The sequence below is a fragment of the Clostridium massiliamazoniense genome, from assembly GCF_001403635.1.
Lineage (GTDB): Bacteria > Bacillota > Clostridia > Clostridiales > Clostridiaceae > Sarcina > Sarcina massiliamazoniense.
The window spans coordinates 1,268,770-1,455,000 of record NZ_LN879468.1 but is presented as its reverse complement, the minus strand read 5'-3'; the positions used below and the strand labels follow the sequence as shown (position 1 = coordinate 1,455,000).

General features: G+C 28.7%; 162 protein-coding genes, 12 tRNA genes, 1 rRNA gene and 2 riboswitches (2 of these 177 cut by a window edge). Of the genes, 152 read left to right on the top strand and 23 right to left on the bottom strand.

What is annotated here, in order from left to right; all coding sequences use genetic code 11:
- The 7 genes from ARA19_RS13715 to ARA19_RS13685 all read left to right on the top strand — a co-directional run.
- Positions 1–2,850: ribosomal RNA gene (locus ARA19_RS13715) — 23S ribosomal RNA — on the top strand; it begins 59 nt to the left of the window's first position.
- 53 nt (positions 2,851–2,903) lie between these two features.
- Positions 2,904–2,978 (top strand) — tRNA-Asn (locus ARA19_RS13710).
- A 600-nt stretch (positions 2,979–3,578) separates the two neighbouring features.
- Complete coding sequence (locus ARA19_RS13705) at positions 3,579–4,259, top strand: response regulator transcription factor (RefSeq protein ID WP_055071521.1); 681 nt, start codon at positions 3,579–3,581, stop codon at positions 4,257–4,259.
- Positions 4,260–4,269: 10 nt separating this feature from the next.
- Entirely contained in the window at positions 4,270–5,679 is a 1,410-nt protein-coding gene (locus ARA19_RS13700; protein ID WP_055071520.1) for a sensor histidine kinase, read from the top strand.
- A gap of 3 nt (positions 5,680–5,682) precedes the next feature.
- Positions 5,683–7,149: a hypothetical protein gene (locus ARA19_RS13695; protein ID WP_055071519.1), complete on the top strand. Its 1,467-nt coding sequence runs from the start codon at positions 5,683–5,685 to the stop codon at positions 7,147–7,149.
- A gap of 70 nt (positions 7,150–7,219) precedes the next feature.
- Positions 7,220–7,798 (top strand): sulfurtransferase-like selenium metabolism protein YedF, encoded by a 579-nt coding sequence (yedF, locus tag ARA19_RS13690; RefSeq protein WP_055071518.1) that lies wholly within the window; start codon positions 7,220–7,222, stop codon positions 7,796–7,798.
- Positions 7,799–8,053: 255 nt separating this feature from the next.
- A complete protein-coding gene (locus tag ARA19_RS13685; RefSeq protein ID WP_055071517.1) occupies positions 8,054–9,031 on the top strand; it encodes an NAD(P)/FAD-dependent oxidoreductase in 978 nt (325 codons plus the stop codon).
- Between the two features lie 18 nt (positions 9,032–9,049).
- Here ARA19_RS13685 and ARA19_RS13680 read toward each other — a convergent pair whose 3' ends face one another.
- Positions 9,050–9,604: a GDSL-type esterase/lipase family protein gene (locus ARA19_RS13680; protein ID WP_055071516.1), complete on the bottom strand. Its 555-nt coding sequence runs from the start codon at positions 9,602–9,604 to the stop codon at positions 9,050–9,052.
- A 20-nt stretch (positions 9,605–9,624) separates the two neighbouring features.
- On the bottom strand, positions 9,625–10,251 hold the full coding sequence (locus ARA19_RS13675) for a RusA family crossover junction endodeoxyribonuclease (protein ID WP_055071515.1): 627 nt from the start codon (positions 10,249–10,251) through the stop codon (positions 9,625–9,627).
- A 352-nt stretch (positions 10,252–10,603) separates the two neighbouring features.
- On the opposite strand from ARA19_RS13675, the gene tsaD reads away from it, so the two are divergent.
- The 8 genes from tsaD to ARA19_RS13635 all read left to right on the top strand — a co-directional run bounded on the left by tsaD (position 10,604) and on the right by ARA19_RS13635 (position 18,850).
- Positions 10,604–11,620: a tRNA (adenosine(37)-N6)-threonylcarbamoyltransferase complex transferase subunit TsaD gene (gene tsaD / locus ARA19_RS13670; RefSeq protein ID WP_055071514.1), complete on the top strand. Its 1,017-nt coding sequence runs from the start codon at positions 10,604–10,606 to the stop codon at positions 11,618–11,620.
- Between the two features lie 115 nt (positions 11,621–11,735).
- Positions 11,736–12,935, top strand: a complete 1,200-nt coding sequence (locus tag ARA19_RS13665; protein WP_055071513.1) for a S1C family serine protease — start codon at positions 11,736–11,738, stop codon at positions 12,933–12,935.
- A gap of 314 nt (positions 12,936–13,249) precedes the next feature.
- Positions 13,250–14,302, top strand: coding sequence for a TDT family transporter (locus tag ARA19_RS13660; protein WP_055071512.1), 1,053 nt, complete (start codon positions 13,250–13,252; stop codon positions 14,300–14,302).
- 410 nt (positions 14,303–14,712) lie between these two features.
- A complete protein-coding gene (locus tag ARA19_RS13655; protein WP_055071511.1) occupies positions 14,713–15,030 on the top strand; it encodes a PTS sugar transporter subunit IIB in 318 nt (105 codons plus the stop codon).
- A 12-nt stretch (positions 15,031–15,042) separates the two neighbouring features.
- On the top strand, positions 15,043–15,342 hold the full coding sequence (locus tag ARA19_RS13650; protein WP_055071510.1) for a PTS sugar transporter subunit IIA: 300 nt from the start codon (positions 15,043–15,045) through the stop codon (positions 15,340–15,342).
- An 81-nt stretch (positions 15,343–15,423) separates the two neighbouring features.
- The gene (locus ARA19_RS13645; RefSeq protein WP_055071509.1) at positions 15,424–16,323 is read left to right on the top strand and encodes a BadF/BadG/BcrA/BcrD ATPase family protein; all 900 of its coding nucleotides are present in this window, start codon (positions 15,424–15,426) and stop codon (positions 16,321–16,323) included.
- A gap of 22 nt (positions 16,324–16,345) precedes the next feature.
- Positions 16,346–17,440 carry a DUF871 domain-containing protein gene (locus ARA19_RS13640; RefSeq protein WP_055071508.1) on the top strand — a complete coding sequence of 365 codons (1,095 nt, stop codon included), beginning with the start codon at positions 16,346–16,348 and terminating at the stop codon, positions 17,438–17,440.
- Between the two features lie 72 nt (positions 17,441–17,512).
- A complete protein-coding gene (locus ARA19_RS13635; RefSeq protein ID WP_055071507.1) occupies positions 17,513–18,850 on the top strand; it encodes a 6-phospho-beta-glucosidase in 1,338 nt (445 codons plus the stop codon).
- 455 nt (positions 18,851–19,305) lie between these two features.
- Here the strand turns inward: ARA19_RS13635 and ARA19_RS13630 are convergent, their stop codons facing one another.
- On the bottom strand, positions 19,306–20,439 hold the full coding sequence (locus ARA19_RS13630) for a glycosyltransferase family 4 protein (RefSeq protein WP_055071506.1): 1,134 nt from the start codon (positions 20,437–20,439) through the stop codon (positions 19,306–19,308).
- Between the two features lie 128 nt (positions 20,440–20,567).
- Between ARA19_RS13630 and ARA19_RS13625 the strand changes: the two genes are divergently transcribed.
- From ARA19_RS13625 to ARA19_RS13615, 3 genes are read left to right on the top strand one after another with little or no spacing between them, the layout of a single operon-like run.
- A complete protein-coding gene (locus ARA19_RS13625) occupies positions 20,568–21,566 on the top strand; it encodes a CotS family spore coat protein (RefSeq protein ID WP_055072126.1) in 999 nt (332 codons plus the stop codon).
- 6 nt (positions 21,567–21,572) lie between these two features.
- Positions 21,573–22,280, top strand: coding sequence for a hypothetical protein (locus ARA19_RS13620; RefSeq protein WP_055071505.1), 708 nt, complete (start codon positions 21,573–21,575; stop codon positions 22,278–22,280).
- Positions 22,281–22,299: 19 nt separating this feature from the next.
- Positions 22,300–23,322: a CotS family spore coat protein gene (locus tag ARA19_RS13615; RefSeq protein ID WP_055071504.1), complete on the top strand. Its 1,023-nt coding sequence runs from the start codon at positions 22,300–22,302 to the stop codon at positions 23,320–23,322.
- A 283-nt stretch (positions 23,323–23,605) separates the two neighbouring features.
- On the opposite strand, the gene ARA19_RS13610 is transcribed toward ARA19_RS13615, so the two are convergent.
- Positions 23,606–24,727, bottom strand: coding sequence for a glycosyltransferase family 4 protein (locus ARA19_RS13610; RefSeq protein WP_055071503.1), 1,122 nt, complete (start codon positions 24,725–24,727; stop codon positions 23,606–23,608).
- A 105-nt stretch (positions 24,728–24,832) separates the two neighbouring features.
- On the opposite strand from ARA19_RS13610, the gene ARA19_RS13605 reads away from it, so the two are divergent.
- The 10 genes from ARA19_RS13605 to rho all read left to right on the top strand — a co-directional run bounded on the left by ARA19_RS13605 (position 24,833) and on the right by rho (position 36,875).
- On the top strand, positions 24,833–25,837 hold the full coding sequence (locus tag ARA19_RS13605) for a CotS family spore coat protein (RefSeq protein ID WP_055071502.1): 1,005 nt from the start codon (positions 24,833–24,835) through the stop codon (positions 25,835–25,837).
- 195 nt (positions 25,838–26,032) lie between these two features.
- Positions 26,033–26,902, top strand: coding sequence for a sporulation peptidase YabG (yabG, locus tag ARA19_RS13600; RefSeq protein WP_055071501.1), 870 nt, complete (start codon positions 26,033–26,035; stop codon positions 26,900–26,902).
- Between the two features lie 181 nt (positions 26,903–27,083).
- The gene (locus ARA19_RS13595; protein ID WP_055071500.1) at positions 27,084–27,320 is read left to right on the top strand and encodes a Veg family protein; all 237 of its coding nucleotides are present in this window, start codon (positions 27,084–27,086) and stop codon (positions 27,318–27,320) included.
- 345 nt (positions 27,321–27,665) lie between these two features.
- Positions 27,666–29,228, top strand: coding sequence for a DUF3794 and LysM peptidoglycan-binding domain-containing protein (locus ARA19_RS13590; RefSeq protein ID WP_055071499.1), 1,563 nt, complete (start codon positions 27,666–27,668; stop codon positions 29,226–29,228).
- Between the two features lie 217 nt (positions 29,229–29,445).
- Complete coding sequence (locus ARA19_RS13585; protein WP_055071498.1) at positions 29,446–30,258, top strand: cyanophycinase; 813 nt, start codon at positions 29,446–29,448, stop codon at positions 30,256–30,258.
- 1 nt (position 30,259) lies between these two features.
- Positions 30,260–32,857, top strand: coding sequence for a cyanophycin synthetase (cphA, locus tag ARA19_RS13580; protein ID WP_055071497.1), 2,598 nt, complete (start codon positions 30,260–30,262; stop codon positions 32,855–32,857).
- 123 nt (positions 32,858–32,980) lie between these two features.
- Entirely contained in the window at positions 32,981–33,832 is an 852-nt protein-coding gene (gene ispE / locus ARA19_RS13575) for a 4-(cytidine 5'-diphospho)-2-C-methyl-D-erythritol kinase (RefSeq protein ID WP_055071496.1), read from the top strand.
- A gap of 228 nt (positions 33,833–34,060) precedes the next feature.
- Positions 34,061–34,672, top strand: a complete 612-nt coding sequence (spoIIR, locus tag ARA19_RS13570; protein ID WP_055071495.1) for a stage II sporulation protein R — start codon at positions 34,061–34,063, stop codon at positions 34,670–34,672.
- 65 nt (positions 34,673–34,737) lie between these two features.
- On the top strand, positions 34,738–35,154 hold the full coding sequence (locus ARA19_RS13565; protein WP_055071494.1) for a YwiB family protein: 417 nt from the start codon (positions 34,738–34,740) through the stop codon (positions 35,152–35,154).
- Between the two features lie 248 nt (positions 35,155–35,402).
- On the top strand, positions 35,403–36,875 hold the full coding sequence (rho, locus tag ARA19_RS13560; protein ID WP_055072125.1) for a transcription termination factor Rho: 1,473 nt from the start codon (positions 35,403–35,405) through the stop codon (positions 36,873–36,875).
- A 19-nt stretch (positions 36,876–36,894) separates the two neighbouring features.
- On the opposite strand, the gene ARA19_RS13555 is transcribed toward rho, so the two are convergent.
- Together ARA19_RS13555 and rpmE are read right to left on the bottom strand one after the other, a co-directional pair.
- Positions 36,895–38,013, bottom strand: coding sequence for an MGDG synthase family glycosyltransferase (locus ARA19_RS13555; protein WP_055071493.1), 1,119 nt, complete (start codon positions 38,011–38,013; stop codon positions 36,895–36,897).
- Between the two features lie 138 nt (positions 38,014–38,151).
- Entirely contained in the window at positions 38,152–38,355 is a 204-nt protein-coding gene (gene rpmE / locus ARA19_RS13550; protein WP_055071492.1) for a 50S ribosomal protein L31, read from the bottom strand.
- A gap of 305 nt (positions 38,356–38,660) precedes the next feature.
- Here rpmE and ARA19_RS13545 point away from each other — a divergent pair, with 305 nt between their 5' ends.
- From ARA19_RS13545 to mreB, 24 genes are all read left to right on the top strand, one after another.
- Complete coding sequence (locus ARA19_RS13545; protein ID WP_055071491.1) at positions 38,661–39,242, top strand: thymidine kinase; 582 nt, start codon at positions 38,661–38,663, stop codon at positions 39,240–39,242.
- 29 nt (positions 39,243–39,271) lie between these two features.
- Positions 39,272–41,032 (top strand): peptide chain release factor N(5)-glutamine methyltransferase, encoded by a 1,761-nt coding sequence (gene prmC, locus ARA19_RS13540; RefSeq protein ID WP_055071490.1) that lies wholly within the window; start codon positions 39,272–39,274, stop codon positions 41,030–41,032.
- A gap of 41 nt (positions 41,033–41,073) precedes the next feature.
- Entirely contained in the window at positions 41,074–42,153 is a 1,080-nt protein-coding gene (prfA, locus tag ARA19_RS13535) for a peptide chain release factor 1 (RefSeq protein ID WP_055071489.1), read from the top strand.
- A gap of 154 nt (positions 42,154–42,307) precedes the next feature.
- Positions 42,308–42,895: a hypothetical protein gene (locus tag ARA19_RS13530; RefSeq protein ID WP_055071488.1), complete on the top strand. Its 588-nt coding sequence runs from the start codon at positions 42,308–42,310 to the stop codon at positions 42,893–42,895.
- A gap of 20 nt (positions 42,896–42,915) precedes the next feature.
- Positions 42,916–43,968 carry an L-threonylcarbamoyladenylate synthase gene (locus ARA19_RS13525; protein ID WP_055071487.1) on the top strand — a complete coding sequence of 351 codons (1,053 nt, stop codon included), beginning with the start codon at positions 42,916–42,918 and terminating at the stop codon, positions 43,966–43,968.
- 390 nt (positions 43,969–44,358) lie between these two features.
- Positions 44,359–44,805, top strand: a complete 447-nt coding sequence (gene rpiB / locus ARA19_RS13520; RefSeq protein WP_055071486.1) for a ribose 5-phosphate isomerase B — start codon at positions 44,359–44,361, stop codon at positions 44,803–44,805.
- Positions 44,806–44,832: 27 nt separating this feature from the next.
- Positions 44,833–45,462: a uracil phosphoribosyltransferase gene (gene upp / locus ARA19_RS13515; protein WP_055071485.1), complete on the top strand. Its 630-nt coding sequence runs from the start codon at positions 44,833–44,835 to the stop codon at positions 45,460–45,462.
- 525 nt (positions 45,463–45,987) lie between these two features.
- Positions 45,988–47,145, top strand: a complete 1,158-nt coding sequence (gene wecB / locus ARA19_RS13510; RefSeq protein WP_055071484.1) for a non-hydrolyzing UDP-N-acetylglucosamine 2-epimerase — start codon at positions 45,988–45,990, stop codon at positions 47,143–47,145.
- A gap of 191 nt (positions 47,146–47,336) precedes the next feature.
- Positions 47,337–48,518: an acetyl-CoA C-acetyltransferase gene (locus ARA19_RS13505; RefSeq protein WP_055071483.1), complete on the top strand. Its 1,182-nt coding sequence runs from the start codon at positions 47,337–47,339 to the stop codon at positions 48,516–48,518.
- A 762-nt stretch (positions 48,519–49,280) separates the two neighbouring features.
- Positions 49,281–49,664: an ATP synthase subunit I gene (locus ARA19_RS13500; RefSeq protein WP_242862449.1), complete on the top strand. Its 384-nt coding sequence runs from the start codon at positions 49,281–49,283 to the stop codon at positions 49,662–49,664.
- 47 nt (positions 49,665–49,711) lie between these two features.
- Positions 49,712–50,386 (top strand): F0F1 ATP synthase subunit A, encoded by a 675-nt coding sequence (locus tag ARA19_RS13495; protein WP_055071481.1) that lies wholly within the window; start codon positions 49,712–49,714, stop codon positions 50,384–50,386.
- 49 nt (positions 50,387–50,435) lie between these two features.
- A complete protein-coding gene (atpE, locus tag ARA19_RS13490; RefSeq protein ID WP_055071480.1) occupies positions 50,436–50,654 on the top strand; it encodes an ATP synthase F0 subunit C in 219 nt (72 codons plus the stop codon).
- A gap of 46 nt (positions 50,655–50,700) precedes the next feature.
- A complete protein-coding gene (locus ARA19_RS13485; protein WP_055071479.1) occupies positions 50,701–51,180 on the top strand; it encodes a F0F1 ATP synthase subunit B in 480 nt (159 codons plus the stop codon).
- Positions 51,181–51,182: 2 nt separating this feature from the next.
- The gene (locus tag ARA19_RS13480) at positions 51,183–51,719 is read left to right on the top strand and encodes a F0F1 ATP synthase subunit delta (protein ID WP_055071478.1); all 537 of its coding nucleotides are present in this window, start codon (positions 51,183–51,185) and stop codon (positions 51,717–51,719) included.
- 33 nt (positions 51,720–51,752) lie between these two features.
- A complete protein-coding gene (gene atpA / locus ARA19_RS13475; protein WP_055071477.1) occupies positions 51,753–53,255 on the top strand; it encodes a F0F1 ATP synthase subunit alpha in 1,503 nt (500 codons plus the stop codon).
- A 54-nt stretch (positions 53,256–53,309) separates the two neighbouring features.
- Complete coding sequence (atpG, locus tag ARA19_RS13470) at positions 53,310–54,185, top strand: ATP synthase F1 subunit gamma (RefSeq protein WP_055071476.1); 876 nt, start codon at positions 53,310–53,312, stop codon at positions 54,183–54,185.
- Between the two features lie 6 nt (positions 54,186–54,191).
- Positions 54,192–55,586 (top strand): F0F1 ATP synthase subunit beta, encoded by a 1,395-nt coding sequence (gene atpD / locus ARA19_RS13465; protein WP_055071475.1) that lies wholly within the window; start codon positions 54,192–54,194, stop codon positions 55,584–55,586.
- Between the two features lie 16 nt (positions 55,587–55,602).
- Entirely contained in the window at positions 55,603–56,010 is a 408-nt protein-coding gene (atpC, locus tag ARA19_RS13460; protein WP_055071474.1) for an ATP synthase F1 subunit epsilon, read from the top strand.
- 163 nt (positions 56,011–56,173) lie between these two features.
- Positions 56,174–56,812 (top strand): hypothetical protein, encoded by a 639-nt coding sequence (locus tag ARA19_RS13455; RefSeq protein WP_055071473.1) that lies wholly within the window; start codon positions 56,174–56,176, stop codon positions 56,810–56,812.
- Positions 56,813–56,829: 17 nt separating this feature from the next.
- Positions 56,830–58,101 carry a UDP-N-acetylglucosamine 1-carboxyvinyltransferase gene (gene murA / locus ARA19_RS13450; protein WP_055071472.1) on the top strand — a complete coding sequence of 424 codons (1,272 nt, stop codon included), beginning with the start codon at positions 56,830–56,832 and terminating at the stop codon, positions 58,099–58,101.
- A 175-nt stretch (positions 58,102–58,276) separates the two neighbouring features.
- Positions 58,277–59,383, top strand: a complete 1,107-nt coding sequence (gene spoIID / locus ARA19_RS13445) for a stage II sporulation protein D (RefSeq protein WP_055071471.1) — start codon at positions 58,277–58,279, stop codon at positions 59,381–59,383.
- Positions 59,384–59,610: 227 nt separating this feature from the next.
- Entirely contained in the window at positions 59,611–60,339 is a 729-nt protein-coding gene (locus tag ARA19_RS13440; protein ID WP_055071470.1) for a M23 family metallopeptidase, read from the top strand.
- Positions 60,340–60,668: 329 nt separating this feature from the next.
- On the top strand, positions 60,669–60,923 hold the full coding sequence (gene spoIIID / locus ARA19_RS13435; RefSeq protein WP_055071469.1) for a sporulation transcriptional regulator SpoIIID: 255 nt from the start codon (positions 60,669–60,671) through the stop codon (positions 60,921–60,923).
- A 76-nt stretch (positions 60,924–60,999) separates the two neighbouring features.
- Positions 61,000–62,034 carry a rod shape-determining protein MreB gene (gene mreB / locus ARA19_RS13430; protein WP_055072124.1) on the top strand — a complete coding sequence of 345 codons (1,035 nt, stop codon included), beginning with the start codon at positions 61,000–61,002 and terminating at the stop codon, positions 62,032–62,034.
- Positions 62,035–62,113: 79 nt separating this feature from the next.
- On the opposite strand, the gene yyaC is transcribed toward mreB, so the two are convergent.
- Positions 62,114–62,638, bottom strand: coding sequence for a spore protease YyaC (gene yyaC, locus ARA19_RS13425; RefSeq protein ID WP_423230617.1), 525 nt, complete (start codon positions 62,636–62,638; stop codon positions 62,114–62,116).
- A gap of 278 nt (positions 62,639–62,916) precedes the next feature.
- On the opposite strand from yyaC, the gene ARA19_RS13420 reads away from it, so the two are divergent.
- The 12 genes from ARA19_RS13420 (at position 62,917) to metK (ending at position 66,261) form a co-directional block, all read left to right on the top strand.
- Positions 62,917–63,507 carry a hypothetical protein gene (locus ARA19_RS13420; protein ID WP_055071467.1) on the top strand — a complete coding sequence of 197 codons (591 nt, stop codon included), beginning with the start codon at positions 62,917–62,919 and terminating at the stop codon, positions 63,505–63,507.
- A gap of 366 nt (positions 63,508–63,873) precedes the next feature.
- Positions 63,874–63,949 (top strand) — tRNA-Thr (locus ARA19_RS13415).
- A gap of 8 nt (positions 63,950–63,957) precedes the next feature.
- Positions 63,958–64,043: transfer RNA gene (locus ARA19_RS13410), tRNA-Tyr, on the top strand.
- A 4-nt stretch (positions 64,044–64,047) separates the two neighbouring features.
- Positions 64,048–64,123: transfer RNA gene (locus ARA19_RS13405), tRNA-Val, on the top strand.
- A 14-nt stretch (positions 64,124–64,137) separates the two neighbouring features.
- Positions 64,138–64,213, top strand: a tRNA-Thr gene (locus ARA19_RS13400).
- A gap of 7 nt (positions 64,214–64,220) precedes the next feature.
- Positions 64,221–64,306: transfer RNA gene (locus ARA19_RS13395), tRNA-Tyr, on the top strand.
- A gap of 4 nt (positions 64,307–64,310) precedes the next feature.
- Positions 64,311–64,386, top strand: a tRNA-Val gene (locus tag ARA19_RS13390).
- A 15-nt stretch (positions 64,387–64,401) separates the two neighbouring features.
- Positions 64,402–64,477 (top strand) — tRNA-Thr (locus ARA19_RS13385).
- 6 nt (positions 64,478–64,483) lie between these two features.
- Positions 64,484–64,569 (top strand) — tRNA-Tyr (locus ARA19_RS13380).
- 26 nt (positions 64,570–64,595) lie between these two features.
- Positions 64,596–64,671 (top strand) — tRNA-Thr (locus tag ARA19_RS13375).
- A 5-nt stretch (positions 64,672–64,676) separates the two neighbouring features.
- Positions 64,677–64,762: transfer RNA gene (locus tag ARA19_RS13370), tRNA-Tyr, on the top strand.
- A 112-nt stretch (positions 64,763–64,874) separates the two neighbouring features.
- Positions 64,875–64,976: riboswitch (SAM riboswitch) on the top strand.
- A gap of 106 nt (positions 64,977–65,082) precedes the next feature.
- Positions 65,083–66,261, top strand: coding sequence for a methionine adenosyltransferase (metK, locus tag ARA19_RS13365; RefSeq protein WP_055071466.1), 1,179 nt, complete (start codon positions 65,083–65,085; stop codon positions 66,259–66,261).
- A gap of 239 nt (positions 66,262–66,500) precedes the next feature.
- On the opposite strand, the gene nagA is transcribed toward metK, so the two are convergent.
- Positions 66,501–67,637 carry an N-acetylglucosamine-6-phosphate deacetylase gene (nagA, locus tag ARA19_RS13360; RefSeq protein WP_055071465.1) on the bottom strand — a complete coding sequence of 379 codons (1,137 nt, stop codon included), beginning with the start codon at positions 67,635–67,637 and terminating at the stop codon, positions 66,501–66,503.
- Positions 67,638–67,918: 281 nt separating this feature from the next.
- Between nagA and recD2 the strand changes: the two genes are divergently transcribed.
- The 8 genes from recD2 (at position 67,919) to ARA19_RS13320 (ending at position 80,349) form a co-directional block, all read left to right on the top strand.
- Entirely contained in the window at positions 67,919–70,150 is a 2,232-nt protein-coding gene (gene recD2 / locus ARA19_RS13355; RefSeq protein ID WP_055071464.1) for an SF1B family DNA helicase RecD2, read from the top strand.
- A 71-nt stretch (positions 70,151–70,221) separates the two neighbouring features.
- Complete coding sequence (locus ARA19_RS13350; protein WP_055071463.1) at positions 70,222–71,139, top strand: hypothetical protein; 918 nt, start codon at positions 70,222–70,224, stop codon at positions 71,137–71,139.
- On the top strand, positions 71,136–71,792 hold the full coding sequence (locus tag ARA19_RS13345; RefSeq protein ID WP_197276599.1) for a ComF family protein: 657 nt from the start codon (positions 71,136–71,138) through the stop codon (positions 71,790–71,792). Before ARA19_RS13350 ends, ARA19_RS13345 begins: the two co-directional genes overlap by 4 nt.
- Positions 71,793–72,242: 450 nt before the next feature.
- On the top strand, positions 72,243–72,782 hold the full coding sequence (hpf, locus tag ARA19_RS13340) for a ribosome hibernation-promoting factor, HPF/YfiA family (RefSeq protein WP_055071461.1): 540 nt from the start codon (positions 72,243–72,245) through the stop codon (positions 72,780–72,782).
- Between the two features lie 589 nt (positions 72,783–73,371).
- A complete protein-coding gene (secA, locus tag ARA19_RS13335; RefSeq protein ID WP_055071460.1) occupies positions 73,372–75,894 on the top strand; it encodes a preprotein translocase subunit SecA in 2,523 nt (840 codons plus the stop codon).
- A 171-nt stretch (positions 75,895–76,065) separates the two neighbouring features.
- A protein-coding gene (gene prfB / locus ARA19_RS13330; RefSeq protein WP_242862430.1) for a peptide chain release factor 2 occupies positions 76,066–77,173 on the top strand; the annotation gives its coding sequence in 2 pieces (ribosomal slippage) (positions 76,066–76,134 and positions 76,136–77,173; 1,107 coding nt in all).
- A gap of 96 nt (positions 77,174–77,269) precedes the next feature.
- Positions 77,270–79,414 carry a Tex family protein gene (locus ARA19_RS13325; RefSeq protein ID WP_055071459.1) on the top strand — a complete coding sequence of 715 codons (2,145 nt, stop codon included), beginning with the start codon at positions 77,270–77,272 and terminating at the stop codon, positions 79,412–79,414.
- A gap of 55 nt (positions 79,415–79,469) precedes the next feature.
- Positions 79,470–79,586: riboswitch (FMN riboswitch) on the top strand.
- A gap of 205 nt (positions 79,587–79,791) precedes the next feature.
- Positions 79,792–80,349 carry an ECF transporter S component gene (locus tag ARA19_RS13320; protein WP_055071458.1) on the top strand — a complete coding sequence of 186 codons (558 nt, stop codon included), beginning with the start codon at positions 79,792–79,794 and terminating at the stop codon, positions 80,347–80,349.
- 99 nt (positions 80,350–80,448) lie between these two features.
- Here ARA19_RS13320 and rimI read toward each other — a convergent pair whose 3' ends face one another.
- Genes rimI through tsaE form a run of 3 tightly spaced genes read right to left on the bottom strand, consistent with a single transcriptional unit; the run spans position 80,449 to position 82,060 of the window.
- A complete protein-coding gene (gene rimI / locus ARA19_RS13315; protein ID WP_055071457.1) occupies positions 80,449–80,898 on the bottom strand; it encodes a ribosomal protein S18-alanine N-acetyltransferase in 450 nt (149 codons plus the stop codon).
- Positions 80,899–80,900: 2 nt separating this feature from the next.
- Positions 80,901–81,602, bottom strand: coding sequence for a tRNA (adenosine(37)-N6)-threonylcarbamoyltransferase complex dimerization subunit type 1 TsaB (tsaB, locus tag ARA19_RS13310; protein ID WP_055071456.1), 702 nt, complete (start codon positions 81,600–81,602; stop codon positions 80,901–80,903).
- On the bottom strand, positions 81,599–82,060 hold the full coding sequence (tsaE, locus tag ARA19_RS13305; RefSeq protein WP_055071455.1) for a tRNA (adenosine(37)-N6)-threonylcarbamoyltransferase complex ATPase subunit type 1 TsaE: 462 nt from the start codon (positions 82,058–82,060) through the stop codon (positions 81,599–81,601). Before tsaE ends, tsaB begins: the two co-directional genes overlap by 4 nt.
- 156 nt (positions 82,061–82,216) lie before the next feature.
- Here tsaE and ARA19_RS13300 point away from each other — a divergent pair.
- A tRNA-Trp gene (locus ARA19_RS13300) sits at positions 82,217–82,291 on the top strand.
- Between the two features lie 451 nt (positions 82,292–82,742).
- Here ARA19_RS13300 and ARA19_RS13295 read toward each other — a convergent pair.
- Together ARA19_RS13295 and ARA19_RS13290 are read right to left on the bottom strand one after the other, a co-directional pair.
- Complete coding sequence (locus tag ARA19_RS13295) at positions 82,743–84,131, bottom strand: PTS sugar transporter subunit IIC (RefSeq protein ID WP_055071454.1); 1,389 nt, start codon at positions 84,129–84,131, stop codon at positions 82,743–82,745.
- A gap of 75 nt (positions 84,132–84,206) precedes the next feature.
- A complete protein-coding gene (locus ARA19_RS13290; RefSeq protein WP_055071453.1) occupies positions 84,207–84,506 on the bottom strand; it encodes a PTS sugar transporter subunit IIB in 300 nt (99 codons plus the stop codon).
- 217 nt (positions 84,507–84,723) lie between these two features.
- Between ARA19_RS13290 and ARA19_RS13285 the strand changes: the two genes are divergently transcribed.
- The 7 genes from ARA19_RS13285 (at position 84,724) to ARA19_RS13255 (ending at position 93,073) form a co-directional block, all read left to right on the top strand.
- Complete coding sequence (locus ARA19_RS13285) at positions 84,724–84,906, top strand: alpha/beta-type small acid-soluble spore protein (RefSeq protein ID WP_055071452.1); 183 nt, start codon at positions 84,724–84,726, stop codon at positions 84,904–84,906.
- A 199-nt stretch (positions 84,907–85,105) separates the two neighbouring features.
- Positions 85,106–86,056 carry a metal ABC transporter substrate-binding protein gene (locus tag ARA19_RS13280; protein ID WP_055071451.1) on the top strand — a complete coding sequence of 317 codons (951 nt, stop codon included), beginning with the start codon at positions 85,106–85,108 and terminating at the stop codon, positions 86,054–86,056.
- A 116-nt stretch (positions 86,057–86,172) separates the two neighbouring features.
- A complete protein-coding gene (locus ARA19_RS13275; protein WP_055071450.1) occupies positions 86,173–87,963 on the top strand; it encodes a MutS family DNA mismatch repair protein in 1,791 nt (596 codons plus the stop codon).
- 276 nt (positions 87,964–88,239) lie between these two features.
- A complete protein-coding gene (locus tag ARA19_RS13270; protein WP_055071449.1) occupies positions 88,240–89,976 on the top strand; it encodes a DUF262 domain-containing protein in 1,737 nt (578 codons plus the stop codon).
- A gap of 225 nt (positions 89,977–90,201) precedes the next feature.
- On the top strand, positions 90,202–91,641 hold the full coding sequence (locus ARA19_RS13265; RefSeq protein ID WP_055071448.1) for a LexA family protein: 1,440 nt from the start codon (positions 90,202–90,204) through the stop codon (positions 91,639–91,641).
- A gap of 62 nt (positions 91,642–91,703) precedes the next feature.
- Positions 91,704–92,612: a 3'-5' exonuclease gene (locus tag ARA19_RS13260; RefSeq protein WP_055071447.1), complete on the top strand. Its 909-nt coding sequence runs from the start codon at positions 91,704–91,706 to the stop codon at positions 92,610–92,612.
- A 44-nt stretch (positions 92,613–92,656) separates the two neighbouring features.
- On the top strand, positions 92,657–93,073 hold the full coding sequence (locus ARA19_RS13255) for a CBS domain-containing protein (protein ID WP_055071446.1): 417 nt from the start codon (positions 92,657–92,659) through the stop codon (positions 93,071–93,073).
- 100 nt (positions 93,074–93,173) lie between these two features.
- On the opposite strand, the gene ARA19_RS13250 is transcribed toward ARA19_RS13255, so the two are convergent.
- Positions 93,174–95,546, bottom strand: coding sequence for an ATP-dependent DNA helicase (locus ARA19_RS13250; protein WP_055071445.1), 2,373 nt, complete (start codon positions 95,544–95,546; stop codon positions 93,174–93,176).
- A gap of 31 nt (positions 95,547–95,577) precedes the next feature.
- Positions 95,578–96,024: a hypothetical protein gene (locus ARA19_RS13245; RefSeq protein ID WP_055071444.1), complete on the bottom strand. Its 447-nt coding sequence runs from the start codon at positions 96,022–96,024 to the stop codon at positions 95,578–95,580.
- A 282-nt stretch (positions 96,025–96,306) separates the two neighbouring features.
- Here ARA19_RS13245 and yaaA point away from each other — a divergent pair, with 282 nt between their 5' ends.
- The 3 genes from yaaA to rpsA all read left to right on the top strand — a co-directional run bounded on the left by yaaA (position 96,307) and on the right by rpsA (position 99,845).
- A complete protein-coding gene (gene yaaA, locus ARA19_RS13240; protein ID WP_055071443.1) occupies positions 96,307–97,068 on the top strand; it encodes a peroxide stress protein YaaA in 762 nt (253 codons plus the stop codon).
- A gap of 99 nt (positions 97,069–97,167) precedes the next feature.
- Positions 97,168–98,535 (top strand): DUF2334 domain-containing protein, encoded by a 1,368-nt coding sequence (locus ARA19_RS13235; RefSeq protein WP_055071442.1) that lies wholly within the window; start codon positions 97,168–97,170, stop codon positions 98,533–98,535.
- 170 nt (positions 98,536–98,705) lie between these two features.
- Positions 98,706–99,845 carry a 30S ribosomal protein S1 gene (gene rpsA / locus ARA19_RS13230; RefSeq protein WP_055071441.1) on the top strand — a complete coding sequence of 380 codons (1,140 nt, stop codon included), beginning with the start codon at positions 98,706–98,708 and terminating at the stop codon, positions 99,843–99,845.
- 326 nt (positions 99,846–100,171) lie between these two features.
- Here rpsA and pyk read toward each other — a convergent pair whose 3' ends face one another.
- Positions 100,172–101,599: a pyruvate kinase gene (gene pyk / locus ARA19_RS13225; protein WP_055071440.1), complete on the bottom strand. Its 1,428-nt coding sequence runs from the start codon at positions 101,597–101,599 to the stop codon at positions 100,172–100,174.
- A 97-nt stretch (positions 101,600–101,696) separates the two neighbouring features.
- Here pyk and ARA19_RS13220 point away from each other — a divergent pair, with 97 nt between their 5' ends.
- From ARA19_RS13220 to ARA19_RS13090, 27 genes are all read left to right on the top strand, one after another.
- The gene (locus tag ARA19_RS13220; protein ID WP_055071439.1) at positions 101,697–103,154 is read left to right on the top strand and encodes an aminoacyl-histidine dipeptidase; all 1,458 of its coding nucleotides are present in this window, start codon (positions 101,697–101,699) and stop codon (positions 103,152–103,154) included.
- Positions 103,155–103,397: 243 nt separating this feature from the next.
- Complete coding sequence (locus tag ARA19_RS13215) at positions 103,398–103,895, top strand: C40 family peptidase (RefSeq protein ID WP_055071438.1); 498 nt, start codon at positions 103,398–103,400, stop codon at positions 103,893–103,895.
- Between the two features lie 85 nt (positions 103,896–103,980).
- Complete coding sequence (locus tag ARA19_RS13210; protein WP_055071437.1) at positions 103,981–104,721, top strand: SPOR domain-containing protein; 741 nt, start codon at positions 103,981–103,983, stop codon at positions 104,719–104,721.
- A gap of 309 nt (positions 104,722–105,030) precedes the next feature.
- On the top strand, positions 105,031–105,600 hold the full coding sequence (locus tag ARA19_RS13205) for a Maf-like protein (RefSeq protein ID WP_055071436.1): 570 nt from the start codon (positions 105,031–105,033) through the stop codon (positions 105,598–105,600).
- A 40-nt stretch (positions 105,601–105,640) separates the two neighbouring features.
- Positions 105,641–106,324: a RadC family protein gene (gene radC, locus ARA19_RS13200; RefSeq protein WP_055071435.1), complete on the top strand. Its 684-nt coding sequence runs from the start codon at positions 105,641–105,643 to the stop codon at positions 106,322–106,324.
- 17 nt (positions 106,325–106,341) lie between these two features.
- Positions 106,342–107,367 (top strand): rod shape-determining protein, encoded by a 1,026-nt coding sequence (locus tag ARA19_RS13195; protein ID WP_055071434.1) that lies wholly within the window; start codon positions 106,342–106,344, stop codon positions 107,365–107,367.
- 5 nt (positions 107,368–107,372) lie between these two features.
- Positions 107,373–108,227, top strand: coding sequence for a rod shape-determining protein MreC (mreC, locus tag ARA19_RS13190; RefSeq protein ID WP_055071433.1), 855 nt, complete (start codon positions 107,373–107,375; stop codon positions 108,225–108,227).
- 14 nt (positions 108,228–108,241) lie between these two features.
- Positions 108,242–108,739: a rod shape-determining protein MreD gene (gene mreD, locus ARA19_RS13185; protein ID WP_055071432.1), complete on the top strand. Its 498-nt coding sequence runs from the start codon at positions 108,242–108,244 to the stop codon at positions 108,737–108,739.
- Positions 108,740–108,747: 8 nt separating this feature from the next.
- Positions 108,748–111,759, top strand: a complete 3,012-nt coding sequence (locus ARA19_RS13180; protein ID WP_055071431.1) for a penicillin-binding transpeptidase domain-containing protein — start codon at positions 108,748–108,750, stop codon at positions 111,757–111,759.
- A 367-nt stretch (positions 111,760–112,126) separates the two neighbouring features.
- Positions 112,127–115,147: a peptidoglycan D,D-transpeptidase FtsI family protein gene (locus ARA19_RS13175; RefSeq protein WP_055071430.1), complete on the top strand. Its 3,021-nt coding sequence runs from the start codon at positions 112,127–112,129 to the stop codon at positions 115,145–115,147.
- A 376-nt stretch (positions 115,148–115,523) separates the two neighbouring features.
- Positions 115,524–116,171, top strand: a complete 648-nt coding sequence (minC, locus tag ARA19_RS13170) for a septum site-determining protein MinC (protein WP_055071429.1) — start codon at positions 115,524–115,526, stop codon at positions 116,169–116,171.
- 15 nt (positions 116,172–116,186) lie between these two features.
- Positions 116,187–116,993 carry a septum site-determining protein MinD gene (gene minD / locus ARA19_RS13165; protein ID WP_055071428.1) on the top strand — a complete coding sequence of 269 codons (807 nt, stop codon included), beginning with the start codon at positions 116,187–116,189 and terminating at the stop codon, positions 116,991–116,993.
- A gap of 20 nt (positions 116,994–117,013) precedes the next feature.
- A complete protein-coding gene (gene minE / locus ARA19_RS13160; protein ID WP_055071427.1) occupies positions 117,014–117,280 on the top strand; it encodes a cell division topological specificity factor MinE in 267 nt (88 codons plus the stop codon).
- 86 nt (positions 117,281–117,366) lie between these two features.
- The gene (gene rodA, locus ARA19_RS13155; protein WP_055071426.1) at positions 117,367–118,491 is read left to right on the top strand and encodes a rod shape-determining protein RodA; all 1,125 of its coding nucleotides are present in this window, start codon (positions 117,367–117,369) and stop codon (positions 118,489–118,491) included.
- Between the two features lie 117 nt (positions 118,492–118,608).
- The gene (locus ARA19_RS13150) at positions 118,609–119,442 is read left to right on the top strand and encodes a peptidoglycan DD-metalloendopeptidase family protein (protein ID WP_055071425.1); all 834 of its coding nucleotides are present in this window, start codon (positions 118,609–118,611) and stop codon (positions 119,440–119,442) included.
- Positions 119,443–119,538: 96 nt separating this feature from the next.
- A complete protein-coding gene (locus ARA19_RS13145; RefSeq protein ID WP_055071424.1) occupies positions 119,539–120,324 on the top strand; it encodes a site-2 protease family protein in 786 nt (261 codons plus the stop codon).
- Between the two features lie 156 nt (positions 120,325–120,480).
- The gene (locus tag ARA19_RS13140) at positions 120,481–122,343 is read left to right on the top strand and encodes a TIGR03960 family B12-binding radical SAM protein (RefSeq protein WP_055071423.1); all 1,863 of its coding nucleotides are present in this window, start codon (positions 120,481–120,483) and stop codon (positions 122,341–122,343) included.
- On the top strand, positions 122,318–123,022 hold the full coding sequence (locus tag ARA19_RS13135) for a TIGR03936 family radical SAM-associated protein (RefSeq protein ID WP_055072122.1): 705 nt from the start codon (positions 122,318–122,320) through the stop codon (positions 123,020–123,022). The genes ARA19_RS13140 and ARA19_RS13135 overlap by 26 nt, the downstream gene beginning before the upstream one ends.
- Positions 123,023–123,039: 17 nt before the next feature.
- Positions 123,040–124,470 carry a ribonuclease E/G gene (locus ARA19_RS13130; RefSeq protein ID WP_055071422.1) on the top strand — a complete coding sequence of 477 codons (1,431 nt, stop codon included), beginning with the start codon at positions 123,040–123,042 and terminating at the stop codon, positions 124,468–124,470.
- Positions 124,471–124,596: 126 nt separating this feature from the next.
- Positions 124,597–124,908, top strand: a complete 312-nt coding sequence (gene rplU, locus ARA19_RS13125; RefSeq protein ID WP_055071421.1) for a 50S ribosomal protein L21 — start codon at positions 124,597–124,599, stop codon at positions 124,906–124,908.
- Positions 124,908–125,279, top strand: coding sequence for a ribosomal-processing cysteine protease Prp (locus ARA19_RS13120; RefSeq protein WP_055071420.1), 372 nt, complete (start codon positions 124,908–124,910; stop codon positions 125,277–125,279). Before rplU ends, ARA19_RS13120 begins: the two co-directional genes overlap by 1 nt.
- Positions 125,280–125,283: 4 nt before the next feature.
- Positions 125,284–125,580 (top strand): 50S ribosomal protein L27, encoded by a 297-nt coding sequence (rpmA, locus tag ARA19_RS13115; RefSeq protein ID WP_055071419.1) that lies wholly within the window; start codon positions 125,284–125,286, stop codon positions 125,578–125,580.
- Between the two features lie 235 nt (positions 125,581–125,815).
- Positions 125,816–127,102 carry a GTPase ObgE gene (obgE, locus tag ARA19_RS13110; protein WP_055071418.1) on the top strand — a complete coding sequence of 429 codons (1,287 nt, stop codon included), beginning with the start codon at positions 125,816–125,818 and terminating at the stop codon, positions 127,100–127,102.
- Between the two features lie 19 nt (positions 127,103–127,121).
- Positions 127,122–127,412: a ribosome assembly RNA-binding protein YhbY gene (yhbY, locus tag ARA19_RS13105; protein ID WP_055071417.1), complete on the top strand. Its 291-nt coding sequence runs from the start codon at positions 127,122–127,124 to the stop codon at positions 127,410–127,412.
- A gap of 130 nt (positions 127,413–127,542) precedes the next feature.
- Complete coding sequence (gene yqeK, locus ARA19_RS13100) at positions 127,543–128,121, top strand: bis(5'-nucleosyl)-tetraphosphatase (symmetrical) YqeK (RefSeq protein WP_055071416.1); 579 nt, start codon at positions 127,543–127,545, stop codon at positions 128,119–128,121.
- 40 nt (positions 128,122–128,161) lie between these two features.
- Positions 128,162–129,121 carry an LCP family protein gene (locus tag ARA19_RS13095; protein WP_055071415.1) on the top strand — a complete coding sequence of 320 codons (960 nt, stop codon included), beginning with the start codon at positions 128,162–128,164 and terminating at the stop codon, positions 129,119–129,121.
- A 50-nt stretch (positions 129,122–129,171) separates the two neighbouring features.
- Positions 129,172–130,068, top strand: coding sequence for an RluA family pseudouridine synthase (locus ARA19_RS13090; RefSeq protein WP_055071414.1), 897 nt, complete (start codon positions 129,172–129,174; stop codon positions 130,066–130,068).
- A gap of 171 nt (positions 130,069–130,239) precedes the next feature.
- Here the strand turns inward: ARA19_RS13090 and ARA19_RS13085 are convergent, their stop codons facing one another.
- Positions 130,240–131,598 (bottom strand): D-alanyl-D-alanine carboxypeptidase family protein, encoded by a 1,359-nt coding sequence (locus ARA19_RS13085; protein WP_055071413.1) that lies wholly within the window; start codon positions 131,596–131,598, stop codon positions 130,240–130,242.
- 228 nt (positions 131,599–131,826) lie between these two features.
- Here ARA19_RS13085 and ARA19_RS13080 point away from each other — a divergent pair, with 228 nt between their 5' ends.
- The 4 genes from ARA19_RS13080 (at position 131,827) to selB (ending at position 137,103) form a co-directional block, all read left to right on the top strand.
- Positions 131,827–132,489, top strand: coding sequence for a ComEA family DNA-binding protein (locus ARA19_RS13080; RefSeq protein ID WP_055071412.1), 663 nt, complete (start codon positions 131,827–131,829; stop codon positions 132,487–132,489).
- Between the two features lie 253 nt (positions 132,490–132,742).
- Positions 132,743–133,780, top strand: coding sequence for a selenide, water dikinase SelD (gene selD / locus ARA19_RS13075; RefSeq protein ID WP_423230610.1), 1,038 nt, complete (start codon positions 132,743–132,745; stop codon positions 133,778–133,780).
- A gap of 36 nt (positions 133,781–133,816) precedes the next feature.
- Positions 133,817–135,208: an L-seryl-tRNA(Sec) selenium transferase gene (selA, locus tag ARA19_RS13070; RefSeq protein ID WP_055071411.1), complete on the top strand. Its 1,392-nt coding sequence runs from the start codon at positions 133,817–133,819 to the stop codon at positions 135,206–135,208.
- Positions 135,205–137,103, top strand: coding sequence for a selenocysteine-specific translation elongation factor (selB, locus tag ARA19_RS13065; RefSeq protein ID WP_055071410.1), 1,899 nt, complete (start codon positions 135,205–135,207; stop codon positions 137,101–137,103). The genes selA and selB overlap by 4 nt, the downstream gene beginning before the upstream one ends.
- Positions 137,104–137,194: 91 nt before the next feature.
- Here the strand turns inward: selB and ARA19_RS13060 are convergent, their stop codons facing one another.
- On the bottom strand, positions 137,195–140,359 hold the full coding sequence (locus ARA19_RS13060; RefSeq protein WP_055071409.1) for a carbohydrate-binding protein: 3,165 nt from the start codon (positions 140,357–140,359) through the stop codon (positions 137,195–137,197).
- A gap of 413 nt (positions 140,360–140,772) precedes the next feature.
- Here ARA19_RS13060 and ARA19_RS13055 point away from each other — a divergent pair, with 413 nt between their 5' ends.
- The 13 genes from ARA19_RS13055 to ARA19_RS12995 all read left to right on the top strand — a co-directional run bounded on the left by ARA19_RS13055 (position 140,773) and on the right by ARA19_RS12995 (position 151,683).
- Positions 140,773–141,042, top strand: a complete 270-nt coding sequence (locus ARA19_RS13055) for a hypothetical protein (RefSeq protein WP_055071408.1) — start codon at positions 140,773–140,775, stop codon at positions 141,040–141,042.
- A 15-nt stretch (positions 141,043–141,057) separates the two neighbouring features.
- Positions 141,058–142,413 (top strand): 23S rRNA (uracil(1939)-C(5))-methyltransferase RlmD, encoded by a 1,356-nt coding sequence (rlmD, locus tag ARA19_RS13050; RefSeq protein WP_055071407.1) that lies wholly within the window; start codon positions 141,058–141,060, stop codon positions 142,411–142,413.
- Positions 142,414–143,341: 928 nt separating this feature from the next.
- Complete coding sequence (locus tag ARA19_RS13045; RefSeq protein WP_055071406.1) at positions 143,342–144,100, top strand: hypothetical protein; 759 nt, start codon at positions 143,342–143,344, stop codon at positions 144,098–144,100.
- Between the two features lie 38 nt (positions 144,101–144,138).
- Positions 144,139–144,381, top strand: coding sequence for a hypothetical protein (locus tag ARA19_RS13040; protein WP_147574398.1), 243 nt, complete (start codon positions 144,139–144,141; stop codon positions 144,379–144,381).
- Positions 144,382–144,662: 281 nt separating this feature from the next.
- Entirely contained in the window at positions 144,663–145,175 is a 513-nt protein-coding gene (locus tag ARA19_RS13035; RefSeq protein WP_055071404.1) for a GNAT family N-acetyltransferase, read from the top strand.
- Positions 145,176–145,348: 173 nt separating this feature from the next.
- Positions 145,349–146,335: a hypothetical protein gene (locus tag ARA19_RS13030; RefSeq protein ID WP_055071403.1), complete on the top strand. Its 987-nt coding sequence runs from the start codon at positions 145,349–145,351 to the stop codon at positions 146,333–146,335.
- Positions 146,336–146,410: 75 nt separating this feature from the next.
- Complete coding sequence (locus ARA19_RS13025; protein ID WP_055071402.1) at positions 146,411–147,172, top strand: PHP domain-containing protein; 762 nt, start codon at positions 146,411–146,413, stop codon at positions 147,170–147,172.
- A gap of 138 nt (positions 147,173–147,310) precedes the next feature.
- Positions 147,311–148,498: an L-lactate MFS transporter gene (locus ARA19_RS13020; protein ID WP_055071401.1), complete on the top strand. Its 1,188-nt coding sequence runs from the start codon at positions 147,311–147,313 to the stop codon at positions 148,496–148,498.
- Between the two features lie 61 nt (positions 148,499–148,559).
- On the top strand, positions 148,560–148,850 hold the full coding sequence (locus tag ARA19_RS13015) for a Dabb family protein (RefSeq protein WP_055071400.1): 291 nt from the start codon (positions 148,560–148,562) through the stop codon (positions 148,848–148,850).
- A 76-nt stretch (positions 148,851–148,926) separates the two neighbouring features.
- On the top strand, positions 148,927–149,214 hold the full coding sequence (locus tag ARA19_RS13010; RefSeq protein WP_055071399.1) for a DUF503 domain-containing protein: 288 nt from the start codon (positions 148,927–148,929) through the stop codon (positions 149,212–149,214).
- A gap of 70 nt (positions 149,215–149,284) precedes the next feature.
- Entirely contained in the window at positions 149,285–149,671 is a 387-nt protein-coding gene (locus ARA19_RS13005; RefSeq protein WP_055071398.1) for a hypothetical protein, read from the top strand.
- Positions 149,672–149,778: 107 nt separating this feature from the next.
- Positions 149,779–150,540, top strand: a complete 762-nt coding sequence (locus tag ARA19_RS13000; protein WP_055071397.1) for a hypothetical protein — start codon at positions 149,779–149,781, stop codon at positions 150,538–150,540.
- Positions 150,541–150,789: 249 nt separating this feature from the next.
- A complete protein-coding gene (locus ARA19_RS12995) occupies positions 150,790–151,683 on the top strand; it encodes a chemotaxis protein (protein WP_055071396.1) in 894 nt (297 codons plus the stop codon).
- Positions 151,684–151,713: 30 nt separating this feature from the next.
- Here ARA19_RS12995 and ARA19_RS12990 read toward each other — a convergent pair whose 3' ends face one another.
- Positions 151,714–153,051 carry a peptidoglycan bridge formation glycyltransferase FemA/FemB family protein gene (locus tag ARA19_RS12990; protein ID WP_055071395.1) on the bottom strand — a complete coding sequence of 446 codons (1,338 nt, stop codon included), beginning with the start codon at positions 153,049–153,051 and terminating at the stop codon, positions 151,714–151,716.
- 571 nt (positions 153,052–153,622) lie between these two features.
- On the opposite strand from ARA19_RS12990, the gene kdpF reads away from it, so the two are divergent.
- From kdpF to ARA19_RS12940, 11 genes are all read left to right on the top strand, one after another.
- On the top strand, positions 153,623–153,700 hold the full coding sequence (kdpF, locus tag ARA19_RS18325) for a K(+)-transporting ATPase subunit F (protein WP_084764578.1): 78 nt from the start codon (positions 153,623–153,625) through the stop codon (positions 153,698–153,700).
- A gap of 27 nt (positions 153,701–153,727) precedes the next feature.
- Positions 153,728–155,404 (top strand): potassium-transporting ATPase subunit KdpA, encoded by a 1,677-nt coding sequence (kdpA, locus tag ARA19_RS12985; RefSeq protein ID WP_341382808.1) that lies wholly within the window; start codon positions 153,728–153,730, stop codon positions 155,402–155,404.
- A gap of 18 nt (positions 155,405–155,422) precedes the next feature.
- On the top strand, positions 155,423–157,483 hold the full coding sequence (gene kdpB / locus ARA19_RS12980) for a potassium-transporting ATPase subunit KdpB (RefSeq protein ID WP_055071394.1): 2,061 nt from the start codon (positions 155,423–155,425) through the stop codon (positions 157,481–157,483).
- Positions 157,484–157,496: 13 nt separating this feature from the next.
- Positions 157,497–158,087 carry a potassium-transporting ATPase subunit C gene (locus ARA19_RS12975; protein ID WP_055071393.1) on the top strand — a complete coding sequence of 197 codons (591 nt, stop codon included), beginning with the start codon at positions 157,497–157,499 and terminating at the stop codon, positions 158,085–158,087.
- A 157-nt stretch (positions 158,088–158,244) separates the two neighbouring features.
- Positions 158,245–159,399 carry a universal stress protein gene (locus tag ARA19_RS12970; protein WP_055071392.1) on the top strand — a complete coding sequence of 385 codons (1,155 nt, stop codon included), beginning with the start codon at positions 158,245–158,247 and terminating at the stop codon, positions 159,397–159,399.
- Positions 159,400–159,563: 164 nt separating this feature from the next.
- The gene (locus ARA19_RS12965; RefSeq protein ID WP_055071391.1) at positions 159,564–160,067 is read left to right on the top strand and encodes a PaaI family thioesterase; all 504 of its coding nucleotides are present in this window, start codon (positions 159,564–159,566) and stop codon (positions 160,065–160,067) included.
- A gap of 33 nt (positions 160,068–160,100) precedes the next feature.
- Positions 160,101–161,138 (top strand): M42 family metallopeptidase, encoded by a 1,038-nt coding sequence (locus ARA19_RS12960; protein WP_055071390.1) that lies wholly within the window; start codon positions 160,101–160,103, stop codon positions 161,136–161,138.
- A 170-nt stretch (positions 161,139–161,308) separates the two neighbouring features.
- The gene (locus ARA19_RS12955; RefSeq protein WP_055071389.1) at positions 161,309–161,974 is read left to right on the top strand and encodes a haloacid dehalogenase type II; all 666 of its coding nucleotides are present in this window, start codon (positions 161,309–161,311) and stop codon (positions 161,972–161,974) included.
- Positions 161,975–162,171: 197 nt separating this feature from the next.
- Positions 162,172–162,423, top strand: coding sequence for a kinase to dihydroxyacetone kinase (locus ARA19_RS12950; protein WP_055071388.1), 252 nt, complete (start codon positions 162,172–162,174; stop codon positions 162,421–162,423).
- Positions 162,424–162,571: 148 nt separating this feature from the next.
- Positions 162,572–163,117 (top strand): GNAT family N-acetyltransferase, encoded by a 546-nt coding sequence (locus tag ARA19_RS12945; RefSeq protein WP_055071387.1) that lies wholly within the window; start codon positions 162,572–162,574, stop codon positions 163,115–163,117.
- A 163-nt stretch (positions 163,118–163,280) separates the two neighbouring features.
- Positions 163,281–163,763: a GNAT family N-acetyltransferase gene (locus ARA19_RS12940; RefSeq protein WP_055071386.1), complete on the top strand. Its 483-nt coding sequence runs from the start codon at positions 163,281–163,283 to the stop codon at positions 163,761–163,763.
- A gap of 333 nt (positions 163,764–164,096) precedes the next feature.
- On the opposite strand, the gene ARA19_RS12935 is transcribed toward ARA19_RS12940, so the two are convergent.
- The gene (locus tag ARA19_RS12935; RefSeq protein WP_055071385.1) at positions 164,097–164,978 is read right to left on the bottom strand and encodes a LysR family transcriptional regulator; all 882 of its coding nucleotides are present in this window, start codon (positions 164,976–164,978) and stop codon (positions 164,097–164,099) included.
- Between the two features lie 117 nt (positions 164,979–165,095).
- Between ARA19_RS12935 and ARA19_RS12930 the strand changes: the two genes are divergently transcribed.
- The 11 genes from ARA19_RS12930 (at position 165,096) to ARA19_RS12880 (ending at position 181,015) form a co-directional block, all read left to right on the top strand.
- Complete coding sequence (locus ARA19_RS12930) at positions 165,096–166,256, top strand: MFS transporter (RefSeq protein WP_055071384.1); 1,161 nt, start codon at positions 165,096–165,098, stop codon at positions 166,254–166,256.
- Between the two features lie 412 nt (positions 166,257–166,668).
- Positions 166,669–166,929 carry a hypothetical protein gene (locus ARA19_RS12925; RefSeq protein ID WP_055071383.1) on the top strand — a complete coding sequence of 87 codons (261 nt, stop codon included), beginning with the start codon at positions 166,669–166,671 and terminating at the stop codon, positions 166,927–166,929.
- 1 nt (position 166,930) lies between these two features.
- The gene (locus tag ARA19_RS12920; protein WP_055071382.1) at positions 166,931–168,211 is read left to right on the top strand and encodes an FtsX-like permease family protein; all 1,281 of its coding nucleotides are present in this window, start codon (positions 166,931–166,933) and stop codon (positions 168,209–168,211) included.
- A gap of 14 nt (positions 168,212–168,225) precedes the next feature.
- Positions 168,226–168,918: an ABC transporter ATP-binding protein gene (locus ARA19_RS12915; protein ID WP_055071381.1), complete on the top strand. Its 693-nt coding sequence runs from the start codon at positions 168,226–168,228 to the stop codon at positions 168,916–168,918.
- Between the two features lie 289 nt (positions 168,919–169,207).
- Positions 169,208–171,628 carry a sensor histidine kinase gene (locus ARA19_RS12910; protein ID WP_055071380.1) on the top strand — a complete coding sequence of 807 codons (2,421 nt, stop codon included), beginning with the start codon at positions 169,208–169,210 and terminating at the stop codon, positions 171,626–171,628.
- A 160-nt stretch (positions 171,629–171,788) separates the two neighbouring features.
- A complete protein-coding gene (locus ARA19_RS12905) occupies positions 171,789–172,487 on the top strand; it encodes a response regulator transcription factor (RefSeq protein ID WP_055071379.1) in 699 nt (232 codons plus the stop codon).
- Complete coding sequence (locus tag ARA19_RS12900; RefSeq protein WP_055071378.1) at positions 172,462–174,945, top strand: HAMP domain-containing sensor histidine kinase; 2,484 nt, start codon at positions 172,462–172,464, stop codon at positions 174,943–174,945. The genes ARA19_RS12905 and ARA19_RS12900 overlap by 26 nt, the downstream gene beginning before the upstream one ends.
- Before the next feature lie 335 nt (positions 174,946–175,280).
- Positions 175,281–176,354: an NAD(P)H-dependent flavin oxidoreductase gene (locus tag ARA19_RS12895; RefSeq protein WP_055071377.1), complete on the top strand. Its 1,074-nt coding sequence runs from the start codon at positions 175,281–175,283 to the stop codon at positions 176,352–176,354.
- A 209-nt stretch (positions 176,355–176,563) separates the two neighbouring features.
- On the top strand, positions 176,564–177,739 hold the full coding sequence (fabV, locus tag ARA19_RS12890) for an enoyl-ACP reductase FabV (RefSeq protein WP_055071376.1): 1,176 nt from the start codon (positions 176,564–176,566) through the stop codon (positions 177,737–177,739).
- 185 nt (positions 177,740–177,924) lie between these two features.
- The gene (locus ARA19_RS12885; protein ID WP_055071375.1) at positions 177,925–179,298 is read left to right on the top strand and encodes an MATE family efflux transporter; all 1,374 of its coding nucleotides are present in this window, start codon (positions 177,925–177,927) and stop codon (positions 179,296–179,298) included.
- A 268-nt stretch (positions 179,299–179,566) separates the two neighbouring features.
- The gene (locus ARA19_RS12880) at positions 179,567–181,015 is read left to right on the top strand and encodes a DEAD/DEAH box helicase (RefSeq protein WP_055071374.1); all 1,449 of its coding nucleotides are present in this window, start codon (positions 179,567–179,569) and stop codon (positions 181,013–181,015) included.
- A 48-nt stretch (positions 181,016–181,063) separates the two neighbouring features.
- Here ARA19_RS12880 and ARA19_RS12875 read toward each other — a convergent pair whose 3' ends face one another.
- On the bottom strand, positions 181,064–181,429 hold the full coding sequence (locus ARA19_RS12875; protein WP_084764500.1) for a winged helix-turn-helix transcriptional regulator: 366 nt from the start codon (positions 181,427–181,429) through the stop codon (positions 181,064–181,066).
- Between the two features lie 220 nt (positions 181,430–181,649).
- Between ARA19_RS12875 and ARA19_RS12870 the strand changes: the two genes are divergently transcribed.
- On the top strand, positions 181,650–182,411 hold the full coding sequence (locus ARA19_RS12870) for an SDR family oxidoreductase (protein WP_055071373.1): 762 nt from the start codon (positions 181,650–181,652) through the stop codon (positions 182,409–182,411).
- 80 nt (positions 182,412–182,491) lie between these two features.
- Here the strand turns inward: ARA19_RS12870 and ytaF are convergent, their stop codons facing one another.
- Positions 182,492–183,109 carry a sporulation membrane protein YtaF gene (gene ytaF, locus ARA19_RS12865; protein ID WP_055071372.1) on the bottom strand — a complete coding sequence of 206 codons (618 nt, stop codon included), beginning with the start codon at positions 183,107–183,109 and terminating at the stop codon, positions 182,492–182,494.
- Between the two features lie 103 nt (positions 183,110–183,212).
- Positions 183,213–184,454 (bottom strand): UV DNA damage repair endonuclease UvsE, encoded by a 1,242-nt coding sequence (uvsE, locus tag ARA19_RS12860; RefSeq protein ID WP_055071371.1) that lies wholly within the window; start codon positions 184,452–184,454, stop codon positions 183,213–183,215.
- 440 nt (positions 184,455–184,894) lie between these two features.
- On the opposite strand from uvsE, the gene ilvN reads away from it, so the two are divergent.
- Together ilvN and cimA are read left to right on the top strand one after the other, a co-directional pair.
- Positions 184,895–185,416: an acetolactate synthase small subunit gene (gene ilvN, locus ARA19_RS12855; RefSeq protein ID WP_055071370.1), complete on the top strand. Its 522-nt coding sequence runs from the start codon at positions 184,895–184,897 to the stop codon at positions 185,414–185,416.
- 18 nt (positions 185,417–185,434) lie between these two features.
- On the top strand, positions 185,435–186,231 hold the 5' portion of the coding sequence (cimA, locus tag ARA19_RS12850) for a citramalate synthase (protein WP_055071369.1). 796 nt of this gene lie beyond the right edge of the window; only the first 797 of its 1,593 coding nucleotides appear in the window; the start codon lies at positions 185,435–185,437; its stop codon lies off the right edge, out of view.

Genomic DNA, 186,231 nt, shown 5'->3' with positions numbered 1-186,231 from the left:
GATAAGCTGCGATAAGCTTCGGGTAGGCGCAAATAGCCTGAGATCCGGAGATCTCCGAATGAGGAAACTCACATGGGAAACCCCATGTATCTATAAGTGAATACATAGCTTATAGAGGGTAAACCCAGGGAACTGAAACATCTAAGTACCTGGAGGAAGAGAAAGAAAAATCGATTTTCTTAGTAGCGGCGAGCGAAAAGGAAAGAGCCCAAACCAGAGATTTATTTCTGGGGTTGTGGACAGAACATTAACGTGATGGTCATTGTAATTGAAGAGAACTGGAAAGTTCCACCGTAGAAGGTAATAGTCCTGTAAGTAAAACGATAATATCACAAGTTCTGATCCAGAGTACCACGAGACACGTGAAACCTTGTGGGAAGCAGGGAGGACCACCTCCCAAGGCTAAATACTACCTGATGACCGATAGTGAAGCAGTACCGTGAGGGAAAGGTGAAAAGAACCCCGGGAGGGGAGTGAAATAGAACCTGAAACCGTATGCCTACAACCGTTCAAAGCCCCTTATGAGGGTGATGAAGTGCTTTTTGTAGAACGAGCCAACGAGTTACGATATGTTGCGAGGTTAAGTACTTAAGGTACGGAGCCGAAGGGAAACCGAGTCTGAATAGGGCAACTAGTAGCATGTCGTAGACCCGAAACCGGGTGACCTATCCATGGCCAGGTTGAAGCGAAGGTAAAACTTCGTGGAGGACCGAACCACGTTGCTGTTGAAAAAGCATGGGATGAGCTGTGGATAGCGGAGAAATTCCAATCGAACTCGGATATAGCTGGTTCTCCTCGAAATAGCTTTAGGGCTAGCGTCGGGTAATTAAGTACTGGAGGTAGAGCACTGAATGGGCTAGGGGGCATAGCGCTTACCGAACCTTATCAAACTCCGAATGCCAGATACTCGTACCCCGGCAGTCAGACTACGAGTGATAAGACCCGTGGTCAAAAGGGAAACAGCCCAGATCGTCAGCTAAGGTCCCAAAGTGTAAGTTAAGTGGGAAAGGATGTGGGATTTCTAAGACAACTAGGATGTTGGCTTAGAAGCAGCCACTCATTTAAAGAGTGCGTAATAGCTCACTAGTCGAGAGATCCTGCGCCGAAAATGTAACGGGGCTAAACTTACCACCGAAGCTACGGACTTGAATTTATTCAAGTGGTAGAGGAGCGTCGTAATCGGGCTGAAGTCATACCGTAAGGAGTGGTGGACTGATTACGAGTGAGAATGTTGGCATTAGTAGCGAGATGTGAGTGAGAATCTCACAGGCCGAAAACCTAAGGTTTCCTCAGGAAGGCTCGTCCGCTGAGGGTTAGTCGGGACCTAAGCCGAGGCCGAAAGGCGTAGGCGATGGACAACTGGTTGATATTCCAGTACCACTACCATCGTTATTATCGATGGCGTGACGCAGGAGGATAGGATGTGCTAGCTGTTGGATTAGCTAGTCTAAGCATTTAGGGAGTTAAGGTAGGCAAATCCGCCTTAACAATTCTGAGATGTGATGGGGAAGGCTCTACGGAGCTGAAGTATCTGATTCCACGCTGCCAAGAAAAGCGTCTAGAGAGAGAAGTAGTGCCCGTACCGCAAACCGACACAGGTAGGTGAGGAGAGAATCCTAAGGCCGGCGGAAGAATTGCAGTTAAGGAACTCGGCAAATTGACCCCGTAACTTCGGGAGAAGGGGTGCCTACGAGAGTAGGCCGCAGAGAATAGGCCCAAGCAACTGTTTAGCAAAAACATAGGTCTCTGCTAAAGCGTAAGCTGATGTATAGGGGCTGACGCCTGCCCGGTGCTGGAAGGTTAAGGGGAATGCTTAGCGCAAGCGAAGGTATGAACTTAAGCCCCAGTAAACGGCGGCCGTAACTATAACGGTCCTAAGGTAGCGAAATTCCTTGTCAGGTAAGTTCTGACCCGCACGAATGGCGTAATGATTTGGGCACTGTCTCAACTGCAAATCCGGCGAAGTTGTAGTGCGAGTGAAGATGCTCGCTACCCGCGATTGGACGGAAAGACCCCGTAGAGCTTTACTGTAGCTTAGCATTGAATTTCGGTATTGTCTGTACAGGATAGGTGGGAGGCTTTGAAGCTAGGACGTCAGTCTTAGTGGAGCCAACCTTGGGATACCACCCTGATAGTACTGGAATTCTAACTGGAGGCCATGAATCTGGTCACAGGACATTGTTAGGTGGGCAGTTTGACTGGGGCGGTCGCCTCCTAAAAAGTAACGGAGGCGCCCAAAGGTTCCCTCAGAACGGTCGGAAATCGTTCGAAGAGTGCAAAGGCAGAAGGGAGCCTGACTGCGACACATACAGGTGGAGCAGGGACGAAAGTCGGGCTTAGTGATCCGGTGGTTCCTCGTGGGAGGGCCATCGCTCAACGGATAAAAGCTACCTCGGGGATAACAGGCTGATCTCCCCCAAGAGTTCACATCGACGGGGAGGTTTGGCACCTCGATGTCGGCTCGTCGCATCCTGGGGCTGAAGTAGGTCCCAAGGGTTGGGCTGTTCGCCCATTAAAGCGGCACGCGAGCTGGGTTCAGAACGTCGTGAGACAGTTCGGTCCCTATCCGTCGCGGGCGTAGGAAATTTGAGAGGAGCTGTCCTTAGTACGAGAGGACCGGGATGGACTGACCTCTGGTGTACCAGTTGTTCCGCCAGGAGCACAGCTGGGTAGCTACGTCGGGAAGGGATAAACGCTGAAAGCATCTAAGCGCGAAGCCCCCCTCAAGATAAGATTTCCCATAGAGTAATCTAGTAAGACCCCTTGAAGACTACAAGGTTGATAGGTCGGAGGTGTAAGCATGGTAACATGTTCAGCTGACCGATACTAATAAGTCGAGGGCTTGATCTAAAATATAGTTTCAACTAATATATATATAATTTTCAGAGAACAATTTAAATTATTCCGCAGTAGCTCAAGGGTGGAGCACTCGGCTGTTAACCGATAGGTTGGAGGTTCGAATCCTCTCTGCGGAGCCATTTTTTAGAAGGTTTAAATAATATTTTAGAAATGAAATATTATTTAAACCTTTTTTTATTATATATAGTAATGTTTAAATACAAATAATTGATTTTGTATTTTATATTATTGTTTTACAAATATGCTGTAAATTTACTTTTTAATAATAGAGAAAATATAGTAAAATTAAATAAAGAACATAAAAGTATAAGATTTAAAAAAATTTAAGCATTTTGAATAATTTTGTAATTAAAATAAAAGCAAATTTTATTAAATAAAAGGTATAATTAATATAAAGTGTATTTTTTATCACATTATATAATAAGAATAATATTAATAATTTAATTATTATCTTAAAGTGAGATTTTATTCTGATAGAGTTTTTTGACAGTATAACTTAATTTTTAGTTTTAATTAATTAAAGTTTAGAAACTGAATTTTAGAAGAAGTTATCTAGAGAGATGTTTGTTTATCTTTAATTTATAAGATAACTTTAAAAAATTCTATTTGAGTTTAATGGAGCTTGTCTAGAATTGTAATATTGTAAAAGTCTAAAGAGTAGTATTGCAAGAAGCTAGTTATGAGATTAAAAATATATAATAATAATGGAGGTAGGTATAATGAAGATATTATTAGTTGAAGATGAAGAAAGCATAAGAGGTTTCTTAAGAATAAATTTCCAAAGAGAGAAGTTCACGGTAATAGAATGTGAGACTGGAGAAGAGGGCATTAGAAAAGCAGCCATAGAAAAACCAGATATAGCTATATTAGATGTAATGTTACCGGGTATAGATGGTTTTACAGTATGCCAAGAGCTTAGAGATAAGTTCCCTAATATGGGTATAATAATGCTTACTGCAAAAGGTGAAGATATGGATAAAATAATGGGATTACAGTATGGTGCTGATGATTATGTTTTAAAGCCATTTAATCCATTAGAGATAACCTTAAGGGTAAAGGCACTTATAAGAAGACTTGAAGAAGCTAAAGTTGAGGATGGAAATAATATAAAATCAGAAGAGTTTTTATTAGATTTATATTCTCAAAGTTTATTTAAAAATGATGTGGAAATAGATGTTACACCAAAAGAATTTTTATTAATGAAAATATTCTTACAAAATCCAGGAAAAGCATTTACTAGAGATGAACTTTTAAATCTTGTTTGGGGAATTGATTTCTTTGGAGATCCAAAGATAGTAGATGTTAATATAAGAAGATTAAGGGCTAAAATTGAAGAAACTCCATCAAAACCAAAATATATAGAAACTATATGGGGAACTGGTTACAGATGGAAACGTTAGGAGAATTTCTATGAAAAGTATAAAAAGCAGGTTGATACAAAGTTTTTTGCTTGTAGTTTCTTTAACTATACTTATTGTTTCAGCCATGTTTCTGATTTTTATAACTAGATATTATTATCAAGGTACAGAAGATATACTAAAAAATCAAGTTAAAACTGCAGCAGAGTTTTATGAAAAATACTTATATGAAAATTCATTAGAAACAAACGTAAATAAAGATAAAGATATATTTTGGCAGCAAACAGAAGCACAAGTCCAAATATATAATAATAAAGGTGTTTTATTAATGGATTCTGAGGGAGTAGATACACATGCCCCAGAAACACCTATTGATGTAAAAAAAGCTTTAACAGGTGAAGTTGGAGAATGGGTTGGACATGTAAGCTATAGTAAAGATAAAGTTATGGCTATTTCTTATCCATTATATAGTAAGGGAAAAACTGTTGGTGTTGTTAGGTACATAACTTCTCTAGAGGTTGTCAATGAGTTCATTTTAAAATTTGTACTAGTATTTATTGTTATAGGATTCTCAGTTCTTATAATTGGTATAGGAATGAGTTATTTCTTAGCTAACAGTATAGTAAATCCTCTTAAAACTTTAACTGAGACATCAGAGGAAATTGCTAAGGGAAATCTTGATGTTAAAAATAAAATAGAGACAGAAGATGAAATAGGACAACTTGCTTATACTCTTAACTTTATGGCAGAAGAGCTTAAGAAGAGAGAAGAATTAAAGAATGATTTTATATCATCAATATCTCATGAGTTAAGAACACCTCTTACTTCTATTAAAGGATGGGCTATAACTTTAAATAATGAAAATACTGATAAGGAAATGTTACAAGTTGGTTTTGACATTATTGAAAAGGAAGCTGATAGATTAAGTAAAATGGTTGAAGAATTATTAGACTTCTCTAAATTTGTTAGTGGAAGAATAGTAATTAAAGAAGAAGAAATAGATATGATTAAATTTATGAATTATCTAAAGTCTTATATGTCACCGAGAGCTGAAAGAGAACATAAAGACTTTATAGTTACTAGTCCAGATGAAGAAATAAAGATTATGGGAGACTGGGATAGATTAAATCAAGTATTTATTAATTTAATAGATAATTCATTTAAGTTCACTGAAGAAAATGGAACTATAAGTGTAAAATTAATTAATGATAAGGACCATGTAATAGTAGTAGTAGAAGATAATGGATGTGGAATAAGTAGTGAAGAACTTCCAAAGGTAAAAGAGAAATTCTTTAAAGGGAAGAATTCTAAGTCTCAAAATGGTATAGGATTGTCTATATGTGATGAAATAATCAAACTTCACAAAGGTTCATTTAATATAGAAAGTGAATTTAATGAAGGAACAACTATATCTATAATATTACCTAAGGAGCGTATTGGAGACGTGAAAGAAAGGATTTAAGGGATGAAAAAATTAATTGGTTTTATGCTCGTTATTATTTGTGCTATGTCCTTCACTAGCTGCTTAGGAAGTAAGGAAGTAGGGGAAAATAAAATAAAAGCACCAACTTTAAATTCAATGTCAGCTGAAGGTGTTTGGGAGATAGTAGAGGAATATACAGTAAAAGAAAATAATGAGTTAGAAAAAGTAGAAAAAATAGAAAAGCCTTTAGTAAGTATTTCAGCAAAAGAAGTAGAAGTACAGAAAATAGAAATAGAGAACCCAAAATTTAAATTTAAAAAGGTAGATAAAGAACAATATCTACCTAAGGAATTTAATTCTATTATAAAAGGTGTAAAGGAAGAAAATAAGCTAATAGATATTATCTCAATATCTGACAATACTAACTTGTATATTGATTTTATTAAGGAAAATGAAAATAGAGCTTATTTATATACTGTTGGAAAACTCTTGGTTATTGAAAAAGTTGCAGAAAATTCAAAGCAAGAGGTTATTAAAAGTAATATAGATAGTGCTATTGTTAATCTCGAAAAGAAAAAAGGGCAAGATAGTGGTGTTCTTTTAGGGATTAAAGAGCCAGGAACTATATCAGCAGATGGAAAAATAACAGAAGCTTCTTATAAAACTATATGGATTTATAGTGATGAAGGTAAAATACAAACTCCCAAAATTATTGATGGGTTATTGTTACCAAGAGCTAATGGAGGATTTTCCGATATAAATATGAGTAGTACTACAATTAAGGGAGAACAGATACAAAACTTAAATGTAGTGAATCAAAGTAAAAGTGGTAAGATAGAAGAAAATAAAAAACATGCTAATGATAGTTACAGAGAAATAACTTTTGTAGGAAAAGATTATATTGGACTACAATATTATGATGAATTAAATAAGGATAATGATTTTAATAAATATAAAATAATACCTATAGATGGTATTGAAAATAATAAAGGTTTAAGCATTGAAGAATTATATGGAGAAAAAGGCATAGACGCTTATGCAAATAGTAGAAAGAAGTTTATTTCTACTAAGGAACCTGAGTTTAAAGAGAACTTTGACATTGAAAAAATGGATATGGGCAATATAACCATGAAAAGAAAGAATGGGAAGTGGGTAGTTGAAGGAAAATTAAATTCAAAAACTTTAGGAGTAAAAGATACTGAATTTGATTTAGATTTAACTGCTACAGGAACAGTAGTGAATTGGGATAGCTTACCTTTAAGTTGGAATAATATAAAAGAGATTGCTCCAAGTACTAAGGATGCTGTTAGTTCACCTATTGGTGATTTTATGGTTACACTAAATGAAAATAGTTTAGATATATATGATATATCTAAATTGGAAAATATAGGAAAACCGGTTATGGTATATCCTATAAAAACAGGTAGTTCAATAGTTATGAGTGAATGGGCAACTGGTGATGAGTTTGTAACTGCATGGAATAAGGTTGTTGATTCAAAGAGAAAATAATATAATTAAATAAGAAGTGTAAAAGGGCTGTGTATACAACAGCCCTTTTTTATAGAGAGAGGTGTATTACATGAAAAAAATAGATTGTATTGGATTAGGTTGTCCTATACCAGTTATTAATACTAAAAAATATTTTGATGGAATAGAAGAGGGGGAAGCTGAAGTTATTGTTGATAATGAAGTTTCCAAGAATAATGTAGAGAAGTTTGCTAAAAATAGTGGCTTTGATGTTGAAGTAAAAGAGCAAGAAGGACAATTTAGCTTATTTATAAAGAAGTTTTCAGGCAATGACAAAAAAAATGAAACAGAAGAAAAGAATTTTGTTATTGTAGTTTCAAGTGATGAATTTGGTAATGGAGATCCTGTTCTTGGTAAGACTTTAATGAAGAGTTATATTTATGCCTTAACAGAAGCAGAAGAAAAACCTAAAAATCTTATATTCTTAAATTCAGGAGTTAATTTAACTACAGCTGAATCTAATGTTTTAGAATCTTTAGAGGCTTTAAAAAATAGTGGAACAAATATATATAGCTGTGGAGCTTGTTTAGATTTTTATGGGTTAACAGATAAATTAGCTATTGGTGAAATAACTAACATGTATGTAATTGTTGATATGATGAACAAGGCAGATAAAGTTATAAAACTATAAATGGGATGAGTACTTTGCTTTACTTTTATTATTGTCATGAGGAGGTGAATTAGTTGTATTAACCTTCAGAGAATTTGTAGATTAAATGCTTTAATCTTGTAGCTAAAGGATGGAATATTCCTATGTTCTATAAATAGGAAATAAACAACTTCATGCTTTTAGATAAAGAACATTAAGTATTCAGATGAAATTAAAATTTTATCTGAATTAAATCTATGCTTATTTAGTTAGGGAGGGTTTTATACAACTATAATAATGGTTGATTATCATATAGTAATAATTGGCGGAGGGCCAGCAGGAATAGCAGCGGCCATAGAAGCAAAAAAATATAATAGTTCTCTAAAGATTTTATTGTTAGAACGTGAGGAAATGCTAGGAGGAGCCTTAAATCAATGTGTACATTGTGGTTTTGAAGATGAATTCCATAAGGATCCTATTGCAGGAACAGAATATATTCAGGAGTTTGTTGATAAACTTATGGATTTAGGCATTGAATATAAGCTAGATACTACAGTTCTTTCAATAACAGAGGATAAAGTTATAAGTTATGTTAATCCGAAGGAAGCTATGAAAGAGATAAGAGCAAAAGCTGTTATTATAGCTACAGGAACAAGGGAATTATTTTCAGGAAATATAAGTATTCCTCTTAATAAATTTACAGGAATATATACAGTAGGAACAGCTCATAAATTTGTAAATGTAAGAGGATATTTACCAGGAAAAGAAATAGTTATTTTGGGTAGTAGTGATTCAACTTTAATTATTGCTAGGAGACTTTTAATAGAAGGAGCAAAAATAAAGGCAATAATTGAAAGTTCTAAGGAACTTAGAGCAAAAAATGAATCATCAAGAAGAATAGTAGAGGATTTTGATATTCCAGTACTTTATGGTTATAGAGTTGGTGAGGTTATAGGAAGTGAAAGAATAGAAGGAGTTATAGTTGAGCATATTGAAGAAAATTCTAATGAAGAATGTTGTGAACTTAATGAAATTCAATGTGATTGTCTTTTAATCTCAGTTAATTTCTTACCTGAAAAGGAACTTGGGGATAAGATAGGTCTTAACATAAATAAAGAAACCTTAGGTATAGAGGTGGATGATAAGTATAGAACTAATTTAGAAGGTATCTTTGCAGCAGGTGGAGTAACAAGGGGCTATGATACAGCTAGTGTTTGCATAAAGGAAGGAAAGATAGCTGGAATAGAAGCTTGTAAATACTGTTTAGATAAATAGAAAAAGGATAAATTAGCATTAAGCTAATTTATCCTTTAAAATATTAAAAACAAATTCATTTCCTAAATCATTAAAGTGTATGCCATCTGAATAATATTGAGGTTCAGCAGGCATAAGTTCTGATAAGTCTATAAATTGTATATCCTTTTCTCTTGAAAGGTCAAGAAGCAATGATTTAAGCGTATTAAGAAGCTCTTCAGATTTGTCATAATCTACTTTCTTATCCCAACGCTCAAAAGCTAAATCTTTTACTATTTTTGGTGGGAATAATATTACAGGTGTTATTCCATTTTCCGTTGCTTCAGAAAGCATTAAATTTATATTTTTGAATACATTCTTCATATTACGATTAAGTAATGCATCATTAGTTCCACACATTATTATTACTTTTGAAGTTTCTTCTTTTTTTACATCTCTTGAAAATCTAGATAATATACCAGAAGAAGTATCTCCAATAACTCCTTTGTTTACCATAGGCATATTTAAGGAATCCTTTAGCATTGATACCCAACACTTTGATGGATTAACTCCGTAACCTTTAGTTAATGAATCACCTATACAAACTATATTCATTTTTACACTACCTTTCTCTTCTAAAAAGTCTTACTTAAACATTGTCTACATATATTAGTTTTTCCTTTGTTTGCTGTCACGAATTCTCCGGGTATTACTGTTTTATTGCATAAATCACAAGTGATTTTATCAGAATTATTATTTTCAATTATTTTTTTTGATTTTATATTATTATTATTAACCAATTTAGTAGAATTATATAATATTTTTTCTCTAGGTTTTTCTAGTTTTTTTACATTATAGCTTATGTCATAGGAACTTTCGCCAAATAATTCTAATTCAAATCTAGGATTTTCTTTATCATAAAATTCTTCAATAATTATTTTTCTAATCTGCTTGTCATTAACTATTATTCCGCTTTTTTCAATACCATCAAAAATACTTTTTGTTATATTACTGGTGTCTGGATGTCTTTTCTCACTTTTATAAAAAACTTTTAATATAGCGATTAAAGATTCTTCTAGTAAAATGTCAGGATTTTGAACTTTCGCTTTATAAGATATTTCTTCTTCATAATTAGCATATTTATCATGGCTCTTACCAGTATTTGAAGGTAAAATAGCTCTGCCTTGTTTATTATGAAGCTTGAAATTAGATTTAGTAATAGGAGAACCATCCACTACTATTTTAGCATAGGATTTAACCATATAAACCTCCTAATATTAAAGTTTAGTTAAAATTTATTTAATTTATAAAATTATAAATTTATACATATTTATATAATTTCTAGAGCCTATAAATTAGTATATGTACAATATTATTGTACTAAATTTTAATGAACTAATCACTAGTTAGATTATTAATATTATACTAAGTTGATATGAATTAATAAATTTTGTAAGGTAGTATTAATTTTAATATTTATTTCATATTATATGGAGTTTTAGAAAGGAATTCTTCTTTGAGAAGGTTGAAATACTTATGATTTTAGTTGAATGTAAAAAATCTATAAAGTATAATATAATGATTAAGAGAATCATATAGGATGAGGTAATAAGTATGGAGAAAAAAGTAATTCTAGCTATTGAAAGTAGCTGTGATGAGACATCTGCAGCTGTTGTTGTAAATGGAAGAGAGGTACTTTCAAATATAATTTTATCCCAAATAGATACACATAAGAAATTTGGAGGAGTTGTTCCAGAGGTAGCTTCAAGAATGCATATAGAAGCAATAAATGCTGTTGTCGAAGAAGCTTTAAAGGAAGCAAAAGTCACTTTAAATGATATTGATGCTGTAGGTGTTACATATGGTCCGGGACTTGTCGGAGCACTTTTAGTTGGGCTTCAATATGCTAAGGGCTTAGCTTATGCTATAAAAAAACCTTTAATAGGAGTTAATCATATAGAAGGACATATTAGTGCAAATTTTATATGTCATAAGGATTTAAAACCACCATTTATTTGTTTAGTGGTTTCAGGAGGACATACTTTTATAGTTCATGTAAAGGATTATGGAAGCTATGAGATTTTAGGAGAAACTAGAGATGATGCAGCTGGAGAGGCTTTTGATAAAGTTGCGAGAGCCTTAGGTCTTGGATATCCTGGTGGACCTAAAATAGATAAGTTAGCTAAAGAAGGAAATAGTACTGCTATAAAATTCCCTAAGGCTAGTTTTCATGATAATAGTTTAGATTTTTCATTCAGTGGTGTTAAATCAGCAGTGCTTAATTATTTAAACAAAGCTGAAATGAAAGGTGAAGAAGTTAACAAAGCTGATGTTGCAGCTAGTTTCCAAAGAGCTGTAGTAGAAGTTTTAACTGATAATGTTATAAAGGTTTGTAAAGAAAAGAAAGTTGATAAGATTGCTATTGCAGGTGGAGTTGCATCTAATTCAGCTTTAAGAGAAAATCTTATAAAAGAAGCAAAAAAAATAGGTGTAGAAATATTACATCCAACTGCTATTTTATGTACAGATAATGCTGCCATGATAGGAAGTGCTGCTTATTATGAGCTAATGAAAGGAAATACTTCAGATTTTAACCTAAATGCAAAACCAAATCTTAGATTAGGTCAATAGTGTTAACAGCAATAGATATGTTTTAATAAATTATTAACAAAAAATGTCATAATAATGCCATATTCATAAATTATTATATAAATAAATAGTGTAAGATTGTTTTGGAGGGGTATTTATGAGCGATTTTAACAATAATGAATTTAATAATAATTTCAATGAAAATAATTATGGTTACGAGACAAATAATAAGAAAAATAAGAAACCTAAAAAAGCTATTGCAGGAGTAGTTTCTTTAGCTATAGCATCATCTTTAATAGGAGGAATTGCTGGTGGTACAGGGGTGTATACAGTTCTTAGAGATAGAGACGATGTAAAGGAATCAGTTAAGACTGAGCAGAAAATTTCCACAGGAGAAAATTCTATAGTTGAGACTGGAAGTACTAATAATACAGCAAGTGTTGTAAAAAAAGTAGCACCAGCTGTTGTTGGAGTTTCTACTAAGAGTATAGTATCAAATGGATTTTTCAATGTACAGGAACAAGAGGGCATTGGCTCAGGATTTATAATAGATAAGGAAGGAAAAGTTATAACTAATTATCACGTTATACAAGGTGCTAGTGAAGTTAAGGTTATTTTAAGCACTGGTGAAGAGGTTAATGCAAAGGTTATTAACTCAGATTCTAAAATGGATGTAGCCTTATTACAAATCACTGATAAAAATGTTAAGTTACCAGGTATTGCAGAGCTTGGAGATTCATCTAAAGTATCATCAGGGGAAGATGTAATAGCTATAGGAAATCCTTTAGGTAAAGAATTTAGTTCAACTGTAACAAAAGGAATAGTAAGTTCAGCAAATAGAAAGATTAGTGTGGATGGAAGCAAAGATAATATAGTAGATTATATACAAACAGATGCTGCTATAAATCCAGGTAATAGTGGAGGGCCTCTTATAAATTCAGCAGGACAGGTTATAGGAATTAATACAGCTAAAAAGGTTGGAGAAGAAATCGAAGGTATAGGTTTCTCTATACCTATAAATAAGGTAAAAGATAAACTTGATGTTTTATCTAAACCAGAGCTTAAAATTGGAATATCAGGTAGAGATGTTACTGATGAAATAATAAAAGCTCAAGAACTTAGAGGAAATAAATTAGAAAAAGGAATCTATGTTGTAGAAGTTGAAGCATTTAGCCCAGCAGAAAAGGCAGGAATTAAAGCTGGTGATTTAATTGTATCATTCAATGGAAAGAATATTGAAAGCATTCAAGAACTTAATGACTTAAAAGGAAAGTTAAATGAAAATGATGTTGTTAAAGTTGGAGTAATAAGAGCGGGAAAAAAGGTAAATTTAGAACTTACCTTAGTAACAAAATAAGTTTTAAATATTTATTAGGGGACTATCTCAAAATAGGATAAAATTCCTATTTTTGAAATAGCCCCTTTGCTTTGAAACATTATGATATTATTTAAAATTCTCTATATCCTGTTTATATGTGCAGAGTAGTTCCTTATGAGATAGCCCCTTTATTTTTAATATATATATAGGTAAATACATATTATATTAAAATTATAATAGTATTTCACTTATGTATAGTAAGCTTTTATAATAAAGATGTAAAAGTTATTAAAAAATTAGTTTTAAATAAGAGTTTTATATAGATTGAACAAAAGAGAAAGGAAGAGAAGCTAATGAATAAGTATTTAGAAAAATTAGAAAGGTATCCAATTGGAATAAGTGGAACTTGCCTATCTTTTATAACATTAAGTAATTGTTGGCTTTTAAAAGGAGTAGATTATTTAAAGCCTATATCAATAATATTAGCTGTGGGGATGCTTACATTAATGGTTATAAGATTTATAAAGTTTCCTAAAACAGTAATTGAAGAAGTGAAACATCCTGTTACAGGAACATTTTATCCTACTATAGGAATGGTAACATGGTTGGTATCAGCTTATTTTTATCCAATGTTTCCAAAATTCTGTACAGCATTATGGTTAGGGGCAGTGATTTGGCATTATGGAATAGTAATTTTATATACTGTTTTTAGAATTAAAGAAAGAAACTTTAAGAATTTAGTTCCTACTATGTTTATAGTATATACAGGAATGATTACAGGAACTGTTGCAAGTAAAAATATAGCAGGAGTTGAACCTATAGCACATTTCATGTTACTATTCGGATTTGTATTTTATACTGCATTATTACCTTTAGTATTATTTATAGTATTTAGAAGCGAAAAAATGGAAGATCATAAGTTACCAACAGTAGGAATAATTTGTTCACCAGCACCTCTTGGGGTAGTTGGAATGTTAACAATGAGTTCTAATCCAAATAAGTATATGTTATGGTGGTTAATTGTAACTGGATTAATGTTATTACCTGTAGTTTATTTTTACATTATTAAGTTATTTAAGGATGGATTTAAACCATCACATGCGTCATTTACATTCCCTTTAGCAATAGCAACATTAGCTGCTTTTAAATTAGGAGTTTATTTTAATGGACAAGGTCATAGAGTTTTAAGTAATGTATTTACCTTCCTTGGAAATGTAGAAATATTTATTGCAACTTATGTAATCTTTACAGTTTTATATAATTTCTTAAAAATGTTTGTAAATGCTATAAATCCAGCTATAGAGAAGAAATTAGAAATAGAAGCTAGAGCAATAAAAGAAACTATAGTAGAAGAAACTAGATTAAATGAAAAAGTAAAAGAAGAAAAAATAAGTGTTGAGATATAAAGTATAAAAGAAGAAAATAAATATAAAATTAAATTTAATGTTTATATAAGTAAAAGACCTACTAATTAAAACCAATAATTCTTTTAAAATTCTTGGTTTTAATTAGTAGGTCCTTTTTATAGACTGAAAGAATAATTATGTTTAGTAAAAAATTATTTATTAAATATTAATAATTTTCGGTTATTAGGAATATATTTGATATTGATAATTAACCAAGTTATATGATGTGTATATGTGTATAAAGGTATTTATTTTAAAGTATATTATTAAATTAAAATAAATAAAAAATTAATATATGTAGATGTATTCTTAAAATATTGGCTAATTATTAAAAAAATGATATTGGCATGATTTTTGCTCTATTAATATAGTATACATGGTAGATAAATAATATTTAGGAGGGGCATGTTTTGAAGAAAATATTATTAGTTTGTTCAGCTGGAATGTCAACTTCATTATTAGTTTCTAAGATGAAAGTAGCAGCTAAATTAAAGGCTATTGAATGTAGCATAAATGCTATTGCTGAGAATGAAATAGATGATTATGGAGAAGATTTCGATGTGCTTCTATTAGGACCACAGGTTAGATTTTTATTTAATAAACTTAAGGAAAGGTATGAAGATAAAAACATACCTGTAGACGTTATAAATACTGTTGACTATGGAACAATGAATGGAGCAAAGGTATTAGACAATGCATTAGCTCTAATAAAAAATAATATATATTAAGGGGAGTTAAAGATGGAAGAAATTATTATGAATTTAATAATGTTTAGTGGGGAAGCAAGAAGTTTATCAATGGAAGCTATGCAATTAGCAAAGGAAGGAAAAATTGAAGAAGCTAAAGAATTATTAGTTAAAGCTGGTGAACAATTAGGAGAGGCTCATCATTCTCAGACAACATTAATTCAAAATGAAGCAGCTGGAAAAAAAGCAGAGGTAAGCTTATTATTAGTTCATGCACAAGACCATTTAATGACATCTATAACTTTAAAAGATTTAGCTACTGAATTAGTAGAAGTTTATTCAAGATTAGCATAATGTAATTAAACTCTAATGGAGTCTAACCATTAGGGTTTATTCTATAGGTAAGAGGATTTCTTTTAAAAGGAGTGATCGGTTATGAAATATATTATTGGTGTAGACGGTGGAGGGACTAAAACAGAAGCTGTTGCTTATAATCTAGAAGGAGACATAATTAAATCATCATTAACTGGATATGGAAACTTACTTAATGGGAAAGAAGAAGGTCTTAAAAATATTGTAGAAGCTATTGATAATATAGTGGATAAGCTAGGCATAGAAAATCTTCAAGGGATTTATTTAGGTATTGCAGGTTCAGAAGTAGGAAATAATAACGAGATTATAAAGGAAGAGGTAAAATCTAAATTCAATGTTGAAACTATTGTTATGAATGACAGTGAATTAGCTTTAAAAGCCTTATTAAAAGGTGAAGATGGAATATTAACTATTGCAGGAACAGGTTCTATTGCTTTTGGAATCAATGGAGATGTTCAATGGAAAGCTGGTGGATGGGGAAATCTATTAGGAGATGAAGGATCAGCCTATAAGATAGCTATTGAAGGACTTAAAAATATGATTTATGAAAATGATAATAGCCTTGAATTAAGTGGAATGTCAAAAGCTATCCTTGAATATTTAGGTATTTCTAAGCCTGATGATATAATTGGTTTCGTTTATTCTTCAACAAAGGATGAAATTGCTAAACTTGCTCAAATTGTATCTAAATTTGCTGAGGAAGGAAACGAAGTAGCAAATAAAATTTTAGTAATTGAAGCAATAAATTTAGCTAAAAGTACAGAACAAGTATTTAAAAGATTAAAGTTTGAAAAATGTTCTGTAGGCTTAGTTGGAGGAGTAATCAGAAAATCAAGAATATTTAGAGAGGCCTTTGAAAATTATCTAAATAAGAATATAAATGTAATATCATTTATTGATGACAAGGTATCACCAGCTAAAGGTGGATATTACATCTTTAAAAAAACAAATTACAAGAAATAGTATTTTAGGGGGAAATAAAATTATGAAGAGGTTAGGAATATCTGTATATCCGAATCATACATCTATAGAAGAAAATATAAAATATATTGAGTTAGCGGCAAAATATGGGGTTAAAAGAATTTTTACATGTCTTTTATCAGCTGCTGATAAGGAAGTTAGTGAAATAGTAGAAGAATTTAGAGCAATGGTTGAAGTAGCTAATAAATATGATATGGAAGTTATAGCTGATTTAGATCCTACAGTTTTTAATAAATTAAATGCTTCTATTACAAACCTTTCTGTATTTAAAGAAATAGGTCTTTCTGGAATTAGATTAGATATGGGCTTTAGTGGTAGCGAAGAATCTATTATGTCATTTAATAAGGATGGATTAAAAATAGAGTTAAATGTGAGTAATGGAACAAAATATGTTGATAACATATTATCTTATGAAGCTAATTTAAGTAATATATATGGTTGTCATAATTTTTACCCGCATGTATATACAGGATTATCTTATGAGCATTTTATTAAATGTTCAAAGCAATTTAAAGAGTTAGGAATAAGAACAGCTGCTTTTGTTAATTCACCATCAGCAGATCACGGGCCATGGCCAGTATCTGAAGGATTATGTACTTTAGAAGAACATAGAAATCTTCCGATAGTAGTACAAGCTAAACACTTATTTGCTACTGGATTAATTGATGATGTTATAATTGCAAATGCTTTTGCTTCAGAAGAGGAATTAAAGGCTTTAAGTGAATTAAATAAAGATATGTTAGAATTTACAGTTGAATTAAATGAAAATATTAGTGATATAGAAAAAACTATAGTTCTTGATGAATTCCACTACAATAGAGGAGATAATTCAGAATACATGGCAAGAAGTACACAAAGTAGAGTTAAATATAAGGGAACAGCATTCCCACCATATAATACTCCTGATATAAAAAGAGGAGATATATTAATAGATTCAGATCTTTATAGCAGATATGCTGGAGAACTTCAAGTTGCACTTAAGGATATGAAGAACTATGGAAAAACTAATGTGGTTGGAAGAATTGTTGAGGAAGAAGTATTCTTACTAGATTATATAAAACCATGGAGTAAATTTAGCTTTAAATTGAAAAATAAATAGAAGGGAGGTGAACTATTGCAATAGCTATATAATAGTTTAAGTAAATATTAGATAGTATTAGCAATAGACAAGATGAAAAAAGGCATAAAAATAGTAACTATTGGTGGTGGTTCAAGTTATACCCCAGAATTAGTTGAAGGTTTCATAAAGAGATATGAAAATTTACCTGTTAGAGAGCTTTGGCTTGTAGATATAGAAGATGGAAAAGAGAAATTAGAAATAGTAGGTAACCTTGCTAAAAGAATGGTTGAAAAAGCAGGAGTACCTATGAAAATAAATTTAACTCTAGATAGAAGAGAAGCTTTAAAAGATGCTGATTTCGTAACTACCCAGCTAAGAGTTGGACTTTTAGATGCTAGAATAAAAGATGAAAGTATACCTTTAAGACATGGAGTTATAGGACAAGAAACTAACGGTGCTGGAGGGATGCTTAAAGCACTTAGAACAATTCCTGTAATATTGGATATAGAGAAGGATATGGCTGAATTATGTCCAAATGCTTGGCTTATAAACTTTACTAATCCAGCAGGAATGGTAACAGAAGCTGTTATAAAATATGGCGTAAGAAAAAACAACAGAGTTATTGGATTATGTAATGTTCCAATAAGCATGGAAAAAGCAGTAGCTTCAATTATGAATGTTGATCATAGTAGAGTTAGAGTGGATTTTGCTGGACTTAACCATATGGTTTATGGATTAGATGCATATGTTGATGGAAAAAGTGTTTTAGATGATGTTATAGAGAGCATAGCTCAAGGGAACTTTGGAAGTTCAGTAAATAATATAAAGGACTTAGAGTGGAATGCAGATTTCATAAGAGCTCTTGGTGTAATGCCTTGTCCATATCATAGATATTATTATCAAACTGCTGATATGTTAGAAGATGAACTAAATGCTTTCTCAGAAGGAAAAGCAAGAGGGGAATTTGTTAAAGAAGTAGAGGCAGAACTTTTTGAGTTATATAAAGATCCAAATTTAGATATAAAACCACCTCAACTTGAAAAAAGAGGTGGAGCTTATTATAGTGATGCAGCATGTAGACTTATAAATTCAATTTATAATGATATAAGAGATATTCAACCTGTAGATACTATGAATAGGGGAACTATAGATGGAATAGACTATGATAGTGCGGTTGAAGTTTCATGTGTCATAACTAAAGATGGACCAAAGCCACTAAATGTTGGCAAATTACCTACAGCTGTTAATGGATTAGTTCAAGAAATAAAAACCTTTGAAAAGCTTGTTATAGAAGCAGCAGTTGAAGGAAACTATGGAAAGGCATTACTAGCATTAACAGGAAATCCATTAACTCCTTCTGATAGAATGGCTAAAATAATTCTAGATGAATTACTAGAAGCTCACAAAGAATATTTACCTCAATTTAAGTCATACTTTGAAGGTAAATAGCAAAATAAATGAGATGCATCAACTTTTAGGTGCATCTCATTTTATAATGGAAATATATTCACACTGCCTTTTAGCTAGCTATATAGGTTCGACCGCTCACCTACGTAAAGAAGCTCTAACATTTCTTCTACAATAGTTGCTAAAATTTCTAAACTCGCTTTGCTCAAACAGTAGAAATTTATTTCGCAACTATTGTTCAAAAATGAAGAGCTTCTAATTACTAGTTCAATGGTCACAGCATTTCGTACCTATATAACTATCTCGGCAGATAAAGAATATATTTTTCTGATGATTAATATCAGTAATACTCCAATTGTCTATAATCCTAAGATAACAGACATAGACCTTTAGAGAAAGAGCATTAAAAATTCAGCTATAGTTAAAACTGCAACTGAATTAAGTCTTAGTTTATAAAGGTAATATAAGTTTAGAGCTTGATTTGATATTTTATATTTTTAATTTCTTTTACCTAAGGAAAGTAATGAGGAATATGCCATTTCTGTTAGTAGAGCAGTGTTATCCCAAGTAAATTTTGAACTTATATTTAAGGCACTTTGGGAGCATTTGCTTAATAGGTCATCATTATTTAGTAAGTTAAGTAACTTTTCTTTTAAGTCGTTTTCTTTATTTATATCAAATAACATTTCTTTATCTAAAACTACTTCTGGAATTGAGGTTATGTTAGATGCAAGGACAGGTGTTCCACAATTCATAGCTTCTAATGGAGGTAGTCCAAAGCCTTCATAAATAGATGGATAAACGAAAAGTTTACATCCATTATACATAGTTGGAAGATAATCTTCTTCAACAAATCCAGTGAAAATAATATTTTCTTTTTCTTTTAATGTATTTGAAAATTCTTTTAATTTTAAGCCTTCATCTTTAAGAGAACCCACTATTAATAATTTTGTAGGAGTTTTTAAAGATTTTACTATTTCATTAAAACTTTTTATTAGAGAAAGAACATTTTTTCTAGTGCTAAAACCACCTAAATACATTATATAGTCACCAGTGAAGTTATATTTTTTTTGAACGTCATTTAGGGATTTTTCTTTATCTAGAACTTTAAAGGTTGAGTTAGCAGCTAAAGGTGTAACAAAGATTCTTTCTTCAGGGAAGCTTGGAAAGAATTTTAGTATATCTTTTTTTGAATAATCTGAAACTGTTAATATTCCGTCAGTGTTTTCTATTATTTGTGGCATTTCATATAAAAAATTTTTTAAGTATCTACGGCCAGTTGTTTCTGGTAGAACATAGGGAATTAAGTCATGAATAGTAACTATATTCAAGGAATTTTTCTTTGTACTTAGGCCTATTCCGTTTTGAGGGATGTGATATAAATTTATAGAATGATTTTCTATATAGTTAGGAACATAAAATTCTTCAAAGAATTTTCTATGTTTTTTTGAAGCCATTATAATATTACAATTATTACTTTTAAACTCTTTAAAATTTTCTCCAGACCATAATAGTGTATATAAATTATTATTTTTTATTGTAATTAAATGTTTTAATAAATTATAGGTATATGTGCCAATGCCAGTTCCTCTATACCAGTTAGCACCTCTAGAATCAATAAGTATTTTCATATAAATTGTTCACTCCCCAATTTACTTTATACTACTAATAATATTAATTTAGGTGAGTAAATGTGAATGTAACAAGAAAGAAATTAAACACATATAATAGAATAAATTTATATGTTGGGGGTCATCTTGTGAATTGTGAAGAAGTAAGCAAATTAATAGAGGAAAATTACCATATAAGACCTTTGAATATAGAGAAAAGAAAAAATATTTATAAGATTACAGCCTCTACGGGTAATTATTGCTTGAAGATTATAAATTATGAATTCAAGCATTTTTATTTTATTGTTTCTGTTATAGAACATTTAAGAAAAAATGGTTTTGATAGTACACCTGAAATAGAGCGTACAAGGGATAATAAGAATTATATTAAGGTTGGAGATGCCTATGGATACTTAATACCTTGGATAAGGTCTAGAAATAGTGATTATAAAATAGATATTGAACTTAAGGGAGCAGCAAAAAAACTTAATGAACTACATAAGTGTAGTGAGGGATTTACAATAGATAATAATATGAATCCTAGAATTGGGTGGTTTAAGTGGATAGAAACTTATGAAACTAGAATTGAAGAAATATTAGATTTTAAAAAAAGAATACATCAAAAATTTTATAAGAGTGATTTTGATATATTATATCTTGAAGTAATGAATGATGAAATTGAGAGAGGGAAAAGAGCAATAGAAAAGCTTAAAAACTCAAATTATATGAGAATAATGGAAGAAGATATGATGAAATTATCTGTATGTCATCATGATTATGCACATCATAATGTTTTAATAGATAATAAGGAAAACTATCATATTATAGATTTCGATTACTGTATATTAGATAGTCCACTTCATGATCTAAGTAGCTTAGCTATAAGAGCTATGAAAGATGGTAACTGGAGTGAAGAGAAATTTAATTTTATAATAAATAGTTACTCAGATGATATAAAATTAGATAAAAAAAGAATTATGCTTGGATTTATGGAATTTCCACAGGATTATTGGCAAGTAGGACTACAATACTACTGGGAAAGACAACCATGGTCAGAAGAAAGATTTATGAAAAAAATAACAGATTATATTAAAGATAGAGAGAAAAGAGAGGTATTTATAAAAAAAATGTACGAAAGGGGTCAATAATGGTTTATGGAAAATAAGGATATACTAAAGGAGTTTTTAAATATTAATGGAATTGAAGTTATAGAGAAAGGCAAAAATGGAAATTTCCATAATCCAGCTGAGAAACATGTTGAAAATTTAATAAAATTTCATAGGAGAGTAATGGAGAGCGATAATTACTTTGATTTAGCTATAAAAAATAATTCAGGAAAGGATGTAATGAATTATAATATATGGTTTAAGAGAGGTTTATTATTAAGAGAGGAATTAAATATAAAAAATGATTTCTTTGATGAAATATTAGATAAGGCTAAGAAAAGTATAGAAATATTAAAAGGCTCTAATTATATTTCTTTAATGGAAAGAGCAACTAAGAGGAAAGAAATAATACTTGGAAATTGTTCTGTGAAAAATATATATTTTAGAGATAATAAATTATATATATATGATATTAATAAAATAGAATTTAATATGGTAGAAAATGATTGTATTAAGTATATATTAAAAGAAAAAAGAAAGAAAAAATATATAAATATAGAAAGAATAATTTCCTTGTTTTTAGAAGGTGAAGGATTAAGTGAAGATAGTTTTAATTATATATATGGAATAGTAAGTTATCCTAAGGAATCTATGAAGTATATATCAAATAATTATATATATGATTTAAAAGAAGAAAGTACATTGTTAGATAATTTAAAGAATACTACAAAAATAGATTATATAGGAGTAATTTAAAGTATAGGGAGGATGGCTCATGAAAATAAAGTATAAAGATGCTAAATACCTATGTAAATACGACTTAAATGTGGAGTTTTTTGAAAATTTAAATTTAAACATAAAGGATTTATGGCCAACAAGAAATATATATGTGCTAGATACAGAAGAGGGCAAGAAAATACTTAAAATGATAAATTATAATAAGGAAAAAATAAATTACATAGTTAAGATGTTAAACTATGTAAGTAAATCCTATAAGAATATAATTTCATATCATAAATTTGAGGATGGAAATTATTTTGTTGATTGGAAAAATAATAGATATATTATATTAGATTTAATTGAGGGAATTGAGTGCAATATATATAATCCACGAGATATATCTAAGGTAACAAAGGCATTAGCATTGCTTCATAAGAGCAGTAGAGGAATTAGTTCTGAGTTATCTACAATGGAAAGGAAAAATAGTAGTTTAGGAAACTTAGAAAAGGATTTTATAGGAGAAAAAGAAAATATTTATTATTATAAGTCAATAGTAGAAAAAAGGAATATAAAAAATGAATTCGATAATATTTTTTTAGAAAACTTTGATTATTATATAGAAAGAATAAATAGAGCAATAGAACTTTTGAAAAATAGTAATTATAAGGAATTATGTGATAGAGAAGAGGCAATTTCATTATGCCATAATGATTTAGCTTATCATAATATACTAATAAATGAAGAAGAAGTTTATTTTATAGATTTTGATTTCTGTGATGTAAACTTAAAGGTTTTAGATTTATATAGTTTTTTGAGTAAGGTACTAAAAAGGAATGGATTTGATTATGATTCTTATATAGATATAGTGGGAATTTATAAAAAAAATATTGAGTTTTCAAATGAAGAAGAAGAGATACTAAAAATTTTATTAACTTACCCAAGGGATTTCACTAATATTGTTAATAATTATTATGGAAGTAAAAAGGATTGGTCCTATGAAAGTTATTTAAATAAATTCAAAGAAAAAATAGCCTATGCAAAAGAAAATGAAATTCTTTTAAAAAAAATCATGAGTTGATATTTTAAAATAGAAATATTTTTAATTAAAAATAAAAGGAGAGGATGTATCAAATTAAAGATACATCCTCTCTGATTTTTATCTAGAGATATAGGTTCATCATTTATGATAGCTTATTAGTTCAATGGTCACAGCATTTTGTACCTATATAGTTATCTAGGTAGATAAAAAAATATATTTGTAAAATAATATAAATTAAGATATTGGTTTCATAGACATTTTTTTAAAATAAGGTTGACTAAATTCAGATAAAGCTTTAACTCTACATGAACTTAGTCAAAATTTATAAAGTAAGTTTTTTATAAACATTTATAGTATCAAAAGCTGTTTGTTTCCAATTAAATAATGCACATTGGCTTAACCCTTTTCTAATTAAATCTTTTCTAAGTTCTGGGCAAAGAGCAACTTTTTCTATTGCTTCAGAAATATCATCTTGATTATGAGGATTAATAAGTATAGCCGCATCACTAACTACCTCTGGAATAGAGGTTAAATTTGAAGCTATTACAGGAGTTCCAGATGCCATTGCTTCAATTGGTGGTAAGCCAAAACCTTCATAAAAAGACGGATACACAAGCATAAGGGCAGAGCTATAAAATATAGGCATATGTTCTGTTTTTATAAAACCAGGGAAAATAACATCATTTTCTATTTTTAATTCTTCAGTACGTTTTTTGTAGATTTCAAAAGACTTGCCTTTAGTTCCTAATATTATTAGCTTTAAGTTTTTATTTATTTTATTTTTTGATAAATTAAATGCTTCTATAAGACCTAAGATATTTTTTCTAGGACTAAAACCGCCAACGTATAAAATATAATCATCTACAATATTATAATTAGTTTTAATAAACTCTTTGCAGTAGGTTTTATCTAAAGGAACATATTGTTCTTCAGCAGCTAAGTGAGTAACAAAAACTCTTTCCTCAGGAAAGTTTAAATTTTTACATATATCTAACTTAGAATAATTAGATACAGTTATTATTCCATCTATGTTATTTAAAATATTAGATATTTGGTTATCAAAAATTTTAAGGTAATTATCACTTACAGTTTGAGGTAGTTTTAAAGGGATTATGTCGTGAAGTGTTATTACCTTTTTTGTGTTAACAGAAAGATTTGTACCAATTCCATTTTGAGGGATATGGTAGATATCTGTAGAATCTTCCTTTATTTTAGTAGGCATTGAAACATCCTTCCAAAAATTATTTATTACATTTTGGTCAGAATATAAAACATTGAAATTTTTTTTAAGCTTTAAATCTAATTTTGAATTTTTTGATATATAAATATTATATTTATTATAGAAATCTATTTGATTTATGCTATTGATTAGTTGATAAGTGTAAGTTCCAATTCCAGTTCCTCTATACCAATTAGCAGCACGACCATCTATTGTTATTTTCATAGGAATACCCTTTCAATATGGCTATATATTATTATATTGTAAATAGTTTGTATTTGTTAATAAATAAAAACTATTATACATATAAATATAGGGGGGTGAGTAATTATGATGAGGGAATTTGAAATCGAAAGACAATTCGACATTAAAATTGAAACAATAAAACCGAATAAAGGTATATATTATTTAAAGACAAATAAAGGTGAAAGATGTTTGAAAAGAATAAATTATGGTCCGCAAAAATTATTATTTGTTTACGGAGCAAAGGAACATTTAATAGCTAATGGTTTTAAAAATGTAGACAGATATTATTTAAATACGGAAGGAGAACCTTACGCATTAGTAAATGAAGACTTATACACATTATCACAATGGATAGAAGGTAGAGAATGTGACTTTCATAATGGAGATGATATTGAATTAGCAGCTAAAAATTTAGCAGCTATGCATTATGCAAGTAAGGGATATGATCCACCTGAAAATTCTAAATTAAAAAGTGATTTAGGTAGATGGCCGCATTTGATGGAAAAAAGAATAAAAGCATTAACTAAAATGAGAGATATGGCTAGAAAGAAAAATATGAAACAAAATTTTGATTTAGTTTATATCAAGAATGTAGAGTTTTATAAAAACTTAGCTGTTAGAGCTTTAAATGTTCTTAAGAGTTCAGAATACAATGCATTATGTGAAAAAAGTGAATTAGAAAAGAACTTTTGCCACCATGATTATACCTATCATAATATTATTGTAGATAAGGAAAATAACCTTCAAATATTGGATTTTGATTATTGCAAAAGAGAAATAAGAGTTTATGATTTAGCTAATTTTATGATAAAAGCATTAAAGAAAGTTGATTGGAACATAGAATATGCAAAAAGAATAATAGATGCCTACAATACTGTTGAGCCATTAGAAAAAAAAGAGTATAGAGTTCTTTTAGCATTTTTAATTTTCCCACAAAGATATTGGAGGTTGGCTAACAGATATTATTATAATGAGGTAACTTGGGCTCAAAATACATTTAATAAGAAGATCCAAAACATAGTAAATGAGCAAGAATTGTATAGTAAGTTTATAGAGGATTTCAAAGAGTATTATCAATTAGAAGAATAATTAAAGTAAGGGCTACATAGAAAAGTTTATTTTATAGAAATGGACTTTGATGTAGCCCTTGAATTATATTTGATTTTCTAATAAATCAGAGTTACAAAAATATATTTGAATCTTATATACTTTTGTAATAATTTTTAACAAATGCATTTCAAATTTCATAATATATAAAGATACCTAAATAAGGGAGTTAATTTTATGAAAATAGGTGATTATGTAGTTAGAAAATCTTATGGAAAAGATATTAAATTTAAAATAATAGACATAAAAGAGGTTGGAGATGAAGTTTATTATGTGTTAAAAGGAATAAGTATTAGGATAATTGCAGATTCTCTAAAAAGTGATTTAGAAGAAGTTAAAGATGAGTTTGAAGGTGGAACAGATAAACTTTTAAATGCTAGAATACATGAAGCAATAAAGAAAGCTATAGGAGATAGAGGAGGAAATAATAAAAGAGCTACTCAAACTAAATCGCCTAAAATAGTAAAGGATAAAGAATTGGTCTTTGGAAGACCAGGAAAAATACTTCATATAGATGGTGATGCTACCTATTTAGATAATTGCTTAAAAGTTTATAAAGAACTTCAATTATCAGCTGTTGGCTATGCTATTCCAGAGAAAGAACAACCTAAAAAGGTTCTCGAAATAGTTAAGGAAGTTAAGCCAGATATTGTAGTTTTAACAGGACATGATGGGATATCAAGAAATGTTAAGGATTATTTAGATGTTAACAATTATAGAAATTCAAAATATTTTATAGAATCTGTAAGACTCCTTAGAGATTATAATTCAAGTTATGATGAATTAGTTATATTTGCTGGAGCATGTCAGTCTTGTTATGAAAATATATTAGATGCAGGAGCAAACTTTGCAAGTTCTCCTAATAGGGTTTTGATACATTGTTTAGATCCCGTATTTATATGTGAAAAAATAGCTTATACTAAAATAGATACAGTTGTTTCTATAACAGAAGTAATAGAAAATACTATAACAGGAATAAAGGGAATTGGGGGATTACAGACTAGAGGAAAGTATAGAGAAGGTTATCCAAAGTCACCTTATGTTTAAAATGAAATTGATAAATTGTTAGAATTTCATAGAGAATAAAAAAAAATAAATTGTAAATAATAAAAAAGAATGCTAGAAAAAGTATTGACAAATGACTAAAAATAAGAAACAAAAAGTGCTCTAGCTATTGACAGGAATAATTTTACAGTATATACTAATATTAAGAAAGAAGGTGTTTCAAGTGGAGAAAAAGTTAACTCTATCATCCATAAAAAGAAACCTGGAGGAGCATGTAGGAGAAAAAGTCATGCTTAAGGCCAATGGAGGCAGGAAGAAAATTCTTGTTAACGAAGGCATATTAGAAAGTGTATATCAAAGCATTTTCGTAATAAGACTAGAAAAAAGTACACATAGAACTGTAACATATAGTTATTCTGATGTTTTAACCAATACAGTAGAGTTAGATTTCGTTGGATAAAATAAAAGCTTCTAAAATTAATTTAGAAGCTTTTGTTTTATTGTAAAAAAAAGAAAGATGGTGGGTTTCCATCTTTCAACTATGGTATAAAAGGGTATTGAGAATTTATGAGAGGTTATATGGTCAATAACCACCTTAATAATAACATAGCTTTTAAGAATATGTCAACAATATATATCGAAAAAGATAAAAAAATGTCGAAAAAGAAAATAAAAGTTCAAAATAGAGTGTAATAATTAACGTTCAAATAAAATCATATAAGTTTTATAAAAAAGTTTTAAAAAATAGTAATTAATTTACCAATAATTATATATATTATAATAGGTATATTATAGGAGGTATAAAATGGTAAATATAGATATTGTAAAAGAAAATATAGATCTCCAAAAAGAATTTGGAGAAAATACAGTAGACAATGTACTTAGAGATGAATATTTGATACCAGATACTCATCCAGATGTAGAAAAAATATTAGCTGTGGATGTTAGAAAAACTATAGTTAATAAGGAGATGCAAGCAGATAGAGTTTATGTAGAGGCTGAAGTAGAATATAGCATAATGTATTTATCAAATGAGGAAGAAAAAGAAGTTAATAACATTGTTTACAAAGAGAAATTTTCAAATTTCGTAGACATGGTAGGTGCTGAACATAGAATGCTTTGTGATGCTAATTGTGAGTTAGAACATATAAATAGTAATATTATCAATGAAAGAAAAATAAGTATAGAAGCATATTTCCGTACTACTTGCAAAGTTTATTCTCAAGAAAGTTTTGAATTTGTAAAAGATGTACAAGGTTCAGATGAATTAGAAATAAGAAAGAAACCTGATAAGTTTGAAAAAATGATTTGTAGTAAAAGTGGTGAGATGACAGGAAAAGCATCTATGAAAGCACCTTCAGATAAACCACAGGTAGATAAAATACTTAAATATGATTGTATGATTCATAAAGGTGATGTGAAAATATTAGAAGATAAAATTCAATATTCATGTTTAGCTAAAATAAATGTAATTTATAGATGTGAGGAAACAAAGGAACTCGTAACACTAGAAGATGATATTTTTATATCAGGGGAAGATGAAGTAGTTGGTGTAAATAGTGATATGAAAGCCAATTATAAAAATTTCTTAAAGTCCTTTGATGTTAGACTTAATCAAGATGACTTAGGAGAAAATAGAATAATAGATGTTGATGTATGCGTTGAAAATTCAGTATTAGTTACTAAGATGGAAGAAATGGAAGTTATAGATGACGCATATTCTCCAAGAAAGAATATCGAGATAACAAAAGAAAAATTAAAGGTAAATACTCCTTTAGGAGAAGGGCATAGTGAATTTATTGTAAAGGATAATATTTATTTAGATAATGATGATGCAGAACCTGTTTATATAATGAATATAAGAGGTGAAGTAATTTCTCTTGAAAGTAAAATAGTTAATGGTAATGTAATAATTGATGGTATATTAAAGGCTGATGTAATATACAAAAGTAATAATGAAAGACTTTGTTTAGGTAAAGTGGAAGGTGAAATTGCATTTAATTCCATGATTGAGATACCAAGAGCAGATGAAACAATGATTTGTGATATAAAAGCAAACTTAGAAAATATTCAAGGAAATATAGAAGCAAATACAATTGCAGTTAAAGCAGTACTTGATTTAAATGCAAAGGTATCTTTTACTGAAGAAAAGGAATATGTAAAAGATATTTCAGAAAATGAAGAAGAAAAAATAGATAAAAAAGCTTCTATAATAATTTATATAGTACAACCTGGTGATACAATGTGGAATTTAGCTAAAAAATACAGAACAAGTATAGCTGATATATGTAAAGTTAATAGTTTAGAAGTAAGTGATGAAATAAAAGAAGGGGAAAAATTAATAATTCCAGGAAGAGCTATTATATAGAATAGAAGAAAATTTATTTCAATAGAGAGATTAAAGGATATTTCCTTAAAATATAACAAAAAATAAAGAGAGTATTTCTAAAGTAGAATAAAATTCTACTTTAGGATGCTCTTTTTTTATTAATTTAATTATTAATATTGGAACTCTTAAATAACCTTGTGAATACTTTCTAAAAAAATGGATAAAATAAAAAATGCAGATTTAATGAGGTGATTTAATGGTGAATAGTGGAGAAGAAAAATTAATCATTATAGGTGGTGCAGAAGATAAAGAAAACAGCAAAGTAATTTTAAAGTATATAGCAGAAAAAATTGGCGATGATGAAGAACTTCTCATTGCAACAGTAGCAAGTGAAGAACCACAAAAATTAATTACTAAATATAAAGAGGTATTTAATGAACTAAAAGTTAAAAATATAAAGGAACTTAGTATAGTTAATAGGGAAGAATGTTGGAGTGAAAATAAGATTAATCTTATTAAATCAGCTAAAGTTATTTTTTTTACTGGAGGAGATCAGTTAAGAATAACTAGTTTATTAGGGGGAACTCCAATATATGAAAGCTTAATAAAAGCTTTTTCAAAGGGAACTATATTTGTTGGAACATCTGCAGGGGCATCAGTAATGAGTGATACAATGATAGTTACTGGTAATAGTGAAGAAGGTCCAAGAAAGTGTACCGTTGAAATGGAAAAAGGACTGGGTCTAATAAAGGGATTGATTATAGATCAACATTTTTCTCAAAGAGGGAGAATTGGTAGACTTTTAGTGGCAATAGCTCAAAACCCTCAAAGTTTAGGTATCGGAATTGATGAAGATACAGCAATAATAATAGATAAAAATAATAATATAAAAGTTATAGGTTCAAGTTCAGTTTATATAATAGATGGAAAAAATATGAATTGTAGTAATGTGTCCCAAAATAGTCCTAAGGAGCACTTTAGTATGTTTAATGTTCTTTTACATATACTAACTCCAGGAAAAATATACAACCTAGATAAAAGGAAGCCTTTTGAGGAGGAAATTTTTTAAAATGAAAATAATAAAAAAACAAGTTTTTGAAGGTAAAAATATTTATTCACATAAAAAGGTTATGAGAATAGATGTTGATTTAGAAGGATATTCAGAAATTCCAAGTAAAGATATAAAGGATTTCAATAAAAATCTATTAGAAATGATTCCAGAACTTTATGAACATAGATGTGGAATAGATGTGGAACATGGATTTGCTATAAGACTTAAAGAGGGAACTTACTTATCTCATATTTGCGAACATATGGTTATAGCTATTCACAATAGATTAGGTGTAGATATAGCCTATGGTAAAGCTAGAGAAATAGAAGGAGATTTATATTATATAATATTTCAATACCAATATAAAAATTTAGGATTAGCCATTGTTAGTTTGGCTGTTGAAATAATTAATGGACTTATAAAAGGGAAAAAAATATCTCTTAAAGATAGAATAGAAATACTAAAATCAATTAGAAATGAAGAAATGATGGGAACCTCAACAAAATCAATATATGATGAAGCTATTAAAGCTAATATGCCAGTTTTATCAATAGGGGATGGTATATATCAAATTGGTTATGGTAAACAAGGACGTATGTTTGGAGCTACAATAGGTGATAGAACTAGATGTTTAGCAGTAGATATATGTTGTGATAAAAACTTAACTAAAACTGTATTATCACAAAATGCTATACCTGTAGCTAAAGGAGCTGTGATTCATGATACTATACAACTTTTAAAGACTGCTGAAAACATAGGATATCCAGTAGTTATAAAGCCACAGTTTGGTAATAAAGGGAATGGAGTTCACTTAAATATAAAAAATGAAAGGTCGTTATTGGAAGCTTATAATGATTTAAGAAAAAGCTGTGACAAAATAATAGTAGAAGAATATGTTGAAGGTAATGATTATAGAGTATGTGTTGTAAATTATGAAGTGAGAGCAGTATCTAAAAGAACTCCTCCTTATGTAATAGGGGATGGAAAGGCTTCAATAAAAGAATTAATTGAAGAATTAAACAGTAATCCACTAAGAGGAGAAGATCATGAAAAACCTTTAACTAAAATAAAACTAGATAAAGATCTTTCAGAGATTTTAAGCAAGGTTGGAAAAAATATTAATAGCGTAGTAGAAGAGGGGGAAAAAATTTATCTTAGAGAAAATGCTAATATATCAACAGGTGGTTTTGCAGAAGATTGTACAGATTTAATAAGTGAAGAAAATAAAAAGCTTTTGGAAAGAGTAGCTAAAATAATTGGCTTAGATATTTGTGGAATAGACATATCAACTAAAGATATATCAGGGAGTCTACATGATAATGGAATAGTAATAGAAGTAAATGCTGCACCGGGGATAAGGATGCATGAATATCCTACAAAGGGCAAAAGTAGAAATGTTGCAAGAGATATTATAAACACTATGTATGACGGAAATATAAGAAATATACCTCTTATATCAATAACAGGTACTAATGGGAAGACTACAACAACGAGATTAATTTCTTATGTATTATCTTTAATGGGATATAAAGTTGGAATGACAAGTACAGATGGAATTTATATAGATAATGAATTAATTCATAAAGGTGATGATACAGGAGGAGAAAGTGCTAAAACTGTATTATTAAATAGAGATGTTGATGTAGCAGTATTAGAAACAGCTAGAGGTGGGTTAGTTAGAAAAGGTTTAGCTTACGATTTAGCAGATGTAGGAGTAGTAACTAATATAAAAGAAGATCACTTAGGAATAGATGGAATTGAAACTTTAGATCAATTAGCTTTTGCAAAGGCACTTGTTATTGAGGCTGTTAAGCCAACAGGTTATTCAGTTATAAATGCAGATGATGATTATTGTGAAATGCTTATGAAAAGGAGTAAAGGAAATATAATATTATTTTCAGGAAATAAGGATAATAAGTATATATTAGAAAATATGAAAAAAGGAAAGCCTGTTGTTTATAGAGATGATGATTTTATAGTGGTAAATAATAATAATAAAAATTATAAAATATGTGATTTAAAAATGATGCCATTAACTTTAGAGGGAGCATTAAAGCATAATATCTATAATTCTCTAGCAGCTTGTGCAGCTCTAGTAGGGTTAGGAATAGATTATGTTATGATAGCAAAGGGTTTTTTACAATTTAAGTCAGATGAAAATTTCAACTGTGGAAGATTTAATATTTATAATGTAGATGGTATTGAAATTATACTAGATTATGGTCATAATATTGATGGATATAAAATGATAATTGATTCATTGAAAGCTATGAAAAAAGAAAAGGTAATAGGAATAATAGGCGTTCCAGGTGATAGAAACAATAAAGATATTGAAGAAGTAGGTAAATTATCAGGAGAATATTTCAATAAAATATTTATAAAAGAGGATGAGGATAAAAGAGGTAGAAGTGAAGGTGAAGTAGCTGAGTTATTAGCTAAAGGGGTAAAGAGAGCAAGTAACGAGAATTACAAAATAATACTTAATGAAAAGGATGCACTTATTAATGCTTTCACTGAAGCTAAAAAGGGTGATACTATTATATTATTTTTTGAAGATTTTGATAAGGTGAGAGCTAATATTGATTTATTGAAAAACACAAAGGAAAAAGAAGCTTAGAAATAAATAACTTATGAAATCAAATAATTATGATTTCATAAGTTATTTTTCTTTAAGTTTATAAAGCAAAATATTATAATTATAGATATAATATGAATCTAGGATTTAAAGGTGGACTTAATTATGAAAAGAAAAGCATATGCTAAAATAAACATTGCTTTAGATGCTGTAGGAAAAAGAGAAGATGGATATCATTTATTAAGAATGATAATGCAAACTGTTGATTTATATGACTTAGTTGAGGTTAATAAAAATAGTATAAAAAATATAAGATTAACAAGTAATAAGCATTATATTCCTACAGATGAAAGAAATTTAGCTTATAGAGCAGCACAAATATTTAGGGAGAAGTATAACATAAATGAAGGAATTGATATACACATAACTAAAAATATACCAGTAGCAGCAGGAATGGCAGGTGGAAGTACTGATGCTGCAACAGTTTTATATTTAATGAATAAACTTTTTAATGTTAAAGCAAAAAATAAGGAGTTAGAGGAATTAGCATTAAAAATAGGAGCAGATGTGCCTTATTGTATAAATGGAGGAACTGTTTTATGTGAGGGAATAGGAGAAAAATTGACTCCCTTAAAAAGATTTAAAAATAAAGTAGTGATAATAGTAAAACCTAACTTTGGAGTTTCAACTAAGGAAGTATACAGAGATTTAGATATAAGTAAAATTCACAAGCATGTTGATATAGAGGGTTTAATAAAAGCTATGCAAAGAGAGGATGTAAACTATATTTCAAAGAATATGAAAAATGTTTTAGAAAATGTAACTCTTAGAAAACATAGTATACTTAGAAGAATTAAAGATGACTTAGTAAGTGAAGGGGCATTAGGTTCTATGATGAGCGGTAGTGGACCAACTATATTTGGCTTTTTTGAAGATATGCTTATAGCACAAAGAGCCTATGAAAAATTAAAGGAAAAATATGATTATTCAGATATATTTATAACAAGAACAATTTAGGTTCAATAATCACAGTACTTTGTACTTATAGAGCCAGATTGACAGATGAATAAATATATTTATTTGAATTTTAATTAAAGTTTATTAAAGATAGTTTTAAATTTAGAGGTTGGTTTAATACAACCTCTTTTTATATTTAAATTGAAATATATAGTAAAAATATTTTTTAAAATTATGTATAAAAAAAATATCCTTGGTGATAATTAAGTTATCAGGGGGGATGTTAATATGAAAAAATATATTGGTTTAATTAGTATTATAGGAATTATTGTTTTAATGTTTAATACAAAAGGAGTACAAGCTACTAAAAGCTTAGATGGTATAGATGAAAAATTAATAAGGTTTCATGTTTTAGCAAATAGTAATTCAGAAGAAGATCAAACTTTAAAATTAAAAGTGAGGGACAAGGTGTTGGAATACATTACTCCAAAACTTGAAAAGTCTAAATCTATAGATGAGTCTAGATCTATATTAAAAAAGGAAGAGAATAATATGGTTAATGTTGCTAGTGAAGTTATAAAGAATGAGGGATATAGCTATAGTGTTAAAACTACTTTAGGAAGAACTAATTTTCCAGAGAAAACTTATGGTAATATAACTCTTCCACAAGGGGAATATGAAGCATTTAGAATACTAATAGGTGAAGCAAAGGGAGAGAACTGGTGGTGTGTTATGTTTCCACCATTATGTTTTGTTGATATGACAAAGGGACAAATAAGTTATGAAAAAAGTGAGGAAGAAATAAAAAAGGTATTGTCAGAGGAAGAGGCAAATGCTGTTATAGATAAAGAAAATAGTAAGATTGAGTTAAGATTCAAATTATTAGAGCTATTAAAATAAAACTTGATAAAAGTAAGTAAAAATTTTAAACTATTCTATATATTAAACAGTATGGAGGAGTCTTAATGGAAAAGAAAGCAATTATAAAAGTATCTAGCTTACAACTAAGTGGTGAAAGTGATAAAATAGAAGTTATAAGCAAAGGGCTTTTTAAAAGATTAGAAAATAGATATGAAGTTTCTTATGAAGAAAGTGAAATATCAGGAATGGAAGGAACAACTACGACTGTTAAAATAGAAGATGATAAAGTTATATTAGAGAGAAAGGGAACTACGGAGTCATTAATTGTTTTTGAAAATGAAGGAAGTCATGTGTCATTATATAATACACCTTATGGTATGCTTGAGCTTGTAACTAATACTAAAGCTTTAGAAGTAGATGTTGATGACAATGGTGGAAGTGTAAAAATAGATTACGAAATAGCTATTGCAGGACAAGAACCAATAAAAACAAATTTAACTCTAGAAGTTTCAGCTAAATAGACATATATTATAAGGGCTAAATTAGGTTCAGGTTTATTTGGCCCTTTATAAGCTTTTAAATTATATAAAGAAGAGGTATTATATAAATATAATAAAAATCTTGTTAATGATTACCTTAAAGTATTATAATAAAAGAATAATCAGTTAAAATCAGAATAAATCTCTACATAAATTCTTACCTTTAAAAACTCCCAAGCATATAGTTAAAAGAAATAGGAGGTGGCTGCTAGGTGCAAGCTTACGATAAAATGAATTTATCTCAATTAAAAGAGATAGCTAAAGAATTAGGTATAAAAAACTTATCAAAGAAAAAGAAAAGTGAAATAATAGAAGAAATAATAGAGCTAGAAAAAGGTAAAGTTGTAAATAATATAGATAAAAAAAATTCAGAGGAAAAAAAAGAAAACTCAAATGTTAATGGTATAGAGAAGAATGGAGTAATTTTAAGAGAAAAAATAGCTCCAAAAAATAGAGAAGAAGTTACTAATAGACCAGAGAGAATTAATAATAGATATAATAATACTATGGAAAGAAACATAGAAAATACAGAAGAAAAAAAAGAAAAGTTTAAAGAGATGGTGAACACTTCAAATACAGCTAAAGGTGTATTAGAAATTTTAGAACCTAATAATTTTGGTTTCTTAAGATGTAGAAACTACTTAACTGGAGAAGGAGATATTTATGTTTCTCCATCACAAATAAGAAGATTTAATTTAAAAACTGGAGACCAAGTAGAAGGAAAAATAAGAGAACCAAAAGAAGGAGAAAAATTTAAGGCTCTTTTATATGTTGATAGAGTAAATGGAGATAGTCCAGAAAAAGCAATAAGAAGAAAGCATTTTGAACATTTAACACCTATATACCCTAATGAAAGATTAAGGTTAGAAACAAATAATAGTTCCGACTTAAGTTCTAGACTTATGGACATAATTTGTCCAATAGGAAAGGGGCAAAGAGGAATTATAGTAGCACCTCCTAAGGCTGGTAAGACTACACTTCTTAAAAAAATAGCTCAAAATATATCAGCAAATTATCCAGAAATAGAACTTTTAGTATTATTAGTAGATGAAAGACCAGAAGAAGTTACAGATATGAAGAGAAGTATAAATGGGGAGGTTATATATTCAACTTTTGATGAAGAACCTCAAAATCATATTAAAGTAGCACAAATGGTTTTAGAAAGAGCAAAAAGAATGGTAGAGCAAGGGAAAGATATAGTTATACTTATGGATTCTCTTACAAGATTATCAAGGGCTTATAATCTTACTATAACTCCAACAGGAAGAACTCTTTCAGGAGGATTAGATCCAGGAGCTTTAATAATGCCTAAAAAGTTCTTCGGAGCAGCTAGAAATATAGAAGAGGGTGGAAGCTTAACTATATTGGCAACTGCTTTAGTGGAAACAGGAAGTAGAATGGATGATATGATTTTTGAAGAATTTAAGGGTACAGGAAATATGGAAGTACACTTAGATAGAAAACTTCAAGAAAGAAGAATATTCCCTGCAATTGATATATATAAATCAGGGACTAGAAAAGAAGATTTATTATTAAAACCAGAGGAAAAAGATGTAGCATATTCTATAAGAAAAGTTATGTATAAAGAAGATAATAAAGATAATGTAACTGAAAAGTTAATTAACATATTATCTAAAACAAAAAATAATGAGGAATTTATAGTGAGCTATAATAAGACTATGGAACAAGAAGATAATAAATAGAAAAAGAGGATGTATCTAGTTATTTTGATACATCCTCTTTATATAAACTATTAAATAGTTCTATGGTTTTTTCTATAGAAAAGTCTTTAGAAATTCTATTCATATTTTCTTTCATTTGTTGAAGCTTTTCTGGAGTTTCAATTAGATAATCTATAGTTTCATTTAATAAATCTAAATTCTTAACTCTTATAGCAGTACCTTCCTTACAAAGGAAATTAGCATTTTCACTTTCTTGCCCAGGGATAACAAAAGGAATAATCATTGGAAGGCTTTTGTGGATAGCTTCAGTAGCAGTTAAGCCGCCAGGTTTAGTGATTATTAAATCCATTTTATCCATAAGTTCTGGGATAGTATTAACAAAACCTAAGATAGATATATTCTTATCTTTAAAGTTTTCAGTTCCATAATTTAAAGTAAGTTCTTCTCTTAAATCTTCGTTTCTTCCACAGACTATTGTTATATCAAGTTTATTTTTATTTAAAACTAGTTTTTTTAATACAGATGAAATACTAGAAAGTCCCATACTACCACCCATAAGTAATATGTTAAAGTCTGACTTAGGTGTAGATATAGACTTTGGTACATTTCTTTTATAAAATTTTTTATTAACAGGTATACCTAAAGGATAGATAGTGTCTTCATCTATTCCTTGCTGAGCAAGTTTTTCCTTTGAATATTGACTACCTGTTATGTAGGCATCTAAATTTTTAGCAAAATAAGTATAATGTGGATTAAAATCTGTAGTTATTGATACAACAGGGATATTTATTATACCATCCCTTTTTAAGTAATCAAGAACAAATACAGATAAAGGGTGAGTGCATGCAATAATATTTGGCTCATATGTGTTTATACAATTCAAGATACTTTTTTTACTAGATCTAAAAGCTTTAGATAAAATTCCATTTATCCCTTTAAAGTTAGTAACTTTATAAACTGCCCCATATACTCGTGGAAGCATAGTTGCAGAAAAGTCATAACCTCCAACAATGACATTATCTAAAATTTTACTACCTCCATCAAGAAAATCATAAATCAGAATTTCAGTATGATCATCTTTTAAAATATCTCTTAATGCCTTGGCAGCCTGGTTATGCCCTTCACCGGTTGCTGTTGATAATATTAAAATTTTTCGCATAAAAAATTCACTCTTTCAATTAAATTCAATTAATATAATATCATAGAATCTTATTTGTGGAACATTAAACTTTAAAAAAAATTTACAAAATATAAAATAAAAAAAGAGAAAGAAATAGTTCTTTCTCTTTTAGAAAAATTACTTAATGTTGAATCTCTTGTTGAATTTATCAACTCTTCCACCAACATCAACGATTTTTTGCTTACCAGTGTAGAATGGATGGCACTTAGCGCATATTTCAACTTTTAATTCATCTTTAACTGAACCAGTTGTGAAAGTGTTTCCACATGCACACTTAACTACAGTTTCGTGATTGTAATCTGGATGTATGCCGTTTTTCATATTTTTCACCTCTTTTTGATTTTTACAATTATTTCAAACAATTGTTTTAAACAACTGTATTAAAGTATATCACGAGGTGAAAAATACGTCAATAGTTTAAAATACTATTCCTTTAAGTTATAATGATATGAAGTAAATGTAATAAATAATAAACAATTTCAATAATCATTAAATCAAAATTAAATCATCTAAATAGTTGATATTTCTTTATAAGGAATAAAAAGTAAAATAAAGTTATTATCATCTATTGAATAAAAATAAATTTTGATTATATGCAATAAAATGACAAGAGGGAGATAATTTTTATGAGTAAGTTATATTTTAGATATGGTGCTATGAATTCAGGAAAATCAACTCACTTAATGCAAGTGGCACATAATTATGAAGAACGAGGGATGAAAATCGTTTTAATAAAACCAGCTATTGACAAAAAAGGTGAGGATAAAATCGTATCTAGACTAGGTGTTGAGAGAAAAGCAGATATGCTCATTAGTAATGAAGACAATATATTAGAGAGAATTCAAGAAAGATTAAAAACTCATTCTATGGATTGTATTATTGTAGATGAAGTTCAATTTTTAAAGAGCTATCATATAGATCAATTATTTGAAATAGCAGTTAGTTATGATATTCCAGTAATATGTTATGGACTTAGAACTGACTTCCAAATGAATGGTTTTGAAGGGAGTTCTAGATTATTGCTTATAGCACATAGTATAGAAGAAATGAAAACAATATGTACTTGTGGTAAAAAGGCAATATTAAATGGTAGAAAAATAAATGGTAAGTTTATTTTTGAGGGTGAGCAAGTAGCTATTGACGATGGTGGCGAAGTAGAGTATGAATCATTGTGTGGAGAATGTTACTTTAAATATAAGAAAAATTAAATAAATCCTTATAAATGAGGGGAGATTTTATGGGAGAAAATTATGTTGGTGGTCAAGCAGTCTTAGATGGCGTTATGATGAGGGGCAAAAAAGGAAAAGCTACAGCAGTAAGAAATGAAAAAGGTAATATAGAAATTGATATTGAAAGATATAATATTACAGTTGAAAGACCAATTGATAAAATACCCGTTTTGAGGGGAATGATTTCTTTAGGAAGTACTATAGAAGCAGGACTAGAATCTTTTAATTATTCTATTAGTAATTATGACGAAAATGATTTAGAAAATTGGCTTAAAGAAAAATTGGGGAAAAATATAGAAAAACTCCCTAAAAACTTTATGTTATATCTTTCAGTTTTTTTGTCTATAATTATATTTGTGATTTTTCCAACTTTAGTAACTAGTATATTTAAACTATTAAAGTTAAAAAATTTCCAGTTGACTTTAATAGAAGGGATAATAACATTAACATTATTAATTATTTATCTACTAATAATTAGGTCTAATGATATGGTAAAGAATTTATTTGCAAACCATGGAGCTGAACATAAAACAATAAATTGTTATGAAAGTAAGGAAAAATTAACTGTAGAAAATGTGATGAAGTTTAATAGATTACATAAGAGATGTGGTACTAATTTTTTATTTAATGTTATTTTTATAAATACTATACTTAGTTTATTTATAGGATGGAAATTTGTATCATTGAGAATAGTAGCTAGAATTTTAATTATGTCTTTAGCTATAGGGATAACCTATGAAATAATAAGGTGGATAGGCAAGAGTAATAGCTTACTTAGCAATTTAGTAGCATATCCGGGAATGAAGTTACAAATATTAACTACAAGTGAACCAACTATTAGAGAAATTGAGGTGGCTATAATGGCTTTGAAGGCATCAGAAGGATTAAAAGTAGAAAAAAGAGTAGATGAATTATTGAATGAAGCTACTGAAATATTAAGAAATAATAACGTTGAGACAAGTAGATTAGATGCTCAACTTTTATTAGGGAAAGTACTTGATAAAAATAAGCTTTGGTTAATAACAAATAATGATTTTAGAGTATCAGAAGATCTTGAAAATGAATTTTTTGACTTAGTAAAAAAGAGAAGTGAAAAAATGCCCATTAAATATATACTAGGAAAAGCAGAATTTATGGGATTAGACTTTAATGTAAAAGAAGGTGTACTAATTCCAAGACCAGACACAGAAATACTAGTTGAAGAAGTATTAAAGAATATTGATGAAAATGAAGAGTTAAAGCTATGTGATTTATGTTGTGGAAGCGGTGCTATTGGATTATCCTTAGGGACATTTAGAAAAAATATAAGTGTTGACTTAGTAGATATAGATGATATACCAAAAGAAGTTACACTTAGCAATATAAAAAGTTTAAATCTTGAAGGAAGAGCTAATTTTATTCAAAGTGATTTATTTAATAATTTACAAGGAAAAATCTATGATATTATTGTTTCAAATCCTCCTTATATAAGAAATGAGGTTATAGAAACATTAATGGATGATGTTAAAAATTATGAGCCGCATTTAGCTCTTGCTGGAGGAGAAGATGGCTTAGTATTCTACAGGAAGATTATAAAAGAAAGTAAAGGTTATTTAAAGAATGACGGTATATTAGCCTTTGAGATAGGTCATGACCAAGGAGAGGATGTTAAATTATTGATGGAAAATGATAATTTTACTTCTTTGGAAATAATAAAAGATTTAGCAGGTCATGATAGAGTTGTTATAGGGAAACTAAATGTTGATAAAGAGAAAAAAATTATGTTATAATAATTAAATATGAAAATCTATGTTACGGAGTGATAAATAAAATGCTTGATAGATTAAATTTTATTGAAAATAAATATGATGAACTGTCAGTTAAAATAAGTGATCCATCAATTATGGCTAACCAAAGTGAATGGAGAAAATTATGTAAAGAACATGCTGACTTAGAAGTTATAGTTAATAAGTATAAAGAGTATAGAAATGTGCTTGAAGACTTAGAGGCTAACAAAGAAATGGCTAGTGAAGAATCAGATCCAGAAATGAAAGAAATGATTCAAGCTGAAATAAAGGATCTTGGCGAAAGCAAAGAGAACTTAGAAAATGAAATACAAATATTATTATTACCAAAGGACCCTAATGATGATAAAAACGTCTTTGTTGAAATCAGAGCAGGTGCTGGTGGTGAAGAAGCTGCATTATTTGCATCAAATTTATTCAGAATGTATACAAAATACGCTGAAAAAAATAGATGGAAAGTGGAAATAATGAGTTTAAATGAAACAGACCTTGGTGGATTCAAGGAAGTTGTATTCATGGTAAAAGGTGACGGAGCTTACTCAAAAATGAAATATGAAAGTGGAGCACATAGAGTTCAAAGAGTACCTGATACAGAAAGCTCAGGAAGAATACATACATCAACAGCAACTGTAGCTGTACTTCCAGAGGTTGATGACGTAGAAATAGAAATCAGTGATAAAGACATAAGAATAGATGTGTTTAGAGCTTCAGGTAATGGTGGACAATGCGTTAATACAACTGACTCAGCTGTAAGAATTACTCACTTACCAACAGGTATGGTTGTTTCATGTCAAGATGAAAAATCACAGCTTAAGAATAAAGAAAAAGCTATGAAGGTTTTAAAAGCTAGACTTTATGACAAGGCAGAGCAAGAAAGACTTGCAGGTATAGCTGAAGATAGAAAGAGTCAAGTGGGTACTGGAGATAGAAGTGAAAAAATAAGAACTTATAACTATCCACAGGGAAGAGTTACAGACCATAGAATAAAGTTAACACTTTATAAGCTAGATTCATTCTTAGATGGAGATATTGATGAAATACTTAATGCTTTAATAACAGAGGATCAAGCTCAAAAAATGAAACAAATGGGTAATACCAGCTTTTAATAGTAGTGGAGCTATATCAATGCTTGGAGATAGGTTCTAAAGGTCATAGGTGGCTAGAAAATAAAGTAGCTATATTTTCTAATTGCTTGAGTTTTAGTATTTCTGAGCCTTTGATAGGCTCCTTTTAAATTTTAAAAAATAAAGGGAGAGACTAATGTTTATAGATAAAGCAATAAAGAAACAGGAAAAAGCATTTGGAAGATTTAATGTATTTATGATCTTTCTGTTTATATTGTTTCCGGTACTTGTTTTGGCGTTTCAAGTTAAGAATATATATGTATATTGCTACTTAGTAGTATTAGAAATAGCAATAATATTTTGCTTAGTAGGATCAAAGGAAAAAATGACCCTTAAATATATTTGTAAGAATAATTTTTTAAAAATAAAAATAAGTATCTTTATTAAATCTATTAAAATAATTTGTGATAAAATAGTATTAGTTCATACAGAGAAAAAGGGTGATGATATAGAAATAATAGTTGTCACTACTACAAAAGTAGGAAAAAGAGCTTTCAAATTAATTGGAAAAAGTGTTTTAAAAACTTATCCTACGTTAGCAGTTGAGTATGAAAAAATCCAAAAAAGAAATAAAGATACAAACTATTATTATATGATAATAAAAAATGGTGGATTTAATAAATTTACCTTATTAGATGATATGTATAAAAGTTGTGTTAAAGCTACATTTACAGGAGACACCATAGAAAACATAAAAATTGCTAGAGGGCAAAAAGAAATTTAAAAACTAAAGGGTGATTAAATATGTATACTAAAAAGGCTTACATAGAAAATTTAGAACTACAAGAAGATTTTTTAAATGAAGCAGCTGAAGTTATAAAAAATGGAGGGACTGTTGCTTTTCCTACAGAAACAGTTTATGGATTAGGTGCTAATGCTTTAGATGACGAAGCTGTTAAAAAAATATTTGTAGCTAAAGGAAGACCACAGGATAATCCTTTAATAATTCATGTAGCTTCAAGAGAAATAGATGAATATGTTGAAGAAATTCCAGAAATAGCAGAAAAATTAATGGATAAATTTTGGCCAGGACCTTTAACATTAATATTAAAAAAGAAAGCTATAATACCAAAAGAAACATCAGCTAATTTAGAGACTATAGGAATAAGAATGCCCAATAATAAAATTGCTTTAGAGTTAATTAAGAAAAGTGGAGTTCCTATAGCAGCACCTTCAGCTAATATATCAGGAAGACCAAGTCCTACAGATATGGAAAGATGTGTGGAAGATTTAGATGGTAGAGTCGATTATATAATAGGTGGAGAAAAAAGTGATGTTGGAGTAGAATCAACTATAGTTGATTTAACAGTTGATCCACCTTGTATTTTAAGACCTGGTGGAGTGACCTTAGAAATGCTTCAAGAGTTTCATAGTGGAGCATATATAGATAAAGCTATATTATTAGAAACAACTAATAGTGATTTTAAACCTAAAGCACCAGGAATGAAGTATAGACATTATGCACCAAAAGCAAAAGTTAGGGTAATCCGAGGAAATAAAGAAAAAATGGTTGAAAAAATTATAAAAATGGTGCATAATTACAGAGATGACAATTTAAAAGTAGGTATAATCGCTACAGATGAAACTAAGGATAGATATAAAGATGTAGATGTCATTAGTTTAGGTAGTAGAGAAAACCTTGATGAAATTGCTAGAAGCCTATTTGAGAGCTTAAGAGCTTTTGATGATAAAGGTGTAGATGTTATTCTTAGTGAAGCTTTTGAAGAAAGTGGAATAGGAATAGCCATAATGAATAGGTTAAAAAAAGCTTGTGGCTTTGATATAATAGATGTGTAATTAGAATAGGAGGTAGTGGTATGAAGAAAAAGTTGATAGAAAAAGAATTTTTTATAAGTTATTTTATTTCATATCATTATCTATCCAAAAAATATTGATGCTTATTTAATTAAAAAATTAATTCTTTAATTAATAAGCATTAATATTTAATTATTTTAATATTAGTTATGCTTAATTTAAAGAAGTAATAGGGATTTTTTCTTATTCTTCTTTTTTTTTATATAAACTGAAACTTAATTTAGATAGAGTTAATGCTTTATCTGAATTTTAGTGGAGGTTATTTGAGAAGCTGTGTTTGTTTAGTCTAACTTATAGAAAAGTGGAGTATTGCAAACACTAGTTATCAGATAAACAAAAGAATAAAAATTTTATTATAGGGAGGACTAAGTTATGAAGTTAGCAATAGGATGCGACCATGGTGGATTTATACTAAAAGAAGAAGTGTTAAAACACTTACAAGAAAAAGGGATAGAGTTTGAAGACTTTGGAACATATAGTTTAGAGTCTTGTGATTATCCTGATATAGCGGAAAAAGTTGCAAATGCAATAGTTTCAAAAACATGTGACCTAGGGATATTAATATGTGGTACTGGTATAGGTATCTCTATAGCAGCTAATAAAATTCCAGGAATTAGAGCAGCTTTATGTTCAGATACATTTAGTGCACATGCTTGCAGAGAACATAATAATGCTAACATTTTAGCTTTAGGAGAAAGAGTTACAGGAAAGGGATTAGCTTTAGATATAGTTGATACATTCTTAAATGCAAAGTTTGAGGGTGGTAGACATGAAAGAAGGGTTAATAAAATAGCTGAATTAGAAAATAAAAATAAATAATTGTTTGAAAATAGGGAGGAATTAAAAATGAGTAAGGTAACACAAATAGCACATCCATTAATATTACACAAATTAACTTTTATAAGAGATAAGGAAACAGGAGCTAAGGATTTTAGAGAATTAGTAGAAGAAGTTTCAATGTTAATGGCTTATGAAGCAACAAGAGACTTACAATTAAGGGAAATAGAAATAGAAACACCTATTTGTAAAACTAAATCAAAAGTTTTAGCTGGGAAGAAAATGGCTATAGTTCCAATATTAAGAGCTGGGTTAGGAATGGTTGATGGTATGCTTAAATTAATACCAGCAGCTAAAGTTGGACATATAGGGTTATATAGAGATGAAGAAACTCTTCAACCTGTAGAGTATTTCTGTAAGTTACCTCAAGATATTGCAGATAGAGAAGTTATAGTTGTTGATCCAATGCTTGCAACTGGTGGTTCAGCTGTAGATGCTATAACACTTCTAAAGCAAAAAGGGGCTAGATACATAAGATTAATGTGTCTAATATCATCACCAGAAGGTATAAAACATGTTATGGAAAATCATCCAGATGTAGATATATACGTAGGTGCTATAGATGAAAAATTAAATGAAAATGGATATATTGTTCCTGGTCTTGGAGATGCTGGAGACAGATTATTTGGAACAAAATAATTATAATAAAATAAGTTATATAAAATAAAATTCTGTTCAGGGGTAGGATTCTAAGTAGGATTTGACTAGATTATTAATTAAGCTAAGTTGAATTTATGTAATAAGGTTAGAAAATCTATCTCTGAATTTTTGTAATTAGAGCAGTAAATTAGGGGTTATTTTGTAGTAAAATGGGGTTTAAATATAAATTAATTTTATTTTTAGTTGCTATAATATTTAGCTATGTTATTATAAAGTAAGGCTTTAATAAATAAGAGTCGATTATGTTGAGGATGGACTTGGAACTTTCGATAAGTAGTTCCCTTTCTAAGAGGAAATGAATAGAAAGCTTACAGGAGCTTTAGTTGATCTTCATTTTGCACCAATAAAAGGTTCAATTAAATAATAACTATTTTATCAAAGGTGGAAAAATGGTATATTATATTAGCTAAGCATAATATAAAAGTTATTTACAATGATTATAGTACAAAGGGAGGTGAATTCGTTAAAAAGTTTTGTCTTTAAGAAACTTTTATAACGAAAAAAATGGATAAAATCAAGGTTTTAACTATATTTGGAACTAGACCAGAAGCTATAAAGATGGCTCCTCTAGTAAAAGAATTAGAAAAAAGAGAAGAAATAGAATCAAAAGTATGTGTTACAGCACAACATAGAGAAATGTTAGATCAAGTTTTAGAACTTTTTGAAATAACTCCAGAGTTTGATCTTAATATAATGAAAACACGTCAAAGTTTAACTGGAATAACAAATAGAATATTAGAAGGATTAGAAGAGCTTTTCACAAAAGAAAAACCAGATATGATATTAGTTCATGGTGACACAACAACTACTTTTGCTAGTGGTCTTGCAGCGTTTTATCAACAAATAAGAGTTGGTCATGTTGAGGCTGGACTTAGAACTTTTGATAAGTATTTCCCATTCCCAGAGGAAATGAATAGAAAGCTTACAGGAGCTTTAGCGGATCTTCATTTTGCACCAACAAAAGGTTCAAAAGGGAATCTTTTAAGAGAAGGTATAAATGAAAGTGATATATTTATAACTGGAAATACAGTTATAGATGCAATGGAACATACAGTTGAAGAAAATTATGTTTTTGAAAATGATCAATTAAATAAAATAGATTTTGAAAACAAAAAAGTTATAATGATAACAGCACATAGAAGAGAAAATTGGGGTGAAGGAATAGAAAATATTTGTGAAGCCTTAAATAAGATAGTAGAAGAAAATGAGGATGTAGAATTAGTTTACTTAGTACATCTAAATCCTATAGTTAAAGATGTTGTTGAAGCTAAATTAGGAGGAAAAGATAGAGTTCACTTATTACCACCTCTTGATACTAAAGAAACTCATAACTTAATGAACAAATGTTTCATGGTAATGACTGACTCAGGTGGATTACAAGAAGAAGCACCTCATTTAGGAAAACCAGTATTAGTTCTAAGAGGAGTAACTGAAAGACCAGAAGCTGTTGAAGCTGGAACAGTTAAACTAGTTGGAACTGATGTGGAAAAAATAGTTGAAGAAGCTAATAAGCTTATAAATGATAATGGCTATTATAGTTTGATGAGTAAAGCTGTGAATCCTTATGGAGATGGAATTGCATCAAAAAGAATAGTAGATGCTATACTTAAATATTATGGAAAATTTGATGGTGAAGTAGAAGAATTTAAAACAAATAATTAGAATATGACTATACCAATAATAGATTTATGTATAAAATATCTATTTTTTGGTATAGTTTTTTTATACTTAAAAAGATTGTTTTATTTTTAACAAATTTCTATTGAATAATATACATAAAATAGATATAATGTAATTAAATTATAATTATATAATTTTTTACAAGTAAATGATATGCTTAGGGGGAAGTTTATATGAGAGAAGTAGTAATAGTAAGTGCTGTAAGAACAGCTTTAGGAAGCTTTGGTGGAACATTAAAAGATGTGCCAGCAGTAGAACTTGGAGCAATAGTTATAAAAGAGGCTTTAAATAGAGCTGGAGTTAGCGGAAATCAAGTTGATGAAGTATTAATGGGAAATGTTGTTCAAGCTGGTCTTGGACAAAATGTAGCAAGACAAGCGGCTGTAAAAGCTGGATTACCAGTAGAAGTTCCAGCAATGACTATAAATAAGGTATGTGGTTCAGGACTAAGAACAGTATCTTTAGCAGCTCAAATGATAAAAGCTGGAGATGCTGACATAATAGTTGCTGGTGGAATGGAAAATATGTCACAAGGACCTTACGTATTAAAAACAGCTAGATATGGTCAAAGAATGGGAAATGGTCAAATGATAGATTCTATGGTAAATGATGCTCTGACTGATGCGTTTGAAGGATATCATATGGGAATTACAGCTGAAAATATAGCTGAGCAATGGAATTTAACTAGAGAAATGCAAGATGAATTTGCTGCTGCTTCTCAAGCAAAGGCTGAAGCTGCTATAAAAAATGGTAAATTTAAAGAGGAAATAGTACCAGTTGTTATACCACAAAGAAAAGGTGAACCAATTGTATTTGATACAGATGAGTTCCCAAGATTCGGAACAACTACTGAAAAATTAACGAAATTAAGACCAGCTTTTAAAAAGGATGGTACAGTAACAGCAGGTAATGCATCAGGAATAAATGATGGTGCTGCTGCAGTGGTTGTAATGAGTGCTGAAAAAGCTGCTGAACTTGGTTTAAAACCAATGGTTAAAATAGTTTCTTATGGAACAAAAGGATTAGATCCATCAATAATGGGATATGGACCATTCCATGCAACTAAGAAAGCTCTAGAAAATTCAGGATTAACAATAGGTGATATAGATTTAATAGAAGCAAATGAAGCTTTTGCATCTCAAAGTTTAGCAGTTGCTAAAGATTTAGAGTTTGATATGGAAAAAGTAAATGTCAATGGAGGGGCTATAGCTTTAGGACATCCAGTAGGTGCTTCAGGAACAAGAATATTGGTTACATTACTTCACGAAATGCAAAAAAGAGAAGATGTAAAAACAGGATTGGCTACTTTATGTATAGGTGGAGGGCTTGGAACAGCTTTAATAGTTGAAAAATAAATAAAAAAGATGAATAAAAATAGCTAAATTATCTAAACCTATATTTAATAGTTTTAGTAGTTTAGCTTTTTTTGATTGAAATGAATATTAAAAGTATTTGAAAAGTAATGAACTGATTTAAATTGGGGGTTAGATCTTTTGAAAAAGTATAAGGTTTTATTTCTTGTTAAAGTATTAAATGTTAACAAATGGTTAATGAAGTGAGAGGTTAATTTATTAGAATGATAAATTTGAAATAAATATATATAAATAACATTAAATTGATTAAGTTAAAAATATATATAAAATAATAAAAAATAAAAGAAAAAATATGCTGATTAAAAAAAAAAGATAAATAAATATAAAAAAAGAGCAAAAAATATAAAAAAAATATGAAATTATATCATTAAAAACATTCAATTAATATGTATAAAAAATAAGAATGAAAACATTATCAAAATATATTTTAAATAAAATTGTTAAAAAAATTTCAATTAAAGCTTTATATTAATTAAAGTTATAAAAAAATATGATAAATAAAGGATTTAAAGAGTATTTATCAGAATTTTCTGACAAAAGAAATTTTATTAAAAAAAAATATCATATTAACGAAAAATTAAGAAAATGTGTACATAATGAAGAAAAATAGAGCAATATTAACTTATAGTAAACAAAAGGTTAAAAAACAGTATATTTGAGAAGAAAATAGGTTTTTAAAATTTATATTTTAATCTTATAATATCACATGGATAATCATCCCGAAATAATGGAGGGATTTAATTGGTGAAAAGATTGGACAAAGAATTAAAAGAAATATTAAAAATGGTTTCTGCAATCTCAAAAATAGATATTTTATTAGGTACTATACTATCAATTATAATTCTAATTTTCAATATCTACTATGGAATTGCTTTTTTTATCGGAACCATAGTGGCAATTGTTAATTTTGCTGTCAATGCTCTAGTGATAAATAGAAGCTTTAACAGTAAAAAAGGTTCAACAATACTTATCCAAGTAAGTTATATAATAAGAATGGTAGTTATAGTGGGGATTGCTTATTTATTTAGGCATGACTACAAAACTTTATTATTCTATATGACGGGACTTATTTTCCATCAGGTAGCAATGTTTATTTATTCTAAAAGAAAAGAAAAAAATAAACATTAATATACAAAATAAATAATAATAACTTAATATGGAAAGGAAGTGATTCAATGAATATATTTGAACCTATGTTTACAGTTAAAATTGGTAGCATAGTTTTTCAAGGTCCTGTAGTTTTACAATGGGGTATAATGATTTTCCTAATAATAGTAGGAATACTATTTACAAGATCATTAAAAGTTAAACCAGGTAAAATGCAAGTAGCTTTAGAAATGTTATATGATACTATTTCTAATGTTATAGGTAGCAACATGGGAGAAAAATATATGGGGTATATACCATTTGTAGGAACTTTAGCATTGTTCTTATTTATGATGAATACTTTAGGATTAATAGGATTCCACGAACCTACAGAAGATTTAAACGTTTCCATAGCTTTAACTATAATATCTATTTTAGTTATACATGGAAATGCCATTAGAAAAAATGGCTTAGGTGCTTATCTGAAAGGATATGCAGCACCACACTGGGCTATGATTCCATTAACAATAATGGAAAGAGTAGTATTCCCAGTAGCGTTAGCGTTACGTTTATTTGGTAACATGTTAGCAGCTGTAATTATTACTGAATTATTATATAAATGGTTAGGTGGAATAACATGGGCAGCACAAATAGGGCTTCCAATAGTAGCACATTTCTATTTTGATATCTTTGATGGTACTATACAAACTATCATATTTATAATGCTAACAGTGGTAAATATAAAACTTGTAGAAAAACACTAATTTCAAACAAAAGAAAAAACAAATTAAAAACTGAGGAGGAACCAAGATTATGGGATTAACATTATTAGGTGCTGGAATAGCAGTATTAGCAGGAATAGGTGCAGGAATAGGTATAGGTATAGCAACAGGTAGAGCAACAGAAGCGATAGCAAGACAACCAGAAGCAGCAGATAAAATTCAAAGCTTATTCATCATGGGAGCTGGTTTATCAGAAGCAACTGCAATCTACGGATTCGTTATATCAATAATATTATTATTCGTAAAATAATAACTAAGAATAATTTTAATGGAATCCGAAGGAGGAAACATTGGATATGGGAATAAATTGGTTAACAATATTAGCTACTCTAATTAACTTTTTAATATTACTAGCAATTCTAAGATATTTCTTCTGGAATAAGATAAAGGATGCTATAGAAGCAAGACAAAATCTTGTATTAGATAAATTAAGCAAAGCTGATGCAGACGTTGAGGAAGCAAGAAAGCTTAGATTAGAATATGAAGAAATGTTAAAAGCAGCTAGAGAAGAGGGCAATAGAATCGTAGCTGATAAGAAAAAAGAAGCTGAAGAATTATATAAAGAAATATTAGCTAAAGCTGAGAAAGATTCAAAAGCACTTATGAGTAGAGCAGATGAAGAAATCGAAGCAGCAAAAGCAGATGCTTTATTAGATTTAAAAACAAAAACTGTAGACGTTGCAATAATGATGTCACAAAAAGTTTTAGAAAGATCAGTTGACGAAAACATACATAGAGACCTTATTGATGAATACATAGATAAGGTGGGGATTTAATTATGACTGATGGGTTAAGTAAAAGCTATGCCTTAGCTATATATGATATTGCTAAGGAAAATAGAAGATTAGATGAGTATGTAAAAGATATAAAAGAAATATCTAATTTAATAAACACTAATTCAGAGTTACATAATTTTATTGAAAATCATGAAATAAGTGTGAAAAGAAAACAAGAAGTTATAAGACAACAACTTATAGATAAAGTTGATAAAGATTTACTTTCTTTCTTACTTATACTTATTGAAAAGGATATGTTTAGTTCTTTAAATGAAATTTCAAAAGAATTAAATAGTATTTATTCAAATACAAATAATGAAATTCCTGCTTTAGTAAAAACAGCAGTAGAATTGACAGAAGAACAAAAAGAGAAGCTTATTAGTAAATTAGAAGCTAAATATAATAAAAAAATTATATTAAAAGCTGAAGTAGATAAAAGTATTATAGGTGGTATTTACTTAAAAGTTAAAGATGATATAACAGATGGTACTTTTAGAACCAAATACAAAGAGCTTAGATCTTTAATGCTTGATAAATAATAAAAAATAAAAATCAAAAAAGGTGGTGAGTCTATGCATATCGATACAGAAGCGTTAACTTCCGTAATCAAAGACGAAATAAAGAGTTATGAAAAAGAACTTAGTTCAGTAGACTCAGGAACTATAGTACAAGTAGGAGACGGTATAGCTAAGGTTTATGGATTAGGAAAATGTATGCAAGGAGAACTTGTAAAGTTTTCTAATGGAACATTAGGAATGGCATTAAACCTAGAAGAAGATAGCGTTGGATGTGTATTATTAGGTTCTGAAAAAGGAATAAGTGAAGGGGATACAGCAGTTAGAACTGGTAAAGTAGCAGAAGTTCCAGTAGGAAAAGCTTTCCTTGGAAGAGTTGTAGATGCTTTAGGTAACCCAATAGATAATAAAGGCGCAATAGAAAACGAAGGTTTCAGACCAATAGAAGGAAAGGCACCAGCAGTTTTAGATAGAAAGCCTGTACATCAACCATTACAAACAGGAATAAAAGCTATAGATGCTATGATTCCAATTGGTAAAGGACAAAGAGAACTTATTATTGGAGACAGACAAATAGGAAAAACAACTATTGCTTTAGACTCAATAATAAATCAAAGAACAGAAGATGTAATCTGTATTTATGTAGCTATAGGTCAAAAACAATCAACTGTAGCTAACGTTGTAAATATATTAACAGAAGCAGGAGCTATGGACTACACAATAGTAGTTTCAGCATCAGCATCAGATCCAGCTCCACTTCAATATATAGCTCCATATGCAGGGGTTGCAATGGCAGAACATTTTATGTATCAAGGTAAAGATGTATTAATAGTATATGATGATTTATCAAAGCACGCAGTTGCATACAGAACACTGTCATTACTATTAAGAAGACCACCAGGTAGAGAAGCTTACCCAGGAGATGTATTCTACATTCATTCAAGACTTCTTGAAAGAGCTGCTAAGTTATCAGACGAATTAGGAGCAGGTTCAATAACTGCATTACCTATAATAGAAACTTTAGCAGGAGATGTTTCAGCATATATACCAACAAACGTTATATCAATAACTGATGGACAAATATTCTTAGAAAGTGGATTATTCAATGCAGGTGTTAAGCCAGCTGTAAACCCAGGAATATCAGTATCAAGGGTTGGTGGTAGTGCTCAAACTAAAGCTATGAAGCAAGTTGCAAAAGGTTTAAGATTAGACCTAGCACAATTCAGAGAACTTGAGTCATTTGCACAATTTGGATCAGATCTTGAAAAAGACACTGAGAGAAAGATTGAAAAAGGTAAGAGATTAGTTGAAGTATTAAAGCAACCACAATTTAACCCAAGATCATTAGCAGAACAAGTTGCAATGATGTACGCTGGAGTTAATGATTACTTAAATGATGTTGCAGTACAAGATGTAACTAAATTTGAAGCTGAATTCTTAAGCTATTTAAAGAGAAATCATCAAGATATGATGGATAAGATAAATAGCGAAAAGATATTATCAAAGGAAGTTGAAGCATCTTTAAAAGAAGTAATAACTAAATTTAAAGGTAACTTTTAAGATAGGCATAGCTTAATAAGCTATGCACATCTTTTTAGGATTGGAGGTGCGCTTATGCCATCAGGTGGATTATTAGCTTTAAAAAATAGAATAAAAAGCGTAAAAAGCACTCAAAAGACAACAAAAGCGATGTCTATGATTGCTGCTGCTAAAATGAGAAAAGCTAAAGTAAAATTAGAAAAAAATAATGTTTATTTAACAAACCTAGAAGAGATGGGGCACGCCGTATTCAAATATGCTGAAAGTCCTGAAAATAATATTTTAATTAAAGAAAATTCAAGCGATAAAAAGCTAGTATTTCTTTTAGGATCAGATACAGGTTTATGCGGTGGCTTTAACGGAAATGGACCTAATTATCTTAGAAATGAATATGGAAAATCAGATATAATAGATGTAGCATTAATAGGAAAAAGATGTAGATACTATTTAAATAAATATGGATACGATATAGTTAGAGAATATCCAGATTTTAAAGATGTAATGACTATAAAAGAAGCTAGGATAATAGGAAATGAATTAATCAACTTATTTTTAAAAGAAGAATACGGACAAATAAGTGTAGTTTACACTCATTATGAAAGTGCAACTAGACAAAAGGTTGTAGAAGAGCAAATTCTACCTTTTAAATATAAGGAAAAATATAATACAAAAGCAGATACATTAGATTATGATGTTGAGGCAAATTCAGATGAATTAGTTTCAGAATACATAATGAGATATATAGAAGAAAAGCTAATCAATGCAGTTCACCATTCAAAAACAAGTGAACATAATGCAAGAATGATAGCTATGGATAATGCTACTAAGAATGCTAAAGAAATGGCTGATGACTTAAACGTAAAATATAATCAATTAAGACAAGGTGCTATAACACAAGAAATAGCAGAAATAGTTGGCGGAGCAGAATCTATAAAGAAAAAAAGGAGGTAATTACAAATGGCTGAGAACATAGGAAAAGTTATTCAAGTTGTAGGACCGGTTGTAGATATAAAATTTGAATCAGACGTACTTCCAGGAATTTATAATGCTATAAATATAGAAATGGAAAACGGAAAAACTCTAGTATGTGAAGTTGAACAACACATAGGAGACGGAATAGTAAGAACAATAGCTATGGATAGCACAGATGGATTACAAAGAGGTGTAAAAGCTGTAGATACAGGAGATGCTATTTCAGTACCAGTAGGAGAAGGGGTACTTGGAAGAGTTTTCAACGTATTAGGAAATCCTATAGATAGTAAAGGTGAAGTTGAACACGAGGTAAAAAGCCCAATTCACAGACCAGCACCAGCATTCCACGAGCAATCAATTAAACCAGAAATGTTCGAAACTGGTATAAAAGTTATAGACTTAATGGCTCCATATCAAAAAGGTGGAAAAATAGGTCTATTTGGTGGAGCAGGGGTTGGAAAAACAGTTCTAATCCAAGAGCTTATCAGTAATATAGCTACTCAACACAATGGATTATCAGTATTTGCAGGTGTTGGAGAAAGATCAAGAGAAGGTAAAGATTTAATACTTGAAATGTCTGATTCAGGAGTTATAAATAAAACTGCTTTAGTATTTGGACAAATGAATGAGTCACCAGGAGCAAGAATGAGAGTTGCTTTAACTGGTCTTACAATGGCAGAACATTTTAGAGATAAAGGTCAAGATGTATTATTATTCGTTGATAATATATTCAGATTCTCACAAGCTGGTTCAGAAGTTTCAGCATTATTAGGAAGAGTTCCATCAGCAGTTGGATACCAACCAACACTTGCTAATGAAATGGGTGCACTTCAAGAAAGAATAACTTCAACAAAACATGGTTCAGTAACATCAGTTCAAGCTGTATACGTTCCTGCAGATGACTTAACAGATCCAGCTCCAGCTAATACATTTGCACACTTAGATGCAACTACAGTACTAGCAAGAGCTTTAACTGAAATAGGTATATACCCAGCAGTAGATCCATTAGAATCAAGCTCAAGAATATTAGACCCAAGAATAGTTGGAGAAGAGCATTATAATGTTGCTATGGGAGTTAAGAAAATCTTAGCAAGATATAAAGAACTTCAAGACATAATAGCTATCTTAGGTATGGAAGAACTTTCAGATGAAGATAAGAAAGTTGTTGCAAGAGCAAGAAGAGTTCAAAAGTTCTTATCACAACCATTCCACGTTGCAGAACAATTCAATGGATGTCCTGGTAAATACGTAAAAGTTCAAGATACTATAAGAAGTTTCAAAGAAATTCTAGAAGGTAAACATGATAATCTTCCAGAGACAGCGTTCTTATTCGCAGGTTCAATTGAGGAAGTAATTGAAAACGCTAGAACTATGGAATAATTGAGGAGGTTATAATATGAACACATTTAACCTACTTATTGCAACACCACAAGATATTGTTTTAAATGGAGAAGTACTTTCTCTAAAATGTAAAAGCATGGTTGGTGAATTTCAAATTTTAAAAGACCACGAACCTTTTATATCTAATATAGTACCAACAGAATTATATGTTAAAGACGAATTAGGTATGGAAGAGGTATATTTCGTTGGTGAAGGAATTATAGAAGCAAAGAATAATAATGTTGTTGTTTGTGTAAACTCTATAGTTCAAGCTCGAGATATAGACTTAGAAAGAGCGGAAGCTTCTAAGAAAAGAGCAGAAGAAAGACTAGCTTCTACAGATGTTAATATAGATAAAAAGAGAGCAGAGCTATCTTTAAAAAGAGCTTTAGGAAGAATAAAGCTTAAAAATAAAGGACAGTAGATTTTTAAAATCTACTGTCTTTTTTTGTAGAAAATAAAAGAATTTTACCCATAAATATCATAATCACAAATAAATAGGAAAGTGAATATATTTATAGTATGAAAGCTTATAAAAAATGTTTAATTTTCCATATATAGTTAATAATTAAAAGAGGGGTGATTATATGGGAAAATTATTTAATTTTATAATTTCTATTACAATAGCTGCATCAACATTTGTGAATATTAATAAATTCTATAATTTAGATATATACAATACTATTATGGATGAAAGCTGTATTGTTATAGAAAGTGGTGTTCAAGGAAAATATTTAAGCCAAAGTAGTATAGAAGAAGAAATTAAAAAAATAGAAACTTTATTTAAAATAGAAGGCAAGATTAAAAAATATAATAATAACTTTTATTTTAACTCAAAAGGGGATACTACAGAACTTAACATATTTGCCATTGAAGAAAAACGAGGTATAAATGTTGAAATAACAATAAAAGAAGTAGGTAAAAATAATAATATAGATGTATTAGAGAATTGCTTGAAAAAAGCAAATAAGAATATAAAAATTTCAAGTTATTTAAAGGGTAAAGTAAATAATAATTTTGGAGTAAATAAAAATGTACAAATATTAGAGGATAAACTATTAAATTTAAATCCAAATAATATAGAAAGTATAAATATTGATTCAGGGATTACCGGTGTTGTTGAATTTAATAATGGGGAAAAAATAAATTATGCAGTGGTTAATTATAATGATAGCAAAGATGTTTATATGATTATAGGAACTCCAGTTATTTTTATAACCTATTAAATATGTGGAGGGTTAAAATGGAAAAGATAATTGTTAGAGGAGGTAATGCTTTAGGTGGGGAAGTTACTATAAGTGCTGCTAAGAATTCCGTATTGCCAATAATAGCAGCAGCAATATTATCAGATGATACTGTAATAATAGACAATGTTCCATTTTTAGAAGATGTTAAAGTTATATCTGAAGTTCTAGCAGACATTGGTTGTGAAGTTAACTTCAATAGAAATGAGAATAGTTTAAAAATAAATTCTAGTAACATAAGTAAAAGCATTGCCAAAAGTGAATTAGTTCAAAAAATGAGAGCTTCTTTCTTAATTATGGGACCTATGATAGCAAAATATAAAAAGTTTAAAATTGCCTCACCAGGAGGTTGTAATATAGGAAGTAGACCTATTGACTTGCATATAAAGGGCTTTGAAGCTTTAGGTGCAACTGTTACTAAATCTCATGGCTTTATAGAAGTAGATGGTAGTGAGATGAAAGGTGGAACTATTTATTTAGATTTTCCATCTGTTGGAGCAACTGAAAATTTAATAATGTTAGCAACTTTATTAGAAGGGAAGACTATAATAGAAAATGCAGCTATGGAGCCAGAAATAGAAGATTTAGCTTATTTTTTAATATCCATGGGAGCTAAAATAAAGGGAGCAGGAACAAAAACTATTGAAATAGAGGGAGTTAAAAATTTAAAAGGGACAAGATATACTCCTATATATGATAGAATTGAAGCAGGAACTTTTATGATAGCTGCAGCAATAAGCAATTCAACTATAAAGATACATGGTGTAGAAGTAAATCATCTTAAACCAGTAATAGAAAAATTGAAAGAAATAGGAGCTAATATTGACGTATTAGAAGGAAGTAAGACAGTTATAGTGACAGGAAATAAAATTATAAGACCTGCTGATATAATTACAATGCCATATCCAGGGTTCCCTACAGATATGCAGTCTCAGATGATGAGTCTTTTATCAGTTAGTAATGGAACAAGTTTAATAAATGAAACAGTATTTGAAAATAGGTTTATGAATGCTATAGAATTACAGAAAATGGGCGCTGATATAAAAATAATAGGTAATGTAGCTGTTATAAATGGTGTTAATAGATTGACAGGTTCAGATGTTAAGGCAACAGATTTAAGATCAGGGGCATCATTAATATTAGCAGGATTAATTGCAGATGGATATACTACCATAAGGAATATATATCATATAGATAGAGGATATGTAAATATAGAAGAAAAATTTAGAAGAATAGGAGCAAATATTTATAGAATTAATGATGAGGATTAAGTTTAAGGAGTAATCAAAGTGAAATTTTATTTCACTTTGATTTACTCCTTTTTTACTTTGTTAAAAAGTAGTAAGAGATAACATTTAAGTTATTTTTATAATTTACATAACATATAAATAAAGAGAACTCTAATTAAAGTAAAGACATGGGATTTTTTTATAAGGGGGATTGTAGGTGAAAAAAAGGAATTGGAAAAATATAAAATTCACTAAACTTAATATAAACCTTGTTAAGTATAAAAATGTATTAACAGTTAGTTTAGTTGCAATAATAATTATGGCTATACCAGTTGTATTTGGTATTTTAGGAAATAGTAAATATAAAAATATAAATAAAAATTATAATAAGAAAAGTGATGAGAAAATAGAAAAATTAAATTCAGGAAAAAAGTTAGTGGATTTAAATATAGATTTTTCTAAAGTAAAGGTTTATGATGAGGGAAATAATAAAGTAGTTACTGTAGAGTTAGAGGAATATGTAAAAGGTGTTGTTAGCAGTGAAATGCCTATGGCATTTAATGAAGAGGCATTAATAGCTCAGGGAGTCTTAGCAAGAACCTTTGTTATGAATAAAATGATAAATCCATGTTCAAAGGCTAAGGGGAAAAATGCTCATATATGTAATACTACCCATTGTCAGGTATATAGACCTCATGCTAGTAATATTGAGAAAATAGGATATGATAAAGAGAAATTTCAAAATAAAATTAATGAAACAGTGGAAAAAACAAAAAATAAAGTATTAGCCTATGATAATGTAATGATAAAATATCCACAATATTTTGCTACAAGTTCAGGGAAAACTGAAAATGCTTTAGATGTGTTTAAGGTTGAGGCTCCTTATTTGAGATCGGTAGAAAGTAAGGGGGAAGAGGAGAGTCCTAAATATGAAACAGAAAAGAACTTTAGTATATCTGATTTTATTAATATAGTGAATAAGAATTATGATAAGAGTGATTTAAATGCTAATAATATAAAGGATTCAATAAAGATAGTTAGTAGAAACGAAGGAGGATCAGTAAAAGAAGTAAAATTAAAGAATATATCATTAACTGGTGTGGAGTTTAGAAAATTATTTGGATTAAATTCAGCAAATTTCAATATAAAAATAACAGGTAATAAAGTGAACATTTATTGTAAGGGCTATGGTCATGGTGTAGGAATGAGTCAGTGGGGAGCAAATGCTATGGCTAAGAAGGGAAAAAAATATGATGAAATATTATCACATTATTTTAATGGAACTAAGGTAATAGATTTAAATGAAGCTAAACAAGAGATTTAATAAATTTAGAGGATGTATCGAATTAGAGATACATCCTCTCTGCTTTTTATCTAGCTATATAGGCAGATGGAAAATATATTTATGAATGTAGAGTTAACTCAGGTGTTGATTTGATATAGCTCCTTTTTTTATTTCAAAATTATTGTAGTTATTTGTCGTAAAAACTTTTAGTAATATATGTATTAAATTTTGAAATAAAGGACAGACTACTTAAAGGAGGTGTTGATATGGAAAAATTTAAAAATTTATTAAAGAGAGAAAGTTTTTATGTGGTTTTATTCGTATGCTTATTACTTATCACAACTGTAGCTATATATACAGGAGGGAAAAAAGCAACTAAGGAAACACAAAAACCAGTAGCCAATAATACTGTACCTGAAGATAAGTCTACTACAAATAATACTTTAGTTCCAGATGCGGAATTAGTAAAAAAGGAAGAAGAAAAGGTAAATGCTAAGGAAGAAAAGAAGAATGAGGCAAGCAATGAGGAAGGTTCAGTTGCTACATCTGCAAAACCAACAAAAGAATTCATAAATCCAGTAGAAAAAGGATTAATTACAAGAACATTTAACATAGCACCTAGACTAGAGAATGATGGAAAGGTAGCTAATGTGTATAAAGGAATTGATATTGAGGTTCCTGTAGGAACAGAGGTTAAATCAGCAACTGATGGAACTGTATTAGAAGCTAAAAGTGGAGATTCTAAAATAGGTAATTATGTACTGGTTGAATGTGCTAATGGAGTAAAAATACTTTATGGTAATTTAGATAAAAGTATAAAGGTTAAAGCTGGAGATAAAATAACTCAAGGAGCTGTGATTGGTAAGGTAGGTAATTCAATAAAAATGAATCCTAAGGATAGAGTTTCAAAAGAATACTTATTATTACATGTTGAAAAAGATAAAGAACCAATTAATCCAACTAAGTATTTTAAGGAAATTGCAATAAAGAAATAAAAAACTTTAAGAGTAAGATTTAGCAATAATAAATAAAATATAGATATTTATATGTTAAATAAAAATACTAGGCCAGTCTCTATAGGGGGACTGGCTAAAAATAAAGTGAGATTTAATTCAGATAAAGTTCTTTAATAGAAATTTAAATTTTCTATTTAGTAAAACTTTATCTAAATAGAATTAGGAATCTCAAATTAAATGTTCAGTCAAATCTATCTAAGAGTATGCTAGAAAGATATTTCAACTAAAAATGGATTGGAATACTATAAGCACTAGTTCTCAGATAAAACTAAGTTTTAGATATACTTTTTTATAGCTAGGAGGAAATCATGAAAGATTATATAGAAGAAAGAGTGTTAGAGGTAGCTAAATATATAATAGAATCAAAAGCAACTATTAGGAGAACAGCAAAGGTTTTCGGAGTTAGTAAAAGTACTATTCATAAAGATATGACAGAGAGATTACCTAAATTAAATCCAGGAATAGCTAATGAAGCTAAAGATATATTAGATTTAAATAAGGCTGAGAGACATATAAGAGGAGGAAAGGCAACTAAATTAAAATATAAAGTTGTTGATAAATAAGGAATAATTAATATATAATGTAAAATATAGGGATGATCTGTATAAATATAGATTATAAAAAAGGTGGGGTAAAATGATGAGGTTTTTTAATAGTTCTGTAGATATAGGGATAGATTTAGGAACTGCGACAGTGTTAGTATATGTAAAAGGACAAGGAATAGTATTAAAAGAGCCATCAGTTGTTGCTGTTGATAAAATAAAAAATAAGGTTTTAGCAGTTGGTGAAGAAGCTAGAAATATGATAGGAAGAACTCCAGGGAATATTGTAGCTGTGAGACCATTAAGAGATGGTGTTATTTCAGATTATGATATAACAGAAAAAATGCTTAAATATTTTATTAGTGGTAGTATAAAGAAGGTTAAAAAATCGCCTGGGAAAATAATGGTATGTATACCATCGAAGGCAACTGAAATAGAAAGAAGAGCAGTTATTGATGCAACTAGGAATTCAGGGGCTAGGGGTGTGTATTTAATAGAAGAGCCATTAGCAGCAGCCATAGGGGCTGGTGTTGATATTTCTATGCCTAATGGAAGAATGGTTATAGATATTGGCGGTGGAACTTGTGATGTTGCAGTAATATCTTTAGGTGGTGTAGTTGTAAGAGATTCAATAAAAGTAGCTGGAGATACTTTTGATGAAGCTATTATAAAATACATAAGGGTTAATAATAAACTCATGATAGGTGAGCGTACAGCAGAACAACTTAAAATTAGTGTAGCATCAGCTATCTCAGGGTTAAGAAATGAAAATGCAAAGGTAAAGGGAAGAAATATGGTTACTGGTTTGCCTGATGAAATATTAGTATCATCAGATGAAATTAGAGAGGCAATCAAAGAACCTATAAAATTAATTTTAGATAGTGTAAAGTCAGTGCTAGAAAAAACTCCGCCAGAATTGGCAGCAGATATAATGGAAGATGGAATAGTAATGACTGGAGGAGGAGCACTTTTATTTGGATTAAGTAAATATCTAGAAAGTGAAATTGGTGTACAAGTAAGGGGAGCAGAGGATTCTATTAGTTGTGTAGCTGAAGGAACAGGAAAAGTTTTAGAGACTATTGAAAAATTGAATATATTAATGGAAGAAGAAGAAGTAAGAATGATAGAATAAAAAACTGTATCAAAAGTATTGAAAATATAATAGTAAAATTACTTTTATATTTAGGTCAATTTCTTTTGATACAGCTTTTTTAATTGTAATTATATTTTTTTAATGAGTAAGCTTCAATTAAAGAGGTAGTTATAGCTTGAGACATTTTCATTACCAAATCTAAGCGAATACCTCTAGTTGAAAATAAATCGTTGCGATCAGAAGAGTCTATAATACCAACTATAGATATATCACCGATTGGTGGTAAAATCTTTCCAACACCCTTTCCAGGTCTTAAAGAATCTGTTCTACAGCATATGCAACCAATATCATTGCTATCACCTAAACAAGCATCTAAAGCTATAATAAATGAATTAGGGTTTTCTTTTTTTATGTTTTTTATTTCTTTATCTAAATTTAAAGCATGGATTGGTTTTTCTAAGGTACCGTAAACTTTTAGAGGGAAATTTTTTTCTTGTAATAAGAAACCTACTAAAGGACCTAAACAATCTCCTATGCATTTGTCTGTACCTATACAAACGATAATAGTATTTTCACTTATATAATCTTTTAAAAAGTTAGCTATCTGAAAATATGCTAAGTGATCATTGAATTTTATTTTCATTCGTGGCAAAAAATCACCTCCATAATAAACTGAAACTTAATTCAAGTAGAGTTTTGACTCCATCTGAATGTTTAGTGGGCATTATCTAAAAGCGTGAGGCTGTTTATCTCTTATTTATAGAAGATAGGAACAGTATCTAGCTATCAGATAAATAGGCATATAAAATATTTATTTAAGAAATTTTCCTTTTAGTATAAAAAAAATTATTTTTAGTTAAAAATAAAAAAATAGTATAAAAAATTATTCTGTTGTCAATATTTTCAATTGAGGTGATAGATTTGAAAAAAAAATATCTTTCAATAATAGTTATAATAATTACAGCAATAACAATTTATCTAATGCTATCATATAATAGTACATTATATGAAAGTGATTATATGATGGTTCAAGAAAATCAAAATAAAATAGAAAAAAATAATTTATTCAGTGAATTAAAAAATAAAGAAATAGAATTTATAAAAAATAAAGTGAAAGTATCATTAGATAAAGAAGAGATTAATGCAGAAGAGCAAAAAGTAGAGGAACAGGAAGAGGAAGATTTTGGTGAAAATAGTCAATATATAATAAAGGAAGAGAGTGAAAAACAAGAGAATGGTAATAAGCTTTTTAAAGTTAATAAAGAAGAAATTTTATATAAATTAACAAAAGAAGAGAAAAAAGAAATAAGGACTATAAGTAAAAAATTATCAATGAGTGATTATACTAAGATAGTATCTAGTATAAAAAATAAAGGTGAAATGGAATGTTGCTTAGAAATATTAGATATTTTAAATAAGAGGTTAGATAAGCAAGATTATTTAACAGCAAAAGAAGTTTTTGAACCTTATATAAATGTAGAATTATTAGAAAGAAAGCTAGCAGCGAATTAATGAGCAATTTTTATAGAATATTAAATTGAGGAAGCTTTTGTTTAGTAAGTACTGTTTTAATTATTTTGACAGAACTGAGAAGACGAATGCTTTTTCTTTTTCTATATGAAATAGGTGAGAGATTTACATGGGGATATAGCTGAATTCAAGGGATTATAGTAATGAGAAAATAATAATAATTAGTTTTAAAATAAAGTAAAGAAATAAATAGTATTATAAAGAAAAATAAAGTATTAAAGAAAAAATAAAGGATATTTTAATAAAATGAGATAATTTTAGTTTGAAATATGTTAATGTAACGGATATACTAGTTAATGTCGGTTGAGGAAATTAATAAAAAGTTTTCAAAATCGGAAAAATAAATATGCTGACATGGCTCAATTGGCAGAGCAGCTGACTTGTAATCAGCAGGTTATCGGTTCGATTCCGATTGTCAGCTCCATAAAAAAAGGTGGGGTTCCCGAGTGGCCAAAGGGGGCAGACTGTAAATCTGTTGTCGGACGACTTCGAAGGTTCGAATCCTTCTCCCACCACCAATAAGGTCGCATAGCTCAGCTGGGAGAGCACCTGCCTTACAAGCAGGGGGTCACAGGTTCGATCCCTGTTGCGACCACCATAAAACAAATATATGCTGACATGGCTCAATTGGCAGAGCAGCTGACTTGTAATCAGCAGGTTATCGGTTCGATTCCGATTGTCAGCTCCATAAAAAAGGTGGGGTTCCCGAGTGGCCAAAGGGGGCAGACTGTAAATCTGTTGTCGGACGACTTCGAAGGTTCGAATCCTTCTCCCACCACCAATAAGGTCGCATAGCTCAGCTGGGAGAGCACCTGCCTTACAAGCAGGGGGTCACAGGTTCGATCCCTGTTGCGACCACCATAAAACAAAATATATGCTGACATGGCTCAATTGGCAGAGCAGCTGACTTGTAATCAGCAGGTTATCGGTTCGATTCCGATTGTCAGCTCCATGAAAAGGTGGGGTTCCCGAGTGGCCAAAGGGGGCAGACTGTAAATCTGTTGTCGGACGACTTCGAAGGTTCGAATCCTTCTCCCACCACCATTTTAAAATAAAATATTAACTTATATGCTGACATGGCTCAATTGGCAGAGCAGCTGACTTGTAATCAGCAGGTTATCGGTTCGATTCCGATTGTCAGCTCCATATAAGGTGGGGTTCCCGAGTGGCCAAAGGGGGCAGACTGTAAATCTGTTGTCGGACGACTTCGAAGGTTCGAATCCTTCTCCCACCACCATTAATAGACACTATGATAGTGTCTATTTAATTTTACATTTGTAAAAGTAAAATTTTAGTTAATTTAGTTAAAAAGATAAAAAAGAATATTGAAAAGATGTTAAAAAATAAAACTCTTATCAAGAGAGGTGGAGGGACAGGGCCCAATGAAACCCGGCAACCAGTATTTTATACCAAGGTGCCAATTCCTGCAGTGTAAATCTGCAAGATAAGGGGAGCGCTTTAAATACTAAAGTCTCTTCTTATGTAAGGGACTTTATTTTTTAATATAAAAAAGGAAGGAGGACGTTGCTCTTAAGATGTTAAGGGTAACAAATTAAAATGAGAAGATTATTTACTTCAGAATCAGTAACAGAAGGACATCCAGATAAAATCTGTGACCAAATTTCAGACTCAGTATTAGACGCAATATTAGCTCAAGATAAGAATGCTAGAGTTGCTTGTGAAACAACTGTAACTACAGGTATGGTTATGGTTATGGGAGAAATAACAACTAATTGTTATGTTGATATCCCTAAAGTTGTAAGAAACACTATAAAAGAAATCGGATACGACAGAGCTAAATATGGTTTTGATTGTGAAACTTGTGCTGTAATGACTACTATAGACGAACAATCAGCTGATATAGCTATGGGAGTTGATGAAGCTTTAGAATCAAGACAAGGTGAGAAAGATGAAGTTGAAGCTGTTGGAGCTGGAGACCAAGGTATGATGTTTGGTTATGCAACTAACGAAACAGAAGAATACATGCCAACACCAATCGCTATGGCTCACAGATTATCAAGAAGATTAACAGAAGTTAGAAAAAATGGTACTTTACCATACTTAAGACCAGACGGAAAAACTCAAGTAACTGTTGAATACGAAGATGATAAACCAGTAAGAATAGATGCTATAGTTATTTCAACACAACATGGACCAGAAGTAAGCTTAGAGCAAATTCAAAAAGATTTAATGGAACACGTAATCAAAGCTGTAGTTCCAGCTGAATTATTAGATGAAAATACTAAATACTACATCAACCCAACTGGAAGATTCGTTGTTGGTGGACCACAAGGAGATAGTGGATTAACTGGAAGAAAAATCATTGTTGACACATACGGCGGAATGGGAAGACACGGCGGTGGAGCCTTCTCAGGAAAAGACCCAACAAAAGTTGATAGATCAGCTGCTTACGCTGCAAGATGGGTTGCTAAAAACTTAGTTGCTGCTGGTATTGCAGATAAAGCTGAAATCCAATTAGCTTATGCTATAGGTGTTGCTAAACCAGTTTCAATAGTTGTTGATACTTTCGGAACAGGAAAAATGGGTGAAGCTGAAATAATCGAAATAATCGAAAAAGTATTCGATTTAAGACCAGGTGCTATAATCAGAGACTTAGACTTAAGAAGACCAATCTACAAGCAAACTGCTGCTTATGGACATTTCGGAAGAACTGATGTTGAGTTACCATGGGAGCAATTAACAAAAGTTGAAGAAATCAAAAAGTTAATGAAATAATTTAACATAGATTTAGTTCAGAGGCAAATAAAATTGCCTCTGAATTTTTTTATAATTTAAATTAATAAAAAAGAGGCTGTATCAAAGTAGAAAAATATTAGAGCTTCTTTACGTAAGTGAGTAGTCACAAGTAATGAACCTATATAGCTAGAGAAAAGGCAGAGAGGATGTATCTGTAATTTGATACATCCTCTTTTATTTAATATAAAATATATTTAAGTTTTAAAAATATTTTTTGCTTATTTACTGTAGTTTAATTTACCATTTATTATAACATGTTTAATATCTATATCTTTATCGAATAATAATAAATCAGCATCAAAACCTTCTTTTATTAAACCTTTTTTATGTTCAACATTGCAGTGCTTAGCAGCATTGTAAGTAGCCATTTTTACAACTTCAAATAAATCATATTCACTATTATTATAAACATTTTTAACTGCCTTATCTAATGTTAAAATAGAACCAGCTAAAGTTCCGTCTTTTAATCTAGCAGCTCCATTTTTTACTATAACATCTTGTCCACCTAAACTATACATTCCATCAGGCATTGAACAAGCCATCATAGCATCTGTTATTAATAAAACTTTATTTGTTCCTTTTACTTTATAAGCAGTTCTTAGACTTGGATATGATATGTGTATACCGTCAGAGATAGTTTCAGTTGTTATAGGGCTATCAAAAACAGCACCAACAACTCCTGGTTCTCTATGGGCAAATCCAGTCATTGCATTAAATAAATGAGTAGCATGTGAACATCCGCAATTTATTCCATCCATAGCTTCTTCGTAAGTAGCTTTAGTGTGTCCTATAGAAACTTTAATTGATTTATCTGATAGATATTTTATTAATTCTTTAGCACCATCTACTTCAGGAGCAAGAGTTATAGATACTACAGCATCTTCATAGTCACCAACTATTTTATTAAAGTTTTCAATAGAAGGAGCTAAAACATATTTAGGATTTTGAGCTCCAATAGCTTTAGGACTAATAAAAGGTCCTTCAAGATGTGCACCTAAAACATTAGCACCATCAGTTCCGTTTAATTTAGCTTCTTTTATAACCTTCATAGATTGTACAATATCTTCAGAAGCCACTGTCATTGTAGTTGGTGTAAAAGAAGTTGTACCATGTTTAGCAATTGCTTTGGCAATTTCGTTAATTGCTTCAGAAGTACCATCCATTGTATCGTAGCCAGCAGCTCCATGAATGTGTACATCTATAAATCCAGGGGATAGATATAGACCTTCAGCGTCAATAGTTTCTCCTTCATATGGAGCAGTTGGGTTTATTTCTTTTATTTTACCATTTTCAATAAGAACAGATCCTTTTTCTATTTTATCAATAAAAATTATATTACAATTTTTTATTAACATAATATCCCTCCCAAACTTTACTAATATAAGAATATATTACCCCATAAGAATAGGGTAGTCAATTTATTAATGGGATGTAAGGAAATTTAAAGAAGAAATTTCTTAAATATTATTAAATTTTTACTATGATTTATTTGGAAAATTAAGGTTTTGAAAAAGGTATACAAAGTAAGTTATAGGCTTAAAATATGATATAATTGAGTATAATATAGAAAAAGTATAAAAGAGCTTTAATTTGATTTTTTATTGAATTTTAGCTTAATTAATCTAGGAGTAATATAATGGAAGAATTAAGTGGAATAGTAGAAAGTATTGTTTTTAAAAGCGATGATACTGGATATACAGTAATGAAATTTAGAGAAAATAATAATGTGTATACAGCTGTTGGAACAGTTCCACAGGTCAAAGAGGGACAAAATTTAAAGTTATCTGGTGAGTGGATTGTACACAAGCAGTTTGGAAAACAATTTAAAATAGAGTCACTTGAGGAAATATTACCTACATCCATTGAGGGAATAAAAAAATATCTTTCATCGGGGATAATACACGGAATAGGTCCTGTCACAGCTAAAAAAATAGTTGAAAAATTTGGAGAGAAAACTTTAGAAATACTTGATAATGAGATAGATAGATTAAAAGAAGTAGAGGGGATTGGAAAAAAGAAATTAGAAATAATAATAGAATCTTATAGAGAACAAAGTGAATTAAAAAATATATCTATATATTTTCAAGAACATGGAATAACCATGAATCAGTGTTTAAAAATATATAAAAAATATGGAGCAGCATCAGTAGATGTGGTCAAAGAAAATCCTTATATTTTATCAGAAGAAATAATAGGAATAGGATTTAAAACAGCTGATAGAATAGCTAAATCTATGGGAGTAGAAAAGGAATCAGATTTTAGAATTCAAAGTGGAATAAAGTATATAATCAATGATTATTGTGCTAATGGAAACACCTATATGTTAAAGAAGGATTTAATAAAAGTTGCATCTGAAAATTTAGAAGTAAAAAATGAGATTATAGAAAAAAATATAAATGATGCAGTATTGGATAATAAGATAAAATTGGAAGTTGTAGATGGTGAAGAAGCTGTGTTTACTATTCCTTATTATTATAATGAATTAGGAATAACCAATAGAATACTTACCTTAGCTATAAGTAATTTTCAAAATATAAATGCAGATGTAGAAAATTTAATAGAGCATTTTGAAAGGGATAATAAAATAAAGTTTGCTCCATCACAAAAAGAAGCTATATTAGGTGCATTTCAAAATGGAATAGAAATTATTACAGGAGGTCCTGGTACAGGAAAAACAACCATAATAAAAGCTATAATTGAGATTTTTGAAAGTTGTCATATGAAAGTTGTCTTAGCTGCGCCTACAGGAAGAGCTGCTAAGAGAATGGGAGAATCAACAGGACGAGAAGCTAAAACAATACATAGATTATTAGATATGGGTGTAAGTGAAGAAGGGGAAGAAATTCAATTTGAGACAAAGGAACAAAAAAATGTTGAAGGTGATGTAGTAATAATTGATGAAGCGTCTATGATAGATGTGGCATTGATGAATAATCTATTAAAGGCAATAAAGGTAGGAACAAGGCTTATAATAGTGGGAGATATAGATCAATTACCATCAGTAGGTGCTGGAAATGTCTTAAAAGATTTAATTGAAAGTGAGTTTACTAAGGTTGTTAGATTAGATGAGATTTTTAGACAAGGAAAAGAAAGTCTAATAGTAGTAAATGCACATAGAATAAATAGAGGTGAAATGCCAAAATTAAATGAGAAAGGCAAAGATTTTTATTTTTTAAAAGAAGAAAATCAAGATAAAATATTAGAATTGATTGTAGACTTAATAAATAGAAGGCTACCTAATTTCAATGGTAAATGGGATAAGTATAAGGATATTCAAATATTGGCACCTATGAAAAAGGGAACTTTAGGTGTAATAAACTTAAATCAAAAATTACAAGAAGTATTAAATCCTAAAAAGCCATATAAGGATGAAAAAGAATTTAGAGATTCTGTTTTTAGAGTTGGCGATAAAGTAATGCAAATTAAAAATAATTACACTTTAAAATGGAATAGAGTTCAAGGTCTTGGTGACCTAGAAGGAGAAGGTGTATTTAATGGAGATATGGGATTTATTGAAAGTATAAATAATGAAGAAAGAACTCTAAATGTTATTTTCGATGATGAGAGAAGGGTGAAGTATGACTTTAGTCTTTTAGATGAATTAGAATTAGCTTATGCCATAACTATTCATAAAAGCCAAGGAAGTGAGTTTCCAGTTATAATAATGCCGGTTTATATGGGGTCACCTTTTCTTATGAATAGAAATCTTCTTTATACAGGAATAACTAGAGCTAAATCAATGGTTGTAGTCGCTGGAATGGAAAGAGCACTTAAGTATATGGTTGAAAATACTAAAAGTATGAACAGATATTCTTCATTAAAGTGGAGAATAAAAGAAATTATAAGTAATGATGCTATTGAGGAATAACTTTAAGTAAGAGTTAAAATATTTAACTTATTTAAGAGCCACTAGCTATCAGATAAAGTAGGGTGATTATTTTGGGATTAGATAAAATGTATTTTTCTTTAAAGGATGAAGGTGCTAAGGAAAAAATATTAGAGTATTATGAAAGTAAAAAAGAAGGTATTATCAATACGATTATGGAACCTTATAAGTCAGTGATAATAGTAAAGGATTTATTAAGTAAGGAAAAAGAAAATAAAATATTATGTTTAACTAATAGCATAGGATTAAAAACTTTTGAAAAAAGTAATATCCATATAAAAAACTTAGATAGATGGAATGAAAAAAATGATATTTACAATACTATTATTATAGATGACTTAAGTGCTTATAGTAATTATAATAAGCTAGATCTCATAGAAATGGTAGATTATTTATATAAAAAAGCAAAAAGGATAATTATTTTTTCAATTGAAGAAATTCTAAAAAATTGTGACTTCTTATATATAACAACTCAAGGAAGAGAAAGTCATTTTGTAGAGCCTAGAATTATAATAAGTAAGTTAAATTTAAAAAAGAAAATTCCAAATATAATAACAGAGTATTTTGAGTATTTTAGCAAGTTGGGACATAACACTATAATTTATGTAGGAAAAAATGAACGTGACATGTTTTATGATAATTTAAATAAATATCTTTATATATTTGATGATATAAAAGTATATAAAGATGTTAATAATTATGAGGTAATAAAGTTAATTTTATCTAGTGGAAATAAAATTATAATAATAGAAGATGTAGATAAGATTATAGACAAATTAGATAATTCAAATTTCATAATATATAGTGCTAGTAGAGAATTTTTTACATATAAAAAAATAGTTTTTATATGTGGAAGGTTAACTCTATTAGAACAAGAAAGTGAAATGATAATAGTAAGTAAGCAAGATAGTAAAGAGATTGACGAAGCTAAAAATATTTCAAGATGTTTCAACAAAATTGTTTGGGAGTGAGATATATAATAAAATATTTAATTAATTGTCTATTAGAAATTATATATCCTAGTTGTACTAACTGTTTAAATTGTGGAGTAGAAGAGAGTGAGTACTTTCTTTGTGATCAATGTAAAACACAATTGAAGTATGTGGGAGAACCTTTTCTTTTAGATAATAATAAATGTTATTCTATAGTGTATTACAATCATATGATAAAAAAGCTTGTTTCGGAATTTAAATATAAAAAGAATTTTAATGTTGGTGAGTTTTTTTCTCATTTATTATATAGAAAAGTAGTAGATGAAAAAATAGACTTTGATTATATAACCTATATTCCTATGAATAAAAGTGCTTTAAAAAAAAGAGAGTTTAATCAATGTGAGTATTTAGCTAAAAAGCTTTCTGAGAAAACAGGAAAAGAAGTTATTCAAATATTAGGTAAAAGAGAAGGAGTAAAGGAACAAAAAACATTATGTAAAAGTGAGAGGTTAGAAAATATAAAGGATGCTTTTTATATAGAGATAAATGATTTATATTTAGAAAATAAAAGAATTTTATTGTTAGATGATGTAGTAACAAGTGGTGCAACTTTGCTTAGTTCAACAAAAATTTTAAAAAAATATTATAATATTGATGTTTTTTTGTTGACTGTAGTGAAAAGTAGTATATAATAATATATGTGCTAGGTCTGTGGTTGAAAGTCGATGCCAGTCGCAGGCAAAACGATCCACGTAAGTTAAACAAAGTTTTAATGAGCATGGTGCGGCTTAGAAGTAAGTCCTGCCAGTAAACTGAGAGGGTTAGTAGTGAGAGGATAATACCGGGTAGCAAAAGCTCCAGCAGGCGAGTGTGGGGTCAAAGACCAGGTCAGCTAGTACAAAAAAAGTTGTTAGTTTAGGCTAACAACTTTTTTTATGAAAAAATACCCAAGAAAGTAAAAAAGTCAAGTTTAGAATCATATAATAAAATAGAGGAAAAGAAAGCTAACAAGTAAAGGATTACAAATTTTCAGAAAATTTATTCTCTTTTTAGTTTGTTTATTTCTCCTAGAAGTAGTAAAATTAAATCATAGAAAATATTTAAAAAATTTTTTTAAATGTTTTATGAAAGGGGCTGGGCATATGAAAATAAAAATACATGCAAGAAATATAACATTAACAGATGCTTTAAAAGATACAGTAGAAAAGAAGATATCAAAGTTAGAAAAATATTTTAATGAGAATGTCGAAGCCAAAGTAACGCTAAAAGTAGAGAAGAACAGACAAATAGTCGAGGTTATAATACCATTTAGTGGGATCTTTTTAAGAGGTGAAGAGTCAACTGAAAATATGTATAAATCATTAGATTTAGTTGAAGAAAAACTTGAAGGTCAAATTAGAAAACATAAAACTAAATTAAAAAAACTTGAATATGATTCTCTAAAATTTGCTCAAATAGATAGTGAAGTAGCTATAGATGAGGAAGATAGAGTAGAAGATAGAAAAATAGTTAAAACTAAAAAATTTGATGTTAAACCAATGTTACCAGATGAAGCGGTACTTCAAATGGAATTAATAGGTCATAATTTCTTTGTATTTAGAGATGGAGATACAAATGAAATAAGTGTAGTTTATAAGAGAAAAGATGGACATTATGGTTTAATAGAAGCTGAAGATGAATAAAATTTGTATATAATAAGCCTAGACTTTTATTTGCTAGGACTTTAAATAAATATATATTTCAATATTAAGTATAAAGAAGAGGATGTATCAAATTCAGATACATCCTCTCTTCCTTTTATCTAGCTATATAGGTAGATGAAAAAATACATTTATCTGATAGCTAGAGGCTGTAATACTCCTATCTATAAGTAGGAGTATTACAGCCTCATGCTTCTAGATAACTGCGACTAAGCATTCAGCTGGAGTCAAAACTCCATCTGAATTAAGTCTACGTTTATAAAAGTAATATAAATTAAGGTGCTGATTTGATACAGATCCTTTTCTTTTAATAAAGTAATTAAGATTTTGTTATTTTTATTTTACATAAAATAATTTAATAAAATTAAAAAATAATATGTTAAAAAATACAGAAATAAGTATATTAATCATAAATAAATGTTAAAATAAAAACTGGGTAATTTTGAAAGAAATTTTAATAAAAAATATTAAAAGCTTAAAAAACTGTGAACTAATCAACTTTATTGAAAATTTACAGGAATAAGTGATATAATAATCATTAAATAAACTAAGAGAATTGAGGAGAATAAATATGGGATTTTTTGATAAGATTTTTGGTAGTTATAGTGAAAGACAAGTAAAAAATATAATTCCTTTAATTGATAAAATAGATAAATTAGGACCTTCAATGGAAGCATTGTCAGAAGAAGAACTAAAGGGAAAGACTCAAGAATTTAAAGATAGATTAGCAAATGGAGAAACTTTAGATGATATTTTAGTTGAAGCTTTTGCTGTAGTAAGGGAAGGGGCTAGAAGAATTTTAGGAATGAAACACTATAGAGAGCAACTTATAGGGGGAATTGTTTTACACCAAGGTAGAATCTCAGAGATGAAAACAGGGGAAGGTAAAACTTTAGTTGCAACATTACCAGCTTATTTAAATGCATTATCAGGAAAAGGAGTTCACGTAATAACTGTAAATGACTATCTTGCACAAAGAGATAAAGAGTGGATGGGGCAGTTATATGAATATCTTGGCTTAACTACAGGAGTTATTGTTCACGGATTAACAAACGACCAAAGAAGAGATGCTTATGGAGCTGATATAACTTACGGAACAAATAATGAATTTGGGTTCGATTATTTAAGAGATAATATGGTTATATATAAAGAAGAGAGAGTTCAAAGAAAATTAAATTACTGTATAGTGGATGAGGTTGACTCAATTCTTATAGATGAAGCAAGAACTCCTCTTATAATATCAGGAGCTGGAGATAAGTCAACAGACTTCTATAAAATAGCAGATTTCTTTGTTAAGAGATTAAAAGAAGAAGAACATTTTACTGTTGATGAAAAAGGTCATGCTGTAATGTTAACAGATGAAGGTATGCATGAAGCTGAAAAAACATTCAATGTTGAGAACTATGCAGATGCTGAAAACATGGAACTTCAACATTATGTAACTCAAGGATTAAAAGCCAATTACTTAATGAAGAAAGATAAAGACTACATGGTTAAAAATAATGAAATAATCATAGTAGATGAATTTACAGGAAGACTTATGGAAGGTAGAAGATATTCAGATGGTCTTCACCAAGCAATAGAAGCTAAAGAAAATGTTGAAGTAAGAAGAGAATCAAAGACTTTAGCAACCATAACATTCCAAAACTACTTTAGAATGTATGAAAAGTTATCAGGAATGACTGGTACAGCTCAAACAGAGGAAGCTGAATTTAGAGAAATTTATGGTTTAGACGTTGTTATTATACCAACTCATAGACCAATAGCAAGAAAAGACCAAAAAGATTTAGTATATAAAACTCAAAGAGGAAAATATAATGCCATTGTTGAAGAAATAATGGAAACACATAAAACAGGTCAACCAATTCTTGTTGGTACAACTAGTATTGAAAAGTCAGAGTTAATATCTGATTTATTAAAGAAAAAGAGAGTGCCACATAAAGTACTTAATGCTAAATACCATGAACAAGAAGCTGAAATAGTTTCTAAAGCGGGTCAACTAGGTAATATTACTATAGCGACTAATATGGCAGGAAGAGGTACTGACATAAAGCTTGGAGAAGGAGCTTTAGAAGTTGGTGGATTAAAAATAATAGGTACTGAAAGACATGAATCAAGAAGAATAGATAACCAGTTAAGAGGACGTTCAGGACGTCAAGGAGATGTTGGGGAATCAAGATTCTATATATCTCTTGAAGATGATTTAATGAGACTTTTCGGTTCAGATAAGGTTATGGCTATAGCTGATAAAATAGGTCTTGATGAAGATGAAGCTATAGAAAATGCTATGGTAACTAAAACTATAGAAAATGCTCAAAAGAAAGTTGAAGGTAATAACTTTGACATAAGAAAAAGCTTGTTAGGTTATGATGATGTTATAAACCAACAAAGAGAAATAATATACAAACAAAGAACAGAAGTTTTAGAGGGGGAAAACCTAAAAGATTATATAATAACTATGATAAAGGATATAATTGAAACTGCTGTTAATGTTCACTTAGATTCAGAGGATGAGAATTATAAAGAAGCAATAGGAACTTTATTAAATTACCTTGAAGATATTTATTTACCTAAGGATGAGTTTGATGTTGAAGAGTTATTTAAACTTGAACCAGAGGAAATAGAAGAGAAATTAATAGAAGTTGCTATGAAACTTTATGAAGAAAAAGAGGCATCTATTGGCTCAGAACAAATGAGAGAAATAGAAAGAGTTATTATGCTTAAGTGTGTTGATAGTAAGTGGATGGATCATATAGATAATATGGATCACTTAAAACAAGGAATAGGACTTAGAGCATACAAACAACAAGACCCTGTTCAAGCATACCAAATGGAAGGTAGTAATATGTTTGAAGAAATGATAGAAAGCATTAAGTTAGATACTGTTAAATACTTATATCATGTTAGAGTTCAAGTTGAAGCTCCAAAGAGAGAAAAGGTTGCTGAAGAAGCTGAAGCAATACATGGAGAAAAGGAAGTTAAGAATAAGAAACAACCAATTAAACATGGACCAAAAATAAAAAGAAATGATCCATGCCCATGTGGAAGCGGAAAGAAATTTAAAAACTGTTGTGGAAGCGAAGCAGCAAATTAATTAAAGTAAATTATATTTAGAATTACAATAATAAAAGGGGGTTATATGAAATTACTAGTCTTCTAGGAATTTTTAATATAATCCTTTTTTGTATTAGATTCTCAGATGATGATATACTGTATATAGCTTATGAAAAATTAAGGCCATAAAATATAATAAAGAGGTGATTAAATGATTTTAGAATTAGAAAATAGTTTTAATAAACTTGCTATACTTAAATCTACATTAGAGAAAGTGAGTGAGTCACTTTGACTTGGCTAGGCTAGAGAAGGAAGATAAAGAGTTAGAGTGCAAAATGCAAGAAAAAGATTTTTGGAGTGACACAAATAAAGCTCAAGAAATAACTCAGCTTAGTAAAAGAATTAAGGAAAAAATCAATAACCATAAAGTCCTAGTTAGAAGAATTGAAGATATAGAAGTATTAAAGGACATGATGGAAGAAGATGATATGGAAACAGCTAATGAAATAATATCTGAAATTAATGATATAGATAAGATAATAAATACACTTAGAATAGAAACTCTTTTATCAGGAGAATACGATAAAAATAATGCCATAGTCACTCTTCATACAGGGGTTGGAGGTACTGATGCCAATGACTGGACTTCTATGCTTCTTAGAATGTATACAAGATGGTGTGAAAAAAAGGGCTATGAAGTGGAAACTTTAGATTATATAGCTGGAGATGAAGCAGGAGTGAAAAGTGTTACTCTTTCTGTAAAGGGAGAGTTTGCTTATGGCTATTTAAAAGCAGAAAAGGGTATTCATAGAATAGTAAGAATATCACCTTTCAATGCTAATGGAAAGAGACAAACATCTTTTTCATCAGTGGAGGTACTGCCAGAGTTAACTAAGGAACAAGATATAGAAATAAATCCAGTTGATTTAAGAATAGATACTTATAGAGCTAGTGGAGCTGGTGGACAACATATAAATAAGACTGAATCAGCAGTTAGAATAACACATATTCCAACAGGAATAGTTGTTCAATGCCAAAATGAAAGAAGCCAGTTTGCTAATAAAGATACAGCAATGAGAATGCTTAAGGCTAAGTTAATTGAACTTAAAGAAAGAGCTCATAAAGAAAAAATAGAAGATTTAACTGGAGAATTAAAGGATATGGGATGGGGAAGCCAAATAAGAAGCTACGTATTTAACCCTTATTCATTAGTTAAGGACCATAGAACAAACAAGGAAATAGCTAATGTTAATTTAGTAATGGATGGAGAAATAGATGATTTTATTATTGCTTATTTAGGAAGCAGTAGTAATCAATAATTATAGTCAAAATATTAGTTGAAATAAACCTAATTTCATTAGATTTATTTCAACTAAATTTACTTAGTATACTAGGTGATATAGGAGTTGAAGGTAATGGAAAATATAAATGAGGTTTTAAGTAAGGAACTTAATATATCTTTAAAGCAAGTAGAAAGCGTTATTGAAATGCTTGATGAAGGAAATACAGTTCCTTTCATAGCTAGATATAGAAAAGAAAGAACAGGAAATCTTACTGATGAAGTTTTAAGAAATTTCTTTGAAAGGTTAACTTATTTAAGAAACTTACAAAGTAGAAAAGAAGATGTTATAAGATTAATTGATGAACAAGGAAAATTAACAGAAGAACTTAAAAGCAAAATAGAAAAAGCTAATAGTTTAACAGAAGTTGAAGACCTTTATAGACCTTATAAAGCTAAAAAAAGAACTAGAGCAACCATAGCTGTAGAAAGAGGATTAAAGCCGTTAGGTGAATTAATATTAGCCGGGGATTTTAAAGGGAATATAGAAGAAAAAGCTAAAGAATTCATAAATGAAGAAAAAGAAGTTAAAAGTGCTGAAGATGCATTAAATGGAGCTATGGATGTTATTAGTGAAATAATATCAGATAGTGCTGAATACAGAAAATTCATTAGAGAATTGGTGTTAAGAGAAGGAAGTATTGAAACTAAAGGAGGAAGTGAAGAACCAACTCCTTATGAAATGTATTATGAATACAGTGAAGCAGTTAAAAATATTCCAGCTCATAGAATTCTTGCTATAAACAGAGGAGAAAAAGAAAAGATATTATCAGTTAAAATAACATCTAATGAAGATAAAATAATAAATTACCTTAATAGTAAAATTCTTAAGGGGAATAGTGAAACAGACAAATATTTAGAACTTAGTATTAAAGATTCTTTAAAGAGATTAATATATCCATCTATAGAGAGAGAAATAAGAAGTGAACTTACTGAAAAAGGTGAGATAGGAGCAATAGCTATCTTTAAAGCAAATTTAAAAGCCCTTTTAATGCAATCACCAATAAAGGGTAAAGCTGTTATGGGCTTTGACCCAGGATTTAGAACAGGATGTAAAGTTGCTGTTTTAGATGAAACAGGGAAGTTTTTAGATAAGGCTACAGTATATCCAACAGTTCCTAAAAATGATAGAGAAGGGACTAAAAAAGTCTTAAAGGAATTAATACATAAATATGATGTAGGAATAATTTCTTTAGGAAATGGAACTGCTTCTAGAGAGTCAGAAGAGGTTATAGCAGAAATGCTATCAGAAATAAAAGCTGAAAGTGGTAAAGAACTATATTATGTAATAGTATCAGAGGCAGGTGCTTCAGTTTATTCTGCTTCAGAATTGGCTAATAAGGAATATCCAGATTTAGATGTAACTATAAGAGGTGCAATCTCAATAGGAAGAAGGTTACAAGACCCTCTTGCAGAACTTGTTAAAATAGACCCTAAAGCTATAGGGGTAGGGCAATATCAACATGATGTAACAGCTAAAAAATTAGATGAGTCATTAACTGGTGTAGTTGAAGATTGTGTTAATAATGTTGGTGTAGATTTAAATATGGCAACACCATCTTTATTATCTTATATATCAGGTATAAATAGTAGCATAGCAAAAAATATAGTTGAATATAGAGAAGAAAATGGAAAGTTTGTATCTAGAAAAGAACTATTAAAGGTTAAAAGACTTGGACAAAAAGCTTATGAACAGTGTGCAGGATTCTTAAGAGTAAGCGAAGGAAAAGAATATTTAGATAATACAGCTGTTCATCCAGAGTCCTATGAAGTAGCTAAAAAATTAATAGAGATTTTAGGATATGGAAAAGAAAAAGATTTCTCAGATATAGAACAAAGAGTTGCAGAGAAAGGTCTAAAAACATTAGTGGAAGAACTTTCAGTGGGAGAATTAACTTTAAAGGATATAATAAAGGAAATTAAAAAGCCAGGAAGAGACCCTAGAGAAGAACTTCCAAAGCCAATATTTAAATCAGGAGTAATAGATATGAAAGATTTAAAACCTGGTATGAAGCTTATGGGAACAGTAAGAAATGTATCTGATTTTGGAGCCTTTGTTGATATTGGTGTTCACCAAGATGGATTAGTTCATAAAAGTCAAATGGCAAATAAATTTGTAAAACATCCATTAGATATAGTTAAAGTTGGAGATGTTATAGAAGTAACAATTTTAGAAGTAGATTTAAAAAGAAAAAGAATAGCCTTAACAATGAAAAATTAAATGAAATTATTGTAAAAACTTATTAATATGGTATAATATTAATGAAAATAACAAATCATATCTTCAGGGCGGGGTGTAAGTCCCCACCGGCGGTAAAGCCCGCGAACTAGAAATAGTGGATTCGGTGAGATTCCGAAGCCGACAGTTAAAGTCTGGATGAAAGAAGAGTAACAATGAGTAGTTTAATTAATGAGTTAACTATGCCCTGGTATATACATGCCAGGGTTTTTCTTAGTGATGAAAATATAGGTAAAGTGCAATAATAAGATAGACTAAATAAAAAATTAAATTTAATAAAAAATAAAAAGTTAGATTTTAACTCATAATTATGACTAACTTATTGTCTCCCTAGAAGACCATTTGGGAGGAGAGTAAAAATGAATAGGAATAAAAAATTAAACATTTCTATTAAAATTGGAATTTTAAGTGCTATAGGGGTAATCTTAATGCTTTTTCAAATACCTGTAGTACCAGCATTTCCGTGGCTGCAAATAGATCTTAGTGATATTCCAGCATTAATAGGAGGGTTTGCTTTTGGACCATTAGCAGGAGTAATTATAGAAGCTTTAAAAAATATTCTTCATATATTAGTTTCTGGGTCATCAACAGGTGGAATAGGAGAGATTGCTAATTTTTTAATAGGTGCATCTTTTGTATGGCCAGCAAGTTATATTTATAATAGAGAAAAAACAAAAAAAAATGCCATAATAGGAATGATAGTAGGGACAATATCTATAATAATAATGGGTATATTAGCTAATATATATATATTATTACCATTATTCCATATAAGTTTTAAAGGTAAGGCTTTATTAACTTATATTTTAGTAGGAATCATTCCAATGAATTTATTAAAATCTGTGTTAATTAGTGTAATAACATTAATTTTATATAATAAGTTAGCAGTAGCTATATTTAAGGGTGTTAAACGATAAAGAACAAGTAGTTACAAATAGTGAATCTATATAGCTAGATAAAAGGAAGAGAGGATGTATCAAATTATAAATACATCCTCTCTTCCTTTTATTTTTAAATTAATTTAAATTTACTCTCATTAAAAGAGCAGTTTCTCCATTATTAGAGTAGTAATTTTTTCTTTCACCTTCTATGAAGAAACCTTTATTCATATAAAGTTTTTTTGCAATTTCATTAGATTGACGAACTTCTAGAGAAATTGAACTTACATTTAAGTCTTTGCAATAGTTAATTACATGATTTAAAAGAGTAGTTCCAACTCCAGCATTTCTATAATTAGGATCTGTAACTATAGTATTTATCTGTGCTTCATCTACAATTATCCACATACCTATAAATCCTATAACTTTATCTTCATATAAAGCTACAAAACTGTGGGAGATATGTTTAACAAGTTCTCCTTTTAATGAAAACACATCCCATTGTTCAGCTTTTGGGAAAGCTAGAGCACTTAAATCAGAAACTTCTTTTATATGTTCATAGTCTAAAGGTACTATTGAAATATCCATAGTTAAATCCCCGTTCTAGCTTCATATTCTCTTTCAGCTTGAGATTTTCTAAGGTAAACTGGAGCTATTTTATTTAAGTCTTGAGTTACATTAGAGTTAAATAATTGAAGAGCTAATTCACCTAGTGATGAAGCTTTAGGATAATTAGAATTAAGTGGAGCAAAGCTAAGGTTACTTAAGTTTTCAAGTAAGTAATCCTTATGCTTAACAACTCCATCACCTAAAAATATTACAGGTTCATTTTTTTCCTTAAGAACAGAAACTAATTCTTCAATTGATAGGCAATTAGCTTCTGATATTGCTTCTAATTTACCATTATTATTTTTATAAAGATTAGTATATACATTACCTCTTAAGGCATCCATTATAGGACAAATGATGCCATTAAAATTAATTACATTGTAAGCTAAAGTGTCTAAAGTAGATATAGCTAAACATGGTTTATTAGAACCAAAGGCTAAACCTTTTATAGTAGCCATTCCTATTCTAAGACCTGTAAATGATCCAGGGCCTTCTGAAATAGCAAAACCATCAATATCATCTAAGGTTAAATTATATCTAGTTAAAAGAGAATCTATTAAATCCATTAATATAACAGAATGTTCTTTTTTATCGTTTAAGTTTATTTCACCTAAAATTTTATCTTCCTTAACTAAGGCGCAAGTAGCTGTGCTAGAGGAAGAATCAACACTTAAAATTATCATAATTTTATCTCCTTTATATAATCGTAAGAAGGTCCGAAAGCTTCTATAGTTATTTTTCTGAAATTTTCACCTTTTTCAGGAATCTTTTTTATATTTATATATAAATATTCATTAGGGATTATTTCTTCTATGTAGTTTGCCCATTCAATTAGGCTTACTCCATTGCCAAATATATATTCATCGAATCCAATTGCGTAAATTTCGTCAGGGTCATTAACTCTATAAACATCAAAGTGATATAAATTTAATCTGCCACTATGATATTCATTTACTATGTTAAAAGTTGGGCTAGTAATATGTTCTGTAATTCCAAGTCCTTCAGCTATGCCCTTACTCATGTGAGTTTTTCCAGTTCCAAGATCACCTGTAAGGCAAATGATATCACCTGATTTAGCAAGGCTTCCAACTTGTTTTCCTATATTAAGAGTTTCTTCAATAGTACTAACTATAAATTCCATAATAAAACTCCTTTCATTTAATAGTTATTCTTTAAATATTTTATCCAAAAAAGTAAAAAAAGAAAAGTATTAAAGGGATTATAAAAAAATTTAAAAAAAATTAAAAAAAGTACTTGCATTATTTTTAATTAACATATATAATAATTCATGTAGCGAAGGGGTATGGCTCAACGGTAGAGTAGTGGTCTCCAAAACCATTGGTTGTGGGTTCGAATCCTACTGCCCCTGCCAAAAGAAGTTCTTAAGAGAACTTTTTTTTTTATGTAATAAAGTAAAAATATTTTTAGTTTATTAGACTTAGGTTTTAGTTTATAAATATATTTTTATAATTGTGGATATAGCAATATAATTAGCTAAAAAAGTAAAAAATAAGTAATATAAAATCAGTATCTTAATTTATATTACTTTTATAAATACATTTATTCATCTGCTGAGATAGTTGTATAGATACAAAATATTGTGACTATTGAACTAGTACTAAAAGTTTTTTATTTTTGAATAATAGTTGTATTAAGTGACTATCTAAATCTTTAATTTAGTTATAGGAACTTACTTAGGAAGCAAGGTGAGTCGAGCTTCTTTACGTAGGTGAGAGGTCACAAATGGTGAAGCTATATAGCTAGATAAAAGGAGATGTATCGAATTACAGATACATCTCCTTTTATAAGTTTTTTTAATAAATTTATGCTTCGTCAGTCATTTTATTAGCAGCAATAACGAATGGAGCGTATATAACTATTGATAATAAGAATGTACCTAATGCAAGAACAGCAGCTTTCCAGTCACCGTTAGTAGCTAAGAAGGCACTTAGTACTGGAGGTGTTGTCCATGCTGTTTCAGCAGCAATCTTATCAGCAAACGGTATTATTGCGGTAAATATATAAGCTATAGTAACACAGATAGCTGGAGTAAATACAAATGGTATGAACATTAATGGGTTTAATACCATTGGTAAACCGAATATTACAGGCTCGTTGATTTGGAATAAACCAGGAGCAGTAGCAAGTTTAGCAAGCTCTTTGTATTCTTGTTTCTTAGAGAATAAATAAATAGCTATAACTAAACCTAAAGTAGCACCAGATCCACCATGCATAGCATAAACATCTAAGAAGTTTCTTGTTAATACATTAGGAACAGCAGCAGCTCCACCTTTGTTGAAGGCATCTATATTTTGATATAGTGGTGGTTTATACATTGTGTTCATAGCTGGATCTGTCATGTTTGAACCATGAATACCAAAGAACCATAATAATTGAGCTAATAAAACCATAAATATATAAGTAAATGGAGATTGTCCAAGTTTTATTAATGGATTTTGAATCATTTGCTCTATGAAGTCTTTAAATGGAGTTCCTATGAAATCAGTGAAAATTACGCTTATTATAGCAAAAACTATTACAGATAATCCAGCAGGAAGTATAGCGGAAAAGGCTTTTGATACAGCAGGAGGTACTTGGTCTGGCATTTTTATAACCCAACCAGCTTTAGTAACCTTTACAAAGATTTCAGTAGCAATAAGAGCTACAATAATACCAGTGAACATAGCTGTTGAACCTAAATCACTAAATGGAATTAATGCACCATCAGTTTTAATTTTTAACATTATAGCTTTTCCAGCAGCATCTACAGCTCCAGAAGCATCAGCACCTTCAGTTACTCTAGAGATTGCTAAAATAACAAAATATGAAGCAGTAGAAGATAAAGCAGCACCCATTCCATCAACTTCGTATGATTTAGCTAAATTATATGAAATACTAATAACTAAAAAGATTGTTATAATTGCTAGTGTACCAAAATTAATTCTTAATAATACAGGCTCAATATACTTACTTAAAGTAGGTTGTATTGATTCTTTATAGAAGGTAATTTTGTTTAATTGTTCCCCGATAAGAGACCAGTCTCTTATTAAAACGTTGTTAATTAAAGATGCCATTGCACCAATAAGGTTAACAGCAAGAGTAGCTATAAAACCATCTCTTAAGGCAGCTAAGTGCCTTTGACCACCAATAACTGTAGCGATAGGCATAACGTGCTTTTCAAGCCAGTCGCCAAGTTTGTTTACGAAATTCATGAACAATTCCCCCTTAAATAAAAATATAAAATAAATATAAGTTCATTTTTTGGTGCTTAATAATTTCTAATAAAATTATTTCATTAATTTTAAAGCTTGTGCTAAAACTGCAACACCATCAACTTTTCCGTAAGCTCTCATATCAATTACTTCAATAGGTTTGTTAGGGACAGCGCTTGAAACTTCTTTCATCATAAATCTTACTTGAGGTCCGAGTAGAAGGACATCAGCTTTAGCAGCTTCTGCTTTGTAAGTACCAGAACCAGTTGCAGATATATCTAGCTCTAATCCTTGTTCAGCAGCAGCTTTTTGCATTTTTGTAACCAATAAAGATGTTGACATTCCAGCAGAACAAATTAAAAGAATCTTTTTCATTTTAAAAACCTCCTTTGAATTTAATAATTTAAATAATTTTTAATCCTTTACAAATATATGTTTTCATAATTAAAATATTACAAAAAGGAGAGGGAAAAAATTTTTTACCTGTAATTACCTAGAATTAAACGATTACAAATGGACAATATAATAGTGTAAGAAATAGTTAAGCTATAACTTACAAAATAAAAAGCCAAAACCAAAGGAGGAATTCATTATGTCAAAAGCATTAGTTCCAGAAGCAAAAAACGGATTAGCTGCTTTCAAAGAAGAAGTAGCTAATGAACTAGGAGTACCATTTAGTGATTACAACGGTAATTTAACTTCAAGACAATGTGGTTCCGTTGGTGGTGAAATGGTAAAAAGAATGGTAGAAGAATATGAAAGTGGATTAAAATAATCTGCTAAATTGTTACCTTTTTACTGAGAAGAAAGATGAGACTTTATCTATTATTTAGATATTGACTCATCTTTTTTCTTTTTATAGGGATAAATTTATGAAAAAAGATAATAATTAAATTGTTAGTATCAATTGACATTGAATAGAAATATATTTATTATTAAATAGAAAATGCGAATCAGTTGCAAGGGGTGAAGGGATGAAAAAGAAAATATTTTTTGGGGCTATTGTTATAGCGACATTATTAGGAGTAATGGTAGGGTGTAATAAAACAGAAAAAGTAAGTAAGGAAAATGATAATAAAATAGAAGTGATGACAAGTATATACCCTATAGGAGAATTTGCAAAAGTTATAGGGGGAGATAAGGTAAATGTAAGAACTATGGTTCCTAGTGGAGCAGAACCACATGATTTCGAACCTAAGGCTAAGGATATTGTTAAATTAAATGAATCAGATTTATTTATTTACAATGGGCTACAAATGGAAAATTGGGTAGATAAAGTTATTAAAAGTGTAGAAAATAAGAATCTTGTTATTGTAAATAGTTCTAAAAATGCTAATGTTATAGCTAATACAGAAGATGAACATGAAGACGAGGAAGAAGGACATGGAGGAAATTTAGATCATAGCGGTCATAATCATGGTCAAGAAGATCCACATATATGGCTTGGGTTAGATGAGGCAACAAAGCAATGTGCATTAATAAGAGATGCTTTAATAAAAGTAGATCCTAACAACAAGGCTTATTATGAAGAAAATTATAATAAGTTTGCTACAGAGCTAAAAAATCTAAAAGAAGAATACAAAGAAAAATTTGCTTCTAAAGATAAAAAGGATTTTATAACAGGTCATGCAGCTTTCGCATATTTGTGTAGAGATTTTGGTTTAGAACAAAGAAGTTTAGAGGGAGTTTTTGGAGAAGGTGAAGTTACTCCAAAACATCTTAAAAATTTAGTTGAATATTGCAAAGCTAATAACATAAAGACTGTTTTTATGCCAGAAACAGCAAGTGAAAAGTTATCTCAAACTTTAGCAAATGAAGTTGGTGCAAAGGTAGTAAAAATATCAAGTTTAGAAACTAATAGTTCAGGAAAAGATTATTTAAATACTATGAAAGATAATTTAGAAGCAATCTATGAAAATATATAAAGTAAAATCTAACCAAAAAATATAAAAAGATGAGAATATTTAATTCTCATCTTTTCAATTAAAAGGTATAATTAGTATAAAAAGGTTATATTTGTTTTATGTAAGGGGAAAGAAAAATGATTAGTGAAGAAGTTCAATATAAGAATAGAATAAAGGAAAAAGAAGAAAATCTTAAGGAGCTCAATAAAAGGTATAATTTAATTAGTGCTATGAGGCTAATTTTAGGGATTTGTTTTATGGGAGCATTTTATTATGGATATAAGGAAAGTTTTAATAGTATTTTCTTTATTATAGAGTTAATAATTTTAATAGTATTTTTTATGTTAACTAAAGTTCATGAACAAATAATTTATAAAAAATTATTTGAAGAGCGTTCTATTAAACTTAATAAAGATGATATATGTAGGTTAAATGGTGAGTGGAGAAATTTTGATGATAAGGGAGAAGAATTTTTAGATTTAAATCATCCCTTTATAAATGATTTAAATATATTTGGAAATGCTTCCTTTTTTCAATGGATTAATATAACTGAAAGTTCTTATGGAAGAAAAAAATTAAAAGAGATTTTATGTAATAGTGGAAAAGCATCTAAAGAGAGTATTATTGAAAATCAAAAATCTTTAAAAGAGTTATCTAGCAATGTAGAACTTAGAGAAAATATGTACTCAGCTTTAATTAAAGATAGGAAAAAAAGTTTTAATGAAGAAGAGTTTATAAGCTTTTGTGAAGATGAAAATTATAGTTTTTTAGGGAATCCCCTAAATTTAATAAGAATAGTAGGTCCTATTTTAACAATAATAGCTTTTAGCTTTGTAATAATTGGAAGAATGAGTTTCTTGTACTTTTTAATATTGTTTATGGTTAATTTAGGTATATTAAAATTAGGGAGTAAAGATGTAAATAAGAATCTCGAATTATTTGAAAATATAAAAAGAAGCATGGGAGGCTATGTTAAAGCTTTAGAGTTAATAGAGAATTCTAATTTTAAAACTAGAAAGTTAAATAGTCTTAAAAATAATTTATTAGATAAAGAACCAGCTAGTGTATCAATGAAAAAATTATATAATATTACATCTTGGCTTTATGATAGGAGAAATATATTTTATATAGTTTTAAATGGGATGTTATATTGGGATTTTCAAATTTTATATAAAACAGAAAAATGGAGAAAATCAGAAGGGAAAAAAATTCGAGGATATTTTGAAAGCTTTGGAGAGTTTGAAGCTTTAGTAAGTTTATCAATTTTAGCTAGGGAAAGAGAAGGTTATATATTACCTACTATAGTAGATAATTTTGAAATAAAGGGAAAAGAAATAAGTCACCCTATGATTAAAGGAACAGCCATAGCTAATGATTTTAATTTAGATGGAGAAAAGAGAGTGGCACTTATAACTGGTTCCAATATGTCTGGGAAAAGTACTTTCTTAAGAACTATAGGATTTAATTCATTTTTAGCTTATTTAGGCTTACCTGTTAAAGCAAAAGAATTTTCATTACCAATAATGGATATATATAGTTGTATGAGAACTAGTGATAATTTAGATGAAAGTATTTCTTCTTTTTATGCAGAAATTCTTAGAGTAAAAATGGTAGTGGAAGCAGTGAAAAATAATAAAAAAGTTTTATTTTTATTAGATGAAATATTTAAGGGAACTAACTCCATTGATAGGCATGAAGGAGCTAGAGTTTTAATTAATCAGTTATTAAAAGGTCAAAGTATGGGCCTTGTTTCTACCCATGATTTAGAACTTTGTACTTTAGAAGATAGTAGAAAAGAAATAGTGAACTATAATTTTAGAGAATATTATAAAAATAATAAATTAGAATTTGATTATAAGTTAAGAGATGGGGTATCAACTACAAGAAATGCTAGATATTTAATGAAGATGGCTGGTATAGATATATAATGAAAGGATCTTAGTTGATTATAAAGACTTAGACAAAGAGAGTAAAATTTGATATAATTAAAAAAAGTTAACATAAGAAAATAAAAGCCTTATTAATGGGCTTTTTTTGTTGTAAATATAAGGACAAGTTATCCTGTTAAGATATTTTCAATAAAAGATATTTAAAAGAATTATTTTCAAATCTTATATTTACATATGTAGGTAGAGTTGGAAAAGTATAAACTAAAAATTAATTCAGATAAATTTGCTAATAGGTGTAGATTGGGAGGAAAAAAATTGTTTACTGAAAATATAAAAGCTAAAGAATATTATATAAAAGATCTTTTAAGCCCTAAGTTTGTTTTTGAAATACCAGATTATCAAAGAGCGTATTCATGGACTGAGGAAAATTTAAAGCAATTAGTAGATGATATAGAATTATCAATTACTTTAAATAAAGATAGAGAGTTTGAAAGCTACGAACCTTATTTCATAGGAAGTATAGTTTTATGCTCAAAAGAGTATAAAGATGATGGTTGGGGACGTTACGATGTTATAGATGGACAACAAAGACTTACATCAATAATAATGTTAATTGCTACTATTAGAGATATGATAGCAAATGAAGAGTATAAAAAAGTATTAGGTTCTTTAATATATCAAGAAGCAAATGAGCTTATGGGAATTAAAGAAAGTATAAGAGTTAAAGTAAGAGGAAAAGAAAGTGATTTCTTTAAAGAATATATTTTAACTGAAGGTGGAACTAATTTAATTTCAAATTTAGATGAAGAAGAATTAAGTGAAGCTAAGAAAAATATGATAACTGCTATTAAAGTATTTAAAGAAAGTTTCTCTGATGAAGAAGGAAATGTTTTAGATGAAAAATTAAATGCATTTATAAAATATCTTCTTCAAAAGGTAGTATTAGTAGTTATAACAACTAATACTTTTGAATCAGCATTTAGATTATTCAATGTAATAAATTCTAGAGGATTACCTTTAACAAATTCAGATTTACTTAAGAGTGAAAACTTAAGAGTTATTAACATAGAGAGAAGAAAAGATTTTACTGAAATATGGGAAAATGATGAAATAGATTTAGGTAAAGATGGAATTGAAAAACTTATAGGCTATATGAGAGCTATGATTTTAAAATCAAAAGCTGATGGTAACTTATATGATGAATTTGCTAAAAATATATTCTTAAATAAAGAAGGATATATAGGTGAAGATTTTATAAATCATATGCATAGCTTAAAAGAAGTATATAGTACTTATGTTATTGATGGAAATATAAATGTTGCCGATAAAAATAAAGCTGTATATTACAAAAATTTAGTAAACATAATGAAAGAATTACTTCCATATGACGAGTGGGTAGCAGCTTTAATAAGATTTATAGAGAAGTTTAATGATGAAGAAGCAACAGTAGAATTCTTAAAAATCTTAGAGAAGAGAGTTGTTATTGACTGGGTAAATGGTAATGCTTTTGCTGAAAGATTAGATAGAGTATATAAAATAATAGAAGCTATAGATGAAGTATCTTCTTTAGAAGAATTAAAGAACCATGATGTATTTGTTGGTGATTTAGATAGAACAATAAATTACTTTAAAAATGCATTAAATGATATAGATTTCTATAGTAAGGGTAGAATGACAGTTCCAAAGTATGTCTTCTTAAGAATGGAACTTGAATTAATAGAAGGAAAAGAACTAGAAATCAGTAATAAGTTAATGATAGAACATATATTACCAAGAAACTCAAAGGATTTATATTGGGTAAGCAACTTTAAAGCAGACCAAAGAAGAAATTGGGTAAATAAATTTGGAAATCTTGTTTTAATTACAGGTGCTAAGAATACAAGAGTTAATAATAAGCCTTTCTCAGAAAAAGTTGAGCAATACTTAAGTAAGAAAAGTGAATTTAAAATAAGTAAAGAAATATTCTCAAATAAGGAATGGAATATGGAAGTTTTAGAAGCTAGACAAAATGATTTAGTTTCAAGAGCTTTAGAATTATGGACTAAAATGTAGTTTTCATATTAAATGTAAATAAAGGTTCATTTTATTGACCATAAAAGAAAACTAATATAAAATTATATAAAGGGAACTCCAAAGATAACTAAGGTTTTTTAGATTTCTTTGGAGTTTTTCCAATATGAAAATTAATTATTTTTGAAATTTTCATTAATTATGATGTTAAGTATAACATTAAGAGTACAATAAGAGATATATTATTAAGAGAAAGGAGAATAAATAGTGGAATTTCAAGTTGGACAAGATAAATTTTTAAAAAATAAAAAAACAGGTGTGCAAATTTTAAAAGGTGCTGTAGGTACAGGGAAGACAACGGTTTCTATTTACAAAGCAGTTGATTTAGAAAGAAATTATTGCATTTATGATAAGGATAAGGTTTTACTAGTTCATAGTGGAGAAGAACATAGTAAAAAAGCAAAAAATATTTATTCAAAAGCCAAACTTGAAATGGAACATAGTTTTTATTCTTTATTTTCAATAAAAAACAAAGAACAGATAGAATTCTCAAAAATTAATCAATTAATAGATTCTTATGTAAAATCATATATAAGAGAAAATAAGTTAAAGTTAGTCTACTTGAAATTAGATAAAAAAATAGAAATATTACAGTCTGTATATGAAGAGTTTAGTAAAGATAATAAACTTACTAAATTTATAAAAAGTATAGATATAAGTTATTTATTAGAAGAAGTAGAGTGGATAAAATCTAATTATTTTACAAGAGATGAATATTTCGCTGTTAGTAGAATAGGAAGAGGAAAATCATTAAGAAAATATTCTGAAAGTAGGAATCAAATTTATAGTATAAGAGATAGATATTCTTATAAGATTCATAAATTAGGATATATGGACAAGTATGATGATGCTATTTTTGCTATAAATTATAGTAGAAAGTATGGAAAAAAGTACCCACATATAATAGTAGATGATTGTGAAAGGCTTAGTAGAGCTGAATTAATATTTATAAAAAACTTAAAAAGTGAAAAGTATGGATCTTTTATATTGATTATAAATAAAGGTGAGGAAATAGATAAAAATCATTGGAGTTATAGTGGAAAATCTATAAGTGCTATAGTAGGAGATACTAGAGGAAAAAATTTTGTGTTAAAAAATAAGTTTAATAAGAAAGTAGAAAAGAAATTATCATTCATAGAAAAATATGATTATGTTGATTTAAATAAAGGAAGAGTATTAAGCTTTGAAATAGATAATGGAAACACTTTAAAAGAAGTTATAGTTAATGAAGAGGAAAATAAAAGTATCATAGAAAATGATTTAATAGGTATTCCAGTATATAGTGATATTGCAGCTGGAAATCCAATACTAATTAATGATATAGAAGAGGGCACATTTAATATTCCTAGTTATTTTGTAGGAAAAAATAAAAATTTATTTATGCTACATGTAAAAGGGGATAGTATGATAGAAAAAAATATTAATAATGGGGATTTGGTTATAGTAAAGTCACAAAACTCCGCTTATCATAATGACATTGTAGCTGTTGATATAGAAGGAAGTGCAACTTTAAAGACATTGAATTTAAATTCAAAAGAACCATTACTAATGCCAGCAAATGCAAAATATGAGCCAATAAAATTAAAGGGAAAAGAGAGTAATATATTAGGTGTAGTATTAGGAATTTTAAAAAATAAAACTAATTAGTAAAAATGAAGTTTCTTAATATAATTCAATATGTTCTTTGCAACTAGTGAGGGGATTTTAAAATGGGATTTATAATAATAGATTTGGAATTTAATAACATGCAAAGTATTACTAAGTATTTTCCAAATATTTATCATGAATATAGTTACTTAAGACAGCTTTCAGTTCAAAACGAAATAATAGAAATTGGAGCTGTTAAGTTAGATAAATTTATGAAAAAGACAGGTGAATACAAAGCTTATATTAAGCCTAGTATATTTAATGTATTAAATCCAAAGATAACAGAAATAACAGGTATAAGGGAAGAACAGCTTATAGATGGAATTAGTTTTGAAGAAGCTATGGATGGATTAGAAGCTTTTGTAGAAGAGGATAATATTATATGCTCTTGGGCTACAGATGATATAGTAGAAATTATTTCTAATTCTAATTATCATGATTATAAAAGTATTCAGTGGATAAAAAAATATTTGGATATACAAGATTATTGCACAAAAATGTTAGGACATAAAAAAGCCTTAGGACTTAAAAGTGCATTAGAGGAGCTTAAAATAAAATTAGATAAGAAAAAGTTACATGACGCTTTAAATGATGCTAATTATGCAGCAGATGTATTTAAGAGATTATACAATGGAAAAGTAGTTAAAAACTACATTGTGGATGATGTTTATAATATGCCATCTATAAGGGTTAAAGATTTAAAAAATTATAATGCTGATGACATAAATGTTGATTTTAAATGTCCAAAGTGCGTTAATGATGTTAATGTTGAATATCCTTTAGCATTATTTAATTGGAGATTTTTATCAATGGGAAATTGTCCTAAATGTAATAATAAACTTTTGCAAGAAATAATAGTGAAAAAAACTCTTACAGGAGAAATTACTTATAAAAATATGGTTAGTTCATTAGACGATGTAGATTATATGAATTTTGCTTATAAATTTAAAAGAATAATGCAAAATAAATAGTTTAAAGCCTATTGAAATTTGGTTTAAGGATGGAATGATGAGAAATGAATATTGCGTTTTTTTTGACACCGAAAAATGAAGTGGTACATGAAGATATAAATGCTACAATGAGACAAGTTATTGAGAGAATGGAACATCATGGATATACTGCTATCCCGTTAATAGATGATGATGGAAGATATGTTGGAACTTTAACAGAAGGGGATTTACTTTGGAAGTTAAAGAATACTCCAGAATTAAATTTCAAAAATACTAATGAGGTTTCAATAAAGGATATAGAAAGAAGGGTTAATCATAAGTCGGTTACAATTGATCAAACAATGGAGAATCTGATTTCTTTAGCTATATCTCAAAACTTTGTTCCAGTGGTAGATGATAATGGAATATTTATTGGTATAATAAAAAGAAGTGATATAATAGAGTATTGCTATAAGGAATTGTGCCAAGAAAGTAAAGTTTAATAGAAAATAAGATAATATTTAAATAAGCTATATAGATGAATTTAATGTGAGTAGTCACAGAACTTTTCATCTATATAGCATTTTTTATTGTACTTTGATTTTAATTAAATACTGAAAAAATTACTTTTATTATTAGGGATTTATTTTTTAAATTTAAGTATGAATTATCTTCATATATAAAATTTAATTTTTTATCTTTAGTTGATATGTGAAATCTCTTTTTTATATTAAGTTCTTGAAACTTTTCTTCATAAAAATCATTTAATGCTAATTCAAGATGAGTATTATTACCGTAAATACCTCTAGCATGAGTTTTAAGAAATTCTTCAAGTTCTCTAATTGTTGAACTTATTACTAATTCTATATTTAATGAATTCCAATATTTAAATCTTAGAGGAATATCTCTTAATAAATTATTAATTGGAGCAGATATAGTTTTTACTCCTTTATATTCTTTTGAAACATTATCTAAAATAGTATTTTGATTACACTTATCAAATATTATGAAATATCCATAATCTAATTCAGTTCTTATTAGTCTTCCAAAGCATTGTTTAAATGAAATTGTAGCTCTAGGAGTATTGATAGTATTAAAGGCAAATCCATTTTCTATGAACTTTTCGAAAAGTGGATTATATGGATTTATATTAGGCATTTTATCTATGAGTACCATATTCAATAAATCTCCAGGAATATCTATTCCTTCAAAGAATCCTTTAGAGCCTAAGAGGATACTTCTAGAACCTTTTAATGATAATTTCTTTATATCTTGTTTTCTTTCAAAAAGGTTTATTTTATTAGTACTTGTAAAAGGTAAAATTTTATTTTTAAATTCAATTAATCGCTTTTTACTAGTAAACAAAATTAATATATTACAGTTAGAATTTTCAAGGATTTTTATAGTACTAGAAACCATAAAATCTATGAAACCAGGTTCAAAATACTTAGGGCAATCAATTGGATTATAAATAATAGAACGATTTTTCAAGTCAAAACTTTGAGGTATATCTTCTAATTCTTTTAAAAAGTTATTATTTGCTTTATCTATAGCAAGAGAATTTTTAAAGGATTTATAAGTACCATTATTTTTTAAAGTTGCAGAAAGAAAACTACAACTTTTTAAATTATTTAAAAATCTCTCAAAGAAAATAAGAGATGAATTTAAATCCTTTATATAACATTCCCAGAACTTTTTATTTTTTTCTATGAAAAATCCATAGCACTTATTCTCATCTTGTTCTACAGTGGTGAATATATCTATAAAATCTATTAGTTCCTTAATACGTTCAACTTTTTTAATGAATATTTCTCCTAAGTTTCTAGTTTTATTATTGTCAAGATTATTAGTCTCAATAAAAGAATTTAGAGGTTTATAAAGGTCAATTAAATCTTCTTTTAAAACCTTTAATTCATGAACTACCTTTCCATAGCTTAGGAATTTTTCTTTTGAAAAACTTACATCTAAGTCATAGGATTCCCTTTGATCCTTAGAAACTAAGTAGGTTATTCTGTCTATAGTTAAGAAAGATACATCTATTTTATCTCTTACTAATTCTCTGAAGTTAGTAGTTCTGTTAGGTGTATATTTCCATATATAATTTAAGTAACCTTTTTTATTTTTATAATCTAATATTTCTAGTAATAAGGATTTTAATTCACTAGAATTAAGTATTGCTGCATAGGCATCAAAAATTGCATCACTTAAATTATGAGCTTCGTCTATAATTACATTTTCAATGGTGCTATCATAGGGCCATTTTAATAAGAGAGAATGATTTAATATAACAATAGTACTTGTTTTAAGGGCTTCAACTGTGTTTTTATAATAACATTCATAGGGGCAAGCTTTAATATTACAACCATCTGAATCGCAAAGACAATGCTTAATTGCTTCCTTAAGGTTTAGATGGATTTCAGCTTCAGAGGTTATTTCTTCTTTATCACCAGCTTTTCCTTTATAGCAATATCTATACAAATAAACAAGTGCCATATTTTCCTTTAAGGATCTAGTATTGTTAAAGACATTATCATTTAAAATAGATTGAATAAGTTCCATGCAAAGATAATTAGATTTTCCTTTTATATTTATAACATCAATCTTAGAATTTAAATTAAAGCTCTTTAATAAAAATGGAATGTCTTTATGTACAAGTTGACGTTGAAGTTCTTTAGTATTTGTTGATATAAATATTTTTTGACCTTTATAATAAGCTTTTGTTATAGCTGGTAATAAGTAAGCAATACTTTTTCCAGTACCAGTGGGAGCTTCCATAATAGAAATTAAATTTTTTTCTAAGGAACTTCTAACTGTTTTCATAACATCATACTGACCTTGCCTAAATTTAAATTTATTGTTTAGGGAAGAGAATCCTCTAGGATCTTTTAATATTTCCTCACAATTTTCTTTTAACTCTAAAGTTTTATTAGGCTCCTCGTAAAAGTCAGTATTTCTATATAATTTATCTTTAAACATTTCTTCTGAAATATTGAAATTAACTAAGTAGTCATAGAAGCTCCAAATAGAATTTTTTTAATAAAAGATTTTCTAGTGAATAATCATTATGCCATGGTTCTAGAAGCATAAATAATTCAAAGCAATCTAATATTGTGTTATTAAAATTAATATTATAAGATGAAAAAAGCTTTTTCAAAAGTTCCTGTTGATTTTGGTTATTAAAAATAATTATAGGGCAATCAGAAAGAAAATCTTTAAAATCATCCATAATGTTTTCAATTAATGGAGCTTTAGATAAGTTTTCTAGAGTTTCTTCTTTAAAAAAATTACTATTAATACATAAAGCTTCGGAAGGTATATTTATAAAACTACTAAAGTATGTTTCTTTATTGTTATTTATTTTTAATCCGTCTATTTTAAAAATAAAATCATTGTCAATAGATTTCCCTGTAGTTAAAAGATTTAAGTAAACTACATTATCTATATAACTTTTCACCAGTAACCCTCCTTTAAACTTTTATTTCATAACTAGTATCTGCAATATTATAATCATATTTATAAGCTTAAGATAAACAGATACAGATATTTAAATAATTTCACTAAAATTTAGACTGGAGTTTTAACTCTATCTAAATTAAGTCTCAGTTTATAATTCTGAATTAAGTCTTATTTTTAGATTATAACACAGAATAAGTTGATTTACTTGAAGAGAGAATTTTATAAATATATAATAATAATTATTATTAAATTAGAATTTTATTTTGAGAAGGAGAATTTTATGATAGCAATACTTTCACCTGCTAAAACAATTGACGAAAGCAATTTTAACATAGAGTTAAATGTTACAACACCTAGGTTTTTAGAAGATTCAAAAATAATAATGGATCAATTAAAGGAGTTAGAGATACCAGAGCTTAGTAAGCTTATGAAAATAAATGATAATTTAGCTGAACTTAATTATATAAGAAATCAGAGTTGGAAAATCTTTGATGGAAGTAGTAAAAAACCAGCAGTGCTTAGTTTTAAGGGGGAAGCATATAGAGGATTAGATGCAGAAAATTTTACCACAGAGGAATTAGAATATTGCAACGATAATTTAAGAATATTATCAGGACTTTATGGAAGCTTAAGACCTTTGGATGGGATTCTTCCTTATAGATTAGAGATGGGAACAAAGTTACCTGTAAAAGATAAAAAAAATCTTTATGAATTTTGGAAAGAAAATTTAACAGCTAGTATGCATAGGGATTTAAAAAATCATAAAGAAAAATTTATAGTAAATTTAGCTTCAGAAGAATATTCAAAAGTAATAAATTTAAAAGAGTTTGATGTTATAACTCCTATTTTTAAAGAAAGAAGAGGTGGGAGTTTTAAGATAGTTACTGTTTATGCTAAAAAAGCTAGAGGGATGATGGTTAGATATATGGCTGAAAATAGAGTTGAAACAGTGGATGAATTGAAGGAATTTACTATGGGTGGCTATAGATATAATGAACTTCTTTCAAAAGGAAATGAGTTAGTATTCACAAGAGAAGAATAATTATAACTATGGAAATAATGTTAAAAAAAGGTTAATCAGTATAGATTTATAGTATAATAAACTTGAAATTATTTGAAAATAAAATATCAGGGGGATATTATGCTTAAAAAAACTTCTAAGGTAATAGGATTAAGCTTAGCTACAGTGTTAGTTGGAGGAGTAATTTATTTTAATGGATTAACCTATAGAGATGTTAAAGTTATAGATAATAAAATTATTTTTGATGGAAAGGTGAAGGAGGCAAAAGAGCAAGTAACTAATGCCTCAAGCACAAATGAATCAAAAATATATGAAATAGAAAATTTAAAGTTATATTTAAATGGGGAAGAAATTAAGTTAGAAAATAGGATATTAGAAAAGAATCAAAGGCTTTATATGGATTTAGATGACTTTCTAAAAAAGGCAAATTTAAATTATGAAAAGAAAAATAAAGTTTATAAGGTAGAGAACTCTTTAATAGATTTAGAAAATAAAAATTTCACTGTTAATGGGAAATTATATGACTTTAGAGGAGAGGCTTTATTAGGGTTAGAAGGTTATGTAGCTTTAAATGATTTAGAACATGCTTTGAATCTAAGGGATAGATGGAAAAATGAAAGTAATGAAATTTATTTATTTAAAGAAAAAAAGAACTTAGATGTTAAAAAAACAATGGAATCTAAAACTGGAAAAGCTGCTATGATGAGGGTAGAAGATTTAGCAGCAGGAGGAGAATATCTAAAGTCAGAGTCTATAGAAAAATATAAAATTTTAGCTGATTATTTATATTCACAGGGTGTAAAATTTAATGTAGCTTGGATAAGTAGATATAAAAATCCACCTAAGGGAATAGATAATGATTTATTAAGTAATAGGACTATGGAGAATGTTCAGTATATAAATTTAATGGACCATTTAATTTTCAGAGGGGCATCTATAGGACTTCATGGTTATACTCATCAAAATGGAGATGAGGTAAGTGCTGTAGGAAGTGACTTAAGTAGAAAAGCAAATAATACAGGAACTGAGACAGAGGCTATTATAACAAATGCAATAAAAACAGCTAAAACTTTAAATATACCAATAGACTTTTTCGAAAGTGCTCATTACCATGCTTCAATGAAACAACAAAGAATCATAGAAAAGTATTTTGATATAGCCTATGAACCATTTAAATATTATCCAGCTATGAATCCTATAAAAAGTCCTATGGATAAATCAACTTTATATTTGCCAACAACTATAGGGTATGTTAAGGATGAAACAGGAGAAGAAATAACTAATAAGATTAGAAAAAATGCCAATAGTAAAAAAATTACTAGCTTCTATTTTCATGCAAGAAAAGAATTTAACTTTATAAAATTAGGTGAAATAGATAAGGATGGTTATGTTGATTATAGTTATGATGAAAATTCAATAATGCATAACATTAGTAAAGCTTTAGCAGAAACTAATCAAGTAACAGTTGCAGCAAAAGATTTTAGATAATATTCTAAAATATTGAATTATTATTATGTAATATAGTATGATAAAATAAGACTTAATTCAGTTTAATTGAGTTTTGAGTTCAATTAATTTAGATATTTACCAAGGCTGTAAAACTAGTTATATCTACTTAAAAGTCTTGAAAAATTTATATATAAGGAGTGGAACTAACAATGAATGAAAATATGTCAATGGATCAATTAATGGATAGCTTTGAATTAAAGCATTTTCATAAAGGAGATATAGTTAAAGGAAAAGTAATAGCTGTTAAAAGTGATGAAATAATAGTTAATATTGGTCATTTTGCAGATGGAATAGTTCCAAGAAATGAATTATCAAATAATAAGGATTTTGATATAAATAACATAAATGTTGATGATGATATTTTTGTTATGGTTTTAAGTGGAGATGATGGAGAAGGTAATGTGCTTTTATCAAAGAAAAGAGCTGATGCTATAAAAGTTTGGGATGACTTAGAAGAAAGCTTTAAAAATGAAAAAACAATAACTATTAAAGTTGATGAAGTTGTTAAAGGTGGAGTAGTAGGCTTTTTAAATGGTGTCAGAGTATTCATGCCTGGATCACAATGTTCAGTTAGAAGAATAGAAAATTTAGAAACATTAGTTGGAGAAAATTTAGAAGTAAAAGTAATTGAATTTAATAGAGAAGATAGAAAAGTTGTTGTTTCAAGAAGAGTAGTTGAGGAAAGAGAAATTAAACTTGGAAAAGCTAAGATATGGAATTCTCTAAAGGTTGGAGAAAAGAAAGTAGGAACTGTAAAGAAAATAATGAAGTTCGGTGCTTTTGTTGATATTGGAGGATTAGAAGGACTAATTCACATAAACGATCTTTCTTGGAGCAGAGTAAGAAATGTTGAAGACATACTTAAAACAGGAGATACTGTTGAAGTTTATATAAAAGAAATAAATAGAGATAAAGATAGATTAGCTTTATCACTAAAAGATATATGTAGTGATCCATGGAATACAATAGAAGAAGATTTTAAAATTGGTGACACTATAGAAGGAACAGTAACAAAGTTTATAAAAGTAGGTGCTTTTGTTGAAATCAAAGCTGGTGTGGAAGGATTAGTTCATATATCAGAAATATCAGATGATAACATAACAAAACCAGAAGAGGCACTAAAAATAGGTGATAAAGTAAAAGTAAAAATCTTATCAATAGATAAAGATGAGCATAAATTATCACTAAGCATAAAAGATGCTTCAGAAAAATCAACTGAATACTTAGAATATAACGATGAAGAAGAAGGCTTCTCATTAGGAGATTTATTCAAAGATTTTAAGTTTTAATAACAAGAGGGATGTATCAAAATTGTAGATATGTCCCTTTTGCCTTTTAGCTAGCTATATAGGTTCACCATTTGTGATCGCTCACCTACGTAAAGAAGCTCTAACATTTCTTCTACAATAGTTGCTAAAATTTCCAAACTCACTTCGTTCAAACAGTGGAAATTTATTTGCGCAACTATTGTTCAAAAATGAAGAGCTTCTAATTACTAGTTCAATGGTCACTGCATTTTGCACCTATAATAGCTATCTCGGCAAATAAGGAAATATACTTATAAAAGTAATATGATTTTAGAAAGTGATTTGATACATCACCTCTTTTTAAAAATTTAAATTTTTTCTATTCTGAACATGTTTGTTCCAAGACAAGCGTTGCTTACTGGCATTCCAGCCACAACAATCATATTATCGCCAGTTTTTGCAATGTCTAGTTCTTTTACTACTGTTTTTGCTTCTTTTACTATTTCTTCAGTGGTTTTGTAAGTTTCGCAAAGCTTTGGAAATACACCAAAGTTTAGAGCTAAGGATCTACATACTTTTTCATGTGGAGTTATGGCTATTATAGGACATATAGGCTTGTACTTTCCAAGAAGTTTAGCAGTATATCCACTTTGTGTAGCTGCAACTATTGCTTTTGTTGGGAATTTTATTGCAGTTTTAGAGGCTGAATAACTTATGGCATCAGCAAAAGCATCAGTACTTGGGTTTGGATCTTTTAATCTTCTTAATAACTCACTATAATCTAAGTTCTCTTCAGCCTTTTTTGCAATTTTACTCATTGTTTTAGCTGCCTCAACTGGATAGTGACCAGCAGCACTTTCACCACTGAGCATTATGGCATCAGTTCCATCAAAAATAGCATTACATACATCACTTGCTTCAGCTCTAGTAGGTCTAGAATTTCTAATCATAGAATCTAACATTTGAGTAGCTGTTATAACTACTTTTCCTGCTAAGTTACATTTTCTAATTATGGACTTTTGGATAACAGGTACAAATTCTATAGGAATTTCTACTCCCATATCTCCTCTTGCTACCATTATTCCATCTGAAACTTCTATGATTTCGTCTATGTTATCTACACCTTCTTGATTTTCAATTTTAGATATTATTTTTATGTCTTCTCCACCATTGTTGTTTAAAACATTTCGAACTTCTAACACATCAGAAGCTTTTCTTATAAAGGAAGCAGCTACAAAATCTACTTCCATGTTGCAACCAAAAATTAAATCTGTAATATCTTTTTCAGTAATGGCAGGAAGTTTTATTTTTAAATTAGGAATATTAACACCCTTATGGTCTTTAATAATTCCACCAACAATAGTTTCACAAATTATAGATTTATCAATAACTTTTTTTACTTTGAATTCTAAAAGACCATCATCCACTAAAATAGAAGAGCCAACTTTAATATCTTGATATAAAATATCATAAGAAATTGAACACTTTTTATTATCACCTAGAATTTCTTCACCACAAATAAAAGTGAATTCATCACCTTCTTTTAATTCTTCTTGACCATTTTTAAAATTATGAATCCTTATTTTAGGACCTTTAATATCTAAAAGAATTGCTGTAGGAGAATTTTCTTCTTTTCTAATTTTTTTTATTAGGTCAATTTTTTCCTTATGCTCTTTATGAGATCCATGAGAAAAGTTTAAACGAGCTGCACTCATTCCAATTTTAATAAATTTCCTCAAAACTTCTTCATTGTCACTAACTGGACCGATTGTAAAAATCATTTTAGTTTTTTGCATAAAAACACCTCACAAAAAAATATGAAAGATTCTGTCTATTTGATATAATGTATTTATAACAATATAATAACACAAAATTGGAAGGAAGTGTTAAATTATGGCTGTATTAGAAAATTTAAAGCCGCAAGCAGTTTTTAAATATTTTGAGGAAATAACTCAAATACCTAGAGGGTCAGGTAATGAAAAAGAAATAAGTGATTATTTAGTTAAGTTTGGTAAAGAATTAGGTCTTGAAACAATTCAAGATGAACATCTTAACGTTATTATAAGAAAGCCAGCTACAAAGGGCTATGAAAATGCAAAAACTGTTATAATTCAAGGGCATATGGACATGGTATGCGAAAAGAATAAAGATACAGTTCATGACTTCGAAAAAGATCCATTAAAATTAAGAATTGATGGAGATAACATATATGCAACAGGAACAACTTTAGGTGCTGATAACGGAATAGCTGTAGCTTATGGATTAGCTATATTAGCAGCAAATGACATAGAACACCCTGCTATAGAACTTTTAGTTACTACTGATGAAGAAGCTGGAATGACTGGAGCTATGGGAGTTGATGGAAAGAACATAACAGGAAAAATACTTTTAAACATAGATTCAGAAGAAGAAGGGGAAATATTAGTAAGCTGTGCAGGAGGTGTAAGAACTAAAGCAATATTAGATTTAACATGGGAACCTGTTAAGGAAGAATTAAGTGCAGTTGAAATAACTATCAGAGGATTAAAAGGTGGTCACTCTGGTATGGAAATAAATAAAGAAAGAGGAAATTCAAATAAGATATTAGGTAGAATATTAAATAAAGCTATCAAAGAAGTTCCTTTCAACATAGCATTAATTAATGGTGGTTCAAAGAATAATGCTATTCCAAGAGAAGCAGAAGCTGTTCTTATAGTTGAAGAAAAAAATATTTCAAGATTAAAAGAAATAGTTGCAGAATTTGATTCAATTCTTAAAAATGAGTTAAGAGCTCAAGATGGTAATGTAAGAGTTGAGTTAAATGAACAAGAAGAAATACCAACTGAAATGTTCTCAGCAGATTGCACAAGAAAGGCTATTGATATATTAAACTTAATACCTAATGGTGTTGATACAATGAGCGTTGATATGCCAGGACTTGTTCAAAGTTCAACAAATATAGGAGTTGTTACAACAACAGATAAAACTGTAGAATATGACAGTGCAACAAGAAGTTCAGTGGCAACATTAAAAGATGACTTAGTTGAAAGAGCTAGAAGAGTAGTAGAGTTAGCAGGTGGAAGATTTGAAACTTCATCAGATTATCCAGCTTGGGAATACAACCCAGAGTCAGAAATAAGAGAACTTGCAAAAGAAGTATATAAAAACCTAACAGGAGTAGAACCTCATTTTACAGCAATTCATGCTGGAGTTGAATGTGGATTACTAAGTGAAAAGGTCGAAGGTGGCCTTGATATGATATCATTTGGTCCAAATATGTGGGATGTTCACACTCCAGATGAACATGTAAGCATAAAATCTATTGAAAATGTATGGATCTTTTTAATAGCACTTTTAAAAGAAATTAAATAGTATAATTAATAGAAGTATCTTTGATAGGAAATTAATCCCTATCAAAGATGCTTTTTTTATTTTAAACAAGGTATAGTCATTCTTTAAAGAGAATTTTTAGATTTTAAGTTAAAGTAAATTTCCCTTGATGGATTTAATTAACAGTATTAAAAGAAGAAAAAATAGATATATTAAATATGTTTCTTTATTTAAAGGAACAACTTGTAATTAATAATGAAATTGTAAATCAAGGAGGATTTATTTATGAATGAAGATCACTTGCAACTTAATTATTTAAAAGGCAAGAATATTTGGATCATTATATTTGTTATTGCTATAGGGTTTATTTTTCAAAATAATATTTATGCTATGGCAGAGGAAAAAGCTGAAAATTATGAGTTGAGAGAAGAAGTTATACAATATGCTGAAGGGTTTATAGGTAAACCTTATGTATTTGGAGCAGAGGGACCAGATGCTTTTGATTGTTCAGGATTAACAAAATATGTTTATAAAAGATTTAATATAGATTTACCACATTATACAGGAACACAATGGGGATGTGGGGAAGGCATATGCAAAAATGAATTAACAGAAGGTGATTTAGTTTTTTTCAATACTACAGGAAAGATAAGTCATGTTGGAATATATATAGGAGAAGATAGATTTATTCATGCACCATCTAAAGGTAAGGGAGTTAAAATAAATTCTTTAAATGAAAAATATTATAAAGAGCGTTATATAGGTGCAAGGAGAATGATTTAAAAGTTATAAAAAAATAAAAATTAGGAATATTTACACCCATTTAAAAATAATATGTTATGTAAGTAATTTTAAATGGGGTGATATTGTGAAATACACAAGATATGATTTAAAAGCGAATAAAAAGAAAAATGAATGGAAATCTATGCCTATATTAATAATTATGGTTTGTATTTTAGCTATAGTAATAGGAACATTAATATTTAAATTAGTTTATCCTAAAATAGCTCCTAAAGATATGGTTTCAGGTGTAATTAATAAAAATCAAAATAATGAAGAAGGAAAAACACCTCCTGTAGTAGCAGAAACTCCTAAAGAAGAAGCTAAGAAGAGTTCAGGTGAAAAAGAAGAATTTTTAACAGTTCAATTTGGTTATTATTCATCAAAGGAAAATGCAGATAAGGTTAAAAATGAGGTTGGAGAAAGTGCTACAGTTATAAAAGATGGAGAAAAATATAGAGTAATAGGATACATAGGAAAAGAAGAAAAAACTAATAAATATATAGAGACTATAAAAAATAAGGGCTTAGAAAATAGTAAAGGGAAATTTTATATACCAAATAGTGAAGCTTGTGATAAAAAAATAATAGAAGTTACAAATGGATTATTGGAAATTATAGATAAAACAAAAGACCAAAGTGTGAAGTCTGTAAAAACAGATGAATTTAAATCATGGGTTGAAAAGTTAGAAGTTTGCAAAGAATGTAAGAATTCGGAGAATCTAGAAGGGTTGAAAAATGAAGTAAAGAACCTACCAGAAGCAATATCTAAAAATAATATAGAGAATTCTTATCAAATAATATTTAATTTACTAAATAAATTTAAATAAGAAAATTTTTTTAAGTTGTAATTAAATTTTAATAAATATATATAACTTATATATTATAATAGAATAGATTTTATAAGGAAGAACTCTGAGTAATCAGGGTTCTTAAACTTTATTTAAATAATATTATATAAAGCAATTTTTTTTTCTAAAAAAATCATTAAAATTTTTCAAATAGTGATATATTTTTTCTTGTGTATAAAAATAATAAGTGATAAACTATATAAGATGACAAGGAAGGTTAAGTTTTAGGGATAAAATTCCTAAAACATATTTTTTTTCCAATTACAGTTATAGGAGTGATAAGTTAATATGGAAATAATTTTGGCTTCAAAATCACCACGCAGACAGGAACTTTTAGGACGAATTATTAAAGAATTTACTATTATAAATTCTAATTTTGACGAAAGTACTGTTATTTATAAAGGAGATCCAAAAACTTATGTTATGGAACTTGCTAAAGGTAAAGGGGAGATTGTTGCTAAGAATCTTTCAAAACCATCAATAGTAATTGCTTTAGATACCATAGTAGTAATAGACAACAAAGTATTAGGAAAGCCTAAAAATGAAGATGATGCAAGAGGTATGTTAAGAAGTTTAAGTGGCAATAATCATAAGGTATATAGTGGTATATACATACTAAACACTGAAACAGGAAAGTGTGATATAGACTTCGCGGAAACTACAGTTAGGTTTTCAGAGCTTACAGAGTTAGAAATAAATAATTACATAAAAAGTAAGGAACCAATGGATAAGGCTGGGGCTTATGGAATACAAGGTTTAGGAGGGCTATTTGTGGAAAGTATAAATGGCTGTTATTACAATGTCATGGGATTACCACTTAATTTAGTTTATAAAAAACTTAGTTTATTACTTGAATAAAATGGGGGAATATCAATTTATATAGGAGTGTTTTAAAGGTATGCATAGAGACCCTAAAATAAAAGATATTCCAAAAGAAGAAAGACCAAGAGAAAAACTACTTAATTTTGGAGTTGAAAGTTTAAGTGATAAAGAACTTTTAGCCTTATTGTTAAGAACAGGACAAAAGGGAGAAAGTGCTTTAAAACTTTCAGAAAGGCTTCTTAATGAAGTGAATGGAATTGAAGGTGTTTTTAATTCCTCATTAATATCATTAATGGATGTTAAGGGAATAAAAGAAGCTAAAGCATCGCAAATATTAGCTGCCTGCGAACTTTATAGAAGAGTTAAAAGAAAAGAGATGAAAAATTATAAAGTTAGTAGTCCAGAGGATATAGCGAATCTTTTTGAAGATTCATTTTTTATGGATAATCAAGAAATTGTAAGACTTATTAGCCTAAATACAAAAAATATTGTTATATCTATTAAGGAGATATTTAAAGGCGGACTCAATAGTTCAATAGTTCATCCAAGAGAAATATTTAAGGAAGCTTTAAGTATGAGTGCAGCAGCGATAATACTATGTCATAATCATCCTTCTGGTGACCCAACACCAAGTATAGAGGATGTTAATATAACCAAAAGAATTAAAGCATGCGGAGAGCTCATGGGAATAGAGCTTTTAGATCATGTAATATTAGGAAAAAATAAATTCATCAGCTTAAAACAAAAAGGAATAATATAGTCGAAAGGGGAATAGACATGGGTTTATTTGGAGTAGGAATGACGAAAGATATGGGAATTGATTTAGGTACAGCTAACACTTTAGTGTTCGCTAAAGGAAAGGGTATCGTTTTAAGAGAACCTTCAGTTGTAGCAATCAACAACCTAACAAAGAGAGCATTAGCAGTAGGTGAAGAAGCTAAGCAAATGATTGGTAGAACACCAGGGAACATAGTTGCAATAAGACCACTTAAAGATGGAGTAATTGCAGATTTTGATGTAACACAAACAATGCTTAAAAGATTTATAGAAAAAGTAACAAGTAAAGGTGCTTTCGCAAGTCCAAGAATAATAGTTTGCTTCCCATCAGGAGTAACAGAAGTAGAGAAAAGAGCTATAGAAGAAGCTACTAAACAAGCAGGAGCTAGAGAAGTAATTCTTATGGAAGAACCAATGGCGGCTGCTATAGGAGCTGGACTTCCAGTAGACGAACCTACAGGAAGTATGATAGTAGATATCGGTGGTGGTACTACAGAAGTAGCAGTAGTTTCTCTAGGAGGAATAGTTACTAGCAAATCATTAAGAGTAGCTGGAGATGAATTAGACCAATCAATCATTAACTATATTAAGAGAGAATATAATCTTATGATAGGTGAAAGAACAGCTGAACAAATAAAAATGCAAATAGGGTCAGCTTTTAAAATAGAAGGTCAAGAAGATGAAATAATGGAAATCAAGGGAAGAGACTTAGTAACAGGACTTCCTAAGATAGTAGAAATAAATGAAGGACAAATAAGAGATGCTTTAAGAGAGCCAGTATATGCTATAGTTGAATCAATAAAAACAACTTTAGAAAAAACACCACCAGAATTAGCAGCAGATATCATAGATAAAGGAATAATGTTAGCAGGAGGCGGAGCATTATTAAAAGGCTTAGATATGTTAATTAACCATGAAACACACATGCCTGTTCATATAGCTGAATCACCTCTTGATTGTGTTGCCTTAGGTACAGGAAAAGCATTAGATAAATTTGATTTAATCATCAAGCAACAAAGAGGATAAGTTAAATGAAATTTTTCAAAAATAAACTGGCAGTAACTATTATAGTACTGTCAGTTGCATTTTTAGTATTAATAATATATACAGCAAAAAGTGGTTCAGGTGTTATTTCGGATGCATTGGGTGAAACTTTTAATCCGATACAGAAGGTCGTTTATACAATAGGTGATAAGTTTAAAACTGATTTAGATTTTTTTGCTAACTTTTCACAAGTAAAAGCAGAAAATGCAAAACTTAAGGCAGAAAATATTCAACTTCAAAATGAATTAGTTGGATATAATAACTACAAAAATGAAAACCAAACTTTAAAAGAAGCTTTAAACTTTAAAGATGAGCATAACCAATTTAATTATGTAGGTGTTAATATAATTGGTAAATCAGGAGGTAGTTTCTTCAGCGGATACATCATCAATAGAGGAGCTGACTCAGGAATAGAAAAAAATATGGTTGTTATATCAGGAAATAGCTTAGTAGGTATAGTAACTGAAGTTTATAAAACATGGGCTAAGGTTGAAACTATATCAAATGCAAACGTAGCTGTTGCTGCTCAAGTAGAAAGTACTAGAGAATCATCAGGTATAGTTAAAGGTTATGAAGATATGGGAACTATGAAACCTATGGTTCAAATATTAAATTTACCAATGACATCACAAATTAAAGTTGGAGATACTATCTTAACTTCAGGTCTTGGAGGTATATATCCTCAAGGTATAAGAATAGGAACAGTAGAATCAATTAATCAAAATAGTACAGAAGTTTCTAAGAGTGCTATAATTAAACCTTTCGCTGATTTTAGCACAATTCAAAACTTAGTAGTTGTAGTTCCTAAAAATCCAGTACCAGGAGATATAAATTATAATTAAAGAGGTTGAAGTTTATGAAGAGATTAATACAAATAATATTATGTATAGTATTATTCATAATAGATACTAGTATAATGCCTATATTTGGGATAAAGGGAGTTTATCCTAGCTTATTATTTGTATTTGTCATATTATATTCTACAATTAACGGATATAAAGATGCAGTTATTTTAGGAAGTATTTCTGGAATACTTCAAGACATATATTTTTCTCATGTCTTTGGAATAAATGCTTTAGTAAATTTACTTTTATGCGTTATTGCTGCATATATAGGTGACAAAACACTTAAAAATAAGGCAAGTATCCCAGTGCTGACAGTTGGAGGATTGACAATAGTAAAATTTATAGCTATTTTTCTAATTTGCAAGATGTTAAAGATAAATGTAGAGTTAGAAAATATTCTAATAATGGTTCCGTACAATTTTGTAGTTGGAATATTAATGTATAGCTCAGTATATGGCATGGCAAGAAAAAAACTAATGAAAAATCAATGGAATTTCAGTAAAAAATAGGTGATTAAATGAAAAAATTTAACTTCAGGAAGAAAAAAGCTGTTAATAGATATCGAGTATTAATGATTATTTTCGTTATTATAGCTGTAATTCTAATTGGTAAACTTGTTGATATACAAGTATTTAATCATGAAAGTTTTACAGAGCAGGCAGAAGGTAGATCAACTAGTGTTATCCCGATACCAGCTCCAAGAGGAAATATTTTGTCAGCAGATGGTGATTTATTAGCAACAAATAAATCAATAAATGTAATAACATTTACGGATACACAAGAATCTATGAATGATTTTTATAATACGATGAATACAGTTTTTGAAATGCTAAAAAATAGTGGAGATATTAGTAAAGTTGCAGATGATTTTCCACTAAAAATAAATAGCGAAGGTCAAATGTACTTTGATTTTCCAATAAATAAAGCTAAGAATCCTACTGGTTGGGATGATCAAGAAATTCAATTTATGTGGAACAGAGGAATTGAAGGTTCTGTAGCTAATAAATTATATCCAAAGGCAAATGGTACTTATATTGCTGCTGAAAGAGCAGCAATAAATAAAGAAATCATTAAGTACACTCCTGATGAGATATTTTATGACTTAGTTAAGAGCTATGGTCTTATAAATATGCTTAATATAAATAAGACATTAACTCCAGCAGAACAAACAGCATTTACTAAAGCTTATCAAAAAGTATCAGGTAAAGAAGAAACTGAGATTCTTTTACAACATTATACTTTACAAGAAATAAGAGAATTTATGGTTGTTAAGGATCAATTAAAGCTAGAAAGTTATTCAGGTTATGACCCAGTTGTTATAGCTAAGGGAATAAGTAAAGATACAGCTTTAATGTTTGATCAAAGACTTAGTAGTTTACCAGGTATAAATGTTAGTAAGCAATATGAAAGATATTATCCATATGGAACTTTAGCATCACATGTTCTAGGATATGTGGGACATATTCCAGCTAGTGAAAGCCAAACTTATGCAGAGCAAGGATATAATCCAAATGCTTTAGTTGGTATTTCAGGTATGGAAGCGGCTGAACAAGATGTTTTAAGAGGAACACCAGGAGAAAAGGTTGTTCAAGTTGATGCTCAAGGAAGAGCTACTAAAACATTATACACAGAGGCAGCAGTTCCAGGAGATAACGTATATCTAACTATAAATAAAAACTTACAATATTCAGCTGAGAGAGCATTGCAACAACAAATGAACTTTATACAAAAGTATGAAGGCACAGCAGCAACAAAGGCAGCCTTAGTTGCAGTTGATGTTCATACTGGAGGTATACTTGCTATGGTAAGTTTACCAAACTTTAACCCTAATGATTTTGCAACCGGAAGTATAAGCCAAAAGGTTTATAATGAATATTTCGATCCTGATATAGCAAAATTAGGACAAGAGTTCATTGATAAAATGCATCTTAAAAAGACATTAAATCAAATGTTCCCAATAGGACCAAATGGTCAAAGAGAAGACCTATATAACGTTCTTGCAGAACCAATGTTTGATAATGCAACAATGGGGCTTGTAGCACCAGGGTCAACATTTAAACCACTTATGTCAGTAGCAGCATTAATGACTGGAGTAACAACTCCAAGCTTTACAATTGCAACAACACCATATCCATTTACTTATGAGGCGAAACCAACTATATTTGGTAATGATCCACCACATGATAATAACTACTTTGGACCAGCAGTTGATTTAGCAACCGCCCTAGAAAGATCATGTGATACTTATTACTATAATATGGCAGCTAAAATTTATTATAAATTTGGAGCTTCAACAAATGCCTTAGATGTAGTTGCAGAATATGCAGAAAAGTTTGGTTTAGGTACACTTCCAGGAAGTAAGCAACCAGCTACTACAGGAATAGAGTTACCAGAGAATTTTGGTAATGCTTATAACTTCCAAGATTGGAAAGCTAATGAGATATTTTATTCTCAATGGAATTTAGTTGCTGATTTAAAAGCTGGTAAATTCCCAAGTCAAGGAACTAGTTTTGTACCTGTAAATGTTGAGAAGAATTCAAGTGATCCAGCAGAATTAGCACAAGCTAAGGCAACATTTAAGAAGACAATATACGCTCAATTAAATAAAATTGGTGTAGAAGATATTCAAAGCAATATAGCACAAACTGCGTTCCAAAATGACTTAATAGGACAATTAAATAATATTTATAAATTGTCACCACAATATCAAGAAGCCTTTAAGGAAGCTCAAGCAAAAGATCCAAAGTTAACTTTAGAAGCTAACTTACAAGCTACTGCAAAAGCAATTGATATATGGGTAGTATCAACAATGTACACAAGTATAAGAACACCAGCACAGCTTGGATATGCAGCAATTGGACAAGGTGCTAACGAATTTACTCCTTTACAATTAGCTCAATATACAGCTACTTTAGCAAATGGTGGTACTAGATATAAATTACATTTACTTGATAAAATAACTTCTCCAACAGGAAAGCTTATATACCAATACAAGCCACAAGTTATGGACAAGATAGACATACCTACTAAAGATTTAGACGATATTAAGTATGGTATGTGGGAAGTTAATAATAAAGTTTTAGGAACAGCGGCAATAGTAATGAGTCAAGAAGGATTCCCAATACCTAGTGCAGGTAAAACAGGTACAGCGGCTCTTAACGCTAAGGTTGAAAAATCTTTAGGTAGAGCAGCTTGGGGTAACTATATTTCCTTCGCACCAGTTAAAGATCCTCAAATAGCAGTTGTAACAGTAATATACAATGGTATTCATGGATTCTTAGGAGCACCTGCAGCTAGAGCTGTTTATGAAACTTACTTTAGAGATGAAATCAAAACTAAATATCCATATTATCGTCCACATACAGATGACGGTAACGGAATCTTAGAAAATGACCCATATTCATATTATACTTATTCATTAGATCCACCAACACCAGATATAACTCTTAAAGGAACTTATTATCCAGTGTACGGAAAAGGTGATAAAGTTGTATATGAAACAGGTAATACAAATGATTCATATTCTTAAGAACTTAGGAGCTACTTTTAGTAGCTCCTTTTTTTACACTAAATTAGAAGAAAAAATTCTAAAAAATGCTAAAGTTTTAAACTTTATATGATATTATTTTAATATTTTGTATACTTTCTTTGAAAAGTAATAATCTAGCTAAAAAAAACTATATAATAGTAAGTATAGAAAATAATAAAATTAAATTACATGATTTTAACAAGGGGGGTAGACCGTTATGGCTTATAGATCAATTAAGTATATTTTATAAGGGATAGTGTAATATTATAAATATAAAAATAAATAAAAGTTATTATTTTTTATATTATAAATAAATTTAAAAGATCTATGAGTAGAATATTTAGCATTACGGGAGTACATAAGGCTGATGAAGAAAATAAAATTAAATAAAAAAAATAAAAAGTCAGATAGATTTAATGGTCTAACTGGAGTAATGTGCGTTATATTCTCCGTTATAGTATTAAAATTACTCTCTCTTCAGGTCTTTAATTACGAGGATTTTAAGGAAAGAGCAGACAATAGATCTATGAGATTTATGTCAGATAAAGCTCCAAGGGGAAAAATCTATGATAAAAATGGTAATGTATTAGCAGCTAATAAGCAAACTTATACTTTAACTTTTACTGAAACTAATGAGTCAAAAAAGAATTTTTATAGCATAATGGATAAAGTCTTTAAGATATTAGATGATAATGGTGAAAAAATACAAGATAATATGGATTTAATAATAAATAAAGATGGAAATCTAGCTTTTGATTTTAGTGTTGAAAGTGAAGAAAATCTAAAAGCTGCTGAATTAAGATTTAAAAAAGATAGAGGTCTTGATGAGAAAGTTAAGAAAAAACTATATCCGAAAGAAGAAGGGGATTTAACTGAAGAACAAAAAGCAAAAATAGATGAAGTGCTTTTAACAATAACTCCAGAGCAAGTTTTTGAATATTTAATTGAACAATATGATATGAAGCAATTATTACTTAAAAATAAAACATTTGCTAATGATACTGAAGAAAAGGAATTTAGAAAGGCTTTTAAAGAAGAGTACAAAAACAAAACTGGAAAGGAAATCTTAGATGAATTAAGAAAAACTTATAGTTTAGAGCAAATAAGAAAGTATATGCTTGTAAAAGATGCAGCTAGGATGCAGAGTTTTTCAAGTTTTAAAGATGTTAGTTTAGCTCAAGGTATAAAAGATGATACAGCTTTTATATTTTATCAAAAGCTAAGTGACTTACCAGGGATAAATATAAGCCAAGATCCAGTAAGATATTATCCTTACAATGAATTGGCATCAAGTGTTCTTGGTTATGTAGGTGCTATACCAAGTTCACAGAAGGCAAAGTATGCAGATAAAGGATATGATTTATCTAGTGATCTCATAGGAAGATCTGGAATAGAGGCTGCCTTTGAAGATCAACTAAAGGGTACAAAAGGTGGAGATATGGTTAAGGTCAATGCTCATGGAAGACCAGTTGAAACTTTATATTCCCTGCAAACTGCACCAGGAAATAGTATTACTCTTAGTATAGACAAGGATATTCAATCCTCTGCTGAGAGAATGTTAAAAACTCAGTTAGAGTATATACAAAAAAATGATGGTAAGGGTAAAAATGCCACAAGAGGAGCTGCTGTTGCACTAGATGTAAAGACAGGAAAAGTTTTAGCTATGGCTAGTTATCCAAACTTTGATCCTAATGTTTTTGCAGGTGGAAATGTACACTCAGAAAAGGCTGAGGAACTTATGAATCCTAATCTTGAAGATTTTGGTAAGGATTTTATTAGAAGAATGGGATTAAATAAAACTGTTGATGAATTATTTCCTAAAGATGAGAATGGCTTTAGACAAGATTTATATGATGTTTATCCAAAGCCAATGTATAACTATGCGACTTTAGGTTTAACTCAACCTGGGTCAACCTTTAAACCACTTTCTTCTGTGGCAGGATTAGAAGAAGAGGTAATAGGAATTAATGAAACAGTAAGTGATGGAGCTGTATTAGATAGTGGGCTTAGATTTATAAAATATGCTGATTTAATAGGAACTCCAAAGGATAATAAGAACCATGGAACTGTTGATATTAAAGGAGCATTACAAAAATCTTGTAACTCACTATACTATGAAGTAGCAGTTAGATTATATAAAAAATATAATAGTTCTGTAGAAGCGCTAGATAGTATAGCTAAATATGCTTGGAAATTTGGTCTTGGAAAAGATCCAAAAAGTAATACTGTAGCTGGAACAGGAATAGAAATAAGTGAAAACTTTGGTAACACTTATAACTTTGAATCTTTTAAAAAGAATACAATATATTATATGAGATGGGATTTAGTTGAAGCAATGAGAAATGGTAAATTTAAAGGTGGATATGAATTTACCCCTGTTGAGATAGGTAAAAATGATTCAGATTCAGCTGAAGTTGCAAAAGCTAAACAAGATTATAAAAATATAATAGAAAAATATTTAAATCAAATAGGGGATCCTAATTTTGGAACACCTGCTATGAAGGATGAATTTAAAAAGGAAGCTATGGAAGGATTAAAGAATTTATATAAAGAGCTTCCAACTTATAAGGCAACTATAGATAATAAAACTAATAATTCAAAGGTATCAGCTGATGATTTATTTGAAAAGACAGTACAGGAAACTTATGATTGGATGACAACTACAGTTAAAATGTCAGCTACAACACCAGCTGAACTTGCTTTCTCAGCTATAGGTCAATCAACTAATGCTTATACACCACTTCAATTAGCAAGTTATATATCAACTTTAGTTAATGGAGGAACAAGATATAAGGTTAGTTTAGTTGATAAAATATCAGATTATGAAGGTAATTTAATAGAAGAGGTTAAGCCTGTTGTATTAGATAAAATAGATTTGAAAAAATCAACTGTTGATACTATAAAAGAAGGTATGAGAATGGTTAACCATGATCCTTCTGGAGGAACAGGATATAGTGTATTTGGTAACTTCCCAATACAAACTGGTGGTAAAACAGGAACAGCAACATTTAAAGCAGGTCAAGAAGAACTAGGAAGACAGGCCTTTGGTGTTTATGTTTCATTTGCACCAATTGAAGATCCACAAATAGCAGTAGCCGTAGTAATATATGATGGTATACATGGTTATTTTGGGGCACCAGTTGCAAGAGCTATTTATGAAACTTACTGGAGGGATGAGTTAAAAACAAAGTTTCCGACATATAAACCTAGAACTATGTCAGGTGAAGAATATACTTATACTTTAAATCCAGATCTACAAGATGTAAAAGATAATGAGGTTTTTTATAAAATAGATGCTAATAAAGATGAAGAGAAAATTGAAGTAGAAGAAAATAAGAATAAGGATGAATCAAGTAATCCAACACCTATAGAAGAGAATATAGATTAACAAGAAAGGTCAAATTACCATGATATAAATCTTAAAAAATGATTTATTAAATGGTTTTTGACCTTTTTTTAGGTGATAAACAGCCTTACCCCTCTAGAGAAAGATCAGATAGAGTTAAAACTCCTCTTGAATTTAGTACGGGGATATAGAAGGTTGTAGTATTATAGACAGTAATAATCAAAGAAAAATAGTTTTGTTAACCTAAAAAAAACAAAGTTTACAATAAATTGAATGATTTTTTTGATTTATAGCGAAATAAATACTTTAATAACTGAGAAAATAACTATATAATAGTTATATGTGCAAAATAGAAAATATTTTGTATTTGAATAAACGAAATTTTGTATGCTTATTTAGTTGGAGGTTAGTAGTCGCTATGCAAAGTAGAGATATTATTATTAAAGGTAATAAACATGGCTTAAATGCTGTTATAAATATGGATAAGTTTGGAGACTTTGAAGAGATGATGGAAGCACTCCTAAAAAAGCTTAGTGCAGGAAAAAATTTTTATAAAGGTGCTACATTGACTATAACAACAGATTTAACGCATATAAATGAAAGACAAATTTCAAAATTAAAAGATGCTTTATTTGATGAAATACTAATTAAAGATTGCATTTTAATGGATGCAGAAGAGGAAGAAAAAGAAACCAAGTATTTTCAAGGGGTATATGAAGGAAGAACAAAATTTTTCAGGAGACCTATAAGAAGTGGGCAAAGAATAACTTATTCAGGGAATATAGTTATTGTTGGTGATGTTAATCATGGTGGAGAAGTTGTAGCTTTAGGAAACATAATAGTTTTAGGCTCTGTAAAAGGTCGTGTCTTTGCTGGAAGTAATGGAAACCAAAGAGCAATAATATCAGCATTTTCTTTAGAACCAGAAATATTATCAATAGCAGGGATAATGACAATATCACCAGATGACTTTGAAAAACCAAAATACCCAGAGACTGCAAGGTTAAAGGATGGAGCAATAATTGTTGAACCATATCTTCCTAATAAGTATACATATAAAATATAGTGGAGGTAATAAAAAATGGGAGAGTCTATAGTAATAACATCAGGAAAGGGAGGCGTTGGAAAAACAACAACAACAGCTAATATAGGGACAGCATTAGCGTCTTTAGGAAAAAAAGTAGTGCTTATTGATGGAGATACAGGGCTGAGAAATCTTGACGTATTAATGGGCTTAGAAAATAGAATTGTATATACAATAGTAGATGTAATTGAAAATAAATGTAGAACTAAGCAAGCCCTTATAAAGGATAAAAGATTTCCAAACTTATTCTTACTACCAACAGCACAAACAAGAGATAAGGATGATATTTCAAGTCAACAAATGTTAAGACTTATAAATGAGTTGAAGGAAGAATTTGACTATATATTAATAGATTGCCCAGCGGGAATAGAGCAAGGATTTGAAAATGCTGTTATAGGAGCTGATAAGGCCATTATAGTAGTTAATCCAGAAGTAACATCAGTAAGGGATGCAGATAGAGTTATAGGGAAGTTAGATCCAAAGGGATTAGATCCACAAAGGGATCAAAAGTTACTAATTAATAGACTTAACCCAGAAATGACACAAAAAGGTGATATGCTAGATATACCTGACATAATAGAAATACTATCTGTGGATATTCTAGGGGTAGTACCGGATGACAAAAAAGTAACTATATCAACAAACAAAGGAGAGCCAATAGTATTAGATAAGGAATCAAGTGCAGGAAAATTCTTTCTTAATGTGGCACAAAGAATCATTGATGAAGGTGTACCACTAATAAAACCAGAAGCTATATCAGAAGGTTTCTTTACTAGATTATCTAAAAGACTATTTAAGAAATAATATAAACAAAATATGGGGGGATAAATTTGTTTAAACTATTTTCTAGTAGACCTTCTCCTAAGCAAGTAGCAAAAGATCGATTAAAGTTGATATTGATACATGACAGAGGAGAGCTTTCTAAGGAGACTCTTGATAAAATTAAATTAGAAATATTAGAGGTATTGTCCAAATATATTGAAATTGATGAGGAAGATATTGATATTGCAGTAACTAAATCAAGCAATATAGAGGGCGAAACACCATCACTTATAGCTAATATACCAATAAAAAATTTGAGGGGAAGATAAAATCGTAACTTTTTTTAAACTAAAACATTAGTGTTAGAAGCTACAATATTAATTAGAACAAAAAAACAAAAGTTGGAGGGCATCTAATGTTTAGAAATTTTAAATTAGATCCAAGACTACTTAGAGATATGAATTATAAAATTTTGTTCTCAACTATAGCTATAGCGTGTTTTGGGATATTTAACATATATCTAGGGACCTATGCTCAGTCGGGAGTAGAGTTTGCAATGAAGCAAGGAATATTCTTCATTATATCTTTAATAGTCATGTACTTTATGCTTGCATGGGACTACAATATAATCTACGGTTATGTAGATATATTTTATTGGGTTTCAATAGTTATGCTTATCGTAACTAGATTTATAGGAACTACAATCAATGGAGCTAGAGGATGGATCGTTCTTGGGCCAGTCAGTATCCAGCCATCTGAATTTGCTAAAATTGCAATGATACTTATGCTTGCAAAGCAACTAGATAAAATGGATATGAATATAAATAATTTCAGAAATTTACTTAAAATTGGGATATATGCAATAATTCCAATGGTATTTATATTTGTACAACCTGATATGGGAATGACAATGGTTTGTTTCTTTATTGTTGTTGGTATTGTATATTGTGCTGGTTTAGACTTAAAAATCTTATTTGCTGGACTTGCAGGAGTAATTTTATTACTAGTGCTAGTATGGCATACTAACATAATTCATCCATACCAAAAGCAAAGATTAAGTGGATTCTTACATCCAAATGAAAATAAACTTGGTATAAACCTTCAATTGAACCAGTCAATGATAGGTATTGGTTCAGGTGGTTTTACAGGAACAGGAGCTAATTTAAGTTCAGAAAGTGGTGGATATGCATCACAATTCGTTCCAGAAAAACAAACAGACTTCATATTCACTGTAATAGGTGAACATTGGGGAACAATCGGAGCAGCTTGTCTTCTGATTTTATATGGAATATTAATAAAGGGAATGATTGATACAGCACGTCAAGCCAAAGATAATTTTGGAACCATAATTTCCGTTGGTCTGGCGTCATATTTCATATTTGCGATACTTCAAAATATTGGAATGACCATAGGTCTTATGCCTATAACAGGTATAACGTTGCCTATGGTGAGTTATGGAGGAAGTTCACTTTTAACAACTATAGCATGTATAGGGCTTGTATTGAATATCAATATGAGAAAAAGAAGACTTCATTTTTAAAACTTTAGGGATTAGTTTAACTAATCCCTAAAGTTTTTTTGTTCTATAAAGAACTTTACTTAAATATAAATAAGTATAAACTAAGAAGATTATAATAAGAGTAATGGGTGATGGAAAATGGGTAAATATGATAATGAATACAGGCATTATTATACAAGGGTAAGTAAAGATAATAAGACTATACAACCAGAGGAAAATTATGAGCGAGATTTTGATTATGGATATGGAACAAAAAGTAAAAATGATAGTGGTAATATTTTGAAATATTTTTTTAAAGGTTTAGCTGGAACCACTGTGGCATCAATTATTTTATTTGGAGGAATTATTGGTATAAAGTATTTTCTTGGCGCAGAAGGAGAAAAACTTTATGATAATATGAAATTAACTATAGAAGAAAAAGGAAGCCATAAAGAGAAATTTTCAAAATTTATTGCTAATTTAAAGAGATCAGAGAGTATAGCTAAAATTAGCAATAAGAATAGTGAAAATTTAAAGGAAAATGAAGAAAAGAATAAAGGAGAGTTAAATAGTAATTCACAGGATATATCATCATTTAAATTAAGCGATAATAGTATTGTTACTAAGGAAGAGGAGGGAAAAGTAAAGAGCGATGATAAAAGAACAGTTAAAAATTATAGTAAAGTAGAAGAAAGTAATAATAACATAATTTTTAAAGAGGTTTATGGGGAAATTACAGCTCTATTAGATGGTGAGGTTATTAGTGTGAGTGAAAATGATGAAGGACAAGTAGTAGAGATAAAATATGAAGATAATTTAAGAGGAACTTATTATAATGTAGGTAAAGTAAAGGTTGCGAAAGGAGAAAAAATCTTTGGTGGGGAAATAATAGGGCAAAGAGAAGTTAAGGGAGATGTAAAATTAAAAATGAAAAAAAATGATAAATTTTTTACTTTTAAAGAATATTTAAATGTAAATAATAGTAAAAATTAAGAGTAGCAGTTAGTAGGAGTGTAAAATATAAAAATAAGTAAGTGGATAATACCACAGTTATTAATTTTTTTTATAATAGGTAAAAAGAATTTTATATTGGGATTTCTTTTTATAATAATACATGAGTTTTCTCATTATATAGTAGCATTAATATTAAAAATAAAGGTTAATCAATTTAATATACATGGATTTGGGGCTTCATTGGAAATTGAAGATTATGATGGACTTGATATAAGCGATGAATTTATAATTGCCTTAGCAGGACCTATAGCAAATTTGATTTTAGCATTTATATCTTATTTAATATTAAAAAATTATAATATTATTTATTTTAAAGATATAATGGAAATAAATATAACTTTAGGTTTATTAAATCTACTACCAGCATATCCCTTAGATGGAGCTAAAATTTTAAGGTGTATTTTAGCAAGATTATCATTGTATAAAAGTGCTAATAGATTCATGGTTTATATTAGTATTTTAGTTGGTTTTCTTATAGCAATATTAGGGATGATTTTAATCCCTAAAAATTTAATAAATATAAATCTAATCATAATAGGGGTATTTATTATATTTATAAGTTATAAGGATAAAAACAAATCAATGTATATTGTTCTAGATCAACTAATAAAAAAACAAGTAAGGTTTAAAAATAAAAAATACATGATAAATCAATGTATTTCTGTCTATTATAAGGAGTCCATGCTTTCTATTATTAGTTATATAGAAAAAAATAAATTTAATACTTTTTATGTTCTTAATGATGAAATGAAATTATTATATGAAATAAGAGAAGATGAAATTTTTGAGATAATTAAGGAATATGGAAATATAAGTTTAGAAGAATATCATGAAAAATTAAAAGAAAAGCAGAGCTATTAACAGATCAAAATGAAATCACTTGGATTCCATTTTTATTGGTTAATAGCTTTATTTATGATAAAATTAAAAGATATTATTTAACTTAGAAATAATATCTTACTAGATGTTGATTAGCTATGAGATAAATGATTAGCTTAAAATATAGGAGGATTAAAGATGGTAAAAATAACTGATGATATTCTTTATAAAGTAGAAAAACCTTCTAGATATGTAGGTGGAGAACTTAATCAAATTATAAAAGATCCAAAGGATGTAGACATAAGATTTGCTTTTTGTTTTCCAGATGTATATGAAGTTGGTATGTCTCACTTAGGTTCAAGAATTTTATATCATACATTAAATCAAAGGGAAGATACATACTGTGAGAGAGCTTATGCTGTATGGCCAGATATGGAAGCATTAATGAAAGAAAAGAATATTCCTTCATATACCTTAGAAACTAAGGATCCATTAAGTGAGTTTAATATGTTAGGATTTACTCTTCAATATGAAATGAGTTATACAAATATGTTAAATATGCTTAGTATGGCTGGAATTCCTATAAGAGCATCAGAAAGAACTAATGATGACCCAATAGTAATGGCAGGAGGACCATGTGCCTATAATCCAGAGCCACTTCATGATGTAATAGACTTTTTCCAACTAGGGGAAGGTGAAGATGGGTTAAATGATGTTTTAGATGTTTATGCTTCAATGAAGGATAATTTTGATAGAAAAGAATTCTTAAGAGCAATATCAAAAATAGATAGTGTTTATGTACCATCATTATATGAGGTTGAATATAATGACGATAATACTATAAAGGAATTTAAGCCTAAATATGATGATGTTCCTAAAACAGTTAGAAAGAGAATAGTAACTGATTTTGATAAAGTACCATTCCCAGAGAAATTAATAGTTCCTTATGGAGAAATTGTTCATGATAGAGTAGTATTAGAACTATTTAGAGGATGTACTAATGGATGTAGATTCTGTCAAGCTGGAATGATATATAGACCAGTAAGAGAGAAAACTAGATCGACTTTAATAGAACAAGCAAGAAAAATGTTAAAAGCAACAGGCTATGATGAAGTTTCTCTTGTTTCTTTAAGTACATGTGATTATTCAGATATTCAAGCTTTAGTAACAGAACTTATTGCTGAACATGGAAAAGATAACGTAAGTGTTGCTCTACCATCAATAAGAGTAGATGCTTTTTCAGTTGACTTATTAAAAGAAATACAAAAGGTAAGAAAAACAGGGTTAACTTTTGCACCAGAAGCTGGTTCTCAAAGAATGAGAGATGTTATAAATAAGGGGTTATCAGAAGAAAGAATTTTAGAAGCCGCTAGAAATGCTTTTGAATCAGGTTGGAGTACTTTAAAGTTATACTTTATTTTAGGTTTACCGTATGAAGAAATAGAAGATGCAGAAGGTATAGGGCAACTTGCAGAGAAAATAGCAGATGAATACTTTGCTGTTCCTAAAGAAATTAGAAATAAAGGCTTAAAGATAACAGTAAGTACATCAATATTAATACCTAAGCCATTTACACCATTCCAATGGGCTCCTATGGAAAAAATGGAAAGTGTAACTGAAAAAATAAAAGCTGTTAAGAATAGCATTAAAAGTAGATCTATCCATTATAAATATCATGAGCAAGAAACATCATATATGGAAGCTGTTTTTGCAAGAGGAGATAGAAGAGTTTGTGATGTTTTAATAAAAGCCTTCGAAAAGGGTGCTAGATTTGATGGATGGTCAGAATATTTTGATTTTAATCTATGGTTAGAAGCTCTAGAAGAATGTAATGTTGATGGTGATTTCTATGTTTATAGAGAAAGAGATTATGATGAAATATTACCATGGGACTTTATCAATATAGGAGTAAATAGAAGTTACTTAGAAAGAGAAAATGAAAAAGCAAAGAAAGCAGCTTTAACTCAAAACTGTAGAATTGGCTGTACTGGTTGTGGAATAAACGTAAACTTTAAAGAAGGGAAGTGTTTTGAAGGTGCGATATCTAATCAAATTCACTAAAGGAAGCAACATAAAATTTATATCTCATTTGGATTTGACAAGAACAGTTCAAAGAATAGCTAAAAGAACTGAATTGCCAGCTGAATATTCAACAGGTTTCAATCCACATATGGAACTAGCTATAGCTCAACCTTTATCAGTTGGTGTTTATTCAGAAGGAGATTATTTAGATTTATTATTACTTGAAGATATGGATTGTGACGAGGTTTTAAGACAATTAAATGAAGAAAGCACAAGAGATATAAAATTCTTAACAGCTTCAAAAACTCCAATCATTCATAATGTAAAAAAAGTACTACCAGCAATGGCACTTCTAGATGCTGCTGACTACAAAATAAAAATAAAGTACAATGATGCTAATAAATTAGGTGAAGAAATAGAAAAAATATTAAATAATGAAGAATTTAATATTTTAAAGAAGACTAAAAAAGGTGAAAAAGTAGTAGATATAAAACCTTTAGTTAAAAAGTTTAATTATGAGATTGAGGGAAATACTTTAATTATAGATACTATGGTTGCCTGTGGAAGCAGAGAAAATCTATCACCAGATTTATTAAGTAGATATATAAAAGATAATACATCTAATGTAGATGAAGAAGCATTTACAGAAATCGTTAGACTAGAGATGTATGGTTATAAAAATGAAAAATTAGTACCTTTATATAAATACGTAGATTAAGAATGAAGGCGAATAAAATGAAAGAAATTTTTATAGAACGAAGAGAAAAAACGCTAAGAGTTGCCATAAAAGAAAGTGGAAATTTAAGTGAATGTTATATAGAAGAAGTAAGTGAAGAGCCTGCAGTTGGAGAATTATATAAGGCTGTAGTAAGAAAAATAGTTCCAGCTGTTAAAGGTGCTTTCCTTGATATAGGAAAAGAAAAAGAAGTATATATTCAATTATCATCTAAATTAAGTGAGAAGATAAAATGTGGAGATGAGATTATAGTTGAAGTTGTAAAAGAGCCTATAGGGAAAAAGTGTGCTAAGGTTACTTCAAATTTTACAGTTACGGGTAAATATTTAGTCATAGAAAGCAAAAATAAGGATATAAATATTTCAAAGAAAATAGAAGATAAAGAATTTGAAAAGTTTATCTTAAATAATTTGAAAAAGCCTAGTGATATAGGGGTTACTATAAGAACTATAGCAGAAAATATTCCTTTAAATTTAATTCAAAAAGAATTAGATGAATTATATGAAAAATATAAAGAAATAGTTAGAGAAGGAAAGTATTCTTTAAATCCTAAAAAACTACATGAGAATAATGGACTTTTAAATAAAGTTATTAGAGAAAGTAATAGTGAAAATACAAGTAAAATAGTAGTAGATAGTGAAGAAGACTATGAACTAATAAAAGAAAGTCGTTTAGAAGTTGAGTTTCATAATGAAATAAGAACAATATTTGATTATTATAATATAGAAAAAGAAATATTAAGTCTTAGAAACTCAAGAGTTAATTTAAAATGTGGCGGAAACATAGTAATAGAAAAAACAGAAGCTATGTATGTTATAGATGTAAACTCTGCTAAGAATATTTCAGGAAAAAGTAAAGAAAAAAATGCAGAAGAAACAAATATTGAAGCTGCTAGAGAAATACTAAAGCAAATAAAACTTAGAAATCTAAGTGGAATTATAATAGTTGATTTTATTGATATGTATAATGAAGAGGCTAAAGGGAAAATCATAAACATATTAAAAGAAGGACTTGAAGGTGAAAAGCAAAAGTCTACTGTGTTTAACTTTACTCCATTAGGTATAGTTCAAATTTCTAGAAGTAGAATAGGAAAGAGTATTGATGAATATATAGAAGAGGATTGCAGTAGATGTCATGGAGTTGGAAAAGTATTAAAGCTTTCATATATTGAACTATTACTTAAAAATGAAATTATAAGATGGCAATTAGAAAGTAAAATAAATGATTTTCATGTAAATTTAAATAAGATTTATGAAAATGATGTTAGAGGAAATATATTTGAATTTTTGAAGTCAATAGGAGCTTTAACAGTGAATATTTACTTAACTTTTGATGAAAATAAAGAAGGCTATACTATAGAACCACTGATATTTAAAAACCAAATAAGTAATTTAAGTGAATATCTTGTTAAAAACATCGAAAAATATTAAATTATCCTTTACTTTAATATTTAACTATGATAGAATTGCTTTAGTAAACCGCTCACGAATAGGTTCCAGAAAATAGTTAAATCTATTACCTTAAGTGGCGAGACCGTTATGAGGAGGTGTTTTTTAATGTACGCAGTATTAACTACAGGTGGAAAACAATACAGAGTTCAAGAAGGAGACGTATTATTCGTTGAAAAACTTAACGCTGAAGTTGACTCAACTGTTGAATTAACTGAAGTTCTTGCAGTATCAAAAGACGGAGAATTAAAAGTTGGTGCTCCAGTAGTAGAAGGTGCTAAGGTTGTTGCTAAGGTTTTAGCTCAAGGTAAAGCTAAGAAAGTTGTTGTATTCAAATACAAGCCTAAGAAAGACTACAGAAGAAAAAATGGTCACAGACAACCATACACTAAAATAGTTATAGAAAAGATTGAAGCATAATGATCAATGTTAGAATTCAATCAAGAAATAACAATATAATTTCATACACCATAAAAGATCATGCACTTAGGGATAGAGAAGCTGTCCTTGTAGGAGAAGCTTATGATATGATATGTAATTCTGTGTCAGTTTTATCACAAAGTGTAATTATCGGGTTGGATGAAGTTTTAAAACTGAATGTAAGCTATGAAATGGCTGATGGATACATACATCTTGATTTATCTGAATTTACTTTAGAAGAAATTGAGAAGGCTCAAGTTTTATTAAAAACCTTTGAGAAAAGTCTTGAAAGCGTAATTATTAGTTTAGATCAGAGTTTTGGTAAGAAAAAACGTTGTAAATATATAGATTTTAAAAAAGAGGAGGTGTAATGATATGTTAATAATGAACCTTCAATTATTCGCTCATAAAAAAGGAATGGGTAGTACTAAGAACGGAAGAGACTCAGAATCAAAGAGATTAGGAGTTAAATGTGCTGACGGTCAATTCGTTTTAGCTGGAAACATCTTAGTAAGACAAAGAGGAACAAAAATCCACCCAGGTACTAACGTAGGTAAAGGTGGAGACGATACTTTATTTGCTAAAGCAGATGGTGTTGTTAAATATGAGAGAATGGGAAGAGACAAGAAGAAAGTTTCTGTTTACCCAGTAGAAGTAGAAATAGCTGAATAATCTGTTATTTTAAATAAAAAGCATCCTATATTCTAGGATGCTTTTTTAAAATACAGATTCTTTTAAACTATTGAACAACAAGGATTTTAATTCACTTAGAGTTTTAATATAATTTTAGCTGAATCAAGTCTTATGTAATCAAAGTAGTTAATTAATATTTTTTTAATGAAAGATTAAATTGACTAGCTAAAAGGTAAAAAGGTAATAATACTAAAAGAGAAAGGTGATGAGAAGTATGTTTATAGATAAAGCCAAAGTCTTTCTTAAATCAGGTAATGGCGGTCATGGTGCTGTTTCATTCAGAAGAGAAAAGTATGTTCCACTTGGCGGACCAGACGGTGGAGATGGTGGAAAAGGTGGAGATGTAGTATTAAGAGTTAATACTCAAATGACTACTCTACTTGATTTTAGATATAAGAGAAAATTCGTAGCAGAGCCAGGAGAAAATGGTGCTGGTTCAAAATGCTACGGTAAAGATGGTGAAGATAAAATAATAAATGTTCCTATGGGAACTGTTGTAAGAGATGCAGCTACAAATAAAGTAATGGCTGACCTTTCACATGAAGGGGATGAATTCGTTATTTGTAGAGGTGGAAAAGGTGGAAAAGGAAATTGCAAATTCTGTACACCTACAAGACAGGCACCAAACTTTGCAGAACCAGGAATGCCAGGAGAAGAGTTTGAAGTTGTTCTAGAACTTAAGTTATTAGCTGATGTAGGGTTACTTGGTTTCCCTAACGTTGGAAAATCAACTCTTTTATCAGTAGTTTCAAAAGCTAAACCTAAAATAGCAAACTACCACTTCACAACATTAAAACCAAACTTAGGTGTTGTTGCAGTACCAGGAATAGAACCATTCGTAATGGCAGATATCCCAGGTATAATTGAAGGTGCTTCAGAAGGTGTTGGACTTGGATTAGAATTTTTAAGACACATAGAAAGAACAAGACTATTAATTCATATAGTAGATATCTCAGGTGTTGAAGGAAGAAATCCAATAGAAGACTTTGTAAAAATAAATGAAGAACTTAAAAACTACGATATTAAGCTTTGGGATAGACCTCAAATAGTAGTTGCAAATAAAGCTGATATGCTATTTGATGAAGAAGTATTTGAAAACTTTAAAAAAGAAGTTAATAAAATGGGCTTTGATAAAGTATTCAAAATGTCAGCAGCAACTTCACAAGGTATAGAAGAAGTAATGAAAGAAGCAGCTAGAATGCTTAAGGAAATTCCTGTTACTGATCTTTATATTGCAGAAGAAGAAAGATATATCCCAGAAGATAAGAAATTTACATATACTATAACTCCAACAGAAGAAGATGGATTAAAAGTTTATGTAATAGAAGGTTCATTTGTTGATAGATTACTTATGGCAGTTAATGTTTACGATCCAGATTCATTAAGATACTTCCATAAAGTACTTAATAACAAAGGTATCTTACAAGAATTAAGAGATATGGGAATCGAAGATGGAGACATGGTAAGATTAGATGACTTCGAATTCGAATACTTAATGTAATAAAATCGGAGGAAAGAAAATGATAACTACAAAGCAAAGAGCTTACTTAAGAAGTTTAGCAAATAGAATGGACCCAATATTCCAAGTTGGTAAAAATGGAATAGAAGATAATTTCATAAAGCAAGTAGAATCAGCTTTAGAAGCAAGAGAGTTAATAAAAATAAAAGTTTTAGAAAATAGCGGATTAACAGCTAGAGAAGCTTCAGAAATAATATGTGAAGAAGTTGGATGCGAGGGAGTTCAAGCTATTGGAAGTAAACTTGTATTATTTAAACAATCAGAAAAGAAACCTAAAATAGAATTACCTTAATGTTTTATAATTAGCAGGCTTTGCCTGCTTTTTTTATTTTTTACTTAAATTTTCTATAAAAAGATGAATTTATGGGTATAATGAGAAGAGAAGAGTGGATTTTGATTTTTTATAAAATGGAGGAATTTAAATGAAGGAGATAATTGATTTTTTAATTAATAACTTAAGTGAAAAAAGATATAAACATGTTCTAGGAGTTGCTGAAACAGCAAAAAAATTAGCAAAGTTAAATGGAGCTGATGAAAGTAAAGCAGAACTTGCTGCCATGCTTCATGATATAGCGAAAGAAATGCCTATAGATGAACAAATGAAAATTTTAAAGAAAAATAACTTTAATATTACAGAAATTGAGAAAGCTTCACCACAAGTTCTTCATGGATTTGTAGGGGAGTTTTTAGCGAGAGAAAAGTTTAACATAGATGACGAAGAAGTGTTAAAAGCAGTAGCTTATCATACTACTGGGAAAGCTAATATGGCTAAACTTGAAAAAATAATATACATAGCTGACTATATAGAGCCAACTAGAAATTATCCAGGTGTTGAAATTTTAAGAGAAACAACTTATAAGGATTTAGATGAAGGAGTTCTTATGGGAATAAATAATACTATTAAATTACTTGTAGATAAAAATGGCGTTATACATCCATTAACTATAGAAGCTAGAAATTACTTACTTATTAAGGAGAGCAAGGTTACTTATTACTTATAGAACTATTAAATAAAATATACTATTTAGAGGTGAATTTCAAATGAAAAAGGGAAGATTAAAAAAAATAGTTATAGGAAGTTTTATAGGGATTTTTTCGCTTATTTTTATTCTTATAACAGGAATCTTCTCTTATTTTTATATGAATTATGGAAAAGAAGTTAAGGAAATTATAGATATTACTAATAACATTAAAAATGAAAAAATAGAAATTTCAAAGCCTTTAAATATATTAGTTTTAGGTCTTGATATAGGAGATATAAACAATAAGGAGGATAATAGTATAAAAAGGACAGATACTATTATGTTAGTGCATTATGATCCAACTATACCTAAGACAGATGTGCTTTCTATACCTAGAGATACTATGTTTTATTATAAAGGAAAACGAAATAAAATAAATGCAGCTTATCCTATTGGAGGGGATGAACTTATAAAATCCACTGTAGAAAATATGTTAAATACTAAAATAGATAATATTGTTAAGGTAGATTATAATGCTTTTAGAGAAATAATTGATGCTATTGGTGGAGTTAAGATGTATATAGATAGAGATATGAATTATGATGACCCAACTCAAAATTTAAGTATTCATTTTAAAAAAGGAGATACTGTGCTTTTAGATGGAAAAGCAGCAGAGGAATTTTTTAGGTGGAGGAAAAATAATGATGGAACAGGATTTATAGATGGAGATATGGGAAGGATAAGAAACCAGCAAAAGTTAATAAAAAAGGTTTTTCAAAAATGCATTTCACCATCAATAATATGGAAAATAGATGACATAATAGATGTGGTAAAAAGGAATGTGGATACTGACATGCCTTTTGAAAAAATGGTTGCTTATGGAACAACTATAGTAAAATTAAAAAATGATAGTATTAAAATGCATACCTTAAAAGGCGAACCTAAATACGTAGATAGATTGTGGTATTTTATTTACAATAAAGAAGAAAATACTGATATAATAAATACATTAAATGATAAAATATTAGTGGCAGATTAATATTAGCAAATTTTTAAAATAGTTATTTAATTTAGGAGACGATTAAGTTAATGAGTAAGATAAATAAAGTAATAAGCGAAGTTTATGATAAAGTTAAAATAAGAGAGTACTTAAAAGAAGAACTAGGTTTATCAACAAGATTCATAAAGAAAGCAGCCATAGATAGAAGAATTTTAATTAATGGAAAATCAGTTAAAATGAATTATGTCTTAAATGAAGGAGAAGAACTAGAAATAGAATTATCAAGGGAAGAAAGTCAAGATATAGAACCTGAAAATATAGATATTGAAATTATTTATGAAGATGAAGATATAATAGTGATAAATAAAAGACCTTTTATGGTAGTTCATCCAACTAAAAGTCATCAAAGTGGAACTTTGGCTAATGGAGTATTGTATTATTTTAAAGAAACAAATCAGAATTGTATAGTTAGATTAGTAAGTAGATTAGATATGAATACTTCTGGATTAATAATAATAGGGAAAAATCAATTTGCACATATGCAGTTATCCCAAGAGATGAAAACAGAAAAATTCCAAAAGAGATATTTAGCCTTAGTTCATGGAAACCTTAAAGAAAAAGAAGGAACTATAGATAGACCTATATACAGACCAACTTTAGATTCAATAAAAAGAACTGTTGATGAAAGAGGACAAGAAAGTATAACACATTATAAAGTAGTTGAAAGTTTTGGAGGTGCTGACCTTGTGGAGTGCCTTTTAGAAACAGGAAGAACTCATCAAATAAGGGTTCATTTAAGTAGTTTAGGACATCCTATATTTGGAGATGAGCTTTATGGTGAAGAATTCGATGATAGTAAATACATAAATAGACAAGCATTACATGCATCAGGATTAGATTTTTATAGTCCAAGAACTAGAAAAAAATTAGAATTAAGATCAGAATTACCTTATGATATGAAAGAGTTAATAGAAAAATTAAAATAGTATAAGTATTAAATAGATGAATTGTCATAAATACGAGGATGTATCAAATTGCAGATACATCCTCTCTGGCTTTTATCTAGCTATATAGGTTGTACCTATATAGCTATCTCAACAGATAAAAAATACATTTATAATAATATAAATTAAGGTGTTGCTTTGGTACAGCACCTTTTAATCATATTTATTTTTTCTACCCCCAAACAATTGCTTAGGAGCTTTTTTTCTTCTAAAATTCATAGAGAATTTTTTAGGTCTTCTTCTACCAAAAGGACCTGATGGCTTAGTAGGTTTGAATAAGAAAAATAGTAAAACTGTAATAATTAAAGCTCCTATGGAATAAAGGATTTTATTATCAGAGATATTATTTAATACTTTATCAAATGTACTATATTTAACAGTAGCACCAGAGACTAATGGTAATGATGTATATGAAGAATTACCAATATAAATTTCTGAATTTAGTATAACATCACCTTTATTAACTGTTTGACGACTTAAATCTTTTTTTTCTATTTTTAATGAAGGTTTAAGCATAGTTTCTATATCATTTTTTGAACTAGATTGATTCAATTTACTTGATTCACTAACATAGAAAACATCATTTGAAGCAAGTAAAGGAATTTCTTCTTTTCCATTTATCTTAAAAGTTGATACCTTATCCCCTTTGTTATACAGCTTAATTAAATTAAAGTTATCGAAACCATAATTAAAAAGAGCTATGGTATCTTTAAATAATGAAGCTTTATCTTCATATCTAAAAATTGTTAATATAAGCTTTTGTCCATCTTTTTCAGCTATGGCTGTGTAAGTAAATCTTGATTTTGTAGTGTAACCAGTTTTACCAGCAATTAAAGGCTCATAGTAGTTAGAATTTGTAGGATATAATAAAGAATTAAGATTATTAACCCACTTGGTTTGATTATCAACTTTACTAGCAGGTAATTCATAACTAGTAACTCTTGATATTCTAACAAAATCTTTGTTTTTAGACACTTCTTTCATTATTAGAGCTAAATCATAAGGTGTTGTTAAGTGATCATCTTCAAATAGGCCACTAGAATTTACAAAATGAGTATTGTTAGCACCTAAACTTTTAGCTTTTTCATTCATCATTTTTACAAAGTTTTCTTCAGTTCCACCTATATGTTCAGCAAGAGCCACAGCACAATCATTAGCAGATTCTAGTAGTAATCCGTGTAATAATTCTTCAACAGTATATTGGTCACCTTCTTTTAAAGCAATAGAACTTCCTTCAGCAAAAGGTGGATTTTTACCAATTGTGACTACATCTGAAAGCTTTGAATTTTCTAAAGTTAATAGAGATGTTAATATTTTTGTGGTGGAAGCAGGAGGTAATTTCATATTAGCATTTTTTGATGCTATTATTTTTCCTGTTTCTGCATCCATAAGCATCATTCCCTCTCCAGTAACAACTGGAGGTTCTGGCGAAGCTATTGCCAATTTACCAAATCCGAAAAAAGATGAAAATAGTATTAGAGGCAATAGGATTCTCCTTGTAATATTTTTCATTAGAATCCTCCTAATTTATCAGGTTAATATAATTTTTTACTTAATATATTTTAATTCTTAAGAATGTTGTTCAAATAAAAAGAAAAATACCTAAAAAATACATTATTCTAATTTTAACCATTTAAATAAATTATACACTAAATATTTTGTTATAATCTATAAATTTATATAAAATTGTCAATAATTTAATTAAATATATATAAATTCAATTTAGATTAAGGGGATTTTATGAAAAACAAGGAAAAAATTATTGGATCTGTAGTATTACTTGGATTAGCTATGTTTATATTTATAGGAGTACTTCAAAGTAGAAAACCAACAACTTTATCAGAAACAGAGATAAATGGAAAACTTATGGAGAGTAATTCTGAAAATATATCTTCAAACATTATAGATTTAGGAGATGATAATGAGAAAGAGACTTCTAATACAAATAATTCTAAAATAGTAGTTGAAATAAAAGGAGAAGTAGTTAAACCTGATGTTTATGAATTAGAATCAGGAAGTAGAATAAATGATTTGATAAATTTAGCTGGAGGAATAACTGAAAATGGTGATATAGAAAGTATAAATAGAGCAGAAATATTAAATGATGGAGACTGTATTATTATTAAAAATATACAGTTTAAAAATGAGGGGAATGAAGAGGAAAAAGAAAATTTACTTTTAGATAATAATAGTTTAAAAAGCGAAAGTAGAAAGATAAATATAAATTCAGCAGATAAGGAAGAACTTATGACCTTAACTGGAATTGGAGAAACCAAAGCAAGTAGTATAATAGAATATAGAAGTAAAAATGGAAAGTTTGTTTCTATAGAACAATTGGCAGAGGTAAATGGCATAGGCATTAAAACTGTTGAAAAGCTAAAGGATAAAATAACTATAAAGTAAGTAATAAAACATGCCTTGTGTTATAATTTTAGAGGAAGTTATCTAGAGGAAATGTAGATTTACTTCTAAGTTCTAAAAGGTTAGAGTGTTATAGCCTCTAGCTATAAGAGAAAATATAATTAATATTAAAAGTCTAGTATTTAGAGAGTGGACTTATTTAAGTTATAGAATAGGTTCCTATAAAGACTAGTAAAAGTTAAAAAACTAATGACCTAAAAATAGGCATAATAATATAGAATGAGGTGATTATATCATGAGTAAGAATTTAAAATTAACTTCTCTAACTAAATCAGGAGGATGAGCAGCTAAAATGGGGCCGGAGGCTCTTTCAAATATATTAGAAAATATACCTAAAATGGTAGATGAAAATTTAATTGTAGGAATTGATACTTCTGATGACGCAGCAGTATATAAATTAAGTGATGAGATAGCAACAATTCAAACCTTAGACTTTTTTACTCCTATGGTAGATGATCCATATACTTTTGGGCAAGTTGCAGCGGCAAATTCACTTAGTGATGTTTATGCCATGGGAGGAAAACCGATAGTGGCATTAAACATAGTAGGTTTTCCAAATTGTTTAGATCCTAAAATATTAGGTGAAATTTTAAGAGGTGGAGCTGAAAAAGTTTTAGAGGCTGGTGCTGTAGTTGTTGGAGGACACACTATAGAGGATGAAGAACCTAAATATGGTCTTTCTGTAACTGGTATTGTTCATCCAGATAAGGTTTTAAGAAATTATGGATCAGAAACAGGGGATATAATAATTTTAACAAAACCACTTGGTAATGGAATGATTAGTAATGCATTCAAAGGGGGAATAGCCTCTGAAGAAGCATATAATAAATTAGTAAAAAATATGACTTATTTAAATAAATATGCCTGTGAAATAATACTTAATTATAATATAACAGCATGTACAGATATAACAGGCTTTGGACTTATGGGACATATATTCGAGATGGCTAAACCATCAAATAAAACTTTTAAGTTATTTAAAGATAACATACCTTATATAGAGGAAGCTAGGGAATACTCAGCTATGGGCTTTGCAGCAGCAGGAGTTTATTCTAATAAGGAACATTTAAAAGGACAGTATGAATTAAATAATGTAGATGGTTGGCTTGAAGATTTATTATTTGACCCACAAACTTCAGGAGGCTTAGTATTTACATGTAAAGCAGAAGACTTCGTTGATATAATTTCAGAATTAAATAAACTAGAAATTAAAAGCGAAGTAATAGGAACTGTGGAAGAATTTAATGGAGAAGCTTATATTTTAGTTGAATAGTAAAAAAAACACGGGGCTTAATAAGGACGTGGAATTATGAAAAATGAATTATTAAGAAATTTACCTAAAATGGATTTATTAATAAATGATCAGAAAGTAAAAAATTTAATAGGTATCTTTGGAAGAGAAAGTATTCTTAAGGAATTAAGAGAAACTTTAGACTTTTATAGAAGAGCTATTTTAAATGAAGAAAAAGATTCAGTTCCAACTATAGAGGAAATAAGAGGAAAAGTAGAAAATAAGTTATCAATAAAAAAGGAACCTTCTATAAAAAGAGTAATAAATGCTACTGGAATAGTTATACATACTAATTTAGGAAGGTCTCTTTTAAGTGAAAATTCTATAAAGGCCATGATAAACGTTGCTAGAGGTTATAGTAATTTAGAATATAACTTAAAAGATGGAAAAAGAGGGTCAAGACATGATCACATAAGTAATATTTTAAAAGAACTAACAGGAGCTGAGGATGCTGTTGTGGTAAATAATAATGCAGCAGCCGTTATGCTTGTTTTAAATGAATTATCTAAGAATAAAGAGGTTATAGTGTCTAGGGGAGAACTTGTTGAAATAGGGGGTTCCTTCAGAGTGCCAGAAATAATGGAGCTATCAGGAAGTTTTCTAAAAGAAGTGGGAACTACTAATAGAACTCATTTATCTGATTACGAAAATGCTATAGGAGATAATACTTCCTTATTATTAAAAGTTCATAGTTCTAACTTTAAAATAATAGGTTTTACAAAGGAAGTAAGTTCTGAAGAATTAGCTTCCTTAGGTAAAAAACATAATATAATAACTATGGAGGATTTAGGAAGTGGAATTCTTGTTGATTTATCAGAAGAAGGCTTTAGTGAAAGTAAAACTGTTATGGATGTAGTTAAAAGTGGAATTGATATAATTACTTTCTCAGGAGATAAATTACTAGGTGGTCCACAGGCTGGAATCATAGTTGGTAAGAAAGAATATATAGAAAGATTAAAAAAGAATCAATTAATGAGAGCACTAAGAGTAGATAAAATAACTTTAGCAGCCTTAGAGGCAACTTTAATGGAATATTTAAATAAAGAAAGTGTAATGAAGGAAATTCCAACCCTTAATATGATTTCACTTACTAAAGAGGAATTAAAGAAAAAGGCACTTGAATTAAAATCAATGCTAGATTCTATAGAGTTAGATTATAGCTTTTCTATAAGCGAGAATACTTCCTTTGTTGGTGGGGGATCAATGCCTGGTGAAGAAATTACTAGCTATGTTATAGAGATAGTAAGTAAGAGTTTAGAGGCCAATGAAATAGAGAAAAGTCTTAGAGAATATAAAACACCTATAATATCAAGAATAAATAAGGGAAAAGTATTATTAGATGTGAGAACTATTAAAGAAGATGAATATGAGACTATTTTAAAGGCTTTAGAGGAGAGAATAAACAAATGAAGCATATAGTTATAGGGACAGCAGGTCATATAGATCATGGAAAAACATCTTTAGTTAAAGCCCTTACAGGTAATGATTTAGATAGATTAAAGGAAGAAAAGTTAAGGGAGATAACTATAGAAAATGGTTATACTTATTTTAATTTAGATGAAGATATAAGAGCTGCTATTATAGATGTTCCAGGTCATGAAAAGTTTATAAAGAATATGATAGGTGGAGCAGCATCTATTGATATAGTAATGTTAGTTATTGCAGCAGATGAGGGAGTAATGCCTCAGACTATAGAGCATTTTAATATATTAAAGCTCTTAGACATAAAGTCAGGAATAATAGTATTAACTAAAAAGGATTTAGCTTCTGAGGATATTATAGAAATAGTAAAAGAAGATATAAATGATATGGTAAAAGGTTCATTTTTAGAAAATTGTAAAATAGTAGAGGTGAGTAGTAAGTCTAAAGAGGGTATAGATAATTTAATTAATGAATTAAGAACCTTAGTAAAGGATGCTGAAGAAAAAAATAAAGAAGCATTATTTAGAATGCCTATAGATAGAATATTTTCTGTAAAGGGAATCGGAACAATTGTTACAGGAACAGCTCTTGGTGGAACTATTTCAGTTAATGATGAAGTAGAAATAAATCCAGGAGGCTTAATTTCAAAGGTAAGAGGAATTGAAGTTCATAATGAAAAAAGAGAATTTGCTAATGCTGGAGAAAGAACTGCTATAAACTTACCAAACCTAAAAAAAGAAGAATTAAAAAGAGGTATGGTTATAGGTGAACCAGCAAAGGAAACATCAAGCTTTATTATAGACTGTAAAGTTACTTTATTAAAGGATGCAGAAAGAAGCATAAAAAACAGGGATAGAGTTAGAATTTATTGCAATACTAATGAAATAATGGGACGAGTTGTTTTATTGGATAGAGAAGAACTTAAAGTTGGAGAAACAGCAAATGTTCAAATAAGACTTGAAGAGGAACTTTGTTCAAAATACAAGGATAAAATAATTATAAGGACTTATTCACCTATGTATACCATAGGTGGAGGGACAATTTTAGAAGCAAAGGCCAATAAAGCTAAAAGATTTAATGAAAAATATATTATGGATTTAAAGATGAAAGAAGATGGCTCTCTAAATGATAGAATAAGTAATTATATAATAAATAATGAGAATAAAATGACTACAGTTTCTGAAATAAGAAATAGTTTCAATTCAACTGAAGAAGAAATAGATAAAGCTTTTGAAAAATTAGAAGAAGAAAAGATTATTATAAGAATTGGAAAAGATTTTTATATACACAGTAGATATTTATCAGAGCTTTCTAATAAAATAGAAAAATATTTTAAAGAATACTATTCAAAAGAAAGCTTTAAGCTGGGTATAAATAAAGAAGAATTTAAAAAGAATATATTAGACTTTAAAGCAAAAGGAAATATATTTAATGAGCTGTTAGTTTTATTAAAGGAAAGAAAAATAATAGACTTTAATGAAACTTTAGTTTGGGCCTTTGAAAGAGAGGTTAAATTCACTGAAGAGGAAAATAAAATTAAGGAAATACTTATAGAGAAATACTTAAAAGGTGGATTTAAAACAGAGAAGGCAGAAGATATAATAGGAAAAATAGATAAAAAGTCTAAAGCTAAGGAAATATATAATTATTTAATTGATACTAAGGAATTAATCTATATTGGAGAAGGAATAACTCTTCATAAAGATAACGTAGAAAAAGTTAAAGACTTAGTTATAAACTATATAAAAGAAAATGGTTCAATAAATATAGGACAATTAAAGGAATTAATAGATAGTTCAAGAAAATATTTAGTACCTATCCTTGAATATTTAGACAGAGAAAAAATAACTAAAAGAGTAGAAGATAAGCGTATTTTAGTATAAAAATAGGAGGGATATATCTGTAATTTTGATATATCCCTTCTATTTTTTTATTTAGTATATAGGTTCTCTATTAGTGACTACTTATAAAATTTTACTTTTGGGACCAAAGTGCTGGAACATTAGTTGGCTCCCAGCCATTTAAAGATAAATGTGGTTGAGTACATTTATATTCTTTGTTGTTGTAGGACACTATATCTCCAGATTTATAGTTAACATTTGCTTTCCAAGGATTAACTCCAGGTGTAGGTTTTTCAGCATTTTCTTTTTTTACTGATACAGTAACTTTAGAAGTTTTTGTTTCACCATTTTTATTTTTTAAAATAACTTCATAAGTGTAATTTCCATCTGTTCTATTTTTAAAGTCTTCTTTTATTAAAGTAGATGAACTTGCAAAAGAAGCAGATTTTATAGATTTATTATTTTCTAATACTTCATAAGAAGTAGTATTATGGTTATTTGGTAAAGTTAATGTTAAAGAATAGTTACCATCTTTACTGTTAGTGGTACTAGTAGTTAAGGTACCTTTAAGTGGTAAATTATTTTCAGGTTTTTCTGGAACTTTTGGTGTTTCAGGAGTAGAATCTTCTAATCCATCTGCTGTGAATTTAATGTTAGTTGGCTTTAGAGAACCAACATTACCATCACAAGCACCACCAAAGCTAATTGATTTTCCAGGGGCTATAGTTCCATTCCAGCTATTAGGTTTAAAACAATAAAGTCCATTGTTTTCACTAAATTGAACATCCCAAGCATTACTTATTTTTTTTGAAAATTCGAAAGAGAGATTCCAATTTTGTAGTTCTTTATTTGTCTTATTAGTAATGGTTATTTGATAGTTAGCACTAGTACCCCAATCTTGAGTTACCTCAAAATTGACATCAACATTATTTTCTTCTGGTTTTGGGTCAGGATTTGGATTTGGATTTTCTGTTTCTGAAATAACATTAATAGTTATAGTGTCACTTGAAGTTTTGCCATGATTATTTGTTAATTCAACATAATAGTTATATTTTCCTACAGCTTTATTGGTAAAAGGAACTTCAAAATCTAAAGCTTTTTCAGAAACTGCACCAGATTTTATTTCTTTACCATTTTCAAATAATTTGTAAGAAGTAGCAAGTGATTTTTCAGGGATTCTTACTGAAAGAGTATAATTGCCTTTGTTTTCAACGTTATCAGCACTAATTGATGGTTTTCTAGGTAAATTATTTTCTGGTTGTTCAATATCAGAAGGATCTAAAGGTAATGGATTTTTTAAATATCTTTGAGCTTTAGTTATCCACCAATAGTTATCAGAAGCAGGGGAACCTACTGCATCTGTACTAGCACCAACACCAGCACCGAATAATATAGAAACAACACCAGCATCTTTAGCTTCTTTCATGTGATTTCCCCAAGTAATTGTATCTCCTTGAGCTTTTATTTTAGGGTCATTATATTCATTGGTGCCAAAGTATTCTGTTCTTTTTCCACCACCAGCTTCAAAGGTATCTCCAAAGAAGAAGGTAGGAGCAGAATCTTCATAGTTTCCAACAGCATTAGTTAAATCTTTAAATTTGCCACTAGAATCATATGGGTTATTTTCTTGAGAGGAATTTAAATGTCCTACAGGTATTTGCCAAAGAATAACTGGTTTTTCTGTAGTCTTATGAAGAGTTTTTGTGTAAAGTAAATAGTTATTCCAAATATCAGAGTTCCAAAGCCATTTTGAATCCTTTGGATTTTCAGCAGCACCAGGTTCATAAGCACCATCTAAGCCGTATTTGTCTATTGATATAAATTCAGTTCCATAGGAGTTTATTCCAGCTGCTAAATAGTATTCAGCAGTTTTTCTAGCAACATCTTCTATATATTTTTGTCCTTCTTCCATACCTATAAATTCAGTTTTATGAAGAACACCTTGGCTAGGGATACCAGGTTCACTAAATGCCCAAATATTAAATTGCCATCCGTTATAAGCTTGAGGATAATATTTTTCAACTGTGTAATTAATAGCTTCAACTAAACCTTTAACATTATTTTCGAAATTAGGATCTTTTCCCTTTTCTAATATACCTGAACTATAAGCAGCATCAACTACAGCAGAAATTTCATTAGGTTGCTTTCCAGATTGTTGCATCATATAACCTAAGAAATCTGGTTCAAATACCATACCAACAGTTTCATCACCAGCATACTCTTTACAAATATCTAATAGGAATTTTAAGTCTTGGAAGTATGCTTCCATATAAGCTTTATCATTTATGTGAGCTATATCTACAGCATAGTCTTCAGCATCATCTGGAATATTGTAATAAACAAAGAATGGAATCATTCCAAGTTTTAAACTTTCGGTAATGTATTTTTTAGCTCTAGCACCATCTTCAGTTGTCCATTTTCTCCAACCGCTTATAGGACCTCCATTTATATAAATATATCTTATATCAGTTCTTTTATTTGTATCATCATTGGAAGTTTCCTTCCAAAAGTTTAAATCGTTATCAGTATCTTCTGAAACTTGTCCAATAGAAAGATAGTTAGGCATTCCAGGAACTTTTCCATCAGCCTTTAAGACTCTACAACCTATTTGTCTTATTTCACCAGTACTTTCTTCTATTATTTTTAATCCACTTCTTCCTTCTCCTATAGCTTCAATTTTTAAAGTATCTCCATTAAGAATAGAGGCTTTAACAGAGGAAGTATTACTTGAAATAACTTTAAATTTAGGTTCCTTTGCATCAACATGAATTAGTTTATATTGAGAATTGCCTTGTGGAACTGTAAATTGAATTTCTGTTCTTTGGTCATCTATTTTATCAATAACTATTTTACTAGTTTCAGCTGACCCAACTCTAAGAGATATAGTTTCACTTATAGTTGTACCAAAGGAGTTACTTAATTCTAAATAGTAATAGTAAGTTCCAGGAATAGTTCTTCCTGTAATTTGAATAGTACCAGTTTGTGGTCCAGGAGTTTCATCTTCCAGTTTTCCTTCTGCGACCACAGTAAAGTCATTTTTTATACCTATTCTTTCATAAAGTTTATAGCTTGTACCGTTGTTACCATGCCACATATTAAAGTTTATATTATAATTTCCATCACAGTCATTTCCATATTGGTCGTGTTGTAAAAGTGGCTTTCCGGGAGCTCCCGAAGCTGCTTTTACATTATTTTTTTCTGTAGCTGTAGCATAACTAGTAGGTACTAAAGCAAGTATAAAAGCAAAAGATATTAGTAATGATAAAGTTTTTGTTAGTTTACTTTTAAGTTTTCTCACTAAAATTCCCCCTTAAAAATGTTTACATACTTATAATCTCACAGTAAATTTTAAAAGTAAAAGAAAATAATTCCAAAAATTAACTTAAAAAATGAAGTTATTTGACAAAAAATATTTTTAAAAATAAATTAATTAAAATTAATAAAGATTTTGAGTATTTTATTAAGGGGATAAAGATGAATTTTTTATGAAGACATAGTGAAAAACAGTAGAAATTATTAAGATATTTTTGAAATAAAAATATTCCTAACACTAGAATTTAAGAGAGTTAATAATAAAATTTATTTTTATGTAAAAGATATGAATAAGAGCCTATGAAAGTTTACAGTAAGTATTTAATATAGTATACTTATTAAACGAAAGTTAATATTAGAAAGATATTTGAAGTAAAAAAAACAAGGAGGAATTTAATAATGGAACAAAATTCCCAAGAGCAAAATGAAAACAGAAAACAAGGTTTTTTTTCTAAAATAATGGTTGAAGTGGCTAACCAATGTTGTATAATAGTTTGTGCTTTAATATTATTAGCTATTTTTGATGGAGGATTTAAGATATTTGGATACTATATAGCAGAAAGAGTACCTCTATTCTTTTTATTATATTTAATAATGAATATATGCTATAGACCAATATTAGAAAGTTCAAAACTTAAAGCTACTGTTGGTAATAAATTATTTAAATAATTTTAGGAGTGTATAATGAAAAAAGGAAGCATAATTGAAGTTAAAATAGAAGATATAGAATTTCCAGCAAAGGGAATTGGATATGTGAACGGCTTAAAAGTTTTTGCAAAGAATGCTTTTCCAGGTCAAGTTGTTAAGGGAAGAGTTAGCAAAAAAAGAAGAGAATACGCTGAAATAAAGGTTCTTGAAGTAGTTGAAAAAGCTGAGTATGAAATAGAACCTATGTGTGACCACCATGGAGTGTCAGGAGGATGTATTCAACAAGTTATACCTTATGAAAAGCAATTAGAATTTAAAACAGATGAAGTTAAAAAGCTTTTTGAAGAAAGCAATGTAACTATGGGAAAATTCTTAGGTATAGAAAGTAGCCCAGAAATAAATCATTACAGAAATAAAATGGAGTATAGCTTTGGTGATGAAGTTAAGGGTGGAGAATTAAACCTTGGAATGCACATGGTAAACAAGAGAAATGGAATAGTTAACATAGATAAATGTTGTTTAACAGATGATGATTTTGAAATAGTATGTAAGGCAACAGTTAATTATTTTAGAGAAAAAGGCTTACCATTTTATAAAGTTATGCAAAGAGAAGGTTATCTAAGACACTTAGTAATCAGAAAAGCTAAGAAAACTGGTGAAATAATAGTTAACTTAGTAACTACAACACAAATAGATTTTGATCTAAGTGAATATGTTGAAATAATAAAGAACTTAGATTACAAAGGAACTTTAAAATCTATAATTCATACAGAAAACAACTCATTTTCTGATGCTGTAATTCCAGAGAAAATCAATATACTTTATGGTGAAGACCACATAACAGAAGAATTATTAGGTCTTAAATTTAAGATATCACCATTCTCATTCTTCCAAACAAACTCAGAGGGTGCTGAAAAATTATATAGCATAGTTAGAGACTTTATGGGAGATGCAAGTAATAAAGTTGTATTTGATTTATATTGTGGAACAGGTACAATTGGTCAAATAGCTGCAGGAAAGGCAGAGAAAGTTGTTGGTGTTGAGCTTATAGAAGAAGCTGTAGTAGCTGCTAATGAAAATGCTAAACTAAACAACCTTGAAAACTGTAACTTTATAGCTGGTGATGTAGCTGAGGTTATAAAAACAATAAAAGATAAACCAGACATAATAATCTTAGACCCACCTAGAAGTGGAGTTCATCCAAAAGCTATGGAATACGTAGTTAAGTTTAATCCAAAACAAATAATATATGTTTCATGTAATCCAAAAACTTTAGTGGAAGACTTAAAAGCTCTACAAATAGGTGGATATGAAATAGAAAAAACAGTTTTAATGGATATGTTCCCACATACTCCACACGTTGAGACTGTTGTAAATTTAAATAAGAAATAATATAAGTTTAAAATAGTTTAATTGTTTATACTAAACATTAATTATTTTTAATAAAGTTTAGTATAAAAATATTTTGATATTATAGGGTTAAGAGGATAATCGAAGAAAAAATAAAGATAAAACAAGATAAGTAAAGGAGCTTAGCAAAGTTATTGCTCGGCTCTTTTTTTATCATCTAAATCTGTAGTATCAAGAAAGATAAATTCAATGTTTTAGAGAAAAATTGAAATCTAGTATGCTACATTTTTAGATATGTTTTAAAATTGAGTTGGAGTTTGGTGATTTGTGGAACAATGAATTATTTTATTGTTGTATTAACTTTCAATATATTAAAAAATAGCTATTTTAGCCTTTTTAAAAGTCTTATAAATATTTCTATAAGAATTATTTGTATACAAAATAAGAAAAATAAAATTATATCAGCACTAAAAAATTAAATTGAAATTAAGTAATAAATTTGATTAATCTTTTGAAATTAAAATATTATTTAAATCAGTAAAGTAATTTATTGTAAAATAACTGTCCGTAGGTTAGGTATTTGAGTATGCTAATTAAAATTTTAATAGATTTTATAAAAGATAGTTAAGTATAATTTTAGCTGTTTAAATAAGGTGTGTGTTTCAATCATAAATACACCAAGGTAAAATAATTTAAAGTATACTATATAAATGTTATTTAGTATTTATTGGAGTATAAACTATTATTAATGTATAATAAAATATATATCACTGAAAAAATGTATTAAAAGAACTAGTTAGTTTGAGTTTAGAGCTATTCAATGGATTAGTAATTTATTGAAAATGAAACCATGTGGAAAATATATTTAAAGAGGATAATAAAAAGATATAATTATTTAAGCGGTTTTAAAATAAATTTGTAACTAAGATATTATTAAAATATTTTATAAAATAAATTGAAGGAGAAGATAATGAAAAAAATTTTAAAAAGAGTGTTTTTAATAATATTATTATTATATTTAGGAATTATTGGCTCAAACTTATTTGATGGGAAATTTGAAGACTTATCCCAATTAGATCAAAATGTATTAAAAGAGTTTGCACAATTTTCAAAATCACAACCTCTTTGGAAAAATTACAAATTAAAAGATCGTAGTCTTTTATTTATTAATAAAGGTGTACTAGGACATGCTTATATGATAAATCCACAAAATAGACCATCTGGATTATTTGCAAAGGAAATAGATATCCCAAATAGTGGTAAAGCTTATCGTATTAGTGGATTATTTCCAAGTGTTTTAAAGATAAAATTAGAAGCAGGTAATTTTAATTCGATAGAAAATTATTTTATTTTCAAAGCAAGTCCAAAGGTTTTGGGTACTCCAGTTTATTTTTTAAAATATAATGAAAAGTCTATAACTGAAGTAAACAGTTCTTTACATTTTATGCCGTTTTTAGCTCATGAAGCTTTCCATTTTTATATGCAAAAGAATTGGCAAATGGGAAGTAGATTTGAAGGTAAATTATCTGATAAGGATATTGAACTTATTGGAGAGGAATATAACGTGCTTGCTAAGATGCAAAAAGCTGAACTAGAAAACAAAAAAGTTGATTGGAAAAAATTAGCTGAAGAATATATTGAAATTATGGATAAGAGAATTAAAGAAAATCCGAGTTATTTAAAGGATGAAATGGCTATGGAAACAATAGAGGGAACGCTACTTATGTAGGAATTAAGGCAGCTAAGGATGTAGATTATGATTTTGGGGTGATGTATTTTTCAAATAAAAAAAATGTATCATTTCAAGAAGTGATTCCAGCAGTGAAATCATCTGGAGCTATTCAAAAGAATTTTTTAGCTGATCATATGCCTTATGAAACTGGTGCACAATTATGTTTTCTTTTGGACAACTTAGGAGTTATTGATTGGCAAGAAAAGTTGAATGAACAAAGTAAAGATAAACCAGCTTTACTTTATGATTTGGTACGTGAAGCTGTAGAAGAAAAGTAATAATTGATTGAAAAAAGGATATCAGTTAAGATTAGAGGTATTCGATAATTTCTATTTATTAGGAGTAGTTTAAAATGAATATTCTAATGTAAATATTACAATTTATCAATTAAAATTTGAGAAATAATATAAATTTAAAATATTGCCCAAACTCACTTGCTTTTTTAAATAGCAAGTGAGTTTTGTTTTAAAACAATAGTAAAGATATTTAAAGTTGTTTTTGTGCTTTGTATAAAAAATGCTAAAATATAAAAATAACTTTGCAAAAGAAGGAGTAAAAAATGATAAGAGAAGCAAATAAAAAAGATTTAGAAGATATTTTAGAAATTTATAATGATGCTATAATGAATACAACAGCTATTTATACTTATAAGCCTGAGACACTTGAAGAGAAAAAACAATGGTATGAAAAAAAGAAACAAGGTGGTTATCCACTATTAGTGTTTGAAGAAGATAATAGGGTTGTTGGTTTTGCTACATTTGGCCCTTTTAGAGCATGGCCAGCATATAAATATACTATAGAGCATTCCATATATGTACATAAGGATTATAGAAACCATGGGATTGCAACAAAATTAATGAAGGAAATAATAAAGATTGCTAATGAAAGAGAATATGCAACACTTGTAGCAGGAATTGATGCGGCCAATGAAGGCAGTATAAAAATGCATGAAAAAATGGGATTTAAGTATTCAGGTATAGTAACAAAAGCAGGTTTTAAATTTGGTAAATGGTTAGATCTTGCTTTTTATCAATTGAATTTAGTAGGACCTAAAGTGCCTACAGAAGAATAATTCAATAAATGAAAAAAGAAATTATATATTTTTTATTTAGGAAATATAAGTAAATATAAGAAAAGTAGGGATGTATTAATTAATTTTGATACATCCTTGTTACTTTTTTATAATATTTTGCCGGTTTTTCTACCTATTAATGCTATGTTAATATATATTGGAGGAGTGATTTAATGAAGTTAATGTCAGGTATAGTAATAGGTATAGTTATTGGAATAGCTATAATTATATTTTCCTACATGTATATAGGGGGAATTACCAGTGGAGGTGCTAGTGTTTTAGGAAAAGCAGAACCTATAAATCCAGTTGCTTCAAGTAGTCAGAATACTCAAAGTAATCAAAAGGCTACAAGCAATGGAAGTAATGTAAGTGGAAGCACATCTACTAATAATATTTCAGAAAATAATAATACTACTAATAGTAGTGTTACTAGCAATAAAAATAGTGTTGAGAGTGAGGAAGATCCAACAAATAATATTCAGTTAACAAATGGTATTGTATCAAGTAGTAATAGTAATTCAGCTAATTTTGATGCCTTATTAAAGGGTCCATACATAAATGGAATTATTGGAGGAAATAGCCCAGTTTTAATTAGTCTTAATCATCCAACTATAAACAATGGGGTTATGACTTTGCAAGAGTATTACCCAATGGTTCCGTCAGAAGTATTTCAATTAGAGGTTGTTAGTCCTAAGCCAGACCAATTTGTAATGTATGAGTATTATAAAGGAAAGCATACAGGGACATATAATGTTATTCTTAATGGAAGAACACTTTCAGGAACTTTTATTAATGAAACAGATAAAGTTGTAAGTCAAGTTACATTAAATATATATGGTTCAGTAGGAAATTATATAGGAAGTACACCTTTTATGAAAGGAAATATAGGAACTACACCTGTAGTAATTTGTACTGGAAATTTAAATAATATGACAGAATTTTATCCTAGTGATATAAAATCTGTTTTTAAAGTAGCTCAAAATTATAACAGCGAAAATCAAGGAAATGGAAATATTGTTTTAGATGAATCATATAATGGGACATTAACAGGAATTTATAATGGAAAGTTCAATAGTACTGGAGGATTAACTGGAATTTACACTAAAGTTTCTAATGATGAAAAAATACCATTTACCTTATATCCATCTTATTCTAATTAGTTTCTTTTTAAATCAGTAACCTTAGTTAGGATTTTAGAATATTATATGAATAGATAATTTTAAGGTGTGATGTATATGAACATAGATTTTCATACACATGGTCTTGTTAGTAAAAGAGTTGACTTTGATAGAGAACTTTTTCTTCAAGGAATAGAATTTGCTAAGGAAGTAGGTTTAGATGCCATATTACTATCAGAACATTTTAATGCAAAGGGCTTCAATGAAATTTATAGGTTTTTAAGGAACAATTTTGATTATGTTGGAGACTGTTATGTTGTAAATGGTGTATTTGTATTTCCTGCCTTAGAAGTAAATATAGAAGGAAAAGGTCATGTTATCCTCTCAGGAAATCGGGATAATATAGAATTAGTTCATAATTCCTTAGAACCATATTTTCATAAAGAAAGTTTTATAAACATAAAAGAATTATTAGATTTAGCTGATAGCTATAATTTGCTGAAAATAGGAGCACACCCATTTAGGCGAGGACAAAAGCTTTATATGCAAAATAAAGAGCAATTAAAAAGATTAGATTTTGTTGATTTAAACGCAAAGGATATATATAAAAGAGGTCTTATGGCTGTAAGAGAGGAACTTCAAATATTTTCGAATGAAATTGCTGCTAAAATTATAACAGGTAGTGATAGTCATTACCCAGTTCAACTTGGTTCCATTTATACAAATTTAAATAAAAAGTGTGAAACTATTAAAGAGATAAAAGAAGTAGTTGAGAAAGAACAATACACTATAGAAATGAGTAAATCTTTTATTTTAAGAATTAAGGCAGCAAAGTATTCTAAGAGAAGTTATATAAAACAATTAAATAAATATAATTAAAATCTCCAATTTAAATTGAAGGTTTTTTTATAAGTTTTTATAGAATTTAGAGAGAGGTTTAACACTATTTGAATTAAGTTTCACTTTATTGGAAATACTACGCTTAAGAAAAAAACTTAAGAGGAGGGTAATTTTGGTATGTACAATAGAATAGATAGTGGAAATAGATGGATGATTATTATAGGAACTATGCTTGCACAATTAGGACTTGGAACACTATATACATGGAGTTTATTTAATACTCCTTTAGCAAATTCACATGGATGGACTTTGGAAAATGTTGTTTTAAGTTTCTCAATAACAAGTTTTTCTTTAGCTATTGGAACGCTATTTGCAGGAAAATTACAAGATATATTTGGAATAAAATTAGTTGTAGCTGTCTGTGGAATAATATTAGGCTTAGGATTATTTTCAGCACCAAGAGTAAATTCACTTTGGGAACTTTATATTTCAGCAGGAGTTATTGTTGGGCTTGTGAACGGTATAGGTTATATAATGACTTTATCAAATTGCATAAAATGGTTTCCTGATAAAAAGGGAATGATTTCAGGGATTTCTATAGGGTGTTATGGGCTTGGAAGCTTAATTTTCAAGTATGTGAACTCAGCTCTTTTAAGAAATTATGGAGTAAGAGATGCATTTATGTATTGGGGAATAATTGCATTTTTACTTGTTTTCATAGGTGCATTATTTTTAAAGGATGCTCCTATAACTAGTTCAATGCAAAGAAGTAATACAGGAAAGGAATATAGATGGTATGAACTTTTCAAAAGTCCACAAGCATACTTATTATTTATAGCCTTTTTTGCTTCATGTTTAAGTGGGTTATATTTAATAGGAACTGCAAAAAATATAGGAGTTTTATTTGCTAAATTAGATCCTATTATGGCAGGGAATGCAGTTGCTATAGTAGCAATATTTAATACTTTAGGAAGATGGATACTGGGAAGTATTTCAGATAAAATACAACGAACTAAGGTGTCAGCTTTTGCATTCTTTTTAATTATTATAGGTGTTGCAATACTTTTATTTGTGCCTTTGGATATAAATATGTTCACTATAGCAATAGCTTGTATAGCCTTTGCCTTTGGAGGTAATTTAACTGTATTTCCAGCTGTAGTTGGTGAATACTTTGGTCTTGAAAATCATAGTAAAAACTATAGTGTTATATATCAAGGGTTTGGTATAGGAGGACTTTTAGGTGGAGTAATTGCACAGATAATGGGAGGTTTTAAACCAACATTTTGGGTTATGCTTTTCGTAGCAGCTATTGCATTTTTGATAATGATATTTATAAAGGCTCCAAATGATAGAGCTATAAGGTGAAACTAGAAATAAAAAGCTATAGACATTATAATGTAATTAAAAAACAATTGAGGTGGATATAGTGATTAAACATATAGTAATGTGGAAGTTAAAAGAAGAAAATAAAGAAAATAATGCTATGAAAATAAAAAATGATTTAGAAGCTTTAAAAGATAAAATAGCAGAAGTAAAAGTCATAGAAGTGGGAATAAATTTTAATGAATCAGAAGCTGCTTATGATGTTGTATTATATTCAGAATTTGAAAGTAAAGAAGATTTAGATATCTATCAAAATAATAAGGATCATAAAGAAGTAGGTGTATTTGTTAGAGCATGTACAACAGATAGAAAAGTAGTTGATTACACAGTATAGTTTAGAAAAAGGGAGGTATCAAAAATGAGATATCTCCTTTTTGTTAATTTTCATCAATAAAAGGAGTGGAAAAGCAATGAAAATATTAGTGATGGAAATAAAAATCAGAGTAAGTTTTGTTAATTCTTTAAAAGAAAAAAGAATGATTTTAAGAAGCATTAGGGAAAAGGTAAAAAATAAATTTAATGTTTCAATTAGTGAAGTTGATTCACAGGATAATCATAAGTTAATAACCTTTGGTATAAGTTCTGTATCATCAGAGAAGGATTTATTAAATAATTTAAAGGAAAAAATAATTGATTATATAGAAGGAAACTTTGAGGGTGAAATTATAGGAATATACGAGGAAATAGAAAATTATTAGATTTTGAATAGTAAAATAATAAATTGGGGATTTTAAATATATATATAGGAAATAAAGGAGTTGTGGAGTTATGGATTATGTAAAGAATCCCTATTTATTAGTTATGCCAGAAGGAAAAGCTTTTTCTGTTCCAGACATAGAGTATGTTAGAGCTTATGTAGTTGATTATTATGATAAAAAATCAAAAGCCTTTAGTTCTAAAGAGGAATTTTCCTATTATGATATAAATGATGATGAAGTAAGAGATGAAATGTTAATAACCATAGGAAATAATGATGGAAGACCTATTTTATATGATATGAAGGATTTTCTTGAAAAACTTAGGGAATCAGAGGTATTTCAAGATGATTTTGATGAAATTTTATCTATAATGCAAAAGAAACATTTACTAGATATAAAGAAATATGAATTAGAAAATGTATTAGTTAATAGTAAAGTAGTAGAGTTTGACTATTAAGGCAGTAAAAATAATGAATTAACATATATTTTAAAAACTATTTAATCATGTTATAATGTAATCTATAACTTGAAATTTATAATCAAAGTTAAGGATGTGACAGTTTCATGGAGGCAAATAGACGAGAGAGATCTATTGAAGATTTACTAAAACATAGTTTTACTTTAGCAGGGAAAAATGCTTGGGGAATAACTCAATTATTAGTAGTAATGTACATAATACAGGTATTAATAATTATTGGTGTTAGTAAATTAGGTGCTTATTACCTTGGAAAAGGTGTAAATGCAGCTTCAATAATCGTTGTTATAGGTTCAGTATTTATTGCATTTTTAATACAAAGTTTAAGTACTGGAGCTATATTAAAGTTAGTTGATGAAAAGCAAAAGGGAAATAAATTTAATTTATGGAAATGTATAAAGTACATGATTAGAAAGTTTCCACAATTATTTGGAGCTATGATACTTATGGGAATTATATCTACTTTAACAGGATTTATAGCAACTTTAATTTACACATTTTTAGGCTATTATATTTCAACATCAGGAATAGTATTTTCTATTTTCTTTGGTGTTTTGCTAACAATAGTAGATGTAGTTTTACTTTCATTTATAATACCTTTAATAGTAAAAAAAGATATGAACTTCATAAAAGCCTTTATTGTAGGAGTAAAGTTAGCCTTCACTAATGGTGGAGATGTAATAATGAAGTTAATTGCATTTATGATATTAACAGGTTTTATAATGGGAATTAGTGGATTATTAGGACTTATACCTTATGCAGGATATTTCATAGCATTAATTCTTAGTGAAGTAGCATTAATAATATTTGAAATAGGTCAATTAGTTATAGTTAAAGATTATAATATATAGGTCAATGAAAGTATTGTTAAAAGAGTGAATTGAAATCAAATTTCTCAGTGAAACTTTAAATATTTAAGCTCGAGAATAAAAAGGTCTGTATCTAATTTTTTAGATACAGGCCTTTTTTATAATATTTTTAATAATCCCCTTTTTCATTAAATTTATTAGATATTATTACGATTAATAATATATAGGAAAAATAGAATCTAAGTAATATGATAAGTGAAATTAAATTTAATTTTTAGAAGAGGTGAAGGGATGACAGATAATATATTATTAGAATCAGGCACTGGAGAGTTAGAAATATTAGAGTTTATTGTTGGTAATAAACATTATGGTATAAATATAATAAAGGTTAAGGAAGTTATAGACTGTGATAATTTAACAATATTACCTAATTCACATGAGCACATAGCAGGTCTTATTCTTTGTAGAGAAGAAATCATAACTTTAGTTGATTTAATAAAGGTTTTAGAAGGAAAAGAAGAATGTAGAAATATATTTAAAACTATAATTTGTGAATTTAATAAATTAAAAATTGCCTTTAATATTGATGATGTAGTAGGGGTTAGTAGAATTAGATGGGATGAAATCATAAAGCCAAGTGAGTTGTCAACTGATACATTAGTAGTTGGTAATATAGTAAAAAAGGATAAAATAATACTATTACTAGATTTTGAAAAAATAGTAACTGATATAAATCCAGAGGTTGGAATTAGTGAAAAGAGAATATACAACATTGATTATAGAGAAAGAGGAGATATAAAGGTAGCTATAGTTGATGATTCTTTATTAATAAGAGAATTATTAAAGGAAACCTTAACAAAGGCTGGTTTTAAAAATTTAATATCATTTAATAATGGAAAAGAAGCATTAAATTATTTAGAAAATTTAGCACATAAAAAAGGTGAAAGGTTTATAGAGGATATACAACTATTAATAACGGACATAGAGATGCCACAAATGGATGGTCATACATTAACAAGAAAAATAAAAGAACATAGAATATTAAAGAGATTACCAGTAACTATATTTTCTTCTCTTATAACTAATGATTTATTACATAAAGGTGAGGATGTTGGAGCTGATGCACAATTTAGTAAACCAGAGGTTGAAAATCTTATAGGATGGATTGATAAATTATATATGTAGAAAATAAAAAAAGAGCCTAGGCTCTTTTTTTTATTGTTTCTTATTCATTAAAGAATTTCTCATTTCCTTGAATTTAGGGAATGCTTTTTTGTATAAGCTGTAGCTCATTGAACTATTTACAAGGTCAAATGAACCTACAAACTCAACGAAGTCACCATTAAATCCTTTTTTGAATTTATATAAACCATAAAGTGGGTTTTCTGGATTTAAGTCTCCTGAAACACCTCTAAAGTCATAAACACTTGATCCTAAATCTACAGAATCTTCTATCATAGCCCATTGCATAGCAAAGTTAGGCATTGCATCTCTTAGGATATTTTCAGAAGCTCCATATAGGTACCAAGCTTTATTTCCATAGTAAAGGTAAATTGATCCTGAAAGATAGATTTCTTGATCTTTAAATTCTTGAATAGAATCTATTTTCTTTCTAAATCCTTCAATTTGTCTATCATTTTCAGAAACTCTTTTTTCTTGGTCTGCAATTTTCTTTTCTATTCTTGATTTCTTATCAGCATCTTCTTCTTCAGCTAATTTAGCTTTTTGAGTTTCTATTTTAGCTAAAGCTCTAGCTTTTTCATCTTCTTGTTTCTTTAGTTTTTCACTAAGTCTTTCGAAATCATTTTTATAACTATATTTAACCATATATAATCTACAGTAAGGATAAAGATATTCAATCATGTCAGCGAAGTATTCTTTATGTCTAACTATAAAGTTGTCTCTTTTTCCAGTTGTAACCATTATTTCATGGAATCTTGAAAGAACTTCATCTGTTATATTATCCTTATCATAAGCTTCAACAACTAGACCTCTTTCTTCAGCAACTTTTATATTATATCTAGTTTTGCTACTGAATGATTTGAATACTTCTTTTTTTATTGTTGCCTTATCGCCCTCAGTAGGTAAATCCATTCTAAATACAAAGTTAGGTTGTATTCCTTCAAAGTTTTTACTATCTGAGTTTTTATAACCTAAGCTTTTTAAGTAATCTTTAATTTCTTGAGCTTTAGGAATAAGTTCTTCGTTTTCTCTTAAGTGTACATCTGGGTCAAGAGTAATAAAACCTATCTTATTCTTCTTAGCAAATCCTTTTAAATAGTCAGTAAATTCTCTAAGTAATTCTTTGTTTTCAAAATCACACACGAATCCTCTAGGTATGTAACCCATTTTTATTCCGATATAAGGTAATTTTCTAAGGTGAACAGTTGCTGTTAAAACAATGTTGTCATTTTTATCAAAGCCAGCTAAAAATATGGCATTCCAATCCTTTTTAAGTTTAGCCCAATAAGAAGTTTGAAGAATATGTCCTTTTTCTATAGACATATTAAACTTATCAACTTCAGAGGCATTTATTTCTTTAAATTTATACAAAGTACTTTCCTCCTTAATTTGGCAAGTAATTATACTTAAAAATACCTACCCTGTTAAAAGCATAACTATATTTTAATATGAAATACCACTATATTCAAGGGCAATATATAGCTATGAAACAATAGTAATATAACGGAAAAAACATTAGGTTATGCACAAAAATTATTTTTAAACTTATTAGTATATTATAGTCACTTTATATAAGAAATAAAATAGAAAAAGAAAAACAAGATTAATTTTAATAAAAATTATTATTTAGAGATATTGGCAATCTATCGCTTGTAGAGAAGAGAGAGAAGTAAGAAAAATAGTTATGAATTAAAATTTTATGTAAATTTATATAAATATCAAATAAATGGATTAAAAAAATAATAAATGTCTCAAATATATTGAAATTATTTCAAACTATTCAATTGAAGCTATAAAAAAAAGTGGATAGTATCAAAAAATGAAATTAGTTAAATTTGCTATTAATTTTTCAGAGAGTATAATAAGTGACAGATTGAAAATAAAATAAAGTTGGAACTTTACATTTATTTCAATTAAGAGAAAATTCTTGGAGGAATGACAGATGATTCTTTTAGGTATTATTGTTCTATTAATATTTGGATATTTGTTTTATGCATTATTCAATCCGGAGAAATTTTAGACTGAAAGGGAGGGACAAAAATTGACTGTGTTAAGCATTATCATATTTTTTATTATATTTATAATCTTAATAGCTATTATGGGAATGTATATAGAAGGTATCATAAACTATAGAGATTATAAAACTAGTAAATTCTTTGATAAAATAGATAATTTTATATATAAAATTTGTAGCATAGATAGAGAAGAGATGTCCTTTAAAAGTTATGTAATAGCTCTTCTAATGACAAATTTAATTTTATTTATCATAGGATTTATAATATTACTAATTCAAGGGCTTATTCCTATATGGAATGGAACAGCAGCGAAAGGAATGTCCGTTAGTTTGGCTTTTAATACAGCTGTTTCATTTATAACTAATACAGATTTACAACATTATAGCGGTGTTACGCAAATATCTAATTTTAGTCAAATGTTTGTAATAATAACCCTTATGTTTACTTCAGCAGCATCAGGCTGTGCCATAGCAGCAGGTTTTATTAGAACTGTAGCTGGAAAGAAAAAAAGTCTAGGAAATTTCTATGTTGATTTCACAAGATTTTTAACAAGAGTATTACTTCCGGGTGCATTTATCATAGGAATTATATTAATTGCTTGTGGAGTTCCTGAAACTCTTAAAAGTTTAGTACACTTTAAGACCATAACTGGTTCAGTTCAAACTTTAGCATTAGGACCAGTAGCAGCTTTAGAAGCAATTAAACATTTTGGAACAAATGGTGGAGGATTCTACGCGGCTAACTCAGCAACTCCTTTTGCCAATCCAAGTTTAATTTCAAACTATATAGAAATGTTTTCTATGATGATTCTTCCAGGTTCTTTTGTAGTAGCCTTTGGAAGAACTATAAAGAATAAAAAACAATCAGCAATAATAATAGGAGCATTACTTATTTTAATAGTAATATCTTTTACAGTTATATATCTATCAGAAGCAAAAGGAAATCCAATGTTACAAAAATTAGGATTATCAAGTGCTTATAGTGGTTCAGAAGGACAAGAGTTAAGATTTGGTGTATTTGGAACCTCATTATTCTCAACCATTACAACAAGTTTTACCACAGGAAGCGTGAACTCAGCTTTAAATGCAATGAATCCGATGGCTTTATTTTCTTGTTTAGGAAATATGATGTTAAACACATTATTTGGAGGAACTGGAACAGGGTTCTTAAGTATAATAATGTATGTTTTATTAACTGTATTCATATGTGGACTTATGGTTGGTAGAACACCAGAATTCTTAGGAAAGAAAGTAGAAGCAAAAGAAATAAAATTAATTGCCTTAACAATACTTATACATCCAATATTAATTTTATTTAGCACAGTATTTACTTTACTTAGTGGAATTGCAGAGCATAGTTTAGTTCTTCATGGATTCCACGGATATAGTCAAGTTCTTTATGAATTTACTAGTGCAAGTGCAAATAATGGTTCATTAATGGGTGGATACCTTAATGGTTCAGCTTATTGGAACATACTAACTGCAATAATAATGCTAATAGGAAGATATGTACCTATAATATTATTATTAGCTGTAGGTGTATCTTTAGCTAAGAAAAAAGCAGTACCTCAAACAGTTGGAACATTTAGAACAGATAACTTAATATTTGGTTTTATGTTCTTATGCATAATTATGATTATTGGTGCATTAACTTTCGTACCAGCATTAGCTATCGGACCAGTAAGTGAGTTTCTGAAATTTTTACCATAGAGAGGTGGGCTGATTAATATGAGCGATAAAAATAAATTTTTAAGTAACGATATTTTAAAAAATGCTTTTAAGGATTCATTTAAAAAATTAGACCCTAGAAATATGGTTAAAAATCCAATAATGTTTATTGTTGAAATAGGGTTTGTTATGGTTTTATTATTGGGATTTTTCCCAAACTTATTTGGAGGAGATAATAGTACAACTACTGATGCTAGAATTTATAATTTTATAGTTGCTTTTATATTATTTATAACAATTCTTTTTGCTAACTTTGCAGAAGCAATAGCAGAAGGAAGAGGGAAAGCTCAAGCAAGTACTTTAAAACAAACTAAGCAAAATACAAAAGCAAAATTACTAGATGCTAATGGAGAAGTAAAAATAGTAAATGCTGATGAGCTTAATAAAGGTGACATAATTTTAGTAGAAGCTGGAGACTTAATACCAACAGATGGTGAAGTTATAGAAGGTATAGCATCCATAGATGAAAGTGCTATAACTGGTGAATCAGCTCCTGTAGTTAAAGAGTCAGGAGGAGACTTTGCTTCTGTAACTGGTGGTACAAAGGTTGTTTCAGACTGGGTTAAAGTTGAAATAACAGTTGCTCCTGGGGAATCTTTCTTAGATAAGATGATTAACCTTGTTGAAGGTGCAGAAAGAAAGAAAACTCCAAATGAAGTTGCCCTTGGAACTTTACTTCTATCTTTAACAATAATATTCCTAGTAGTAATAGTTACCTTATATCCTTTAAGTAATTACATGAATGTAAAAATACCATTATCTTCATTAATAGCTTTACTTGTATGTTTAATACCAACTACTATAGGTGGTTTATTATCAGCTATAGGTATAGCTGGTATGGATAGAGTTACAAGATTTAATATGATTGCCATGTCTGGTAAGGCTGTTGAATCTTGTGGTGATGTAGATACAATGATTTTAGATAAAACAGGTACTATAACTTTTGGGAATAGACTTGCAGCAGATTTTGTTCCTGTAGAAGGAGTTACAAAGGAAGAGTTAATAAAAAGTGCATTACTAACTTCACTTTTAGATACAACTCCAGAGGGAAAATCAGTAGTTACTTTAGCAGAAGAATTAGGAATTACAGATAGTATAGAAAATTATCCAGATAGTGAGTTCGAGGAATTCCAAGCTCAAACAAAAATGAGTGGAATGAACTTAAAAGATGGTACTAGAGTAAGAAAAGGAGCTAGTGGAGCAGTAAAAGCTTTTGTTGAAAGTTTAGGAGGAGTAATTCCACCAGATATTGATGATAAAGTAAGTGAGATTTCAAAACTTGGAGGTACTCCATTAACAGTATGTGTTGAAAATAAAATTTATGGAGTAATCTATTTAAAAGATACTGTAAAACCAGGTCTTGTAGAAAGATTCCAAAGACTTAGAGAAATGGGTATTAAAACTATAATGTGTACAGGGGATAACCCTTTAACAGCAGAAACTATAGCAAAAGAAGCTGGTGTTGATGATTTCGTAGCTGAATGTAAGCCAGAGGATAAAATTGCTGTTATAAAAAGAGAGCAAGCAGAAGGTAAAATTGTTGCTATGACAGGAGACGGTACTAATGATGCTCCAGCCTTAGCTCAAGCTGATGTAGGAATAGCAATGAATACTGGTACAACTTCAGCTAAAGAAGCAGCTAATATGGTTGACTTAGATTCAGACCCAACTAAGATATTAGAAGTTGTTGAAATAGGTAAACAACTATTAATTACAAGAGGAGCCTTAACAACTTTTAGTATAGCAAATGATATAGCAAAATACTTTGCTGTAATACCTGCAATCTTTATTTTAGCTATGCCTCAAATGAAAGTTCTTAATATAATGCATTTACATTCACCTGAATCAGCTATATTATCAGCATTAATATTTAATGCAATAATAATTCCTATTTTAGTTCCAGTAGCAATGAAAGGTGTAAAATACAGACCTATGAAAGCAGAAATGCTTCTTCTTAGAAATGTTGTTATATTTGGATTTGGTGGAGTTATAACACCATTTATAGGAATAAAAATAATAGATATGCTTATAACACCATTATGTAGGATGTTAGGAATGTAAGGAGGAAAAATAAATGAAACATTTAAAAATAAGCATAAAGCTAGCAATATTTTTTGTTATAGTTTGTGGTCTTATATATCCTCTTTGCCTAACAGGAGTAGGACAAGCAGCTATGCACAATAAAGCTAATGGTAGTTTAATATATGTAAATGATAAAGTCGTTGGATCAGCTTTAGTGGGTCAAGAATTTAATAATCCTAAATTCTTTACAGGAAGACCATCAACTATAAATTATGATTGTAGTCATAATGAAAATGGAGAAGTACCTTCAACAGGAGATGTTACTTATGGTCCTAATTCACAAGCTTTAAAAACAAGTGTAAATAAAGCTGTTAATAAGTTCCTTAAGGAAAATCCAACTGTTAAGAGAGAAGACTTACCAGCAGATTTATTTACAGAATCAGCTTCAGGATTAGATCCAGATATTTCATTAAAAGCAGCTCAAATACAAGTAGATAGAGTTGCAGAAAATACAGGTATAAGTAAGGAAGAACTTAATAAATTTATAATGGATAGTAAAGAAAATTTATCACCAAATGGAACTGTCTTAATAAATGTATTAGACCTTAACTTAAATGTAGCCAAAGCTTTAAAATTAATATAGTACTAGATAGGGATGTATCATAAATAATAGATATATCCCTCTTTGGCTTTTTAGCAAACTATGTAGTAAGGTAAATACTAAAGAATATATTTATAGGGATAATGTAAGTTTAGAGATTGATTAAATACAGTCTCTTTATTTTTTAGGAGGGATAAATATGGAAAGAATAACACCAGAAGAAGCATTAAAAAGATGCAAAAAGGAAGAAGAAGAGGAAGAAAAAATTAAAAGAAAGATTGGCAAGGGAGATTTAAAAATTTTTGTTGGATATTCCCCTGGAGTTGGAAAAACTTATAGTATGTTAAATGAAGGAAATGATAGGCTTAAAAATGGAGAAAATATAATTATTGGTTATGTTGAAGACCATGGCAGAAAAGAAACTCAAAAACAAATAAAAAATTTAAAAATAGTGCCTAGAAAGAAAATAAATTATAAAAATATTATTTTAGAGGAAATGGACGTAGAAGAAATATTAAGATTAAAGCCTAAAACAGTTATTGTTGATGAATTAGCACATACTAATGTACCGGGTTCTAAAAATAAAAAGAGATGGGAAGATGTTAAAGAACTAATAGATAGTGGAATTAATGTATTAACGACAGTTAATATCCAACATATAGAAAGCTTAAATAATATTATAGAAGAAATAACAGGGGTTAAGGTTAGGGAAACAGTACCAGATAAGGTGTTTCAAGAAGCAGATGAGCTTATGGTAATAGATTTACCACCAGAAGGGCTTATAAATAGATTAAAAAGTGGAAAAGTATATAAAAATGAGAATATAGAACGCTCCCTTGCAAACTTTTTTACAAAAGGAAATCTTACAGCTTTAAGAGAATTATCTTTAAGAGAAACAGCTAATGAAGTAGATATAAATCTTATGGACCATAAGGAAAAAGCTGAAGTTAATGATAATGTTAAAATAAATGAAAAGGTGTTAGTTTGCATAAGTTCAAATCCTAAAAGTGCAAAGTTAATAAGACATGGAGCAAGAACTGCAAGAAGATATAAATGTAAACTTTATGTTTTAATAGTTGATTGTACAAATCCATTAGCTAAAAAAGAAACTGATATATTAAGTCTTGAAGATAATAAAAAATTAGCTTTAAGTTTAGGGGCTGAAATCGTAGAGATAAAAAGTCGTTCAGTATCAAAAGCTATAGTGGATTTTTCTAAGGAAGCAAATATAACACAAATAATTTTAGGACATAGTAGAAGAACTAAGCTTCAAACTATGGTAAGAGGTTCAACTATAAATAAGGTTTTAGAAGAGGCAGATAATATTGAAATAAGAGTAATTCCATATATTTAAAATATATAAAATTGAGGTAGAGTTAAGACTCTGCCTCAATTAAGTTTCAGTTTACTAGCCTTGGTGAAATATATAATATTAGGCTTAGGTTCGTGATATAATAATTATTAGATGTTAAATATGTTAATTAAGTTTTAATTAATTGTGTAGAGGTGGAGTTTTTTATGAAATATAAGGTAACTAAGAAGCAAAATGTAGGGAAAAAATGCATAGTATGTGGAGTAGAAAATGACTTTGGTTTAAAAACTGATTTTTATGAGTTAGAAAATGGTGAAGTTGTTGCTTTTGCTAGAGCTTTAGAAGAGCATCAAAGTTATCCAGGTAGAGCACATGGAGGAATTTCAGCAGCTCTTTTAGATGAAACTATTGGTAGAGCCATAGGAACTTTAGAACCAGAAATGTGGGGTGTTACTATAGAGCTTCAAACAAAATATAGAAAACCAGTACCACTTGGTGAAAAATTTAAAATAGTAGGAAGAATAACTAAAAACACTAGAAGAGCCTTTGAAGGAACAGGAGAAATAATATTAGAAAATGGTGATGTTGCAGTAACAGCTTTTGGAAGATATATGAAGATGCCAGTAGAAAAAATATCAGAGGGTATTTTAGAAGATGATGAGTGGATTACAAACTACAGAGATGATGATCCAGAAGAAATAGAATTATAATTCTATTTTTCTAGTTAATAAACGGAGGTTTTTATGAATTTTACAGTTAATAAAGAATTTATTTTAGATAAAGCTAAGGAATTATTAGAATTTCATAGTCCAACAGGTTTTTGTTTTGAAATTATGGAACTAATTGAAGGCTATGCTAAGGACTTTGGTTATAGCTTTGAAAGAACTAATAAAGGAAATGGAATTATCACTATAGAAGGAAAAAGTGATGAAAGAGTTATTGGTCTAGCTGCCCATGTTGATACTTTAGGGGCTATGGTTAGATCAATAACAAGTGATGGAACTTTAAAATTCACATTACTTGGAGGGCCTATTCCAGCTACTATGGATAGTGAATATTGTATCATTAGAACAAGAGATGGAAGAAAATACACTGGAACATTCTTAAGTACAAGTCCAGCTGTCCATGTATATAGTGATGCAAGAGAGAAAAAAAGAGATCCAGACAATATGGAAGTAAGAATTGATGAAGTTGTTAAGAATAAAGAAGATGTTGAAGCTTTAGGAATTAGACCAGGAGATTTTATATTCTTAGACCCTAAAACTACTATTACAGAAAGTGGATTCATCAAATCAAGATTTATTGATGATAAAGGTAGTGTAGCTGCTTTAATGGGACTTTTAGAATTATTTAATAGAGAAAAAATAGTTCCAAAGTATAAAACGAAAATAATTATTTCAACTTATGAAGAGGTTGGACATGGTTCAGCATATATTCCAAAAGATATTACAGAATTAATAGCTGTAGATATGGGATGTATAGGAGAAGATTTAAGTTGTACAGAGTATGATGTAAGTATTTGCGCTAAAGATTCAGGTGGACCTTATGACTATAATATAGTAACAGAACTTGTGAATTTAAGTGAAAGTAATAAGTTAGACTATGCTGTTGATATATATCCTTTCTATGGTTCAGATGCAGGGGCTGCACTTAGAGGTGGAAATGATATAAGAACAGCTTTAATAGGACCGGGAGTTCATGCTTCTCATGGTATGGAAAGAACTCATTATAAAGGTATAGAAAATACAGTTAAATTACTAACTTTATATTTAGCAAATTAAACATTTAATTTTAAAGTATCCAGTAGTGAGCAATTTAAGGGGTTCTTTACTGGATTTATTTGAAATGTAACGAAGAACTGTAAATTTAATTTCTTCTATTTAGGAAATTATTAAAAAGCAAATAATAAATATGATTATTATCTTAAATAAAATACTAAGGATGTGGAAGTATGGAAAATATTAAAGTATGTGTATTTGATGCATATGGAACATTATTTAATTTTAATTCAGCAGTTGAAAAATTTAAAGATGAATTTGGAGATAGTTATGATGATTTTTCAAAACTTTGGAGAAGTAAACAATTAGAATATAGTTTTTTAAGAGAGATAATGGGAACTTATAAGGAGTTTTTTGAGGTTACAAAAGATGCATTAGAATATGCTATGGAAGCTTTTAATATAAAAAATCCAGCTTTAAAAGATAAATTAATGAATGCATATTTAAGATTAGACACATATGAAGAAGTTAAAAATTTCTTAGATTTACTAGAAGAGAAAGATATAAAAAAAGTCATTTTATCTAATGGATCAAAAGAAATGTTAAAAGCTGCAGTAGAGTCATCTGGAATAAATGAAAAAATTGATGAAGCTATTTCAGTTGAAGAAGTTAGAAAGTTTAAACCTAATAAGAATGTATATGAAATAATAATTTCAAAATATAAGGTTTCTAAAAAGGAAGTATTATTTTTCTCATCTAATGGTTGGGATATTGCTGGTGCTAGTAATTATGGATTTAATACTATATGGATAAATAGAGGGAAAATGCCTGTAGAGAAACTTGATAGTACTCCAGATTTTATAGTTAATTCATTGGAAGAAAGTTTAAGTAAATTTTAGAGGGGAATAGTTTAAATTAATCTATTTTCATGTAATCAATAAAAAAATGAATGAATATTGTTAAAATAGATACTTTTTCTTTTTTTATATACAGCCTACCAAATTTGAGTTATAATGTTTAATTAAATAGTGGTAAAGATAAATTTATGAGAAATTAGAAATATAGAAAACCAAAAGAAAAAGAGGAGAAGTATTAAATGCTTGAGTATAAATTTGATGTTCAATTATTAATAGAAGGAGAAAATCTTTCTGAAGATGCAATTAATGATTATATTACAAATAATATCAAAGGTGACTGTTTACTTGCAGTTGGGGATGAAGAAATGATTAAAATTCATTTTCACACTAATACACCAGGGATTTTATTAGATTATTGTTCTTCTTTAGGAGAGATTTTTGATGTAGTAGTTGAGAATATGGAGCGTCAAGCTAATGGGCTTAGAGGATAAGTAAAGTAGCTTAATAAACTAAGATTTATTATATTTAATAGTTAAAAGGGGATTGTCTTTAAAGTCAGAATGTAATTCAGCTTTAGGATAATCCCCTTAAAATGCATTTAAGAGGAAATAATAAATTTTATAAAGGGAAGTGAATTGTATGAAGGATGTTGTTTATAGAGAATTTCCAATAGAAACAGAAAGACTTTATATAAGAAAAATAGAAATAGATGAATTAATTAAAATAAGAAATAAGACAACCTATGAAGAAGAATACAAGATGACTTGTCGACCTATTATAAGAAAATTAAAAATTGAATTAGAAGAGTTTTATAATGGTATTTTAAAGAATAGTAATATATTTATTTTTTCTATAATAAGAAAATCAGATAATGTTTTATTAGGAAAGGTATCATTTAGTGATTATAATTCACGAAATAAAAGTGTTGAGATTGGATATTATTTGATTTCAAATTTTCGAAATTATGGTTATATGAAGGAAGCAATTAAAGGCATATGTGAAATTTTATTTACTAGAGTGCAAATAAATAAGATATATGCACAGACAGGTAGTTTTAATAAACAATCAATAAATATGTTAAAAAACTTAAACTTTAAAAAGGATGGAACTTTAAGAAATCATCATGAGATTAATGGAATATGGTATGATGACTACGTATTTTCTATATTAAATACAGAATTTTAAAACTAACATTTAAGCATATTAAAATTCTATTTTTTAAATATTGTTAATTAAAATATATAGTAGATATAGAGGTTTGTAAGATAATTAATTTATATAATACTATAATGTTTTAGAGGTAGGTGGCATAGATATCTAGATAATTTTTATATAGGGAGAGATTTTCATGAATATAAAAATAGAAAAGTTTTCAGAAGAAAATGCAATGGAAGTTTGTTCATGGAAGTATGAGTTTCCATATTCAATTTACAATTTACCAGAATGGGATGTATGTCAAGAAAGAAATTTAGGAATTACAAAACCTATATTGAGAGAGAAAGAATTTAGGTCATTATATGATGAAGGTATTCTAATGGGGTATTTTAGAGTAAGCGAAAATAAGGAATATTTAAATTTAGGAGTAGGGCTACGTCCTAAGTATTGTGGATGTGGATATAGTAATATAGTATTTCCTATGATATTAAAATTTATAAAACAAAATTATAAAAATAAGTGTATAAGATTAGTAGTAAGAAATTTTAATAAAAGGGCTATAAAAGTATATAGTAAGTTTGGGTTTTATGAAAAAGGAGAAATATTAGTAAGTACTCCTAATGGTGATGAAATTTGTAAAGTTATGATGAATAGTAGTTATATTGAAATGTTATAGTAGAAGATAATATTTCAAAAGATATTTTAAGAGTTGAATTTTCAGTAGATGTAGGTATGATTTGGGAATCATAGATTGAAATTTATAATATAGAAATATTAAAGAAAGGAAAATTAATCAATAATTATAATAGAAGGTGTATTAAACTCATCTTGTAAAAGAGAAATAATTAATATTTCTATATATTTATCCAAAGGTGGATTTCTAATATCTTTATTTGTCATATTCAAAAATCGATTTAAATAAAAGGAACTGCTTCATAATACCAGGTTATAGCATTATGAGACAGCACCACATTTATTGTTATATGCTTTTTACACTAAACTATAAAATTTATTTTTCTTCCTTAAAATAATTAATAGCAAATTCTCTAAAATCTTTAGCTGTTTTAGATAAATAATGACCATCCTTCCAAGATAAACCTATAATCCTTTGAGAGAAAGAATTTTCTATTTCTAATTTAGCAGGAAGTGTCTTTCTATCTTCATCCCACCAATGTGCTGGCATAAAAGCTACCCCAAATCCTTCTAAAACAAGTTTAAAAATAACTTCAGTATCATTACTTTCAAACATTACATTAGGAGTAAATCCATTTTCCTCACATAAACTATTTATACTTTGCTGAAAACTATAATCTGTAGATAAAGATATAAATGGTTCCTCTAAGAGTTCATTTAAATTAATAATTTTTTTACTTGCTAATCTATGCCTAGGACCTACTGCTAGAAAAAATTTTTCTTTTTTTAAGGGAACTGATATTATACCTTTCTTTTGAATCATTGGAGTAGTAATAGAAAAATCTACTTCCCCTTCTTCTAATTGACTTTCAACTTCCTTTGATGTTAGTTGATATAATTGAAACTTAACATCTGGATAAATATTAAGAAACTCTCGAAAGACCTTTGGTAAAAGTCTTGTAATAGTAGCACCTACTATTACAGTTTTCTTTTCTATATCTTTAAGTTCTTCTATTTCTCTTTTTCCTTCTTCTAATTCCCTAAAAGTATTTTCTACTCTTTTTAAAAACATCTCTCCATAATTATTAAGTTTTATTTGCCTTCCTTCTCTTTCAAATAACTTAGCTCCTATATCTTCTTCAAGCCTACTTATAGTTCTACTTAAAGATGACTGTGAAATATGTAATTCATCAGCAGCTTTTGTCATATGTTGAAGCTTTGCGACTTTTTCAAAATATTTTAATTGTAATAACTCCATAATTATCACCTCATAATTAATAACTTTAAATACATAATATTATATCAAATTATGTATTAGAATTAATGAATAATTAATTATATAATAAGCACATAAGAAAAACAAAGGAGAAAACTTATGAAGATTATATTATTAATTATAGCTATAATGGCCTTTAGTGCTAACTTACCTGCGCCATTATTCCCAATTTATCAAAGTCATTTTAATTTTAATAATTTCGATATAACAGCTTTATTTGCTATATATACAGCTTGTATGCTACCAGCATTATTAATTTCTACTTCTTTTGTTAAAAGAAATGGAACAAAAAACGTAGTTAGAGGAGGAATAATCTTAGCGCTTATATCTTCTCTTATATTTATTTTTACAGTAAGTCCTTGGATGCTTTACTTAGCTAGAGCTGTTGAAGGTGCAGCACTTGGTCTATTTATGGGAACAAGTAATGGTTTATTATTAAAACATAGCTCAAATTCACATAAAGCCTTAGCACTATCTAGTATGGCTACATTATTAGGATTTGGATTTGGACCAATGTCTTGTGGCTTAATAGGAGAATATTCAAAATTTAAACCTTATACTTTACCTTATATTGTTCTATTTTTATTATTATTATTAGCTTTAATATTGTTATTTAAAATACCAAATATAAATGAAAGTAAAGATAAAAAAGCACCTATAACTTTTCATTTAGGTATTCCTAAAAACTCAAAAACTATATTTTTATCATTTGTATGTCCAGCAGTTTTTGTTATGTTAGCTCTTAATGGTGTTGTAATATCTCTAGTTCCAACATATGTACACTCCATATTAAAATCTACTAACTTATCATACTCAGGAATTTTACTATTTATTTTTTTAGGTGGAGGGGCAGTATCTCAAATAATAAAGTCACCTAAAGCACGAACTACTAGAGTACAGTTAGGTCTTTTATTGCTCCTTATAGGAACATGGCTTATGGTTCTTGCTGGTTTTTTAATCAGTATGACACTTTTATTTATAGGTATGATAATTCTTGCTATTGGTAATGGACTTACATTCCAAGGAACTATTCAACTTGCTGGAAGCCTTGCTTCTAGAGATGAAAGTGCAGCTGTTATTTCAACTTATTATGTTGCTGGTTATACTGGTATGGCAATACCAACGATAGGAATTGGACTTCTTTCAACTATTTTAGGTCTTATGTCTGCTTTAATAATATTTGGAATAATTATAACTGTTATTGGAATAATTCTTATTATAATTCCTAAATTTCAAAAGAAATATCAGTTGAATATATAAGCTTATATTCTAATATTTAAAAACATATTATTTCTTAAAAAAAATAAAAGGCATTGAAAAGGGACTGTTTTAAAGTGGAATTAGATTCCACATTTGAAACAATCCTCTTTTTGTATTTAAACGACTTTTTATAGATTTTGTTTAAAAATATAATTATAAAAAAACAAACAAAACCTATGATATAAATTTAGCCATAAATAAAAAAGTATCCTAATTTTTTATACATTTATCCAAGATAGTATTTCTAACACCTTTATTTATCATGCTTAAAAGTCGATTTAAATAAAAGGAACTGCTTCATAATATCCAATTATAGCATTACGAGACAGTCCTTTTTTTAATAATTAATTATTATTTTAGCACTAAAATATGTAATTTTTATCTAATTAGTGGTAGAATTAGGTAAAAGTATTTGGAAATAAATGATGGAGGTAATATAAAAACAATTAGATTTGAAAATTGTAGTATATCATATGAAAAGGAACCTAAGATTACAATACCACTTGATATTTTTAAAAAATTTAAAAGTGGAATAGATTTTAATGATCCTACATTAACTTTAATTATAAATGGAGAAAAGGAAGATTTAGATAAAGCTATAAATAGCTTAAATTCTTATATAAAGAATAATAATACAAAAATTCAACCTATTGAAATGCTTAGGGAGGAATAGTATGTTTAAGGCAATTAAAAGAATTAAAAAAATAGGAGCTATAGGATTTCTAATTATAATACAGCTTAGTATAGGTTTAACAATGGTAAATACAAGTGGAAGGCTTTTTGAAGATTCACAAAATCGAAAAAAGGGCATTGAAAGTTTGTTTGATATAAATAATACTACTATGGTTAGAATTGGTCCAATAGGTGGATATGAAAAAAATGAAGAAGATATATGGAGTGTCATATTAAATGCTTTAGATGGAAAAGACATATATGAGGAATTAAAAAGAGCAGGAATAATAAAAGATTATTATTTATATGGTTCAAATGTTAATATACACGGAGTATTTTGGGATAATATTCCTAAGAAGTATGAAAATGTATTAGAGGTGGATAAAGGAGCATATATAGGAGAGGTACTTATAAATGAAAATTTTTTAAATCATTATAATTTTAAAATAAGTAGTGGTAGAAATTTAAAGGCTGAGGATTTTAAAAAGGATTATAAAAAAGAAAATATACCAATACTTTTAGGAAATGAATTTGAAAAAACTCAAAAACTAGGGGATACTTTTAAAATTAAATATATTTCTGAGGCTGTAAGGACAGGGCCTTTTGAAGTAGATAAAAAGCAAGATTTTTTAACCTTTGAAGTGGTTGGATTTTTAGAAAGAAATGCTATACCAATATCAAATGGGCCAATAGAATTATTTGCTCAAAATCTTTTATATAGTGATGGAATAAAGGTAATTCCATCTGTAGAAAATTTTATAGGCTATAATGCGATTGGAGAAAGTGTAAATGCAGCTATTTTCCTTGAAAGAGGAATAGGAGTTAAGGAAGATGAACTTGTAAAAATTTTAAATGAAAAGTTAAAAAAACATAATTTATATGCTAATTTATTTAGTTTATCAAATACTACCACGGTTATAGAAAGTTATGAGAGAGATGTTAAATCTTCTTTGGCTTTAGGATTTTTATTACTTGTTATATCTATTATAGGGACAAGTTGTATAATGTTAGGACAATTAAATAAAAGAAAAAGAGAATTTGGAATTAAAATAGCTATGGGAGCAACTTTAAATGAAATAGCAAAGGAAATATTCTTAGAAGTATTAGTTATGGTTATTATAGCTTCTATAATATCTTTAATATTAAATATTAAGGTAGGTGTAGGATTAACTTTAATAGGAATTAACTTAATTTTAGTAGTTATTATATCATTCTTAATAGCTATAATTCCAGTTAGAGAGATAAAGAAAATGAATATTGTGGAACTTGTGAAAGGAAATTAATAGGGGGAGTTTTTATGGAAATTATAAAGCTTATTGATATAGGGAAAACTTATGGGAAAGGTACTGAAGCCGAAACTGTTGCTTTAAAAAATATTAATTTAACTATAAATGAAGGGGAATTTATTTCTATAATGGGACCATCAGGTTCTGGAAAATCAACATTATTAAATATTTTAGGTTGTGTAGATAATCCAACAGAAGGAAAATATTATTTAAATAATAAAGAAGTTAGTTTATTGAAAGGAAAAGAACTTGCAAGGATAAGAAATGAAGAAATTGGATTTATATTTCAAAATTTTAATTTACTATATGATTATAACTTAATAGATAATGTTTCCTTACCATTATCATATTCAAAGAAAAAGTTACCTAAAGTAAAGACTGCAATGGATATGTTAGATAAACTAGGTCTTGGAGCACATAAACTAAAAACTCCAGATCAATTATCAGGTGGACAAAAACAAAGAGTTGCAATTGGGAGAGCTTTAATAAACAGTCCTAAAATAATTTTAGCAGATGAACCTACTGGAGCATTAGATAGAAAAACAGGAATGGAAGTAATGGATATGCTAAAGGAAATAAATAGGGAAGGAAAAACTGTTATAATTATAACCCATGAAAAAAATATAGGAGAACAGTGTGATAGAATGATTAAAATAGCAGATGGAGAAATAGAGGAAAGTAAATTAAGGAAAGAATTTTGTTAAAGAAATAAAAAATATTAGAGCTTCTTTACGTAAGTGAGTGGTCACAAATGATAAACCTATATAGATAGATAAAAGTCAGAGAGGATGTATCTGTAATTTGATACATTCTCTTTTTTTGATATGATTATTTTGTTCTTTAAAGGAAATTTTAAGCTTTTTGTAAGAAATTAAATTATTACTTTGTAATTTTAGGTAGTTATTATAAGGGTAAAGCTTAATAAGTTGAAGTTTAAGTTAGAGATTTTTTTAGTTATCTAATTAATTAAAAGTGTTTAGGGGGGATAGGTACTTGAAGGTTAAGGAAAGAAAAAAGCAGGTGAGGGGAATAAAATATTATAGAGATTCTATTATTATAATTTTAACCTTCTTATTTGCTATAGCTATTTCTTTAAGTTATGCTCATAGCTTGGTTGTGAGTAATGATGATAGGGGAGAATATTTTAAAAATTTTCATGCTGGTGTCATATTTTCGGGTTTAGGAAGAATAGGTGAACAGTATTTTTATTCTAGTGGAAAGTCCATAGATGAAATGAAGAAAGATATGGATGAGGAGCTAAACAAGGAACTTTCTTCAAGGGAAGCTTATTACCAAGCTGAACTTAAGGGAGCAAAGGAAGAACTTGAGAAAAGGTTTAAAGAAATAAAAGAGAATTATAATATTGATGCCGATGAAGATATAGATAAGTTATATAAGGATAATTCTAATGCTATTGAGGATCCAAATAATAAAAGTGATAAAGAATTATTAAAGAAAATTAATGAAGAAATAAATAATGCAAAGAATCAATATGACACTAAGGTAAGGGGGATTACTTCAAATAATGAGGAATTTAAGTTTAATATGGAACAGGAGGCTCAGAGATGGAAGGATAAGTTTATCAATAAGCCATTAAATTTAAATAATGAAAATTTTAGTAGTAAAAAACTAGGGTTTTTTTATGAAATAAAATCAGATAATGGTGAAAGGATAGTAAATAATACCACTAATATTGGAGCTTTACTAAATAAAAATCCTTTATTTTATTATGAATACCATATAGGAAAAAATAATGAGGATATTGAACTTATTAATATTTCTAGCAATGTTAAAAAAGAAGACAGTGATGAAAGAGGAAGATTAATAAATTTTGTGGCCGCAGTAAGTGGAGAGGTTAGAAATGCTACTATAACCATAGCTATAACTCCAGAAACATTATCTTTCGGAAATGTAATTTACGGAGAGAAGCTTGTGAATACCTTTCTTTTTGATTTTACTTATAATATTTTGAATTTAGTGTTATGTACTGTAGTATTCCTTTTATCTTATTTTATAGATTCAAGGAAAAGAGGGAAACTTTCAAGATTCTATGGAAATATATATACGGAAGTAAGAATTTTAATAGTCTTAATTTATATTTTAGGAATAACCAATATATGGGGGATTAAGAAAATGACTTATGACATTATTGTAAGTCCTTTTATTATTGTAAATACCATAATGCTTATTGTGATATGTTTAATTATTCCTTTGGTTCTAAGTATATTAATAGGTAAAGATATAAGAGATATAAATAATAATGGTTTAAAGCTTTTAAAGGAGAAATCATTAGCTGTTAAATTTAGCAACAGAACATTAAAAGGTATTAAACAAGTTAAAGAAAATAGCTCTAATGAAGGAAAGGAAGTTATATATAAAGCTAAGAATAAGTTGGAAAATATGACTTTAGATAAGAGAGTTCAAGTAATCACCGGAGGATTTTCTATAATCTTAATTTTAATAGGATTTGTAATTTCTATTTTTTATAGACCTTATGACGGCTATTCTTATACATTTTTGATGTTATTTTTATTTATATTTATAGTTCCTATTTTAATTTTTTTTATGGTAAGAAGTTTCTTTATCCAAATAAATGATATTAAGAAAAGCACAGAAAAAATAGTAACTGGTGATTTTAATATTGAATTAAAAGAAAGACATAATATAATTTTAAATCCTATAAGCAAAAATTTAAGTAATATTAATATTGGCTTTAGAGATGCTATAGATAAAGAAATGAAAGGAGAAATGTTAAAGTCTGAACTTATAACTAGTGTTTCAGATGATTTAAAAACACCTCTTAGTTCAATAATTGATTATGTAGATTTGTTAAAAGATAAAAATCTTTCACAAGAAGAAAGAATGGAATGTTTAAAAACATTAGAAGCTAAATCAAAGCATATAAAAGTTCTAATTGAAAATCTTTTTGAAGCAACAAAAGCATCTACAGGTAACATAAAATTAAATATTGATGATGTCGATATAGTAGCTGTTTTAAGACAAACTTTAGGAGAATTTGAAGAGGATATAAATAATAGCAAGGTTGTTTTTAAGGTTAAAATGCCTAAGGATAAAATTATATTAAAACTAGATGGAGCTAGAACATGGAGGGTATTTGAAAATTTAATCAGTAATGCTATTAAGTATTCCTTAGACTATTCAAGAGTTTATTTAAACTTATATGAAGAAGAAGACTATGTTATTTTTGATATAAAAAATGTATCAGGTTATGAATTGAATTGTAGTCCTAACCAATTAAGGAGCAAAATTAAAAATTCTAAATTAGAAGAAGTGGTTGAAGGATCAGGTCTTGGGTTATCAATTGCTAATAGTTTAGTTGAATTGCAGGGAGGAACAATGGCTATAGATATAGATGGAGATTTGTTTAAAGTAACTATAAGATTTAAAAAATAAAAGTTAAAGTAAGCCTTTTAATCATTAATAAATATTTGCTTTATATTTAAAAAGTTATTATATATTTAAAAATAAATAGTAAACTGTGGAAAAAGTAGGAAGTAGCTATGCTATAATTTTAATCGAAGTTTATGTAGATTTAATTAAGGGGGAATTTTAAATGGAACAGTATACTATTTTAGTGGTTGATGATGAGGTTGAAATAACTAATGCAATAGAAATTTATTTAAGCTCAGAAGGGTATAACATATTAAAGGCTTATGATGGTATTGAAGCTTTAAATGTTTTAAAAAATAATAAGGTAGATTTAGTGATTTTAGATGTGATGATGCCTAAACTTGATGGTGTTAGAACTATTAAGAAGCTAAGAGAAACTATGGAAATACCTGTTATTATGCTTTCTGCAAAATCTGAGGATACAGATAAAATAATAGGATTAAATATGGGAGCAGATGATTATTTAACAAAACCATTTAATCCTTTAGAACTTATAGCAAGGGTTAAATCTCAGCTACGTAGATATTTAAAATATTCTTCAAGGGTGGAAGAAAAAAAGGATGTAATATTAAGAACTGGTGGACTTGAACTCAATTTAGATAAAAAGGAATTTACTTTAGATGGAGAAGTATTAAAAGTAACTCCAATTGAGTTTAAGATATTAAAGCTACTTATGGAGAATAAGGGACGAGTATTTTCCATAGAAGAAATTTATGAAAGAGTGTGGAATGAGCCAGCTTATAATACAGATACAGTTACAGTTCATGTAAGAAGAATAAGAGAAAAAATTGAGATTAACCCTAAGGAACCTAGATATTTAAAGGTGGTGTGGGGTATTGGTTACAAAATTGAAGACCAATGAAGTTAATAGTGAAGAAGTAAAAAATAAAATAAGTAAAGGCTTCATAATATCTATATTAGCCATAATAATAACTGGTATAGGATTAAATTTATTTCTAAATAATGTTTTAAATAAAAGAGAAATTGATTATTTCAGAAGTGGAAGCTTTATAAATGACATAAGTGGATTTAAAAGTTTTAATTATTGGCATGGGGACTATTATAGAGATACGTCAATAATAGATGAGTATAAGTTTAGTCAATTACTTATAGACAAGGAAAATGCACCTAAGGTTATTGATGAAAATATGAATAATGATTTAGCTAAAAATGATGAGGAGTATAATGGACAATTAAAATTAGCAGAGGAAGAAAAAAAGAAAGAATTAGAGGAAATTAGACAACACTATCATTTAGAGAAAGATGTTAATTTAGAAGAACTAAAAAATAAGTATTCTAAGGAATTAGAAAGTTGGGGAAGTGGAGATGAAAATGCCTATAGTACAAAGTCTGATATAGTTAATAATATAGATTGGGTATTAGGTAAATATAACAATAGGGTAGAAGAATTAAAAAATTTAAAGGAACAAAGAGAAAATGAAATTAAGAATGAGTCAAAAGACCTTAAAGGAAAAATAAAGTATAGTACAATGAGTAGTATAAGACCTTATGAAGATAGTAATATAGGTTTTGACTATAAATTAATAAGTGATGATGGAAAGGTTGTTCTTTATAATAATAAAGAAATAGAAAATTTAAAGAATGGAACTGTTTATTTTGAAGTTCACTTTGGAAAAAACATTGATGATTTTAAAGTATTTAAGACAGTTGAAAATAATAGTGTTTCAGCAGAAGTTTATGATAAATTAATTTATAAAATAAAATCAGAAATAGGAGAAGATATAAAAGATACAACTTTAAAGTTTGCTATAACAAAAAGAAATTTTCAACCAGGAAGTTATTTAGAATACCGTAAATTAATTTATAGTTTATCAGAGAATTTAGATTATATGCTTGTTATTCTAGGAGTATTATTTGTATTATTTCTTGGAGCTACTATAGTACCATATAAGGGGCAAAGTCTTATTACAAGAGCCTATTGTAAATTATGGTTAGAATTTAAAATAGCTTTTATAACTTTATTATTTATTGGTGTATACATGTTAATAATAAGTGTAGGAACACAAAGGGTTATATTCTTGCCGATTTTTATGGTTGCATCAATTATGGCTATTTTAACAGGTAGGTATATTAGATATATTTTTCAAAAAGGTTTTATAAATGGGTTTTTAAAAAATCTATGCATTGTAAATATATTAATTGGATTTAAAAATTTGGTTTTTAGGTTGTTTGGAAGAGAAGGAAAAAAAGAGAAAAATATTAAAAATGTAAATAAGGGTAGAGTAGAAGAAAAAACAATTAATTTAGCAAAGTCAACAAGTCGATTTAAAGACTTAATTTTAAATAACATGGATAATAGAAATATACCTAAAGACATAATTGTATATACTATGGCAGTGTCACTATATTTAGTAATAGGTTTATACTTTATTGTTATATCAAAGTCACAGTATTCATTCTTTTGGTTTTTCATTGGAAGTATGATGGTTCTTTCAGTGCCAGTTGTATTTTGGGTTTTATCAAGAAAATTTTTTGTACAATTATCAGAAATAGAAGAAGCTAGTAAAAGTATTGTAAAAGGTGAGTTCAACATTGACTTGAAGAAAAGAAATAGTAAAGAGTTAAATGTTATAAGTGAAAATTTAAGCAATATAAATACTGGATTTAAGGCAGCAATTCAAGGGGAACTTAAAAGTGAAAGAATGAAAACAGAGCTTATAACTAATGTATCTCATGATTTAAAAACACCTTTAACATCAATAATAAATTATGTTGATTTGCTTCAAAAAGAAAATATAACAGAAGAGCAAAAAGAAGAATATTTAGCTATTTTAGAAAATAAGTCAAAAAGACTTAAAGTGTTAATAGAAGATTTATTTGAAGCAACAAAGGCATCTTCAGGAAATGTATCTTTAAATATTGAAGAAGTGGATGTAGTAGCAATTTTAAGACAAACCATTGGTGAATTCAAAGAAAAAATAGAAAGTAGTGAATTAGAATTCAAAATAAATATACCTAAGGAAAAGATAATATTAAAGCTTGATGGAGCAAGGACATGGAGAGTTTTTGATAACTTAATAGGAAATGCATTAAAATATTCAATGAAAAATTCAAGGGTATATATAGATTTAAAAAAGGTGGAGGATAAGGTTATATTTGAAATAAAAAATATATCAGCCTATGAACTTAATTGTGATCCAAATGAATTAAGAGAAAGGTTTAAAAGAGGGGATGCGTCAAGGCATACGGAAGGTTCTGGTTTAGGGCTTTCTATAGCTAATAGTTTAGTGGAATTACAAGGTGGAAATTTATCTATAGATATAGATGGAGATTTATTTAAAGTACAAATAATATTTTAATATCTATGTGAGGATGCATAAAGTTAGAATGTATTTATAAGTGTATTATATTACTTATTTAGATGTTATTAAGTAGGTACACCCTACTAAGTAGATAGCCTTAAAAGGCAGTTTAAAATCTACTTAGTGGGGTGATTTTTTGTTTAATTGAATATACTTTGAGTATGCTGGCAATAATTTTAGATAATTATTTTAAAATTTAAAGCTTTATTAAATAAAAGGTTGTTAAGTTTTGAAAAGCGTATTATAATTATAATAAAATATTTTGATTGACAAAGTATTTGGTGATAAAGTTTTATGGTCAAATGCTTTTGAATAGGAAAGGAAGTACATTTATGAAGATAGAACCGTTAAGAATTGGGGACTTAGTTGCAAGATTACCAATAATTCAAGGGGGCATGGGTGTTGGAGTATCCTTATCAGGATTAGCATCAGCAGTAGCAAGAGCTGGCGGAATAGGCCTTATATCAACAGCCTTTCCAGGGTATGACGAACCAGATTTCAGAACTAACTTATTAGAATCAAATATAAGAGCCTTAAAGAAACACATAAAAAAAGCAAGAGAAAATGCAAATGGTGGAGTAATAGGTATAAATGCAATGGTTGCAATTAGTAATTACGAAGACTACGTTAAGGCTGCTGTTGAAGAAGGTATAGATTTAGTTGTTTCAGGAGCAGGACTTCCAAGAAACCTTCCTGAATTAGTAGAAGGAAGCAATACTAAAATAGCTCCAATCATATCATCAGCTAAAGGAGTTAGAGTAATATTAAAACTTTGGGATAGAAACTACAATAAAACTGCTGATTTAGTAGTTGTTGAAGGACCAAAGGCTGGTGGTCACTTAGGTTTTAAAAAAGATGAAGTATTTAGTTCCTTTGAAACTTTTGATGATGAAATTCCAAAAATACTTGAAGAAATTAAAATATACGAAGAGAAATACAACAAAAAGATACCACTAGTTGTTGCAGGTGGAGTATTCACTGGTGAGGATATAGCAAAGTATTTAAAAATGGGAGCGAGTGGAGTTCAAATGGCAACTAGATTTGTTGCAACAGAAGAGTGTGATGCTCACGAAAACTTCAAGAAAGCTTACTTAAAAACTAATGGAGATGATATAACATTAGTTAAGAGTCCAGTAGGAATGCCTGGAAGAGCTTTAAGAAATGACTTTGTTAAAAGAACAGAAGAAGGTAATGTTAAGGTAGATAAATGTTATAGATGTATACTACCATGTAATCCAGCAACAACTCCTTATTGTATAAGTGATGCTTTAATAAGAGCTGTTGAAGGAGATGTTGAAACAGGTCTTGTATTCTGTGGTGCTAATGCTGGAAGAGTAGAAAAAATAGTACCAGTTAAAGAACTTATGGATGAATTAGAACAAGAATTATTATCAATACCAGAATAAGTTTAGCTAGAGAGATTGTAGATAGAAAAAGAATTAATTCAGAGATCCTTACACTTGGTCTCTGAATTTTTGACTAAGAGGAGTAAGTTTGTTAATTAAACACCAGTTATTAGATAAAATAATTAAAAGATATTACAATAAAATAGAAAATATGATATATTAATAAATATAGTTTGATTATCAAAGTATTTTTGGAAGGAGAGGAAATAATGATAATAAAACCTAAATTTAGGGGATTTATATGTACAACAGCACATCCCCAAGGTTGTAAAGAAAATGTTAGAAAGCAAGTAAATTATGTTGAAGATAAAGGTACAATTAACGATGTAAAAAATGTTTTAGTTTTAGGATCATCAACAGGATATGGATTAGCATCATCTATAGTTTCAGGAGTAGCTTGTAATGCGAAGGTTATAGGTGTAAGTTATGAGAAAGAACCTACTGAAAAAAGAACAGCTTCACCTGGATGGTATAATACAGAAGCTTTAGGACAATTTTTCAATGAAAAAGGATTAGAATATATAAAAGTTAATGGAGATGCTTTTTCAAATGAAGTTAAAGAAGAAGTTATTAATTTAATAAAAGAACATATGGGAAAAGTTGATTTAATAATATATTCTTTAGCAGCACCAAAAAGAAAAGACCCAAATACAGGTGAATTATATAGTTCATGTTTAAAAACTATAGGTGAACCATTTACTTGTAAGACTGTTGATTTCCACACTGGAGAAATTATGGATGTAACAATGCCGGTAGCCACAGAAGAGGAAATTGAAGGAACAAGAAAAGTTATGGGTGGAGAAGACTGGATAATGTGGATGGAAGCTTTAAGTAAAGCAGGAGTTTTAAATGAAAATGCTAAAACTATAGCCTATAGTTACATAGGTCCAAGAGTAACTGACCCAATTTACAGAGAAGGAACTATTGGTGGAGCTAAAAAGGATTTAGAGAAATCAGTTGCAAAAATAGATGAAATATTAGCTTCAGTAAATGGAAAATCATATATTTCAATAAATAAGGCTTTAGTAACTCAAGCAAGTGCAGCTATTCCTATAGTACCTCTTTATTCAGCGTTATTATATAAATTAATGAAAGAACAAGGAACTCATGAAGGTTGTATAGAGCAGATTTACAGATTGTTCGAAGAAGTTTATGGAGATAGAGAATTAAACTTAGATGAAGAAGGTAGAATAAGAATGGATGACTGGGAAATGGCAGAGCCACTTCAAAGTACAGTTAAAGAAATTTGGCCTGGTATAGAAACATCTAATGTATATGAATTAACAGACCTTGCAGAAATGAGAAATGAATTCTTTAGATTATTTGGCTTTAATGTTGAAGGAATAGATTATGAAGCTGATGTAGATATAACAACAGTAAAATAATTGTTAATACATTGTAAAATAATTACTATTTTATAGTAAATAATATAAAAATTTAATAATATATATGTTATAGTACATTGTTTTAAATTAATATAATAAATGTGTAGAAGCAACCACTTGAAACTCTTCAGGTGGTTGTATTTCTGTCTTCACGCAATTTAATTTCAGTTAATAAGGGGGAAATTATGAAATTTTTATTTAAGGGGCTTTTTGATGATAGAAAATTTTATAAGACTTTATTTGTTTTAGCGTTGCCTATAATAATACAAAATTTACTTATGACATCATTAAATATGGCAGATACCATTATGACAGGAGCACTTGGAGATAAGGCTGTAGCAGCAGTTGGTATAGGAAATCAAGTTACTTTTTTAATTCAATTATTTATGATAGGAATTACTGCAGGATGTAGTATATTTGTAGCACAATTTTGGGGGAATAAAGATAAAGAAAATATAAAAAAAGTAGTAGGTATAGGTATAATAAGTTCTATAGTTGTATCAATTGTAGCTATGGCTATAATTATGTTATTTTCAAAGGATATAGGTAGAATATTTAGCCATGATAATGAGGTTATTTATTTAGCAGGAGCTTATTTAAAAATAGTTATGCCTACTTATTTCACAACAGCAATAACTTTGGGATTAGCTTATTCTTTAAGAAGCATGGAAGATGCGAAAAGCCCAATGATAATAAGTGCTATAGCAGTTGCTACTAATATAGTTTTCAATTATATATTTATATTTGGGAAATTTGGAATTGTAGCAATGGGAGTACAAGGAGCAGCCTTAGCTACATTAATTGCAAGAGTAATAGAGTGTTTGTTATTAATTATAATTGCAAGTAAAAATGAAGTTCTTAGAGGAAAAATAAAGCATTATTTAGAATTTGATAAAGCTTTTGTAAAAGAAGTATATAAATCAGTGGTACCAGTACTTTTAAATGAAGCTTGTTGGGGTGTAGGGAACTTTTTATATTCAGTTGCTTATGGACAAATTGGAACAGAGGCAATGGCATCAGTTCAGATTTGTACAAATGTTCAAAATATATTTATGGTTTTAAGTATGAGTATGGCAAGTGCATCATTGGTTATAATAGGAAATAAAATAGGGGCTGGAGAAGAAGAGAAGGCAAGGAAATATGGCGATAAAATAACAGTACTTTCACTAATAATAGGGGTTATTAGTGGTGTAATTATGATTTTAAGTGCACCAGCCATATTAAGTTTATTTAATGTATCAGTGCTTGTTAAATCTAATTCCATTAGTATACTAAGGATATATGCATTTTTAGCTCCTATAAGAATGATTAATTTAGTATTGATAGTTGGAGCCTTTAGAGGAGGTGGAGATGCAGCTTATGCATTAAAGGTAGAAGGTTTATCAATGTGGTTAATAGGGGTTCCACTGGCATTTATAGGGTCAATATTTTTAGGACTTACTGTTTCACAGGTAATGATTCTTGTATCCATAGAAGAAATAGTTAAGTTTTTGGCTTCTGTTTTAAGGTTACGAAGTGGAAAGTGGATTAAAAACGTAATTGCAACAATTGAAAATTAGGAAAAATAATCTATGAAGTTAGTCTTTAAATAAATATATTTTTTTATTTGATAAATTAGTGTCTGTAATATTCTATCTTTTATAAGCTAAGGATAAACAGGCACTATAATTTTGAACCAAAGTCTTTATTCATATTAATGAAATGGTTTTTAGGGTATAATTAAATGTACTTAATTATATTTAGTAAGTTTTTAGCTTAAAAAATATAATAAAATCAAGGAACAATATTTCATTTTATGAAGTGAAATATGAAGGGAGAAAATAATTTATGGCAAAGGATTTTAATGATTTAGGGCTAGATAATAAGATTATTAAGGCTTTAAATAATTTAGGATATAAGAAACCTTCTAAAATACAAGAAAGTATTATACCAGAGTTACTAAAAGGTAATGATGTTATAGGGAAGGCTAAGACTGGGTCAGGAAAGACAGCTGCTTTTGGAATTCCTCTTTGTGAACTTTCAGTAATTGAGGAAAGTTCAGTGCAAGGTCTTGTCATTGTTCCAACTAGAGAACTAGCTATTCAAGTGAAAGAGGAATTATCTAATATAGGAAGACTTAAAAAGATTAGAGTGGCAGCTATATTTGGAAAACAACCTTATAATGAACAAATAAGAGAACTTAAGCAAAGGGTACATATTGTTGTTGGAACTCCAGGAAGAGTTCTTGATCATTTAGAAAAGGGAACTTTAAAAGTTCAAAGTTTAAAGTATTTAGTTATAGATGAATGTGATAAGATGCTTAACATGGGATTTATAGACCAAATAGAAGATATATTAAGTAAATTACCTAAAAATAAGATTAATGCATTATTTTCAGCAACTATACCAGAGCAAATTGAAAAAATATGTAATAAGTATATGAATAATCCTAAAACTATTACTATAGAATCTCGCAATGATGAAAAGTTAGGTAAAATAGATGATAGTTTTTTAGAAGTTATACCAAAAGCTAAGGAAACTCTTTTATGGAAAACAATTTTTGCTTATAATCCTGAAGGAGCTATAGTTTTTTGTAATACAAAAAATAAGGTTAAGGAAGTAGCAAAGAGTTTAAAAAGAGAAGGTATAATGGTTGATGAAATCCATGGAGATTTAGATCAAAAAAGTCGTTTAGCTGTAATGGAAAGTCTTAAAAATAAAGAGTTTAAGGTTCTAGTAGCTACTGATTTAGCAGCAAGAGGGATACACATTGACCATATTGATTTAGTAATAAATTATGAAGTGCCAATGGAGCAAGATGCTTATGTTCATAGAATAGGAAGAACAGGAAGAGCAGGGAAAAGTGGAATAGCTATAACTTTCTGTTCTGAGTATGAAGAAAAGTTCTTTACTGCTATAGAAGAGTATATAGGACATAAAATAAAAAAAGGTAAAGAAGTGAGCAATGAGGTAGTAAAGGAAGGTAGAATTTTATTTAAAGAAAGCCAAAAGAAATTAAAGGAAAATAAAAATAAAACTAGAAATAAAGTAGTTCATGAAGATATAGTAAAAATACACATAAATGGTGGAAAGAAAAAGAAAATAAGAGCTCTTGATATTGTCGGTGCATTTAGTAATTTAAAAGGTCTAACAGGAGAAGATATAGGAATAATAGATGTTCAAGATGGATTTTCTTATGTTGATATTTTAAATGGAAAAGGAAATAAAATTCTTAGGGAATTTAAAGAAGTAACTATAAAAGGAAAGAAAATAAAGATAAGTAAAGCTAGAGCTTAATATAAATTGCTATACTAAAATCTATAGATTTTTAGTATAGCAATTGTTTTATTCAGATTTATCTGAACTTTTATGAGTTCTATGATTTTCACCCCAGTCGTAAAGTACATCAAAAATAGGTTCAAGGGTAGAACCATATTGAGTAAGTGAGTATTCTACTCTAGGTGGACTTTCTGGGTAAACAGTTCTAGATATTAAAGAATCTTTTTCTAATTCTTTTAGTTGCTGAGTTAACACTTTTTGTGAAATATCAGGGATTAATCGTTTTAATTCGTTAAATCTCCTAGACTTTATGGTAATATGCCATAAAATTAAGACTTTCCATTTTCCACCGATAACATTAACTGTTTCTGCAACATTTAAATAACAATTGTCATATAATTCGACATTTTCATTAGTTATTTCACAATCCATAAATACACCTTTTTTCTTTTGTTTAATAAGTTAATTTTACAGCAGTTTATTTTGTTAGACAATATTTTTAAAATTATTTTTTTATGTAAATGTGATAATAACTTAAAAGTAACCTAAAGGTTACTATATGATAATAAAGTACCTACTTTTTTAAAAATAATTTGAGAGTATAATAATTTTTAGGAAATATTATAAAACAAATGAAGAAGAGAGGTATATTATGAATTACAGAATAGAGAATTTAAAAGATAAAGTTGTTGTTGTAGCAGGTGGAGCTAAAAACCTTGGAGGATTAATATCAAGAAACTTTGGACAAAAGGGTGCAAAGGTAGCAGTTCATTATAATAGCGCAGCAACAAAAGAAAGTGCTGATGAAACAGTTCAATTTATAAAAGATAATGGCGGAGATGCTTTTTCAATTCAATTAGATTTAACAAAGGTTTCAAATGTAAAACTTTTATTTGAAGAAACTGAAAAAAAATTTGGAAAAGTTGATGTTGCAGTAAATACAGTTGGAAAAATAGTGAAAAAAGATATAGATTCAATAACAGAAGAAGAGTACGATGATTTATTTGATGTTAATACAAAGGTTGGATTCTTCTTTATACAAGAAGCAGCAAGACATATGAATGAGGGTGGAAAAATAATAAACATATTAACTTCATTACTTGCAGCCTTTACAGGATATTATTCACTATATGCAGGGGCAAAAGCACCTATTGAGCATTTCACACGTGCAGCAGCAAAGGAATATGCAAGTAAAGGTATTTCTATAAACAACGTAGCACCAGGTCCTATGGATACACCATTCTTCTATGAACAAGAAACAAAGGAATCTGTAGAATACCTTAAGAGTGCAAGCTTCAATGGAGAATTAACTAAAATCGAAGATATAGCACCAATAGTAGAATTCTTAGCTACAGATGGTTGGTATATAAATGGTCAAACAATATTAGCAAATGGTGGTTTCACTACTAGATAAGAAAAAATAGTATAATTATATTTAAAATAAAAGAAGTATCTCTAAAGAGGAATAAAATCAACTTTGAGATACTTTTTTTATTACAATAAATTTAAAATAGAAATAAAAATTATTATAAGAGAAGATATAAGGGAACCTTTTTCTCCTATAAATCGACCTAATATTTTTTTAGATAAGATGGAACCAAGAGGAATTAACACTAATGAAAATATGAAAGTGAATAATACTGTTAGTTCTAAATTTAAGCCTGATGCACTAGCTGCAATGCCTAAAGCAAGGTTATTCAAAGAAAGGGCTATAGCTAATATTACCGATTCTTTTATATCAATTGATCCAGATTTATCTACATCAGCTAGTTCAGGATATTTTAATATATCTGAAGCAGTTTTATTTTCTTTTTTACTTATTTCGTGACATGATGGCTTTTTTTTGGTTTTAAGGTAATCTATAAAAAAGTAAATACCAATTAAAAGTAAAGCTAGGGAGCCTATAATATTTGCTATGTTTATAGTTAGAATATTAAGAAGTGCTTTACCAAAGAACATAGCTATAAATGTTCCTAATGCTGAAATAATAGCAATAACTAAATTACTAAAGAAACCTATTTTTATGTTTTTACAGCCATAGGCAACTGAAATGGTAAAATTATCTATACTAGCAGATAGTACAAATAATATAATTGGAAATAAGGATAACATTAGTTGCCTCCATTAATTCTTTCTATATAGTCAATATATTATAGAAAGAACTAATATGTTACATATGTATTTTTTATAAGACATATGTATGTAGTAATTTGTATTAAGGTTGTGAAAAATAGTAATTTTCTATTAAAGAAGAAATATTATTTCTAATAACCACTTTTTTAAGATAAGCTTTAGCTGATGTAAAATCTCTATTATCTATAAGTTTTTTAAAGTATTTTTTCTCTGATTCTTTCATAAATTCTTCTGCAACTTTATAGGCTTTGTTAAGAGAGTTTTTTAAGTAAATTGGATTAATTTCCTTTTCTAATTCTAAGTCAATGGCTTTATAAAGTTCAATTATGCTAGGTCCATTAGCTAGATTAGAGCATAAATTATAGGATTCATCTCCACGTTCAAGAAGTAGTAACTCATAATTTTCCCACTCTTTTCTTATTTTCTCAGGATTAATTACTCCTAAATTAATTTCGGAAATTATATTAGTGCATTTTATAGCAGAAATATCTTTATCTTTGACCTCAAGCATAATATCAATATCAAAATTCTTAGCTACATTATAATACTCAAGAAATTCTATAGTGTTAATAGTCCTAGAATGAGAACCTTTCTTCTTAGATTTATCTTGTTGGCTATAATGAACTTTAGGTTTTCCATCCTTTGGACACCAAGTTCGACAAACTGTATCTAAAATATAGTTTAGATCATAATTATTATCACCATAACATTTATTATGGAGATTATCGAAAACAACTGGACAATCTAAATAAGTAGCTATAGCGAGTACATCATCTAAGGAAAAGTTTTTCTCATCATTTTCTATAATTAATCTATTTTTTACTTGTTGACTAAGTTTAAAAAAGTTATTTTTAAAATTTTCTATAGAAAGTTCTTTATTTTCATAAATTCCTCCTACATGAATTACTATTTTATGACTATCATCTAATTTCATAGAATCTAAAAATTTGCAGTGATATTCTACATCCTTTAGAGAATTTTCAACTACATTTTTATTTGGAGAATTTAATACGGTAAATGCAGTTGTATGCATAGATACTCTTAAATCGTTGGTTTTTATTATTTCTCCAATATGTTCTAATTTATCTCTAAAGATTTCCCACCAGGGAATATCATTAATTTCATGGGTTGCTAAAGGGATTATATCAGAGCTGATTCTAAAAAATTTTATATTATTTTTTATATTATGAATAAGAATTTCTTCTAGAGCATTTAAATTTTCCGTACAAATTTCTAAAAATTTATCTGAAGAAAAATTTTTAAGTAATATTTTTCTATTAGTTGTGGCTTTATTAGTTAAAGAAATACATGCATAACCTATCATAAAAAACCTCCATATTTATTTTAATCATATAGTCATAGTTTGCTTATATTTTTAATTATTACAAAAGGTTTTAAAGAAATTTTTTAGGGTAATAATCCATTTTTAGGGAATAAAATTATCTGTGGATTTAATATACATAATTTAATATGAAAAGTATAATAAAATAATAAATACGTTGACAGTAAAATAAAATAAGAGTAAAATTTTAACAAATAGAGTTTAAGATATATTTTGGGGTAAAGTAAGCTTTTTAAGTATAGGTTAATCAGAAGAGATTACTTATGCTTTTTTCTTCTAAGTATGATTAAATTTGAAGTAATCATATAGAATCTTTTTAGAAGGAAATATAAACGTAGACTTAATTCAGGTGGAGTCTCGATTATTTTATTAAAAACTTACTATTAAGTTTGGGGTAATAATTTAATAAGGGGGTAATCAAAATGGAAAGACATGTATTATCAGTTTTAGTTAGTAATTCTTCTGGAGTTTTAAGTAGGGTTTCAGGATTATTTTCTAGAAGAGGGTTCAATATAGAAAGTTTAACTGTTGGAAAAACTCAGGATGAAAATATTTCTAGAATGACTATAACTTTAACAGGAAATGATGAAATTTTAGATCAGTTTATAAAACAATTAAACAAATTACAGGATGTTAAAAAGATTATTAATATAAATTCAGATAATTCTGTTTGTCGAGAGTTAGTGCTTATAAAGGTAAAAGCTTCTCAAGAGGAAAGAGGAGCTATAAATGAAATAGTAAATATTTTTAGATGTAAAATTGTAGATATAGCTAAAGAAGCTTTAACCATAGAACTTACAGGAGATGAAAGTAAGGTTACTGCTTTAATAAATTTAATGAAAGATTATGGAATAAAAGAAATTGTCAGAACAGGAATAGCAGCCATTGAAAGAGGTAGTAAAGAAATAAGCTCCTATGGAGATTACCTTGGTAAAGAATACTAAGGATTAGGAGGGGTTTTTATGAGAAAAATAAAAATTTTTGATTCAACTCTTAGAGATGGAGCTCAGGGGCAAGGAATAAGTTTTTCTGTAGAGGACAAGTTGAAAATATGTAAAGTCCTTGATGGAATAGGAGTTGATTATATAGAAGCTGGGAACCCTGGGTCAAATCCAAAAGATATGGAGTTTTTTAAGAGAGCTAATGAAGTAAAGTTAAAAAATTCAGAAATTGTTGCTTTTGGAAGTACTAGAAGAGCGGGAATTTTAGCGAAGGAAGATAAAAATCTAAATAGTTTAATTGAAGCAAATACAAAAACTGTGGTGATATTTGGGAAGGCTTGGTCTTATCAAGTTACAAATATTTTAAAAACTACATTAGAAGAAAACCTAGCCATGATTGATGATACCATAAGTTATTTAATTAATAAGGGAAAAGAAGTTATATTTGATGCCGAACATTTTTTTGACGGATATAAAAAAAATAGAGATTATGCAGTTGAAACTTTAAAAAGGGCAAAGGAAGCAGGAGCTAAAGCTGTGGTACTTTGTGATACTAATGGGGGAACTCTTGTAAATGAAATTTGTGAAATTGTAAGTGAAATAAGAAAAATTATAGATGGTGAACTGGGAATTCATTGTCATAATGATATTTCTATGGCGGTGGCTAATTCCATAGGGGCTGTTCAAAATGGTGTTGATCATGTCCAAGGAACTTTCTTAGGTATAGGGGAAAGATGTGGCAATGCAAATTTAAGTAGCATAATTGCAACTATACATTTGAAGTTAAATTTAAGTGCAATTAAAGAGAAAAACTTAGA

Excerpts from the sequence above, each read along its gene's own strand:
- ARA19_RS13705 (WP_055071521.1), top strand. The coding sequence starts at position 3,579 with ATGAAGATATTATTAGTTGAAGATGAAGAAAGCATAAGAGGTTTCTTA.
- ARA19_RS13700 (WP_055071520.1), top strand. The coding sequence starts at position 4,270 with ATGAAAAGTATAAAAAGCAGGTTGATACAAAGTTTTTTGCTTGTAGTT.
- ARA19_RS13695 (WP_055071519.1), top strand. The coding sequence starts at position 5,683 with ATGAAAAAATTAATTGGTTTTATGCTCGTTATTATTTGTGCTATGTCC.
- yedF (WP_055071518.1), top strand. The coding sequence starts at position 7,220 with ATGAAAAAAATAGATTGTATTGGATTAGGTTGTCCTATACCAGTTATT.
- ARA19_RS13685 (WP_055071517.1), top strand. The coding sequence starts at position 8,054 with ATGGTTGATTATCATATAGTAATAATTGGCGGAGGGCCAGCAGGAATA.
- ARA19_RS13680 (WP_055071516.1), bottom strand. The coding sequence starts at position 9,604 with ATGAATATAGTTTGTATAGGTGATTCATTAACTAAAGGTTACGGAGTT.
- ARA19_RS13675 (WP_055071515.1), bottom strand. The coding sequence starts at position 10,251 with ATGGTTAAATCCTATGCTAAAATAGTAGTGGATGGTTCTCCTATTACT.
- tsaD (WP_055071514.1), top strand. The coding sequence starts at position 10,604 with ATGGAGAAAAAAGTAATTCTAGCTATTGAAAGTAGCTGTGATGAGACA.
- ARA19_RS13665 (WP_055071513.1), top strand. The coding sequence starts at position 11,736 with ATGAGCGATTTTAACAATAATGAATTTAATAATAATTTCAATGAAAAT.
- ARA19_RS13660 (WP_055071512.1), top strand. The coding sequence starts at position 13,250 with ATGAATAAGTATTTAGAAAAATTAGAAAGGTATCCAATTGGAATAAGT.
- ARA19_RS13650 (WP_055071510.1), top strand. The coding sequence starts at position 15,043 with ATGGAAGAAATTATTATGAATTTAATAATGTTTAGTGGGGAAGCAAGA.
- ARA19_RS13645 (WP_055071509.1), top strand. The coding sequence starts at position 15,424 with ATGAAATATATTATTGGTGTAGACGGTGGAGGGACTAAAACAGAAGCT.
- ARA19_RS13640 (WP_055071508.1), top strand. The coding sequence starts at position 16,346 with ATGAAGAGGTTAGGAATATCTGTATATCCGAATCATACATCTATAGAA.
- ARA19_RS13635 (WP_055071507.1), top strand. The coding sequence starts at position 17,513 with ATGAAAAAAGGCATAAAAATAGTAACTATTGGTGGTGGTTCAAGTTAT.
- ARA19_RS13630 (WP_055071506.1), bottom strand. The coding sequence starts at position 20,439 with ATGAAAATACTTATTGATTCTAGAGGTGCTAACTGGTATAGAGGAACT.
- ARA19_RS13620 (WP_055071505.1), top strand. The coding sequence starts at position 21,573 with ATGGAAAATAAGGATATACTAAAGGAGTTTTTAAATATTAATGGAATT.
- ARA19_RS13615 (WP_055071504.1), top strand. The coding sequence starts at position 22,300 with ATGAAAATAAAGTATAAAGATGCTAAATACCTATGTAAATACGACTTA.
- ARA19_RS13610 (WP_055071503.1), bottom strand. The coding sequence starts at position 24,727 with ATGAAAATAACAATAGATGGTCGTGCTGCTAATTGGTATAGAGGAACT.
- ARA19_RS13605 (WP_055071502.1), top strand. The coding sequence starts at position 24,833 with ATGATGAGGGAATTTGAAATCGAAAGACAATTCGACATTAAAATTGAA.
- yabG (WP_055071501.1), top strand. The coding sequence starts at position 26,033 with ATGAAAATAGGTGATTATGTAGTTAGAAAATCTTATGGAAAAGATATT.
- ARA19_RS13590 (WP_055071499.1), top strand. The coding sequence starts at position 27,666 with ATGGTAAATATAGATATTGTAAAAGAAAATATAGATCTCCAAAAAGAA.
- ARA19_RS13585 (WP_055071498.1), top strand. The coding sequence starts at position 29,446 with ATGGTGAATAGTGGAGAAGAAAAATTAATCATTATAGGTGGTGCAGAA.
- cphA (WP_055071497.1), top strand. The coding sequence starts at position 30,260 with ATGAAAATAATAAAAAAACAAGTTTTTGAAGGTAAAAATATTTATTCA.
- ispE (WP_055071496.1), top strand. The coding sequence starts at position 32,981 with ATGAAAAGAAAAGCATATGCTAAAATAAACATTGCTTTAGATGCTGTA.
- spoIIR (WP_055071495.1), top strand. The coding sequence starts at position 34,061 with ATGAAAAAATATATTGGTTTAATTAGTATTATAGGAATTATTGTTTTA.
- ARA19_RS13565 (WP_055071494.1), top strand. The coding sequence starts at position 34,738 with ATGGAAAAGAAAGCAATTATAAAAGTATCTAGCTTACAACTAAGTGGT.
- rho (WP_055072125.1), top strand. The coding sequence starts at position 35,403 with ATGAATTTATCTCAATTAAAAGAGATAGCTAAAGAATTAGGTATAAAA.
- ARA19_RS13555 (WP_055071493.1), bottom strand. The coding sequence starts at position 38,013 with ATGCGAAAAATTTTAATATTATCAACAGCAACCGGTGAAGGGCATAAC.
- rpmE (WP_055071492.1), bottom strand. The coding sequence starts at position 38,355 with ATGAAAAACGGCATACATCCAGATTACAATCACGAAACTGTAGTTAAG.
- ARA19_RS13545 (WP_055071491.1), top strand. The coding sequence starts at position 38,661 with ATGAGTAAGTTATATTTTAGATATGGTGCTATGAATTCAGGAAAATCA.
- prmC (WP_055071490.1), top strand. The coding sequence starts at position 39,272 with ATGGGAGAAAATTATGTTGGTGGTCAAGCAGTCTTAGATGGCGTTATG.
- prfA (WP_055071489.1), top strand. The coding sequence starts at position 41,074 with ATGCTTGATAGATTAAATTTTATTGAAAATAAATATGATGAACTGTCA.
- ARA19_RS13530 (WP_055071488.1), top strand. The coding sequence starts at position 42,308 with ATGTTTATAGATAAAGCAATAAAGAAACAGGAAAAAGCATTTGGAAGA.
- ARA19_RS13525 (WP_055071487.1), top strand. The coding sequence starts at position 42,916 with ATGTATACTAAAAAGGCTTACATAGAAAATTTAGAACTACAAGAAGAT.
- rpiB (WP_055071486.1), top strand. The coding sequence starts at position 44,359 with ATGAAGTTAGCAATAGGATGCGACCATGGTGGATTTATACTAAAAGAA.
- upp (WP_055071485.1), top strand. The coding sequence starts at position 44,833 with ATGAGTAAGGTAACACAAATAGCACATCCATTAATATTACACAAATTA.
- wecB (WP_055071484.1), top strand. The coding sequence starts at position 45,988 with ATGGATAAAATCAAGGTTTTAACTATATTTGGAACTAGACCAGAAGCT.
- ARA19_RS13505 (WP_055071483.1), top strand. The coding sequence starts at position 47,337 with ATGAGAGAAGTAGTAATAGTAAGTGCTGTAAGAACAGCTTTAGGAAGC.
- ARA19_RS13495 (WP_055071481.1), top strand. The coding sequence starts at position 49,712 with ATGAATATATTTGAACCTATGTTTACAGTTAAAATTGGTAGCATAGTT.
- atpE (WP_055071480.1), top strand. The coding sequence starts at position 50,436 with ATGGGATTAACATTATTAGGTGCTGGAATAGCAGTATTAGCAGGAATA.
- ARA19_RS13485 (WP_055071479.1), top strand. The coding sequence starts at position 50,701 with ATGGGAATAAATTGGTTAACAATATTAGCTACTCTAATTAACTTTTTA.
- ARA19_RS13480 (WP_055071478.1), top strand. The coding sequence starts at position 51,183 with ATGACTGATGGGTTAAGTAAAAGCTATGCCTTAGCTATATATGATATT.
- atpA (WP_055071477.1), top strand. The coding sequence starts at position 51,753 with ATGCATATCGATACAGAAGCGTTAACTTCCGTAATCAAAGACGAAATA.
- atpG (WP_055071476.1), top strand. The coding sequence starts at position 53,310 with ATGCCATCAGGTGGATTATTAGCTTTAAAAAATAGAATAAAAAGCGTA.
- atpD (WP_055071475.1), top strand. The coding sequence starts at position 54,192 with ATGGCTGAGAACATAGGAAAAGTTATTCAAGTTGTAGGACCGGTTGTA.
- atpC (WP_055071474.1), top strand. The coding sequence starts at position 55,603 with ATGAACACATTTAACCTACTTATTGCAACACCACAAGATATTGTTTTA.
- ARA19_RS13455 (WP_055071473.1), top strand. The coding sequence starts at position 56,174 with ATGGGAAAATTATTTAATTTTATAATTTCTATTACAATAGCTGCATCA.
- murA (WP_055071472.1), top strand. The coding sequence starts at position 56,830 with ATGGAAAAGATAATTGTTAGAGGAGGTAATGCTTTAGGTGGGGAAGTT.
- ARA19_RS13440 (WP_055071470.1), top strand. The coding sequence starts at position 59,611 with ATGGAAAAATTTAAAAATTTATTAAAGAGAGAAAGTTTTTATGTGGTT.
- spoIIID (WP_055071469.1), top strand. The coding sequence starts at position 60,669 with ATGAAAGATTATATAGAAGAAAGAGTGTTAGAGGTAGCTAAATATATA.
- mreB (WP_055072124.1), top strand. The coding sequence starts at position 61,000 with ATGAGGTTTTTTAATAGTTCTGTAGATATAGGGATAGATTTAGGAACT.
- yyaC (WP_423230617.1), bottom strand. The coding sequence starts at position 62,638 with ATGAAAATAAAATTCAATGATCACTTAGCATATTTTCAGATAGCTAAC.
- metK (WP_055071466.1), top strand. The coding sequence starts at position 65,083 with ATGAGAAGATTATTTACTTCAGAATCAGTAACAGAAGGACATCCAGAT.
- nagA (WP_055071465.1), bottom strand. The coding sequence starts at position 67,637 with ATGTTAATAAAAAATTGTAATATAATTTTTATTGATAAAATAGAAAAA.
- recD2 (WP_055071464.1), top strand. The coding sequence starts at position 67,919 with ATGGAAGAATTAAGTGGAATAGTAGAAAGTATTGTTTTTAAAAGCGAT.
- hpf (WP_055071461.1), top strand. The coding sequence starts at position 72,243 with ATGAAAATAAAAATACATGCAAGAAATATAACATTAACAGATGCTTTA.
- secA (WP_055071460.1), top strand. The coding sequence starts at position 73,372 with ATGGGATTTTTTGATAAGATTTTTGGTAGTTATAGTGAAAGACAAGTA.
- ARA19_RS13325 (WP_055071459.1), top strand. The coding sequence starts at position 77,270 with ATGGAAAATATAAATGAGGTTTTAAGTAAGGAACTTAATATATCTTTA.
- ARA19_RS13320 (WP_055071458.1), top strand. The coding sequence starts at position 79,792 with ATGAATAGGAATAAAAAATTAAACATTTCTATTAAAATTGGAATTTTA.
- rimI (WP_055071457.1), bottom strand. The coding sequence starts at position 80,898 with ATGGATATTTCAATAGTACCTTTAGACTATGAACATATAAAAGAAGTT.
- tsaB (WP_055071456.1), bottom strand. The coding sequence starts at position 81,602 with ATGATAATTTTAAGTGTTGATTCTTCCTCTAGCACAGCTACTTGCGCC.
- tsaE (WP_055071455.1), bottom strand. The coding sequence starts at position 82,060 with ATGGAATTTATAGTTAGTACTATTGAAGAAACTCTTAATATAGGAAAA.
- ARA19_RS13295 (WP_055071454.1), bottom strand. The coding sequence starts at position 84,131 with ATGAATTTCGTAAACAAACTTGGCGACTGGCTTGAAAAGCACGTTATG.
- ARA19_RS13290 (WP_055071453.1), bottom strand. The coding sequence starts at position 84,506 with ATGAAAAAGATTCTTTTAATTTGTTCTGCTGGAATGTCAACATCTTTA.
- ARA19_RS13285 (WP_055071452.1), top strand. The coding sequence starts at position 84,724 with ATGTCAAAAGCATTAGTTCCAGAAGCAAAAAACGGATTAGCTGCTTTC.
- ARA19_RS13280 (WP_055071451.1), top strand. The coding sequence starts at position 85,106 with ATGAAAAAGAAAATATTTTTTGGGGCTATTGTTATAGCGACATTATTA.
- ARA19_RS13275 (WP_055071450.1), top strand. The coding sequence starts at position 86,173 with ATGATTAGTGAAGAAGTTCAATATAAGAATAGAATAAAGGAAAAAGAA.
- ARA19_RS13260 (WP_055071447.1), top strand. The coding sequence starts at position 91,704 with ATGGGATTTATAATAATAGATTTGGAATTTAATAACATGCAAAGTATT.
- ARA19_RS13255 (WP_055071446.1), top strand. The coding sequence starts at position 92,657 with ATGAATATTGCGTTTTTTTTGACACCGAAAAATGAAGTGGTACATGAA.
- ARA19_RS13250 (WP_055071445.1), bottom strand. The coding sequence starts at position 95,546 with ATGTTTAAAGATAAATTATATAGAAATACTGACTTTTACGAGGAGCCT.
- yaaA (WP_055071443.1), top strand. The coding sequence starts at position 96,307 with ATGATAGCAATACTTTCACCTGCTAAAACAATTGACGAAAGCAATTTT.
- ARA19_RS13235 (WP_055071442.1), top strand. The coding sequence starts at position 97,168 with ATGCTTAAAAAAACTTCTAAGGTAATAGGATTAAGCTTAGCTACAGTG.
- rpsA (WP_055071441.1), top strand. The coding sequence starts at position 98,706 with ATGAATGAAAATATGTCAATGGATCAATTAATGGATAGCTTTGAATTA.
- pyk (WP_055071440.1), bottom strand. The coding sequence starts at position 101,599 with ATGCAAAAAACTAAAATGATTTTTACAATCGGTCCAGTTAGTGACAAT.
- ARA19_RS13220 (WP_055071439.1), top strand. The coding sequence starts at position 101,697 with ATGGCTGTATTAGAAAATTTAAAGCCGCAAGCAGTTTTTAAATATTTT.
- ARA19_RS13215 (WP_055071438.1), top strand. The coding sequence starts at position 103,398 with ATGAATGAAGATCACTTGCAACTTAATTATTTAAAAGGCAAGAATATT.
- ARA19_RS13205 (WP_055071436.1), top strand. The coding sequence starts at position 105,031 with ATGGAAATAATTTTGGCTTCAAAATCACCACGCAGACAGGAACTTTTA.
- radC (WP_055071435.1), top strand. The coding sequence starts at position 105,641 with ATGCATAGAGACCCTAAAATAAAAGATATTCCAAAAGAAGAAAGACCA.
- ARA19_RS13195 (WP_055071434.1), top strand. The coding sequence starts at position 106,342 with ATGGGTTTATTTGGAGTAGGAATGACGAAAGATATGGGAATTGATTTA.
- mreC (WP_055071433.1), top strand. The coding sequence starts at position 107,373 with ATGAAATTTTTCAAAAATAAACTGGCAGTAACTATTATAGTACTGTCA.
- mreD (WP_055071432.1), top strand. The coding sequence starts at position 108,242 with ATGAAGAGATTAATACAAATAATATTATGTATAGTATTATTCATAATA.
- ARA19_RS13180 (WP_055071431.1), top strand. The coding sequence starts at position 108,748 with ATGAAAAAATTTAACTTCAGGAAGAAAAAAGCTGTTAATAGATATCGA.
- ARA19_RS13175 (WP_055071430.1), top strand. The coding sequence starts at position 112,127 with ATGAAGAAAATAAAATTAAATAAAAAAAATAAAAAGTCAGATAGATTT.
- minC (WP_055071429.1), top strand. The coding sequence starts at position 115,524 with ATGCAAAGTAGAGATATTATTATTAAAGGTAATAAACATGGCTTAAAT.
- minD (WP_055071428.1), top strand. The coding sequence starts at position 116,187 with ATGGGAGAGTCTATAGTAATAACATCAGGAAAGGGAGGCGTTGGAAAA.
- rodA (WP_055071426.1), top strand. The coding sequence starts at position 117,367 with ATGTTTAGAAATTTTAAATTAGATCCAAGACTACTTAGAGATATGAAT.
- ARA19_RS13150 (WP_055071425.1), top strand. The coding sequence starts at position 118,609 with ATGGGTAAATATGATAATGAATACAGGCATTATTATACAAGGGTAAGT.
- ARA19_RS13140 (WP_055071423.1), top strand. The coding sequence starts at position 120,481 with ATGGTAAAAATAACTGATGATATTCTTTATAAAGTAGAAAAACCTTCT.
- ARA19_RS13130 (WP_055071422.1), top strand. The coding sequence starts at position 123,040 with ATGAAAGAAATTTTTATAGAACGAAGAGAAAAAACGCTAAGAGTTGCC.
- rplU (WP_055071421.1), top strand. The coding sequence starts at position 124,597 with ATGTACGCAGTATTAACTACAGGTGGAAAACAATACAGAGTTCAAGAA.
- ARA19_RS13120 (WP_055071420.1), top strand. The coding sequence starts at position 124,908 with ATGATCAATGTTAGAATTCAATCAAGAAATAACAATATAATTTCATAC.
- rpmA (WP_055071419.1), top strand. The coding sequence starts at position 125,284 with ATGTTAATAATGAACCTTCAATTATTCGCTCATAAAAAAGGAATGGGT.
- obgE (WP_055071418.1), top strand. The coding sequence starts at position 125,816 with ATGTTTATAGATAAAGCCAAAGTCTTTCTTAAATCAGGTAATGGCGGT.
- yhbY (WP_055071417.1), top strand. The coding sequence starts at position 127,122 with ATGATAACTACAAAGCAAAGAGCTTACTTAAGAAGTTTAGCAAATAGA.
- yqeK (WP_055071416.1), top strand. The coding sequence starts at position 127,543 with ATGAAGGAGATAATTGATTTTTTAATTAATAACTTAAGTGAAAAAAGA.
- ARA19_RS13095 (WP_055071415.1), top strand. The coding sequence starts at position 128,162 with ATGAAAAAGGGAAGATTAAAAAAAATAGTTATAGGAAGTTTTATAGGG.
- ARA19_RS13090 (WP_055071414.1), top strand. The coding sequence starts at position 129,172 with ATGAGTAAGATAAATAAAGTAATAAGCGAAGTTTATGATAAAGTTAAA.
- ARA19_RS13085 (WP_055071413.1), bottom strand. The coding sequence starts at position 131,598 with ATGAAAAATATTACAAGGAGAATCCTATTGCCTCTAATACTATTTTCA.
- ARA19_RS13080 (WP_055071412.1), top strand. The coding sequence starts at position 131,827 with ATGAAAAACAAGGAAAAAATTATTGGATCTGTAGTATTACTTGGATTA.
- selA (WP_055071411.1), top strand. The coding sequence starts at position 133,817 with ATGAAAAATGAATTATTAAGAAATTTACCTAAAATGGATTTATTAATA.
- selB (WP_055071410.1), top strand. The coding sequence starts at position 135,205 with ATGAAGCATATAGTTATAGGGACAGCAGGTCATATAGATCATGGAAAA.
- ARA19_RS13055 (WP_055071408.1), top strand. The coding sequence starts at position 140,773 with ATGGAACAAAATTCCCAAGAGCAAAATGAAAACAGAAAACAAGGTTTT.
- rlmD (WP_055071407.1), top strand. The coding sequence starts at position 141,058 with ATGAAAAAAGGAAGCATAATTGAAGTTAAAATAGAAGATATAGAATTT.
- ARA19_RS13045 (WP_055071406.1), top strand. The coding sequence starts at position 143,342 with ATGAAAAAAATTTTAAAAAGAGTGTTTTTAATAATATTATTATTATAT.
- ARA19_RS13035 (WP_055071404.1), top strand. The coding sequence starts at position 144,663 with ATGATAAGAGAAGCAAATAAAAAAGATTTAGAAGATATTTTAGAAATT.
- ARA19_RS13030 (WP_055071403.1), top strand. The coding sequence starts at position 145,349 with ATGAAGTTAATGTCAGGTATAGTAATAGGTATAGTTATTGGAATAGCT.
- ARA19_RS13025 (WP_055071402.1), top strand. The coding sequence starts at position 146,411 with ATGAACATAGATTTTCATACACATGGTCTTGTTAGTAAAAGAGTTGAC.
- ARA19_RS13020 (WP_055071401.1), top strand. The coding sequence starts at position 147,311 with ATGTACAATAGAATAGATAGTGGAAATAGATGGATGATTATTATAGGA.
- ARA19_RS13010 (WP_055071399.1), top strand. The coding sequence starts at position 148,927 with ATGAAAATATTAGTGATGGAAATAAAAATCAGAGTAAGTTTTGTTAAT.
- ARA19_RS13005 (WP_055071398.1), top strand. The coding sequence starts at position 149,285 with ATGGATTATGTAAAGAATCCCTATTTATTAGTTATGCCAGAAGGAAAA.
- ARA19_RS13000 (WP_055071397.1), top strand. The coding sequence starts at position 149,779 with ATGGAGGCAAATAGACGAGAGAGATCTATTGAAGATTTACTAAAACAT.
- ARA19_RS12995 (WP_055071396.1), top strand. The coding sequence starts at position 150,790 with ATGACAGATAATATATTATTAGAATCAGGCACTGGAGAGTTAGAAATA.
- kdpF (WP_084764578.1), top strand. The coding sequence starts at position 153,623 with ATGATTCTTTTAGGTATTATTGTTCTATTAATATTTGGATATTTGTTT.
- kdpB (WP_055071394.1), top strand. The coding sequence starts at position 155,423 with ATGAGCGATAAAAATAAATTTTTAAGTAACGATATTTTAAAAAATGCT.
- ARA19_RS12975 (WP_055071393.1), top strand. The coding sequence starts at position 157,497 with ATGAAACATTTAAAAATAAGCATAAAGCTAGCAATATTTTTTGTTATA.
- ARA19_RS12970 (WP_055071392.1), top strand. The coding sequence starts at position 158,245 with ATGGAAAGAATAACACCAGAAGAAGCATTAAAAAGATGCAAAAAGGAA.
- ARA19_RS12965 (WP_055071391.1), top strand. The coding sequence starts at position 159,564 with ATGAAATATAAGGTAACTAAGAAGCAAAATGTAGGGAAAAAATGCATA.
- ARA19_RS12960 (WP_055071390.1), top strand. The coding sequence starts at position 160,101 with ATGAATTTTACAGTTAATAAAGAATTTATTTTAGATAAAGCTAAGGAA.
- ARA19_RS12955 (WP_055071389.1), top strand. The coding sequence starts at position 161,309 with ATGGAAAATATTAAAGTATGTGTATTTGATGCATATGGAACATTATTT.
- ARA19_RS12950 (WP_055071388.1), top strand. The coding sequence starts at position 162,172 with ATGCTTGAGTATAAATTTGATGTTCAATTATTAATAGAAGGAGAAAAT.
- ARA19_RS12945 (WP_055071387.1), top strand. The coding sequence starts at position 162,572 with ATGAAGGATGTTGTTTATAGAGAATTTCCAATAGAAACAGAAAGACTT.
- ARA19_RS12940 (WP_055071386.1), top strand. The coding sequence starts at position 163,281 with ATGAATATAAAAATAGAAAAGTTTTCAGAAGAAAATGCAATGGAAGTT.
- ARA19_RS12935 (WP_055071385.1), bottom strand. The coding sequence starts at position 164,978 with ATGGAGTTATTACAATTAAAATATTTTGAAAAAGTCGCAAAGCTTCAA.
- ARA19_RS12930 (WP_055071384.1), top strand. The coding sequence starts at position 165,096 with ATGAAGATTATATTATTAATTATAGCTATAATGGCCTTTAGTGCTAAC.
- ARA19_RS12920 (WP_055071382.1), top strand. The coding sequence starts at position 166,931 with ATGTTTAAGGCAATTAAAAGAATTAAAAAAATAGGAGCTATAGGATTT.
- ARA19_RS12915 (WP_055071381.1), top strand. The coding sequence starts at position 168,226 with ATGGAAATTATAAAGCTTATTGATATAGGGAAAACTTATGGGAAAGGT.
- ARA19_RS12905 (WP_055071379.1), top strand. The coding sequence starts at position 171,789 with ATGGAACAGTATACTATTTTAGTGGTTGATGATGAGGTTGAAATAACT.
- ARA19_RS12895 (WP_055071377.1), top strand. The coding sequence starts at position 175,281 with ATGAAGATAGAACCGTTAAGAATTGGGGACTTAGTTGCAAGATTACCA.
- fabV (WP_055071376.1), top strand. The coding sequence starts at position 176,564 with ATGATAATAAAACCTAAATTTAGGGGATTTATATGTACAACAGCACAT.
- ARA19_RS12885 (WP_055071375.1), top strand. The coding sequence starts at position 177,925 with ATGAAATTTTTATTTAAGGGGCTTTTTGATGATAGAAAATTTTATAAG.
- ARA19_RS12880 (WP_055071374.1), top strand. The coding sequence starts at position 179,567 with ATGGCAAAGGATTTTAATGATTTAGGGCTAGATAATAAGATTATTAAG.
- ARA19_RS12875 (WP_084764500.1), bottom strand. The coding sequence starts at position 181,429 with ATGGATTGTGAAATAACTAATGAAAATGTCGAATTATATGACAATTGT.
- ARA19_RS12870 (WP_055071373.1), top strand. The coding sequence starts at position 181,650 with ATGAATTACAGAATAGAGAATTTAAAAGATAAAGTTGTTGTTGTAGCA.
- ytaF (WP_055071372.1), bottom strand. The coding sequence starts at position 183,109 with ATGTTATCCTTATTTCCAATTATATTATTTGTACTATCTGCTAGTATA.
- uvsE (WP_055071371.1), bottom strand. The coding sequence starts at position 184,454 with ATGATAGGTTATGCATGTATTTCTTTAACTAATAAAGCCACAACTAAT.
- ilvN (WP_055071370.1), top strand. The coding sequence starts at position 184,895 with ATGGAAAGACATGTATTATCAGTTTTAGTTAGTAATTCTTCTGGAGTT.